This is a genomic window from Aeromicrobium jepli (genome assembly GCF_047246605.1).
Classification (GTDB): domain Bacteria; phylum Actinomycetota; class Actinomycetes; order Propionibacteriales; family Nocardioidaceae; genus Aeromicrobium.
Map to the genome: position 1 here is coordinate 112,544 of NZ_JBFOKO010000001.1, position 226,200 is coordinate 338,743.

At 72.2% G+C, this 226,200-nt stretch carries 211 protein-coding genes, 2 tRNA genes and 3 riboswitches (2 of these 216 only partly in view); of the genes, 139 read left to right on the forward strand and 74 right to left on the reverse strand.

Going from position 1 to position 226,200, the window contains the following annotated elements; translation table 11 throughout:
- Positions 1-974: the 5' portion of an acyl-CoA dehydrogenase gene (locus tag AB3M81_RS00510; RefSeq protein ID WP_412901948.1), read on the reverse strand. It extends 895 nt beyond the left edge of the window; 974 of the gene's 1,869 nt are visible here — the first part of the coding sequence; it begins with the start codon at positions 972-974; the stop codon falls past the left edge of the window.
- Between the two features lie 419 nt (positions 975-1,393).
- On the opposite strand from AB3M81_RS00510, the gene AB3M81_RS00515 reads away from it, so the two are divergent.
- Positions 1,394-2,293, forward strand: coding sequence for a LysR family transcriptional regulator (locus AB3M81_RS00515; RefSeq protein ID WP_412901949.1), 900 nt, complete (start codon positions 1,394-1,396; stop codon positions 2,291-2,293).
- 120 nt (positions 2,294-2,413) lie between these two features.
- On the opposite strand, the gene AB3M81_RS00520 is transcribed toward AB3M81_RS00515, so the two are convergent.
- From AB3M81_RS00520 to AB3M81_RS00530, 3 genes are read right to left on the reverse strand one after another with little or no spacing between them, the layout of a single operon-like run.
- Positions 2,414-3,145, reverse strand: a complete 732-nt coding sequence (locus AB3M81_RS00520) for a sulfite exporter TauE/SafE family protein (protein WP_412901950.1) — start codon at positions 3,143-3,145, stop codon at positions 2,414-2,416.
- Between the two features lie 17 nt (positions 3,146-3,162).
- Complete coding sequence (locus tag AB3M81_RS00525) at positions 3,163-4,443, reverse strand: uracil-xanthine permease family protein (RefSeq protein ID WP_412901951.1); 1,281 nt, start codon at positions 4,441-4,443, stop codon at positions 3,163-3,165.
- Between the two features lie 58 nt (positions 4,444-4,501).
- The gene (locus AB3M81_RS00530; RefSeq protein ID WP_412901952.1) at positions 4,502-5,254 is read right to left on the reverse strand and encodes an enoyl-CoA hydratase; all 753 of its coding nucleotides are present in this window, start codon (positions 5,252-5,254) and stop codon (positions 4,502-4,504) included.
- A 23-nt stretch (positions 5,255-5,277) separates the two neighbouring features.
- Here AB3M81_RS00530 and AB3M81_RS00535 point away from each other — a divergent pair, with 23 nt between their 5' ends.
- Entirely contained in the window at positions 5,278-6,171 is an 894-nt protein-coding gene (locus AB3M81_RS00535) for an alpha/beta fold hydrolase (RefSeq protein WP_412901953.1), read from the forward strand.
- Positions 6,172-6,249: 78 nt separating this feature from the next.
- A tRNA-Gly gene (locus tag AB3M81_RS00540) sits at positions 6,250-6,323 on the forward strand.
- A 24-nt stretch (positions 6,324-6,347) separates the two neighbouring features.
- Here the strand turns inward: AB3M81_RS00540 and AB3M81_RS00545 are convergent.
- The gene (locus AB3M81_RS00545; protein WP_412901954.1) at positions 6,348-6,767 is read right to left on the reverse strand and encodes a universal stress protein; all 420 of its coding nucleotides are present in this window, start codon (positions 6,765-6,767) and stop codon (positions 6,348-6,350) included.
- Positions 6,768-6,885: 118 nt separating this feature from the next.
- On the opposite strand from AB3M81_RS00545, the gene dcd reads away from it, so the two are divergent.
- The 4 genes from dcd to AB3M81_RS00565 are packed head-to-tail and all read left to right on the forward strand — an operon-like array spanning position 6,886 to position 10,078.
- Positions 6,886-7,464: a dCTP deaminase gene (dcd, locus tag AB3M81_RS00550; protein WP_412901955.1), complete on the forward strand. Its 579-nt coding sequence runs from the start codon at positions 6,886-6,888 to the stop codon at positions 7,462-7,464.
- 4 nt (positions 7,465-7,468) lie between these two features.
- Positions 7,469-8,278 (forward strand): HAD family hydrolase, encoded by an 810-nt coding sequence (locus AB3M81_RS00555; protein ID WP_412901956.1) that lies wholly within the window; start codon positions 7,469-7,471, stop codon positions 8,276-8,278.
- A 28-nt stretch (positions 8,279-8,306) separates the two neighbouring features.
- Entirely contained in the window at positions 8,307-9,212 is a 906-nt protein-coding gene (locus AB3M81_RS00560) for a pseudouridine-5'-phosphate glycosidase (protein ID WP_412901957.1), read from the forward strand.
- A complete protein-coding gene (locus tag AB3M81_RS00565) occupies positions 9,209-10,078 on the forward strand; it encodes a carbohydrate kinase family protein (protein ID WP_412901958.1) in 870 nt (289 codons plus the stop codon). The genes AB3M81_RS00560 and AB3M81_RS00565 overlap by 4 nt, the downstream gene beginning before the upstream one ends.
- Positions 10,079-10,220: 142 nt before the next feature.
- On the opposite strand, the gene AB3M81_RS00570 is transcribed toward AB3M81_RS00565, so the two are convergent.
- From AB3M81_RS00570 to AB3M81_RS00580, 3 genes are all read right to left on the reverse strand, one after another.
- Entirely contained in the window at positions 10,221-13,367 is a 3,147-nt protein-coding gene (locus AB3M81_RS00570; RefSeq protein WP_412901959.1) for a heterodisulfide reductase-related iron-sulfur binding cluster, read from the reverse strand.
- Positions 13,368-13,462: 95 nt separating this feature from the next.
- The gene (locus AB3M81_RS00575; RefSeq protein ID WP_412901960.1) at positions 13,463-14,629 is read right to left on the reverse strand and encodes an MFS transporter; all 1,167 of its coding nucleotides are present in this window, start codon (positions 14,627-14,629) and stop codon (positions 13,463-13,465) included.
- A gap of 19 nt (positions 14,630-14,648) precedes the next feature.
- The gene (locus AB3M81_RS00580; RefSeq protein WP_412901961.1) at positions 14,649-15,191 is read right to left on the reverse strand and encodes a DUF4916 domain-containing protein; all 543 of its coding nucleotides are present in this window, start codon (positions 15,189-15,191) and stop codon (positions 14,649-14,651) included.
- 154 nt (positions 15,192-15,345) lie between these two features.
- On the opposite strand from AB3M81_RS00580, the gene AB3M81_RS00585 reads away from it, so the two are divergent.
- The 16 genes from AB3M81_RS00585 (at position 15,346) to AB3M81_RS00660 (ending at position 31,833) form a co-directional block, all read left to right on the forward strand.
- Positions 15,346-17,280: a DUF6801 domain-containing protein gene (locus AB3M81_RS00585; RefSeq protein ID WP_412901962.1), complete on the forward strand. Its 1,935-nt coding sequence runs from the start codon at positions 15,346-15,348 to the stop codon at positions 17,278-17,280.
- 79 nt (positions 17,281-17,359) lie between these two features.
- Positions 17,360-17,469: riboswitch (TPP riboswitch) on the forward strand.
- Positions 17,459-18,049 carry an ECF transporter S component gene (locus AB3M81_RS00590; protein ID WP_412901963.1) on the forward strand — a complete coding sequence of 197 codons (591 nt, stop codon included), beginning with the start codon at positions 17,459-17,461 and terminating at the stop codon, positions 18,047-18,049. It overlaps the preceding riboswitch by 11 nt.
- 4 nt (positions 18,050-18,053) lie before the next feature.
- Positions 18,054-19,403 carry an ABC transporter ATP-binding protein gene (locus AB3M81_RS00595; RefSeq protein WP_412901964.1) on the forward strand — a complete coding sequence of 450 codons (1,350 nt, stop codon included), beginning with the start codon at positions 18,054-18,056 and terminating at the stop codon, positions 19,401-19,403.
- Positions 19,400-20,068: an energy-coupling factor transporter transmembrane component T family protein gene (locus AB3M81_RS00600; RefSeq protein ID WP_412901965.1), complete on the forward strand. Its 669-nt coding sequence runs from the start codon at positions 19,400-19,402 to the stop codon at positions 20,066-20,068. The genes AB3M81_RS00595 and AB3M81_RS00600 overlap by 4 nt, the downstream gene beginning before the upstream one ends.
- A 125-nt stretch (positions 20,069-20,193) precedes the next feature.
- Entirely contained in the window at positions 20,194-21,243 is a 1,050-nt protein-coding gene (locus tag AB3M81_RS00605) for a DUF6801 domain-containing protein (protein WP_412901966.1), read from the forward strand.
- A gap of 59 nt (positions 21,244-21,302) precedes the next feature.
- Positions 21,303-22,283: an ABC transporter ATP-binding protein gene (locus tag AB3M81_RS00610; protein ID WP_412901967.1), complete on the forward strand. Its 981-nt coding sequence runs from the start codon at positions 21,303-21,305 to the stop codon at positions 22,281-22,283.
- A 5-nt stretch (positions 22,284-22,288) separates the two neighbouring features.
- Positions 22,289-23,059, forward strand: coding sequence for an MlaE family ABC transporter permease (locus AB3M81_RS00615; protein WP_412901968.1), 771 nt, complete (start codon positions 22,289-22,291; stop codon positions 23,057-23,059).
- Between the two features lie 13 nt (positions 23,060-23,072).
- Complete coding sequence (locus AB3M81_RS00620; RefSeq protein ID WP_412901969.1) at positions 23,073-23,891, forward strand: MlaE family ABC transporter permease; 819 nt, start codon at positions 23,073-23,075, stop codon at positions 23,889-23,891.
- Complete coding sequence (locus AB3M81_RS00625) at positions 23,891-25,207, forward strand: MCE family protein (RefSeq protein WP_412901970.1); 1,317 nt, start codon at positions 23,891-23,893, stop codon at positions 25,205-25,207. The genes AB3M81_RS00620 and AB3M81_RS00625 overlap by 1 nt, the downstream gene beginning before the upstream one ends.
- The gene (locus AB3M81_RS00630) at positions 25,204-26,286 is read left to right on the forward strand and encodes an MCE family protein (protein ID WP_412901971.1); all 1,083 of its coding nucleotides are present in this window, start codon (positions 25,204-25,206) and stop codon (positions 26,284-26,286) included. The genes AB3M81_RS00625 and AB3M81_RS00630 overlap by 4 nt, the downstream gene beginning before the upstream one ends.
- On the forward strand, positions 26,277-27,266 hold the full coding sequence (locus AB3M81_RS00635; RefSeq protein ID WP_412901972.1) for an MCE family protein: 990 nt from the start codon (positions 26,277-26,279) through the stop codon (positions 27,264-27,266). The genes AB3M81_RS00630 and AB3M81_RS00635 overlap by 10 nt, the downstream gene beginning before the upstream one ends.
- Positions 27,263-28,450, forward strand: coding sequence for an MCE family protein (locus AB3M81_RS00640; RefSeq protein ID WP_412901973.1), 1,188 nt, complete (start codon positions 27,263-27,265; stop codon positions 28,448-28,450). Before AB3M81_RS00635 ends, AB3M81_RS00640 begins: the two co-directional genes overlap by 4 nt.
- Complete coding sequence (locus tag AB3M81_RS00645; protein ID WP_412901974.1) at positions 28,450-29,550, forward strand: MCE family protein; 1,101 nt, start codon at positions 28,450-28,452, stop codon at positions 29,548-29,550. The genes AB3M81_RS00640 and AB3M81_RS00645 overlap by 1 nt, the downstream gene beginning before the upstream one ends.
- Positions 29,547-30,818 carry an MCE family protein gene (locus AB3M81_RS00650; protein WP_412901975.1) on the forward strand — a complete coding sequence of 424 codons (1,272 nt, stop codon included), beginning with the start codon at positions 29,547-29,549 and terminating at the stop codon, positions 30,816-30,818. Before AB3M81_RS00645 ends, AB3M81_RS00650 begins: the two co-directional genes overlap by 4 nt.
- Positions 30,815-31,330 (forward strand): hypothetical protein, encoded by a 516-nt coding sequence (locus AB3M81_RS00655; protein ID WP_412901976.1) that lies wholly within the window; start codon positions 30,815-30,817, stop codon positions 31,328-31,330. The genes AB3M81_RS00650 and AB3M81_RS00655 overlap by 4 nt, the downstream gene beginning before the upstream one ends.
- Complete coding sequence (locus tag AB3M81_RS00660; protein WP_412901977.1) at positions 31,330-31,833, forward strand: hypothetical protein; 504 nt, start codon at positions 31,330-31,332, stop codon at positions 31,831-31,833. Before AB3M81_RS00655 ends, AB3M81_RS00660 begins: the two co-directional genes overlap by 1 nt.
- A 55-nt stretch (positions 31,834-31,888) precedes the next feature.
- On the opposite strand, the gene AB3M81_RS00665 is transcribed toward AB3M81_RS00660, so the two are convergent.
- On the reverse strand, positions 31,889-32,602 hold the full coding sequence (locus AB3M81_RS00665; RefSeq protein WP_412901978.1) for a class E sortase: 714 nt from the start codon (positions 32,600-32,602) through the stop codon (positions 31,889-31,891).
- 142 nt (positions 32,603-32,744) lie between these two features.
- Between AB3M81_RS00665 and AB3M81_RS00670 the strand changes: the two genes are divergently transcribed.
- The 5 genes from AB3M81_RS00670 (at position 32,745) to map (ending at position 37,980) form a co-directional block, all read left to right on the forward strand.
- Positions 32,745-33,203, forward strand: a complete 459-nt coding sequence (locus tag AB3M81_RS00670; protein ID WP_412901979.1) for a MaoC family dehydratase — start codon at positions 32,745-32,747, stop codon at positions 33,201-33,203.
- Positions 33,204-33,206: 3 nt separating this feature from the next.
- Entirely contained in the window at positions 33,207-34,427 is a 1,221-nt protein-coding gene (locus AB3M81_RS00675; RefSeq protein WP_412901980.1) for an acyl-CoA dehydrogenase family protein, read from the forward strand.
- The gene (locus tag AB3M81_RS00680) at positions 34,424-35,209 is read left to right on the forward strand and encodes an SDR family oxidoreductase (protein ID WP_412901981.1); all 786 of its coding nucleotides are present in this window, start codon (positions 34,424-34,426) and stop codon (positions 35,207-35,209) included. Before AB3M81_RS00675 ends, AB3M81_RS00680 begins: the two co-directional genes overlap by 4 nt.
- A 76-nt stretch (positions 35,210-35,285) precedes the next feature.
- A complete protein-coding gene (locus AB3M81_RS00685) occupies positions 35,286-37,184 on the forward strand; it encodes a hypothetical protein (protein ID WP_412901982.1) in 1,899 nt (632 codons plus the stop codon).
- A 22-nt stretch (positions 37,185-37,206) separates the two neighbouring features.
- Positions 37,207-37,980, forward strand: coding sequence for a type I methionyl aminopeptidase (map, locus tag AB3M81_RS00690; RefSeq protein WP_412901983.1), 774 nt, complete (start codon positions 37,207-37,209; stop codon positions 37,978-37,980).
- Positions 37,981-38,031: 51 nt separating this feature from the next.
- On the opposite strand, the gene AB3M81_RS00695 is transcribed toward map, so the two are convergent.
- Positions 38,032-39,387, reverse strand: coding sequence for an amidase (locus tag AB3M81_RS00695; protein ID WP_412901984.1), 1,356 nt, complete (start codon positions 39,385-39,387; stop codon positions 38,032-38,034).
- Positions 39,388-39,670: 283 nt separating this feature from the next.
- Between AB3M81_RS00695 and AB3M81_RS00700 the strand changes: the two genes are divergently transcribed.
- The 4 genes from AB3M81_RS00700 (at position 39,671) to AB3M81_RS00715 (ending at position 45,701) form a co-directional block, all read left to right on the forward strand.
- Positions 39,671-42,502: an Ig-like domain-containing protein gene (locus AB3M81_RS00700; RefSeq protein WP_412901985.1), complete on the forward strand. Its 2,832-nt coding sequence runs from the start codon at positions 39,671-39,673 to the stop codon at positions 42,500-42,502.
- Positions 42,503-42,622: 120 nt separating this feature from the next.
- A complete protein-coding gene (locus tag AB3M81_RS00705) occupies positions 42,623-43,189 on the forward strand; it encodes a maleylpyruvate isomerase family mycothiol-dependent enzyme (protein WP_412901986.1) in 567 nt (188 codons plus the stop codon).
- A 39-nt stretch (positions 43,190-43,228) separates the two neighbouring features.
- Positions 43,229-44,119 carry an ABC transporter ATP-binding protein gene (locus tag AB3M81_RS00710; RefSeq protein ID WP_412901987.1) on the forward strand — a complete coding sequence of 297 codons (891 nt, stop codon included), beginning with the start codon at positions 43,229-43,231 and terminating at the stop codon, positions 44,117-44,119.
- Position 44,120: 1 nt separating this feature from the next.
- On the forward strand, positions 44,121-45,701 hold the full coding sequence (locus AB3M81_RS00715) for an ABC transporter permease (RefSeq protein WP_412901988.1): 1,581 nt from the start codon (positions 44,121-44,123) through the stop codon (positions 45,699-45,701).
- Between the two features lie 4 nt (positions 45,702-45,705).
- On the opposite strand, the gene AB3M81_RS00720 is transcribed toward AB3M81_RS00715, so the two are convergent.
- A complete protein-coding gene (locus tag AB3M81_RS00720; protein WP_412901989.1) occupies positions 45,706-46,650 on the reverse strand; it encodes an FKBP-type peptidyl-prolyl cis-trans isomerase in 945 nt (314 codons plus the stop codon).
- Between the two features lie 128 nt (positions 46,651-46,778).
- On the opposite strand from AB3M81_RS00720, the gene AB3M81_RS00725 reads away from it, so the two are divergent.
- Entirely contained in the window at positions 46,779-48,224 is a 1,446-nt protein-coding gene (locus tag AB3M81_RS00725) for an NCS2 family permease (RefSeq protein WP_412901990.1), read from the forward strand.
- Position 48,225: 1 nt separating this feature from the next.
- Positions 48,226-48,813: a DinB family protein gene (locus AB3M81_RS00730; protein WP_412901991.1), complete on the forward strand. Its 588-nt coding sequence runs from the start codon at positions 48,226-48,228 to the stop codon at positions 48,811-48,813.
- Between the two features lies 1 nt (position 48,814).
- Here the strand turns inward: AB3M81_RS00730 and AB3M81_RS00735 are convergent, their stop codons facing one another.
- The 5 genes from AB3M81_RS00735 to AB3M81_RS00755 form a co-directional block, all read right to left on the reverse strand.
- A complete protein-coding gene (locus AB3M81_RS00735) occupies positions 48,815-49,261 on the reverse strand; it encodes a DUF3817 domain-containing protein (protein WP_412901992.1) in 447 nt (148 codons plus the stop codon).
- Positions 49,262-49,354: 93 nt separating this feature from the next.
- A complete protein-coding gene (locus tag AB3M81_RS00740) occupies positions 49,355-51,784 on the reverse strand; it encodes an FtsX-like permease family protein (RefSeq protein ID WP_412901993.1) in 2,430 nt (809 codons plus the stop codon).
- Positions 51,781-52,557, reverse strand: a complete 777-nt coding sequence (locus tag AB3M81_RS00745; RefSeq protein ID WP_412901994.1) for an ABC transporter ATP-binding protein — start codon at positions 52,555-52,557, stop codon at positions 51,781-51,783. The genes AB3M81_RS00740 and AB3M81_RS00745 overlap by 4 nt, the downstream gene beginning before the upstream one ends.
- 107 nt (positions 52,558-52,664) lie before the next feature.
- Positions 52,665-53,333: a response regulator gene (locus tag AB3M81_RS00750; protein ID WP_412901995.1), complete on the reverse strand. Its 669-nt coding sequence runs from the start codon at positions 53,331-53,333 to the stop codon at positions 52,665-52,667.
- Positions 53,330-54,523 (reverse strand): sensor histidine kinase, encoded by a 1,194-nt coding sequence (locus AB3M81_RS00755; RefSeq protein WP_412901996.1) that lies wholly within the window; start codon positions 54,521-54,523, stop codon positions 53,330-53,332. Before AB3M81_RS00755 ends, AB3M81_RS00750 begins: the two co-directional genes overlap by 4 nt.
- 181 nt (positions 54,524-54,704) lie before the next feature.
- Here AB3M81_RS00755 and dnaK point away from each other — a divergent pair, with 181 nt between their 5' ends.
- Genes dnaK through AB3M81_RS00775 form a run of 4 tightly spaced genes read left to right on the forward strand, consistent with a single transcriptional unit; the run spans position 54,705 to position 58,626 of the window.
- The gene (gene dnaK / locus AB3M81_RS00760; protein ID WP_412901997.1) at positions 54,705-56,543 is read left to right on the forward strand and encodes a molecular chaperone DnaK; all 1,839 of its coding nucleotides are present in this window, start codon (positions 54,705-54,707) and stop codon (positions 56,541-56,543) included.
- Positions 56,540-57,115, forward strand: a complete 576-nt coding sequence (locus AB3M81_RS00765; protein ID WP_412901998.1) for a nucleotide exchange factor GrpE — start codon at positions 56,540-56,542, stop codon at positions 57,113-57,115. Before dnaK ends, AB3M81_RS00765 begins: the two co-directional genes overlap by 4 nt.
- Positions 57,116-57,145: 30 nt before the next feature.
- Positions 57,146-58,255: a molecular chaperone DnaJ gene (gene dnaJ / locus AB3M81_RS00770; RefSeq protein WP_412901999.1), complete on the forward strand. Its 1,110-nt coding sequence runs from the start codon at positions 57,146-57,148 to the stop codon at positions 58,253-58,255.
- Positions 58,252-58,626, forward strand: a complete 375-nt coding sequence (locus AB3M81_RS00775) for a heat shock protein transcriptional repressor HspR (protein WP_412902000.1) — start codon at positions 58,252-58,254, stop codon at positions 58,624-58,626. Before dnaJ ends, AB3M81_RS00775 begins: the two co-directional genes overlap by 4 nt.
- A 29-nt stretch (positions 58,627-58,655) precedes the next feature.
- On the opposite strand, the gene AB3M81_RS00780 is transcribed toward AB3M81_RS00775, so the two are convergent.
- Positions 58,656-59,111, reverse strand: coding sequence for a hypothetical protein (locus AB3M81_RS00780; RefSeq protein ID WP_412902001.1), 456 nt, complete (start codon positions 59,109-59,111; stop codon positions 58,656-58,658).
- Between the two features lie 44 nt (positions 59,112-59,155).
- Positions 59,156-61,066 carry a CotH kinase family protein gene (locus AB3M81_RS00785; RefSeq protein ID WP_412902002.1) on the reverse strand — a complete coding sequence of 637 codons (1,911 nt, stop codon included), beginning with the start codon at positions 61,064-61,066 and terminating at the stop codon, positions 59,156-59,158.
- A gap of 294 nt (positions 61,067-61,360) precedes the next feature.
- Between AB3M81_RS00785 and AB3M81_RS00790 the strand changes: the two genes are divergently transcribed.
- The 3 genes from AB3M81_RS00790 (at position 61,361) to ppc (ending at position 65,511) form a co-directional block, all read left to right on the forward strand.
- On the forward strand, positions 61,361-62,401 hold the full coding sequence (locus AB3M81_RS00790; RefSeq protein WP_412902003.1) for a M4 family metallopeptidase: 1,041 nt from the start codon (positions 61,361-61,363) through the stop codon (positions 62,399-62,401).
- A complete protein-coding gene (locus tag AB3M81_RS00795; protein WP_412902004.1) occupies positions 62,362-62,646 on the forward strand; it encodes a protealysin inhibitor emfourin in 285 nt (94 codons plus the stop codon). Before AB3M81_RS00790 ends, AB3M81_RS00795 begins: the two co-directional genes overlap by 40 nt.
- Before the next feature lie 78 nt (positions 62,647-62,724).
- Positions 62,725-65,511, forward strand: a complete 2,787-nt coding sequence (gene ppc, locus AB3M81_RS00800; protein ID WP_412902005.1) for a phosphoenolpyruvate carboxylase — start codon at positions 62,725-62,727, stop codon at positions 65,509-65,511.
- A 79-nt stretch (positions 65,512-65,590) separates the two neighbouring features.
- On the opposite strand, the gene AB3M81_RS00805 is transcribed toward ppc, so the two are convergent.
- Positions 65,591-67,114 (reverse strand): AMP-binding protein, encoded by a 1,524-nt coding sequence (locus AB3M81_RS00805; protein ID WP_412902006.1) that lies wholly within the window; start codon positions 67,112-67,114, stop codon positions 65,591-65,593.
- A gap of 279 nt (positions 67,115-67,393) precedes the next feature.
- Between AB3M81_RS00805 and AB3M81_RS00810 the strand changes: the two genes are divergently transcribed.
- Entirely contained in the window at positions 67,394-68,014 is a 621-nt protein-coding gene (locus AB3M81_RS00810) for a PaaI family thioesterase (RefSeq protein WP_412902007.1), read from the forward strand.
- Positions 68,015-68,017: 3 nt separating this feature from the next.
- Here AB3M81_RS00810 and AB3M81_RS00815 read toward each other — a convergent pair whose 3' ends face one another.
- Entirely contained in the window at positions 68,018-68,875 is an 858-nt protein-coding gene (locus tag AB3M81_RS00815; RefSeq protein ID WP_412902008.1) for a 3-hydroxybutyryl-CoA dehydrogenase, read from the reverse strand.
- Between the two features lie 97 nt (positions 68,876-68,972).
- Between AB3M81_RS00815 and AB3M81_RS00820 the strand changes: the two genes are divergently transcribed.
- The 3 genes from AB3M81_RS00820 (at position 68,973) to AB3M81_RS00830 (ending at position 75,729) form a co-directional block, all read left to right on the forward strand.
- Positions 68,973-69,359 (forward strand): hypothetical protein, encoded by a 387-nt coding sequence (locus AB3M81_RS00820; RefSeq protein WP_412902009.1) that lies wholly within the window; start codon positions 68,973-68,975, stop codon positions 69,357-69,359.
- Between the two features lie 117 nt (positions 69,360-69,476).
- Positions 69,477-72,314 (forward strand): 5'-nucleotidase C-terminal domain-containing protein, encoded by a 2,838-nt coding sequence (locus tag AB3M81_RS00825; RefSeq protein WP_412902010.1) that lies wholly within the window; start codon positions 69,477-69,479, stop codon positions 72,312-72,314.
- A gap of 70 nt (positions 72,315-72,384) precedes the next feature.
- Positions 72,385-75,729, forward strand: a complete 3,345-nt coding sequence (locus tag AB3M81_RS00830) for an ExeM/NucH family extracellular endonuclease (RefSeq protein ID WP_412902011.1) — start codon at positions 72,385-72,387, stop codon at positions 75,727-75,729.
- 59 nt (positions 75,730-75,788) lie between these two features.
- Here AB3M81_RS00830 and AB3M81_RS00835 read toward each other — a convergent pair whose 3' ends face one another.
- Positions 75,789-76,637 carry a class I SAM-dependent methyltransferase gene (locus tag AB3M81_RS00835; protein ID WP_412902012.1) on the reverse strand — a complete coding sequence of 283 codons (849 nt, stop codon included), beginning with the start codon at positions 76,635-76,637 and terminating at the stop codon, positions 75,789-75,791.
- A 143-nt stretch (positions 76,638-76,780) separates the two neighbouring features.
- Here AB3M81_RS00835 and AB3M81_RS00840 point away from each other — a divergent pair, with 143 nt between their 5' ends.
- Together AB3M81_RS00840 and AB3M81_RS00845 are read left to right on the forward strand one after the other, a co-directional pair.
- Positions 76,781-77,113: a winged helix-turn-helix transcriptional regulator gene (locus AB3M81_RS00840; protein ID WP_412902013.1), complete on the forward strand. Its 333-nt coding sequence runs from the start codon at positions 76,781-76,783 to the stop codon at positions 77,111-77,113.
- Between the two features lie 3 nt (positions 77,114-77,116).
- A complete protein-coding gene (locus tag AB3M81_RS00845; protein ID WP_412902014.1) occupies positions 77,117-77,446 on the forward strand; it encodes a hypothetical protein in 330 nt (109 codons plus the stop codon).
- Between the two features lies 1 nt (position 77,447).
- Here AB3M81_RS00845 and AB3M81_RS00850 read toward each other — a convergent pair whose 3' ends face one another.
- The 3 genes from AB3M81_RS00850 to AB3M81_RS00860 all read right to left on the reverse strand — a co-directional run bounded on the left by AB3M81_RS00850 (position 77,448) and on the right by AB3M81_RS00860 (position 79,766).
- Positions 77,448-77,930, reverse strand: a complete 483-nt coding sequence (locus AB3M81_RS00850) for a SixA phosphatase family protein (protein ID WP_412902015.1) — start codon at positions 77,928-77,930, stop codon at positions 77,448-77,450.
- Positions 77,931-78,050: 120 nt separating this feature from the next.
- Complete coding sequence (locus tag AB3M81_RS00855; protein WP_412902016.1) at positions 78,051-79,418, reverse strand: FAD-dependent oxidoreductase; 1,368 nt, start codon at positions 79,416-79,418, stop codon at positions 78,051-78,053.
- A gap of 9 nt (positions 79,419-79,427) precedes the next feature.
- Positions 79,428-79,766 carry a DUF952 domain-containing protein gene (locus AB3M81_RS00860; RefSeq protein ID WP_412902017.1) on the reverse strand — a complete coding sequence of 113 codons (339 nt, stop codon included), beginning with the start codon at positions 79,764-79,766 and terminating at the stop codon, positions 79,428-79,430.
- 66 nt (positions 79,767-79,832) lie between these two features.
- On the opposite strand from AB3M81_RS00860, the gene AB3M81_RS00865 reads away from it, so the two are divergent.
- Positions 79,833-80,294, forward strand: coding sequence for a VOC family protein (locus tag AB3M81_RS00865; protein ID WP_412902018.1), 462 nt, complete (start codon positions 79,833-79,835; stop codon positions 80,292-80,294).
- Positions 80,295-80,297: 3 nt separating this feature from the next.
- Here the strand turns inward: AB3M81_RS00865 and AB3M81_RS00870 are convergent, their stop codons facing one another.
- Positions 80,298-80,915, reverse strand: coding sequence for a maleylpyruvate isomerase family mycothiol-dependent enzyme (locus tag AB3M81_RS00870; RefSeq protein WP_412902019.1), 618 nt, complete (start codon positions 80,913-80,915; stop codon positions 80,298-80,300).
- A gap of 188 nt (positions 80,916-81,103) precedes the next feature.
- On the opposite strand from AB3M81_RS00870, the gene AB3M81_RS00875 reads away from it, so the two are divergent.
- From AB3M81_RS00875 to AB3M81_RS00905, 7 genes are read left to right on the forward strand one after another with little or no spacing between them, the layout of a single operon-like run.
- Positions 81,104-81,580 carry an FMN-binding protein gene (locus tag AB3M81_RS00875; RefSeq protein WP_412902020.1) on the forward strand — a complete coding sequence of 159 codons (477 nt, stop codon included), beginning with the start codon at positions 81,104-81,106 and terminating at the stop codon, positions 81,578-81,580.
- Between the two features lie 7 nt (positions 81,581-81,587).
- The gene (locus AB3M81_RS00880; RefSeq protein WP_412902021.1) at positions 81,588-82,421 is read left to right on the forward strand and encodes an FAD:protein FMN transferase; all 834 of its coding nucleotides are present in this window, start codon (positions 81,588-81,590) and stop codon (positions 82,419-82,421) included.
- Positions 82,418-83,899, forward strand: a complete 1,482-nt coding sequence (locus AB3M81_RS00885; protein WP_412902022.1) for an FAD-dependent oxidoreductase — start codon at positions 82,418-82,420, stop codon at positions 83,897-83,899. The genes AB3M81_RS00880 and AB3M81_RS00885 overlap by 4 nt, the downstream gene beginning before the upstream one ends.
- Before the next feature lie 38 nt (positions 83,900-83,937).
- Positions 83,938-84,354 (forward strand): OsmC family protein, encoded by a 417-nt coding sequence (locus AB3M81_RS00890; protein ID WP_412902023.1) that lies wholly within the window; start codon positions 83,938-83,940, stop codon positions 84,352-84,354.
- Between the two features lie 55 nt (positions 84,355-84,409).
- Entirely contained in the window at positions 84,410-85,660 is a 1,251-nt protein-coding gene (locus tag AB3M81_RS00895; RefSeq protein ID WP_412902024.1) for a glycosyltransferase family 4 protein, read from the forward strand.
- Complete coding sequence (locus tag AB3M81_RS00900; RefSeq protein ID WP_412902025.1) at positions 85,647-86,360, forward strand: class I SAM-dependent methyltransferase; 714 nt, start codon at positions 85,647-85,649, stop codon at positions 86,358-86,360. The genes AB3M81_RS00895 and AB3M81_RS00900 overlap by 14 nt, the downstream gene beginning before the upstream one ends.
- A gap of 3 nt (positions 86,361-86,363) precedes the next feature.
- Complete coding sequence (locus AB3M81_RS00905) at positions 86,364-87,344, forward strand: prenyltransferase (protein ID WP_412902026.1); 981 nt, start codon at positions 86,364-86,366, stop codon at positions 87,342-87,344.
- Here AB3M81_RS00905 and AB3M81_RS00910 read toward each other — a convergent pair.
- On the reverse strand, positions 87,285-88,784 hold the full coding sequence (locus AB3M81_RS00910) for a flavin-containing monooxygenase (protein WP_412902027.1): 1,500 nt from the start codon (positions 88,782-88,784) through the stop codon (positions 87,285-87,287). The genes AB3M81_RS00905 and AB3M81_RS00910 overlap by 60 nt on opposite strands.
- A gap of 49 nt (positions 88,785-88,833) precedes the next feature.
- Positions 88,834-90,396: a GDSL-type esterase/lipase family protein gene (locus AB3M81_RS00915; protein ID WP_412902028.1), complete on the reverse strand. Its 1,563-nt coding sequence runs from the start codon at positions 90,394-90,396 to the stop codon at positions 88,834-88,836.
- Positions 90,397-90,487: 91 nt separating this feature from the next.
- Here AB3M81_RS00915 and AB3M81_RS00920 point away from each other — a divergent pair, with 91 nt between their 5' ends.
- The 9 genes from AB3M81_RS00920 (at position 90,488) to AB3M81_RS00960 (ending at position 103,009) form a co-directional block, all read left to right on the forward strand.
- A complete protein-coding gene (locus AB3M81_RS00920; RefSeq protein WP_412902029.1) occupies positions 90,488-91,117 on the forward strand; it encodes a class I SAM-dependent methyltransferase in 630 nt (209 codons plus the stop codon).
- A 109-nt stretch (positions 91,118-91,226) separates the two neighbouring features.
- The gene (locus AB3M81_RS00925) at positions 91,227-91,691 is read left to right on the forward strand and encodes a PTS sugar transporter subunit IIA (protein ID WP_412902030.1); all 465 of its coding nucleotides are present in this window, start codon (positions 91,227-91,229) and stop codon (positions 91,689-91,691) included.
- Complete coding sequence (locus tag AB3M81_RS00930) at positions 91,688-91,960, forward strand: PTS sugar transporter subunit IIB (protein WP_412902031.1); 273 nt, start codon at positions 91,688-91,690, stop codon at positions 91,958-91,960. Before AB3M81_RS00925 ends, AB3M81_RS00930 begins: the two co-directional genes overlap by 4 nt.
- Before the next feature lie 32 nt (positions 91,961-91,992).
- Positions 91,993-93,459 (forward strand): PTS ascorbate transporter subunit IIC, encoded by a 1,467-nt coding sequence (gene ulaA / locus AB3M81_RS00935; RefSeq protein ID WP_412902032.1) that lies wholly within the window; start codon positions 91,993-91,995, stop codon positions 93,457-93,459.
- Between the two features lie 124 nt (positions 93,460-93,583).
- Positions 93,584-96,172: an ATP-dependent chaperone ClpB gene (clpB, locus tag AB3M81_RS00940; RefSeq protein ID WP_412902033.1), complete on the forward strand. Its 2,589-nt coding sequence runs from the start codon at positions 93,584-93,586 to the stop codon at positions 96,170-96,172.
- Between the two features lie 50 nt (positions 96,173-96,222).
- Positions 96,223-97,254: a hypothetical protein gene (locus AB3M81_RS00945; RefSeq protein WP_412902034.1), complete on the forward strand. Its 1,032-nt coding sequence runs from the start codon at positions 96,223-96,225 to the stop codon at positions 97,252-97,254.
- Positions 97,255-97,323: 69 nt separating this feature from the next.
- A complete protein-coding gene (locus AB3M81_RS00950; protein WP_412902035.1) occupies positions 97,324-98,757 on the forward strand; it encodes an NAD(P)/FAD-dependent oxidoreductase in 1,434 nt (477 codons plus the stop codon).
- A 31-nt stretch (positions 98,758-98,788) separates the two neighbouring features.
- Positions 98,789-99,610: a 1,4-dihydroxy-2-naphthoyl-CoA synthase gene (menB, locus tag AB3M81_RS00955; protein ID WP_412902036.1), complete on the forward strand. Its 822-nt coding sequence runs from the start codon at positions 98,789-98,791 to the stop codon at positions 99,608-99,610.
- Between the two features lie 177 nt (positions 99,611-99,787).
- A complete protein-coding gene (locus AB3M81_RS00960) occupies positions 99,788-103,009 on the forward strand; it encodes an Ig-like domain repeat protein (protein ID WP_412902037.1) in 3,222 nt (1,073 codons plus the stop codon).
- 193 nt (positions 103,010-103,202) lie between these two features.
- Here the strand turns inward: AB3M81_RS00960 and AB3M81_RS00965 are convergent, their stop codons facing one another.
- From AB3M81_RS00965 to AB3M81_RS00980, 4 genes are read right to left on the reverse strand one after another with little or no spacing between them, the layout of a single operon-like run.
- Positions 103,203-104,000, reverse strand: coding sequence for an ABC transporter ATP-binding protein (locus AB3M81_RS00965; protein ID WP_412902038.1), 798 nt, complete (start codon positions 103,998-104,000; stop codon positions 103,203-103,205).
- Positions 103,997-105,034 (reverse strand): FecCD family ABC transporter permease, encoded by a 1,038-nt coding sequence (locus AB3M81_RS00970; RefSeq protein WP_412902039.1) that lies wholly within the window; start codon positions 105,032-105,034, stop codon positions 103,997-103,999. The genes AB3M81_RS00965 and AB3M81_RS00970 overlap by 4 nt, the downstream gene beginning before the upstream one ends.
- A complete protein-coding gene (locus AB3M81_RS00975) occupies positions 105,031-106,062 on the reverse strand; it encodes a FecCD family ABC transporter permease (RefSeq protein WP_412902040.1) in 1,032 nt (343 codons plus the stop codon). The genes AB3M81_RS00970 and AB3M81_RS00975 overlap by 4 nt, the downstream gene beginning before the upstream one ends.
- Positions 106,059-107,072, reverse strand: a complete 1,014-nt coding sequence (locus AB3M81_RS00980; protein ID WP_412902041.1) for an iron-siderophore ABC transporter substrate-binding protein — start codon at positions 107,070-107,072, stop codon at positions 106,059-106,061. Before AB3M81_RS00980 ends, AB3M81_RS00975 begins: the two co-directional genes overlap by 4 nt.
- 110 nt (positions 107,073-107,182) lie before the next feature.
- On the opposite strand from AB3M81_RS00980, the gene AB3M81_RS00985 reads away from it, so the two are divergent.
- Complete coding sequence (locus AB3M81_RS00985) at positions 107,183-107,671, forward strand: MarR family winged helix-turn-helix transcriptional regulator (protein ID WP_412902042.1); 489 nt, start codon at positions 107,183-107,185, stop codon at positions 107,669-107,671.
- A gap of 54 nt (positions 107,672-107,725) precedes the next feature.
- Here the strand turns inward: AB3M81_RS00985 and AB3M81_RS00990 are convergent, their stop codons facing one another.
- Complete coding sequence (locus tag AB3M81_RS00990; protein ID WP_412902043.1) at positions 107,726-108,490, reverse strand: hypothetical protein; 765 nt, start codon at positions 108,488-108,490, stop codon at positions 107,726-107,728.
- Between the two features lie 129 nt (positions 108,491-108,619).
- Complete coding sequence (locus AB3M81_RS00995; protein WP_412902044.1) at positions 108,620-110,512, reverse strand: acyl-CoA dehydrogenase family protein; 1,893 nt, start codon at positions 110,510-110,512, stop codon at positions 108,620-108,622.
- Between the two features lie 97 nt (positions 110,513-110,609).
- Between AB3M81_RS00995 and AB3M81_RS01000 the strand changes: the two genes are divergently transcribed.
- The 7 genes from AB3M81_RS01000 to AB3M81_RS01030 all read left to right on the forward strand — a co-directional run bounded on the left by AB3M81_RS01000 (position 110,610) and on the right by AB3M81_RS01030 (position 118,528).
- Positions 110,610-111,383, forward strand: coding sequence for an endo alpha-1,4 polygalactosaminidase (locus tag AB3M81_RS01000; RefSeq protein WP_412902045.1), 774 nt, complete (start codon positions 110,610-110,612; stop codon positions 111,381-111,383).
- Positions 111,384-111,544: 161 nt separating this feature from the next.
- A riboswitch (cobalamin riboswitch) is annotated at positions 111,545-111,588 on the forward strand.
- A gap of 138 nt (positions 111,589-111,726) precedes the next feature.
- Complete coding sequence (locus AB3M81_RS01005) at positions 111,727-113,262, forward strand: hypothetical protein (RefSeq protein WP_412902046.1); 1,536 nt, start codon at positions 111,727-111,729, stop codon at positions 113,260-113,262.
- Positions 113,259-114,113 (forward strand): hypothetical protein, encoded by an 855-nt coding sequence (locus tag AB3M81_RS01010; RefSeq protein ID WP_412902047.1) that lies wholly within the window; start codon positions 113,259-113,261, stop codon positions 114,111-114,113. The genes AB3M81_RS01005 and AB3M81_RS01010 overlap by 4 nt, the downstream gene beginning before the upstream one ends.
- A 10-nt stretch (positions 114,114-114,123) precedes the next feature.
- Positions 114,124-114,247: riboswitch (cobalamin riboswitch) on the forward strand.
- A 75-nt stretch (positions 114,248-114,322) separates the two neighbouring features.
- The gene (locus tag AB3M81_RS01015; RefSeq protein WP_412902048.1) at positions 114,323-115,465 is read left to right on the forward strand and encodes an energy-coupling factor transporter transmembrane component T; all 1,143 of its coding nucleotides are present in this window, start codon (positions 114,323-114,325) and stop codon (positions 115,463-115,465) included.
- Entirely contained in the window at positions 115,462-117,063 is a 1,602-nt protein-coding gene (locus AB3M81_RS01020) for an ABC transporter ATP-binding protein (protein ID WP_412902049.1), read from the forward strand. Before AB3M81_RS01015 ends, AB3M81_RS01020 begins: the two co-directional genes overlap by 4 nt.
- On the forward strand, positions 117,063-117,875 hold the full coding sequence (locus tag AB3M81_RS01025; protein ID WP_412902551.1) for an ECF transporter S component: 813 nt from the start codon (positions 117,063-117,065) through the stop codon (positions 117,873-117,875). Before AB3M81_RS01020 ends, AB3M81_RS01025 begins: the two co-directional genes overlap by 1 nt.
- Positions 117,875-118,528 carry a hypothetical protein gene (locus tag AB3M81_RS01030; RefSeq protein WP_412902050.1) on the forward strand — a complete coding sequence of 218 codons (654 nt, stop codon included), beginning with the start codon at positions 117,875-117,877 and terminating at the stop codon, positions 118,526-118,528. Before AB3M81_RS01025 ends, AB3M81_RS01030 begins: the two co-directional genes overlap by 1 nt.
- Positions 118,529-118,648: 120 nt before the next feature.
- Here the strand turns inward: AB3M81_RS01030 and AB3M81_RS01035 are convergent, their stop codons facing one another.
- Positions 118,649-119,815: an ROK family transcriptional regulator gene (locus AB3M81_RS01035; protein WP_412902051.1), complete on the reverse strand. Its 1,167-nt coding sequence runs from the start codon at positions 119,813-119,815 to the stop codon at positions 118,649-118,651.
- A 93-nt stretch (positions 119,816-119,908) separates the two neighbouring features.
- Between AB3M81_RS01035 and AB3M81_RS01040 the strand changes: the two genes are divergently transcribed.
- Genes AB3M81_RS01040 through cobU form a run of 8 tightly spaced genes read left to right on the forward strand, consistent with a single transcriptional unit; the run spans position 119,909 to position 128,304 of the window.
- Positions 119,909-121,426 carry a sugar ABC transporter ATP-binding protein gene (locus tag AB3M81_RS01040; RefSeq protein WP_412902052.1) on the forward strand — a complete coding sequence of 506 codons (1,518 nt, stop codon included), beginning with the start codon at positions 119,909-119,911 and terminating at the stop codon, positions 121,424-121,426.
- The gene (locus AB3M81_RS01045) at positions 121,423-122,433 is read left to right on the forward strand and encodes an ABC transporter permease (RefSeq protein ID WP_412902053.1); all 1,011 of its coding nucleotides are present in this window, start codon (positions 121,423-121,425) and stop codon (positions 122,431-122,433) included. Before AB3M81_RS01040 ends, AB3M81_RS01045 begins: the two co-directional genes overlap by 4 nt.
- Complete coding sequence (locus AB3M81_RS01050) at positions 122,430-123,500, forward strand: ABC transporter permease (protein WP_412902054.1); 1,071 nt, start codon at positions 122,430-122,432, stop codon at positions 123,498-123,500. The genes AB3M81_RS01045 and AB3M81_RS01050 overlap by 4 nt, the downstream gene beginning before the upstream one ends.
- 11 nt (positions 123,501-123,511) lie before the next feature.
- The gene (locus AB3M81_RS01055) at positions 123,512-124,684 is read left to right on the forward strand and encodes a substrate-binding domain-containing protein (RefSeq protein WP_412902055.1); all 1,173 of its coding nucleotides are present in this window, start codon (positions 123,512-123,514) and stop codon (positions 124,682-124,684) included.
- Between the two features lie 60 nt (positions 124,685-124,744).
- Complete coding sequence (locus tag AB3M81_RS01060; RefSeq protein WP_412902056.1) at positions 124,745-125,608, forward strand: sugar phosphate isomerase/epimerase family protein; 864 nt, start codon at positions 124,745-124,747, stop codon at positions 125,606-125,608.
- Positions 125,605-126,720 carry a Gfo/Idh/MocA family protein gene (locus AB3M81_RS01065; protein WP_412902057.1) on the forward strand — a complete coding sequence of 372 codons (1,116 nt, stop codon included), beginning with the start codon at positions 125,605-125,607 and terminating at the stop codon, positions 126,718-126,720. The genes AB3M81_RS01060 and AB3M81_RS01065 overlap by 4 nt, the downstream gene beginning before the upstream one ends.
- 17 nt (positions 126,721-126,737) lie before the next feature.
- Entirely contained in the window at positions 126,738-127,739 is a 1,002-nt protein-coding gene (locus AB3M81_RS01070; protein WP_412902058.1) for a sugar phosphate isomerase/epimerase family protein, read from the forward strand.
- 34 nt (positions 127,740-127,773) lie between these two features.
- Positions 127,774-128,304 carry a bifunctional adenosylcobinamide kinase/adenosylcobinamide-phosphate guanylyltransferase gene (gene cobU / locus AB3M81_RS01075; protein WP_412902059.1) on the forward strand — a complete coding sequence of 177 codons (531 nt, stop codon included), beginning with the start codon at positions 127,774-127,776 and terminating at the stop codon, positions 128,302-128,304.
- A gap of 128 nt (positions 128,305-128,432) precedes the next feature.
- On the opposite strand, the gene AB3M81_RS01080 is transcribed toward cobU, so the two are convergent.
- Genes AB3M81_RS01080 through AB3M81_RS01095 form a run of 4 tightly spaced genes read right to left on the reverse strand, consistent with a single transcriptional unit; the run spans position 128,433 to position 131,608 of the window.
- Positions 128,433-129,035, reverse strand: a complete 603-nt coding sequence (locus tag AB3M81_RS01080; protein ID WP_412902060.1) for a DNA-3-methyladenine glycosylase I — start codon at positions 129,033-129,035, stop codon at positions 128,433-128,435.
- Positions 129,032-129,811, reverse strand: a complete 780-nt coding sequence (locus AB3M81_RS01085) for an adenosylcobinamide-GDP ribazoletransferase (protein ID WP_412902061.1) — start codon at positions 129,809-129,811, stop codon at positions 129,032-129,034. The genes AB3M81_RS01080 and AB3M81_RS01085 overlap by 4 nt, the downstream gene beginning before the upstream one ends.
- Positions 129,808-130,827, reverse strand: a complete 1,020-nt coding sequence (gene cobT / locus AB3M81_RS01090; protein ID WP_412902062.1) for a nicotinate-nucleotide--dimethylbenzimidazole phosphoribosyltransferase — start codon at positions 130,825-130,827, stop codon at positions 129,808-129,810. The genes AB3M81_RS01085 and cobT overlap by 4 nt, the downstream gene beginning before the upstream one ends.
- A complete protein-coding gene (locus AB3M81_RS01095; protein WP_412902063.1) occupies positions 130,784-131,608 on the reverse strand; it encodes an SCO6745 family protein in 825 nt (274 codons plus the stop codon). The genes cobT and AB3M81_RS01095 overlap by 44 nt, the downstream gene beginning before the upstream one ends.
- A 91-nt stretch (positions 131,609-131,699) precedes the next feature.
- Between AB3M81_RS01095 and AB3M81_RS01100 the strand changes: the two genes are divergently transcribed.
- Positions 131,700-132,305 (forward strand): TetR/AcrR family transcriptional regulator, encoded by a 606-nt coding sequence (locus AB3M81_RS01100; RefSeq protein ID WP_412902064.1) that lies wholly within the window; start codon positions 131,700-131,702, stop codon positions 132,303-132,305.
- A 55-nt stretch (positions 132,306-132,360) separates the two neighbouring features.
- Here AB3M81_RS01100 and AB3M81_RS01105 read toward each other — a convergent pair whose 3' ends face one another.
- Positions 132,361-132,891: an inorganic diphosphatase gene (locus AB3M81_RS01105; protein WP_489671963.1), complete on the reverse strand. Its 531-nt coding sequence runs from the start codon at positions 132,889-132,891 to the stop codon at positions 132,361-132,363.
- Between the two features lie 62 nt (positions 132,892-132,953).
- Here AB3M81_RS01105 and dacB point away from each other — a divergent pair, with 62 nt between their 5' ends.
- Together dacB and AB3M81_RS01115 are read left to right on the forward strand one after the other, a co-directional pair.
- Positions 132,954-134,285 carry a D-alanyl-D-alanine carboxypeptidase/D-alanyl-D-alanine endopeptidase gene (gene dacB / locus AB3M81_RS01110; protein WP_412902066.1) on the forward strand — a complete coding sequence of 444 codons (1,332 nt, stop codon included), beginning with the start codon at positions 132,954-132,956 and terminating at the stop codon, positions 134,283-134,285.
- Positions 134,276-136,846, forward strand: a complete 2,571-nt coding sequence (locus AB3M81_RS01115) for a DEAD/DEAH box helicase (protein WP_412902067.1) — start codon at positions 134,276-134,278, stop codon at positions 136,844-136,846. The genes dacB and AB3M81_RS01115 overlap by 10 nt, the downstream gene beginning before the upstream one ends.
- A gap of 10 nt (positions 136,847-136,856) precedes the next feature.
- On the opposite strand, the gene AB3M81_RS01120 is transcribed toward AB3M81_RS01115, so the two are convergent.
- Positions 136,857-137,018 (reverse strand): hypothetical protein, encoded by a 162-nt coding sequence (locus AB3M81_RS01120; protein WP_412902068.1) that lies wholly within the window; start codon positions 137,016-137,018, stop codon positions 136,857-136,859.
- A 47-nt stretch (positions 137,019-137,065) separates the two neighbouring features.
- Here AB3M81_RS01120 and AB3M81_RS01125 point away from each other — a divergent pair, with 47 nt between their 5' ends.
- The 10 genes from AB3M81_RS01125 to AB3M81_RS01170 all read left to right on the forward strand — a co-directional run bounded on the left by AB3M81_RS01125 (position 137,066) and on the right by AB3M81_RS01170 (position 145,004).
- The gene (locus AB3M81_RS01125) at positions 137,066-138,106 is read left to right on the forward strand and encodes a zinc-dependent metalloprotease (protein WP_412902069.1); all 1,041 of its coding nucleotides are present in this window, start codon (positions 137,066-137,068) and stop codon (positions 138,104-138,106) included.
- Positions 138,107-138,109: 3 nt separating this feature from the next.
- Entirely contained in the window at positions 138,110-139,063 is a 954-nt protein-coding gene (gene tilS / locus AB3M81_RS01130; protein ID WP_412902070.1) for a tRNA lysidine(34) synthetase TilS, read from the forward strand.
- Positions 139,064-139,135: 72 nt separating this feature from the next.
- Positions 139,136-139,690, forward strand: coding sequence for a hypoxanthine phosphoribosyltransferase (gene hpt, locus AB3M81_RS01135; RefSeq protein ID WP_412902071.1), 555 nt, complete (start codon positions 139,136-139,138; stop codon positions 139,688-139,690).
- Positions 139,691-139,729: 39 nt separating this feature from the next.
- Entirely contained in the window at positions 139,730-141,733 is a 2,004-nt protein-coding gene (ftsH, locus tag AB3M81_RS01140) for an ATP-dependent zinc metalloprotease FtsH (RefSeq protein WP_412902072.1), read from the forward strand.
- A 9-nt stretch (positions 141,734-141,742) separates the two neighbouring features.
- A complete protein-coding gene (folE, locus tag AB3M81_RS01145) occupies positions 141,743-142,306 on the forward strand; it encodes a GTP cyclohydrolase I FolE (protein ID WP_412902073.1) in 564 nt (187 codons plus the stop codon).
- A 61-nt stretch (positions 142,307-142,367) separates the two neighbouring features.
- Positions 142,368-143,171 (forward strand): dihydropteroate synthase, encoded by an 804-nt coding sequence (gene folP, locus AB3M81_RS01150; RefSeq protein ID WP_489671965.1) that lies wholly within the window; start codon positions 142,368-142,370, stop codon positions 143,169-143,171.
- The gene (locus AB3M81_RS01155; protein WP_412902075.1) at positions 143,164-143,571 is read left to right on the forward strand and encodes a nuclear transport factor 2 family protein; all 408 of its coding nucleotides are present in this window, start codon (positions 143,164-143,166) and stop codon (positions 143,569-143,571) included. The genes folP and AB3M81_RS01155 overlap by 8 nt, the downstream gene beginning before the upstream one ends.
- Positions 143,568-143,945 (forward strand): dihydroneopterin aldolase, encoded by a 378-nt coding sequence (gene folB, locus AB3M81_RS01160; protein WP_412902076.1) that lies wholly within the window; start codon positions 143,568-143,570, stop codon positions 143,943-143,945. The genes AB3M81_RS01155 and folB overlap by 4 nt, the downstream gene beginning before the upstream one ends.
- Positions 143,942-144,505 carry a 2-amino-4-hydroxy-6-hydroxymethyldihydropteridine diphosphokinase gene (gene folK, locus AB3M81_RS01165; protein WP_412902077.1) on the forward strand — a complete coding sequence of 188 codons (564 nt, stop codon included), beginning with the start codon at positions 143,942-143,944 and terminating at the stop codon, positions 144,503-144,505. The genes folB and folK overlap by 4 nt, the downstream gene beginning before the upstream one ends.
- A 7-nt stretch (positions 144,506-144,512) precedes the next feature.
- On the forward strand, positions 144,513-145,004 hold the full coding sequence (locus AB3M81_RS01170; protein ID WP_412902078.1) for a DUF3180 domain-containing protein: 492 nt from the start codon (positions 144,513-144,515) through the stop codon (positions 145,002-145,004).
- Positions 145,005-145,177: 173 nt separating this feature from the next.
- Here the strand turns inward: AB3M81_RS01170 and AB3M81_RS01175 are convergent, their stop codons facing one another.
- A complete protein-coding gene (locus AB3M81_RS01175) occupies positions 145,178-146,032 on the reverse strand; it encodes a hypothetical protein (RefSeq protein ID WP_412902079.1) in 855 nt (284 codons plus the stop codon).
- A 192-nt stretch (positions 146,033-146,224) separates the two neighbouring features.
- On the opposite strand from AB3M81_RS01175, the gene AB3M81_RS01180 reads away from it, so the two are divergent.
- The 3 genes from AB3M81_RS01180 (at position 146,225) to AB3M81_RS01190 (ending at position 147,722) form a co-directional block, all read left to right on the forward strand.
- A complete protein-coding gene (locus tag AB3M81_RS01180; protein WP_412902080.1) occupies positions 146,225-146,488 on the forward strand; it encodes a hypothetical protein in 264 nt (87 codons plus the stop codon).
- 407 nt (positions 146,489-146,895) lie between these two features.
- Positions 146,896-147,594, forward strand: a complete 699-nt coding sequence (locus AB3M81_RS01185) for a rolling circle replication-associated protein (protein ID WP_412902081.1) — start codon at positions 146,896-146,898, stop codon at positions 147,592-147,594.
- Positions 147,591-147,722, forward strand: a complete 132-nt coding sequence (locus AB3M81_RS01190) for a hypothetical protein (protein ID WP_412902082.1) — start codon at positions 147,591-147,593, stop codon at positions 147,720-147,722. The genes AB3M81_RS01185 and AB3M81_RS01190 overlap by 4 nt, the downstream gene beginning before the upstream one ends.
- Positions 147,723-147,873: 151 nt before the next feature.
- On the opposite strand, the gene AB3M81_RS01195 is transcribed toward AB3M81_RS01190, so the two are convergent.
- Positions 147,874-149,277: a recombinase family protein gene (locus AB3M81_RS01195; protein ID WP_412902083.1), complete on the reverse strand. Its 1,404-nt coding sequence runs from the start codon at positions 149,275-149,277 to the stop codon at positions 147,874-147,876.
- Here AB3M81_RS01195 and AB3M81_RS01200 point away from each other — a divergent pair.
- Positions 149,269-149,580, forward strand: coding sequence for a hypothetical protein (locus tag AB3M81_RS01200; protein ID WP_412902084.1), 312 nt, complete (start codon positions 149,269-149,271; stop codon positions 149,578-149,580). The genes AB3M81_RS01195 and AB3M81_RS01200 overlap by 9 nt on opposite strands.
- Here AB3M81_RS01200 and AB3M81_RS01205 read toward each other — a convergent pair whose 3' ends face one another.
- A complete protein-coding gene (locus tag AB3M81_RS01205) occupies positions 149,581-151,296 on the reverse strand; it encodes a glycosyltransferase (protein WP_412902085.1) in 1,716 nt (571 codons plus the stop codon).
- Between the two features lie 56 nt (positions 151,297-151,352).
- On the opposite strand from AB3M81_RS01205, the gene AB3M81_RS01210 reads away from it, so the two are divergent.
- From AB3M81_RS01210 to AB3M81_RS01220, 3 genes are all read left to right on the forward strand, one after another.
- Entirely contained in the window at positions 151,353-153,584 is a 2,232-nt protein-coding gene (locus AB3M81_RS01210) for a CDP-glycerol glycerophosphotransferase family protein (protein ID WP_412902086.1), read from the forward strand.
- Positions 153,581-155,347 carry a glycosyltransferase gene (locus AB3M81_RS01215; protein WP_412902087.1) on the forward strand — a complete coding sequence of 589 codons (1,767 nt, stop codon included), beginning with the start codon at positions 153,581-153,583 and terminating at the stop codon, positions 155,345-155,347. Before AB3M81_RS01210 ends, AB3M81_RS01215 begins: the two co-directional genes overlap by 4 nt.
- Before the next feature lie 141 nt (positions 155,348-155,488).
- Positions 155,489-157,651, forward strand: coding sequence for a CDP-glycerol glycerophosphotransferase family protein (locus AB3M81_RS01220; protein ID WP_412902088.1), 2,163 nt, complete (start codon positions 155,489-155,491; stop codon positions 157,649-157,651).
- On the opposite strand, the gene rfbA is transcribed toward AB3M81_RS01220, so the two are convergent.
- A complete protein-coding gene (gene rfbA, locus AB3M81_RS01225) occupies positions 157,624-158,487 on the reverse strand; it encodes a glucose-1-phosphate thymidylyltransferase RfbA (protein ID WP_412902089.1) in 864 nt (287 codons plus the stop codon). The two genes, AB3M81_RS01220 and rfbA, sit on opposite strands and share 28 nt — an antisense overlap.
- 64 nt (positions 158,488-158,551) lie before the next feature.
- Between rfbA and rfbB the strand changes: the two genes are divergently transcribed.
- Positions 158,552-159,550, forward strand: a complete 999-nt coding sequence (gene rfbB, locus AB3M81_RS01230; RefSeq protein ID WP_412902090.1) for a dTDP-glucose 4,6-dehydratase — start codon at positions 158,552-158,554, stop codon at positions 159,548-159,550.
- Positions 159,551-159,560: 10 nt separating this feature from the next.
- Positions 159,561-160,868: a sugar nucleotide-binding protein gene (locus tag AB3M81_RS01235; RefSeq protein ID WP_412902091.1), complete on the forward strand. Its 1,308-nt coding sequence runs from the start codon at positions 159,561-159,563 to the stop codon at positions 160,866-160,868.
- A gap of 207 nt (positions 160,869-161,075) precedes the next feature.
- On the opposite strand, the gene AB3M81_RS01240 is transcribed toward AB3M81_RS01235, so the two are convergent.
- Complete coding sequence (locus AB3M81_RS01240; protein ID WP_412902092.1) at positions 161,076-161,912, reverse strand: alpha/beta fold hydrolase; 837 nt, start codon at positions 161,910-161,912, stop codon at positions 161,076-161,078.
- Positions 161,909-162,610: a lysoplasmalogenase family protein gene (locus tag AB3M81_RS01245; RefSeq protein WP_412902093.1), complete on the reverse strand. Its 702-nt coding sequence runs from the start codon at positions 162,608-162,610 to the stop codon at positions 161,909-161,911. Before AB3M81_RS01245 ends, AB3M81_RS01240 begins: the two co-directional genes overlap by 4 nt.
- 40 nt (positions 162,611-162,650) lie before the next feature.
- Between AB3M81_RS01245 and AB3M81_RS01250 the strand changes: the two genes are divergently transcribed.
- Entirely contained in the window at positions 162,651-163,055 is a 405-nt protein-coding gene (locus AB3M81_RS01250; protein WP_412902094.1) for a pyridoxamine 5'-phosphate oxidase family protein, read from the forward strand.
- Here AB3M81_RS01250 and AB3M81_RS01255 read toward each other — a convergent pair whose 3' ends face one another.
- The 6 genes from AB3M81_RS01255 to AB3M81_RS01280 all read right to left on the reverse strand — a co-directional run bounded on the left by AB3M81_RS01255 (position 163,056) and on the right by AB3M81_RS01280 (position 169,042).
- Positions 163,056-164,312, reverse strand: coding sequence for a DUF1501 domain-containing protein (locus tag AB3M81_RS01255; RefSeq protein WP_412902095.1), 1,257 nt, complete (start codon positions 164,310-164,312; stop codon positions 163,056-163,058).
- Positions 164,309-165,772: a DUF1800 domain-containing protein gene (locus AB3M81_RS01260; protein WP_412902096.1), complete on the reverse strand. Its 1,464-nt coding sequence runs from the start codon at positions 165,770-165,772 to the stop codon at positions 164,309-164,311. The genes AB3M81_RS01255 and AB3M81_RS01260 overlap by 4 nt, the downstream gene beginning before the upstream one ends.
- Complete coding sequence (locus tag AB3M81_RS01265) at positions 165,772-166,719, reverse strand: spore germination YkwD domain-containing protein (RefSeq protein WP_412902097.1); 948 nt, start codon at positions 166,717-166,719, stop codon at positions 165,772-165,774. Before AB3M81_RS01265 ends, AB3M81_RS01260 begins: the two co-directional genes overlap by 1 nt.
- Before the next feature lie 102 nt (positions 166,720-166,821).
- Positions 166,822-167,670 carry a DivIVA domain-containing protein gene (locus AB3M81_RS01270; RefSeq protein WP_412902098.1) on the reverse strand — a complete coding sequence of 283 codons (849 nt, stop codon included), beginning with the start codon at positions 167,668-167,670 and terminating at the stop codon, positions 166,822-166,824.
- A 65-nt stretch (positions 167,671-167,735) separates the two neighbouring features.
- On the reverse strand, positions 167,736-168,584 hold the full coding sequence (locus AB3M81_RS01275) for a coiled-coil domain-containing protein (protein WP_412902099.1): 849 nt from the start codon (positions 168,582-168,584) through the stop codon (positions 167,736-167,738).
- Positions 168,581-169,042 carry a hypothetical protein gene (locus tag AB3M81_RS01280; protein WP_412902100.1) on the reverse strand — a complete coding sequence of 154 codons (462 nt, stop codon included), beginning with the start codon at positions 169,040-169,042 and terminating at the stop codon, positions 168,581-168,583. Before AB3M81_RS01280 ends, AB3M81_RS01275 begins: the two co-directional genes overlap by 4 nt.
- 167 nt (positions 169,043-169,209) lie before the next feature.
- Between AB3M81_RS01280 and AB3M81_RS01285 the strand changes: the two genes are divergently transcribed.
- From AB3M81_RS01285 to AB3M81_RS01320, 8 genes are all read left to right on the forward strand, one after another.
- Complete coding sequence (locus AB3M81_RS01285) at positions 169,210-170,376, forward strand: efflux RND transporter periplasmic adaptor subunit (protein ID WP_412902101.1); 1,167 nt, start codon at positions 169,210-169,212, stop codon at positions 170,374-170,376.
- Positions 170,373-171,065 (forward strand): ABC transporter ATP-binding protein, encoded by a 693-nt coding sequence (locus AB3M81_RS01290; RefSeq protein WP_412902102.1) that lies wholly within the window; start codon positions 170,373-170,375, stop codon positions 171,063-171,065. Before AB3M81_RS01285 ends, AB3M81_RS01290 begins: the two co-directional genes overlap by 4 nt.
- A complete protein-coding gene (locus AB3M81_RS01295) occupies positions 171,062-172,288 on the forward strand; it encodes an ABC transporter permease (RefSeq protein ID WP_412902103.1) in 1,227 nt (408 codons plus the stop codon). The genes AB3M81_RS01290 and AB3M81_RS01295 overlap by 4 nt, the downstream gene beginning before the upstream one ends.
- A 17-nt stretch (positions 172,289-172,305) precedes the next feature.
- Complete coding sequence (locus tag AB3M81_RS01300; protein WP_412902104.1) at positions 172,306-173,073, forward strand: DUF5666 domain-containing protein; 768 nt, start codon at positions 172,306-172,308, stop codon at positions 173,071-173,073.
- The gene (locus tag AB3M81_RS01305) at positions 173,070-174,791 is read left to right on the forward strand and encodes an efflux RND transporter periplasmic adaptor subunit (protein ID WP_412902105.1); all 1,722 of its coding nucleotides are present in this window, start codon (positions 173,070-173,072) and stop codon (positions 174,789-174,791) included. Before AB3M81_RS01300 ends, AB3M81_RS01305 begins: the two co-directional genes overlap by 4 nt.
- A 64-nt stretch (positions 174,792-174,855) precedes the next feature.
- A complete protein-coding gene (locus tag AB3M81_RS01310; RefSeq protein ID WP_412902106.1) occupies positions 174,856-175,875 on the forward strand; it encodes an NADP-dependent oxidoreductase in 1,020 nt (339 codons plus the stop codon).
- A 190-nt stretch (positions 175,876-176,065) separates the two neighbouring features.
- The gene (locus tag AB3M81_RS01315; RefSeq protein WP_412902107.1) at positions 176,066-177,193 is read left to right on the forward strand and encodes a hypothetical protein; all 1,128 of its coding nucleotides are present in this window, start codon (positions 176,066-176,068) and stop codon (positions 177,191-177,193) included.
- Positions 177,190-177,726 (forward strand): hypothetical protein, encoded by a 537-nt coding sequence (locus AB3M81_RS01320; RefSeq protein WP_412902108.1) that lies wholly within the window; start codon positions 177,190-177,192, stop codon positions 177,724-177,726. The genes AB3M81_RS01315 and AB3M81_RS01320 overlap by 4 nt, the downstream gene beginning before the upstream one ends.
- A 4-nt stretch (positions 177,727-177,730) precedes the next feature.
- On the opposite strand, the gene AB3M81_RS01325 is transcribed toward AB3M81_RS01320, so the two are convergent.
- On the reverse strand, positions 177,731-178,903 hold the full coding sequence (locus AB3M81_RS01325; protein ID WP_412902109.1) for a low temperature requirement protein A: 1,173 nt from the start codon (positions 178,901-178,903) through the stop codon (positions 177,731-177,733).
- 369 nt (positions 178,904-179,272) lie between these two features.
- Here AB3M81_RS01325 and AB3M81_RS01330 point away from each other — a divergent pair, with 369 nt between their 5' ends.
- From AB3M81_RS01330 to AB3M81_RS01350, 5 genes are all read left to right on the forward strand, one after another.
- Positions 179,273-179,419, forward strand: a complete 147-nt coding sequence (locus tag AB3M81_RS01330) for a hypothetical protein (RefSeq protein ID WP_412902110.1) — start codon at positions 179,273-179,275, stop codon at positions 179,417-179,419.
- Positions 179,416-179,622 carry a helix-turn-helix transcriptional regulator gene (locus tag AB3M81_RS01335; RefSeq protein ID WP_412902111.1) on the forward strand — a complete coding sequence of 69 codons (207 nt, stop codon included), beginning with the start codon at positions 179,416-179,418 and terminating at the stop codon, positions 179,620-179,622. The genes AB3M81_RS01330 and AB3M81_RS01335 overlap by 4 nt, the downstream gene beginning before the upstream one ends.
- A gap of 78 nt (positions 179,623-179,700) precedes the next feature.
- Entirely contained in the window at positions 179,701-180,063 is a 363-nt protein-coding gene (locus AB3M81_RS01340) for a hypothetical protein (protein ID WP_412902112.1), read from the forward strand.
- Positions 180,060-180,347 carry a hypothetical protein gene (locus AB3M81_RS01345; protein ID WP_412902113.1) on the forward strand — a complete coding sequence of 96 codons (288 nt, stop codon included), beginning with the start codon at positions 180,060-180,062 and terminating at the stop codon, positions 180,345-180,347. The genes AB3M81_RS01340 and AB3M81_RS01345 overlap by 4 nt, the downstream gene beginning before the upstream one ends.
- A 303-nt stretch (positions 180,348-180,650) precedes the next feature.
- A complete protein-coding gene (locus tag AB3M81_RS01350; protein WP_412902114.1) occupies positions 180,651-180,920 on the forward strand; it encodes a hypothetical protein in 270 nt (89 codons plus the stop codon).
- 63 nt (positions 180,921-180,983) lie between these two features.
- On the opposite strand, the gene AB3M81_RS01355 is transcribed toward AB3M81_RS01350, so the two are convergent.
- A complete protein-coding gene (locus AB3M81_RS01355; RefSeq protein WP_412902115.1) occupies positions 180,984-181,457 on the reverse strand; it encodes a hypothetical protein in 474 nt (157 codons plus the stop codon).
- Positions 181,450-181,917: a hypothetical protein gene (locus tag AB3M81_RS01360; RefSeq protein ID WP_412902116.1), complete on the reverse strand. Its 468-nt coding sequence runs from the start codon at positions 181,915-181,917 to the stop codon at positions 181,450-181,452. The genes AB3M81_RS01355 and AB3M81_RS01360 overlap by 8 nt, the downstream gene beginning before the upstream one ends.
- A 452-nt stretch (positions 181,918-182,369) precedes the next feature.
- Here AB3M81_RS01360 and AB3M81_RS01365 point away from each other — a divergent pair, with 452 nt between their 5' ends.
- A complete protein-coding gene (locus AB3M81_RS01365) occupies positions 182,370-182,885 on the forward strand; it encodes a hypothetical protein (RefSeq protein WP_412902117.1) in 516 nt (171 codons plus the stop codon).
- Positions 182,886-182,917: 32 nt separating this feature from the next.
- Here AB3M81_RS01365 and AB3M81_RS01370 read toward each other — a convergent pair whose 3' ends face one another.
- From AB3M81_RS01370 to glnT, 4 genes are all read right to left on the reverse strand, one after another.
- Complete coding sequence (locus AB3M81_RS01370) at positions 182,918-183,196, reverse strand: hypothetical protein (RefSeq protein WP_412902118.1); 279 nt, start codon at positions 183,194-183,196, stop codon at positions 182,918-182,920.
- A gap of 92 nt (positions 183,197-183,288) precedes the next feature.
- Positions 183,289-183,361 (reverse strand) — tRNA-Lys (locus tag AB3M81_RS01375).
- Positions 183,362-183,398: 37 nt separating this feature from the next.
- Positions 183,399-184,382: an alpha/beta fold hydrolase gene (locus AB3M81_RS01380; protein WP_412902119.1), complete on the reverse strand. Its 984-nt coding sequence runs from the start codon at positions 184,380-184,382 to the stop codon at positions 183,399-183,401.
- Entirely contained in the window at positions 184,382-185,761 is a 1,380-nt protein-coding gene (gene glnT, locus AB3M81_RS01385; protein ID WP_412902120.1) for a type III glutamate--ammonia ligase, read from the reverse strand. The genes AB3M81_RS01380 and glnT overlap by 1 nt, the downstream gene beginning before the upstream one ends.
- 108 nt (positions 185,762-185,869) lie before the next feature.
- Here glnT and AB3M81_RS01390 point away from each other — a divergent pair, with 108 nt between their 5' ends.
- A complete protein-coding gene (locus tag AB3M81_RS01390) occupies positions 185,870-186,568 on the forward strand; it encodes a TetR/AcrR family transcriptional regulator (RefSeq protein ID WP_412902121.1) in 699 nt (232 codons plus the stop codon).
- 115 nt (positions 186,569-186,683) lie between these two features.
- Positions 186,684-187,991 carry an ammonium transporter gene (locus tag AB3M81_RS01395; RefSeq protein WP_412902122.1) on the forward strand — a complete coding sequence of 436 codons (1,308 nt, stop codon included), beginning with the start codon at positions 186,684-186,686 and terminating at the stop codon, positions 187,989-187,991.
- Between the two features lie 33 nt (positions 187,992-188,024).
- Here the strand turns inward: AB3M81_RS01395 and AB3M81_RS01400 are convergent, their stop codons facing one another.
- Positions 188,025-189,500: a polysaccharide pyruvyl transferase family protein gene (locus AB3M81_RS01400; RefSeq protein ID WP_412902123.1), complete on the reverse strand. Its 1,476-nt coding sequence runs from the start codon at positions 189,498-189,500 to the stop codon at positions 188,025-188,027.
- A gap of 210 nt (positions 189,501-189,710) precedes the next feature.
- On the opposite strand from AB3M81_RS01400, the gene AB3M81_RS01405 reads away from it, so the two are divergent.
- The 4 genes from AB3M81_RS01405 to AB3M81_RS01420 are packed head-to-tail and all read left to right on the forward strand — an operon-like array spanning position 189,711 to position 192,614.
- A complete protein-coding gene (locus AB3M81_RS01405) occupies positions 189,711-190,568 on the forward strand; it encodes a Rossmann-like and DUF2520 domain-containing protein (RefSeq protein WP_412902124.1) in 858 nt (285 codons plus the stop codon).
- The gene (panC, locus tag AB3M81_RS01410; protein WP_412902125.1) at positions 190,568-191,410 is read left to right on the forward strand and encodes a pantoate--beta-alanine ligase; all 843 of its coding nucleotides are present in this window, start codon (positions 190,568-190,570) and stop codon (positions 191,408-191,410) included. Before AB3M81_RS01405 ends, panC begins: the two co-directional genes overlap by 1 nt.
- 4 nt (positions 191,411-191,414) lie before the next feature.
- Positions 191,415-191,831: an aspartate 1-decarboxylase gene (gene panD, locus AB3M81_RS01415; RefSeq protein ID WP_412902126.1), complete on the forward strand. Its 417-nt coding sequence runs from the start codon at positions 191,415-191,417 to the stop codon at positions 191,829-191,831.
- Positions 191,832-191,837: 6 nt separating this feature from the next.
- The gene (locus AB3M81_RS01420) at positions 191,838-192,614 is read left to right on the forward strand and encodes a type III pantothenate kinase (protein ID WP_412902127.1); all 777 of its coding nucleotides are present in this window, start codon (positions 191,838-191,840) and stop codon (positions 192,612-192,614) included.
- A gap of 124 nt (positions 192,615-192,738) precedes the next feature.
- Here AB3M81_RS01420 and AB3M81_RS01425 read toward each other — a convergent pair whose 3' ends face one another.
- Positions 192,739-193,464, reverse strand: a complete 726-nt coding sequence (locus tag AB3M81_RS01425; protein WP_412902128.1) for a glycerophosphodiester phosphodiesterase — start codon at positions 193,462-193,464, stop codon at positions 192,739-192,741.
- 103 nt (positions 193,465-193,567) lie between these two features.
- Between AB3M81_RS01425 and AB3M81_RS01430 the strand changes: the two genes are divergently transcribed.
- Positions 193,568-194,149: a 1-acyl-sn-glycerol-3-phosphate acyltransferase gene (locus AB3M81_RS01430; protein WP_412902129.1), complete on the forward strand. Its 582-nt coding sequence runs from the start codon at positions 193,568-193,570 to the stop codon at positions 194,147-194,149.
- Between the two features lie 70 nt (positions 194,150-194,219).
- A complete protein-coding gene (gene lysS, locus AB3M81_RS01435) occupies positions 194,220-195,677 on the forward strand; it encodes a lysine--tRNA ligase (RefSeq protein ID WP_412902552.1) in 1,458 nt (485 codons plus the stop codon).
- Between the two features lie 3 nt (positions 195,678-195,680).
- Here the strand turns inward: lysS and AB3M81_RS01440 are convergent, their stop codons facing one another.
- Positions 195,681-197,027 (reverse strand): dipeptidase, encoded by a 1,347-nt coding sequence (locus AB3M81_RS01440; protein ID WP_412902130.1) that lies wholly within the window; start codon positions 197,025-197,027, stop codon positions 195,681-195,683.
- 155 nt (positions 197,028-197,182) lie between these two features.
- Between AB3M81_RS01440 and AB3M81_RS01445 the strand changes: the two genes are divergently transcribed.
- From AB3M81_RS01445 to AB3M81_RS01475, 7 genes are all read left to right on the forward strand, one after another.
- Complete coding sequence (locus AB3M81_RS01445) at positions 197,183-198,196, forward strand: heme-binding protein (RefSeq protein WP_412902131.1); 1,014 nt, start codon at positions 197,183-197,185, stop codon at positions 198,194-198,196.
- 141 nt (positions 198,197-198,337) lie between these two features.
- On the forward strand, positions 198,338-200,842 hold the full coding sequence (locus AB3M81_RS01450) for an ATP-dependent Clp protease ATP-binding subunit (RefSeq protein WP_412902132.1): 2,505 nt from the start codon (positions 198,338-198,340) through the stop codon (positions 200,840-200,842).
- A 227-nt stretch (positions 200,843-201,069) separates the two neighbouring features.
- Positions 201,070-201,921, forward strand: coding sequence for an ABC transporter ATP-binding protein (locus tag AB3M81_RS01455; RefSeq protein WP_412902133.1), 852 nt, complete (start codon positions 201,070-201,072; stop codon positions 201,919-201,921).
- Entirely contained in the window at positions 201,918-203,459 is a 1,542-nt protein-coding gene (locus AB3M81_RS01460; RefSeq protein WP_412902134.1) for an ABC transporter substrate-binding protein, read from the forward strand. Before AB3M81_RS01455 ends, AB3M81_RS01460 begins: the two co-directional genes overlap by 4 nt.
- Before the next feature lie 10 nt (positions 203,460-203,469).
- The gene (locus AB3M81_RS01465) at positions 203,470-204,375 is read left to right on the forward strand and encodes an ABC transporter ATP-binding protein (protein WP_412902135.1); all 906 of its coding nucleotides are present in this window, start codon (positions 203,470-203,472) and stop codon (positions 204,373-204,375) included.
- Positions 204,372-205,322, forward strand: a complete 951-nt coding sequence (locus AB3M81_RS01470) for an ABC transporter permease (protein WP_412902136.1) — start codon at positions 204,372-204,374, stop codon at positions 205,320-205,322. The genes AB3M81_RS01465 and AB3M81_RS01470 overlap by 4 nt, the downstream gene beginning before the upstream one ends.
- Complete coding sequence (locus tag AB3M81_RS01475; protein WP_412902137.1) at positions 205,319-206,185, forward strand: ABC transporter permease; 867 nt, start codon at positions 205,319-205,321, stop codon at positions 206,183-206,185. Before AB3M81_RS01470 ends, AB3M81_RS01475 begins: the two co-directional genes overlap by 4 nt.
- 111 nt (positions 206,186-206,296) lie before the next feature.
- Here the strand turns inward: AB3M81_RS01475 and AB3M81_RS01480 are convergent, their stop codons facing one another.
- Genes AB3M81_RS01480 through AB3M81_RS01500 form a run of 5 tightly spaced genes read right to left on the reverse strand, consistent with a single transcriptional unit; the run spans position 206,297 to position 212,777 of the window.
- The gene (locus AB3M81_RS01480) at positions 206,297-207,112 is read right to left on the reverse strand and encodes an enoyl-CoA hydratase-related protein (RefSeq protein ID WP_412902138.1); all 816 of its coding nucleotides are present in this window, start codon (positions 207,110-207,112) and stop codon (positions 206,297-206,299) included.
- 48 nt (positions 207,113-207,160) lie between these two features.
- Entirely contained in the window at positions 207,161-208,822 is a 1,662-nt protein-coding gene (locus AB3M81_RS01485) for a class I adenylate-forming enzyme family protein (protein ID WP_412902139.1), read from the reverse strand.
- A gap of 22 nt (positions 208,823-208,844) precedes the next feature.
- Positions 208,845-210,374, reverse strand: coding sequence for a class I adenylate-forming enzyme family protein (locus tag AB3M81_RS01490; RefSeq protein ID WP_412902140.1), 1,530 nt, complete (start codon positions 210,372-210,374; stop codon positions 208,845-208,847).
- 40 nt (positions 210,375-210,414) lie between these two features.
- Positions 210,415-211,650 (reverse strand): acyl-CoA dehydrogenase family protein, encoded by a 1,236-nt coding sequence (locus AB3M81_RS01495; RefSeq protein ID WP_412902141.1) that lies wholly within the window; start codon positions 211,648-211,650, stop codon positions 210,415-210,417.
- Positions 211,651-211,679: 29 nt separating this feature from the next.
- On the reverse strand, positions 211,680-212,777 hold the full coding sequence (locus tag AB3M81_RS01500; RefSeq protein ID WP_412902142.1) for an acyl-CoA dehydrogenase family protein: 1,098 nt from the start codon (positions 212,775-212,777) through the stop codon (positions 211,680-211,682).
- Between the two features lie 191 nt (positions 212,778-212,968).
- Here AB3M81_RS01500 and AB3M81_RS01505 point away from each other — a divergent pair, with 191 nt between their 5' ends.
- Positions 212,969-213,778, forward strand: coding sequence for an enoyl-CoA hydratase/isomerase family protein (locus AB3M81_RS01505; RefSeq protein WP_412902143.1), 810 nt, complete (start codon positions 212,969-212,971; stop codon positions 213,776-213,778).
- A 26-nt stretch (positions 213,779-213,804) separates the two neighbouring features.
- Positions 213,805-214,605 carry an enoyl-CoA hydratase/isomerase family protein gene (locus tag AB3M81_RS01510; RefSeq protein WP_412902144.1) on the forward strand — a complete coding sequence of 267 codons (801 nt, stop codon included), beginning with the start codon at positions 213,805-213,807 and terminating at the stop codon, positions 214,603-214,605.
- A gap of 124 nt (positions 214,606-214,729) precedes the next feature.
- On the opposite strand, the gene AB3M81_RS01515 is transcribed toward AB3M81_RS01510, so the two are convergent.
- Positions 214,730-215,617 (reverse strand): HhH-GPD family protein, encoded by an 888-nt coding sequence (locus AB3M81_RS01515; RefSeq protein WP_412902145.1) that lies wholly within the window; start codon positions 215,615-215,617, stop codon positions 214,730-214,732.
- A gap of 47 nt (positions 215,618-215,664) precedes the next feature.
- On the opposite strand from AB3M81_RS01515, the gene AB3M81_RS01520 reads away from it, so the two are divergent.
- Positions 215,665-216,417, forward strand: a complete 753-nt coding sequence (locus AB3M81_RS01520) for a hypothetical protein (protein ID WP_412902146.1) — start codon at positions 215,665-215,667, stop codon at positions 216,415-216,417.
- A 45-nt stretch (positions 216,418-216,462) separates the two neighbouring features.
- On the opposite strand, the gene disA is transcribed toward AB3M81_RS01520, so the two are convergent.
- From disA to AB3M81_RS01540, 4 genes are all read right to left on the reverse strand, one after another.
- Complete coding sequence (gene disA, locus AB3M81_RS01525; RefSeq protein WP_412902147.1) at positions 216,463-217,524, reverse strand: DNA integrity scanning diadenylate cyclase DisA; 1,062 nt, start codon at positions 217,522-217,524, stop codon at positions 216,463-216,465.
- A 41-nt stretch (positions 217,525-217,565) separates the two neighbouring features.
- Positions 217,566-218,915: a DNA repair protein RadA gene (radA, locus tag AB3M81_RS01530; protein WP_412902148.1), complete on the reverse strand. Its 1,350-nt coding sequence runs from the start codon at positions 218,913-218,915 to the stop codon at positions 217,566-217,568.
- A gap of 80 nt (positions 218,916-218,995) precedes the next feature.
- Positions 218,996-219,631 carry a VOC family protein gene (locus tag AB3M81_RS01535; RefSeq protein WP_412902149.1) on the reverse strand — a complete coding sequence of 212 codons (636 nt, stop codon included), beginning with the start codon at positions 219,629-219,631 and terminating at the stop codon, positions 218,996-218,998.
- Between the two features lie 48 nt (positions 219,632-219,679).
- Positions 219,680-220,414 (reverse strand): DUF3109 family protein, encoded by a 735-nt coding sequence (locus AB3M81_RS01540; RefSeq protein WP_412902150.1) that lies wholly within the window; start codon positions 220,412-220,414, stop codon positions 219,680-219,682.
- 52 nt (positions 220,415-220,466) lie between these two features.
- On the opposite strand from AB3M81_RS01540, the gene AB3M81_RS01545 reads away from it, so the two are divergent.
- From AB3M81_RS01545 to AB3M81_RS01555, 3 genes are read left to right on the forward strand one after another with little or no spacing between them, the layout of a single operon-like run.
- On the forward strand, positions 220,467-222,392 hold the full coding sequence (locus tag AB3M81_RS01545) for an SGNH hydrolase domain-containing protein (protein WP_412902151.1): 1,926 nt from the start codon (positions 220,467-220,469) through the stop codon (positions 222,390-222,392).
- Positions 222,393-222,431: 39 nt separating this feature from the next.
- A complete protein-coding gene (locus AB3M81_RS01550; protein ID WP_412902152.1) occupies positions 222,432-223,343 on the forward strand; it encodes a Ppx/GppA family phosphatase in 912 nt (303 codons plus the stop codon).
- 31 nt (positions 223,344-223,374) lie between these two features.
- Complete coding sequence (locus AB3M81_RS01555; RefSeq protein WP_412902553.1) at positions 223,375-224,163, forward strand: sugar phosphate isomerase/epimerase family protein; 789 nt, start codon at positions 223,375-223,377, stop codon at positions 224,161-224,163.
- 3 nt (positions 224,164-224,166) lie between these two features.
- On the opposite strand, the gene AB3M81_RS01560 is transcribed toward AB3M81_RS01555, so the two are convergent.
- Positions 224,167-224,514 (reverse strand): VOC family protein, encoded by a 348-nt coding sequence (locus AB3M81_RS01560; protein WP_412902153.1) that lies wholly within the window; start codon positions 224,512-224,514, stop codon positions 224,167-224,169.
- Entirely contained in the window at positions 224,511-225,461 is a 951-nt protein-coding gene (locus AB3M81_RS01565; protein WP_412902154.1) for a bile acid:sodium symporter family protein, read from the reverse strand. The genes AB3M81_RS01560 and AB3M81_RS01565 overlap by 4 nt, the downstream gene beginning before the upstream one ends.
- Before the next feature lie 80 nt (positions 225,462-225,541).
- On the opposite strand from AB3M81_RS01565, the gene proC reads away from it, so the two are divergent.
- A protein-coding gene (proC, locus tag AB3M81_RS01570) for a pyrroline-5-carboxylate reductase (RefSeq protein WP_412902155.1) crosses the window boundary here: on the forward strand, positions 225,542-226,200 show its 5' portion. 124 nt of this gene lie beyond the right edge of the window; the window shows 659 of its 783 coding nt (coding positions 1-659); the start codon lies at positions 225,542-225,544; its stop codon lies off the right edge, out of view.

Consider the following 226,200-nt stretch of genomic DNA (forward strand, 5'->3'; position numbering starts at 1 on the left):
GCGTTGAGGTAGCCGGTCGACAGCGTCGCGATGGCCTTGGCGCCGACCATCATGCGCGCGTTCTCGATGACGCGGAACATCTGGTTGATGCCGTCGTGGACCTCGCCGAGCAGCCAGCCGGTGGCCGGGCCGCCGAGCTGCGGGTCGCCGAACGTGACCTCGCACGTGGCCGAGGCCTTGATGCCCATCTTCTTCTCGACGTTGGTGACGTAGGCGCCGTTGCGCTCGCCCGTCAGCTCACCGGTCTCGAGGTCGAAGTGGTGCTCGGGGACGAGGAACAGCGACAGGCCCTTGGTGCCCGGGCCGCCGACGCCCTCGATGCCGACGGGGCGCGCCAGCACGAGGTGCATCGTGTTCTCGCCCAGGTCGCTGACGGCCGAGGTGATGAAGCGCTTGACGCCCTCGATGCGCCACGTGCCGTCCTCGTTGAGGTACGCCTTGGTGCGGCCGGCGCCGACGTCGGAGCCCGCGTCGGGCTCGGTCAGCACCATGGTGGTCAGCCAGTGGCGGTCGATCATGATCTGCGCGATCTTCTTGTCGCGCTCGGTGCCGTTCTCGTAGACGATGCGGCTGAAGCCCGGGCCCGCGCCGTACATCCAGATGGCGGGGTTGGCGCCCAGGACGAACTCGCCCATGGCCCACATGAGCGAGGAGGGGGCGGTCTGGCCGCCGAGCTCGGTCGGCAGCTGCAGGCGCCACCACTCGGCGTCGATCCACTTCTGGTAGCTCTCCTTGAACGCCGGGTTCTGCGTCAGGGTGTGCGTGGCGGGATCGAAGACCGGCGGGTTGCGGTCGGCGTCGATGAACGACGCCGCGAGGTCCTCACGGGCGAGGCGCTCGACCTCGGACAGGATGCTCTTCGCGGTGTCGACGTCGACCTCGTCGAACGGGCCGGAGCCGAGGACCGACTGGCGGTCGAACAGCTCGAAGAGGTTGAACTCGACGTCACGCAGATTGCTCTTGTAGTGGCTCATGGGCCAAGGACCTCCGGAAGGATGTGGACTGCCACTGTTACTGGTCAGTACTACTCACCAGTAACAGTACTCCTCCCCGTGGCGCGAGCGGAAGCGGTGGGGGCGCAAATGGCCCGCGAGGAGGGGACCGGGTGGTCCTGCCGGGGGAAAGGAAACGACCCGGCTCCGTGCGGAGACCGGGTCGGTGCGGGTGGTGCTTCAGGCGCGACGCGTGGGAATGCGCGAGAGGCCGTCGGTGGCCACCAGGTACGTGGTGTGGATCGCGCCGGCGGTCAGGGCGACGATCGCGGAGAGGGTCAGGAAGGTCATGGGGGGCTCCTTTCGTTCACCTCGATTCTCGACCTTCGAACTGTCAAGGACAATCCAACACAACTTCACCGAACATGTAGTTTTGCTACATGGATGCACGGCGGCTTGCAATGCTGCGGGAATTGGCCGAGCGCGGCACCGTGGGTGCCGTGGCCGACGAGATGAACGTCACACCCTCGGCGGTCTCGCAGCAGCTGAAACTGCTCGAACGCGAGGCCGGAGTGCCGCTGCTCGAGCCCGCCGGGCGCGGCGTGCGACTCACGGCGGCGGGTCGTGCGCTGGCCGAGACCGCCACCGAGGTCGCGGTGGCGCTCGAGCGGGCCGAGGCCAAGTGGCGCGAGTACCTGGGCCGGCCGGCCGGCGACGTGACGCTGACGGTCTTCCCGACCGGCGGCGAGATGCTGCTGCCCGGCCTGCTGACGCGCGTCGCGGAGGAGCCCGCGGTCAACCTGATCTGCACCGACCGCGACCCGACCCAGCGGTTCGACGTGCTCGACATGGTGGCCGACTTCGACGTCGTGATCGCGGACAGCCCCGACGCGAACGAGAAGTGGCACGAGCGCGGGCTCCACCTCGTGCCACTGCTGCGCGAGCCGCTCGACGTGGCGCTGCCCGAGGACCACCGCCTCGCGGCCAAGGCGAGCCTCTCGCCGAAGGACGTGGTGGGCGAGACGTGGATCGGCGCCCCGCACGACTTCCCCTACGACCGCGTGCTGCAGCACCTCGTCGCGGTCTCGGGCGAGCCCGTGCGCATCGCGCAGCGGTTCGACGACAACGGCGTGGTCGAGGCCGTCGTCGCGGCCGGGCACGGCATCGCGATCCTGCCGCGGTTCACGACCCGGACGCGCGAGAACGGCCTGGTCACGCGACCGCTCGTGGGGATCCGTGCCCGGCGCGAGGTGACCGCGGTGCTGCGGCCCGACCGCTTCGAGCGGCCCAGCGTGCGCTTCGTGGTCCAGGCGCTCCGCGAGGAGGCCCGCAAGGTGGCCGACCGGCACGGCGCCGTCTGACCCGGGCGCCGTGCGCCCGCCCGCCGCCCCGAGCAACTTTTGGAACGCGTTCCACCGTCTCGCTCGGGCCGGCGGTGGAAACCGTTCCAGAAGTCGTCCAAGGGGCGTGCGGCGCGCGCCTCACACGAGCGCGTCGGCGACCAGCCACACCGCGACGGCCGTGATGGCGACGAGGTAGATCCGCTCGAAGCGGCGCTCGGGCATCCGGTCGAGGATCCGGCTGCCGAGCCACGTCCCGACGACCACGCCCACGATGCCGGCGACCGCGGCCGGCGCCTGCGACGCGGGGAGCAGGCCGAGCGAGCCGAACAGGACGAGCTTCGCCGCGTGGCCCGCGACCTGCGAGGCGGCGAAGGTGCCGACGAAGCCGAGGCGGTCCCGGGTGGCGGAGCGGAAGAACGGCGCGACCATCGCGCCGGTGGCGCCGACCACGGGGTTGAGGGCGCCGGCCACGCCGCCCAGCCCGATCCAGCCCGCCGCGCGCGGAGGCGGCAGGGGCCGGTCGAACCAGTGCGGCAGCCAGGTCGCGGTCAGGATGCCGCTCGCGATCGCCACCTGCAGTGCGGCGGCGGGCGCGTCCCGTGCGATCGAGAGCGTCAGCGCGCCGGCGGGAAGCAGCAGCAGCGAGAAGCGCCACACGATCGACCAGTCGACGTCACGCCGGCGGACGATCGTGCGCGTCCCGTTCGAGACGACCTGGATCGCGGCGTGCAGCGGGATGGCGACGAGCGGGTCGACGAAGGCCACGAGCACCGCCAGCAGGACGATCCCGCCGCCGAAGCCGAGGATCGCCGTGAGCGCCGAGGTGAGGAAGGCGACGATCCCGACCAGCAGTACCGTCTCGACTCCCACCGCTCATGTCTACACGGTCAGGCCCCGGGGTCGACGAGGTCCTTCGAGACGGCCTCGTGCGGGTCGCGCTGGAGCGCGCGCATCACGTGGTAGATCACGATGGCCGCGACCGACCCGAGGGTGATGCCCGACAGCGACACGTCGCCGCGGGTGACCGTCAGGTTGCCGATGCCGATGATGAGAGCGGCGGCGGCCGTGTAGAGGTTCACCGGGTTGGCGAAGTCGATCTTGTTGTCGAGCCAGATGCGCACGCCGATCAGGCCGATGAGGCCGTAGAGCGCGACGGTGACGCCGCCGATGACGCCGCTCGGGATCGTCATGAGCAGGGCCCCGAACTTGGGCGAGAGGCTCAGCAGCATCGCGACGACGCCGGCCACGACGTACGCAGCGCTGGAGAAGACGCGCGTCGCGGTCATGACGCCGATGTTCTCGCCGTAGGTGGTGGTCGCCGAGCCGCCGAAGCCGCCCGCGACCGTGGTGGCGAGGCCGTCGGCGATCAGGGCGCGGCCGGACTCGCGGTTGATCGCCGGACGGTCCGTCAGGTGCGCCACGCTGCGGACGTGCCCGACGTTCTCGGCGACGAGGGCCAGCACGATCGGCAGGAACATCGGCAGCACGGACCAGTCGACCGTGGGGTGGTGGAACTCGGGCAGGCCGATCCACTTCGCCTGGTCGACCTTCGAGAAGTCGATCTCGCCCCGGCCGAGCGCCACGAGATAGCCGACGACGATGCCGAACAGGATCGACAGGCGCGCCGCGAACCCACGCAGCACGACCGCGGACAGGCACACGACCGCGAGCGTGATCGTCGCGACGAGCGGCGCCTGGGCGTAGTTGTCGGTCGCCGCTCCGGCGAGCGCGAAGCCGATCAGCGCGACGATCGCGCCCGTGACGACGGGCGGCATGAGCTGGTCGAGCCACGCCGCGCCGGTGACCTGGACGAGCGCGCCGATGAGCGCCAGCAGGATGCCGGTGCACATGATGCCGAACAGCGCCGATCCCATGTCGCCGCCGTCCACGAGCGCCTTGACCGGTGCGATGAACGCGAAGGACGAGCCCAGGTAGCTGGGCAGGCGGCCCCACGTGATGAGCAGGAAGAACAGCGTGCCGAAGCCGGAGAAGAACAGCGTCGTCGTCGGCGGCATGCCGGTCAGCAGCGGCACCAGGAACGTCGCGCCGAACATCGCGACGACGTGCTGGGCGCCGAAGCCGATCGTCCGCGGCCACGACAGCCGCTCCTCGGGCAGGACGATCGCGCCCGGCTTCACGTTCGTGCCGTCACCATGCAGGGTCCACATGGACCCTTACTTTCTCACGTGTACCGGCCGCCCCGACGCGGTGTGGCCGAGCACACGCTCAGCGGCCGGCGAACTGGGCCGCGAAGGCGGCGAACTCCTCGCTGCTGAGCGACTCGGCCTGCGCCCACGACTCGAAGTTCAGCGACTCGTGCAGGTCGGACTTCGCGGCGATGCCGACGGACTTCTTGATGTCGCTCATGAGCTTGGGGCTGCGGCTCGCGTACGAGGCGGCGAGCTCGTCGGCGCGGGCCTTGGGATCCTCGGCGACCTCCTGCGCGATGCCCAGGCGCAGCGCCTCGTCGGCCTTGATGATCTCGCCGGCGTAGAGGGCGGCGGCCGTGTTGGCGGCGCCGATGCGCTGGGTCAGCATCCAGGTGCAGCCCCCGCCGGGGTGCAGGCCGATGCGGCTGAAGGTGGGACCGAAGCCCGCGCGCGGACCCGCCACGATGACGTCGCAGGCGAGCGCGATGTTGAGGCCGGCGCCGACGGCGGCGCCCTGGACGGCCGCGATCGTCGGGATCGTCAGGGTCCGGATGCCCAGGAACGACGCGTAGACGTTCATCAGGTGCTCGCGCAGGACGTCGACCGGGCGGCTGGTGTCACCGAAGAGGTTCTCGAGGTTGGCCCCGGCGCAGAACGCCTTGCCGGCGCCCGTCACCACGAGGGCGCGGGCGTCCTCGTCGGCGGCCACCTTCTCGATCGCGGGGCGCAGCTCGTCGAGCAGCGGCCAGTCGAGGGCGTTGAGGCGATCGGGTGCGTTGAGGGTGATCTTGCGGACCGGACCGTCGGCTTCGAGTTCGACCAGTGTCATGTGGATCACCCTACGATCGGCTCATGACCGAACGGAGCCTGCCGGTGGTCGCCGGGGTCGAGCACCGCTGGATCGACGTCGACGGAGTCCGCCTCCACGTGGCCGAGGCGGGCGTGGCGCACCGGTCGGACTCGCGGCCCTCGCTGGTCCTGCTGCACGGCTGGCCCCAGCACTGGTTCTGCTGGCGCCACGTCATCCCGGCGCTCGCCGAGACGCACCACGTCGTCGCCCTCGACCTGCGCGGGTCGGGCTGGAGCGACGTGCCGGCCGGCGCGGAGGCCTACGACAAGCGCGTCATCGCCGACGAGATCGCGGCGGCCATCCGGGTGCTCGAGCTCGACCGACCCGTCCTCGTGGGGCACGACTGGGGCGCGTGGACCTCTCTGCTGGTGGCGAGCCGGCACCCCGGCTCCACCCGCGGCGTCGTGGCCGTGGCGATCGTCGCGCCGTGGGAGCGGGTCCCGCCGCAGCACCTGTGGCGCTTCGCGTACCAGCCCGTCGCGGGCGGCGTCGGTGGTGCGTTCCTGCAGCGCCGTGCCGGGCAGGTGCTGCTCAAGACGATCTTCCGGGCCGGGGTCTCGCCCCGCTTCCACTGGCAGCGCTCGGACCGGGCCGAGTACCTCGCGCGGTTTCGCGACCCGGCGCGGGCCAAGGCCGGCGAGTCGATCTACCGCACGTTCATGCTGCGCGAGATGCCCGCGCTCATGCGGGGCCAGTACGCGCGCCGGGTCACCGACGTGCCGCTGCTGTTCCTGCCGGGGGAGAAGGACCTCGTGCTCGCGCCGAGCCTCGTGCGCCGCGTCGAGGGCCCGGACAACGTGACGGTCCACGAGATCGAGGGCGCCGGGCACTTCGTCCCCGAGGAGCGTCCCGCCGACGTGATCGGTCACGTGCGGGACTTCCTGCGCCGGTTCTGACGCAGGATGATGCATTGGACCCCGCTGGGGTACCCGTATGCATCATCGTGGCCCGAGTCGTTACGATCGGGGCACACCGCCGGTGTAGCTCAATGGCAGAGCGCTTGCTTCCCAAGCAAGATACGCGGGTTCGATTCCCGTCACCGGCTCCACGGGGCCCGGCCCCCCGATGATCGTCAGACCGTCTTGGCGATGTAGACGTCGCACGGCGCGTGGTGGGCCACGTCCGCTGCGACGCTGCCGAGCAGGCGCCCGGGTCCCTGCACGCGCCGGTTGCCCACCACGATGAGGTCGGCGCCGACGCGCTTGGCGACGCTCACCAGGGCGTCGGCCGGCTTGCCGGGCTCGGGGCTGGCATGCACGGTGCCGGTGAACGACAGGCTCTCGGCGACCTGGCGCGCGATCGCCTCGGCGCGCTCGCCCGGACTCATCGGGGTCATGCCCGGCGGCAGGTCCTTCGCGGCGGTGGCCTTCTCGTCGACCGCCGTCACGATGTGCAGGTTGGCGCCGGTGGCGGCGGCCAGACCCGCGGCGACCTCGGCCGCGCGGTGGGCGCTGTCGCTCCCGTCGACTCCCACGAGGATGTTCTTCAGCACGACTGACTCCTCACGCTCGTTGTCTGCACCATGGCACATGACGGGTCCACCCGCTCCGCGGCGACCGGAATCCGCTGTCGCTCCGGGCCGCACGGCGCGTGTGCGTTAGGTTCTACTCGTGCTGCTTTCGGACCGCGACATCCTCGCCGAGATCGACGCCGGACGGGTCGCGCTGGACCCCTACGACGCCTCGATGATCCAGCCGTCGAGCATCGACGTGCGCCTCGACAAGTTCTTCCGCGTCTTCGACAACCACAAGTACCCGCACATCGACCCGTCGCAGGACCAGTCGGACCTGACGCGCGCCGTCGAGGTCACGGGCGAGGACGCGTTCATCCTGCACCCAGGCGAGTTCGTGCTGGGCTCCACGTACGAGTACGTGACGCTGCCCGACGACGTCGCCGCGCGGCTCGAGGGCAAGTCGTCCCTCGGCCGCCTCGGCCTCATGACGCACTCCACGGCGGGCTTCATCGATCCGGGCTTCCAGGGCCACATCACGCTCGAGCTGGCCAACGTCGCGACCCTGCCGATCAAGCTGTACCCGGGGATGAAGATCGGCCAGCTGTGCTTCTTCCGCCTCACGTCGCCGGCCGACAACCCGTACGGCTCGGAGAAGTACGGCTCCCGTTATCAGGGCCAGCGCGGCCCGACGGCATCGCGGTCCCACACGAACTTCCACCGGAGTGTGATCGACTGAGGGCATGACCGCGCCCGACATCAAGCTCGTCGTGGCCGACCTCGACGGGACCCTGCTGGACGAGCACAAGCAGATGCCCGCCGGCACGTTCGAGCTCATCGCCGACCTCAACGCCGCGGGCATCGCGTTCGCCCCGGCCAGCGGGCGGCAGTGGGCGACGCTGGCGTCCATGTTCGAGCCCGTGGCCGACGACCTCGTGATCATCGCCGAGAACGGCGCCTACGTGACCGACCGCGGGACCGAGGTCGCCGTGCACCCCTTCGAGGGGCCGTGGGTGACCGACACGGTCCGCCGCATCCAGGCGCTCAGCGACGAAGGCGTGGACCTGGGCATCGTCGTGTGCGGCGTGAAGTCCGCGTGGGTCACCCGCACCGACCGCAAGTTCCTCGACCAGGTGGAGCCGTACTACCGCCGTCTCGAGATCGTCGACGACCTCACGGCCGTCGACGACACGGTCATCAAGCTCGCCGTGCACGACTTCGGCGACCTCGAGGCCGTGACCGCGCCGTTCCTGCGCGAGCACGCCCAGCCGAACCCCGTGGCCGTCTCCGGGGCGCACTGGGTCGACGTCATGGCCGAGGGCGTCGACAAGGGCCTCGCGGTGCGCGAGCTGCAGGCCGAGATGGGCATCGACGCGACGCAGACGATGGTGTTCGGCGACTACCTCAACGACTACGAGATGCTGCAGGCCGCCGACTGGTCGTTCGCGATGAGCAACGCCCACCCCGACATCCTCGACGTGGCCAACTACACCGCGCCACCGAACTCGGAGAACGGCGTCATCCGCACCGTCCGCGCGGTCCTTGGTCTCTGAGGAGCCGGCCCGCGGATAGGGTCGGGGCGTGAAGGTCCAGCCGTCTCCCGAAGTGGCCGCCGCCCTGAACGAGGGACGGCCCGTCGTCGCCCTCGAGTCCACGATCATCAGCCACGGGCTGCCGCGCCCGGACAACCTCGCCGCGGCGCGTGAGTTCGAGGAGATCCTGCGGTCGCAGGGCGTCACTCCCGCCACGGTCGCGGTGCTCGACGGCGAGCTCAAGGCCGGCCTCACCGCCGACGAGCTGCTGCGGATCGCGAACGAGGACATCCCCAAGCTGACCGTCCGCGACCTGCCCGTCGTGCTGGGGATGGCCGGCAGCGGCGCCACCACCGTCGCGGCGACCTCGTGGATCGCCGACCGCGCGGGCATCCGCGTGTTCGCCACCGGCGGCCTGGGCGGCGTGCACCGAGGTGCCGCCGAGACCTTCGACGAGTCCGCCGACCTCACGGTGCTGGCCGACATCCCGATCACGGTCGTCTCGGCCGGGGTGAAGTCGATCCTCGACATCCCCGCCACGCTCGAGCGGCTCGAGACCCTGGGCGTGATCGTCCTCGGCTTCCGGACCAAGGAGTTCCCCAGCTTCTGGCTGACCTCGTCGGGCCACGAGTTGGACTGGCGCGCCGAGGACGCGTTCGCGGTCGCCGCCGTGATGCACAGCCGCGACGCGATGGGCCTGCGCTCGGGCATCGTCGTGGCGAACCCCCTCCCCGTCGAGAAGCAGCTCGATCCGCGCGTCCACGACGAGGCGCTCGCGCAGGCGCTGGAGGAGGCGGACCAGCAGCGGCTCTCGGGCAAGGAGGTCACGCCCTTCCTGCTCAAGCGCATCGTGGAGCTGACCGACGGCCGCAGCCTGGCGGTCAACCTCGACATCGCCCGCAACAACATCGAGGTCGCGGCGCGGATCGCGAAGGCGGCGGTGGAGTACCCGTGATCCTCGTCGTCGGGGACGTCGTCGACGACATCGGCGTCCTGCCCCTCGAGCCGGTCGCTCCGCGCAGCGACACCCGCGCCCAGATCCGCATGACGCCGGGCGGCTCGGCCGCCAACACCGCCGCCTGGCTCGGCTTCCTCGGCGCCCCCGCGCGCTTCTTCGGCAAGGTCGGCGTCGACGGTGTCGAGCGGCACGGTGCGGCCCTGCGCGACCACGAGGTCGACCCGCGGCTCGTGGCCGATCCGGTGTTGCCGACGGCCACGATCGTGCTGACCCTCGACGACGACGCCGACCGCACGATGTACGTCGACCGCGCCGCCAACGGCACCCTCACGCTCGACGACCTCACCGACGACCTGTGGCCGGACGTCGACTGGCTGCACCTGACCGGATACACGTTCTTCGACCCCGAGACGCGTGGCGTCGCGATCGAGCTCATCGCCGAGGCCAAGCGCCGCGGCGCGGGCGTGAGCGTCGACCCCAGCACCACCGCGTTCCTGCGCGAGGTGACTCCCGAGGCCTTCCTGGAGTGGACGGGCGGCGCCGACCTGCTGCTGCCGAACCTCGACGAGGCGCGCCTGCTGGTCGGTGCCACCGGGCCGTTCGTCGACTTCGACGCGCTGACGCGCATGTACCCGCACGTCGTCGTCACGCTCGGCTCGATGGGCGCCGCCTACGTGGCCGGCCCGACCCGCGAGCAGGTCGCCGCGCCCCGGGTCCAGGTGATCGACACGACGGGAGCGGGCGACGCGTTCAGCGCGGGCTTCCTCGCCGCGTGGGTGGAGCAGCGCGACCCGCGCGCGGCCCTGCAGGGCGGCATCGGCGCCGCCAGCCGCTGCGTGCAGCAGCGTGGCGCGCGCCCCTGACCGGACGGTCTCGGGGACCGATCTTGTGCCTCCTGGGCCCATATCTGAGCCTGAGTGGCACAGGATCCGCGCCCGCGCGTGGTCGCGCATGAGAACGGCCCGCCCCACCGTGAGGTGGAGCGGGCCGTGTCGGTGACGGCACTCAGGCCTTCGTGTCGTCCTCGTCCTTCTCGGAGGCCGCCTGGGTGGCGGACTCGCTCAGCTCGGCACCGGAGGGATTGGCGTCCGACAGCGGCGCCGTGTCCTCCGAGACCGGGTCCGCCACGGGCGCGTCCTCGACCGGGGTGATCGAGGCCAGCTCCTCCTGCTCGGACGTCGGCTCGGCGTGCTTCTCGGCCGGCAGCTCCGGACGCGAGTCGTCGTACACGACGGCCTCGGCGTCCGGGTTGGTCGAGTCGCCCACCTCGGGGTGCGGCTCCGGGCGGGGCTCGTCCTGCGAGGCCGTGTGGTGCGCCTCGGACTCGTGCTCCTCGATCGCGTCGAGCAGCGAAGGCTGCTCGTGATCGGCCTTCACCTCGGAGGACGCGGGGGTCGGCTCCTCGGTGACCTCGGGCTCGGCGGCCGGGGTCTCCTCCTCGGCGGCGGGCTCGTCGGGCTCGCTGACCTCGGCAACCGGGGCCGCCTCGGCCTTCGCGGCCGGCTCCTGCGCCGGCTTCTTCTCGTCCGGCACGTTCGCGTCGCCCTCGGCGGCCGCGCCCGGGTCGGACTCGGCCGGCGTCGGATCCTCGCGGACCGGCTCGGGGTCGGTCTGCGCCGGCTCGGACTCGTCCTCGGTCGCGACCGCGACGGGCTTGGTGCCCTCGTGGTCGGCCGCGCCCTCGGGCGTGGCGTCGCCCTTCTCGAAGATGCCGCCCGCCGTGCCCTCGTCGTCGACCGCGATGTTGTGCTTGGCCGCCATCTCGGCGTCCTCGGCGCGGCTGTCGCCCTCGGGGTTGTCGAGGTCGTCACCGGCGTCGGTCGGCGCGTCGGCCGACTCGTGCGCGTCCGCCGACGGGCCGACCTCGGCCGTGTCGGTGATCGTGCCGGGGTCGGCCTTCGCCTCGGGGCCGGGCTCGGCGTCCGTGGGCTCGTCGCCCTCGGCCGTCGCGGCGGCGGCCGTCACGGCCTCGGCCTCGGCGACGACGTCCTCCTCGGAGCGCTTGACGGCCTGCAGCAGCAGCTGCGCGACGTCCAGCACCTCGACGTTGACGAGCGACTCGTCCTCGGCCTGCTTGGCCGTCAGGCCGTCGGCCAGCATGACGCGGCAGAAGGGGCAGCCCACGGCGATCTGCTCCGCACCGGTGCCGATGGCCTCCTCGGTGCGGTTGATGTTGATCCGCGAGCCGATCTTCTCCTCCATCCACATGCGCGCGCCGCCGGCGCCGCAGCAGAAGGAGCGCTCCTTGCTGCGGTCCATCTCGACGTAGTTCGCGCCCGTGGCGCCGATCAGCTCGCGCGGGGGCGAGTAGACCTGGTTGTGGCGGCCCAGGAAGCACGGGTCGTGGTACGTGACCTTGGCCTGGGGAGCGGCGGACGCGACCGGCTTGAGCTTCTTCTCGCGCACGAGGCGGTTGAGCAGCTGCGTGTGGTGCACGACCTCGAGCTCGACGCCGAGCTCCTTGTACTCGTTCTTGAGCGTGTTGAAGCAGTGGGCGCAGGTCGAGACGACCTTCTTGACCTTGGTCTCCTCGAAGACCGCGACGTTCTCCATCGCGAGCTGCTTGAAGACGATCTCGTTGCCCGCGCGGCGAGCCGAGTCGCCCGAGCAGGTCTCGCCGTCACCCAGCACCGCGAACGAGACGCCCGCGATGTTGAGCAGCTCGGCGACGGCCTGCGTGGTCTTCTTGGCGCGGTCCTCGAAGGCGCCGGCGCAGCCGACCCAGAACAGCCACTCGACCTCGTCGAGGGACTCGACGTCGACGCCGACCTGCTTGACCTCGAAGTCGAGGTCCTCGGCCCACTTCATGCGGTCGCGCGGGTTCATGCCCCACGGGTTCCCCTTGCGCTCCAGGCCCTTGAAGATGTTGTTCAGCTCGGCCGGGAAGTTGGACTCGACGAGCACCTGGTAGCGGCGCATGTTGTCGATGTGGTCGACGTGCTCGATGTCGACGGGGCACTGCTGGACGCACGCGCCGCAGTTGGTGCAGGACCACAGGACGTCGGGGTCGATGACGCCGAACAGGTCCTCGGTGCCGATGAGCGGGCGCTCCAGCTCGCGCTGCTGCTCCTCGCTGAGCGACTCCGGGTCCTCGCCCAGGAGCGGGATCTTGGCGTAGGCGTGCTCGCGCAGGCCCATCATGAGCAGCTTGGGCGACAGCGGCTTCTCGGTGTTCCACGCGGGGCACTGCGACTGGCAGCGGCCGCACTCGGTGCAGGTGGAGAAGTCGAGGATGCCCTTCCAGCTGAAGTCCTCGACCTTGCCGACGCCGAGCTTCTCGAACTCCTCCTCCTCGAGGTCCTCCATCTTCTCGAGGTCGAGGGGCTCGCCGCCCACGTACAGCGGCACCAGGGCGCCGAGCGCGGTGCCGCCGTCGGCCTCGCGCTTGAAGTAGATGTTGAACCAGGCCAGGAAGCGGTGCCAGGCCACGCCCATCGTCAGGTTCTTGCCGATGACCATCAGCCAGACGGTGGCGGAGAGGACCTTGACGAGGGCGATGAGCGAGATGGCGGCCTCGAGGCCGGTGACGGACATGCCCGACCAGAGGGTGTCGCCGATCCAGCCGGTCAGCGGGAAGTGGAAGTACGAGGCGTGGTCGTCGCCCTCGATCTTCATCAGCTGGTACTCGGCGCCGCGGATGAGGATGCCGGCACCGCACTCGAGCAGCACCATGGCCTCGACGAAGTAGGCCTGGCCGAAGCGCGAGCCGAAGAAGCGGCTCTTGCGGCCCTGCGCGCGCGGGTGGTTGCGCTGGCGGATGACGATGAGCGCGATGATGCCGATCAGGCCGAGCCAGGCGATGGCCTCGCTGACCCACTCGAAGAGGAAGAAGTGGCCGATCAGCGGCAGCACGAGGTGCGGGTTCCAGACCTGCAGGTAGGCCGTGGCGACGGCCGTGCTGAGGATCATGAAGCTGAAGAAGACGGCCCAGTGCAGGATGCCGACCCACGTCCACTGGAGCATGCGCGTGTGGCCGAGGACCTCGACGAGCATGTTCTTCGTGCGGCGCGCCGGGTCGTCGGTGCGCCCGTACGCGGGACCGCCGGTGCGGATGACGCCCAGCATGCGCTTGATGCCGGGCGCGAGGAAGTACACCGCCGCGGCCGTCGCGAGAAGCGTCAGCACTCCGGCGATGATGTTGATCGGGTCCATGCCGATTCCTCTCGGGGGGTCGAGCAGTTTGTTGATGACCCTAATGCGCTGCGCAGAACTCGGCGCACTAAGGCAAGCCAAAGCCGAGTCTGATGTTACCTGTCAGTAGCAACGGGCACGAACGCCACGGCCGCGAGCGGGAAGATCGCGGCCACGCCGAAGGCCCAGCCGTACCCCGCGTGCTGGACGACGGCGCCCATGAGCGGCGGGACGGCGGCCGACGTCAGGTACTGGCCCGTGTTCTGGAAGCCGAAGGCGCGTCCCGACCAGCGGGGCCCGGCGATCTCGGCGACGGACGTGAACGCCAGCCCGTTCGGCGCGACCGTGACGACCGCGGCGAGCACCATGAAGGCGATCGCGACCGGCGACTCGCCCAGGACCGCGAGCGCCACCATCGTCACGGTGACGACGGCCGCGACCTGCCGCATCGGCCCGAGGCGGTCGCCGATCCGGTCCGACCACCAGCCGATCGCGATGCGGCCCGCGGCGCCGAGCACCTGGGAGGACGCGTAGAGCAGGCCGGCGGCCGACGCGCTCCAGTCGTGGCGCTCGATGAGCCACAGCAGCATGAAGGACCACACGACGTATTGCGGGATGACGAGCAGCGCGGACGCGCCGTGGATGCGCACGAGTCGCCGGTCGCCGCGGTACGGGTTGGCGGCCGCGTCGCTGCCGACGTGCTCGGGGCGGGGCGGGTCGACCACGCTGAGGCCGACGAACGCGGTCGCCACGACCGACGTCGCCAGGCACAGCACGAGCGTGCCGACGATGCCGCGCGACTCGGCCCAGGCGGGCACGACCAGGGCCGCGAGACCGACGCCGAGCGGCAGGCCCGTCTGGCGGATGCCCATGGCCAGGCCGCGACGGTGTGCCGGGAACCAGCCGACGACGAGGCGGCCGCTGGCCGAGTTCGAGCTCGCGGCCGCGACGCCGCACAGCACGAAGCCGGCCGCCAGGACGAGGACGCTGTCGCGCTGTGCGCCGACCAGGGCGACGGCGCTGCCGGCGACGAGCACGAGCAGTCCCGAGGTCAGCGAGACTCGCTCGCCGACGCGGTCGACGATCGCGCCCCACGCGACGAGCGTCAGCAGCGTCCCGACCGTCGGAGCGGCCGCCAGCGCGCCGCTGGCCACGAGGGACAGGCCCTCCTCGAGGTGCAGGTGGGCGATGAGCAGCAGCGGCGTGCTGACGACCGCCGTCGCGGTGACCTGGGCGGCCATCGCGGCGGCGAGCATCAGCCACGGGCTCGGGCGGCCCCTCATCGACGCCCGGCTGGGCGGCTCATCCCAGTGCGCCGAGGTGCGCCAGCGCCTGCTTGAGCAGCACGCCACGACCGCCCTCGAGCTCCTCGAGGATCGCGGGGCTGAGCGCCTCCTCCGGCGTGAGCCACGACAGCTCCAGCGCGTCCTGACGCGGGTCGCACTCGCCGGTCACGGCGACGACGTACGCCAGCGCGACCGCGTGCTGGCGCGTGTCGTACATCGGCGTGACGCCCGGCAGCGGGAAGTACTCCGCGACGGTGAACGGCACGATGTCGGCCGGCAGCTGCGGGAAGGCGGTGGGGCCGAGGTCCTTCTCGAGGTTGCGCATGAGCGCCGTGCGGATGGGCTCGCCGTGGAGCACGCGTCCCGAGACGAACGAGCGGGCGAGCGCTCCGGTGGTGGACCCGCGCAGCAGCAGGCCGACCTGCTCGACCTGGCCGAGGCTGTCGAGGCGGACGGGCACGGCCTCCACGTAGAGGATCGGGACGCGGGAACGGGTCTCCTCCAGCTGGAACTCCGAGAGCCAGCCGGGATTCGGGTCGGGGGTGCGCACGGAGGGCATGGGCCCATTGTGGTCGATCGCGCCGACGGTGCCCGGAAGTGAACGTGACACTGGGGTTGTCACTGTCAGTTACACGTCCTATGGTGAGGTGGATCACACGACGTCGCGCGGCCGGTCTCGGGCGTGCGCGCATCACGTTCTGAGGGGAATCACCGTGAGCTTGTCCTTCCTTCCGTCCCGCCGCGTGACCGCGGCGGCGGCCGCGATGATGGTCGCGGCCGGCGGCGCCGTCGGTGCCGGGATCTTCAGCCCGGCGGCTGCCGACCAGAAGCTCGAGAAGAGCTTCGACTACAAGTGCCAGGTGGTCGCCGGCGGTCTGGACCTGGGTGAGCAGGCGATCGGCGTGACGGCCTCCACGACCGTCCCGGACAGCGTCGCCCCGGGCGACGTCATCCCGCCGACCCCGGTCAACATCACGCTCAAGATGCCCGAGCTGCTGCGCTCATCCACGACGATGCTGCTCGGCGGCCGCGAGGCCGACGGTGCGTCGACCGACTCGTCCGTCACCCTCACCACGGGCGGCCAGACCACGACGATCCCGATCCCCAACCTGGCCGCCGGGCGCACGCCGATCCCGCAGCAGTCGGGCGCGGACTGGCTGATCCCCGCCGCCGGCACCGTCCCGTCGATCACGACGCCGGACTACGCCGTGGACACGGTCGTGGTCGGCATGCCCGCGACGTTCAACATCGCCGCCACGATCTACAAGGCGGACAACTCCACGATCCCGTCGACGCTGTCGTGCAAGGGTCCCGGCGACCTCGCGCTCGGCTCGATCGCCGTGTCGGGCCCGACGACGGAGCCCACCACCGAGCCCACGTCGGAGCCGACGACGGAGCCGACGACCGAGCCGACCACGGAGCCGACCACGGAGCCGACGACGGAGCCCACGACCGAGCCGACGACGGAGCCCACGACCGAGCCGACGACGGAGCCCACGACCGAGCCCACCACGACGCCCACGGATCCGCCGCCGGCGGAGGACGTCGACCTGTCGAAGGAGTTCGCCTACGACTGCAGCGTCACCGCCGGCGGGCTCGACCTCGGCCGCCACGAGATCGGCGTGCTCGCGGAGACGACGGTCCCCGGATCGGTGCGACCCGGCGAGCTCATCGCCGAGCGCGGCGTCGACATCACCCTGACGATGCCCGAGCTGCTGCGGGAGTCGACGGTGACGCTCCTCAAGGGCGAGGCGGCGGACGGCGCCTCGACGGACGCGGCGATCACCCTGACGACGGGGGGCCAGACCTCGACGGTCGCCATCCCGAGTCTCAGTGCCGCTCGCACGCCGATCCCGCAGCAGGCGAACACCCCGTGGCTGATCCCGGCGAAGGGCACCGTCCCGGCCATCCGGGTCCCGGCGTACGCCGCCGACTCGGTCGCGCTCGGCATGCCCGGCACGTTCAGCGTCGCCGCGAAGATCTACACCAGCTCGAGGACGCTGGACGCGAGCCTGGCCTGCAACGGCCCGGAGGACCTGGGCCTGGGCGACATCACCGTGTCGGGCGAGCCGGTCACGGACCCGACGGACGAGCCCACGACGCAGCCCACCACCGGCCCGACCACGCCGGCCCCGACCGAGCCGACCACCGAGCCGACCACCGGCCCGACCACGCCGGCCCCGACGGACGAGCCCACCACCGAGCCCACCGACGACGCGGGCGACGTGCCGGTCGAGCTGGTCGGTCCCGACGTGGTGGCTCCCGGCGACGCGATCACCTTCTCGTTCACGGACGAGTGGATCGGCAAGACGGTCCGGTTCGAGCTGCGCTCCGAGCCCATCAACCTGGGCACCCGGGTCGTGGACGTGTCGGGTCAGGCCTCGGTGCGGATCCCGACCACGGCGCCGGCCGGCTCGCACACCGTGCGGGTGTACAGCAGCTCCGGTGCCCTGATCGCCGCGGTCCCGATCGAGATCGAGGCCGCCGCCGATGACGCCGCCACGACCGACGGCGACGACGACTACTGGACCAACGACGTCCTCGCGTCCGCCGGTGGTCCGGGAGTCGGCATCGCGGTGCTGGGCGGCGCGCTGCTGCTCGGGGGCGCGGGCGCGATCGCCCTGCGCCGGCGCACCAGCCGCGGCTGACGCGGACGGCAGGGGAGCGGGAGCGGGTCTCACGACTCGCTCCCGCTCCCCTTCCGCGTCCCCGCCGGGCTAGGCTGGAGGCACACGACAGGGGAGCGCCATGCAGAGGGCGCTGAGAGTGCGGATCCGCCGCAGACCCTTGAACCTGCTCCGGTTAGCACCGGCGAAGGGAGTCACGATGACATCTGCTGTCCGTTCCACCACCCGCTACCGCACACTGGACCTCGTCACGATCGCCCTGTTGGGCGTCGCGTTCGGCGTCGTCTTCTGGGGATGGGGGAAGCTGTACGACCTGATCGACCTGGGCGCGGCGGTCGGGTTCAAGCCCGCCGCCGGCCTCCTGGCCGGCACCTGGCTCATCGCCGGCGTCGTCGGCGGCCTGATCGTCCGCCGGCCCGGCGCCGCGTTCGCGACCGAGCTCGTCGCCGCGATGGTGTCGATGTTCGTCCTGGGCGGGACGGCCTGGGGTGGCACGGTGCTGCTCTCCGGCATCGTCCAGGGCCTCGGCGCGGAGCTGGTCTTCGCGGTGTTCCTCTATCGCCGGTTCGACGTCCTCACCGCCATGCTCGCCGGCGCCCTGTCGGCGGCGTTCGCGACGTTCTACGAGTGGAAGTACTACTGGGTCGACTGGGACCTGCCGTGGCGCCTGGCCTACCTGGGCTTCTTCGTCACCTCGGGCGTCGTCATCGCCGGCCTCGGCGGCTGGCTGCTGGTGCGCTCCCTGGCGCGGGCGGGAGCGCTGGACTCCTTCCCCGCCGGCCGGCCGTGACGCCGTGACGATCGCGTTCCGCGACTACTCCTGGACGCCGCTGCACGCCTCTCGTCCCGTGCTCGACCGCCTCGACCTGGCGGTCGGGCCCGGGGAGCGGGTGCTGCTCGTCGGCCCCAGCGGCAGTGGCAAGTCGACGGCGCTGCACGCGGTCGCGGGCGCGCTGGGGACGACGCTCGTGGGCGAGTCGCGCGGCGAGGTCGAGGTGACCGGCCGCATCGGCATGGTCACCCAGAACCCGTCCTCGTCGATCGTGGCGGACCGCATCGGGCGTGACGTCGCCTTCGGTCCCGAGAACCTCGGGCTGTCCCGCGACGAGATCTGGCACCGGGTCGAGGAGTCGCTCGAGGCGGTCGACCTGCGCTACGGCCTCGACCGGTTCACCAGTGCGCTGTCCGGAGGGGAGCGGCACCGCCTCGCTCTCGCGGGAGCGCTGGCCACGCGACCGGACGTGCTCCTGCTCGACGAGCCCACGTCGATGCTCGACCCGGACCTCGCGGTCGAGGTCCGGGACGCGGTGCTGCGCGTCGTGGGGGAGCGGTCCCTCGTCGTCGTCGAGCACCGCTTCGAGCCGTGGCTCGAGCACGTCGACCGCGTCATCGTGCTCGACCGGGGCCGGATCGTCTTCGACGGGACGGTCGCAGACTTCCTGACGGCGGGCGTCCCCGACGAGCTGTGGATGCCGGGCCGGCCCGCGCCGGTCCCCGCCGCGGTGCCCGAGGACCTCGTGCGACCCGCCGGCCCGGTGGTGGTGGAGGCGCACGACCTCGTCGTTGACCGGGTCACGCGCACCCTGCGCGGGACCGAGCGCACGCGCGCGGTCGACGGGCTCAGCCTGTCCCTGGCGGCGGGCACGACGACCGCGCTCGTGGGATCCAGCGGTGCCGGGAAGTCGTCGGCGCTCCTCGCGCTCGGCGGCCTGCTGCCGCCCACGGCGGGCCGCGTCGTCGCGCCGGACGAGGTCGGCTGGTGCCCGCAGGATCCCGAGCTCGGCTTCGTCGCCCGCACGGTGCGCCTCGAGCTCGAGGCCACGCCTCACGCGCTCGGCCGCGGTGTCGACGTGGACGCCCTGCTCGAGGTCATCGGGCTGGCCGGTCGCGGCGACGACCACCCGTACCGGCTCTCCGGCGGCGAGCAGCGCCGCCTCGCCCTGGCCGCGGCGACGGCCCACCGCCCCGGGCTCGTCCTGGCCGACGAGCCCACGGTCGGCCAGGACCGGGGCACGTGGGCGCTCGTCGCCGGCTGGCTCGCGACGGCTGCCAGCTGCGGTGCGACGGTCGCCGTGTCCACGCACGACGCCGACCTGCCCCGCGATCGCGACGTGGTCATGAAGGCCGGAGCGGTGATCGCATGACCGGTGTCATCACGCGGTTCAACCCGCTCGTGCTGATCGCGATGGCGCTCGCCCCCGCGCTGGGCTCGCCGGCCATCCGCACGATGCCGGTCGCCGTGACGTGCGTCGTCCTGCACCTCGTGGTCATGGCCCTTCTGGTCCCGTCGTGGCGGTACCCGGCGCTGTGCCTCGCGCTCGTCGCGCTGCCCGTGGCCAGCATCATGTGGTCCACGTGGTGGCTGGGCGGTCGCGACCTCGAGGTCGCGACGGTGGCCGGGATGCGGACGTTCGTCATGGCGTGGCCCGGCGCCGTCGCGGTCGGATACCTCGACGTCGCCCGGCTGGGGGACTACCTCGCGCAGAGCCTGCGGGTCCCGGGCCGCTTCGCGGCGGCGCTGTCCGCCGCCCTGCAGCGGGTGGGTGGCGCGTGGCAGGCATGGCACGACGTCGACCGCGCGCGGCGTGCGCGCGGCCTGCCCCGCCGGCCGTTCGCCATGGCCTTCACGCTCCTGGTGCACACGATGCGCGACGCGACCCGCACCTCGATCGCCATGGACGCGCGGGGGTTCGCCACGGCGCACCGGCGGACGTGGGCCGAGCCCGCGACATGGACGACCGTGGACCGAGGCGCCGTCCTCGGTGCCGTCGCGCTGGGCGCGCTCCCGGCTCTCCTCGCGCTCATGTGACTCACGAGTATCAAAGCCCGTCTGCGTGGCTTGCGTCACATTGCAACTTCTGGTTACAGTCATCTGGCCCACGCCTTCCCGGAGGCGCGGACCCGAGGTGTCACCAGTCGTGAAGTGAGGGAACCATGCGCCTGAGCGCTCCTGTTCGTCGAGGCCTGCGCGGCCTGGCCGCCGGCACCGTCGTGGCGGCCGGCATCGTCTCCCTCCCCGCGGCCGCGAGCGCGGCCCCGGCGAAGGTCGAGCGCGTCCCCTACGCGTGCACCGCGACCAACACGACGATCGACCTGTCGCTCGACGGCACGCAGCAGTTCTACGTCACGGCCGAGACGAACCTGCCCGACCGCGTGCAGCCCGGTGACACCGTGCCGGCGACGGACACGACGCTCACGCTCGACCTCTCGGTGAAACTCGTCAACCGCCTCATGGGTCCGATGAAGGTGACCGACGTCAAGGGCTCCTCGACCACCAACGTCGACCTCAAGGGTGTCGCGCCGGGCGGCGAGGTCAAGACGATCAACCAGCAGGTGAAGGGCCCCAACGGCGAGCCCGGCCCGCTGGTCAAGGACTGGGTCAAGCTCGTCAAGGACCAGGAGGTCTCGATGGTCGCGAAGGGCAAGGTCGACGCCGTCCCGGTGCCCGAGGTGCCGGACGGCAACGGCCTCATCTACGTCCAGACCCCCCAGTCGTTCGTGCTGCACTCGGAGATGACGCCCAAGGTTGTCGGCAGCATCGGCGAGGCCGACCTGGAGTGCGTCCACGGCACGGTCCAGGCGGGCAACACGGTCAAGGAGGGCGATCCGGCCGAGCGCGTGATCGGCACGATCGCGCTCGGCGCGGGCTGCTCCGAGACGGACTGCCCGCTCCCCGCGGACAGCGGCACCGGCGGACCCGGCCCGACGGACCCCGGATCCGGTGACGGATCGGGCACCGACCCCGAGGTGATCGACCCGGTCGTGCCGGACGACGAGACCGTCATCAGCGACAGCGGCTACACGTGGGAGGACACCGACGGCGACGGCGTGGCCGACACGCAGGTCCCCACGAGCACGTCGGCCGAGACGACGTCGCTGCCCGCCACGGGGTCGCCGGTCGCCGCGGGCTTCGCCGGACTGTTCGGGATCCTCCTCGCGGCCAGACTCGCCCTCGGGGCCCGCGCCCGGCGCACCGGAGCCTGATCCGGACGAGTTCCTCGAGGTGACCGGCGGCGGTCACCGTCCCCCTGAGAAGGAGCCCCATGGGTGTCGAAGTACGCGTCGAGGGCCTGACCAAGGCCTTCGGCAGGCAGACGATCTGGCGTGACGTCACGCTGACGCTGCCCGCCGGGCAGATCAGCGTCATGCTGGGCCCGTCCGGCACCGGCAAGTCCGTGTTCCTCAAGGCGCTGATCGGACTGATCAAGCCCGACGAGGGACACATCTTCATCGAGGGCACCGACATCGCGACGTGCAGCGAGCGCGACCTCTACGAGATCCGCAAGCTGTTCGGCGTGCTGTTCCAGGACGGCGCCATGTTCGGCTCGATGACGCTGTTCGACAACGTCGCCTTCCCGCTGCGCGAGCACACGCGCAAGAACGAGACCGAGATCCGCGACATCGTCATGGAGAAGATGTCGATGGTCGGCCTCGTCGGCGCCGAGAACAAGCTGCCCGGCGAGATCTCCGGCGGCATGCGCAAGCGTGCCGGCCTCGCCCGCGCGCTCGTCCTCGAGCCCGAGATCATCCTGTTCGACGAGCCGGACTCGGGCCTGGACCCGGTGCGCACGGCCTTCATCAACCAGCTCATGGTCGACCTCAACGCCCAGACCGAGGCCACGTTCCTCATCGTCACGCACGACATCAACACGGCGCGCACCGTGCCGGACAACATCGGCCTGCTCTACCACCGGCACCTGTCGATGTTCGGCCCGCGCGAGATGCTGCTCTCCAGCGAGGAGCCCGCCGTGCGCCAGTTCCTCAACGCCCAGACGGTCGGCCCGATCGGCATGAGCGAGGAGAAGGACGCCGACGAGCTGGCCAACGAGGACCACAGCACCCTGCCGCCGCTGCCGCCGATCCCGCTGCAGCTGTTCCCGTCGGACGGCCGCCCGCGGGCCACGCAGGCCGAGCCGGGCGCGTGGTGCGCGGCGAACGGCGTCGTCCCGCCGCCGGGCTCGTTCGAGAACGACGGCTCCGGCTTCATGGCGCCCTCGCCGCAGGCCATCGGCGGTCCGCGATGAGCGTGATGACCACGGTGACCGCGCCCCTGGCGACGGTCGGCCGGCTCTTCGCCTTCGGCACGGACGTCCTGCTGGCCGTGTTCCGCCGGCCGTTCCAGTTCCGCGAGTTCGTCCAGCAGGCCTGGTTCATCGCGTCGATCACGATCATCCCGATCGCGCTGGTCGCCATCCCGTTCGGCGCCGTCGTGGCCCTGCAGACGGGCAGCCTCGTGCAGCAGTTCGGCGCGCAGTCGTTCGTCGGGTCGGCCGCCGTGCTGGCGGTCCTGCGCGAGGCCGCGCCGATCGCCACCGCGCTTCTCGTCGCGGGTGCGGGCGGCTCGGCGATCGCGGCGGACCTCGGCGCGCGCAAGATCCGCGAGGAGCTCGACGCCATGATGGTGCTGGGCATCGACCCGATCCAGCGACTCGTCGTGCCCCGCGTGCTGGCGTGCATGCTCGTCGCGGTGTTCCTCAACGGGCTGGTCAGCGTCGTCGGCGTGCTCGGCGGCTACATCTTCAACGTCGTGCTGCAGGGCGGCACGCCCGGCGCCTACCTCGCGTCGTTCACCGCCCTCGCGCAGACGCCCGACCTCTACCAGGGCATGGCCAAGGCCCTCGTGTTCGGCCTCATCGCCGCCCTCGTGTCGACCTACATGGGCATGCACGCCGACGGCGGCCCGCAGGGCGTCGGACAGGCCGTCATGGAGTCCGTCGTCATCACGTTCCTGCTGCTGTTCCTAGCCAACTTCGTCATGAGCGCGCTGTACTTCCAGCTCGTCGAGCCGAAGGCGATCTGACGTGCCGGCCGCCGTGAGGAACGCGTACCAGCGCCCGCTCTCCGTCCTGGACGAGCTCGGGCTGCAGCTGGCGTTCTTCCTGCGCACCATCGCGTGGATCCCGCGCGTGGTCGTCAGCTACCCGCGCGAGATCCTGCGCCTGCTGTCGGAGGTCACGTTCGGTCGCGGCTCGCTCGCCGTCATCGGCGGCACGGTCGGCGTCATCACGGCGATGTCGTTCTTCACCGGCATCGAGGTCGGCATGCAGGGCAACAGTGCCCTCGAGCAGCTCGGCACCAGCGCGTTCGCCGGCTTCTTCTCGGCCTACTTCAACACCCGCGAGATCGCCCCGCTCGTCGCGGGGATCGCGCTCGCGGCGACGGTCGGCTGCGGCTTCACCGCGCAGCTGGGCGCCATGCGGATCTCCGAGGAGGTCGACGCGCTCGAGGTCATGGCGATCCCGTCGCTGCCGTACCTGGTCACGACCCGCGTCATCGCCGGCCTCATCGCCATCATCCCGCTGTACATGCTCGGGCTGATCTCGTCGTACTTCGCCACGAAGCTCACGGTCACGGCGATCTACGGGCAGAGCGAGGGCACGTACGACCACTACTTCGACCTGTTCCTCCCGCCGGAGGACGTCCTCTGGTCGTTCTTCAAGGTGCTGGTCTTCGCGGCACTCGTGATCCTCATCCACTGCTACTACGGCTACTACGCCAGCGGCGGACCCGTCGGCGTCGGCATCGCCGTCGGACGCGCCGTCCGCACCTCGATCGTCGTCATCAACGTCGCCGACCTGCTCCTGTCGATGGCGATCTGGGGCACCACCACGACCGTCAGGCTGGCGGGCTGATGGCGCGCATCGCCACCTTGGACCGCCCCGCGGTGGTCCGCGGCCTCGGAGTCGTCATGGTCCTGCTGATCGCCAGCGCCGTGTTCATCACGTACGCGGCGTTCACGAAGCTGTTCGCGGACGACGTGCCGGTCTCGATCCGCAGCAGCAGCGCGGGCCTGCAGCTCAACAAGAACGCCGACGTCAAGCTGCGCGGGGTGATCGTCGGGCGCGTGGACGAGATCACGTCCGAGCGCGGACAGGCCGTGATCCACCTGGCACTCGATCCCGACCAGCAGTCCGTCATCGCGGCCGACGTGCAGGCGTTCATCGTGCCCAAGACGCTCTTCGGCGAGAAGTACGTCGAGCTGCAGCCGGTGGCGCAGTCGTCCGGCCGCACGATCCAGGCCGGGGACGAGATCGAGCAGGCGGCACTGCCGTCCGACGTGGAGAACCTGCTGATCGACCTCGACCCGCTGCTGACGGCCCTCAACCCCGAGGACCTCTCGTACGTGCTCACGGCGCTCTCCGACGCCCTGAGCGGCCAGGGCGAGACGCTGGGCCGGGGCCTGGAGACGCTGTCGGCCTACCTGCAGAAGATCACCCCGCTCGCCCCCGAGCTGGTGGACGACATCACCAAGCTCGGGGACACCGCCAGCACGTACGCGGACGCGATGCCCGCCATCGGCACCACGCTGCGCAACGCCGTCGTCACGGGCAACACGCTGACGGCCCGCCGGGCGCAGCTGCAGTCGCTGTTCGTCCAGACGGCTGCGTTCGCGACCTCGGCCGAGAGCCTGTTCGACCGGTCGGGACAGGACTTCATCACGCTCTCGCGGGACTCCCGGCCGACGCTCGACCTGCTGGCGGAGTACTCGCCCACGCTGCAGTGCGTGCTCAAAGGCATCGACCGGCTCAAGCCCGCGATCGACAGTGCCTTCCGCAACCACCGCGCGCACGTCTCCATCGAGTTCGCGCCGCGCTCGCCGCGCGCGTACGACGGCGGCGACACCCCGCGCCTGCCCGGCGCGACCGGCGGGTCCGACGCGCTCGCGCCGAGCTGCGCCACGCTGCCGGGGACGAAGTACACGAAGAAGCGGCCCTCGCCCGGGATGAGCGACTCGATGCTCGAGCAGTTCGGCGTGGGTGGCGACCTGGGCAAGCGGGCGCCCCTCTCGGCGCCGACGGTCGTCCGTCCGGCGGGCAGCGCGGCCGAGGCGGCGCAGATCGACGCGATCGTGGCGGCATCGCTCGGGATCGACCCCGAGGACGTGCCCGACGTCGCCCACGCGCTCTACGGTCCTGTCCTGCGTGGAGCGGAGGTGAGCCTCGGATGAGCCGCACCGGACTCGACCGGCAGACCGCGCAGTCCCTCGTGAAGCTACTGGCGTTCCTCGTCATCACCGGACTGATGACGGCCCTGCTCGCGGCCGTCATCGGGAACCGGTCCTTCGATCGCACCACGTCGTACCGCGCCGTGTTCAGCGACGTCACGAGCCTCGTCGTGGGCGACGACGTCAGGATCGCCGGCGTGCGCGTCGGCAGCGTGTCCGACGTCGAGGTGCACTCGGCGAACTCGGCGGTGGTGACGTTCGAGGTCAACTCCGACATCCCGTTGACCCAGGGCACGCAGGCCGCGCTCCGGTACCGGAACATGATCGGCCAGCGCTACATCTCGCTCAGCGAGGGCGAGGGCTCGCCGCAGCGACTGGAGGAGGGCGAGACGATCGACCTCGACCGCACCGCGCCGGCGCTCGACCTCACGGACCTGTTCGGCGGGTTCCAGCCGCTGTTCGAGGCGCTGTCGCCCGAGGACACGAACCAGCTGGCCTACGAGCTGATCCAGGTGTTCCAGGGCGAGAGCGGGACCGTCGAGTCGCTCCTGGCGCACACGGCGTCGCTCACCAGCACCCTCGCCCAGCGCGACGAGCTCATCGGGTCGGTCATCGACAACCTCACCGTCGTGCTGACCTCGTTCAACGAGCGCGACGACCAGCTCTCGTCGGCGATCACGACCCTGCAGCAGCTCATCACCGGACTGAAGGACGACCGCGGCGTGCTGACCGACTCCCTCGACGACATCGCCCTGCTGACGGGCGAGACCTCGGACCTGCTCCAGGACTCGAGCCCCGCCATCACGGCCGACATCAAGCAGCTGCGCCGGCTGACCTCGCAGATCGGCACGAAGAAGGCCCGCGCCGACCTCGACCGGACGCTGGCGATCCTGCCCATCAAGATCGACCGGATCGGCCGCGCCGGACAGTACGGGGCGTTCTTCAACTTCTACGTGTGCGAGCTCGGCGTGAACGGCAAGGTGCCGTCCCTCAGCGGCGTGCCCGGCTGGGAGAGGACGCGCCCGTTCAAGACGATGCAGCGCGTGAAGGTGACCGGAGCGGGGGTGAGTCGATGCCGCTGAGCACCCTGAAGCCGTTCCGCGAGCGCAACCCCGTGATCGTCGGTGCGGTGTCGCTCGCCGTCATCGCGGCGATCCTCGTCGCGGCCAGCCAGGTCACCCGCCTCCCGCTGATCGGCGGCGGTCCCACGTACGCCGCCGAGTTCACCGAGGTCGGCGGCCTCAAGAAGGGCGACGACGTGCGTCTGGCCGGCGTGAAGATCGGCGAGGTGTCGGACCTGCAGCTGCGGGGGGACAAGGTGCGCGTCGTCTTCCGGGTCAAGAAGGACCGGGACCGGCTCGGGACCCAGACCGGCGCGTCGGTGCGCATCAAGTCGCTGCTGGGGCGGATGTACGTCCGGCTCGAGCCCGACGGGCCGGGCACGCTGGAGAAGGGCGCCGTCATCCCCGTGTCCCGCACGCGGGCGCCGTACGACATCGTCCAGGCCTTCTCCGGCCTGACCGAGACCACCCAGAAGATCGACAACGACCAGCTCGCGCAGGCGCTGCGCACGATCGACGACGTCGCGACGAAGACGCCCGAGGAGTTCCGCGAGGCCGTGACCAGCGTGACGGCGCTGTCGAACAGCCTCGCGTCGCGCGATGCCGAGATCAAGACGCTGCTGGAGAACATCGACGGCATCTCGACGGTCCTGGCCGACCGCAACACCGAGTTCGCCCGCCTCTTCGAGGACGGCGCGGTGCTGTTCGACGCGCTGACCGAGCGTCGCGACGCGATCCACGCGGTCCTCGTGGGCGTCACCGAGATGTCCCAGGAGATCGACACGCTCGTGACGAGCACGCGAGCCGACCTCAAGCCCGCGCTCGACCGCCTCGCCGGCGTCGTCGCGGTCCTGCGCAAGAACGAGGCCAACATCAACCAGGCGATCGAGCAGCTGCCCGCGTACTACGCGATGGTGGCGAACAACAGCTCCAACGGGCCGTGGCTCGACGCATACGTCTACAACCTGCTGAGCATCTTCGGCATCCCCAACACGCCATGAGCCCCTTCCTCCAGAGCCGCGCATCGCGTGCCGTCCTCACCGTCCTCGTCGCCGCCGTCGTGCTGGCGCTCGCCGCGGCCGCCTCCGTGGCGATCGTCGCCCGGGGCGACCGCACCACGATCACCGTCGACTTCGAGCGGTCCGTCTCGCTGTACGAGGGATCCAAGGTGCGGATCCTGGGCGTCGACGTCGGCACCGTCGAGAAGCTGACGCCGCGAGGCCAGAACGTCCGGGCCGTCATCTCCTGGGACGGCGACCACGACGTCCCGGCCGACGCCAAGGCGGTGATCGTGTCGCCGTCGGTGGTCGGCGACCGGTTCGTCCAGCTGGTCCCCGCCTACACGGGGGGCGCGAAGCTGCAGGACGGCGCGCACCTGGACCAGTCGCGGACGGGGACGCCGACCGAGCTCGACGAGACGTTCGCCGCCCTCGATCGCGTCGCGACCACGCTCGGTCCGGACGGCCTGAACGAGGACGGCGCCGTGAGCGACCTGCTCAGCAGCTCCGCCGAGAACCTCGACGGCAAGGGCGCGGAGCTGCGCGAGAGCATCGAGGCACTGTCGAAGCTGACCCGGACGGCCGACGGCTCGAAGGACGAGCTGTTCGCCTCGGTGGAGCAGATCGAGCGGTTCGTCTCGGCCCTCGAGGCCAACGACGCCAGCGTGCGTCGCTTCAACGCCAGCCTGGCGGGCGTCTCGGACGTCCTGGCGGACGAGGGCGACGACCTCCAGCTCGCCGTGCGCGAGCTCGCCGCCGCCCTGCAGCAGGTGCAGGGCTACGTGGCCGAGAACCGCACGGCCCTGCGCAAGAACGTCCGGGGCCTCACGAGCGTGACCAAGTCGCTCAGCAAGCAGCGCAAGGAGCTGGCCCAGATCCTCGAGTCCGGACCCCGGGCGCTGTCGAACCTCGCCACGGCCTACAACCCGACGAACGGCACGATCGACGCGCGCACCTCGCTGCGCGGCAGCGAGACCGGCGAGTTCACCGTGATGACGACGCCCGAGCAGGTCCAGGGCTTCTGCGGCCCGGTGAACCAGCAGAACCCCGACTACCGGCCCGCGTGCCTGGCCATGGGCAAGGTGCTGGTCTGGCTCGGCCAGCAGGCGGACCCGTCGTCGGCGCAGGGCGCCACCGGCGCCTCGGCGGACCCGAGGACCCTCGCCGACATCATGGGGGTGGCGTGATGCCCGGACTGCGACTGCGCCACGGACTGATCGGCGTGCTGGCCACGCTCGGGCTGGTCTCGGGCTGCGTCTCCAGCGTCGGCGACGTCCCGCTGCCCGGCGGCGCGGACCTCGGTGACGATCCGTACACCGTCGTGATCGAGTTCGCCGACGTGCTGGACCTCGTGCCGCAGAGCGCGGTCAAGGTCAATGACGTCTCCGTCGGTCGCGTGACGCGGGTGCGACTCAAGGGCTGGCGCGCCGAGGTCGAGGTCAAGCTCAATCGCGACGTCGACCTGCCCGACCAGGCGACGGCGTCGATCCGGCAGACGTCGATCCTGGGTGAGAAGTTCGTGTCCCTCGCGGCGCCGCTCGAGGGTGGCGGAGGGCGACTCGGCGACGGCGACGTGATCCCGATCGAGCGCACGGGCCAGTCTCCCGAGATCGAGCCCGTGCTGGCCTCGCTGTCGCTCGTCCTCAACGGCGGCGCCCTCGGCAAGGCGCAGATCATCAGCCGAGAGCTCAACACCGCGCTGTCGGGCCGCGAGTCGGACATGCGCACGCTCGTGCGCAGGCTCGACGAGTTCGTCGAGGTCGCCGACGACAGCAAGGACGACATCGTCGAGGCCATCGAGCAGATCGACCGGCTCGCCCGGGCCACCAACGAGCAGAAGCAGGCGATCGACGCCGCGCTGGACGACCTGCCGGCCGCCCTGCGGACGGTCAACGAGCAGCGCGCCAACCTCGTGAGGATGCTCGCGGCGCTGTCCGAGCTGGGCGATGTCGGCACCCGGGTGATCTCGCAGAGCAAGGAGGCGATCACCGCGGACCTGCAGGCGCTCGCGCCGGTGCTGGACAACCTCGGCTCCGCCGGGGACGCACTCGTCTCCTCGCTCGAGGTGCTGCCGACCTTCCCGTTCCCGGACTCCCTGCTCGGGTCGACGCCCGAGGAGGCGAAGCGGTACCAGATGGGCAACTTCCTGAACGTCTCGATCGACTTCGAGACGGACTTCTCGACGACCATCGGCCTCATGACCGAGCGCGAGCGCGCCGCGCTGAAGGAGAGCCTGCGCGAGGAGGACGTGTCCGGGGTCCTGGCACGAACGGTGGTGGCGCCGTGATCACGCAGCGCGTCCGCGTCCAGCTGGTCATCTTCCTGGTCGGGACCCTCGTCGCGATGACGTTCATCGGCGCGAACTACGCGCGGGTGGACCGCCTGTTCGGCAGCGGCTACACCGTCACGGTGGAGATGGCCGAGTCCGGCGGCATCTTCACGACGGCCGACGTCACGTACCGCGGGGTGAGCGTCGGGCGGGTGACCGACATGTGGCTCGACGGGGACGGCGTGAAGGTCGAGGTCCACGTGGACTCCAAGGACACGAGGATCCCGGCGGACACGAAGGTCGTCATCGCCAACCGCTCGGCCGTCGGCGAGCAGTTCCTGGACTTCCAGCCGCGCTCGGACCAGGGGCCGTTCCTCGACGACGACGCCGTCGTCGCGCGCGAGAACACCGAGGTCCCGATCGACACCCGCACGCTGCTGACCAACGTCAGCTCGCTGCTGTCGTCGGTCGATCCGGACGACCTCAGCACGGTCATCGCCGAGCTGGGGGACGCCTTCGAGGGCTCGGGCGACGACCTGCGCACCATCATCGACAGCGGGAACTCGTTCATCACCGAGGCGGACCAGAAGTACGAGGTCACGGCGGCGCTGATCCGCAGCTCGGCGACCGTCCTGCAGACCCAGGTCGACAGTCGCGACCACATCCGCGACTTCGCCACGAACCTGCGCAGCCTGTCGACGGCCGTGCGCACGTCCGACCAGGACCTGCGCACCGTGATCGACGCGGGCGCCCCGACGGCCACGACCCTGCGCGCGGTCGTCGAGGAGAACGCCGACGACATCTCCCAGCTCGTCTCCGACGCGATCAGGCTCAACACCGTCGTGCGCGCGAACCTCGGTGGCATCCGCGGCGTCCTCGTGATCGCACCGTACGGCGTCGAGAGCGCCTACTCGATCATCGCGAAGGACTCGCGGACCGGGCAGTACGCCGCGCGCCTGAGCCTCTCGCTCGAACCGGAGAACGCGCCCTGCACGAGCGGCTACGTCCCGTCGTCGAAGCAGCGGACCCCGTTCGACCGCACGGTGGAGAAGTGGAACCGCAAGCTGACGTGCAAGCAGGCCACGCCGCGCGGCTCGAAGGCGGGTGCGAGCGTCTCGGGCGCGTCGGCCGACCTGAACGGCGGCCGGACCAAGGTCCTGGGCACGTACGATGTGGCGACGGAACGGTTTGCGGTCAGCGACGAGACGTCGACGATCCCTCACGCACTCGATCTCGGCGAGGAGTCCTGGAAGTGGATGATGCTCGGGCCCGCGGTGGCGCAGTGACGCGTTCCCGTCTCATCGACGCCGGGTTGGCCGTCGTCGCGCTGGTCGCCCTGGCGATCGGCCTGGTGGTCCTCGTGCGAGGTCCGCAGGTCCCGGCGTACGCGCAGACCTCGGACCGGCAGGAGGTGCGCTCCACGGTCGAGCGGTTCGCCGCCGGGATGAACACCTACGACGTCACCGACCTCGATCCGTACGTGGAGCGGATGACGCCGCTCATGACCGACGACCTGGCCGAGCAGTTCGAGGTGTCGACGCAGGACCTGCTGGCGCGCTTCGCCGCCGCCAAGATCGTCACGAAGGGCACGGCGGACGAGGTGGCGATCGACAGCATCGACGGCGACAGTGCCGAGGCCTTCGCCGCGGTCTCGGTCGCGACGACGCCGGAGAACGTCGGCTACGGCCAGCCGCGTCTGCGATGGCGCGTCTCCCTCGTCCGCGAGGGCGAGAAGTGGCTCGTCGACAACTTCGCCGACGTCACGGTGGAGTCCGCGCCGACGGAGGAGGGCCAGTGATGCGCCTTCGCCGCCCGGCTCGTCGCACGGCCCTGCTCGCGCTGGCGCTCGCGTCCGTGGTCTTCGCCCTGGTGGTCGTGACGATCGTCCGGGGAGAGGAGTCCTCGGCGGTCGAGCGGTTCGACGCCCAGGACGCGGCGACCGCCGCTGCGTCCGACGCGCTGCCGCGGATGCTCGGGTACGGGCACGAGACCATCGCGAAGGACCTGGACGAGGCCACCGAGGTCATGACCGAGGAGTTCGCGAAGAAGTACACCGAGCTGGCGCCGCAGCTGACCACCACGGCCGAGCAGCGCAAGATCGACGTCACGGCGACCGTGCGGACGATCGCCGCGCTCGAGTGCGGCCAGGAGTGCTCCACCACGGACGTCCGGCTCCTGGCCTTCGTCGACCAGACCCGCACGATCGACGGCAAGCCGGCCTCGCCGGCCGCGCTCTCGATCGTGGTGGAGATGAAGAAGGTCGACGGCGACTGGCTGATCGACGACCTCACCACGAGCTGAGGCGTCGCACCCGTCGGGTGGCGGTGCCTCCGGCGCGGGCCGCGGTCCTCCGGGGTCAGACGTGCTCGGCGTCGACCAGCTCGCCGAAGACGACGGACCGGTCGTCGGTGTGGAAGAGCTCCGAGCACGTCGTCAGGGTGATGAGGGCCGTGTCGGGCTTGGCGCTCGTGCGCTGGTCCTTCGACTCGCGGGCCTTCTCGGGGACCGGCTGGACGACCCAGATCTCGCTGAAGTCGACCCGGGTGTCGGTGCCGGAGTTCCTCAGCTCGTACGTGTAGACGTGCGTGCGCGTCTCGACCTCGACGAGGTCGCCGGCGCGCAGCTCGGGGAACTTGCGGAACGGCTGGCCGTTCGTGATGCGGTGGCCGGCGACGGCGAAGTTGCCGAGCTGGCCGGGGCGCTGCGAGTCCGAGAACCAGCCGACGCCCGAGGTCAGCGCGGTGTCGTCGATGCCCGAGACCACGGGCACCTCCCAATCGTCGCCGAACCGCGGCACGCGCAGCACGGCGAACACGTCGCCCAGCTTGACGCGGTCCTTCGCCGCGTCGCCCTGTCGGTTGCCCTTCCAGTCGTCGGCCAGCGCGACCGCCATCTCGCCCTGGCGGTGCTTGGCCAGGACGTTGGTGCCGATGTAGCTCCAGGCGGCCCAGCCGGCGGCGATCACGAGGGCGCACGTCAGCAGCGAGACCACGATGCGCGCGGGCCGCAGCTGCGGCGTCGGCTTGAGCTCAGGGCGCTCGCGACGCGGCGGTCCGGCGGGGGCGTTCACGTCAACGAGTGTCACACCTGCGCCGGGCCGAGACAATCGTCCCGGCGAGACGGGGAGCCCGAGTCGCCGGGGTCGTTGCCCGTGATCCGCCTCACGCGGTAGCGTGCTCACTAAGCAAGCGCTTAGTCACCAGGAGAAGCCCATGACCCGTGAGTTCGAGACCCTCGCCGATTTCAAGGCCGCCGTCGGCCAGGAGCTGGGCACCAGCGACTGGGTGACCGTGACCCAGGAGAAGATCAACCTGTTCGCCGACGCGACGGGCGACCACCAGTGGATCCACGTCGACCCCGAGGCCGCCGCCAAGGGCCCGTTCGGCAAGCCGATCGCGCACGGCTACCTCACCCTGAGCCTGCTGCCGGTGTTCACCGAGCAGATCTACTCGGTCAAGAGCGTCGTCATGGGCGTCAACTACGGCGCCAACAAGGTCCGCTTCCCGCACCCGGTGCCGGTCGACTCGCGCGTGCGCGCCACCGCCACCCTCAAGGACACGCAGGACATCGCGATCGGCACGCAGGCCATCGTCAGCGTCGTCGTCGAGATCGACGGCGTGGAGAAGCCGGCCTGCATCGCCGAGGTCGTCTACGTGATGGCCGAGGCCTGAGCCATGGACTTCGCCTTCGACGAGAAGACCCAGGGCCTCATCGAGAGGATGCAGGCCTTCATGGACGAGGTCGTCCACCCGGCCGAGCCCCTCGCGCACGAGCAGATCCAGGCGAACTACGCCAACGACACGTGGGACGTCCCGGCGGTCATCGAGGACCTCAAGGTCGAGGCGAAGAAGCGCGGCCTGTGGAACCTCTTCCTGCCCGGTGAGGGTGGCGCCGGCCTGACGAACCTGCAGTACGCGCCGCTGGCCGAGATCCAGGGCCGCAGCATCCAGCTGGCCCCGCCGGCGACCAACTGCGCCGCGCCCGACACGGGCAACATGGAGGTGCTGAACGAGTTCGGCACGCCGGAGCAGAAGAAGCAGTGGCTCGAGCCCCTGCTGGCCGGCGAGATCCGCTCCGCCTTCGCCATGACCGAGCCCGACGTCGCCTCGAGCGACGCGACGAACATCGAGACCTCGATCGTGCGCGACGGCGACGAGTACGTCATCAACGGCCGCAAGTGGTGGATCACGGGCGCGATGAACCCGAACGCCAAGGTCTTCATCGTGATGGGCAAGACCGATCCCTCGGCGCCGCGCCACCGGCAGCAGTCGCAGATCCTCGTGCCGCGGGACACCCCGGGCCTGGAGATCGTGCGCGGCATGCACGTGTTCGGCTACCACGACCGCGACCACGGCGGCCACGCCGAGCTGCGCTTCACGGACGTCCGCGTCCCCGTCACGAACCTGATCGCCGGCGAGGGCGACGGCTTCGCGATCGCACAGGCGCGCCTGGGACCGGGTCGCATCCACCACTGCATGCGCTCCATCGGCATCGCCGAGCGCGCGATCGAGCTGATGTGCCAGCGCGCGCAGGACCGCGTCGCGTTCGGCCGCCCGATCGCCGACCAGGGCGTCGTGCGCGACTGGATCGCGGAGTCCCGCGTCCGGCTCGAGCAGCTGCGCCTGCTCGTGCTCAAGACCGCGTGGCTCATGGACACGGTCGGCAACAAGGGCGCCCACACCGAGATCCAGGCGATCAAGATCGCGACCCCGTCGACCGTCCAGTGGATCCTCGACAAGGCGATCCAGGTGCACGGCGGCGGCGGCCTGAGCCAGGACTTCCCGCTCGCCGAGATGTACGCCGGCATCCGCACGCTGCGCTTCGCGGACGGCCCGGACGAGGTCCACAAGAACTCGCTCGCCAAGGCCGAGCTCAAGCGTCAGGGCCTGCGATGAGCCGCCGCTGCGTCGTCACCGGCGCCGCGGGCGGCATCGGCCTGGCGATCGCCGAGGCACTCGTCGCGCGCGGCGACCGCGTGCTGCTGGCCGACCTCGACGAGCAGCGCGTGCGCGAGGCCGCCGAGCGCCTGCAGCAGCCCTGGTTCGCCGGCGACGTCGCCGCCGAGCCGGGGGTGACCGACCTCATCGCCCGCGCGGACGACGAGCTCGGTGGGATCGACATGTACGTCGCGAACGCGGGCATCTTCCGCGGCTTCGGCCTGGCGGCCGACGAGTTCGACTGGTCGCTCTCGTGGGACGTCAACGTCATGGCCCACGTGCGTGCCGCCCGCGCGCTCGTGCCCCGCTGGAGCACCGAGCAGCCGGGCGTCTTCGCCGTCACCGCCTCCGCGGCGGGCCTGCTGACGCAGCTGGGCTCGCCGACCTACTCGGTCACGAAGAGGGCGGCCGTCGGCTTCGCCGAGTGGCTCGCCGCCACGTACGGCGACCGTGGCGTGCAGGTCGCGGCGCTGTGCCCGATGGGCGTCGCGACGCCGATGGCCGAGGCCGGCCAGACCGCCACGGACCCGGACGCGCGCCTGGCGCACGGCTCGGTCGCCACGGCCGGCGAGACCATCGCGCCGGAGGACGCCGCGCGCGTCCTGCTGGAGGCGATCGACGAGGGCCGCCTGCTCGCGCTGCCGCACCCCGAGGTCGGCACGATGTACGCCCACAAGGCGCAGGACACGGATCGCTGGATCGCGGGCATGCAGCGGTTCCGCGGGAGTCTCGAGGCCTGATCCACGTATCGGCCCTGAGCGGAGCGTCTCCTCCGATACGATCAGCCGACTCGTCACCAACTGGGGGAGCTCCCGAATGAACCGTCCGTCCCTGCGCTGGCTCGCCGGCGCCGCCCTCGCGGGGCTCACCGCGACCGCCCTGGTCGCGCCCGCCGCGCAGGCCGCCCCGGCGCCCGCCGCCTTCTGCGCCGACGGCAGCACGCCGATGGTGCCGCAGGACGAGGTGACCTCGACGTACGACGGGAGCACCACGGTCACGGGCCTGACCGTCACGCAGGGCACGACGCCCACGCAGTTCACGGGCACGTACGCGGGCCACATCGAGGACGCGCTCGGCACCGACGCCTCCGGCGAGGGCGTCGACCTGCTGCTGTTCGAGCTCTCGGGCGCCGGGATCGACTCCGGCGACGTGAAGGCCGGGATCTGGGCCGGCATGTCCGGCTCGCCGGTCTACGACCAGGACGGCCGGCTCATCGGCGCGGTCGCCTACGGCCTGAGCCCCTCCAACATCCGCCTCGCGGGCGTCACGCCGGCCGGCTACATGAAGCAGGTCGGCACCGACAAGCTCAAGGGCGCCCCCGCCAAGGTCAAGGTCACGAAGGCCAACCTCGAGGGCGCGTCCCGGCGCACCGCCGCCGCGGTCACGGGCGCCACGGCCCAGCAGCTCAAGACCGTCAAGGTGATCGCGGGCGGTGCCAAGGGCAACGCCGTCGCCAACCGCACGCAGGCGCGCGTCCCGGCGACCTCGCCCGCCGCGAAGTCCGTCCGCGCCGGCGGCTTCGCCGCGATCGGCGCCCCGGCACAGATCGCCGACCCGCTCGTCCCGGGCGGCAACATCGCCGTCGGGTACTCGACCGGCTCGCTGTTCTCCGGCGGCGTCGGCACGGTCACCGCGGTCTGCGGCGACCAGGTCTGGGCGTTCGGCCACCCGATGGACTTCGCCGGCGAGACCTCGCTGTCCATGCACAACGCATCCACCGCGCTCATCGTCCGCGACGACACCGGCGTGTCCGGCTCGTACAAGCAGGTCGCGCGCGTCGGCCAGCAGATCGGCACGATCACCGAGGACGGCTACGCGGCGATCCGCGGCACCGTCGGCCTCATCCGCGGCTTCCCCGTCGCGACGACGGTCAAGAACGCGCAGGGCAAGGTCCTCAAGCGCTACACGGGCCGTGTCGTCAACCCGCTGCTGGCCTCCAACGCCGCGCTCGGTCCCGTCCTCGGCGCCGTCGACTTCCTCGACAACGCCGGCACCGGCACGGCGCGGCTGAGCTGGCGCATCGACTACCGCCTGCCCGGCGGCCACCGGGGCCAGCTGTCCAACGCGCAGGTCTACTCCGGCCAGGACAGCCTCCTCGACGAGCTCGCCGGCGACCTCGGCAACGACATCTACGCGCTGGCCGGCACGGACCTCGCGGACGTCACGATCACCGGCGTCACCACCTCGCTGACGCTGCTCGACCGTCGCGACATCGACTACCGCGTCGCCGGTGCGCAGGTGTGGAACGGCCGCACGTGGGTCACCCTCAAGGGCCGCACGCTGGCGAAGCACCGCACGTACTCGGTCCGGCCGCTGTACCGCACGTACGTCAACGGCAAGCCCAAGACCGTGGTGCCCGGCACCCGCACGACGTTCCGGATGGGCCGTCTCGCGGCCGGTCGCGGCTCGGTCACCTTCGCGCCCCGCGGCGCCGGCAGCACGATCGAGTGCTTCGACGCCGGCGGCGGCCAGAAGATCTGCATCGACTTCGGCGACGAGGACGAGGAGGACGAGGGCGACGACGAGGAGTACCGCAACTTCGGCGAGCTCCTCACCGCGCGCGACGCCCTGGTCCGCGCCGACCGCGCCGACGTCGTCGCCGAGTGGGGCTGGAAGGGCCGCAAGTCCAAGGGCACCGCGAAGCGCCGCGCGGCCATCGTCGCCCCGGGCGTCGTCTCGGGCAGCTACAAGGCCACCTTCCGCATCAAGCGCTGAGGAACCTCCGTAGGCTGGCCGCATGGCGATCGAGCTCCTGACCCCGGGTCAACTCGACGACATGCGGCCGGCCGGCCGCTTCGTCGCCGAGGTCCTGACCACCCTCGTCGAGACGGCGGAGGTCGGCACGGACCTCCTCGACCTCGACGCGCTGGCCCACCGCATGATCAAGGACCGCGGCGCCGAGTCCTGCTACATCGACTACGCGCCCTCGTTCGGGCGCGGCCCGTTCGGCAAGGTGCTGTGCACGAGCGTCAACGACGCCGTCCTGCACGGGCTGCCGCACCGCTACAAGCTCAAGGACGGCGACCTCGTCAGCTTCGACTTCGCCGTGAGCGTCGACGGCTGGGTGTGCGACTCCGCGGTGAGCACGGTCGTCGGCACCCCGCGCGAGGAGGACCTGCGCCTCATCGAGGCCACCGAGGTCGCCCTCGCGCGCGCCATCGAGGTCGCGAAGCCGGGCAACAAGATCGGCGACATCAGCGCGACGATCGGCGACACCGCGCGTGAGTACGGCCTGACGGTCAACACGCAGTTCGGCGGCCACGGCGTCGGCCGCACGATGCACGGCGACCCGCACATCTCCAACGACGGCAAGGCCGGGCGCGGGTTCCCGCTCAAGCCGGGCCTGGTCATCGCGATCGAGCCGTGGTTCCTGGCCACCACCGACGAGATCCGGATGGACGACGACGGTTGGACGATCCGCAGCGCCGACGGCTCGCGCGGCGCGCACAGCGAGCACACGATCGCGATCACCGACGGCGACCCGATCGTGATGACCGACCGGACGCGCTGAGCTTCACGTTCCGCCGGCCTCGCGCGGCGTGTCGCGGGCCGAACGTGCAACTCAGCGGGTCAGCTGGTTCGCGACCTGCAGCAGCAGCGCGTCGCCGCCCACGTGGGCGGCCAGCATGACCCCGACGGGCAGCCCGTCGTGCTCGTGCAGCGGCAGGCTCATCGCCGGCTGGCCGCTCATGTTCATCAGCGCCGTGTACGGCGTGAACAGCAGCTCGCGGCGGTGGTCCTCGGCCGGGTCGCCCGACTCGGTGAACCACGCGTGCGGCTGCGGGGGCAGCGCGAGCGTCGGGGTGAGGAACAGGTCGTACCCGGCCAGCTCGGCGTTGACCCGCCCCGTCGTGAGCTCGAGGAACGTCAGGGCCGCCGCCAGCTCGGGCGCCGTCGCGCGACCGCCGCGCTCGTACCAGTAGCGCGTGGTGCCGCGCAGCGCGCCGTGCGCCTCGGGCGGCAGCGGGACCGAGGCCATGCCCGCCGACCAGATCACGTTGAACTGCGGCTCCAGCTCGGCCGGCCACGGGTTGGGGATCTCGACGACCTCGTGCCCGAGCGCCACCAGCGACTCGCGCGCCGCCGCCACCGCGGCCACCGAGCCGGGAGAGGCCTCGACGAAGTCCAGGTAGGGATCGGTCCAGGTCGCGATGCGCAGCCGCCCGGGATCGCGGCGGGCCTCCTCGGCGAACGGGACGGCCGGGGCCGGCCACACCCGCGAGGCGCCGGGCGTGGGCCGTGCGAGGACGTCCAGCATCGCGGCGACGTCGCGGACCGAGCGGGCGAGGACGCCGTCGGTCGCCAGGCCGCTCCACGTGGGCGAGTCCGGCCCGGCGCCCACTCGCCCGCGGCTCGGCTTGAGGCCGATGATCCCGCAGCACGACGCCGGGATGCGGATCGAGCCGCCACCGTCGCTGCCGGGCGCGAGCGGGAGCAAGCGGGCCGCGACCGCCGCGGCCGCGCCGCCGCTCGAGCCGCCCGCGTTGCGCTCGGGGTCGGCGGGGCAGCGCGCCGGGCCGACGACGTCGTTGTCGGTGTACGAGCTGAGGCCGAACTCGGGGGTGTTGGTCTTGCCCAGGCTGACGAATCCCGCCGCCTCGACGAGGTCGACGAGGTACGCGCTGTGATCAGGCACGTGGTCGGCCATGAGCGTCGAGCCCATCGTGGTGCGGACGCCGGCCGTGGGGGTGAGGTCCTTGAACGCGGTCGGCACCCCCGCGAACGGCGGCCGGACGGTCGCGGCGTCCCAGGCGGCGGCCCGCTCCAGCGCCCGCTCGGGCGTCACGGTCACGAAGGCGCCGAGGGTCTCGCCGTCCACGCGATCGAGGAAGTGGCGGGTCACCTCGACGCACGAGGCCTCGCCCGCGGCGATCGTGGCGGCGAGGTCGTGGGCGTCCAGCTCGTGCAGGTCGGTCACCGTGCCACCGTCTCGTGTCACGGCGCGCGGGACAAGCGCCGCCCCGCGGCCCGGCCTCGTCCCCGGGGTGAAGCGAAGGGGCCTCCGAGGGTGAAATCGCGCCGAGCGGCCGTCTCACCCGGTGTCCCGATGACACCGTGAGTCACACGGCCACCGAGGGGGTGGCCGTCGCCGCGCCGTCGTGCCATCGACGTTCTCGGGCCGGCCCGTCCCCCATCTCGGCCTGCCCCGACGCGGTGCTCAGCACGTACGGGAGGGACGTCCAGTGTCCACACGCAGACCCATGGCGAGGAGCGCACGGCGCCGCGGCCTCGAGAGGCTCGCCGCGACGAGCGCCGCGACCGCGACGGCGGCCGCGATGCTCGCGATCGCTCCGGCCTCCGCCGACCCGGCGCCGTCGCCGGCCGCCTTCACGCGCACCGCGACCGGCGCGTTCGACGGCACGGTGCCCGACGGCGTGTGCGCCGTGCGCGTCGAGGCGCTCGGCGGCGCCGGCGGCAGCTCGATCGGCGCCCAGGACACCAACGGCGCGGGCGCGCGCATCGGCGTGACCTACGCGGTCACGCCTGGCACGTCCTTCTCGGGCGTCGTCGGCTCCGGCGGCGGCGCGGGCGGGAACGCGAACGGCTCGATGGGCCCGGGCGGCACGCCCGGCGGCGGCCGCGGCGGCGTCTCGTCCGGCTACAACAACATCTACCACCACGGCGCCGGCGGCGGCGGTTACACGTCCGTCGTCATCGGCGGCGACGAGGTCGTCGTGGCCGGCGGCGGTGGCGGCAGCGGCGGCGGTCACACGCCGGCGGGAACGACGTACGGGTTCGGCGGCAACGGCGGCCTGCCCACCGCGGCCGGCGTGACGAGCGGCCAGGACGGCTTCGACGGCTACGACGGCACCGCGGCCCAGGGCGGCGGCGGCACGATCGGCGGCGGCCAGGGCGGTCAGGTCGACGCGGCGGGCGCCGGTGGCGTCCACACGACCTCGCCCGCCCGCAACGGCTTCGCGGCCGACGGCCGGACCGGTGGCAACGGCGGCAACGACCCGGGCGCCGACTCCGGCGCCGGCGGTGGCGGCGGCTACCACGCCGGCGGCGGTGGCGCGTCCACCGTCCTGTCGAACAGCCAGGGCGGCTCCAACGGCGTCTCAGGCGCCGGCGGCGGCGGTGGTGCCAGCTACGTCGCGCCGACGCTCGACGGGGCGGCCGCGACGGCGATCTCCTCCTCGGCGGGCCCCAAGCGCAACGGCAGCGGCAGCGGTGCCGACGGCGCGGTCACGCTGAGCTGGATCCTGTGCGACTACGACCTCGCGGTGAGCAAGTCGGTCGAGGGACCGGCCGCCGGCACCGGGGCGACGACCTGGACGGTCTCGGTCACCAACGAGGGACCCGACGACATGGCCGTCGGCGACACGGTCACGCTGACCGACTCGCTGCCCGGCCAGGGCGCCACGACGATCACCTCCCTCGACGCTCCCGCGGGCTTCGAGTGCCGCGTGGACGGCGACGTGATCGCCGTGGGTGACGAGATGGGCTCGCCGGTCGAGTGCGCCCGCCCCGACGGCTCCGGCCTGGCCGAGGGCGAGTCGATCACGGTCGTCTACACGCAGACCCTGAACCGCACCGGCGAGTACGTGAACACCGCGACCGTCACGGACCGGTCGACGGTCACGGGCAACAACTCGAGCACGGCCACGGCGCGCGTGGTCGGTCCCACGACGGACGACGGCGCCACCGAGGGCCGTCGCGGCAAGACCCAGCGCTGGACCCCGGAGCCCGAGCGCGGGACCTTCGCGGTCGACTGCGCGGACACGCTGACGCTGCTGGACGCCGACGACGATCCGGTCGCCGAGCTGGCCGTGCCGGGCGTCGGCTCCTACGCCGTCGACGGCTGCGAGATCGTCTTCACGCCGGTCCCGTCCTTCGAGGGGACGCCCGATCCCGTGCGCTACCGCGTCGCCGACAGCGAGGGCAACCCCGCGACCGGCACCTACGTCCCGACCGTGCTGCCGGCCGAGCCGCCGGCGACGAACAGCGGGACGACGTCGGGCCCGCAGGGCGTGGCGCAGTCGTGGGAGCCGTCGCCGGAGGCCGGTGAGGACTTCCCGATCGACTGGTCGACGCTGACGCTGGTGGACGAGGACGGTGACCCGGTGAGCGAGGTCGTCGTGCCGGGCCAGGGCACGTACTCGGTGGACGGCCGGGAGCTGGTGTTCACGCCGCTGCCCGGGTTCGTGGGCACGGCCGATCCGGTGGACTACCGGATCAGCGATGCCGGCGGCCAGCCGGCGCGCGGCACCTACACGCCGACCCTCACCGCGGTGACGCCCACCGCCGCCGACGACGCATCGTCGGGCTGGTGGAACCGTCCGCAGTCCGTCGACCCGCTGGTCAACGACGCACCCGGGGACCCCGCGCTCCCGCTCGACCCCCGCAGCCTGACGCTGCTGGACGAGCAGGGCGAGCCGGTGACCGAGGTCCGCGTGGCCGAGGGGGTCTACACGATCGAGGACGGCCGGATCGTCTTCACGCCCGAGCGCGGCTTCACCGGCACCCCGACGCCGGTGGACTACCGCGTGAGCGACGCCAACGGCACGCCGGCGCGCGCCACCTACCAGCCGGAGGTGCGCGGTCCGGAGACGTCGCAGGACCTCGTCGACACGCTGGTCTGCGGCACCCCGGCCGTGTTCGACACGGTGCAGGACGTGCCGGGCCTGGACCCGGTCAGCGTCCGTCTGCTCGACGCAGACGGCAACCCGGTCCTCGAGCTCGTCGTCGACGGCGAGGGCACCTGGAAGGTCGACCCGGACACGGGTCGCGTGACCTTCACGCCGGACGGCTGCTTCGTCGGCACCGTCACGAGCGTGGACTGGGAGGGTGAGCTGGCCGACGGCACTCCGGTGGTCGGCAGCCTGAGCCTCACGTACGTCGAGGAGCCCGTCGACGACACCCCCGTCGCGGACGACGAGCCGGCTCAGGACGAGCCGGATGAGCCCGCGAAGAGCGACTCCGCCCTGGCGAACACCGGCGGCCCGGTGCTGGGGTGGCTGCTGCTGGGACTCGCCCTCGTGGGCGCGGGCGGCGTGATCGTCCGCAGTCGCCGCGAGGCGGAGCGTCACTGACGCGCCAGTGACGACGAGCGGGGCCGGGGAACCGGCCCCGCTCGTGCGTTCCCGGCCGGGGGTTGACGCGCGGGCCCGGCCGAGGGTCGACTGGCGATGACCCGTCGACAGGAGCACGCCATGACCGCAGACTCGATCCCCGGCCGTCACGAGCGGGCCGCCGGCCGCTTCACCGGCGTGGTCGACCACGTCACCGACTGGGACGCGCGCAGCCCCGTGCCCGAGTGGACCGCGCGCGACGTCGTGATGCACCTCGTGATGTGGATCCACGACTTCCTGGCGGACGGCGGGGTCGAGCTGACGCGGCACATCGACGGCGAGGACCCGGTCGGGACGTGGCACGCCCATGCGGCCGAGATCCAGCGGATCCTCGACTCGCCCGCCGCGGAGCAGGAGTTCACGCATCCCGCGGCCGGCACCGCGCCGCTGGCCGAGACGCTCGACCGCTTCTACACGGTGGACGTCCTCATGCACACGTGGGACCTCGCCGAGGCGGCCGGCCTGCCGTCGGGGCTGGACCCACGGGAGTGCGAGCGGCTCCTCGAGGGGATGCGGCGGATCGAGCCGATGCTGCGCGAGTCCGGCCAGTTCGGCCCGGCCGCGGTGCCCGTCCCGGACGACGCCGACGGGGTCGTCCGGCTGATGGGCTTCATCGGGCGCGATCCCCAGTGGCGGTCGCGCGGCTGACCCTGGCCCGGTGGCCCCGCCGCGAGGCACGATGGCCGCATGGACACCGCGATCGAGGTGGCCGGACTGGTCAAGCGGTTCGGCACGTTCGCCGCGCTGGACGGACTCGACCTGAGCGTCGCGCGCGGCCGCATCCACGGCTTCCTCGGACCGAACGGGGCGGGCAAGTCGACGACCCTGCGCGTGCTGCTGGGCCTGTACCGGGCCGACGGCGGCCGTGCCGAGGTCCTCGGCCACGACCCGTGGGACGACGCGGTCGCCCTGCACGAGCGGCTCGCGTACGTGCCGGGCGACGTCGAGCTGTGGCCGAGGCTGACCGGGGGCGAGACCATCGACCTGCTGCTGTCGATGCGCGGCGTCCGCGGTCGCGCGCGCCGTCGCGACGAGCTCATCGAGCGGTTCGCGCTCGACCCGACGAAGCGGTCCTCGGCGTACTCGAAGGGCAACCGGCAGAAGGTCGCGCTCGTCGCGGCCCTCGCGGCGGACGTCGACCTTCTGGTGATGGACGAGCCGACGTCCGGCCTCGACCCGCTCATGGAGGAGCAGTTCCGGCGCTGCGTGCGCGAGGCCGCCGAGTTCGGGACGACCGTGCTCCTGTCGAGCCACCTGCTCGGCGAGGTCCAGGCGCTGTGCGACGACGTCACGATCGTCCGCGACGGGCGCACGGTGCTGTCCGGGGACCTCGACCGCCTGCGCGTCGTCACCCGGTCGAAGGTCTCCGCCGAGCTCGGTCGCGACGCCGCCTCGCTGGCGGAGCGCCCGGACGTGCACGACCTCCACCGCGAGGGCGACCGGACCGTCATGCAGGTCGACGACCTCGACGTCCCGGCCGTCGTCGCGGCGCTCGCCGCCCTCGACCCGGTCGGGCTCACGGTGGAGCCGCCCTCGCTCGAGGAGCTGTTCCTGCGCCAGTACGCGGGCGAGGGCTGAGATGCTCACGGGCTTCGGCGGCCTGCTGCGCGTCGCGCTCGAGGGCGAGCGCCGGCGGACGCCGGTGACGGTCGCGGCGTTCGTGGCGATCTTCCTCGCGACGAGTGCGCAGCTGGCGACGCTCGCGCCGACCCTCGCCGAGCGCGAGGCGCTGCGGACGACCGTGTCGGCGTCCGCCTCGTTCACGCTGCTACTCGGGCCGTTCGAGCATCCCGAGACGGTGGCGTCGACCACCTCGTGGCGCATCGGGCTGTTCATGGCGGGCGCCCTCGCGGTGCTGGCCGCCCTGACGGTCGTCCGGCACACGCGGCGCGAGGAGGAGTCCGGGCGGCTCGAGCTGGTCCGGGCCGCCCGCGTCGGCCGGCTCGCGTCGCTCGCGGCGGCCGTCACGTCGGCGCTGCTCATGGTGGTGGTCACCGCGGGCGCGAGCGCCGTGACCCTGCTGCCGAGGGACGCGTCGGGTGAGCAGGCCCTGGCGTTCGCCGTCGCGCTGGCGGTGCCGGCGCTCGTCGCGATCGGGCTGGCCGCGGCGACCTCCGAGGTCGCCACGACGGGGCGGGCGGCGAGCGGCCTCGCCGTCGGGATCGTGCTCGCGGGGTACGTCGTGCGGGGCGTCGCGGACGTGCGCGGCTGGGACGTGCTCGCCGCGGCCGAGCCGTTCGGCTGGAGCGTCGACGTGGACCCCTTCGGCGAGGTGCGCTGGATCGCCGTCGTCCCGGCGCTCGTCGTCACCGTCCTGCTCGTCGCGGCGGCGGCGCTGCTGGCGCGCGACCGCGACCTGGGCGCGGGCCTGCTGGCGGTGCGCGCCGGGCGGCCCGGCTCGACCCGGCTGACCGGGCCGGTGCCCCTGGCGCTGCGGCTCGAGCGCTCGGCGTTCCTGGGGTGGGCGGCGGTCCTCGCGCTCTTCGGCGCGTTCGTCGGCTCCGTCCTGCCGAGCCTGGGCGAGGTGGCCGGCTCGAACCCGCAGTTCCAGCGGATGCTCGAGCAGCTCGGCGGCGAGGGCGCGCTCGTCGACGCGTTCCTCGTGACCATGTCGCAGTTCTTCTCGGTCGCGGTGGCCTGCTGGACGCTGTCCCACCTCGGCACGCTCGTCGCCCAGGAGGCCCGCGGACCGGTGGAGGCGGTGCTCGCCACCGGGGTCAGCCGCCCCCGGCTGCTGCTCGGGCACGTGGTCCTCGGGTTCGCCGGAGCCGTCGTGCTGGAGCTGGTCGTGGCGCTCGGCGTCGGGACGCAGGGACCGGCGGGCGACGCGCTGGCCGCGTTCGCGGTGCACCTGCCGGCCGTGTGGCTGCTCGCGGCGGTGGGCGCGCTCGTCCTGGGCGGGTGGCCGCAGCACTGGTGGGTCGCCTGGGCCGTGCTGATCCTGTCGGCCGTCGCCGGCGTCTTCGGCGACCTGCTCGGACTGCCCGGGTGGGTCCAGGACCTGTCCGTCCTGTCGCACGTGCCGGCCGTGCCCACCGTGGACCCGGACTGGGCGCCCCTGCTGACGACGACGGCCGCGGCGGTCGTCGTGACCGCCGCGGCCGTCGTGCTGCACCGGCGTCGCGACGTGCCCGCCGCGGCGCGGGCACGTCGGCACTGAGCCGTCAGTCGATCGAGACGATCTCCACCACGAACAGCAGCGTCTTGCCGCCGAGCTCGTTGCCCTCGGACTCCTCGGTTCCGTAGCCGTACTCGGGCGGCATCGTCACGAGGATCGTGGAGCCCTGCTTCTGCCCGACGACACCCGCCTTGAAGCCCTGCACGACCTGGTCGGTCGACAGCTGGGCCGGCTGGCCCTGGCCGAACGTCTGCTGGAAGACCTTGCCGCCGGACTCCCACGTGCTGCCCTGGTAGTTGACGGTGATCGTGTCCCCGGCCTTGACGGTCTTGCCGTCGCCCTCCTCGAGGACCTTCACCAGGACGTCCTTCGGCGGGTCCGTCTTCGGCAGCGTGACCTTCGGCTGCTTGCCCTTGAGCGAGACCTCGGGGACGTCCTTCGTCCACGGCTTGGCCTCGAGCTCCTCGCGGACGTCGACCACGTCCGTGACGATGACGAGCGAGTCGGTCGCCTTGATGTCCAGGTCGGCGTAGCCCTCGTCGCCGTAGACGTCCCCGGCCGAGACCGTGGTGACGACGCGCGAGCCGGTGGGCACGCACTCGATGCCGGCACGGAACGCCTCGAACGTGTTCTCGTCGCCGACGGTCAGCGTGGCGGCCTCGCTGAGCGCCTGCTTGCCGGTGCGGCCGTTGTAGACGGTGACGATCGCCTCGACCTGGTCGTCCTGGGTGGTCGCGTCGCCGTCGCCCTCGTCGAGCACGGTGCGCTGCAGGTCGTCCTTGCCCGCCTCGAGCGGCTTGCCGAAGGTGGCCTTCGGGCCGGTCTTGCCGAACTCGCCCGAGACCTTGACCGCGTCGCTGCTGTCGCCGGGGGAGTACGTGGTGCAGTTCTCATCCTTCGTCGACGCCTTGTCGTCGTCGGAGGATCCGCAGGCCGCGAGCGCGCCCAGGGAGAGCACGAGCAGGACGGGCACGGTGGTCAGGTTCCGCATGGGTGAGGATCTCGATTCTTCGCAGGGTGGGTCCCGAGCAGTCTGCCGAGCGTACCTGTCATCACGCTGAGAACGCCCTGAGAACCCCGCGTCCCCGGGCAGAATCGGCCCTGACAGAATGGTCGTCCGTGACGAACACCCTTGATCGATTCTTCAAGATCTCGCAGCGCGGCTCGTCCGTGGGGCAGGAGGTGCGCGGCGGTGTCGTGACCTTCCTGACGATGGCGTACATCATCGTCCTCAACCCGATCATCCTCAGCGGCGTCGCCGATGCCGACGGCAACTACCTCGGTGGCGGCTCGGTCGAGGGCGGCGGGTTCGTCACGATCGCGGCGTGCACCGCGCTGGTCGCCGGCGTGCTGACGATCCTCATGGGCGTCGTCGCCAACTTCCCGATCGCGCTCGCCACCGGCCTGGGCCTCAACGCGTTCGTCGCGTTCGCGGTCGCGTCGCAGATGTCGTGGGCCGACGCGATGGGCCTGGTGGTGCTCGAGGGCATCGTCATCCTCGTCCTGGTCCTCACCGGCTTCCGCAAGGCCGTGTTCGACGCCGTCCCGGCGCAGCTCAAGACCGCCATCGCGGTCGGCATCGGCCTGTTCCTGACGCTTATCGGCCTCATCGACGCCGGCTTCGTGCGCGGCACCGGCAACGCCTCCCCGCCCATCGGCATGGGCATCGGCGGCGAGCTGTCCGGCTGGCCCGTCCTGGTGTTCTGCCTCGGCCTGCTGCTGATGATCAGCCTGCACGCCCGCCGCGTCCCCGGCGCGATCCTGATCGGCATCGTCGTCACCACGATCGTCGCGATCATCGTCCAGGCCATCACCGACACCCCGGGCGCCGGCGGCGACCCGGCGTCGAAGGGCTGGAACCTCAACGTGCCCGCGCTGCCGGGCTGGGACGGCATCGTCAGCACGCCCGACTTCTCGCTGCTGGGCGAGTTCAACCTGCTCGGCTCGTTCGAGCGCGTCGGCGTCGTCGCCGCGGTCCTGCTCGTCTTCACCCTCATGCTGGCCGACTTCTTCGACACGATGGGCACCATGACGGCCGTCGGCGCCGAGGCCGGCCTGAACGACGAGGACGGCGCGCCCGAGGGCGCCCAGCGCATCCTCGTGGTCGACTCCGTCGCGGCCGCCGTGGGCGGTGTCGCCGGCGTCTCGAGCAACACGTCCTACGTCGAGTCGACCGCGGGCGTCGCGGACGGCGCGCGCACGGGCCTGGCCTCCGTCGTCACCGGCATCTGCTTCCTGCTCGCGACGGTCTTCACGCCGATCGTGCAGGTCATCCCGAACGAGGCGGCCGTCGCGGCCCTGGTCATCGTCGGCTTCCTGATGATGACGCAGGTGACCGAGATCGACTGGACCGACCACGAGATCGCGATCCCGGCGTTCCTGACGATCGCGCTCATGCCGTTCACGTACTCGATCACCGCCGGCATCGGCGCGGGCTTCCTGGCCTACGTCGTGCTCAAGGTCGTCATGGGCAAGATGCGCGAGATCCACGTGCTGCTGTGGGTCATCGCCGTGCTGTTCGTCATCTACTTCGCGATCGACCCGATCACCCGGGCGCTGACCTGACGTGGACCACCGCGCGCAGCTGCTGCACTACCTCGACCGGGGTCGGGCGGCGGTCGTGCGCGCGGTGTCCGGGCTCGACGAGTACGACGCGCGGCGCCCGCTGACGCCCTCGGGCACGAACCTGCTCGGCCTGGTGAAGCACCTTGCGACCGTCGAGCACGGATACGTGGCGTGCACCGCGTACCCCGTCGACCTCGAGATCGCCTGGTCCGACGACGCGTCGCTCGACGCGAACGAGGAGCTGTGGCTCACGCCCGACCAGACGTCGGACGAGATCCTCGACCTGTACGCCGCGGTCGCCGCCCAGACCGGGCGTGCGGCGCGGCTCCTCCCACCCGACGCGCCGGCGACCGTGCGCTGGTGGCGCGATCCCGAGACGACGTTCGACCGCCTGCTGGTGCACCTCGTGAGCGAGACCGCCCAGCACGCCGGCCACCTCGAGATCCTGCGCGAGGGGCTCGACGGCCAGGCTGACCTCGCGGACGAGGCGGACCCGGAGCGCGGGGACGCGTGGCGGCTGGAGTACTCCCGGCGGATCGAGGAGGCGGCCGTGCCGTTCCGCGGCGCCGGCCGCCGCGTGCGCGGCTGACTCAGCTGGTGGGCGGGCCCACCACGAGGGCGGCGCCCGTCAGCACGGCCACGGCGGCGACGCCGACCAGGGCGCCCTGGACGGGCTTGCGCACGAGCCAGGCCACGAGCCGGTCGAGCGTGCTCGCCGGCTCGCTGCTCGTGAGGCGCCACCGCTCGGGCAGAGCGCCCCGGCGCTCGCTGGCCACGTCGAACCAGATCGTGAAGAACGGCGGGATCGCGGCCAGCAGGCCGAGCGCCGTGCGCTTGAGGCTCCAGCGCGCGTCGATCGCGACGACGACGGTCGTGACGACGTAGGCCACGAAGACGACGCCGTGGAGCATCCCGCCGACGCGCACCCCGAGCTCGGTCGTCTCGGTGACGTACTTGAGGAACATGCCCGTGAGCAGCAGGGCCCACGTGACGGCCTCGGCGACGGCGACGGTGCGGAACAGGCGGCGGGGAGACATGACTCCATTGTCCCCGGCGCGGGCAAGCCACCGAACGCGACGTTCCCGGGGCCCACACGCCGTGTGGGACCCCGGGAACGTCACTGCATCGCCTCAGTCGAGGGTCAACCCCTCGGCCGGGGTGACGCGCGCGCCACGGCGGGCGGGCAGCGTCGAGGCCAGCAGGCCCGCGCCGGCGGCGACGACGAGCACCGCCGCGAGCTGGGCCCACGGGACCACCAGGCCGCCGGCCCCCATCACGGGCGTCACGACGGTCTCGACCGCGAACCAGGCGTACGCGACGCCCAGGCCGGTGCCGAGCACGGCCGCCACGACGGCCAGCAGCATGCCCTCCGCCGCGAGCGTCCGGCGCAGGCCGCGCCGCGTCAGGCCGAGCGCCCGCAGCAGGGCGTGCTCGCGGGACCGCTCGAGGATCGACAGGCCCACCGTGTTCGCGATGCCCACGAGGGCGATCAGGACGCCGACCCCGAGCAGGCCGAGCACGGCCCACACGAGCACGTCGAGCTGCAGGGCGACCCACTGCTGGTCCTTGAGGTTGTTCGTCACGTCGAGGTCGGCGCCGGACGTGGCGGTCGCGAGCGCGTCGCCGAGCTCCTCCCCGTCCGCGCCGTCGTCGGCCAGCACCCACAGCGCCCGCGTGTCCGGCGTGTCGGTCAGCCGATCGAGCACGGTGGGGGAGACGAGCGCGACGTCGCCGGCCTGCACGCCGACGATGCGGGTGGCGAGCGTGACCTCGCCGATCCGGGTGCGCAGCGTCAGACGCTCCGGGACGCCGTTCTCGAGCGTCTGCGCGAGGCCCGCCGGAACGAGGACCTCGTCGTCGCGAGCACGTGTGGCGCTCGCGTCGTGCGTCAGCGCGCGCTGGGGGGCCGTCGGTGCCGCGACCGTCAGGCGGCCCGCCTCGGAGGCGACGCGCGTCCCCGCGACGACCACCACGTCGTCCACGCCGTCGAGGCCGCGGACCCGCTGGACGGTCTCGGGCTCGATGACGCGACCCGCCACGGCGTAGTCGACCGGGTACTCACCGTCCATGTCGGCCTGGACGACGTCGCGGGCGCTCGTCATCCCGGTCAGCACGGCCGTCGCCAGCGTCACGCCGACGAGCAGCGAGGCCGTCGTGGCGGCGCTGCGCCGCGGGTTGCGCACGGCGTTCGCCGCGGCGATGCGGAACGGAGCGCCCAGTCGCGCGGTCGCCCGCCCGAGCAGCCGCAGCAGCGCGGGCACCAGGACCGGGCCCAGCAGCAGGATGCCGACGAACGAGACCATGCCACCGGCGACGAGGACCGGCATGGACTCGGTCGCGACGGCGCCGGCCAGGCCGACGGTGCCGGCGATCGTGGCGAGCAGCCCGAGGGCGAGCCGGATCCGGCCCGAGCCGGTGCGTCCGGTGGGCTGCTCGGCGGGGCGCAGTGCCGCGAGCGGGCTGACCCGCACGACGAGGCGGGTGGGGAACCAGGCGGCGACCACGGTCGTCAGCACGCCGCCAACGAACGCCGCCACGAGCCACGTCGGCGAGAACGAGACGCTGCCGAAGTTCTCCTCGCCGGCCAGGGCCCGGATCAGCGCGCCGAGCCCGAGACCGCCTGCGACGCCGGCGACCACGCCGGTCGCGCCGGCGACGAGCGCCAGGACGACCGCCTCGACGCGCACGGACCGCAGGACCTGGCGGCGCGTCGCGCCGACGCAGCGCAGGAGGGCGAAGTCGCGGCTGCGCTGGGCGAACAGGATCGTGAAGGTGTTGGCGATGACGAGCACCGCCACGAAGCCGGCCACCGCCGCGAACAGCAGCAGCAGGATCGCGAGGACGTCGACGCCCTGGTTCATCATCACGATGCGGGCGCTCACGAAGTCGTCGCGGGAGCGGACCTGCGACTCGACCGCCTCGTCGAGCGCCTGCTGCGCCGCGGCGACGTCACCGTCGCGCACGTCGTAGGCGATCGAGTCGGCGTAGACGTCGCCGAGCGAGGCCAGGGCGGGCCAGGTGACCTGGACGTCGCCGCCCATCGGGGAGCCGGCGCCGCTCAGGCCGACGACGGTGACGGACCGCGTCGCGTCCCCAAGGCCGATCGTCAGCCGGTCGCCGACGGAGACCTGCTCGGCGCGGGCGGCCGTGCGCGACATCAGCGCCTCGTCGTCGGACGTGGGCGCGCGACCCTCGACGACCTCCTGCGTGCGCAGGTCGGGATCGAGCGAGAGGGTGCCGACGGGCATGTCCTCGGCGATCGTGCCCGACGGTCCGTCCACCCGGGTCCACGCGGTGGCGAGGACGCTGGCGCGGTCGCCGCGCTCGCGCGCCACCTCGAGCGTGCGGCCCGGATCGTCCGTGGCGAGGCCCTGGTCGTCGCCGACGACGAGCTCCGCATCGGGGTACGAGGCCTCGACGCCGGCGGCCACGGCGTTGCGGGCGCCGGAGCCGAGGGCGTCGATGACGATGACGAAGGCGACGGCGATCGTGACGGCGACGAGGGCCGCCACGTACCGGCGCGTGTGCGTCCGCAGGGACGCCAGGAGCACGGACCTCATCGGGCACCCGCCTCGAGCGTCGCGGCGACCTGCTCGCGCGTGGGGGAGACGAGGTGGGCGCGGACGCGGCCGTCGGAGAGCACCACGACGTCGTCGGCGTAGGCGGCCGCGTCCAGCTCGTGGGTCACCATGACGACCGTGTGCCCGAGGTCGGTGACGCTGCGGCGCAGGAACGACAGGACCTCCGCCGAGGCGGTGCTGTCGAGGTTGCCGGTCGGCTCGTCGGCGAAGACGACGTCGGCGTCGGTCGCCAGCGCCCGGGCGATCGCGACGCGCTGCTGCTGGCCGCCGGAGAGCTCGCCGGGGCGGTGCTCGAGCCGGTCGCGCAGGCCGAGCACGTCGATGACCTGCGCGACCCGCTCGCGCGCACCGGGCTCGAGGCGCCGGCCCGCCAGCTCGAACGGCAGCAGGATGTTCTGCCGCGCGGTCAGCATCGGCAGCAGGTTGAACGCCTGGAACACGAAGCCGAGGCGGTCGCGGCGGAAGTGCGTGAGCCGGTCGTCGTCGAGCGAGGTGAGCTCGACGCCGGCGATCGTGACGGTGCCCTCGGTGGGGCGGTCGAGCCCGGCGAGGCAGTGCATGAGGGTCGACTTGCCGGAGCCGGACGGGCCCATGATCGCGGTGAAGCGGCCGGGCGCCAGGTCGAGGTCGACGGAGCGCAGCGCGTGGACGGTGGTGTCGCCGCGGCCGTACGTCTTGGTGAGGCCGCGCACGGCGGCGGCGGGCAGCGCGTCGGGCTGCAGGACGGAGCGGGAGAAGGACGTCGTGGTCATGGCCCGACGCTATTTTCGCGGCGGGGTCCGGGTCGTCGCCCCGCAGCCGGATCTTCACGTCCGACCACGGTATGACCCGCTGGGCGGCGCGGCGCCCCGGAGGCGGGTCAGCCCGCCAGGCCGGCCTCGAACGCCAGCAGCACGAGGTGCACGCGGTCGCGCGAGTCGGTCTTGGCGAGCAGGCGCCCGACGTGGGTCTTGACGGTGGCCTCCGAGACGAACAGCTCGTCGGCGATCTCGGGGTTGCTCAGGCCGCGGGCGATCAGCACGAGCACCTCGCGCTCGCGCTCGGTGACGGCGGCCAGCCGCGCAGCCGCCGAGGCCGAGACCTGACGGCCGGATCCGGAGTCGGCCAGGAAGTGGTCCAGCAGGCGCCGCGTGGTCGAGGGGGCCACGACCGCGTCGCCGGCGTGCACGGCGCGGATCGCCGCCAGCAGGTCCGGCGGCGCGGCGTCCTTCAGCAGGAACGCGGAGGCGCCCGCGCGCAGCGCGGCGAAGGCGTACTCGTCCAGGTCGAACGTCGTCAGGACGATGACGCGCGGTCCGTCGCCGCCGGGCGCGAGGCGCCGGGTGGCCTCGACGCCGTCGAGTCGCGGCATGCGCACGTCCATGAGGACGACGTCGGCCTGCACGTCGGCGAGCAGCGTCAGCGCCTCCTCGCCGTCGCCGGCCTCGCCGACCACGACGAGGTCGTCCTGGCTCTCGACGAGCATCCGGAACCCCGCACGGACCATCTGCTGGTCGTCGACGAGGACGACCCGGATCGGCTCGGTCACAGCGGGATCCTCGCACGCACGGCCCACCCGCCGCCGGGCGCGGGGCCGACGTCGAGCGTGCCGTCGTGCACCTCGACGCGCTCGCGCATGCCGAGCAGGCCCAGCCCGCCCGACGGCGCGGCGGAGGCGCCGTGGCCGTCGTCGCGGACCTCGACCTCGAGCGCGTCGCCCGTGGCGCGCAGTCGCACGGTGGCGCGCGCTCGCGGGCCGGCGTGCTTGCGGACGTTGGTGAGCGACTCCTGCACGAGCCGGAAGACGGTCAGGGCGATGCCGTCGGGCACCTCGGGCAGCGGGTCGGGCAGGTCGAGCTCGACGCGGTCGTCCGGTGCGACGAGCGACGGCAGGTCGACGAGGCGCGGCTGCGGTGCCAGGGCCGGGTCCTCGCTGCCGCGCAGGAGTCCCAGCAGCCGCCGCATCTCGGTGAGCGCGTCGCGGCCGACCGTGGCGACGGTCTCGAGCGTGCGCACGGCCACGGCCGGGTCCTTCTCGGCCGCGTAGCGTGCGCCGTCGGCCTGGACGATCACGACGGAGAGCCCGTGCGCGACGACGTCGTGCATCTCGCGCGCGATGCGGGTGCGCTCCTCGGCGGCGGCCAGCACGGCGCGCTGCTCGGCCTCGACCGCGAGCTGGCGGCCGCGCTCGACGAGGCCGGCCTCGTACGCCCGCCGGATGCGCGCCTGGCTGCCCAGGGCCCACGCCGCCAGCACGATCGCCGAGATCGTGAGGAAGTAGGGCGACAGGTCGTCGAGCCCGATGTCGTAGTCGACGTAGTCCAGCCCGGGCGGGAACCGCGCGATCTGCGCGGAGGTCCAGACCCAGGACGCGACGGCGGCGCCGCACAGGCCGACAAGGAGGCCGACGAGCGCCGCCCGCGCCGAGCCGAACCGGGCCAGTGCGTAGAGCGCGGCGGGAAAGCCGACCTGGCCCCACACCGGCATGTCGTAGGTCGCGGCCTGCAGCACGCTCGCGCCCGCGACGAAGGCGAACACGGCGACGGGGAACCGGCGGCGCCAGAACAGCGGGACGGTCTGCAGGACGCTGAACACGAGCGGCGCGGCGGAGGTCCCGAGCACGGCCACCATACCGAACGAGGGCAGTACGAGCGCGGTCGCGAAGACCACGTCGAACACGCGGGTCGCCCGCGGACCGAGCCGCCACGGGCGCGCGGACACGTCGAGCGGCTCCTCCATGCGCCCGAGCCTAGGGGCCGCGGCGGCGCGAGTCGTCAGACCGTGGTCGGACCCTCGGTGGTGACCGAGGTCACCCGGACGGGGGAATGTCTCGGCCTTGGGCGAAGTTGATAACGTATGACTCAAGTCTTTTGACCCACAGTTTTCAAGGCAGAGCACCACCGCAATCCCAGGAGGAACCATGGCTCGTGCAGTCGGCATCGACCTCGGTACGACGAACTCCGTCGTCGCCGTGCTCGAAGGTGGAGAGCCCACCGTCATCGCGAACGCCGAGGGCGCTCGCACCACCCCGTCCGTCGTCGCGTTCGCGAAGGACGGTGAGGTCCTGACCGGCGAGGTCGCCAAGCGCCAGGGCGTCACGAACGTCGATCGCACGATCCGCTCGGTCAAGCGCCACATGGGCACCGACTGGTCGATCGACATCGACGACAAGAAGTTCAACCCGCAGCAGATCAGCGCGTTCGTCCTGCAGAAGCTCAAGCGCGACGCCGAGGCCTACCTGGGCGAGCCGGTCACCGACGCGGTCATCACCGTGCCGGCGTACTTCAACGACCACCAGCGCCAGGCCACCAAGGAGGCCGGCGAGATCGCCGGCCTGAACGTCAGCCGCATCATCAACGAGCCCACCGCGGCCGCGCTCGCGTACGGCCTCGACAAGGGCGACGACCAGACGATCCTGGTGTTCGACCTCGGCGGCGGCACGTTCGACGTGTCCCTGCTCGAGATCGGCGACGGCGTCATCGAGGTCAAGGCCACCAGCGGTGACAACCACCTCGGCGGCGACGACTGGGACAACGCGATCGTCGACTGGCTCGTCAACAAGTTCAAGGCGTCCACCGGCGTCGACCTGACCAAGGACAAGATGGCGATGCCGCGCATCCGCGAGGCCGCCGAGCGCGCGAAGATCGAGCTGTCCAGCTCGTCCTCGACGTCGATCAACCTGCCCTACATCACGGTCGTCGACGGCAACCCCGTCTTCCTCGACGAGACGCTGACGCGCGCCGAGTTCGAGAAGATCACGTCCGACCTGCTCGAGCGCACGAAGAAGCCGTTCAACAACGTCATCCGTGACGCCGGCATCACCGTGAACGACATCGACCACGTCGTGCTGGTCGGCGGCTCGACCCGCATGCCCGCCGTCTCCGAGCTGGTCAAGCAGCTCACCGGCGGCAAGGAGCCCAACAAGGGCGTCAACCCCGACGAGGTCGTCGCGATCGGCGCCAGCCTGCAGGCCGGCGTGCTCAAGGGCGAGGTCAAGGACGTCCTGCTGCTCGACGTCACGCCGCTGTCGCTGGGCATCGAGACCAAGGGCGGCGTCATGACGAAGCTCATCGAGCGCAACACGACGATCCCGACCAAGCGGTCCGAGGTCTTCACGACGGCCGACGACAACCAGCCGTCCGTGGCGATCCAGGTCTACCAGGGCGAGCGCGAGATGGCGGCGGGCAACCAGCTGCTGGCCACGTTCGAGCTGACGGGCCTGCCCCCGGCTCCGCGCGGCGTGCCGCAGATCGAGGTCACCTTCGACATCGACGCCAACGGCATCGTCAACGTCTCGGCCAAGGACCGGGGCACCGGCAAGGAGCAGTCGATGACGATCACCGGCGGGTCCGCCCTGTCGAAGGACGACATCGACAAGATGGTCAAGGATGCCGAGCAGTACGCCGAGGAGGACCGCAAGCGCCGTGAGGCCGTCGAGGTCCGCAACCAGGCCGAGACGCTCGTCCACTCGACCGAGAAGTTCCTCGCCGAGAACGGCGACAAGGTCGGCGACGACGTCAAGACCGAGGTCCAGGGCGACATCGACGCGCTGAAGTCGGCCCTCGAGGGCGACGACACCGCGGCGATCCAGGAGGCCGTCACGAAGCTGGGCACCTCCAGCTCCAAGATGGGCGAGGCCATGTACGCCGCGGCGGCGGCCGAGGCGGGCGCCGAGGGCGCTCCCGCGGGTGACGCGCCGGCGGACGACGACGACGTCGTCGAGGCCGAGATCGTCGACGACGAGGGTGAGAAGAAGTGACCGAGCAGCCGTACGACGAGGCGGCCTCCTCGCAGGAGGAGGCGCCCGTCGACGGTGCCCCCGAGACGCCTGAGGAGGCGGCGGCCGAGCCCGCCGCCCCCGAGGGCCCCTCGCTCGAGGAGCAGCTGGCGGAGCGCACCGCCGACGTCCAGCGTGTCCAGGCCGAGTTCATCAACTACAAGCGCCGCGTCGAGGACGACCGGGTCCGCGCGGTCGAGACCGGCAAGCAGAAGGTGCTCGCCGAGCTGCTGACCGTGCTCGACGACCTCGGTCGCGCCGAGGAGCACGGCGAGCTGACCGGTGGCTTCAAGGCCGTGGCCGACCAGCTGCGCTCGACGCTCGCGAAGTTCGACCTCGTGTCGTTCGGCGAGGTCGGCGAGCCGTTCGACCCGAACCTGCACGAGGCCGTCTTCCACGCCGGCGAGGACCCGAACGTCGAGGTCCAGAGCATCGCGCAGGTCATGCGCACCGGCTACCGCGTGGGCGACCGCGTGCTGCGGCCGGCCGTGGTCGGCGTCGTCGATCCCGGGGTCGCCGCGGCGGCCACCGAGCAGCCGACGACCGACGACTGACGAAGGAAACCGAAGGAGAGGAGGGTTGTCATGAGTGCACCGACCGACTGGGCGACGAAGGACTTCTACCAGGTCCTGGGCGTGAAGAAGGACGCCTCGGCCGACGAGATCAAGAAGGCCTATCGCAAGCTCGCGCGTGACAACCACCCCGACTCCAACCCCGGCAACGCGCAGGCCGAGGAGCGGTTCAAGGCGATCTCGGAGGCCTACGGGGTCATCGGGAACGCCGAGAAGCGCAAGCAGTACGACGAGCAGCGCTCGCTGTTCGGGCAGTTCAAGGGCGGCTTCCCGCCGCCCGGCGGCGGTGGTCCCGGCGGGATGGGCGGGGTCGACTTCGACCTCGGCGACATCCTCGGCGGGATCTTCGGCGGGGGTGCGCGCGGCGGTCGGCGTCGCGCGCCCCAGCCGCGCCGCGGCGAGGACCTCGAGTCCGAGGCCACGATCACGTTCCGCCAGTCCGTGGAGGGCGTCACCCTGCCGCTGCGGCTGACCAGCGACGAGCCGTGCGCGAACTGTCACGGCACGGGCGCCCGGCCCGGCTCCGTGCCCAAGGTGTGCAGCAAGTGCCAGGGCAGCGGCATGCAGACCGGCGCGTCCGGTGGCGTGTTCGCGATGACCGAGCCGTGCTCGCAGTGCCGCGGTCGCGGGCTGATCGTCGAGCATCCGTGCGAGGTGTGCTCCGGCTCGGGCCGCGCCCCGTCCAGTCGCACGATCAACGTCAAGGTGCCCGCGGGCGTCAAGGACGGCCAGCGGATCAAGATCCGCGGCAAGGGCGGCAAGGGCGACAGTGGAGCCCCGGCGGGCGACCTGTTCCTGGTCGTCCACGTCGAGGGCGACGAGCGGTTCGGCCGCAAGGGCGACGACCTCACCGTCACGGTGCCGCTGCCGTTCGACGACGCGGTGCTCGGCGGCGAGGTCACGGCTCCCACGATCGACGGCTCGACCGTGAAGCTCAAGGTGCCGGCCGGCACGCCGAACGGGCGCACGTTCCGGGCCCGCGGCAAGGGCGGCACGAAGCGCGACGGCTCGCGCGGCGACCTGCTGGTCACCGTCGAGGTCGAGGTGCCCGGCGAGATCTCGGACGCGCAGCGCGCCGCGGTCGAGGCCTACCGTGAGGCGCGCGTCGGAGGTGTGGCATGAGCGAGTTCGTCCCGCCGGGACCCGATGCCAAGGTCTTCGTGATCAGCGTGGCCGCGGAGCTGTCGGGCCTGCACCCGCAGACCCTGCGGACCTACGACCGCATCGGCCTCGTCGAGGCCGGGCGCACGAGCGGCGGCGGCCGCCGCTACTCGCTGCGCGACATCGAGCTGCTGCGGATGGTGGCGCAGCTGACGGCCGAGGGGCTGGGCCTCGAGGGCGTCAAGCGCGTCATCGCCCTGGAGAACCAGGTCGCGGCCCTGCAGGCCAGGGTCGCCGAGCTGCAGGCCGAGCTGGCGCAGTCCCGCGCCCCGCAGAACCTGCCCGCCCTCTACGCGCAGCAGCCCATCGCCGTCTGGCACCGGCGCCGCTGATCACTCGCCCCGGGTCGCGCCACTCGGCGTCAGCGGTCCGGCGGCACGGACGGGCCGGCCGCGCCCTCACGGGTGACCGTGACGAGCGTCCCCACCGCCGGCACGGCCACCAGCAGCGCCGGCGCGGCGAGCACCAGAGTGCCGAGCAGCCCGTTGCTGCCGATGGCGAAGACCGCTCCCAGCAGAGCGAACAGCGACGGCACGGCACAGACGCCCGCGATGCCGGCGAGCGCCGATCGGTTCGCGCGGGCGCGTGCGGACCGGACGAGCACGAACAGCACGATCGCCACCGCGAGCACGACGAGCGAGAGCACGGCACCGAGCGCGCCGAGGAACGTGCCGAACCCGTCCCAGTCCCCGCCGTGGTCGGCCTCGTCGGTCACGATGAGGGCGCCCGAGAGGCCGAGTCCCACCAGCGCACCCGCGATGAGCATCCCGAGCACGACCATCAGGGCCCAGGACCACGAGTTCAGCGAGGAGCTCATGGGCGACGGTCCCACATCCGCCGCCGCCCGCGCAGCAGCACCGCTCAGCCGAGCTGCGTGTCGAGCCAGGCGAGTCGCCGCTGCAGCCACGTCGACAGCGCGGCAGCCTCGGCCGGCCACGAGCCGTGGAACACGTGGTTCGCGGGGTCCTCGAGGATCGTCGAGCCGAGCGGCATCCCGGCGCCTCCGGCCGAGGTGGGCGCGAAGTTCCGCTCAGCGGCGGCGGCGATCGTCGCGGCGGAGTCGTCGACGTACCGCGGCATCCCCATCACCGAGGCGCGCACCTCGCGCCAGCGCGCCCGCACCTGCGCCACGAACCACGGATCGCTCATCAGCCGCTGGTACCAGTGCCCCTCGGGTCCGCGCATCTGCGTCGGGTGGCACTGGGGCGTCTGCTGCTGCTCGGCGGACCAGTCGTGGTTGACGAACCAGCCCTCGGGATCGGCGATCGCGCAGTTGTGGCGGTTGCCCATTCCCTGGTCGAAGTCCCACGCCGGTCCCATGGCCAGCCGGCCGTCCCCGCCGAGCACCATCCAGACGCTGTTGTTGAACGCCGCGTCGATGTTCTTCGTGATCTCCCCGACGAGATAGGCGTCGACGAACGACGGCACGTCGACGCACGCCCGGTAGCCGTGGCGCGGGTCGGCGAAGTGCTCGGAGTAGAGCACGTCCTCGATCCGTCGCACCTGCTCCGCGGCGCGCGCGGCGACGGCGGGGTCCTGGCTGCTCTTGACGAAGACCTGCAGGTCCCGCGCGGTGCGGAAGCTCGGGTCGGTGTCCTCGTAGGAGTCGGCCTCGAGCAGGACGGCGCCCTCGGGCAGCGCGGCGCGAGCGGGCTCGACCTCGATGCCCTCGCCGAGCTGGTAGAGGCCCTTGCGCTCGCCGTTCAACCGGAGCTCGACGGGCTGGCTGCGGGGCGTCCACGCGGCACCGAGGCGACGGGCGAGCTCGAAGCCGGTCTCGTTGCGCAGCAGGGATCGATCGAAGAAGTTGGCCAGCAGCACCCAGTCCTTGCTGGCGGGCATGCCGTGGACCTCGGTGCGCTCGTCGAGCTTGACCTTGTACGGGAGCTTCGGCGCGACCATCGCGGTGCTGTTGCCCCGCACCCTCAGGCGGGCGCCGAGCGTGACGGGCTCCTCGCCGTCCACGGTGAGGGTCAGCGTGGTGCGCGAGTAGGTGGTCCTGCTCGTGATGGGCAGGCCGTCCTCGGTGGTGACGTCGAGGCGGCCGACCTCAGCCATCCGGTGCGACGTGTCACCGGCGCCCCACGCGACGCGGCCGCCGGCCGGCAGGTCGCAGCGCAGCGCCGGTGCCGGTGGCTCGGGCGTCGTGGCCGAGACGCGGACCGCGACGGACGCGCTGGTCAGCCGCGCGGCTCCCCGGGCGGCGCCCGTCGCGACGCGGTAGCGGGTCGAGGCGGTCGGGCGCACCGTCGCGACCGCCTGTCCGTTCGCGTCCTGGCGCGTCGTCGCGACGGTCCGCCACGTCGTGCCGGTCCACTGCTGGAACGAGACCGCGCGGCGGGCGCGTGCGGGAGCGAAGACGGCCGTGGCCCGCAGCGGCTCACCGGCCGAGGCGAGCTGCGGCAGGGAGAGACGCGCCGTCTGGGCGACCGGTCGGACGGTCAGGCGGCGGCTCGCGCGGTCGCGGGTGACGGCGCGCAGCGTGACGGTCGAGGTGAAGCGGCGGGTGAACGTGGCGGCGACCTTGCGGTCCGAGCGCTTCCTCGCCACGGTGACCCAGCGGCTGCCCGAGCGGCGCTGCAGGGTGATCGTGCGCTGGCCGGACCCGGGCAGGTCGGCGCGCACCGTGACGGTCTCGCCACGGATGGGCCGGGAGTCGGAGACCGCGAGCGTGGGCGGCGCGGCCTCGGCGCCGGTCGGGACGAGGGCGCCGGCGCCGACCGCGAGGGCCGCGAGGGCGGTGCGGCGGAGCCGCCGTCGCGCTGTGCTCACGCTGCTCCTTCGCCACACCCGTTTCGTCCGTCCCATCGTCCCATGCGCCGTGCCGCCGTGAGGCCGGTTTTGGCGAGCGGTGGCCGAGGTCACGGTGCATCGCAAGTGGCGCGGACGGGGGTCGCGAGTGGCGCAAAGTCGCCCGCCACTCGTCGAGTGGTGGGCACTTCTGCGCCACTCGCGGAACAGCGCGCGCCAGTCGGCATGCCGGCCCCGGACCGGCGCGAGGGCCACTCAGCGGGACGCCGTCGGCGCGTCCGGCACTTTGTCGGCGGCGGCCTCTACGGTCGTGGCATGGACTCGCATCGGGGGATCGTTCCACCACATCTGCTGCGCCGGATCGCCACGCTCGACGACGACCGTTTCGCCACCGCCGCGCAGGCGGCGCAGCGCGCGCTCGTCGAGCGGCCGCGCTGGCGCGCCCATCCCACGGTCGTGCCGCGGCCGCCGGCCGAGCCGGGCCTGCACCGGCGGATCCACGATGCCGGGAACGGCACCGAGCTGCCCGGCCGGCTCGTGCGCGACGAGGGCGACCCGGCCACGGGGGACGTCGCGGCGGACGAGGCGTACGACGGCTTCGGCGCCACGGACGCGCTGTTCCGCGGCGTCTACGGGCGCCGCTCGATCGACGACGCGGACATGCCGCTGCCCGGCACCGTCCACTACGGCCATGCCTACGACAACGCGTTCTGGGACGGCGCCCAGATGGTCTTCGGTGACGGCGACGGCGAGATCTTCGGCCGGTTCACCGCATCGCTCTCGGTGATCGGCCACGAGCTCACCCACGGGCTGGTCGAGTTCACCGCGGCGCTGATCTACCGCGGTCAGTCCGGCGCCCTCAACGAGTCGATCGCCGACGTCTTCGGCGCGCTCGTCGAGCAGCACGCGGCGAACCAGACGGCCGACGAGGCCAGCTGGCTGATCGGGCAGGGCCTGTTCACCGACCAGGTCGAGGGCGATGCCCTGCGCTCCATGGCGGCACCCGGCACGGCGTACGACGACGACGTGCTCGGCAAGGACCCGCAGCCGGCGCACATGGACGACTTCATCGACACCACCGACGACAACGGCGGCGTCCACCTCAACTCCGGGATCCCCAACAAGGCGTTCCACCTCGTGGCGACCGGACTCGGCGGATTCGCCTGGGAGGTCGCGGGCCGCATCTGGCTCGACGCGCTGCTCGGCGACCTGTCGCCGCAGGCCGACTTCGAGGAGTTCGCGCGCGCCACGATCGTGGCCGCGCAGGCCCACGACGCCGCTGACGTGGTCCGGGATGCGTGGCAGGCTGTGGGGGTATGGACCAGCTCCACGAGCCCCTCCTCGTCGTCCGGGTGACCCGCACCGGTGGCTTCGCCGGGCTGCGCCGGCAGTGGCAGGTCGAGGCCACCTCCGAGGACGAGGCCCAGGAGTGGTGGCCCCTCGTCGAGGCGTGCCCGTGGGACGCCACGCCCGACGACGGGTACCCCGACGGCTTCGTCTACGAGGTGAGTGCCAACGACCGTGCCGCCGTCCTGCCCGAGCGGCAGGTCGACGGCCCGTGGCGCAACCTCGTCGACGCCGTGGTCGGTCACGCGTCCTGAGGCGGGTCGCGCCTCGACCTGACTAGGCTGGGAGCGGGCAACGGCGCCCCGGGACGAACGCCTGCCGAGGGGAGCCACATGACCGCATCCGAGTTCGACGCCATCGCCAACTCCAAGGACGAGGGCCTGCGCGCCGACGTGCGCCGGGTCGCCGACCTGCTGGGCGAGACGCTGCGCCGCCTCGAGGGCCAGGAGCTGTTCGACCAGGTCGAGCTGGTCCGCGCCCAGGGCAAGGTGCTCGAGGAGAGCGAGGACGACGACGCGCGGCACGCCGCCGTGGTCGAGATCCGGCGGCTGCTCGCCGAGCTCGACGCGCCCACCGTGGGCAAGCTCGTGCGCGCGTTCAGCGTCTACTTCAACCTCGCCAACGTGGCCGAGCAGGTCGCCCGCGTGCGCGGGATCGAGGCGCGGCCCGACGACGACGGCTGGCTCGCCCGCACGATCGGCGAGATCGTCGCCGAGCAGGGGCCCGAGGGACTCGCCGCGGGCATCGAGCGGCTCGACACCCGGGCGATCTTCACCGCGCATCCCACCGAGGTCAGTCGCCGCACCGTCCTGACGAAGCTGCGCCGCATCGCCGACCTGCTCGCCACGTCCGCCGAGCCCGGCACGCGCCGTCGCGCCGCGCAGGACAAGGACCTCGCGCAGCTCATCGACCTGATCTGGCAGACCGACGCCGTCCGGCGCACGCGCCCGACCCCCGTCGACGAGGCACGCCACCTGGTCTTCTTCCTGCAGCAGATCCTCGAGGAGGCGCTGCCGGGCGTCGCGTCCGACCTCGCCGACCAGCTGGCCGAGCACGGCATCCGGCTCGACCCGGCGCGCCGGCCGATCTCGTTCGGCACGTGGATCGGCGGCGACCGCGACGGCAACCCGAACGTCACCCCCGAGGTCACGCTCAGCATTCTGCAGCTGCAGAACCGCATCGCCACGCGGATCATCACGTCCAACCTGGACCTGCTCATCCGCGAGCTGTCCCCGTCGGCCGAGCTGGTCGAGGTCAGCGAGGCGCTCACGAAGTCGCTGCAGGCCGACCTCACGGCGCTGCCCGACATCGACCCGCGCCTGCTCACCGTCAACGCGCACGAGCCCTACCGCCTCAAGCTCTCGTGCATGCGTCTCAAGGTCGAGAACTCGGCAGCCCGCGTCGCGGCCGGCACGCCGCACGTGCCCGGTCGCGACTACGCGAACCGCGACGAGCTGCTGGCGGACCTCGCGATCGTCGAGACCTCGCTGCGCGAGAACGGCGGCGAGCTCATCGCCGACCGCATGCTGGCGCGCGCCATCCGCACGATCTCGTCGGTGGGCCTGCACCTGGCCACGATGGACATCCGCGAGCACGCCGAGGCGCACCACCACGCCCTGGGCCTGCTGTTCGACCGGCTCGGCGAGTCCGACCGGCCGTACGCCGACCTCAGTCGCGAGGAGCGGTTCGCGCTGCTCTCCGACGAGCTCGTCCGGCCGCGTCCGCTCGCGCCCGAGCCGCCGCCCCTCGACGAGTGGGGCGCGCGCACGTACGGCGTGTTCACCGCGGTGCGCGAGCTCAAGCAGACCTTCGGCGACGACGTCATCGAGTCGTACATCGTGTCGATGACCCTCGACGGCGACGACCTGCTGGCGCCCATCGTGCTGGCGCGGCAGGCGGGCCTGGTCGACCTCGTCGGCGGCGAGGGCACCGAGCCGTTCGCGCGGCTGGACTTCGTGCCGCTGCTGGAGACGGTCGAGGAGATCCGGCGCGCCGGCACGGTCCTCGACCAGCTGCTGTCGGACCCGCGCTACCGCCAGCTGGTGCGCCTGCGGGACAACCGCCAGGAGGTCATGCTGGGCTACTCCGACTCCAACAAGGCCGGCGGCATCACCACCTCGCAGTGGGAGCTGCACCGGGCACAGCGGGCGCTGCGCGACGTGGCCCAGCGACACGGCGTGACCCTGCGGCTGTTCCACGGCCGGGGTGGCACGGTCGGCCGCGGCGGCGGACCGACGTACGACGCGATCCTGGCCCAGCCGTACGGCGTGCTGACCGGCGACATCAAGTTCACCGAGCAGGGCGAGGTCATCAGCGACAAGTACTCGCTGCCGCGCCTCGGCCACGAGAACCTCGAGCTCTCGCTGGCCGCCGTGCTGGAGGCGTCGACGCTGCACCTCGAGGCGCGCACGCCCTCCGAGACGATGCTGCACTGGGACGACGTCATGACCTCGATCAGCGACGCCGCGTACGCCGCCTACCGACGGCTGATCGACGCGCCCGGCCTGTTCGACTACTTCCTGGCGTCCACGCCCGTCGACCAGCTGGGCGACCTCAACATCGGCTCGCGACCGGCCCGGCGACCCGACGCCGGCGGCGGCATCGACTCGCTGCGCGCCATCCCGTGGGTGTTCGGCTGGACGCAGAGTCGCCAGATCGTCCCCGGCTGGTTCGGCGTCGGCAGTGGTCTGCGCGCGGCGCGGCTCGCGGGCGAGGAGAAGGTGCTGGCCGAGATGCTCGACCAGTGGCACTTCTTCCGCACGTTCATCTCGAACGTGGAGATGACGCTGGCCAAGACCGACATGGCCGTCGCCGGGCACTACGTCGAGACGCTCGTGCCGGCCGACCTGCGGCCGATCTTCGATCTCATCCGCGCCGAGCACGCGGTCACGGTCGAGGAGGTGCTGCGGGTGACCGGCGAGCGGCACCTGCTCGACGACCAGCCCGCGCTCAAGCGCACGCTCGAGGTCCGTGACGCGTACCTGCAGCCGATCTCGTTCGCGCAGGTCGACCTGCTGGCCCGCTACCGCGAGGACCCCGAGGCCGTCGACGAGGACATGCGCGCCGCGCTGCTGCAGACCGTCAACGGCATCGCCAACGGCCTGCGCAACACCGGGTAGCCGGGCGGCACGCTGAGTTGCACGTTCGGCCCGCGACACGCCGCGATCAGCTGGCGGAACGTGCAACTCAGCGGGTCGGTCAGTTGACCTGGCGGTCGCGGCCCTCCCAGTACTCGGCGCGCAGCTTGAACTTCTGCAGCTTGCCCGTCGCGGTGCGGGCCAGCTCCTCGCGGAACTCGACGCGCTTGGGCACCTTGTAGCCGGCGAGGCGCTCGCGGGCGTGGGCCCGGATGTCCTCCTCGGTGACGTCGCCCTCGACGACGACGAGGGCCATGACGAGCTCGCCCCACTTGTCGTCCGGGACGCCGATCACCGCGACCTCGCGCACGGCGGGGTGCGACGCGAGGACGTCCTCGACCTCGATCGACGAGACGTTCTCGCCGCCCGAGACGATGACGTCCTTCTTGCGGTCGGCGATCGTGACGTAGCCGTCCTCGTACGTGCCGCCGTCGCCCGTGTGGAACCAGCCGCCCTGCAGCGCGTCGGCCGTGGCGTCGGGGTTCTCCCAGTACGACTCCAGGACCGTGTTGCTGCGCGCGAGGATCTCGCCCTGGTCGTCGACCATGATGCGCGTGCCGATCGTGGGCGCGCCGGCGCGCGAGAGCAGGCGGGCCTGCTCCTGCGGCTCGAGCTCCTCCCACTCCTGCCGCATGCGCGACATCGTCAGCAGCGGCGAGGTCTCGGTCAGCCCGTAGATCTGGATGAACTCCCAGCCGAGCTCCTCGCGCACGCGCTGGATCGTGCGGGTCGGCGGGGGAGCGCCCGCGACGATGCAGCGGACGCGGTCGCGGCCGGTCTCGCCCTCCCAGTCGGGCAGCGCGTCGAGCACGGCGTTGAGCACGGCCGGCGCGCAGGCCAGGACCGTCACGCCGTGCTCCTCGATGCGCCGGAGGATCTCGGTGCCGTCGATCTGGCGGATCACGACCTGCTTCGCGCCGATGCCGGTCGTCGCGTAGAGCAGGCCCCAGCCGTCGCAGTGGAACATGGGCAGCGTGTGCAGGTAGACGTCGCGGTCGGTCAGCGTCGCGTGCCAGCCGAACGTGGTGGCGTTGACCCAGCGGGCGCGGTGCGTCTGCTGGACGCCCTTCGGCCGCGCCGTCGTGCCCGAGGTGTAGTTGATCGTGGCGGTGGCGTTCTCGTCCGGCTCCCACGCGGCCGGCTCGGCGTTCGACGCCCAGATCCGGTCGTCGTCCCGGCCGAGCACGAACACGTGCTTCGCGGACGAGCAGGCGTCGGCGAGGTGCTCCAGCTCGGGGTCGAGCATGACGACCTCGGCCCCGCAGTGCTCGACGATGTACTGCACCTCGGCGGGCGCCAGCCGGAAGTTCACCGGCACGAAGATGCGGCCCCAGTTGGCGACGCCGTAGAACGAGGCCAGCAGTCGGGCCGCGTTGTGCGACACCATCGCGACGCGCGCGCCCTGGGGGACGCCGAGCTCGTCGAGCGTCGCCGCCTGGCTGCGGGCCTTCGCGTACAGCTGCGCGTACGTCAGCTCGCCCCACGACTCCGCCACCTGGTTCGGCTCGTCGACCACGGCGATGCGGTCGGGGTAGACGGCACGGGCGCGGTCGAGGAAGTCGCGCAGCGTCAGCGGGACGATCATGGGGCCTCCGGCAGGGTCGTGGTGTGCGTGTGGGTCACGTCACGCTGCCATTGTGGCGACTTCGGCGGTGCCCGTGCACCCCGAGGACCCGCGCGAGCGACGAGCGGTCGCGGCCTCCCGGTGAGCGGCGGCGGCCCGGTGGCGCCCGTCGGCGGCCCGTCCCTGGGCGACTTCTGGAACGGGATCCACGCCACTCGACGCGCGGAAGGTGGAACGCGTTCCAAAAGTCGGGACGGGGGAGCGGGCGAGCGGTCCCGGGCCGCTTGGTAGCCTCGCGGCGTGAGCTGGGAAGAGATGTTCAAGGGCGACTTCGCCGCGGACGAGGTGCGCTCCTACGGCGAGCTCGTGACCAACCTGCACGCGCTGCAGGACGCGCTCGCGTCCATGCGCATGGACCGCGCCGAGATCGACGACCTCGCCGCGGACCTGGCCTCGTGGCGCGAGCGCCTCGAGAAGCTCGGCACCGACGAGCAGCACCAGGTCAACGGGCGCGTCGCCGAGCTGCCCGTGCGCGGCCACGCGATGCTGCCCGAGCTGCAGGTCACGTCCCGGACCTCCGAGCGGGTCGAGGGCACAGTGCGCTTCGGCCGTTGGTTCATGGGCGGCGGCATGGCCGTGCACGGCGGCGCGATCGGCCTGCTGTTCGACGAGGTCCTGGGCATCCTGGCCTCGCTGGCCGCGGGTGGCATCACCCGCACCGCGTATCTGCACACGGACTACCGCGCGCTCACGCCCATCGACACCGAGCTGCACGCGGCGGCGTGGATCGACCGCGTCGAGGGCCGCAAGTGGTTCGTGCGTGGCGAGATCCGCCACGGCGACACGGTGTGCGCCGAGAGCGAGGGCCTGTTCCTGCGCCTGCTGCCCGAGCAGGGCCTGGGCAAGCGCACGACCGGCTGAGGCTCAGCCGTACGGGTAGAACCCGTGCCCGGACTTCTTGCCCAGCAGGCCGGCGTCGACCATGCGGTCGAGCAGTGGCGGCGGCGAGTACAGCGGCTCCTTGAACTCCTCGTAGAGCGACTCGCCGATGGCCTTGATCGTGTCGAGGCCGATGAGGTCGCTCAGCGCGAGCGGGCCCATCGGGTGGCCGCAGCCGAGCACCATGCCGTTGTCGATGTCCTTCGCGGACGCGTAGCCCGCCTCGTACATCCGGATCGCCGACAGCAGGTACGGCACGAGCAGCGAGTTCACGATGAACCCGGCGCGGTCGGTCGCGTCGATCGGCTGCTTGCCCAGCTGCTCGGAGACGTAGTGGCGCATGCGCTCGAGCGTCTTGTCGCCGGTGGTCAGCGAGGGGATCAGCTCGACGAGCTTCATGACGGGCGCCGGGTTGAAGAAGTGCACGCCCATGACGCGGTCGGGCCGGCCCGAGACGGCGCCGAGCTTGACGATCGGGATGGACGAGGTGTTCGAGGCCAGGATCGCGTCGGGGTCCTCGAGGATCGCGCCGATGCGCGTGAACAGGTCGAGCTTGACCTTCTCCTGCTCGCTCGCCGCCTCGATCACGAGCTGGCGGTCGGCGAGGTCCTCGAGCCGGGTCGAGACGACGATCGCGTCGAGGGTGGCGTCACGGTCGGCCTCGGTGAGCTTGCCGCGGTCGACCGCGCGCTGCAGCGACGCGGCGATGCGCTCGCGGGCGGCCTGCGCGGACTCCTCGGAGACCTCGACGACGACGACCGAGATGCCGGCGCGGGCGTTGACCTCGGCGATGCCCGAGCCCATGAGCCCGCCGCCCACGACTCCGATGCGTTCGATGCTCATGACACTCCTGAAGGTGATGGATTCCTCACCTTCGACGGTACACTCCCGCCGGGTGCGCCTCCGCGGCCGGTCGGGCGCGGCGTGATGGGATGGAGTCATGCGTGTGTGGCTGCCGGTGCTGATGGTGCTGGTCCTCGCGGGCTGCGGCGGCAACGACGACGAGCCCGGGGCGACTCCCAGCGCGGTCCCGACCACCCCCGGCGGCGTCGCGCAGGTCCCCGGCACGGTCGATCCGCTCGCGATCACGAGCTTCACGTGCCGCAAGGGCGACGACGGCCGCTGGCGCGTCAAGGGCACGCTCACCAACACCGCGTCGGCCACGCGCGACTACCGCGTGACGGTGTTCATCGGGCAGCAGACCGGTCCCGCGCGCACGGTCGACCTCGACCGCGTCAAGGGCGGCGCGAGCGTCCCGTTCACGGCCCAGCCGGTCGTCGCGGCACCCGACGGGCCGTGCCGCCTGCAGGCCCTCGTGCGGCTCTGAACCGGCCGCCCCGGCTTTTCTCCAGTCCTTAACCAAACTGTCACCGAGGACGCTGTTCCTGGCCCGCTCCCAGGGTTACGGTGTGGCCACCCGTTTCCTGCTGACAGAAGGACAGACGTGCTCAAGTCCCGACGATCCGTCTCCGCCCTGGCGGTCGGTGCGCTGCTGTGCGCACCCCTCGCGGTGGCGCCAGCGGCCAGTGCCGCACCCGTCGACATCACCTTGATCGACATCAACGACTTCCACGGTCGCATCGACTCCAACACCACCAAGTTCGCCACGACCGTGCAGAACATCCGGTCGGAGGAGGGCGCGGCGAACACGCTCTTCCTCTCGGTCGGCGACAACATCGGCGCCTCGCCCTTCGCCTCGGCCACGCAGAAGGACTCGCCCACGATCGACGTGCTGAACGCGCTCGACCTGGCCGTGTCCGCCGCGGGCAACCACGAGTTCGACCGCGGCTACGACGACCTCGTGGGTCGCGTCGCGGGCGAGGCCGACTTCCCGTACCTGGGCGCCAACGTCGTGAAGCGCTCCGACGGCTCGCCGGCGCTTCCGGCCTCCGAGGTCGTCACCGTCGGCGGCCTCGACGTCGCCGTCATCGGCGCGGTCACGGAGGAGACGCCCGCCCTGGTCACCCCGACCGGCATCGAGACGATCCGCTTCACCGAGCCCGTCGCCGCCGTCAACGCCGAGGCCGCTCGCCTCGAGGCGCTGCCGGCCGACCAGCGCCCGGACGTCATCGTCGCGGCGTACCACGAGGGCGCCGGCGCGGGCACGCCCGACGGCTCGACCCTGGAGCAGGAGCTGGCGCACGGCGGCGCCTTCGCCAACCTGGTGAACAACACGTCGGCCTCGGTCGACGCGATCTTCACCGGCCACACGCACAAGACCTACGCGTGGGACGCCCCGGTGCCCGGCACCGACGACACGCGCCCGGTCATCCAGACCGGCAGCTACGGCGAGAACATCGGCAAGGTCACCCTGTCGGTCGACTCCGACACCGGCGAGATCACGGCGCACACGGTCGAGAACGTCAAGCGCGCCACGACGGCCAACCTGGCCGATCCCACCGTCGCCCAGGTCGACACGATCGTCAGTGAGGCGCTCGCGCACGCCGCCGCGATCGGCAACGAGAAGGTCGGCACGATCACCGCCGACATCACGCGTGCCTTCAGCGGCGGCTCGTACGTCGACGGCAAGTACGTCGGCGGCACGACCGACGACCGCGCGAGCGAGTCCACGCTCGGCAACCTCGTCCCGGACGCGATGCTCGCCCAGTCGAAGGGCACCCCGGCGCCCGCCGACCTGGCCATCAACAACCCGGGCGGCCTGCGCAACTCCGAGCTGTTCTACGCGGGCAACACCGCGACCGGCGGACCGAACAACACGGACGGCGTGGTCACGTTCGCCGAGGCGAACACGATCCTGCCGTTCACGAACAACCTCTACACGGTCACCCTGTCGGGCGCGGCGCTCACGAAGGTCCTCGAGCAGCAGTGGCAGCGCGAGCCGAACGGCAACGTCTCGAGCCGCCCCTACCTGCAGCTGGGCCTGTCGAAGAACGTCCGCTACACGTACGACGCGACCCGCCCCGAGGGCGACCGCATCACGAGCGTCTGGATCAACGACCAGCTGCTCGACCCGGCGAAGTCCTACAAGGTCATCGCGCCGTCCTTCCTGGCGACCGGCGGTGACAACTTCCGCGCCTTCCGGGAGGGCACCTGGGTCGACACCGGCGTCGTCGACTACGAGGGCTGGATCGACTACCTGGGCAAGAACAGCCCGGTCGCCCCGGACTTCGCGCGCCGCTCGGTGGCCGTCACGGGCGTGCAGGACTCCTACACCGCCGGTGACACCGTCTCGTTCTCTCTGCCGAAGCTGAACCTGACGTCGCTCGGCAGCCCGGCCAACACCTCCGTGACCGCCGTGCTGGAGTACGGCGACGGCAAGAAGAAGGCGCTCGGCACCAAGGCCGTCACCAACGGCGCCAGCGAGACGTTCGAGTTCACCCTGCCGCGCGGCGCCTTCGACCAGCCGGTCATCCGCGCGACGGCGGCCCCGAGCGGCACCGTCGTCACGATTCCGCTGTCGGTCGACGCGCTCGCGCCGGCGACCAGCACCACGACCGCGACCGCTCCTGAGCAGGTCACCAAGGGCGAGACGTTCGACGTCGACGTCACCGTGTCCGCGTCCGACGCCCTGGCCCCCGAGGGCGAGGTCGTCGTGAAGGACGGCGCGAACGAGGTCGGCACCGCCACCCTCGCCGACGGCGAGGCCACGGTCGAGGTCGACGCCGCGGACCTGCGCCTGGGTGCGCGGCGCCTGACGGTCTCCTACACCGGCGAGGCCGGCGTGGCCGAGTCCTCCACGACCGTCCCGGTCGAGGTCATCAAGGGCGAGACCACGTTCTCGGCCACGGGCTCCACGACGCCGTACGGCACGTCGCCGCGCATCACGCTGACGGCGGACGCCGGCACGAGCGGCATCGTCTACGTCGCCAACCAGCTGGGCATCACGGTGGGCACCGCCTTCCTCAGCGACGGCCGGGGCACGTTCCGCTTCGCCGGCACGGCGCTGCGACCGGGCTCGCACACCTTCGGTCTGTTCTTCAACGGCAGCGCCTCGTACGAGCCGGCCGACGCCACGGCGACCGTCACGGTCACCAAGGCCGGTGCCTCGGTCCGCGCGGCGATCGCCAAGAAGATCACCACGCAGAAGCGCGCCACGCTGACCGCCCGGGTCTCGGCCAAGGGCTTCACCCCGACCGGCACGGTCGTCGTGAAGCGCGGCGCCAAGGTCGTGGGCAAGGCGAAGCTCAAGGACGGCGTCGCCCGCGTGAAGCTGGCCAAGCTGTCCCGCGGCACGGCCCGCCTGACGGTGACCTACTCCGGCAGCAGCGTCGCGAAGCCGGCGAAGACCACCGTCAGGACGACGGTCGTCAAGAAGAAGTGACCCGCACCGGGGCGGCCTGCAGCGCAGGCCGCCCCGGTCGCATTCCCAGCACCCACGTCGAAGGAACCCGATGTCCCGCTCTGCTCTCGGCCGGCTGACCGCGCTGGCCCTCGTGGCCGGCACCGCGGCCGCCGTGCCCACGACCTCCGCCACCGCGGCCCCGGACGGCTCGGGCCTCGTGATCAACGAGGTCTACCTCAACGGCGGCTCGACCGGCGCCACCTACAAGAACAAGTTCGTCGAGATCCACAACCCCACGGACGAGGACATCGCCGTCGGCGGCTGGTCGCTGCAGTACCGGGCGTACAACCAGACGGGCAGCTTCAGCGCCGTCATCCCGCTCGAGGACCACCACGTCGAGCCCGGCGGCACGCTGCTCGTGAGCGGCAATGCCAACTCCACGTCCGGTGCCGAGCTGCCGACGCCCGACGTCAGCAGCACGGTCGCGTTCTCGGGCAACGCCAACGGCGGCACGATCGCGCTCGTGTCGTCGACGACCGCCCTCTCCGGCGACCTCGCGGCCGTGCGCGCCAGCGCCTCGCTGGTCGACCTGATCGGCTACGGCGCCTCCAACACGTTCGAGGGCGCGGTCAAGGCCGACGGGTACTCGCTCACCGCCTCGGTGAGCCGCACCGGCGGCCGCGACACCGACACGAACTCCACCGACTTCACGACGGGCGCGCCGACGCCGGTGCCCTGCGGCACGGCGTGCGACGGCCCGGGCGACGGCGGCCCCGTCGAGCCCGAGCCGACCGAGCCGGTCACGATCGCGCAGATCCAGGGCACGGGCGCGGCCTCGCCGCTCGTCGGCCGGGCGGTCACCACGACCGGCGTCGTCACCGCGGTGTACGCGACGGGCGGCCTCAACGGCGCCTACGTGCAGACGCCCGGCACCGGGGGCGACCTGCCCGCGGACCACGCCGCCTCGCACGGCGTCTTCGTCTTCGGGTCCGCCTTCGCCGCCGACGTCGCCCTCGGCGACACGCTCGACATCACGGGCACCGTCTCGGAGTTCAACGGCCTGACCCAGATCACGCCCACCGGGTGGCAGGACGCCGCGACGGCCGGCACGGTCAAGGCCACCCCCGTCACGTTCCCCATGAGCGAGTCGCGTCGCGAGTCGCTCGAGGGCATGCTGCTCGACGCGACGGCAGGCCGCTTCACGGTCACCAACAACTACGGCACGAACACGTACGGCGAGCTCGGCCTGGCCGCCGGCGACACCGTCCTGCCGCAGCCGACCAACGAGGTCCGCCCGCGCACCCGCGCCTACGACGCCCTCGTCGCCTCCAACGCCGCGCGCCTCATCACGCTCGACGACGGCAGGACCACGAACTTCACGTCCGGCGCCGGCCGTGACGTCGCGGTACCGTGGCTGACGCCGGACAACGAGGTCCGCACGGGCGCGCGCGCCACGATCACCGAGCCGCTCGTCCTCGACTGGCGCAACAGCACGTGGAAGCTGCAGCCCACCACGCCGTTCACGGCGGGCGACGAGACCGCGACGGTCTCCGGCGGCACCCGCGCCGCGCAGCCCGAGGACGTCGCGGGCCCGGTCAGGCTCGCCTCGTTCAACGTCCTGAACTACTTCACGACGACGGGCGAGGACTGGATCGCGTCCGGTCGCGGCACGTGCACGTTCTACACGGACCGGGCGGGCAACCGCATCACGGTCAACGAGTGCACCAACGACGGCCCGCGCGGCGCGGCCAACGACGCGAGCCTCGCCCGCCAGCAGGCCAAGATCGTCGCCGCGATCAACACGCTCGACGCCGACGTGCTGTCGCTGGAGGAGATCGAGGACACCGGCACGCTCAAGGGCCCCCACCGCGACGAGGCGCTGCTGACGCTGGTCGACGCGCTCAACGACGCCGCCGGCGAGCGCAAGTGGGCCGCCGTGGCCTCGCCCGCGTCGATCCCGGCGACGGGCCGCGACGTCATCCGCACGGCGTTCATCTACCAGCCCGCCGTGGTCGAGCCGGTCGGTCCGTCCGTCATCCTCGACTCGCCCGCGTTCGCGAGCGCCCGCGCCCCGCTGGCGCAGGAGTTCCGTCCCGCGGACGGCGACGCCGGCCAGGACTTCCTCGCGGTCGTCAACCACTTCAAGTCGAAGGGCTCGGGCTCGGGTCCCGACGCCGACCAGGGCGACGGGCAGGGTGCGTCCAACCGGGCGCGCGTCGGCCAGGCCGAGGCGCTCGTCGACTTCGTGGCGGACCTCGAGGAGCAGGCCGACACGAACCGCGTGTTCCTGCTCGGCGACTTCAACTCCTACGCCAAGGAGGACCCGCTGCAGATCATCGAGGACGCCGGCTTCGTCAACGTGGACCAGCGCCTCACGGACAAGGAGACGTACCAGTTCGACGGCCTGCACGGCTCGCTCGACCACGTCTTCGCCTCGGACGCCGCATTCGCGCGCGTCAAGGGGGCCGACGTCTGGCAGATCAACGCGCCCGAGTCGATCGGCCGCGAGTACAGCCGGTTCAACAACAACGTGACGCCGCTGGTCGACACCGCCTCGCCGTTCCGGGCGAGCGACCACGACCCGGTCCTGGTCGGCTACGACCCGGGCGCGGCGGCACCGGTCGGGACGACGACGAAGGCCACGGTGCCGTCGGTGGTCCACGCCGACGAGCCGTTCGAGGTCGACGTCACGGTGTCGTCCGAGGTCGGCACGCCGCGCGGCTCGGTCACGGTGCTGCGCGGTGACGAGGTGCTGGGCAGTGCCGCCACGTCCGCCGGCTCGGCGAGCGTCGCGATCGCGGCCGGCTCGCTCGGCGCGGGTCGCCACGAGCTGACGGTCCGCTTCGACGGCGAGGGCCGGTACACCGGCTCCACCGGCACCGTGACGGTCGACGTCCGCGGCGACGCGCCGCTGACCGCGACGGCCGCGCGCGGCACGTACGGCAGGCCGACGGCCATCTCGGTGACGGGCGCCCCCGGTGCCGACGGGCTGGTGTACGCCACCGTCGGTGGCCGGGTGATCGCCTCGGCCATCATGACCGACGGCACGGCGACGATCCGGGTGCCCGGCACGGCGCTGCGCCCCGGCACGACGCCCGTGACGGTGTTCTACGGCGGCAGCCGGTTCGTCGACCCGAGCTCGACCACGGTCGACGTGACCGTCGCCAAGGCACGCGCCTCGCTCGGCGCGCAGGTCGTGACGAAGAAGGTCACGACGCGCAACCGCGCGGTCGTGCGGGTCACGGTCCGCACGAGCGGCTTCACCGAGCGCACCGGCACCGTGACGATCCGCCGCGGCCAGCGCGTCCTGGGCACCGCCAAGGTCCGCAACGGGAAGGCCACGGTCCGCCTCGCGAAGCTGCGCACGAAGGGCGTCAAGACGCTCAGCGTGCGGTTCAACGGCTCCGCGACGACGCAGCCCGCCGCGACGACGCTGCGGGTCCGCGTGCGCTGACGCCGGCACGACACAGGACGGCCCCGGGACCTCGGTCCCGGGGCCGTCCCCGTCCGCGGTCAGGCCACGGTCGCGGTGGTGAGCAGGTACTCCCAGTGCATCGAGAAGCCGCCGTCCTCGGCGCGCGTCCCCTCGCGCTCGCCGAGCTCGGCCAGGTCGCGGTCGAGCTGCGCGGTCCGCTCCGCGTCCTGCGCGTGCGCCCGGTACCCCGTGATCGTCGGGCCGTAGTGCGCCGCGAAGTAGTCGCGGAACTCGCTGCCGTCGGCGAAGTTCCGGACCGGCAGCGTGCCCTTGCTGCACGTCACGTCGGTGACCCGGTCGCCCAGCAGCTCGCGGACGTGGTCCTGCGAGCCCCACAGCGGCGGCGGCTGGACGCCCGGCGGCGGGGACGGCATGTAGGACTTCATCGTCGCGAAGAGGTGGCCGATCGTGCCCTCCGGCGTCCACGACAGGATGCCGATGCGGCCGCCGGGCCGGCACACCCGCACGAGCTCGTCGGCGGCGCGCTGGTGGTGCGGCGCGAACATCACGCCGATGCAGGACATGACGACGTCGAACGCGCCGTCCTCGTAGGGCAGGGCCTCCGCGTCGGCGACCTCCCAGGTCAGCACGTCGTCGGGGTGGCAGGCCTTCCCGGCCTCGAGCAGCTCGGGTGTGAGGTCGGAGGCCACCGCGACGGCGCCCCGGCGCGCGGCGCGGACCGCGGCGCTGCCGGTGCCGGCCGCGACGTCCAGGACGCGCTCGCCCTCGACGATCGACAGCGCGCCGACGAGGACCTCGCCGAGCGGCGAGACGATCTCGCGGCAGACGCGGGGGTAGTCGCCCAGCGCCCACATGCGGCGGTGGCGGTCCTTCAGCTCGCGGTCCTGCTGCGCGGTCTCGGTGGGTGTGGTGTCGGTGGTGCTCATGGATCTTCCTTCGTGTGGTGGTGCTCCTCCCACGAAGAGTCGTCCCGGTCCGGTGCCTGATACCAGTGCTGTTTCTGTACCGCTCGGGCGCTGGCGCGGCCGCGCGCCACGGGCGCACGATGGTCGGGACGAAGGGGAGAGCCATGGCGACGTCCTACGGCCAGTTCTGTCCGCTCGCGAAGGCGATGGAGATCCTCGACGAGCGCTGGACCATCCTGATCGTGCGTGAGCTGCTGCTGGGCAGCACGCGCTTCAACGAGCTGCGGCGGGGAGTCCCGCGCATGTCCCCGGCCCTGCTGTCCAAGCGGCTGCGCGACCTCGAGCGGCACGGCCTGGTGATCCACGACCCGGACGGCTACCACCTGACCGAGTGCGGCCGTGACCTGCACGAGGCGGTCATGGACCTCGGTGTGTGGGGGCTGCGCTGGATCGAGGACTTCGGCGACGAGGACCTCGACCCGCACCTGCTCATGTGAGACGTGCGGCGCAGCATCCCGACGTCCGCCTGGCCGCCCGGACGGACCTGCGTCGCGATCGAGTTCACCGACCTGCGGCGGGCTCGGCGGTGGTGGCTCGTCGTCGGTGGCGGGTCGGTCGACACGTGCGACCAGGACCCCGGGCACGAGGTCGCCGCGACGGTGCGGTCGACGCTGCGGGTGCTGACCCACGTGTGGCGCGGCGACGTGTCGTGGCACGACGCCATGCGCGCCGGCGACCTCGTGATCGACGCACCGGGGCACGTGCGCCGGGTGGTCCCACAGTGGTTCGGGCGGTCGATGCTGGCGAACGCGCTGGCGGCACGGGGCTAGGTCAGCGCAGGTGCGCCAGACAAGCGCCGCCGGCCTCGAGCTCGGCCCACGCGACGGTGATCTCGAGCACCGCGACCGAGGCGGTGGGGAAGCCCGCGCGCACGCGGTTCACGAGCGCGGGGTCGGAGTCCTCGCCGGCCAGCCGGGCCGCGAGGCTCGGCGTGCCGGGGGAGTGGCCGACCAGCAGGACCGTGCCGGCGTCGGGGGAGACGGACCGGACCACGTCCAGCAGGTCGCCGGTCCACCCCTGGTAGATCTCGTCGCGGAACGTGGCGGGCGCGTCGATGCCGGTGGCGGCGAGGGTCTCGCGCGTGCGGCGGGCCGGCGAGCACAGGACCGCGTCCACCGCGCCGACGTGCTCGGCGATCCACGCGCCGGCCTCGGCGGCCTCGACATGACCGGCGTCGGCGAGGGGGCGGTCGAAGTCCTCGACCCCCGCGGGGGACGCGGCCTTCCCGTGACGCATCAGCAGCAGTCGGCGCATGGGCCGAGTCTAGGTCGGGACCGTGTCCCGCGAGATGTGTAGCGCTCCCCACCCGGATCCGGCCGGAAGGGGCCGGAACAGGTGGGGAGCGCTACACATCTGGTGCGCGGGACGCGCAGGTCAGCCGCGGGCGATGGAGACCATCTCGTCGCGGGGGACGACCTTCTTGCGCTCGCGCGGGTGGGCGTCGCTCTCGCCGAGGGACATCTCGTGGGCGTCGAGCTTCTCCCAGCCCTCCCACGTCGTGAACTCGATGCCGCGGCTGTCGAGGTGACGGTCGAAGGCCTCGCGCTCGGCGAACTCGGGTGCCGGCAGGCTCGGCAGGTCCTCGACGAGCATCGAGATCGTCTGGGCCGCGTCGGACTTGGTGTGGCCGATCAGGCCGACCGGGCCGCGCTTGATCCAGCCGGTGGCGTAGACGCCCGGCAGCGGCGAGCCGTCGATGTCGAGCACGTGGCCACCGTCGTTGGGCAGGACGCCCGCGGTCGCGTCGAACGGCAGGCCGGGCAGGTTGTCGGAGTAGTAGCCGATCGCGCGGTACACGGCCTGGACGGGCCAGTCCTTGTACTCGCCGGTGCCGCGGACGTTGCCGGTGCCGTCGAGCTCGGTGATCTCGGTGCGCAGGCCCACGACCTTGCCGTCCTCGCCGAGGATCTCGACGGGGCTCTGGCAGAAGTGGATGTGGATGCGGTGCGCGGCGCCCGTGGGCTCCTTGGCGAGGTAGTCGCCGAGCACCTTGACGACGAGCTTCTGGCTCTTGGCGGCGGCCAGCGCCTCCATCGAGCCGTGGTCGAACTCGTAGCCCTCGGGGTGCACGATGACGTCGATGTTGGGCGAGTGCGACAGCTCGCGCAGCTCCATCGGCGTGAACTTGACCTGCGCCGGGCCGCGGCGCGCGAAGACGTGGACGTCGGTCGTGGCGTTCTTCTTCAGGCCCTCGTAGACGTTGTCCGGGATCTCGGTGACGAGCAGCTCGTCGGCCGTCTTGGCCAGGATGCGCGCGATGTCGAGGCCGACGTTGCCGACGCCGAGGACGGCGACCTGCTTGGCGTGCGGCTGGAAGTCCCAGTCGCGGGGGGCGTCCGGGTGGCCGTCGTACCAGTAGACGAAGTCGGCCGCGCCGTACGAGCCGTCGAGGTCGATGCCGGGGATGTCGAGGTCGCGGTCACGGCGCGCGCCGGTGGCGAACACGACGGCGTCGTAGAACCCCTTGAGGTCCTCGAGCTTGATGTCGGTGCCGAAGTTGACGTTGCCGAAGAAGCGGATGTCGTCGTTGCTCATCACGCGCTTGAGCGCCTTGATGATCTCCTTGATCCGCGGGTGGTCGGGCGCCACGCCGTAGCGGATCAGGCCGAACGGCGTCGGGTCGCGGTCGATGATGTCGACGGTGACGTCGAGTCCCTCGGTCTTCGTGAGGATGTCGGCGGCGTACACGCCCGCGGGGCCGGCGCCGACGACGGCGACGCGCACGTTCCTGTCCACAGTCATGAGGCAAGCCTAAGACTCGTGTCCCAACGGCCCGACGCCCGACCGCACTGTGGACGCGGCGGCGACCCACGCGAGCGGGATCGGCCCGTGGAAGTGCGGGAACTCCTCGACGCCGCGGGGGCCCTCGGCGGCCTCCCAGCGCAGGCGCGGGTCGCCCTCGGGGACCTCGATCTCGAGCGCGACGAGGTCGTCGACGCCCGCGAAGAACAGCGACGCGGTGCCCGGCACCTGCGCGGCGGTGGACAGGTGCACGAACCCCTCGCTCGCGAGCGTGTCCGGGGCGTACTCGGGGCGGCCCCGCCAGGCCTGCCAGTCGTCGGCGGCGATGAGGTGGAACAGGCGCGTCATGGCTCGATTCTTGTCCGTGCCCGGCGGCAGGATGGGCGAAGGCCCCCACCGAACGGAGCGATCCCCATGAGCCTCGACGTGCAGATCACCTTCGACGCCCACGACCCGCGGGTCCTGGCCGACTTCTGGGCGGCGGCCCTCGGCTACGCGGTGCCCGGTCCGCCCGGCGTCGAGCTGGGCGACGGCGACGACCCGTGGCAGGCGTGGGAGGCGTTCCTCGAGCGCATCGGCGTGCCGCAGCCGCAGCGCGGGGCGAAGGCCGCGATCGAGGATCCGGACGGCTCCCGCCCGCGCGTGTTCTTCCAGCGCGTGCCCGAGGACAAGGCCGCCAAGAACCGGGTCCACCTCGACGTGCGCGCCGCCCCGGGGCTGAAGGGCGGCGAGCGGATGGCGGCGCTCGAGGCCGCGTGCGAGCGCCTCGTCGCGCTGGGCGCCACGCGTGAGCGGCGGTTCGAGCCGGACCCGCCGCTCGAGGCGGGGTTCATCGTCATGCGCGACCCCGAGGGCAACGAGTTCTGCCTCGACTGACGCTCAGGGGCGCAGCTCGAGGCCGGGATGGGGACGTCCCGCGAGGGCGAGGACCAGCTCGCCTGCCTCGGCCGACACCTCCTCGCCGTCGCCGAACGACCAGTCGAGGTCGGTGGCGCGAAGTCGCCTGCCGCCGACGTCCGTGCCGAAGTGGCGGTGGACGCCCGCCGAGGTGAGCGTGTCCAGGACCGCCCGCGTCGCCTCGTCGCTCGCGGTGCGCGGCAGGCCGAGCGCCGTCGTGATGTCGAGGCCGTGGATCACCGCGTGGCTGAGCGCGCCGGCCGCGCCGCCGCCCGGAGGCGCCCACCGCGCCATGGTCTCGCTGCGCAGGCCCGCGAGCAGCTCGTCCATCGGCAGCTTCGCGTCGCGCAGGGCGATCGTGTCGGACACCGTCCGGAAGTCGTGGCCCGCCGCCTCGAGCTGGCGCTGGAACGCCGGCCCGTCGTAGCGGTCCGCCATCGTCATGTGCGCCAGCACGGCGCGCACCGACCAGCCGTCGCACAGCGAGGGGCGGTCGCCCGCCTCCGGGGGCTGCGCCTCGAGCGCGTCGGCGAGCGCTGCGAGCTGGGGTCCCACGAGCGCCTGGACGTCGAGCGGTGCATCGTTCTCGCGTACGGTCATGCCACACCTCCGTCGGTGCGTCGAGCATGCGCCGGACCGGGCCGGGCGGCAAGCGGTGCCGAGGCTGAGAAGTCGCTGTGGGTCCGCTGACGGAGCGTCCGGGCGGTGGATTTCGCGAGGGGCCGTCCCCTACGTTGGAGGCACGACGGTTGAACGAGCAACCATCCGGTCCCGACTCCAGGAGACGCATGACCCCGACGAAGCGCCGCGCCTACGCCGCCCTCGCTGCCTCCACCGCGGTGATCACGCTCGCCGCCTGCGGTGGCGAGAACACCGACGAGTCGGCCGCCACCTCCGAGACGCCGTCGGTCACGGACGCGCCCACGGCGTCCTCCTCCGCGCCGGCCGGCGGCGCGACCGGCACGTTCACCGCGGGCGAGTACGAGGCCACGGGCGAGTACACGACGCCCGACGGCCGCACGCAGTCCATCGAGGTCGAGGTCGACCTCGCCGCCGACGGCACGATCACGGCGCTCGACGCCGACGGCCAGGCCGAGGGCGGCAACTCCGAGCAGTTCCAGAAGAAGTTCGAGAGCGGCATCGACGAGCAGGTCGTCGGCCGCAAGATCACCGAGCTCGACGTGGACAAGGTGTCGGGCTCGTCGCTGACGAGCGGCGGCTTCAACGACGCGATCGACCAGATCATCGGCCAGGCGCAGGCCTGAGGCCCTCATGACCTCCGAGTGGCACTTCGAGGCCATCGGAACCGCGTGGTCGATCGGGACCCCCGACCCGATCGGCCCGGCGGAGCGAGGCGCGATCACGGCCCGGATCGACCAGTTCGACCGGACGTGGTCGCGCTTTCGTGCTGATGCGACCGTGGCGCGGCTGCGCACCGAGCTCGCGGTCGACCTCGGACCGGACGCCCCCGCGATCCTCGGGATCTACGACCGCCTCCACGCGCTGACCGCCGGGGCCGTGAGCCCGCTCGTCGGCGGTGCCCTCGAGGAGCTCGGCTACGGCGCCGGGTACACGCTGACCCCGACGGGACGCCCCGTGCGCGTGCCGGCGTGGACCGACTGCTCGCTCGACGGCACGGTCCTGCACGTGCCCGGCCCGGTCGTCCTCGACATCGGCGCCGTCGGGAAGGGCTTCCTCGCCGCCGCCGTCGCCGACCTGGTCGGACAGCCGTGTGTCGTCGACGCCAGCGGCGACCTCGTCAACCGGTCGGGCGCGCCGCTGCGGGTCGCCCTGGAGGACCCCGACGACGCCGAGCTGGCGATCGCGGTCGTGGCGGTGCCCGACGGCGAGGCGCTGTGCGGCTCGGCCACGAACCGGCGCCGCTGGGGCGCCGGTCTGCACCACGTGCTGGACGCCCGCTCGGGCGAGCCCACCCGTGAGGTCGTCGCCGCGTGGGCCGGGGGACCGGACGCGGGCTGGGCCGACGGGCTCGCGACGGCCGCGTTCTTCGCCGACGACCTCGGCGGCACGGGACACTGGTGGGCCGCGCTGGACCGCCGCCGCCGGCTGACCGGCGCGGGACTCCCCGGAGAGGTGTTCGCATGACCTTCCTCGACCGGCAGCTGGGCCGGTTCACGATGTACCGGCTCGTCACCGTCGTGCTCGGCGCGCTGGTGGTCGTCGCGCTCGTGCAGTCGATGCTCGGCGTACTCGACACGTCCGTCTTCAGCGTGCAGGCGCTGCTGCTCTCGCTCGCGGTCATCGTCGCCGCATCGGTCGCGACGAACCTCGTCGTGGGACGCCTGGTCGGCGCGAGGCCGCACCTGGAGTCCTCGCTCGTGACCGCGCTGATCCTGTGGTTCCTGTTCTGGCCGACCACCGAGGCGGGGCAGCTGGGCTGGCTCGCCGTCGTCGCGGCGCTCGCCCAGGTGTCGAAGTACGCGGTGGTGTGGCGTCGACGCCACCTCGTCAACCCGGCGGCGGCGGGCGTCGTGCTGGCCCTGGTGCTGGGGTGGGTCACGGGCTGGCCCGTCCCGTTCACCGGCTGGTGGGTTGCCGCGGAGTCGCTGTTCTGGTTCGTGCTCGTGGGCGCGCTGCTGGTGCTGTACCGGACGCGCCGGCTGCTGATGGGCGCCGTCTTCGTGGCCGTGGCGGCCGCGATCAGCGTCTGGTGGCAGACCGACGTCGGGACGTCGCTCCCGGACGCGGTCACGTTCACGGCGTACTCCACGCCGATCGTCTTCTTCGCCGGGTTCATGCTGAGCGAGCCGCTGACCCTGCCGCCGCGACGTCGTCAGCAGCTGGCCGTCGCGGCGCTCGCGGGCGTGCTGTTCACGTGGCCACTGCTGACGTCGGTGCTGTTCGGCGAGCCGTGGACGTTCGAGCCGTTCACCAGCACGTACGAGCTGACCCTGGTGGTGACGGGCCTGGTCGCGTTCGCGCTGCGCCAGGGCTCGCGCACCCTCGTCCTGCGCGAGCAGCGCGCGCTGGCCGGCGACGTCGTCGAGTACGCGTTCACCCCCGACCGCCCACTGCGGTTCGCCCCGGGCCAGTACGTCGAGCTGGACGTGCCGCACCGCCGTGCCGACACCCGCGGCCGCCGGCGCATGTTCAGCGTGCTGTCGGGGCCGGGGGAGCAGGTCGTGGTCGCGACGCGCCACCCCGAGCCGGGATCCTCGTACAAGCGGGCGCTCGCGGCGCTCGCGCCCGGCGACCGCGTCCGGGTCACCGCCGTCCACGGCGACTTCGTGTGGCCCGCGGACGGCCCTGTCCTGCTCGTCGGCGCCGGCATCGGCGTCACGCCGTTCCTCAGCCAGCTCGCCGCGCACCCCGGTCGCGACGTCGTCGTCGTGCTGGGGGAGCGCGACGACGAGCCCTACGTGGCCGAGCTCGAGGCCTCCGGTGCGCGCGTCGTGCGGCTGCCGGTCGAGGACGTCGACGGCGAGGCGATGGCGCGCCTCGTGCCGGACCTCGAGCAGCGGACCGCCCTCGTCTCGGGTCGTCCCGACTTCGTCGACCACGTCGCGCGCGAGCTGCGCGGACGGGTCCGCCGCATCAAGCGCGACCACTTCCTCGGGTACTGACGGTTGCCGTCGCGGCGCCCGGGGAGGACGCTCGACGGATGAGGATCAGTGCGACGGTGCGGAACGCGCCGGGTCACCACGAGGTGACCGTGACGACCGAGGACAGCACGACGTGCCTCGACATCGGGGCCCGGGCGCAGGGCCGCGGCTCGGCGGTCAACGGCGGCGAGCTGCTCGCGACGGCCCTGGCGACGTGCTTCGTCAACGACCTGTACCGCGAGGCCGCCCAGCGGGACCTCGTCGTCGGCGCGGTGCGCGTGACGGTGGTGTCCGAGTTCGGCGGCCCCGGCGACCCGGCCCGCTCGATCCGGTACTCCGTGCACGTCGAGTCGCCCGAGGACCCGGAGGCGATCGCCGAGCTGGTGCGCGTCACGGACGGCCTCGCGGAGGTCCACAACACGCTGCGCTCGGGCGCGGCGGTGGAGCTCACGGACGTCCGGACCGGCTCCCGCTGAGCCCGGTGTGGCGACGCCGGGCACAATGGTTACCCACGAGTCACCAGGAGGCCGCGTGCGGATCGCACTGTTGTCGTACCGCAGCAAGCAGCACAGCGGCGGACAGGGCGTCTACGTGCGCAACCTCAGCGCCGGGCTGGCCGAGCTCGGGCACGACGTCACCATCTTCTCCGGCCAGCCGTACCCCGAGGACCTGCACCCGCGCGTGCGCCTCGAGAAGGTGCCCAGCCTCGACCTCTACCGTGACGACGACCCCTTCCGGACGCCCGCGCTGCGCGAGTTCCGCGACTGGATCGACGTCCTCGAGTACCTGCAGATGCTCACGGCCGCGTTCCCCGAGCCGCTGACGTTCAGCCTGCGCGCCCGCCGGCTCGACCTGTCCGGCTTCGACGTCGTGCACGACAACCAGTCGCTCGGCTTCGGGCTGCTGTCGATCAACGCGCGACAGCCGTTCCTGGCGACGATCCACCACCCGATCAGCCGCGACCGGGCCCTCGACATCGCGGCCGCGCCGTGGCGCAAGCAGATCACGACGCGCCGCTGGTACGCCTTCGTGCGCATGCAGGCGTACGTCGCGCGCCGCATCCGGACGATCCTGGGCGTCTCGTCGATCTCGGCGGCCGACACGGTGCAGGACTTCCGCCTCGACCCCGGCCAGATGCACGTCGTCCCCCTCGGCGTCGACACGGACCTGTTCAGCCCCTCGTCCGAGCGCGTGAAGGGCCGCATCGTCGTGGTCGCCAGCGCCGACTCGCCGCTCAAGGGCCTGTCGCACTTCCTCGACGCGGCCGCCAAGCTCAGCACCGACCGCGACATCGACGTGCAGCTGGTCTCCAACCTCGACCCCGACGGCGCCGCGTACCAGCGCGTCCACCACGGCGACCTCGCCGGCATCGTCACGGTGCACAGCGGCATCTCCGACGAGGACCTCGCCGCGCTCATCTCCTCTGCCGAGGTCATGGCGATCCCGTCGCTCTACGAGGGCTTCAGTCTGCCGGCGGTCGAGGCGATGTCGTGCGGGACGCCGCTCGTCGCCAGCGCGGCGGGCGCCCTGCCGGAGGTCGTCGGCGACGCGGGCGTCCTCGTGACGCCGGGCGACGTCGAGGAGCTGGTGACGCACATCGGCCGCCTGCTCGACGACCCGGCCGAGCGCGCGCGGCTGTCCGCCGTGGAGCGCGCCCGCGCCGAGGAGCGCTTCAGTTGGCTCGCCGTCGCCCGGGCGACCGCGACGACCTATGAGAAGGTGATCGCCGATCACCGTGCTCGCCAGTCCCGGGACGGAAGGAAGCCCCATGCTGACCGTTGACTTCGACCGACTCCGCGTCGGCCGCGGCACCCGCTTCATCGACGTGGGCGCCGGTGCCGGCCGCCACTCGTTCGAGGCCCTGCGCCGTGGCGCGCACGTGACGGCCTTCGACATGGACGAGGTCGAGCTCAAGGGCGTCGAGGGCATGTTCGCGGCGATGGAGCTCGAGGGCGAGGTGCCGCCGGGCGGCCGCGGCGAGATCGAGGTCGGCACGATCCTCGACATGCCGTACGAGGACGGCTCGTTCGACGTCGTCCTGGCCTCCGAGATCCTCGAGCACGTCCCCGAGGACGTCCGGGCGATCAGCGAGCTGGCCCGCATCCTGGCGCCGGGTGGCACGCTCGCCGTGACCGTCCCGCGGTGGATGCCCGAGGCCGTCTGCTGGGCGCTCTCGGACGAGTACCACGCGAACGAGGGCGGGCACATCCGCATCTACAAGGCCGACGAGCTGCGCGCCAAGCTGGAGGCGACCGGCCTGCAGCTCACGCACCAGCACCACGCCCACGCGCTCCACGCTCCGTACTGGTGGATCAAGTGCGCGGTCGGCGTCGAGCGCGACCAGCACCCGCTCGTGCGCGGCTACCACCAGCTGCTCGTGTGGGACATGATGAAGGCGCCGCGGACCACCCGGTGGACCGAGCGGGCGCTCAACCCGCTCATCGGCAAGAGCGTCGCGCTGTACTTCCAGAAGCCGTTCTGACGCGTGACCCCCTTCGACGCCCAGCAGACGGGCAAGTGGATCGCGTCCGTCCAGCTGCCGACCGGCGCCATCCCGTGGTTCGACGGCGGGCACCTGGACCCGTGGGACCACGTGCAGGCCGCGATGGGACTGGCCACGGCCGGGCTCACCGACGAGGCCGTGGCGGCGTACGAGTGGCTGCGCCGCGCGCAGCGCCCTGACGGCTCGTGGGCCCGCAAGTACTGGCCCGGCGCGGACGACGACGGCGTCGAGGAGCCCGAGACGGACGCGAACTACTGCGCGTACGTCGCCACGGGACTGTGGCACCTCGAGCTGCTCGGCACGGACACGAGCGCCTTCGCGCCGATGCTGGAGCGGGCGGTCGACGTCGTGCTCGAGCTGCAGCGCGGCGACGGCCCGGTCGCGTGGGCGCGCGGCGTGGACGGCAAGGTCGCCGGCGAGTGCCTCGTGACGGGCAACTCCAGCGTCGTGTTCAGCCTGCGCTGCGCCGCGCGCCTCGCCGACCGCTGGGGCCACCCTCGCCCGCACTGGACGAAGGCGGCCGACGGCATCGCGGACGCACTGGCCCACCGCCCCGAGCTGTTCACGCCCAAGCCGCGCTTCTCGATGGACTGGTACTACCCGGTCATGACGGGCGTCCTCGAGGACGAGGCCGCGCAGGCCCGACTCGACGAGCGCTGGGACGAGTTCGTCGTCCCGGGGTTCGGTGCGCGCTGCGTGACGGTCAACCCGTGGGTCACCGGCGGCGAGACGCTCGAGCTGGTCCTCGCGCTCGTGCGCGTGGGCCGCACGCGCGAGGCCGAGGCGCTGTACGCCGACATCCAGCACCTGCGCGACGCGGACGGCTCGTGGTGGACCGGCCTGGTCTACTCCGACGAGAAGCGCTGGCCGATCGAGCAGTCCACGTGGACCGCCGGCACCGCGCTACTGGCTCACGACGCGCTCACCGGCGCCACCGCGGCCGCCGGCTTCATGGGTCGCTGAGGTCGTCCAGACCAGGTCGCGGTCCAGGTCGGCGCGGTTCGTCGTCCACGCGTCCACGAGGTAGTTCTGCGGGAACGCCCACGGCGCGCGGCCGGTGGTGCGCGGCATGAGGTGCGCGCCCCGGCGCAGGTAGCCCGACTCCATGTCCATGAGCGGCCGCGACGACGACGTCCGGCCGGCCAGCGGGGTGACCGAGCTGGCGCCGCGGTCGACGAGCCGGCGGATCACCTTGGCCACGAGGCGCGAGGTCATGTCCGAGCGCATGGTCCACGACAGGTTGATGTAGCCGACGCAGAACGCCAGGTTGGGCAGGCCGCTGAGCATCGCGCCGTGGTACGCGAACGAGTCGGCGGGATCGCGCGTCTCGCCGTCCACGCTGAGCCGGGCGCCGCCGAGGATCTTGACGGCCAGGCCCGTGGCGGTGACGACGACGTCGGCAGGCAGGACCGACCCGTCCTCCAGCCGGACGCCGTCCTCGACGAAGCGGTCGATGCGCGCCGTCACGACCGAGGCGTCGCCGCGCCGGATCGCGCGGAAGATGTCGCCGTCGGGCGTCACGCACAGGCGCTGGTCCCACGGGTCGTACGGCGGGTTGAAGTCGCGCTGGGCGATCTCATCCGAGCCCGTGCCCTGCGCGACGCCCTTGAGCAGCAGCGAGCGCATCGTGCGGGGCGCGCGCTGGCAGGCCTGGTACAGCGCCCACTGCAGCGCGACGTTCTTCGCGCGCACGACCCGGTGGGCCGCGCCGGCGGGCAGGAGGCGCCGCAGCACGTCGGCGACGGGATCGCCCTTGGGCTGCGCGAGCAGGTAGGTGGGGGTGCGCTGCAGCATGGTCACGTGCTCGGCCGTGCCGGCCATCGCGGGCACGAGCGTCACGGCGGTGGCACCGCTGCCGATCACGACGACCCGGCGGCCCGACACGTCGAGGTCCTCGGGCCAGAACTGCGGGTGGACCACGGTGCCGCCGAAGTCGTCGATGCCCGGCAGTGCGGGGTCGTACGGCTGGTCGTAGTCGTAGTAGCCGGTGCAGGCCACGAGGAAGCGCGTCGTCCACGTCTCGGCGCCGCCGGGGCCCTCGACCTCGACCGTCCAGCGCGCCGCCTTCGACGACCAGTCGGCCGAGACGAGGCGGCGGCCGAAGCTGATGCGGCGGTCGATGCCGGACTCGCGCGCGGTGTCCTCGAGGTACTCGCGGATCTCGTGGCCGTCGACGATCGCGTCCTTGCCGCGCCACGGGCGGAACGGGAACGAGAGCGTGAAGAAGTCCGAGTCCGAGCGCACGCCCGGGTAGCGGAAGAGGTCCCACGTGCCGCCGATGCGCTCGCGGCGCTCGAGCACGGCGTACTCCAGCTCGGGGCACGCCTCCTGGATGCGGTGGGCCATGTTGATGCCGGACAGGCCGGCTCCGACGATGAGGACGTCGACGTCGCGCGTGGTCACCCGACGATTGTGACGGGTCGGGCCGCCGTCGGGGCGCGACCCGCGCAAGTCAGCGGACGTCGACGTGGCGCGCGAGCAGGACGCGGTGGCCGCCGCGGGTGCGCGGGGCATCCAGCGCGACGACGCGGATCCGGGCCGGGCCGCGGCGCAGCTCGGGGATCGCGAAGCGCTGGGTGAAGCGCGTGCGCACGGGGCGCGCCGTCGTGCGCACGAAGGTCCGCCCGGCCTGCCTCACCACGACGCGCAGGCGGACGCCGCGACGCGGTGCGTCGGTGTCGACGGCGCGCCCGGTGACGACCACCGCCGAGCCGCGGGCCCGCAGGCCCGTGACGAGTCCGCGCGGCCCGCCGTCGGTGCGTGCGAACCGCAGGTAGCCGCGGGGGAGCGAGGCGCCGGTGTACCGGACGGCGCGGAAGGTCCCGCGGGCCGTGCGCTCGCTCACGACGACCCAGGAGTTGTCCGCCGCGACGCGCTCCACCACGCCGACGTGACCGGTTCCGCCGCCGGCCGGCGCGGTGTGCCACCACGCGACGTCGCCGACGCGGGCGTGCGCCCGGAGCTCGGCCGCGCCCTCGGTGCGCGCGGCCTCGCGCCACGCGCGCGGGGTCGAGGCCGTCAGGACGGGCGCGACCGGGCGGCGGGCCGTGAGGCGCTGGGCCACCGCGTGACCGGCGGTGCCGGCGGCGAGACCCCAGATGCGGTGGCGCGCGGCGCGGGCGCTGCGGATCCCCTGCGCGCGGCACTGGGCGGGGCCGGCGCACACGACCGTGGCGCGCGCGGGCACGCGGACGTGCACGGTGCCGCGCGACGCGATCGCCGCGACGGCGTCCGAGCCGCGCAGCACGGCCGTCGCGATCGCCTTGGCGCCCGCGGCGTTGGGGTGCGTGGCGTCGGTGGTCTGCGCGCGGACCAGGGCCGGGACGGCGACCCACGAGAAGCCCCGGCGGGTGGCCTCGGCCTCGTAGAGCGTCGCGGTGGCCACCTGGCCGGAGCTGAACGCCGAGCCCCACGGGGTCAGCACGTACACGCTGGCCCGATCGAGGCCCAGCCGGTCGGCCACCTGGGCGAGCGCGGAGAAGTAGCGGGAGGCGGTCGCGCGACGCTCGGCCGCCGAGGACACGCGGCGCACCGGGCCGTCACACGCCCTGATGTCGTTGCGGCCGACCTCGACGAACACGACGTCGGGCCGGGCAGCCACGAGGTCGCCGAGCCGGTCGCCGAACGTCGTGCCCGAGCACAGCCGCCCGTCCGCCCCGAAGCCGCGCGCGAGCAGGCCGCTGCCGCCCTCGGCGCTCAGCATGACCTCGGAGGCCGGCATCCCGGCGGCCTCGGCCACGTGCGCCCACCAGGCGCGGGGGCGCTGGACCGAGCCCTGCGCGCTGTAGCGGACCGTCGCCGAGATCGAGTCGCCGAACACGAGGACGCGCGGGCTGCGCAGGGACGGCGCTCCCGGATCGGGGCGGGTGACCTCGGCGGCGCCGTCCGGCGTGGCCGGCTCGGCGGTGGGGTCGCCGGCGGTCCCGGTGGGGGAGGAGGGCTCGGCGGTCGCGGGCGCGGCGAGCGAGAGGACCACGACGCAGGCGGCGGCCCAGGCGCACAGGCGTCGGATCACCGGACGATGGTACGTGAGTGACGGGACGTGTCCGACCGGTTCGGGCAGATCCGTCCCGACCGCCTCCGGGCCGGCCCGTAGAGTGCGGCGGGTGAACGCGCTGCCCGACGACCTCGCCCGCATCGCCGACGACGTCCGGGGCTTCCTGCCCGACGTCGAGGCGGCCGCCCTCCGCGACGCGGCCGCGCGGTTCGCGACGCCCGGCGGCGTGATCGTCGAGATCGGCACGTACTGCGGCAAGTCGACCGTCCACCTGGGCCACGTCGCGCGCGGGGCGGGCGCCACCGTCGTCACGATCGACCACCACCGCGGCTCCGAGGAGCACCAGGTCGGCTGGGAGTACCACGACGCCTCGCTCGTCGATCCCGAGACGGGCGCCTTCGACACGCTGCCGGTGCTGCGCCGCACGCTGTGGGCCGCGGGCCTCGAGGACGTCGTCGTGCCGATGGTCGGGCGCTCGTCCACGATCTCGGCCTGGTGGCGCACGCCCGCCGACCTGGTGTTCATCGACGGCGGCCACACCGAGGAGGCCGCCCAGGCCGACTACGTCGGCTGGGCCCCGTGGGTGCGCCCCGGCGGCGCCCTGGCGATCCACGACGTCTTCCCCGATCCGCAGGACGGCGGGCAGGCCCCGTTCCACATCTACGAGCGGGCGCTGGCCGACGGGTTCGTCGAGGTCGGCCACACCGACAGCCTGCGGGTGCTGCAGCGCCCGGAATGACGGGCATCGCACGCCCGACTCGACATTTGTCTAGCAGTGTGCAAAAGAACCGGGGTGCGAGGTAGGCTCAGACCGCCGACCCGCCCGGGGCGGTAGTAAGGGGCGACTCGTGGCACTCTCCGAACAGCTCACCCACGACGCGATCGCGGTCGGGGTGCACGCCGACGACTGGCGCGACGCCGTGAGGCGGGCCGGTGCCCTGCTCACGGCCACCGGCGTCACGACCGACGAGTACACCGACGAGATGATCGCGACCGTCGAGAAGCTCGGGCCGTACATCGTGCTGGCTCCCGGCATCGCCCTGGCGCACTCGCGGCCCTCGCCGGCCGTCCAGCGCGCCGGGATCTCGTGGCTCCAGCTCGCCGATCCGGTCGAGTTCGGTCACGAGAAGAACGACCCCGTGTGGCTCGTGGTGGCCCTGGCGGCCCTCGACCACGACGGCCACATCGGGCTGATGTCCTCGCTGGCCGCCGTGCTGGGGGACACCGAGCTGCTGGCCACCCTGCAGGGCGCGGACTCCCCGGAGCGCGTCCTCGAGATCCTCACCCCCTCCAACGAAGGACCCACCTCATGAAGATCGTCGCCGTGTGCGGAATGGGCATCGGAACCTCGGTGCTGCTGAAGATGAACGCCGAGAAGGCGCTGCGCGCGCTCGGCAAGGACGCCGACGTCGAGGCCGCCGACATCGGCACGGCCCGCGGTGCTGCCCGCAGCGCCGAGATCGTCCTGACGTCGGCCGAGCTGGCTCCCGAGATCGGCGACGTGCCGGCCGAGGTCGTCGTCATCGACAACTTCATGGACGTCAACGAGATCACGCAGAAGCTCACCCCGCTCGTCTCCTGACGCGCGCGGATCACTGAGAGAAAGAAAACGACATGGACTGGTTCGTCGACGTACTCGACTTCATCGGACAGCAGATCCTCAACGTGCCGGCGTACCTCATCGGCATCATCACGGCGATCGGCCTCATCGCGCTCAAGCGCTCCAGCGGCCAGGTCATCGGCGGCGGCCTCAAGGCGGCGCTCGGCTTCCTGATCCTGGGTGCCGGCGCGAACGTCGTCGTCGCGTCGCTGACGCCGCTGGGTGACATCATCCTCGACGTCACCGGCGCGCAGGGCGTCATCCCGACCAACGAGGTCATCACCGCGATGGCGTCCGAGCAGTACGGCGCGCAGAGCGCGTACGTGCTCGTGCTCGGCTTCCTCGTGATGCTGGCGCTGGCCCGCTTCACCCCGCTGCGCTACATCTTCCTGACCGGTCACCACATGGTCTTCATGGCCCTGATGCTGACGGTCGTGCTGTCGGTCGGCCTCGACGACAAGAACGACTGGCTGGTCGTCCTGGTCGGCGCGCTGCTGCTCGGCGTGATCATGGTCGTCATGCCGGCGTTCGCCCACCCGTGGACGCGCAAGATCACCGGCGACGACTCGCTCGCCATCGGCCACTTCGGCACGCTGGGCTACATCGCCGCCGGCGCCGCGGGCCAGGCCGTGGGCAAGAAGAGCCGCTCCACCGAGGAGATCAACTTCCCGCAGGGCCTGAAGTTCCTGCGCGACTCGATGGTCGCCACCGCGATCTCGATGGTCCTCATCTACGAGGTCTTCGTCATCTGGGGCCTGATCGCCAGCCCGTCCGCCACCAAGGAGGTGCTCGGCTCCGCTGACGCCGGTGCCGCCGTGATGGCCGGCTTCGCGCAGGCGCTGCAGTTCGGCGTCGGCGTCGCGATCATCCTCTACGGCGTCCGCACCGTCCTGGGCGAGCTCGTCCCCGCGTTCCAGGGCATCGCCGAGAAGGTCGTCCCCGGTGCCAAGCCGGCGCTCGACATCCCGATCGTGTTCCCGTTCGGCGCCAACGCCGTGCTGATCGGCTTCCTGTCGTCCTTCGTCGGCGGCCTGGTGACCCTCGGCCTGCTGGCCATCTGGCTGGAGCCGGCCTTCGGCCTGGCGCTGATCCTGCCCGGCATGGTGCCGCACTTCTTCACCGGTGGCGGTGCCGGCGTCTACGGCAACGCGACCGGCGGTCGCCTCGGCGCCACGGTCGGCGGCTTCGTCAACGGCGTGCTCATCACGCTGCTGCCGGCGCTGCTGCTGAAGGTCTTCGGGTCGCTCGGCTTCGCCAACTCGACGTTCGGCGACGCGGACTTCGGCTGGTTCGGCACGCTGCTCGGCACGAGCCTCGAGGCCGGTGGCCCCACCGTCGGCATCATCCTGTGCGTCCTGATCGGCGCGGCCCTCGTCGTGGCCGCCTCGGTGTTCCAGGTCAAGGTCGTCGACAAGGGCTGGGTGCCCGGTGCCCAGCGCGACGAGATCCTGGCGCAGGAGGCCCAGGACGCGGCCAAGTAAGCCCGTCCCCCCTCGCGAGGCCCGTCCCCACCCGGTGGGGGCGGGCCTCGTCCTTTCTGCGGTCCGAGAGAAAAAAGACACAGTTGAGTGGAATGAACTCAACTTTTGTACTGTTGACTCTGACATGGACCTGAACCACCTCACCACGCGTAGTCAGCAGGCCCTCGCTGCCGCGATGCAGCAGGCCGCTGCCGCCGGCAACCCCACCGTGGAGCCGGCCCACCTGCTCACCGCCCTGCTCACCCAGGAGGGCGGCACCGCCGCGCCGCTGCTCACCGCGGCCGGCGCCGATCCCCAGTCCGTCCTCGCCGAGCTGGAGTCCGTGCTCGGGCGCCTGCCCAGCGCGAGCGGCTCGACCGTCGGCAACCCGCAGCTCGCGCGCGCGACGCACGAGTCGCTGCAGCGCGCGATCGACCTCGCGGGCGAGCTCGGCGACGAGTTCGTCTCCAGCGAGCACCTCGTCGTCGGCATCGCCACCGTCGCGGGCCCCGCGTCCGAGACGCTCGCGCGCCACGGCGCGACCTCCGAGACGCTCCAGGCCGCGTTCGATGCCGTGCGCGGCGGCGCGCGCGTCACCAGCCAGGACGCCGAGGACCAGTACCAGGCCCTCGAGAAGTACGGCATCGACCTGACGGCGCTCGCCCGTGAGGGCAAACTCGATCCCGTCATCGGCCGTGATGCCGAGATCCGCCGCGTCGTGCAGGTGCTGAGCCGCCGCACGAAGAACAACCCCGTGCTCATCGGCGAGCCCGGCGTCGGCAAGACCGCCGTCGTCGAGGGCCTCGCCCAGCGGATCATCGACGGCGACGTGCCCGAGTCGCTGCGCGGCCGGCGCCTGGTCAGCCTCGACCTCGGCGCGATGGTCGCCGGCGCGAAGTACCGCGGCGAGTTCGAGGAGCGGCTCAAGGCCGTCCTGGCCGAGATCAAGGAGAGCAACGGCCAGGTCGTCACGTTCATCGACGAGCTGCACACCGTCGTCGGGGCGGGCGCCACGGGCGACTCCGCCATGGACGCCGGCAACATGCTCAAGCCCATGCTCGCCCGCGGCGAGCTGCGGATGATCGGCGCCACGACGCTCGACGAGTACCGCGAGTCGATCGAGAAGGACCCCGCGCTGGAGCGCCGCTTCCAGCAGGTCTTCGTCGGCGAGCCCAGCGTCGAGGACACGATCGCGATCCTGCGCGGCCTCAAGGAGAAGTACGAGGCGCACCACAAGGTCGAGATCGCCGACGCCGCGCTCGTCGCCGCCGCGACGCTGTCGCACCGCTACATCCCCGGCCGCCAGCTGCCGGACAAGGCGATCGACCTGATCGACGAAGCCTCGAGCCGGTTGCGCATGGAGATCGACTCCAGCCCCGTCGAGATCGACGAGCTCCGCCGCTCGGTCGACCGGCTCAAGATGGAGGAGCTGCACCTGCAGTCCGAGAAGGACGAGGCCAGCCAGGAGCGCCTCGCCGCGCTGCGCCAGGAGCTCGCCGACAAGTCCGAGAGCCTGCGGGCCCTCGAGCAGCGGTGGGAGGCCGAGAAGCAGGGCCTCAACGCCGTGGGCGAGATCAAGCAGAGCATCGACGAGGCCCGCATCGCCGCTGAGCGCGCCCAGCGCGAGGGTGACATGGACACCGCCAGCCGCCTGCTCTACGGCGAGATCCCCGCGATGGAGAAGCAGCTCGCCCAGGCCCAGGAGGCCGAGGCGTCCGCGTCGGCCGACCGCATGGTGCACGAGCAGGTCGGCCCCGACGAGATCGCCGAGGTCGTCGCCTCGTGGACCGGCATCCCCACGGGACGCCTGCTCGAGGGCGAGACCGAGAAGCTCCTGCACATGGAGGAGGAGCTCGGCAAGCGGCTCATCGGCCAGCGCGAGGCCGTGCGTGCGGTCTCCGACGCCGTGCGCCGCGCCCGCGCCGGAATCTCCGACCCCGACCGTCCGACCGGCTCGTTCCTGTTCCTCGGCCCGACGGGCGTGGGCAAGACCGAGCTGGCCAAGTCGCTCGCGGACTTCCTGTTCGACGACGAGCGCGCGATCGTGCGCATCGACATGAGCGAGTACGGCGAGAAGCACTCGGTCTCGCGACTCGTCGGCGCGCCTCCGGGCTACGTCGGCTACGACGAGGGCGGCCAGCTGACCGAGGCCGTGCGGCGCCGTCCGTACTCGGTCGTCCTGCTCGACGAGGTCGAGAAGGCGCACCCCGAGGTCTTCGACATCCTGCTGCAGGTGCTCGACGACGGGCGCCTGACCGACGGCCAGGGCCGCACGGTCGACTTCCGCAACGTCATCCTCATCCTGACGTCCAACCTCGGCTCGCCGTTCCTGGTCGATCCCGCGCTGGAGGACCAGGAGAAGCGCGACAAGGTCATGGAGGTCGTGCGGACGGCCTTCAAGCCGGAGTTCCTCAACCGGCTCGACGAGGTCGTCATGTTCGACCCGCTCGGCGTGGAGGACCTGACGCGCATCGTCGACCTGCAGCTGGACTCGCTCGGCCGGCGGCTCGCGGCGCGGCGGATCACGCTCGACGTCACGCCCGCCGCGAAGGAGTGGCTGGCGCTCACCGGATGGGACCCGTCGTACGGTGCCCGGCCGCTGCGCCGGCTCGTCCAGCAGGCGATCGGCGACCGGCTCGCGCGCGAGCTGCTGGCCGGCGCGGTGCGCGACGGCGACACGGTCCTGGTGGACCGCACGCCGGACGCGGACGAGCTGACGGTCCGCAAGGCCTGAGCCTCACCGGGGGGGCCGGGGCGCTGGGTCCGATCTGGGAGGATCGGGTCATGTCCACGCCTCGGCCCCGCTCGGTGACCCTCGGCTGCGTCTACGGGGGGCTCGGCGGCGCGCTGACCGCCGTCATGCTGTTCGAGACGCTGCAGGGCTGGGGCTCGATCGAGATGCAGGAGGCCCTGCGGTCGAGCCTCGACCAGGTCGGCGCCGACATCGACCTCGACGGCGTCCTGCCGGCGCTGCGGTGGGTCGTCATGGGCCTGCTCGTCGCCGCCATCGCGGCGGCCGTGTTCGCGGTCTACGCCGCGAAGGGCCACCAGGCCTCGCGCATCGGGCTGAGCGTCCTGGCCGGCCTCGCGGGCGTCACGTTCCTGCTGACCGGCATCGTGGGCATCCTGCCCGCCCTGCTGGCCGCGCTCATCGTCTACCTGCTGTGGTCGGCGCCGGCGCGCGAGTGGTTCGCCGTGATGAACGGCCGCACGCCGGTCGCGCTCGGTGCCGAGCCCTCCTTCGGGGCCGGCCCGCCGCCGGCGGCCCCCGCGGCCGGTGCCCCGGTGGCGCCGCACCGCCAGGACGCGCAGGAGGCCAGCATCCCGCTCCCGCCGCCGTACGACCCGGCGCAGCACCCCCAGCACGCGACGGCCGCGCCCGCGGCGGGACGCCCGCGCTCCGTGACGCTCGCGCTGGTCCTCTCGGGCGTCGCCCACGCGATCGGCGCGGTGCTGTGCGGCCTCGTGTCCCTCGTCCTGATCGGGGCGCGCGACGAGGTCGTCGACCAGTACGAGCGCAGCGAGCTGCTGCGCAACCAGCTCGACCAGGCGGGCCTGACCGCCGAGCAGATGGTCACGGCGGGCGCCTGGCTGTTCGGTGCGTGGACCGTCGTCTCGCTCCTCGGCCTCGCCGCGACGGGCTGGGCCGCCACGCGGCGACCCGCCGGGTGGTGGGCGCTGCTGGTCGTCACGGTCGTCACCGCGGGCCTGGCGGCCTTCGGCATGCCGGTGGGACTGGTGTGGATGGTGGGGGCCATCGCCGTCATCGTCCAGCTGTCCCGGCCCGAGGCCAAGGCCTGGTTCCGCGGGGCATGACGCGATTCACACCCGGGTGGGGCGACCCGTCGTGTGGTACCTGCAAAAAGCCTCGTTACGATTGAATTCATGTCCGTCGATCGCACTTCCCCCCGTCCTCACGTCGTCGTCGTCGGAGGTGGATTCGGTGGTCTCGCCCTCGTCCGCAAGCTCAAGCGGGCCGACGTCGACATCACCCTGATCGACCGGCACACGTACAACACCTTCCAGCCGCTGCTGTACCAGGTCGCCACCGCCAGCCTGAACCCCGGCGACATCACGTGGTTCCTGCGCGCGATCCGCTCCAAGCAGGACAACGTGCGCTTCCTCAAGGGCACGGTCGTCGAGATGGACCACCAGGCCCGGACCGTGCTCCTGGACGGCAACATCACCGTCGCCTACGACTACCTCGTGCTGGCCAACGGCGTCACGGCCAACTTCTTCGGCATCCCCGGTGCCGAGGAGTACGCGATGCCGCTCTACCGCCGCTCGCAGGCGCTCGCGCTGCGCGACCTGATCTTCGCCAACCTCGAGGACGCGGCCGTCAACGGCCAGGACCGCGACCTGCGCGTCGTCGTGGTCGGCGGCGGCGCCACGGGCGTCGAGACCGCCGGCGCCCTCGCCGAGATGCGCAACCTCGACATGCCGGTCACGTACCCCGAGCTCGACAAGAGCCGGATCCACATCTCCCTGGTCGAGATGGGCGAGCACGTGCTCGCGCCGTTCCACCCGAAGCTGCGCGACTACGCCAAGAAGGAGCTGGTCAAGCGTGGCATCGACCTGCGCCTGAAGACCGCCGTGAAGGAGGTCCGCGCCGACGGCGTCCTCATCGAGCACGACGGCGCGCAGGAGTTCCTGCCCGCCGGCATCGTGGTCTGGGCGTCCGGTGTCGCGGCGCACGACGCCGTCCGGAACTGGGGTGTGCCGCAGGGCCGCGGCGGCCGCATCGAGGTCGACGCGCACCAGGAGGTGCGCGGCGTGCCCAACGTCTTCGCGATCGGCGACACCTCGATCAACCCCGACTCGCCGCTGCCGCAGCTGGGCCAGCCCGCGATCCAGGGCGGCAAGCACGTCGCCAAGGTCATCGAGGCGCGCCTCGAGGGCAAGGCGATGCCGAAGCCGTTCAAGTACTTCGACAAGGGCACGATGGCCACGATCGGCCGCGCCTCGGCGATCGCCCAGGTCCGCTACCTGCCGCGCCTGAAGGGCTTCCCGGCCTGGTTCATCTGGGTGACGGTGCACGTCGCGCTGCTGCTGGGCAGCCGCAACCGGTTCGCCACGATGACCAACCTGTCGCTGAAGTACGCGCTGTGGCGCAGCCACAACGCGATCGTCGGCGAGACCCCGTACGTCATCGCGCACGAGCCCAAGAAGGTCGTCGGCTACGAGGACCAGGTCGTGTCGAAGTCGGGCGCCAAGAAGAAGGTCGCCCGCAAGCCGATCTCGAAGAAGGCCCAGGTCCGCAAGGCCGTCGCGCAGCAGACCCTCGACGAGATCGACGACGTCGACCAGCCCCGGGCCTGAGGCCCGCGCGGCCCGTCCTAGGGTGAGAGCCATGACTGACTGGACCGCCTCCGGCGACTGGACCGACATCCGTTACGAGACCACCGACGACGGCATCGCGAAGATCACGATCTGCCGTCCCGAGGTCCACAACGCGTTCCGGCCGCAGACGATCCGCGAGATCTCGCGCGCGCTGACGATCGCCCGCGACGACGAGTCGATCGGCGCGATCATCCTCACCGGCGAGGGCGAGCGGGCGTTCTGCTCCGGCGGCGACCAGCGCGTCCGCGGCGACTCGGGCTACAAGTCCGACGAGGGCGCCACGGGCCGCTTCGACGTCACCGACCTGCACGTCCAGATGCGCCGCACGCCCAAGCCGATCATCGCGATGGTGGCCGGCTGGGCCATCGGCGGCGGCCACGTCCTGCACCTGGTGTGCGACATGACGATCGCGGCGGACAACGCCCGCTTCGGCCAGGTCGGCCCCAAGGTCGGCTCGTTCGACGGTGGTTACGGCGCCAGCATCCTGTCCGACCTCGTCGGTCCGAAGCGCGCCAAGGAGATCTGGTTCCTGTGCCGCCAGTACGACGCGCAGCAGGCGATGGAGATGGGCCTGGTCAACACGGTCGTCCCGCTCGCGGAGCTCGAGGCCGAGACGGTGAAGTGGTGCCGCGAGATGCTGCGCCTGTCGCCGTGGGCGCTGCGCCTGTCGAAGCTGAGCTTCCACGCGCACGAGGACGGCTACGCCGGCATCCAGCAGCTCGCGCACGACGCGAACCTGCTGTTCTACGGCCAGGCCGAGGCGCAGGAGGGCCGCGACGCCTACAAGGAGAAGCGCACGCCGGACTTCTCGCGCTTCCCGCGCCGTCCCTGAGAACTTCGAACGGGCCCGAGACCAAGGTTTCGGGCCCGTTTCGTGCGTCAACTTCCGATGACGTTTCCCCGTCAGCCCCGCTTAACCCTTTTCTCCCGGGGGTAACCGCCGTGACAATCAGGAGACCTCTCCGGCGGTGAGCCCGACGTCGCCGGAACTCCCGAAGGGAAGTTCTCCGTGCGCACGTCCCGTCTCCTGGCGACAGCCGCGAGCCTCTCGCTCGCAGCCTCGCTCGCATGGTCGCCCCCGGCCACCGCCCAAGACCCCCGACCCGGCTCGCCGACCATCCGCTCGGCCCCGGAGTCCACGACCACCGGCTCGCTGACCGCCAAGGCCGCGCGTGCCGCCGCAGCCGACGACGAGGCCGAGGGCGCCCTGCCCATGCCGACGTCGTACCCGACGCAGCCGAAGCTCAGGATCTACCCCGACGCGAATCCCGACGCGGCCGACACGGGCAACCTGACCGGCTACGACGACATCGCCCCGCGCCTGCAGGCCGCGATGCGCTCCTCCGACCGCGTCTCGACCCAGATCGTCGGCGAGTCGACGCAGGGCCGCCAGCTCTACCTCGTGACGGTCACCGCGCCCGAGGACGAGGACCAGACGGCGCAGCAGACCGCGTGGCGCAAGCAGATCCGCCAGGATCCCACCTCGGCCGCCACGGACGCGGCGCTCAAGAGCGGCTACAAGACGCCGATCTGGATCAGCGCGAACATCCACGGCAACGAGTGGGAGGGCACGGACGCCGCGCTCGACTACATCGAGCAGCTCGCGGCCGCGCCGTGGAACGACGTCAAGAATTTGCTGCGGGGGCACCGGCTCTACTTCAGCGTCGTGCTCAACCCCGACGGCCGCACGATCGGCCAGCGCGCGACGGCGCTCAACCTCGACGCCAACCGCGACATGATCACCAACACGACGCCGGAGTCCGTGTCGTTCGTCCGCACGGCGCACGCGGTCCAGGCGCTCTACGCGGCCGACTTCCACGGCTACACCGGCGTGCTGCAGGTGGAGCCCTGCGGACCGCCGCACGGCGACGACTACGAGTACGACCTGTTCATCCCGCACGCGTACGCGCTGAGCCTTCAGATCGAGCGCGACGTCGTCGCGGCGAACATCCCGGGCAACACGTACTACAACGTCGCCACGGGCCGGGTCGTCAACGAGAACACGGGCCCGGACACCGCGCACATCAAGATCCCGTACCGTGACACGCCGACCGGCTGGGACGACTACCCGCCCGTCTTCACGGCGCAGTACGCGGCCTTCACCGGCGCGGTGACCTCGACGGTCGAGCTGCCCAAGTCGCGCCCGAACGGCAGCTCGCAGACGCCGGCCAGCGCGACGATCAACTCGGCCGTGGCGCTGCGGACGATGCAGAGCCTCGTCGACTACGTGGCGGACCACGACGCCGACATGCTGGACGACCAGGTCGAGTTCTTCCGCCGTGCGCAGGTCGGCCAGGAGCGCACCGCGCTCACGTCGGAGAACATCGCCTCGGTGCCCGGCCCGGACGAGTGGAAGGCGCTGTGGAACGACTCCGACGACCAGAACGTCGTGCAGTACCCGCGTGGCTTCGTGATCCCGGTCGGTGAGGGCCAGCGCTCGATCTCCGACGCCCGGTACCTCGTCTCGCGCCTGCTCGCGCACAACATCGCGGTGCGGCGCCTCGACGCGGCCACCGAGCTGGGCGGGCAGACCTACCCGGCCGGCTCGTACGTCGTCGACATGCACCAGCCGAACCGCAACCTCGTGCACTCGCTGCTGTCGCCCGGCTCGGACATCTCGAACAAGCCCGGGATCCTGAGCATGTACGACGTCTCGGCGTGGAGCTGGGGCCACCTGTGGGGCGTCGACGTCGCCTCCTTCGGCACGGTCACCAGCGGTGCTTTCCCGGCCTCGACGAAGGTGACCAGCGGCGATGCCGACGGCGAGGTGCCGCCGCGTGGCGGCTACCTGACGTTCGACCTCGCCGGCGTCAACGACTACCGCGCCCTCAACGCGTTGCTCGAGGACGAGGTCAAGGTCTCCCAGCTCGAGGACGGGTCGGCGATCGTCGCGGCGGACGCGTACGACGAGTTGGCCGACGCCGCGCAGGAGTTCGACATCGACGTGGCCAAGGCCACGCCGGCGGAGACCGCGCAGCTCGGCGACGGCACGGCCAAGGGTCTGCAGGACCTGACGATCGGCTACACCGGCAACCAGGACGACCTGCTGTCGCTCACGCAGCTGGGCTTCGACGACCTCAAGGCCGTCAACGCCGCCACGATCACGGCCACGCCCACGATCCTCGACGACGTGGACGTGCTGTGGCTGGGCTCGAACCTCGCGTTCAACGACAGCCAGGCGGCGGGTCGTGCGGCGGTCCAGGCGTTCGCCGACGCCGGCGGCAGCATCGTCGGTCGTACCGCCAACGCCTTCAACGTGGCCAAGACGTTCGGGATCGTCCCCGGCGGCACGGCGGTGACGGGCAACACCGACGGCAACGGCATCGTCCGGGTCGACACGCCCGGTGACGTGCTCGCGCCGTACGCGCAGGAGTTCGCCTTCGTCTACCCGGCGGCGTGGTTCACCGACCTGCCGGAGGCGGTGACGGTCGAGCAGACGTACGGCACGGGCAACCCGCTCGTGGCCGGTCACTGGCGCTCGACGAACGGCACGAACGGCCCGGACACGGCCGCGGGCAAGCCGGCCGCGGTCTCCGCGACCGCCGCCTCGGGCGCGAAGGCCTTCGTGTTCGGCACGGCGCCGTTCTTCCGCACCCACACCAAGGGCGGGCAGAGCCAGGCGGCGCGCGCGCTGTTCTGGGCCGCTCCCGAGGGCGCAGGCGTGGAGGCCCCGGCCGCCACGACGACGACGCTGCGGGTGCCGTCCTCGGCGACGTACCCGAAGGCCGTCACGGCGACGGTCACGGTGACCACGTCCGACGCCACGGCGGGCACGCCGCGCGGCACGGTCCAGGTGCGCGAGGGCTCCAAGGTGCTCGCCACCCGGACCCTCGCCAACGGGTCGGCGACGATCCGCGTGTCGGGCCTCAAGCCCGGCTCCCGTCGCCTGACGGCCGTCTTCACGCCGGCCGAGGGCACGCGCTTCACGGGCTCGACCTCCGCCGTCGCCGTGGTCAAGGTCGCCAAGGCCCGGTCCGCCACGGCGGTCAAGGCCCAGGCGCTCGGCAAGGGCAAGGTCCGCGTGACCGTGGCGGTCAAGGCCGGCTCGGTCAAGGCCACCGGCAAGGTCCGCGTCAAGGCCGGCGCCAAGGTCCGCACGGTGACGTTGCGGAACGGCCGCGCGACGGTCACGTTCACGCTGGCGAAGGGCACGCGCAAGGTCTCCGCGACCTACACGGGCTCCTCGCTGGTCGCCGGCAGCGCGAAGGCCACCACGGTCCGCGTGCGCTGAGTCCGGGCCGCAGGGGCGTCGGCAGCCGCCGGCGCCCCTGTCGGTTTCCCCGGTTAAGCGGGAAAACCGTCACTGAACGTGGTTCGTGAACCTCGCGAAGTGACAGGAAACCTAGTGAACCGGGGAAACCGTCACTGAACGCGGTTCGCGAACCTCGCGAAGTGGCAGGAAACCTAGTGAACCGGGGAAACCGTCACGTCCGCACGTGGTGACGGCCGAGCGGCAGGATCATCGGCCGGCCGCTCGTCGGGTCGAGCATGACCTGGGCGTCCAGGCCGAACACGACCTTGACCATGTCCTCGGTGAGGACCTGCTCGGCCGTGCCGCGGGCGTGGACCATCCCGTGGTGCACGGCGACGAGGTGGTCGGCGTAGCGGGCCGCGAGGTTGAGGTCGTGCAGGACCATCGCGATCGTCGTGCCGCGCGAGCGGTTGAGGTCGGTCAGCAGGTCCAGCACCTCGACCTGGTGGCACACGTCGAGGAACGTGGTCGGCTCGTCGAGGAGCAGCACCTCGGTCTGCTGCGCGAGCGCGAGCGCGATCCAGACGCGCTGGCGCTGGCCGCCGGAGAGCTCGTCGACGACACGGTCGGCCAGGGCGAGGACCCCGGTGGCCTCCAGCGCGTCCGCGACGATCTCGTCCTCGTCGCTGGTCCACCGCGAGAACGCGCGGCGGTGCGGGTGACGACCCTGCGCCACGAGCTCAGCCACGGTGATGCCCTCGGGGGCGATGGGGGACTGGGGGAGCAGGCCGAGGCGGCGCGCGACCTGCTTCGTGGGCAGGCCGTGGATGTCGGCGCCGTCCAGCAGCACCCGCCCGGACTCCGGCGGCAGCAGCCGGGCCATGCCGCGCAGCAGGGTGGACTTGCCGCACGCGTTGGCGCCCACGATCGTCGTGATCGCGCCGGTGGGCAGCTCGAGGCTGAGGTCGGTGACGATCGTGCGTTCGCCGTAGCCGAGTGTCAGCGACTCGGTCGACAAGGTGGTGGTCACAGGGCGCCTCCCGTGCGTTGGGTGCGGATCAGCAGGTAGATCAGGAACGGGGCGCCGATGGCACCCGTGATGACACCGACGGGGTAGCGGGTGTCGAAGGCGAACTGGCCGACCAGGTCGGCCGACAGCACCAGGATCGAGCCGACGAGCGCCGACGGCAGCATGAGCGAGCCGCGGTTCCCGACGAGGCGGGTCGCGATGGGGCCGGCCATGAACGCCACGAACAGGATCGGTCCGGTGGCGGCGGTGGCGAAGGACGCGAGCGTGACGGACACGAGCACGAGCAGCCGCCGCGTGGTCTCGACCGGCACGCCGAGACCGGAGGCCAGGTCCTCGCCCAGGCGGAGCAGTGCCAGGCGCGAGCCGAGCAGCAGCAGGGCCGGCGCCAGGACGACGAACGGCACGCCGATGAGGGCCACGTCGTCCCAGGCGGCGAGGTTGAGGCTGCCGTTGAGCCAGCGCATCGCACGCTGCAGGTCCAGCTCGTTCGCGTAGACCAGCAGGTAGGCGGTGACGCTGTGCAACATCGCCGCGATGCCGATGCCGACGAGGATCAGCCGCGACCCGACGGCCTTGCCGGTGGACGCGAGTCCGTAGATCAGGACGGCCGTGGCGACGCCCGCGACGACGGCGAACAGCGACACGATCGCCCCGCTCGCGCCGAGCACCACGATCGCGAACAGCGCCGCGGCGTTGGCGCCGTTGGTGATGCCGATGATGTCGGGGCTGGCCAGCGGGTTGCGCAGCATCGTCTGGAACGTGATGCCGGCCAGGCCGAAGGCGGCGCCGGCCAGGACCGCCAGGACGGCGCGCGGCAGGCGCAGCTCGCCGACGATGAACGAGGCGCCCGGCACCATCTCGCCGCGCACGACCCGCCACACCTCGCCGAGCGAGTAGACAGGGTCGCCGGCCATGAGCGACACGACGAACAGCGCGACGACGGTGACGGCCAGCGCGATGACGGCACCGGTCGCGCGCCGGCTGCCGCGCGTGCGGGCGGCGTGGACGATCTCGACGGGGGTCAGGGTGGTCATGCGGTCCGTCCTGTCCGTCGCAGGACGACCCACAGGAAGACGGGGCCGCCGATGAGGGCGGTGACGACGCCGACGTCGATCTCGCCGGGGCGGCCCAGGACGCGTCCCACGACGTCGGCGAGGGTCAGCAGGGTGGCGCCGGCGACGGCCGAGATCGGCAGCAGCCAGCGGTGGTCGGCGCCGACGACGAGGCGGCACAGGTGCGGCACGATGAGGCCGACGAAGCCGATGGGCCCGGCGAGCGCGGTGGCCGCGCCGCACAGGATGATCGCGCCGGCGGCGGCGACCAGCCGCGTGCGCACGACCGAGACGCCCAGGCCGGCGGCCGCCTCGTCGCCGAGGGCGAGGATGTTGAGCGACCGGGCGGAGACGAGGCAGATGAGGGCGCCGACCGCGAGGATCGGCAGCACGAGCAGGGTGTCGGCGGTCTCGGCGCGGCCGACGCTGCCGACCTGCCAGAACCGGAAGACGCGCATGACGTCGATGCGCGGCAGCAGGATCGCGCTCGTCAGGGACGTGAAGGCGGCGGTCGTGATGGCGCCCGCGAGGGCCAGCTTGAGCGGCGTCGGGCCGCCCAGCCCCAGCGAGCCGATCGCGTACACGAACACGGCCGCGACGGCCGCGCCCACGAGCGCGAAGACGATGTACTCGGGCATCGTGGCGGCGCCGGCGAACGCGATGCCGCACACGACCAGCAGCGAGGCGCCCGAGTTGATGCCCAGGATCCACGGGTCGGCGAGCGGGTTGCGCGTGACGGCCTGCAGGACCGCGCCGGCCACGCCGAGCGCGGCGCCGACCAGGACGGCGAGGACGGTGCGCGGCACGCGCGACCGGATCGCGGCCGAGGTGACGTCGTCGGCGTCCGTGGTGAGTGCGACCCACACGTCGTGCAGGCTGACCACGCGCGCTCCGAACGCCACGGAGAGGAAGACGGCCGCGGCGAGCGCGACGAGGGCGACGGCGAACCACCACGAGGGGCGCCGCGTCCGGGCGGCACCCCTCGTGGTCGGGACGGTCGTCGTGGTCACTTCACCTTCGCTGCGGCGTCGGCCAGGAGGGTGACGTAGTCGTCCAGCATCCACGGGATCGACAGGGCCGAGGGCGACACGGCCGCGGCGAGCGGCGTGTTGTCCTTCAGCAGAGCGGCGGAGCCGCGCTGGAACGCCGTGACCTTGCCCAGCAGCGGGTCGGCCTGGACCTTCTTCAGGGCGGCGTCGTCGCCGTAGCCGACGAAGACGTCGGCGCCGTTGAGCTCGTCGGCCTTCTCGGCGCTGATCTCGAGGAAGAACTGGTCGCTGTCCTTGGACGACTCGACGAACTCGGGAGTCTCGAAGCCGAGGTCATTGAGGAACTGCGCCCGCGTGTCGTAGGCGGTGTAGTAGCCGACCTTGCTCAGGTCGCTCGGGTCGATCCAGCTCATGACGGCCGTCTTGCCCTTGATCTCGGGGCGCTCGGCGGTCGCGTCGTCGATCTGCTTCTCGAGGTCGGCGATGAGCTTCTCGGCCTCGTCGGACTTGCCGAGGGCCTCGCCGGTCAGCTCGAGCGCCTGGCGCCACGTGGTGCCCCACGCCTTGTCGGGGAACGCGATCGTCGGCGCGATCTTGCTGAGCGTCTCGTACTCCTCCTTGGTGAGGCCGGAGTTGGGCGCCAGGATCAGGTCGGGCTCGGACTTGGCGACGGCGGCAGCGTCGATGCCGTCGGTCTCGTCGAACAGGACGGGCGTCTCGCCGCCGAGCTCGTCGAGCTTGTCCTTGACCCAGGGGTGCAGGCCGTCGGTGTCGTCGTCGCCGTAGGTCACCTTCGGCATGCCGACGGGCACGACGCCCAGCGCGAGCGCGGTGTCCTGGTTGGACCAGGCGACGGTGGCGACGCGCTTCGGCTCGCTGGGCACCTCGGTCGTGCCGTAGGCGTGCTCCACCGTGACGGGGAAGGCGCCGTCGGAGGAGGAGCCGGCGTCCGAGTCGGTGTCGTCGGAGGAGGCGCAGGCGGTGAGGCCGAATGCGAGGGTCGCAGCGGCGAGGAGGCGGGCGAGGCGCAACGGAGTGCCTTTCGTCGAGTAGGTAAGGCTAGGCTAATCCAACTCGTGCACTGCCGTCACGCGGGGTCCGTTCGCCGGGACAGCGGCCGCCTCGCCGGTACGGTGGAGCCATGCCGGGACTGGACTTCGACCCCCTCGAGCGCGCCGGCGAGCTGTGGGAGGAGCGGGTCGGCGACGCGACCTCGATGCGCCTGGCCACCTCGATCATGCGCGTGCACCAGATCCTGTCCGCCCGACTCGACGCGACGCTCAAGCCGTTCGGCATCACGTTCGCCCGCTACGAGGTGCTGCGGCTGCTGTCGTTCAGCTCCTCGGGATCGCTGCCGCTGTCGAAGATCGGCGAGCGGCTCATGGTCCACCCGACCTCGGTCACGAACCTGATCGACCGGCTCGTCGCGGACGGCCTGGTCGACCGCCGGATCGACGCGCGCGACCGCCGCCGGGCGCTGGCCTCGCTGACGGACGAGGGCCGGCGGGTCCTCGACGAGGCGACGGTCGCGCTGACCGAGGCGGACTTCGGCCTCGGCGCGATGGCGCCGGACCAGCAGCGCACGATCCACGAGCTGCTCACGCCGCTGCGCCGCGACGACTGGTGCTGAGACGCGAAGCGCCGGCCCACCCGAGGGTGGACCGGCGCGTGGCGAGGCCGTGCGTCAGACCTTGCGCGGGAAGTACATGTACGTTCCCTGGATCGTCGAGGTCGTGGCCAGGTAGACGCGGTACTTGAACTTCTTCTTCTGCTTGAACGTCACCTTGCCGCTGCCGTTGCGGTTCAGCTTGATGTGCTTCACGCCGCGCCACTTGCCCTTGTAGTAGCGCTTGACCGTCAGCTTGCGGACCGCGGAGGTCGAGCCGTTCGGGTTGTAGACCTTCCAGTTCTTGGCGCGGATCGTGACCTTCTTGCCGCGCTTCTGGATGGTCGAGGCGATCTTGTACGTCGTGCCGCGGCGGACCGGGACGGCGTTGCTGTCAGGCAGGCGCGACGTGGTGCGGTTGTAGTTCGCGTCGTAGGACTCGACGCGGACGTTGCGCAGCTGGACCTTGCCGTAGCCCGAGGAACGCGGCCAGGAGGCGCTGCCCGTCGGGTAGTTGTTCGAGGCGACGAGGTCGTTGCGGACGCGCGCGGCGCCGTTGACGAACACGTCGGCGTAGACGTACCAGCTGACGGCGCCCGGGACGGAGACGCTGGCGCGGGTGCTGGTGTAGACGCTGGTGCTGCTGCCGATGACGGCGCTGCGCGTGAAGCGGACGCTGCCGGAGGCGGCGGCCGGAGCGGCCTGGGTCGAGACGGCCGTGGCGACCGGACCGCGCTTGGCGGTGACGGTGGTGTCGCTGGCCTGGGCCGCGACGGGCGCGGCGAGCGAGAGGGTGAGCGCAGCGGCCGCGGACAGGGCGACCTGGCTGAGACGTCGGTTCATGGAACTCCCCGAGGAACAAGGTGGGTATGGCAGCAGCAGTCTGCCACGTCCGGGACCGTCTTTCGTCGTGGAGAGCGCCCCCGCTTCCGGGGGTACTGCCGGGCGGCCCCGGCGTGGTACGAGGCCGGCTCAGGCGAGCATCGAGGTCCCGAGGGAGGCCTCGGGCACGCCGAGGCCCTCCACGAGGTCCAGCGCGTGCGGGCGCAGCCGCTCCAGCAGCGCGTTGACCTCGGTCGTGACGGCCTTGGCGCGCTGGTCGCTGAGCCGGTTGTGCTCCATGAACCACGCCTTGTCGCGCTCGACGACGGTGAGCGCGTAGAGCGAGCACACGTCGCGCAGGACGTCGGCGGCCGCCTCGTCCTCGCACCGGGCGATGCCGGCGGTGAACGCCTCGAGCGCGATCCGGTCGATGTGCACCCGGCCGGCCTTGATGACGTGGTCCTGGGCGGCGTTGAACACGGCGAACGCCTCGCCCTGGTCCTTGCCGGCGCGGCGGAGGCGGCGAGCGGCCGTCTCGATGACGTGCTGCTCGCGGTCCTCGAACAGGTCCAGCTGGGTGCCGCGGTCGAGCAGGTTGTGGTCCTCGTCGCTCGAGCGCGCGTCGATGAGCCGCTGGATCAGCTGCGTCGCGGCGGTGCGCTCGCGGACGGTCTCGGCGACGGTGCCCGCGGCGAAGCGGACCATGCCGACGGGGTCGAGGCCGTTGACCTCCTTCGCGTACGACGTCAGCAGCTCCTTCGCGACGAGCTGCAGCAGGACGACGTTGTCGCCCTCGAAGGTCGTGAAGACGTCGCTGTCGCCGCGTAGGGTCGTGAGGCGGTTGTCGGCCATGTAGCCGGCACCGCCGCACGCCTCGCGGCACTCCTGGATGGCGCGGGTCGCGAACTCGGTCTGCGCGGCCTTGAGGCCCGCGGCGCGTCCCTCCAGCTCGCGCTGGGCGTGCGGGTCGGGGTCCTCCTCGGTCTGGAGGCGGTGCATGCGCGCGACGAGCTGGTTGTGCGCGAACCGCAGCGCGTACGCCTCGGCCAGCAGCGGCAGCAGGCGGCGCTGGTGCATGCGGTAGTCCAGCAGGACGACCTCCTCGCCGGGCGCGCCCTCGAACTGGCGGCGCTGCAGCGCGTAGCGGGTGGCGATGCTGAGCGCGACCTCGGCGGCGGCGCGGGCCGCTCCGCCCACGCTCACGCGGCCGCGGACGAGCGTGCCGATCATCGTGAAGAAGCGCGCGTTGCGGCTCTCGATGGGGGAGGAGTACGTGCCGCCCTCGTCCACGTGGCCGTAGCGGTCGAGCAGGTTCTCGCGCGGGATGCGGACCTGGTCGAACATGATGCGGCCGTTGTCGACGCCGCCCAGGCCACCCTTGTAGCCGCAGTCGCTCGTCGTGACGCCCGGCAGGTCCTCGCCGTTCTCGTCGCGGATCGGCACGACGAAGCAGTGCACGCCGTGGTCCTCGCCCAGCGTGATGAGCCGCGCGAACACCGCCGCGACGCGGGCGTGCTTCGCGGCACCGCCGATGTAGTCCTTGCGCGCCGACGGGGAGGGGGAATCGATGACGAACTCCTCGGTGGCCGGGTCGAACGTCGCGGTCGTCTCGAGGCTCTGGACGTCGCTGCCGTGTCCGGTCTCGGTCATCGCGAAGCAGCCGAGCAGGTCGAGGTCGATGAGCGGCCGGATGTACCTGGCGTGGTGCTGCTCGGTGCCGAGGTTCTCGATGGCCCCGCCGAACAGGCCCCACTGCACGCCCGCCTTGACCATGAGCGACAGGTCGAACTGCGCGAGCATCTCGATGCCGGTGACGGCCATGCCCGGGTCGCCCGTGCCGCCGTTCTCGACACGGAAGCCGGCGGCGGGGATGCCGGTGGGCACGAGCTGCTTCATCTGGCCCAGCACGCGCTCGCGCGCCTCGTCGAGGCTCAGCGACATGTCGTACGCCAGGTCCATCTGCGACAGCTCGAGCCGGCTCTGCTCGCGCACGTGCCGCCACTTCCCGTCGATCGCCCGCCGCAGTTCGTCACCGAGAGTCATGCGCACAGGCTAGTGTCCGGGCGGCCTGCCGACATGTCGAAGGACGCGCATCCGGAGGCGATGGGACGCGGCTCACGCGAACTGGTACTCCTGTGTCATGGCCTTCCTGTCCTCGCTGCTGCTGACGGTCCTCGCGGCGGTCGTCCCGATCGCCGCGCCGCCCGCCGGCGGGGTCGCCGACTACCAGCTGGGCGGGGCCTACCGCCCGGCCCCGAAGGTCGACGTCGTCGTGCGCGACCGCACCGAGAAGCCGGTGCCGGGCGTGTACTCGATCTGCTACGTCAACGCCTTCCAGACGCAGCCCGGGACGCTGGGATGGTGGCGCAGGAACCGTCCGGGCCTGCTGCTGCGCGACCGGCAGGGTCGCCTCGTGCGCGACGCCGGCTGGCCCGACGAGGTGCTGCTGGACCTGCGGACGGCTCGCAAGCGCGCCGCCGCGGCGCGGATCTCGCGACGCTGGTTCGCCGGCTGCGCCGATCGCGGCTTTCGTGCGGTCGAGCCCGACAACCTCGACTCCTGGACGCGGTCGAAGGGGCTGCTGACGGGTGCGCACGCGAGGGCGTACGCCCGTCTCCTCGTGCGGGCGGCGCACGCCGAGCGGCTCGCGATCGCGCAGAAGAACACGCCCCAGCTGAACGGCCGGCGGCTGGGCTTCGACTTCGCCGTGGCCGAGGAGTGCGAGGTCTACCGCGAGTGCGGCGCGTACACGCGCATGTACGGCCGCCGCGTGATCGAGATCGAGTACACCGACAACGGGCGCCGCGCCTTCACGCGGGCGTGCCGTGCGCGCGGCGGCCGGGTCTCGGTCCTGCTGCGCGACCGCGACGTCGTCCCCCGCGGCACGCGGGGCTACGTCTTCCGCACCTGCTGACGCGGCTCCGCCGCGCGAGATGTGTGGCGGTCCCCACCTGGAACCGGCCCTTCCGGGCGGAGACGGGTGGACAGTGCTGCACATCTCGCCCCCGGAGGGGGCGCGCGGGCCGTTTCCGGTGCTACCCTGCCGCCACAACCACACACCTTCCGCAGTGCCAGGGGAAGCCGGTGAAAGTCCGGCGCTGACCCGCAACCGTGAGACCGCCCCCTCGGGGCCGGCGAGCCGGAGCACCTGCCTGACGGAACCGACCACAGCGCTGTCGAGGAATGCAGCGGGCGGAATGCGGGCCTGACTCCTGGCGCCGTGTCCCTTCCCGTCCAAGCAGCGGGAAGGAACCCCGATGACCACACCCCTGCGCCGGCGCGCCCTCGTCGCGCTCGCCGGAGGCGCGGTGGCCGTGTCCACCGTCGTCGCCACCACCCCCGCCGCCACGGCGGCCACCACCTCGTCCACGTCCGCCGCCGCCGCGTGGCTCTCCGGCCAGCTGACCGGTGGGGTCGTGCACAACGAGCTCTACGACTTCGACGACCTTGGCCTGAGCCTCGACGTGCTCGCCGCGCTGCGGTCGCTCGACGCGCAGCCGGCGGCCCAGCAGCAGATCCTGACGGCCGTCTCCGCGCGCGCCACGGAGTACGTGACCTACACGTTCGAGGGCACCACGACGATCTACCCGGGCTCGGCCGGCAAGCTCCTGCTCGCCGCGAAGGCCGCGGGACGGGACGTGCGCGCGGTCGGCGGCCGCGACCTGGTCGCCGACCTCGAGGCCACCACGAACGACGCGACGGGCGAGTCGAGCGACACGTACGGCCTGTTCGGCCAGACCTTCGCGACGCGCGGCCTGATCGCCGGCGGCAGCGACGAGGCGGCCACCTCGGTCGGCTTCATCACGGGCCAGCAGTGCGAGGACGGCTCGTTCCGCCAGAACCTCAAGGCGGCCTGCCCCGAGGTCCCCGAGATCGACACCACCGCCGCGGTCCTGACGACGCTCGCGGAGGCGCGCGCGGCGGGCATCGCCGTGCCGCAGGCGGTCGTCGACGACGCCGTGGAGGCGCTCGTCGGGGCGCAGGCGGCCGACGGCTCGTTCGTCGGCAACGGCGTGCCCAACGCGAACACGACCGGTCTGGCCGCGGTGGCGCTCTCGCGCGCGGGCCGCGGCGCGGAGGCGGCGAAGGCGGCCACGTGGGTGGCCCGGCACCAGGTCTCGGACGCCACGGGCGGTCGGCTCTCCGGTGAGGTGGGCGCCGTCGCGTACGACGCCGCCGCACTCGCCGCGGGCGCCGAGGACGGCATCGACGAGTTCACTCGCGACCAGTGGATCCGGGCCACGGTCCAGGCCGCCCCGGCGCTGACCCTCGTGACGGGCACGCGCGCTGCGGTGTCCGTGCCGAAGTACGCCCGCTCCGGCGCGACCGTGCGCGTGACCGTCAGCGGCCTCGCGGCGGGCTGGAGCGTCCGCGCCCGCTTCGCCGGCACGTCCCCGTCGGCCGCGGTGCAGCCCTCGGCGGGCCGTGCGACGTTCTCCCTGCGGGTCCCGAAGGGCACCGCGCGCCGCTCGCTGGTCGTGAGCGACTCGACGGGCCGCACCGTGGCCTCCACCGCGGTCCAGGTCCTGGCGCCGCGGACGCTGCGGGTCACGCCCGCCCGCGCCAAGGTCAAGCGCGCCAAGGTCCAGCGCATCGTCGTGCGCGGCCTGACCGCGCGCGAGCCCGTCCAGGTTCGCTACCGCGGCAAGCTCGTGAAGCGCGGATATGCGACGACGCAGGGCACCTACACGTACCGGTTCAAGGTCGGCCGCAAGGTCGGCAAGGCCACCGTGTCCGTGCGCGGCGCGTACGCCGACCGCAAGGGCTCGCGCACCTTCCGGGTCGTGAAGTGATCCGCAGGCTCGTGACGGTGCTGGCGGCGACCCTCGCGGGGGTCGCCGCCGGCCCGGCCCTGCTCGCCGCCCCCGCGCACGCCGCTGCGTGCCGCGCGGGCACGGGCGTCACCGTCGTGGTCGGCTCCTCGGTCGGCTGCGACCCCGACGGCGGCGGCCGGGCCGCGCAGAACTTCGCCGCCGCGGGCCACCAGCTCACCTACGCGACGCGCGCGCCCGGCTTCGTGTGCCGGGTCGACGGCGCGCCCGCGGACGCGACCTGCGTCGAGGCGTCGCCGCCGGACGCGTACTGGGCCCTGTTCTGGTCCGACGGGAAGTCCGGCGAGTGGGTCTACTCCAGCCTGGGCGTCACGGGGCTCAAGGTCCCGCAGGGCGGTGCGGTCGCCTTCGTGTTCCAGCGCTCCGAGAGTCGCACGTGGCCGTCGGTGCCCGCTCCCGTCGCGGCCGCGCCGGCGCCCACGCAGGCGACGCCGCGCCCGGACGGCCCGCGCGCCACCGAGCCGGGCTCCGCGGGCTCGAAGCCGTCGGCCCGGCGCAGCACGGCCCCCCGTGCGTCGGCCCCGGACGCGGCGCCGGTCCCCGGCGCGTCCTCGAGCGCGCCGACCGCGTCCGTGCCCACCGCGTCCGCCTCGGCCACCGCGACGGCCCACCCGACTTCGGCGCCCACCCCGGGCGCGACGACCTCGGCCGGCGAGGACGCCTCCGCGGCCGAGGAGGGCGAGGAGGTCATGCCGCTCGCGGCCACCGACGACGGGGGCACCTCGGCCGCCGCGATCGCGGCCGGAGCGGGCGTCGTCGCGCTGCTCGGTGTCGCGGGCGCTGTCGCGTGGCGGCGACGGAACGGGGCCTGAGCGCGGCGGGATAGACTCGGCCTCGTTGGACCACGTCCGGCACGGAGGAAACCGGTGCGAATCCGGTGCTGTGCCGCAACCGTCAGCCTCGCGACCGAGGTGAGCCGGGAACTCGCGCCGGACCGCCACCGCCACATGTTGTCGAGCAGCGACGGGTGGGTGATCGCCCTCCGCGGCCCTCGCCCCCGTGACGTCGGGAAGGGGACCGGATGGCCACCGCCGTCGACTCCTCGACCGTGCGTCCCGCCGCGCCTGCGCGCCGTCGCCGCGAGCTGCACCCGGGTGCGTGGTGGCTGTGGGCCCTCGGCCTGGCGGCCGGTGCCTCGTTCATGCTCAACCCGATCCTGCTGGTGGTCGTCATCGCGATCGCGAGCCTCGTCGTGGCGGCGTGCCGCGGCGACGCCCCGTGGGCGCTGTCGTTCCGGTACTACCTGTACTTCGGTCTGCTGATCGTGGTGATGCGCGTCGCCTTCCGGATCCTGCTCGGCGGCGGGTCGATGCCCGGCGACGAGGTCCTGCTGCACCTGCCCGAGGTGCCGCTGCCCGAGGTCGCCCGCGGCGTCCAGCTGCTCGGCGACGTCACCGTGAACGAGGTCCTCGTCGGCCTCTACGACGGCCTGCGGCTGGCCGCGCTGATCATCTGCATCGGCGCGGCGAACTCGCTGGCGAACCCCAAGCGCCTGCTCGCGTCCGCGCCGCCCGCCCTGTACGAGGTCGGTGCCGCGCTCGTCGTCGCGCTCTCGGTGTTCCCGCAGCTGGCCGAGAGCGTCCGCCGCGTGAACCGCGCCCGGAAGCTGCGCGGCGACGCGAGCCGCGGCACGGGCGCGATGCACCGCATCGTCATCCCCGTCCTGGAGGACGCACTCGACCGCTCGATGACGCTCGCCGCGGGCATGGACGCGCGCGGGTACGGCCGCAGCGGCTCGGCGTCGCCCCGCGAGCGGTTCGTCACGGGCGTGCTCATGCTGCTGGGCCTGTTCGGCCTCGCGGTCGGCACGTACGGCTACCTCGACGGGACCGCCCCGCGGGTCCTGACCTACCCGATGCTCGTGGCGGGCCTCGTGTTCGCCGTCCTCGCGCTGCGCTCGGCGGGCCGCCGTGTCCAGCGCACGCGGTACCGCACCCAGCGGTGGCTCGCGCCCGAGTACCTCACGGCCGGGTCGGGCGTTGCTGTCGCCGTGGGGCTCAAGCTGCTGTCCTCCACGCAGGTCCCGGTGCTCTACCCCGAGGTGCCCGGCTGGCCGCCGGTCAGCGTGCTGTCCCTCGTGGTCGTCGCGATCGGCCTGCTGCCGGTGTTCGTCGCGCCGCAGGCGCCCGTCGCCCACGACCTGGCCGGGGGTGAGGACGCGTGATCGAGCTCGAGAACGTGACGTTCTGGTACGACGGCGCCGAGCGCCCCACGCTGCAGGGCGTCGACCTGCGCGTCGACGAGGGCGAGCTGGTCCTCGTCGCGGGTCGCACCGGCTCGGGCAAGTCGACGCTGCTGGGGCTGCTCAACGGCCTCGTCCCGCACTTCAGCGGCGGCACCCTGGCCGGCGACATCCGGCTCGACGGGGAGTCGATCCTGGGCCGGCCGCCGCGCGAGCTGGCGCACCGCGTCGGCTACGTCGCGCAGGACCCGGTCGCGGGGTTCGTCTCCGACGTCGTCGAGGAGGAGCTCGCCTACGGGATGGAGCAGCTCGGCCTCGACCCGCAGACGATGCGCCGCCGCGTCGAGGAGACCCTCGACCTGCTCGGCATCGCCGATCTGCGCCGCCGCTCCGTCCGCTCGCTGTCGGGCGGCCAGCAGCAGCGTGTGGCCATCGGGGCCGTGCTGACGATGCACCCGCGCGTGCTGGTGCTCGACGAGCCGACCTCGGCACTGGACCCCACCGCGGCCGAGGACGTCCTGGCCACGATCGCGCGCCTCGTCGACGACCTCGCGCTGACGGTCGTCGTCGCCGAGCACCGCATGGAGCGGGTCATCCCGTTCACGGACCGGCTCGTGCTCGTCGAGGACGGCCGCGTCCGGTCCGGCGCACCTGCGGACCTGCTCAAGGACTCGCCCGTGGCGCCGCCGCTCGTGGAGCTCGGCCGGCTCGCCGACTGGCACCCCCTGCCGCTGTCGGTGCGGGAGGCCCGGCGCCGCGTCAAGCCGCTCGCGGCCCGCCTCGTCCCGGCGCCGGTCCCGGCGACGCCAGCGCGGCCGCCGGCGCTGACCGCCCGTGGGATCACCGTCCGCTACGGCTCCCTGCCGGCGGTCGACGGCGTCGACCTCACGATCGGCCGCGGCGAGATCGTCGCCCTCATGGGTCGCAACGGCTCGGGCAAGTCGTCCCTGCTGTGGGCGCTGCAGGGCACGGGCGAGCGGTCGACCGGCGTCGTCGACGTGGACGGGATCGACCCCGGCGACGTCCGCCCCGCGCAGGCACGGATGCTGGTCGGCCTCGTGCCGCAGACCGCCGCGGACCTGCTGTACCTCGAGAGCGTCGACCGCGAGTGCGCCGCCGCCGACGACCAGTCCGGCGTGCCGCGCGGCACGTGCCGCGGCCTGCTCGACCGGCTCGCGCCCGGCATCCCCGGAGACCGGCACCCGCGCGACCTGTCCGAGGGGCAGAAACTGGCCCTCGTGCTCGCCGTCGTGCTGACCGCGCAGCCCACCGTGGTCGCGCTCGACGAGCCCACCCGCGGCCTCGACTATCCCGGCAAGGCGGCGCTCGTGCGGATCCTGCACGACCTCGCGGCCGACGGCCGCGGCATCGTCGTCTCCAGCCACGACGTCGAGTTCGTCGCGATGGTCGCCGACAGCGTCGTCGTGATGGCCGACGGCGAGGTCGTCTCGCGCGGGCCGCTGCGAACCGTGCTGGCCGAGTCGCCCGCGTTCGCGCCGCAGGTCTCCAAGGTCCTGGGCCCGGCCTGGCTGACGGTCGGCGAGGTCGCCGCGGCGCTGCCGACCGAGGTGGCCCGGTGATCGACCGCCGTCCTCCCGTCGCCGTCCCGCTGACCCGCCGCTCGGCCCTCGTCCTGGCGGCGGCCAGCATCGCCGGCCTCGTCATGTTCGTGTGGCCGCTGCTCATCACACCGGCGGAGGGCCAGACACGCGTCGACCAGCCGTTCCTGTTCATGGCGCTCATGCCGGTCGTCGTGCTGGTCGTGGTGGCCGAGCTGTCGGAGGGCGGCCTGGACTCCAAGGCCCTCGCGATGCTCGGCGTGCTGAGCGCCATCAACGCAGCCGTCCGGCCGCTCGGCGCGGGCGTCGCCGGCGTCGAGCTGGTGTTCTTCCTGCTCATCATCGGCGGACGCGTGCTGGGCGCGGGGTTCGGGTTCGTCCTGGGCTGCACGAGCCTGTTCGCCTCGGCGCTGCTGACGTCCGGCGTCGGGCCGTGGCTGCCGTTCCAGATGCTGTGCGCCGCCTGGGTCGGCATGGGCGCCGGCCTGCTGCCGCGACGCCCGCGCGGCCGCGCCGAGATCGCGATGCTGGCCGTCTACGCGGTCGTGGCCGCGTACGCCTACGGGCTGCTCATGAACCTGTCGTCGTGGCCGTTCACGCTCGGCATCGCGGTGCCCGGCGCCGAGGACTCGCTCGCGATGGTGCCCGGCGACCCGGTCTGGGAGAACCTCCAGCGGTTCCTGCTGTTCACCCTGCTGACCTCGTTCTGGGGCTGGGACACCGGCCGCGCGATCACGAACGCGCTGCTCGTCGTGACCCTCGGCCCCGCCGTCCTCGCCACCTTGAGGCGCGCCGCCCGGCGCGCCCGCTACCTGCCCAAGGAGACCCCCTGATGAAGAGCCTGCTCGTCCGCCTCGCCGCCGTCGCCCTGCTGGGCGCGGGCGCGGTCGCCGTGCCGTCCGCCGCGTCGGCGCACGAGAGCTGCGAGTCGCCCGAGGACGTGCCGGTCGTGCTCGAGTTCGGCTCGCTCGAGGGCGGCGAGGACCGCGTCGTGTGCGCCCAGCACTCGGCCGGCGAGACCGCGATCGAGGCGATCAACGACGCGGGCATCGAGACCGCCGAGTCCAGCGGCGCGATGCCGATGGTGTGCCGCATCGAGGGCCTGCCCGCTCCCGAGGACGAGAAGTGCGGCGCCGCGCTCGACGGTGACGGCTACTGGGCGTTCATGGTCGCGCAGGAGGGCCAGGACTGGGCGTACGCGTCGGTCGGCCTGCAGGAGTACGAGCTGAAGGCGGGCGACTTCGTGGCGCTCAAGTACCACCTCATGAGCGACGGCGAGAACGTCGAGATCGCGAAGGCCGCCGACGCGTCCACGCGCGCCGAGGCCGAGGTCGCCGACGCCCACGGCGAGCAGGAGGGCGAGCACGCCGGCCACGACGACCAGGACGAGTCCTCGTTCGCCACCGTGGCCCTGCCCGTCGCGGTGGTCGCCGTCCTGCTGGTCGCCGTCGCGGCCTTCGTCGTCGCCCGCCGCCGCCGCGACTGACTCCGCCTGTCGCCCGTTCCCGCGAGTGGCGCAAAGCCGCCCGCCACTCGTCGAGTGGCGGGCGCTTCTGCGCCAGTCGCGACCCCCGTTTCCGCCACTCGCGCAGCGAGGCCGAGAGGGTCAGTCCGCGGCCGCCAGCAGCTCGGCGCTGGCCTGCTCGATCGCCTCGGGCGAGAGCGCGTGCGCGATCGCCATCGCCGCCGCGCCCAGCACGCCGGACTGCTCGCCGCTGACCGACGGGACGATCCGCAGGTGCTCGGTCGCCAGCGGCAGCGAGCGCCGGTAGACCTCCTCGCGGATGCCCGCGATCAGGTGCTCCCCGGCCTCCGCGAGCGCGCCGCCGATGACGACGACCGACGGGTTGATGAAGTTCACGATCATCGCCAGGACGTCGCCGATGTCGCGGCCGGCCTGCCGGACCGCCTGGATCGCCTCGAGGTCGCCGGCGCGCACGAGCTCGACGACGTCGGTCGCCTCGCTCACGCCGGACCGACCCAGGTCGCGGGCGATGGCGGGGCCGGCGGCGAGCGCCTCGAGGCAGCCGACGTTGCCGCACCGGCACACCACGTCGCTGCCGCGGGAGACGCGGATGTGCCCGATGTCGCCCGCCGTGCCCTGGCCGCCGCGCTGCAGCTCGCCGCCCGCGATGATGCCGGCGCCGATGCCCGTGGACACCTTGATGAGGATGAGGTCGTCGACGTCGGGGAACTGGGTGTCCTGCTCGCCCAGGGCCATGATGTTCACGTCGTTGTCGATGAGCACCGGCACGTCGAACGACCCGCGGACGAACTCGGGCACGTCGAAGCGGTCCCAGCCGGGCATGATCGGCGGGTTGATCGCGCGGCCGGTGGAGTGCTCGACGGGGCCCGGCAGGCCGATGCCGATGCCGGCCAGGTCGGCGGCGGGGCGGCCCGTCTCGAGCAGGAGGCGGTCGATCGTCGAGGTCACCCAGGTCAGCACCGGGACGGGGCCGTCGGCGATGTCGAGGTCCTCGCGATCCTGGGCCAGCACGGTGCCTGACAGGTCGACGATCGCGGCGCGCGCGTGACGCGCCCCGAGGTCGATCGCGGCGACGACCCGTGCCGCCGTGTTGACCGCGAGCAGTGACGGCGGGCGTCCGCCCGTCGAGCTGCGGCCGCCGTAGGGCGTGATGAGCCCCAGGCGCAGCAGCAGGTCGACGCGGGAGGCGACGGTGGAGCGGGCCAGGCCGGTCGACTCCGCGAGCTCGGCGCGGGTCATCGGCCGACCCGCGCGCTGCAGCAGCGCGAACACGTCGCTGGTCTTCACGCTGCTGATTCAACCATTCCGGCTTTTGAACGTCCAGCCGCCAACTTCTGCCGGGTTCTCGACAGAAGTGGAGATCTGTGTCACAGTGCTCACGTGAACGAGGCTGTGAGCGAGCGGGGATCCGCCCCCGTGCTGCGCGTCCGCGCGGTGACGAAGTCCTTCGTGGGCAACCGCGTCCTGCACGGCGTCGACCTCGACCTGCACCCCGGCGAGGTGCACGGGCTGGTCGGCGAGAACGGCGCCGGCAAGTCGACGCTCATGAAGATTTTCGCGGGCGTGCATCCCGCCGACTCGGGCTCGATCGAGCTCGGCGGCAAGGCGGTCTCCTTCACCCATCCCGTCCAGGCGCAGCGTGCCGGACTGGCCACGGTGTTCCAGGAGTTCAACCTGCTGCCCGAGCGCACGATCGCCGAGAACATCTACCTCGGCCGTGAGCCGCGTGGTCGCGGCCTGGTCGACGTCCGCCGCATGGAGGAGCAGGCCGCCGCGCTGCTGGGCGGGCTCGGCATCGACGGGCTGCGGCCCTCGCGGCGCGTCCGCTCGCTCTCGGTGGCCGAGCAGCAGATCGTCGAGATCGCCAAGGCCGTCAGCTTCGACGCCCGCGTCATCCAGATGGACGAGCCCACGGCCGCGCTCGCCGACCACGAGGTCGAGCTGCTCTACCGGATCGTCCGCGAGCTCACGTCGCGCGGCGTCGCGATCGTCTACGTCTCGCACCGGCTGCGCGAGGTCCTGGACCTGTGCGACACCGTCACCGTCCTCAAGGACGGCCGCCAGGTCGACACGCGCCGCGCGTCCGAGCTCGACGAGGCCACCCTCGTGCGGCTCATGGTCGGACGTCCCATGGACTCGTTCTTCCCCGACCCCGTCCCCGGCACGACCGTCGGCGAGCCGCGACTCGAGCTGCGCGGCGCCGGCAACGGCTACGTCGACGGCATCGACCTCACGCTGCGCGGCGGCGAGATCGTCGGCATCGCCGGGCTGCAGGGATCGGGCCGCACCGAGCTGCTCGAGGCGATCTTCGGCATCGAGCCGTTCACGCGCGGAGAGGTCGCGATCGACGGGAAGGTCACCGCGATCGGCTCGCCGCGCACCGCGATCCGCGCGGGCCTCGCCCTCGTGACCGAGGACCGCAAGGCGACCGGCCTGGCGCTGCACCAGTCGCTGCTGGACAACGCCCTCGGCGTCGTCCGCGCGGTGTTCCCGCGGCGGACCGAGGCCGTGCGCCGCGACGTGCCCGAGCTGTTCGGCTCGCTCTCGGTCTCGGCCCGGGCGCTCAGCCAGGAGGCGCAGCTGCTCTCGGGCGGCAACCAGCAGAAGGTCGTCCTGGCGCGGTGGCTCGCGACCGACCCGCGCGTCGTGCTGCTGGACGAGCCCACGCGCGGCATCGACGTGGGCGCGAAGCACGCGATCTACGAGGTCATGCGCACCCTGGCCGCCCGCGGCGTCGCGGTGCTCATGGTCTCCAGCGAGCTGCCCGAGGTGATCGGCATGTCCGACCGGGTGCTCGTGATGCGCGACGGCCGCCTCGCCGGCGAGCGGCCGTCCGGCTCCGACGAGGAGTCGATCCTGTCGCTCGCCGCCGGCCTCGACGAGGAGGTGGCCTCATGAGGGCCCGGCTCGCCGCACTCGACTCGACGATGATCGTGTGGGCCGTCCTGCTCGTGTCCGTCGTCGTGGGCGCGGTCATCACGGCGCTGGAGGGACGGAACTTCTTCAGCGTCGGCAACATCGACAACGTCCTGACGACCATGACGATCCTGGGCCTCATCGCGATCGGCCAGACGCTCGTGATCCTGGCCGGGTCGCTCGACCTCTCGGTGCCGTTCATGGTCAGCCTCTCCAGCGTCCTGGCGGGCGGGATCATGGCCGGCCAGACCTCGAACATCGTGCCGGGCGTGGCCGCCGCGCTGCTCGTGGCGGTCCTGTTCGGGCTCGCGAACGGCCTCATCGTGAGCCTGCTGAACGTCCACGGCTTCATCGCGACGCTCGGCACGGGCCTGATCGTGTCGGGCTACCTCGGCTCGAACTACCAGGGCAGCAGCGGCTCGGCGCCCTACGCCTTCCGGCTGCTCGACGCGACCCGCATCGGTCCCGTCCCGATCGCGACGCTCATCATGCTCGCGTGCGCCGGGCTCGCGGTGCTCCTGCTGCGGCGGACGCGGCTGGGCCACCACCTCTACGCCGTCGGCGGCAACGCGGACGTGGCCCGCATGTCGGGCGTCCGGACGCAGGTGCCGATCATCGCGGCCCACGTCATCTGCTCCGTCACGGCCGCCCTCGCCGGGCTGCTGCTGCTGGCCCGCCTCGGCGTCGGCCAGCCGACCGTCGGCTCCCAGGGCGGCTACGACCTGATGTCGATCGCGGCGGTCGTCCTCGGCGGCACGCTGCTGGCCGGCGGCAAGGGCAGCATCGTCGGCACGATCGCCGGCGTCGGCATCTTCGCCGTCCTCGACAACGTCATGGGCGTCATGGAGCTCAACCCGTTCCTCAAGGACGCCGTGCGCGGCATCGTCATCGTCGTCGCGGTGGCCGTGTACGCCCGGCGCGAGATCGACCGGCGACCCGAGCGGTTCGCGACCACGGCCTCCACCCCGACCCCGGAGGTGGTCCGATGACCACGCGCGTCCTGCCCCTGCACGAGTCCACGTGGGGACGCCGGTCCCTCGCGGCGCTCGCGACGCCGGGCGGCGGCATCTTCCTGCTCGTGATCGCCCTGCTGGTCGCGATCATGGTCTCGAACCCGAGCTTCGCCGACGGCAACGCCCTGATCCGCTTCGCGGGCCGCACCGCGCCGATCGCCATCGCCGCGATGGGCCAGTACTTCGTCATCGTGAGCGGCGAGTTCGACCTCTCGATGGGCGCGGTCATCGCGACCCAGGTCGTGCTCGCCGGCAACGTCATCGGCCAGGACGAGGGCCGCATCCTGCCCGGCCTCCTGCTGATGTTCGCCGTCGGAGCGCTCATCGGGCTGGTCAACGGGCTCGCCACGACGCTCCTGCGGGTGCCGAGCTTCATCGTGACGCTGGGCATGATGCTGTCGCTGACGGGCCTCGTCCGGTACGTCACCGGCGGCGCCGCCACGGGCAACCCCTCGGAGCGCTTCCGCGAGATCGGCCGCGGCGGCATCGAGGACGTGCCGCTCGTGGGGACGATCCCGTACCCGCTGCTGGTCCTCGTCGCGCTCGCGGTGCTCGCCGTGTGGCTCATGCGCCGCCCCTTCGGCCGGACCCTGATCGCCGCCGGCGACAACCCGGAGGCCGCCCGGTTCTCGGGCACGCCCCTGTGGTGGACCAAGACGCGCGCGTTCATCCTGTCGTCCCTGTCCGCGACGGTCGCCGGCATCCTGCTCGTCGGCTACGCGGGCGTCCACCCGTCGGTCGGCTCGGGCTACGAGTTCGCCGCGATCACCGCCGTCGTCCTGGGCGGCGTGGTGCTCGGCGGCGGCCGCGGCTGGGTCCTCTCGGCTGCGGCGGGCGCCTTCGCGCTCGAGCTGCTGTTCCTGCTGCTGACCAGCCTGGGCGTCCCGTCCACGTGGCGCGACACCGTGCAGGGGCTCATCATCATCGCCGCCGTGGCCCTCGCCGGCCGGGCCTGGCAGGGCGCCGTGCGCCGGCGCGCCCCCGTGACTTCTCCACCCACCCCCACCCAGCCCGCCCCGGGCGCAACGACAGGAGAGAACTGATGCGAGCATCGATGAGAGGGGTACTCGTGTCGGCCGCGGCCGTGCTGGTACTCGCTGCCTGCAGCACGGACGACGTGTCCGACGCGGGCGACGACGACTCGGGTTCGAAGGACACCGAGTGGTTCGTGCAGGCGGACTTCGACCGCCAGGACGAGCAGCGCAGCGCGACGTTCCAGGGCGACGAGGCGACGCCGTGGCTGCAGTACATCGACGGCGAGATGACCGACACGTCGAAGTTCAAGTCCGACGGCGCCAAGAAGGTCTGCTTCGCCAACGCCTCGATCAGCAACCCGTGGCGCCAGACCGGCTGGATCACGATGCAGCAGCAGCTGAAGGTCCTGCAGGACGAGGGCGTCATCTCGCAGATGGAGACCCGCGACGCGCAGGACTCCGACGACACCCAGATCGCGGACATCGACTACTTCATCAAGGAGGGCAACTGCGACGCCTTCGTCATCTCGCCCAACTCGACCGCGGCGATGACGCCGGCCGTCGAGCGCGCGTGTGAGACCGGCAAGCCGGTCGTCGTGTTCGACCGCGGTGTCGACACCGACTGCGCGACCACGTTCATCCACCCGATCGGTGGCTACGCGTGGGGCATCGACACGGCGGAGTTCCTGGTCGACAACCTCGAGAAGGGCGACAAGGTCGTCGCGCTGCGCATCCTGCCCGGCGTCGACGTGCTCGAGACCCGCTGGGCGGCGGCCGAGAAGATCTTCGAGGAGAACGGCATCGAGGCCGACGACCAGTTCACGGACGCCGATCCCACGAAGATCAAGCAGATCATCACCGACGCCCTCAACGCCGGCGACGTCAAGGGCGTCTGGATGGACGCCGGCGACGGCGCCGTCGCCGCGATCGAGGCGTTCGAGGACGCCGGCAAGGACTACCCGGTCATGACCGGCGAGGACGAGATGAGCTTCCTGCGCAAGTGGGAGGAGACCGGCCTGACGGGCCTGGCGCCCGTGTACTCGAACTTCCAGTGGCGCACCCCGCTGCTCGCGCTGCAGAAGATCTTCGCGGGCGAGGAGGTGCCGGCCGAGTGGGTGCTGCCCCAGTCGCCGATCACCGAGGACGACCGCGCCGAGTACCTCGAGGCGAACGAGGGCATGCCCGACGGGCACTACGCCAAGTTCGGCGGCGAGGACCTGCCCGGCTTCCCGAAGGCCTGGCAGGACCGCTGACCGCGACCGGGTGGCGGCGCCCCGCCGCCACCCGGCCCATCCCTCTCGACAGGAGCTCTTGTGCGCAGCATCGGCATCAACACGTGGGTCTGGCAGTCGCCGCTCACCGACGCCACGGTCGAGGCCCGGCTGGAGCACGTCGCCGGGCTCGGCTTCGACGCGGTCGAGCTCCCGCTGGAGACCGCGGGCGACCTGACTCCCGACGTGGTCGGGCCCGCGCTGGAGCGCACGGGGCTGGTCCCCCTCGTCGTCGGCGCGATGGCGCCGGGGCGTGACCTCGTCGAGGCGGACGACGCGACCGTCGCGGCGACCCAGGACTACCTGCGCGCGTGCGTCGACCTCGCCTCCGGCATCGGCGCGGCGGCGGTGTGCGGGCCGTTCTACGCCGCCACCGGCCGCACGTGGCGGATGACGCCGGACGAGCGGCATCGTGCGTACGTGCAGTGGCGCGAGCACCTCGCTCCGGTCGTGGACCACGCGGGGGATCACGGCGTCCGCCTCGGGATCGAGCCGCTCAACCGGTACGAGACCTCGCTCGTCAACACCGTCGACCAGGCGCTCGAGGGACTCGACGGGCTGCTGGGGCCGGCGCTCGGGCTGGCCCTGGACACCTACCACCTGAACATCGAGGAGCGGTCCAGCGCGGATGCGATCCGGGCCGCGGGGCGCCACCTCGTGCACGTCCAGGTGTGCGGCAGCGACCGCGGGGCGCCCGGCGGCGACCAGACCGACTGGCCCGCGCTGAGCGCGGCGCTCGACGAGGTCGGGCACACCGGGCCGCTCGTGATCGAGAGCTTCACCGCCGAGAACGCGTCCATCGCCACGGCCGCCTCGATCTGGCGGCCGCTGGCACCGACGCAGGACGACCTCGCGCGCGACGGACTCGCCTTCCTGCGCGACCTGACGGCGGGTGTCCTGCGATGAGCACCCTCGGCGTCGCCGTCATCGGCTACTCGTTCATGGGCAAGGCCCACTCCAACGCCTGGCGCAACGTTGGCGCGTTCCACCCCGACCTCCCGGCGGTGACGCAGCGCGTCCTCGTGGGACGGGACGCCTCGGCCGTCAGCGCGGCAGCGGACCAGTTCGGCTGGGCCGATTCCGCGACCGACTGGCGTGACGTCGTGACGCGGGACGACGTGGACGTCGTCGACGTGTGCACGCCCGGCCACCTGCACCACGAGATCGCCCTCGCGGCCCTGCGCGCCGGCAAGCACGTCATCGTCGAGAAGCCGCTCGCCAACACGATCGAGGAGTCCCTCGAGCTCGTCGAGGCCGCGACGAAGGCCCGCGCGCACGGCGTGCGCTCCATGGTGGGCTTCAACTACCGCTGCGTCCCGGCGCTGGCGCTCGCGCGCGAGGTCATCGGGCAGGGCCGGATCGGCGAGGTCCGCCAGGTCCGCGCCTCCTACCTGCAGGACTGGCTCGTCGATCCCGACGCGCCGATGACGTGGCGCCTGCGCAAGGAGCAGGCCGGATCGGGCGTGCTCGGCGACCTCGGCTCGCACGTCGTCGACCAGGTCCGCTTCCTGCTCGACGACGAGATCGAGACCGCCTCGGGCCGGCTCGAGACGTTCGTCGGGACGCGGCCCGGCCCCTCGGGTCCCGAGGACGTGACCGTCGACGACGCGGCCTGGGCGCTGCTGGGCACGGCGCGCGGCGCCGTCGTGAGCCTCGAGGTGAGCCGGATGGCCGCCGGCCGCAAGAACGCGCTGCAGCTCGAGGTCTACGGCTCGCGCGGCTCGGTCGCGTTCGACCTCGAACGGCTCAACGAGCTGTGGGTCGACACCGGTCAGGGCCCCACGCGCGTCCTCGTCACCGAGCCGGAGCACCCCCACGTCGACGCCTGGTGGCCACCGGGCCACGTGCTGGGCTGGGGCGACACGTTCACGACGCAGGCGGCCGGCTTCCTCGCCGCGATCGAGGCCGGGACCGACCCGGCGCCGTCGTTCGAGGACGGGCTCGCGGTGCAGCGCGTGCTCGACGCGATCGAGCGCAGCGCCGCCGGCCGTGGGACCGTCGAGCTCGCGCGATCCTGACCACGAAGGAGAGACACATGGGCAAGCGCTTCACGCTGTTCACCGGCCAGTGGGCCGACCTCACGCTCGAGGAGGTCGCCGAGCTCGCGGCCGGCTGGGGCTACGACGGGCTCGAGATCGCCGTGTCGGGCGAGCACCTCGACGCCTGGCGCTGGGACGACGACGACTACGTCGAGGGGCGGCTGGAGATCCTGCGCCGGCACGGCCTGGGGTGCTGGGCGATCTCGAACCACCTCAAGGGCCAGGCGGTCTGCGACGACCCGATCGACGAGCGGCACCGCTCGATCGTCGGACCGCGCGTGTGGGGCGACGGCGATCCCGAGGGCGTGCGGCAGCGCGCGGCCGAGGAGATGCAGCACACCGCACGGCTCGCGCGCCGCATGGGCGTGGACGTCGTGGTCGGCTTCACGGGCTCGTCGATCTGGCAGTACGTGGCGATGTTCCCGCCCGTGCCGGCCGAGCGCATCGAGGCCGGGTACCGGGACTTCGCCGATCGCTGGCACCCGATCCTCGACGTCTTCGACGAGTGCGGCGTGCGGTTCGCGCACGAGGTCCACCCGTCCGAGATCGCCTACGACCACTGGTCGACCGTGCGGGCGCTCGAGGCGATCGGCCACCGCGAGGCGTTCGGCCTCAACTGGGACCCCAGCCACATGCTGTGGCAGGGCCTGGATCCCGTCGCGTTCATCAGCGACTTCGCCGACCGGATCTACCACGTGGACTGCAAGGACACCCGGATGCGGATGGGCGGCGGCCGCAACGGCATCCTCTCCTCGCACCTGCCGTGGGGCGACCAGCGGCGCGGCTGGGACTTCGTGTCCACCGGACGCGGCGACGTGCCGTGGGAGGACGCGTTCCGCGCGCTGGCGCGCATCGGCTACGCCGGCCCGATCTCGGTCGAGTGGGAGGACGCCGGGATGGACCGCCTGCGCGGGGCGCCCGAGGCGCTGGAGTTCCTCAAGCGGTTCGACTTCGAGCCGCCGGCCGCCTCCTTCGACTCCGTCTTCGACCAAGGATGACCGGCGTCGGCCGAGCCGCGGCTAGGCTGCGAGGGTGAGGACGCTCATCACGGGAGGCGTGCGCTCGGGCAAGTCGTTCCATGCCGAGTCGCTCGTCGTCGCGGCCACCGACGTCACGTACATCGCGCCCGGACCGCCTCCGGACCGTGAGCTCGACCCCGACTGGGCCGCGCGCGTCGCCCAGCACCGCGAGCGCCGGCCCGAGCACTGGCGCACGGTCGAGACGGCGGACCTCGAGCGCGCGATCGCGATGAGCGACAGCACGATCCTGATCGACTGCCTCGGCACGTGGGTGACGGCGCTCATCAGCGAGCTCGACGGTTGGGACAAGACCCTCGACGACTGGGAGCCCGTGTTCTGGGACCGCGTCGAGCGCGCCGTCGTGGCGATGACCGCGCACGCCGAGGACGTCGTCGTGGTGACCAACGAGGTCGGCTGGGGCGTCGTCCCCGAGCACCGGTCGGGCCGGCTGTTCCGCGACCTGCTGGGCAAGGTCAACCAGCGCTTCGCGATGGAGTGCGACCAGGTCCTGCTCGTCGTCGCGGGCCGCGTGCTCACCCTCTGAGTCGAGCGCCCGCCCGTCCGCTCGCCGTCCCCGGTCCGACTTCTGGAACGGGATCGACCTTCACGCGCGCGGAGAACGTGCAACCCGTTCCAGAAGTCGGCGCGGAGGGCGGGGCCGGCGGACCCCGCTCAGGCCGGGGGAGTGAACGCGGCGCGCGCCCGCGCGACCCGCTCGCGCACGACGCAGTCGTGCGCGTGGTCGTTCACCAGCCCCATCGCCTGCATGAACGAGAACACCGTGGTGGGGCCGACGAACTTCCAGCCGCGCTTCTTGAGGTCCTTCGACAGCGCGATCGCGGTCGGCGAGGTCGTCAGCGTCTGCGGCTCGGGGATCTCGGCGGGGTCCGGCTCGTGCCGCCAGACGAACGCCGCGAGCGAGCCCTCGGACTCGATGAGCTCGAGCGCGCGGCGGGCGTTGTTGATCGAGGCCTCGATCTTGCCCCGGTGCCGGACGATGCTCGCGTCGGCCAGCATCCGCAGCACGTCGGCCTCGTCGAAGCCCGCCACGGTCTCGAGGTCGAACCCGCCGAACGCGGCCCGGAAGCTCTCGCGCTTGTCGAGGATCGTGCGCCACGACAGGCCCGACTGGAAGCCCTCGAGGCAGAACTTCTCGAACAGCCGCACGTCGTCGCCGACCGGGAAGCCCCACTCGGTGTCGTGGTACTCGACGAAGCCGGGCGCACCGCCCGCCCAGTCGCAGCGCGGCAGCCCGTCGGGGCCGAGGAACGTCATGGCGTCACCGCCGCGAAGCCGACGAGCAGCGCGGCCAGGGCGACCTCGACCGAGGCGCCGATCGCGTCGCCGACGATCCCGCCGAGGCGGTGGACGACGTGACGGACGAGCAGGAGCACGACGAGCAGCGTAGCGGCGACGGCGACGACTCCCTGGAGGATCGAGGCGTCGGTCAGTGCGGTCACGCCGGCGCCCACCGCGAGAGCGGCCAGCCAGACCACGGCGAGCGCGGCCACGGGCACGCTGCCCGCGAACGTCGCTCCCATCCCGTCCCGGCGCGCGGCCGGGACGCCGCGGCGCAGGCCGACGGACGCGCCCGCCCGCGCGAGGCACCACAGGACGCCGACCGCGGCCGGCCCCCAGGACCAGCGGCCCGCGATCGTGCCCGCCGAGGCGGCCTGGGCCAGCAGGACGAGCACGAGGGTCGCCGCGCCGGCCGGCCCGACGTCGCCCGTGCGGGCGACGGTCAGGGCTCGCTCGCGGTCGTAGGAGGACGCCAGCGCGTCGGCCGTGTCGGCGAGTCCGTCGAGGTGGAAGCCGCGGGTCGCCCACGCGCCGGCGCCGATCGCGAGCGCGCCGGTGACCAGCGCGGGCAGGCCCAGCTCACGGCCGGCCCACGCGACGATGGCGACGAGCAGCCCCACCGGCACGACGGCCAGGGGAGCCAGGACCACGGCGATGCCGGCCGTGGGCCGGTCGACGCGGCGCGGCGGCGGGACGCGCAGTGCGCTGAACGTGCCGACCGACAGCCGCACGGCATCGCCGAGGCGGCTCACAGGATCTCGTCGAGCCGCGCGATCTGGGCGAGCAGGAGGGCGGCCGACCGCACGAGCGGCACGGCGGCGACGGCACCGGAGCCCTCGCCCAGGCGCATGCCGAGGTCGAGCAGCGGCTCGAGGCCGAGGTCCTTCAGCGCGTGCCACTGGGCGCCCTCGGTGGAGCGGTGGCCGGCGGCCAGCCACGGGGTCACGCCGGGCGTCAGGCGCTCGGCCACGAGGGCGGCGGCCGTCGCGATCGCGCCGTCGAGCAGCACCGGCACGCCGGCCTGCGCGGCGGCGCTGATGAAGCCGGCCTGGGCGGCGATGTCGGGGCTGCCGACCGCCGCGAGCAGGTCGAGCGGGTCCGCGGCGCGGTCGCGCGCGCGATCGATCGCGGCGGCGATGACCTCGGTCTTGACCTTCAGTGCGGCGTCGTCGATGCCGGTGCCGCGGCCGACGACCTCCTCGGCGGGCAGGCCGAGGACCGCGGCGGTGAGCACGGCGGCGGTCGTGGTGTCGCCGATGCCCATGTCGCCGCCGATCAGCAGGTCGGCGCCCGCCTCGATCTCGCGGGCGGCGATCTGCGCGCCGGCGTCCACGGCGCGGCGGGCCTCGTCCGCCGTCATGCCGTCGGTCAGGTGGATCGGCGCGCTGCCCCGGCGGATCTTGAAGGCGCCGATCTCGGGGTCGAGGTCGGGGAAGTCGCCGTCGACGCCGAGGTCGTAGACGCGCAGCGCGACGTCGTGCTGGCGCGCGAGCACCGCGACGCCGGCGACGCCCGTGACGAAGGCGCGGACCATCGCGCCCGTGACGGCCGCGGGGTAGGCGGAGACGCCGTGCGCCGCGACGCCGTGGTCGCCGGCGAAGACGACCGCACGGACGTTCGCCGCGGGAGCCGGCGTGGCCTCGCCGCGGACGGCGGCCCACCACACGGCGAGGTCGCCGAGCCGGCCGAGCGCGCCGGTCGGGATGGCCAGTGCGGCCAGGCGGTCACGAGCTGCGTTGCGAGCGTCCTGCGAGGGCGGGGTGAGCATCTGCCCATTCTCTCGCGACCTCGACGAGCCGGGCCTCGAGGGTCACGAGTCGGGACGTCGCCTCGCGGTCCAGGCCGGCCGCGACGACGCGGTCGGTGGCGTCCTCGAGCTGGTTGCGCGCGGCGCGCCCGGTGTCGGTGCCCTGGCCGTCCGGCGTCACCCAGCCGCGCGTCACGAGGCCGTCGATCGCGCCCTGCCACTCCTGCTCGCTCCACCCGCGCATCTCGCGCTGGTCGGCGAACCACGCCCAGCCGGTCGCGGCGGCGAGCGCGTTGGCCGCCGTGCCGCCGAGGCCGGCGGCCGTCAGCACCGCCACGTGGCAGTCGCCCCGGTACTCGCGCAGCGCCGTGACGGACTGCCAGAAGTCGACGACGGGGTCCGGTGAGGGCGGGAGGTCGGCGTGCGCGGCGGCGAGGGGCTTGCCGGCCCAGTCCACGCCGCGCAGGACGGCCCGCAGCTGTGGCGCCAGCTCGGTCGCCGCGCCGGCGACCGGCTCGAGCAGGTCACGCGCCAGCGCGTACCGCGCCGAGAGCACGGCCTCGCGGTCGGCGAACGTCCACGCGTCCGGGATGGCGCGGTGCACGAGGCGCGGCGCGAAGCCCTGGAACGTGGCGACGACGAGCTCGGGACCCGGCGTGCCCAACGCGGCGGCGCGGCTCGCGAAGTAGCCCATCCAGTAGCCCTTGAGGCCGATCTCGGCGTAGCGCGCCTTCGCGTCCGGGGCGAAGTAGACGCCTCCGTGCAGGATCTCGATCGCGTTCCACAGCTGCCTCGACGTCATGGCTGGACCCTACCGACGCCGCCGGTCGGAAGGGGGCGCCAAGCACGGCCCTCGTCGGATACCATCGGTATGCGAAAGGGAGGAGAGGATCGTGCCGGAGACCAGGGTCAGTCGCGCCGAGCGCCAGCGGCAGACGCGCGAGCGCCTCATCGAGGTGGCCGGGGACATGTTCCTCGACGTCGGCTACGCGGGCACGTCGCTGGACAAGGTCGCGCTCGAGGCCGGCTTCTCCAAGGGCGCCGTCTACTCCAACTTCGCCGGCAAGGAGGAGCTCTGCATGGCGGTGCTCGACGAGATCCACGCCGAGAAGATCCGCCTCGTGCAGCAGGTGTTCGCCGAGGACGCCTCGCTCGACGTGCGGCTCAAGAACTTCGTCGAGTGGACGCGCTCGTCCCTGGGCGAGCCGCAGTGGACCGCGCTCGAGGCCGAGTTCGCCGCCGTCGCACGCCACAACGAGTGGGTCGCGACCGAGCTGGTCAAGCGGCACCGCGAGGTGCGCCGCCTGATCGTCACGCTGATCGAGGCCACCGTCGCCGACGCCGGCCTCGAGACCACGATCCCGGTCGAGGACGTCGCCACCGCGCTGCTCGCGCTGGGGGCCGGCCTGGGCGGCCTGCGCGCGCTCGACCCGCGCATCGACATGGATGTCTTCGGCGTCATCCTCGCCGGCCTCGTGCGGCCCAAGCGCGACCAGTAGCCCGCAGACGCGAGACGCCCGGACCGATCGGTCCGGGCGCCTCGTGCGGGGTGGCTCAGTAGCCGCCGTTGTCCTTGAAGCGCTGCAGCGAGGCCTCGATCTCGGCCTCGGCCTCGGCGCGGCCGACCCACTCGGAGCCCTCCTCGACGGACTTGCCGGGCTCGAGGTCCTTGTAGCTGGTGAAGAAGTGCTGGATCTCGCCCAGGTCGAAGTCCGAGACGTCCGTGACGTCCTGCAGGTGCTCGTGACGCGGGTCGCCCGCGGGCACGCAGAGGATCTTGTCGTCGCCACCGGCCTCGTCGGTCATCTTGAACATGCCGATCGCGCGGCACTCGATGACGCAGCCGGGGAAGGTCGGGAAGGGCAGGATGACGAGCGCGTCGAGCGGGTCGCCGTCGTTGCCGAGCGTGTTGTCGATGAACCCGTAGTCGGCCGGGTACTGCATCGACGTGAAGAGCGTGCGGTCGAGCCGGATGCGGTGCGTCTTGTGATCCAGCTCGTACTTGTTGCGCTCGCCCTTGGGGATCTCCACGGTGACGTCGAAAAACACAGGTTCCTCCGGGGTTCGACTGGGTACGGGTGTCACATAGTCTGACGCACGTGACGGCTCGCGGCGCCCGCAGGGGGGAGAGAGTGCACGGAGCCTGGGTGCTGCCGGTGCTCGTCCTGGCGACCCTCGGTGCGATCGCCGCCCTGTACGTCCGTGGCGACCTGAACCCGATCCTGTGCGACGGCCCGTGCGGACCCGAGTACGTGACCGCGCCCGTGGGCCTCGACGAGCCCGAGCCGGCCCCCGACGACCCGGCTCCGGTGGGCGCCGGCGCGATCGACGTCTCGCAGCTCGCGGCGGCCGTCCGTGGCCCCGCCGGCTCGACCGATCTCGGCGGTCACACGGGCCTCGTGGCGCTCGACGCGCGCGACGGCGCGACCCTGCTCGACGAGTCGAGCGGCACGTTCGTCCCGGCGTCGACGACCAAGCTCCTGACCGCCTTCGCGGTGCTGGCCGAGTGGGGACCGCGCGCGACGTTCGCCACCACGGTCCGCCGCGACGGCGACCGCCTGACGCTCGTGGGCGGCGGCGACCCGTACCTGACGGCGCGGCCCTCGAAGTCCGCCGTCGAGCGGGCCGACCTCGCCACCCTGGCCGCCGCGACCGCGCGTGAGGTGGGCCGGGGTCCCGTCACGCTGGCCTACGACACGTCCCTGTTCGCCGGGCCGGCCGCGAGCCCCGCGTGGGAGGACACGTACGTCAGCGGCGGCGTCGTCGCGCCGGTCACGCCGCTGTGGATCGATCGCGGACGCGTCGGACTCGGCCGCAGCCAGGACCCCTCCGGCGACGCGGCTCGCGCGTTCGCGGCGCTGCTGCGCGACCGCGGGGTCGAGGTCCGCGGCGAGCCCGCGCGCGGCGAGGCGTCCGGGACCCGGGTCGCTCGCGTGCGCAGTGCGCCGCTCGCGCGCATCGTCGAGCAGATGCTGACCGACTCCGACAACGAGGCCGCCGAGGTGCTGTTCCGCCAGGCCGCGATCAAGGCTGGGGAGCCCGCCTCCTTCGCCGGGGGAGCGGCCACGGTCGAGCGCGTCCTCGACGAGGCCGGCGTCCCGGCCGACGGCCTCGTGCTCGACGACGGCAGCGGCCTCGCCCGGTCCAACCGGATCAGCCCGCGCACCCTCGCGGAGGCCGTCGTCCGCGCCTCCTCGACCCCTCGCCTCGGCGCGATCCTGAGCGGCCTGCCCGTCGGCGGCTTCTCGGGCACGCTCGACGACCGGTACGGCCGGGCGGGCGACGCGCGTGGCCTCGTCCGGGCCAAGACCGGCACACTGACGGGTGTGCACTCGCTCGCCGGCATCGCGACGTTGCCGGGCGGGCGCCCGGTGGCGTTCGCCGTCATGGCCGACGACACCGAGGCCGTGAACCCGTTCGTCACGCAGGCCGCGATCGACCGCGTCGCCACCGCGATGGTGGGCTGCGCATGTCGGTGAGCACCACCGGCGGGCGTCTCGTCGACCTGCTGCCGCCCGACCCGACCGACGACGTCGACGCGGTCCACGCCGCGATCATGGAGTGGGTCGAGGGCCGCGGCCTGACCCTGTACCCGGCGCAGGACGAGGCGATCCTCGAGCTGGTCTCGGGCTCCAACGTCGTGCTCGCCACGCCCACCGGCTCGGGCAAGAGCCTCGTGGCGACGGCGGCGATGGGCGCGGCGCTGGCCCGGGGCGAGTGCAGCGTCTACACCGCGCCGATCAAGGCGCTCGTGAGCGAGAAGTTCTTCGACCTGTGCGAGATCTTCGGCGCCGACAACGTCGGCATGGTCACGGGCGACGCCGCCGTGAACGCGGACGCGCCGATCATCGCCGCGACGGCCGAGATCCTCGCCAACATGGCCCTGCGCGAGGGCGCGGCCGCCGACATCGGGCTCGTCGTGATGGACGAGTTCCACTACTACGCCGACCCCGACCGCGGCTGGGCGTGGCAGGTGCCCCTCATCGAGCTGCCCCGCGCGCAGTTCCTGCTGATGTCGGCCACGCTCGGCGACACGACGCGGCTCGAGGCCGACCTGTCGCGGCGCACGGGTCGCGAGACGGTCGCGGTGACCTCGGTCGAGCGGCCCGTCCCGCTCGTGAGCGAGTACGTCACGACGCCCGTCCACGAGACGCTCGAGCAGCTCGTCGAGACGCACCAGACGCCCGTCTACGTCGTGCACTTCTCGCAGGCCGCGGCGCTCGAGCGGGCGCAGGCGCTCGCCAGCGCGAAGGTCGCGACGCGGGCCGAGCGCGACGCGATCGCCGAGGCGCTCGGCGACTTCCGATTCACCTCGGCGTTCGGCAAGACGCTCTCGCGGCTCATCCGCATGGGCATCGGCGTCCACCACGCGGGGATGCTGCCGCGCTACCGGCGCCTCGTCGAGACCCTCACGCAGCAGGGGCTGCTCAAGGTCGTGTGCGGCACCGACACGCTCGGCGTCGGCATCAACGTGCCGATCCGCACCGTCCTGTTCAGCGGCCTGAGCAAGTACGACGGCACGCGCCAGCGCCACCTGCAGGTGCGCGAGTTCCAGCAGATCGCGGGGCGGGCGGGCCGCGCCGGCTTCGACACGATCGGTCACGTCGTGGTCGAGGCGCCCGAGCACGAGATCGAGAACGCCAAGCTGGTCCGCAAGGCCGGCGACGACCCCAAGAAGGTCAAGCGGATCCAGCGCAAGAAGCCGCCGGAGGGCTTCGTGTCGTGGGGTCAGGGCACGTTCGAGCGCCTCGTGAACGGCACGCCCGAGCCGCTCGTGTCGCGCATGAAGGTCAGCCACGCGATGGTGCTCGACGTCATCACGCGCCCCGGTGACGCGCGCGCGGCGCTGGAGCACCTCGTCCGCGAGAGCGGCGAGACCGAGGAGTCGCAGGACCGTCTGCTGGCCCAGGTCGACGAGATCATCGAGGCGCTGCTGGCGGGCGAGGTCGTCGAGCGGCTGGACCCGCCGGACGAGCACGGCCGCACCCTGCGCCTGACGGTCGACCTGCAGGCCAACTTCGCGCTCAACCAGCCGCTCTCTCCGTTCGCGGTCGCCGCGTTCGACCTGCTCGACCGCGAGTCCCCGACGTACGCGCTCGACGTCGTCTCGGTCGTCGAGGCCACGCTGGACGACCCGCGCCCGATCATCGGCGCGCAGCGGTTCCGCGCGCGCGGCGAGGCCGTCGCCGAGATGAAGATGGAGGGCATCGAGTACGACGAGCGCATGGAGCTGCTCGAGGACGTCGAGCACCCGCAGCCGCTGCGCGACCTGCTCGAGGCCGCGTACGAGATGTACCGCCGTGGCCACCCGTGGGTCGCCGACCACGAGCTGCGGCCGAAGTCGGTCGTGCGTGAGATGTGGGAGCGCGCGATGACGTTCTCCGAGCTCGTGTCCGACTACCAGCTGGCGCGGTCGGAGGGCATGGTGCTGCGGTACCTGTCCGACGTCTACAAGACGCTCGTGCGCACGGTGCCCACGTCGGTGCGCGACGACGAGCTGAACGACCTCACCGAGTGGCTGGGCGAGCTCGTGCGGCAGACCGACTCGAGCCTGCTCGACGAGTGGGAGCAGCTCATCGCGCCGGGCGCCGACCCCGCCGACGTGCGCCCGAAGGCGACCGGTGAGGAGACGCCGCGACCCCTCACGGCCAACGCTCGCGCCTTCCGCGTGCTCGTGCGCAACGCGATGTTCCGCCGCGTCGAGCTGGCCGCGTTCGGGCGCTGGGACGCCCTCGGCGAGCTCGACAAGGAGGACGGCTGGGACGCGCTCGCGTGGCGCGAGGCGGTCCTGGAGTACCGCGAGGAGTACGAGGCCTCCGCCTCGGCCGCGGGTCGCGAGGTCATGGGCAGCGGGCCCGCCGCCCGTGGGCCCGAGCTGTTCATGGTCGAGGACGGGTCCGGCCGCACGTGGCGCGTCCGCCAGGTCTTCGAGGACCCCGAGGGCGACCGCGACTGGGGCATCAGCGCCGAGGTCGACCTCGACGCCTCCGACGAGGCCGGCGAGCCCGTCGTCCGCGTGCTCGACGTCGGCCCTCGCTGACGGACCGGCCTCAGTCCTGCCCGTCGCCCGCCTCCTCGTCATCCACGCCGAACAGCGTGGCGACGAGCAGGCCCAGGCTGGGTCCGAGCGCGACCCAGAGCACCTCTCCGGTGACCGCGAACAGCACGGTGCCCGCAACGGTGCCGAGTGCGATTCCCAGCCCCGGACTCATGCGTCCAGCGTATCGGCGACGAGGGCCCGGGCCGTAGGTTGGACGCCATGATCGACTGGAACGTCGCGCGGTCCACGGCTCGGCGACTCATGCGGCCCGGTCCGGACCTGAGCGCGGCCGAGGTCGAGGAGGTCGTGGCCGAGCTGCGCGAGGCGTCCCGGATCGCCGAGACCCCCGTGCGCGAGTTCACCGGCCTCACGCCGGCGTACCCCACGCCCGTCCTCGTGGTCGACCGGCCGCGCTGGGCGGATGCCAACCTCGCCTCGTTCGAGCTGCTGTTGAAGCCGCTCGACGCGCGGCTCGAGGCCGAGGGCAAGCTGCCGACGGGCCTGCCGCGCGCCGTCGGCCGTCGCGTCACCGGCGCCGAGTTCGGCGCGATCGTGGCGTTCCTCGGCGGCAAGGTCCTGGGCCAGTTCGACCCGTTCGCCGAGGGCGAGGCGGGCCCGGGCCGGCTGCTCCTCGTCGCGCCCAACGTCGTCCACGTCGAGCGCGAGCTGGACGTCGATCCCACCGACTTCCGCCGCTGGGTGTGCCTGCACGAGGAGACGCACCGCGCGCAGTTCACGGCGGTGCCGTGGATGCGCGACCACATGCTCGCCAAGGTCGACGAGATGATGGACGCGACCGACATCGGCGGCGGCGCGGTCACCGAGATGATCACCGACGCGCTGCCCGAGCTGGTCCGCATCGTGCGCGGCGAGTCCGAGAAGTCGCTGTCGGACCTGTTCCAGAACGAGCAGCAGCGCGCCGTCGTCGACCAGATCACCGGCACGATGTCGCTGCTCGAGGGCCACGCGGACGTCGTCATGGACGACATCGGACCCGAGATCGTGCCGAGCGTCGCCGAGATCCGCCGCAAGTTCACGAAGCGCCGCGGCTCGGGCTCCACGATGCAGAAGATCGCCCGCCGGCTGCTCGGGTACGAGGCCAAGATGCGCCAGTACAGCGACGGCGCGAAGTTCGTCCGCACCGTCACCGAGCGTGTCGGCCAGGACGGCTTCGACGCCGTGTGGGCCGCGCCCGAGAACCTGCCGACGCGCGCCGAGATCGCCGACCCGCAGGCCTGGGTCGCCCGCGTCCACGGCTGAGCCGTGGCGCGACTCGACCCGCTCGTCGCGAGGGCGCGCCGCCTCGTCGAGCCGCATCTCGGACCCGGCAGCGTCGTAGCCGTGTCCGGCGGAGCGGACTCGCTGGCGCTCGCCGCCGTCGTCGCCTTCTTCGTGACCCGCCGCGGGGCCGACGCCCGCGCCGTCGTGGTCGACCACGGTCTCCAGGACGGCTCGGCCGAGGTCGCCGCGCGCGCCGCCGAGCAGTGCGCGTCGCTCGGGCTGCCCGCCACGGTCCGCCGCGTCGAGGTCGAGGACCTCGGCACGGGGCCCGAGGACGCCGCCCGGACCGCGCGGTACCGGGCGCTGCGCGAGGAGGCCGGCGACGGCCACGTCCTGCTCGCGCACACGCTCGACGACCAGGCCGAGACGGTGCTGCTCGGGCTGGGCCGCGGCTCCGGGTCCCGCGCGATCCAGGGGATGCGGCCCGCGAACGGACCGCTGCGCCGTCCCTTCCTCACCCTGCGGCGCGCCGAGACCGAGCGGATCTGCGCGCTCCACGGCCTCGACTGGTGGCAGGACCCGCACAACGACGACCCCGCGTACCGCCGGGTGCGGGTCCGCCGCGAGCTGCTGCCGCTCATGGAGGACGTGCTCGGCGGGGGAGTGGCCGAGGCGCTCGCTCGCACCGCCGACCTCGTCCGGGCCGACGCGGACGCCGTCGACGTGCTCGCCCTGCGCGCGACCCCCGCGTCCGGCCGGGTCGAGGACGTCCGGGCCCTCGCCGGCCTCGCCGACCCGGTCAGGCTGCGCGTGTGGCGGCGGCTCGCGATCGACGCCGGCGCCGCGGCGGGTGAGCTCTCCCACGCGCACACGCTCGCCCTCGACGGCCTGCTGGCGGCCCGCGGCGGCACCCGCGTCGAGCTGCCCGGCGGCGTCAGCGCCGTCCGCGACGGCGCGACAATCCGCTTCGAGCCCACGCCGTCCCCCCGCGGGTGAGGCCGCGTCACGTGCGCACCGGAGTTCTCCGCCGCCTCACGCGCACCTTCGCCTCTGTGGCAGGCTGACTCCGTGGACATCGCGCACGTGGAAGCCGACCTCGACCTGACCAAGACGCTCTTCACGCAGGAGCAGATCCAGACCCGGCTGGCCGAGATGGCTCGCCAGATCGAGGCCGACTACGAGGGCCGCGACGTCCTCCTGGTGGGCGTCCTCAAGGGCGCGGTCATGGTGATGGCGGACCTCTCGCGCGAGCTCAACCGCCACGTCGAGATCGACTGGATGGCCGTCAGCTCCTACGCCGGCACCAAGTCCTCGGGCGTCGTGCGGATCCTCAAGGACCTCGACACGGACCTCGACGGCCGCCACGTGCTGATCGTCGAGGACATCATCGACACCGGCCTGACGCTGTCGTGGCTCGTCGCGAACCTCAAGTCGCGCGGGCCCGCCTCGGTCGAGATCGCCACGCTGCTGCGCAAGCCCGAGGCGGTCGAGATGCCCGTCGACGTCAAGTACGTCGGCTTCGACATCCCCAACGCGTTCGTCGTGGGCTACGGTCTGGACTTCGACGAGAAGTACCGCAACTTGCGCAGCATCGGCACACTGGCTGAGCACATGTACTCCTGACCTCCCCGGACGGAATCCCCCCTGCATGAACGAGAGCGCATGAACATCAGAGGCTTGTTCAAGGGACCGTGGCTGTGGATCATCCTGATCGCGGCCGTGGTCATCGGCGTGCTGTCCTTCTCCTCGTCGGCCGACGGCTACCGCGAGGTCAAGACGGCCACGATGGTCGACTACCTCAACGACGAGAAGGTCAAGGAGATCACCTTCGTCGACGGGGACCAGGAGATCCGCGCCACCCTCAAGGACGACGACAAGCAGGTCAAGGCCACGTGGCTGGGGGACCAGGGCAACGAGCTCGTGACGAAGGCGCAGGAGCTGCGCGACGCCGACAAGCTCGAGACCTACAACGTCAAGATGCCGCCGAAGAACACGTTCCTGTCGGTGATGCTGAGCTTCCTGCCGTTCGTCATCTTCATCCTGATCTTCCTGTGGCTCATGAACTCGATGCAGGGCGGCGGCGGACGGGTCATGCAGTTCGCCAAGTCCAAGGCGAAGCTCATGACCAAGGACACGCCGCAGACCACGTTCGCCGACGTCGCCGGCTGTGACGAGGCGATCGAGGAGCTCGGCGAGATCAAGGAGTTCCTGCAGGAGCCGGCCAAGTTCCAGGCCGTCGGCGCCAAGATCCCCAAGGGCGTCCTGCTGTACGGCCCCCCGGGCACCGGCAAGACGCTGCTCGCGCGGGCCGTCGCCGGCGAGGCGGGCGTCCCCTTCTACTCGATCTCGGGCTCGGACTTCGTGGAGATGTTCGTCGGCGTCGGCGCCAGCCGCGTCCGCGACCTGTTCGAGCAGGCCAAGGAGAACGCCCCCGCGATCGTCTTCATCGACGAGATCGACGCCGTCGGCCGTCACCGCGGCACCGGCATGGGCGGCGGCCACGACGAGCGCGAGCAGACCCTCAACCAGCTGCTCGTCGAGATGGACGGCTTCGACGTGCGCGGCGGCGTCATCCTGATCGCCGCGACCAACCGTCCCGATGTGCTCGACCCGGCGCTGCTGCGTCCCGGCCGCTTCGACCGCCAGATCGCCGTCGAGGCGCCCGACCTCGCGGGCCGCACCCAGATCCTCAAGGTCCACGCCCGCGGCAAGCCGATCGCGCCCGGCGTCGACCTCGAGGCCGTCGCCCGCCGCACGCCCGGCTTCAGCGGCGCCGACTTGGCCAACGTGCTCAACGAGGCCGCGCTGCTCACGGCCCGCAGCGACGCCACCACGATCGACGACGCCGCGCTCGACGAGGCGATCGACCGCGTGATCTCGGGTCCGCAGAAGCGCACGCGACTCATGAACGAGCACGAGCGGCTCGTGACCGCGTACCACGAGGGCGGCCACGCCCTGGTCGCCGCGGCGCTGCCGCAGAGCGACCCCGTGCACAAGATCACGATCCTGCCGCGCGGTCGCGCGCTGGGCTACACGATGGTGCTGCCCGACGAGGACAAGTACAGCCAGACGCGCGCCGAGCTGCTCGACAAGCTCGCGTACATGCTCGGCGGCCGCGCCGCCGAGGAGCTGGTGTTCCACAACCCGACCACCGGCGCCGGCAACGACATCGAGAAGGCCACCAACCTGGCCCGCGCGATGGTGACCCAGTACGGCATGAGCGAGCGCATCGGCGCCGTCCGCTTCGGCGAGGACAACAGCCAGCCGTTCCTCGGTCGCGACATCGGCCACTCCCGGAACTACTCCGAGGAGGTCGCCGCGACGATCGACGACGAGATCTCCGACCTCATCAAGCAGGCCCACCAGGAGGCGTTCGACATCCTCGTGGAGAACCGCGACGTGCTCGACCAGCTCGTGCTGGAGCTGATGGAGAAGGAGACCCTCGACAAGGCCCAGGTCGCCCGCATCTTCGAGCCGCTGCGCCGCCGCGAGGTCCGTCCCGCGTGGACCGGCTCGGAGCTGCGCCGCCCGTCCGCGCAGCCGCCCGTCGTCGTGCCGCCGCGCAACGGCACGGGCCCGCAGGAGGGCATCGTCGTGGGACCCGACTCCGGCTCCGACGCCCCGCCCGCCGACCAGCCCCAGCCGGGCGAGTCCCCGAACCTCTGAGGAGCGACGTTGTCCGTCGACGTACCCCGTGCCGAGGCTGCCGTCCGCGAGCTGCTGCTGGCGATCGGCGAGGATCCCGACCGTGACGGCCTGAAGTCCACGCCGTCGCGCGTCGCGCGCTCGTACGCCGAGATCCTCGGCGGCTACGACCAGAGCGCCGAGGAGGTGCTCTCGGCCGTCTTCGAGGTCGGCCACCGCGAGCTCGTCCTCGTGCGGGGCATCGAGCTGTGGAGCCTGTGCGAGCACCACATGGTGCCGTTCTTCGGCGTCGCCCACGTCGGCTACATCCCCGGCGAGTCCGGGCACGTCACGGGCCTGTCGAAGCTCGCGCGGCTCGTCGACGTGTTCTCACGGCGCCTGCAGGTCCAGGAGCGCCTGACCACGCAGATCGCCGAGGCGATGGTCGAGGTCCTCGAGCCGCAGGGCGTCATCGTCGTCATCGAGGCCGAGCACCTGTGCATGACGATGCGCGGCGTCGCCAAGGGCGGCACGCGCACCATCACGAGCGCCGTGCGGGGCCAGCTGCTCGATCCCGCGACGCGCGCCGAGGCGATGAACCTGATCCACCGGTGACGGCGGGCCGACCGTGCTGACGCTGCCGATCGCGGGCCTTCCGCGGGACCGGTGCGTCGTGATGGGCGTCGTCAACGTCACGCCCGACTCCTTCTCCGACGGCGGCCGCTGGTTCGACCCGGGCGCCGCGGTCGAGCACGGCCTCGAGCTCGTGCGCCAGGGCGCCGACCTGGTCGACGTGGGCGGCGAGTCCACGCGCCCGGGCGCGCTCCCGGTGGACCGCGACGAGGAGCTGCGGCGGGTCGTGCCCGTCGTGCGACGGCTCGCCGAGGCCGGCGTCGTCGTCTCGGTCGACACGATGTGGGCCGAGACCGCCGAGGCCTCCCTCGAGGCGGGCGCGGCGATCGTGAACGACGTCTCCGGCGGCCGGGCCGATCCTCGCATGGTGCCGCTCGTCGCCGCCGCCGGCGTGCCGTTCGTCGTCATGCACTGGCGCGCGCACAGCCCGAGCATGCAGCAGCACACCGAGTACGCCGACGTGCTCGAGGACGTGCTGGCGGAGCTCGGCGAGCAGCTGCGCACCGTGGTCGACGGCGGCGTGGCGCCCGAGCGGATCGTCGTGGACCCGGGCCTGGGCTTCAGCAAGACCGGCGAGCAGAACTGGACGCTGCTGGCGCACCTGGACCGCTTCGCCGCGCTCGGCCACCCGCTGCTGGTCGCCGCGTCGCGCAAGGGCTTCCTCGGGGCGCTGCTGGCCGACGAGGTCGGCCCGCGCCCCGTCGGCGAGCGCGACGACGCCACGGCCGCCATCAGCACGGTCTCGGCCATGGCCGGCGCGTGGGGCGTGCGCGTGCACGAGCCCCGGCGCAGCGCCGACGCGGTCCGCGTCGTCGCGCGCCTGCGGGCGGAGGCGTCCGATGGCTGACGTCCTCACCGCCCACCGCAGCTTCTACGACGCGATCGAGACCGGCGACGTCGACCTCATGGCGGCGCTCTGGGTCGACGACGAGGGCACGGTGTGCGTGCACCCCGGCGCCGAGCCGCTGTACGGGACGGGCCGCATCCTGCGCTCGTGGACCGTGCTGATGGCCGGCGTGGGCTACATCCAGTTCTTCCTGACCGACGTCGAGGTCACGCTGCTGCCGCCCGAGGACCCCACCACGGCGGTCGTCGTGTGCACCGAGAACATCCTGTCCGACGCCGGCTCGGTCGAGACGTTCAGCGGGGAACGCGCGGTCTGCACGAGCATCCTCGTCAAGCAGGGGACCGGCTGGCGATTCTGGGCGCGGCACGCCTCGCCCCTGATGGGAGAGCAGGACGCATGAGCGAACAGCACGCGGGCGACCGGATCGAGCTGCGCGGCCTGTCGGCCGTCGGGTACCACGGTGTCTTCGACCACGAGCGGACCAACGGGCAGACCTTCGTGGTCGACATCGTGCTCTCCGTCGACCTGCAACCGTCGGCAGAATCGGGCGACCTGACCCGGACCGTCCACTACGGCGAGCTGGCCGAGCAGGTCCACGCGATCATCACCGGGGACCCCGTCGATCTGATCGAGACGCTGGCCCTCCGTATAGTGAGCGTGTGTCTGGGCCACGAGCCCGTCCGCTGGGCCAGCGTGACGGTGCACAAGCCCGAGGCGCCGATCGAGGTGGCGTTCACCGATGTCACCGTGACGATGGAGCGGAGCAAGAAGTGACCGAAGCACCCACGCCGTACGAGCTCGACGCCGACACGATGACCGGTGGCATGCGCCCCATCCGCCAGGCGGTCCTGTCGATCGGGTCGAACCTCGGCGATCGTGCCGCGCGCCTGCAGGGGGCCGTCTCGGCTCTCGAGGACACCCCCGAGGTGACCGTGGTGGCGATCTCGTCCGTGTACGAGACCGACCCCGTCGGCGCCCCCGAGGGATCGGGTCCCTTCCTCAACGCCGTCGTGCTGATCGACACCACGCTGACCGTCCACACGCTGCTGGACCGCGCGCTGGCGATCGAGGACGCCTTCGGCCGCGAGCGCAGCGAGCCGGGCGCCCCGCGCACGCTCGACGTCGACATCATCGTCGTCGGCGACCGCATCGCGAACGACGACAGCCTCACGCTGCCGCACCCGCGCGCCCACGAGCGCGGCTTCGTGCTCGTGCCGTGGCTCGAGATCGACCCCGAGGGCGAGATCCCCGGCCACGGCTTCGTCGCGGACCTCATCTCGGGTGTCGACACGTCCGGTGTGACGAAGCGCGAGGACGTCGAGATCATCTTGTGACCCGCCGATGAGGAAGGTCCGGCGCAGCTCGCCGCTCTACGTCACGGGCATCGTGGCGTCGGGGCTGGTCGTCGGACGCCTCCTGCCGCCGCTGACGGTGCGGCTCGACGGCACGTCACCGCCGGTTCCCGGCTGGGCTGCCACGATCGTGCTGCTGTGCGGTGCGATCGCGGTCGGCGCGCTCGCCTGGAGCACGTGGCGCGACCTGCACCGGCGCAAGCTGCGCGTCGTCGCCGACCGCGCGATCCGGATGCTGGCCCTGGCGAAGGCCGCCGTGCTGGTCGGCGGCGTGTTCGCCGGCGGCTACGCCGGCTACGCGCTGGCCTACCTGGGCTCGTCCACCGAGCTGGGCGAGATGCGGTTCTGGCGCTCGGCCGCGGCTGCGGGGGCCGCGCTGCTGCTGCTCGTGGCCGCGCTCTTCCTCGAATGGGCGTGCCGGCTGCCGCTGGACGACGACGAGGAGAAGCCCACCGCGGACGCCGATCCGTCCCCGGCCTGACGACCGGAACGTGCCTCGTCCACAGGCGCTTGTGCTTCTCGTGACGGCTGTCGGTCGGGGCTGGCATCGTCCTCCCCACGTCGTCATGATGGGGGAGTGATCGGGTTGACCGACGTCAACAAGCCCTAATCACCCCTCGCGATCACTTGCTCCCGCTCGTCGTGGCGAACATTTCACGCGCTGTTGTAAGAGCGCGTGGGGTCGAGAAGAGAAGCGATCAGGGCGCCGACCACATGGATCATGAGCCAAGCGTCCGCCCGCGTCGCATCGGAGGTGTGGTGACCATCCCCCCGTTCGCTGCGGTTGGCCGATGCCCAGTCCATCATTTTGAGGATGCCGTCGGTCAATTTTTCGTCGTGGCCGGCCAGCAGCCCGTTCTTGCGCGCGTCCTTGATCAGTGGTCCCAACGCGTTGCCGTTGCACCCGAGCGTCACGAGGACAGATTGGAGAGCTGTACCCGCGTCGGTAATTGCGTCCGCAGGGTCCTGGGCGATCTCCTTGAGCGCTTTGATGTATGCGCGGTTCGCGCCCTCGTGCTTTGCGCCAACGAGGAGACCAAGGGCCGGCAGAACTACGTTCGTGTGCAACTCATCAGATGCCAGGGGAACGATCGAATCATCGACCAGGCGGAATGGCACGCGAAAGTCCTCGAGAACCGTGTTGATCTGGTCCCTGATCGGATCCACCCAGGCGCGCAACTCGGGAGATTGGGTGAGGAACTGGAAGAAGGCGCCGATCAGGTCAAGCGCATACTCGGTGCTCTCAGTGGTGACAAGATTCTTGGGCTCCACCGATCGCAACTGGTAACCCGCGCCTAGCCTCATTATTCGTGCAATGCCCTCCGCCCACCGATCGGTATGCACATACGCGGTGTAGCCCCCGGGGGATCCCGATTCGATGACGGTCTCCCATAGGGCCGCAATCTTCACGCGAGCGCGGCCAGGCAAGTTATCGACCCAGACGGTGCCTTCGATTGCCTCGAGCTCGTCCCGCTTCCGCCGGCGTTCGAACTCCGAATACAAGACCATGCGAGGACCGTACTGAAGGCGAGCCCCGGGCGGAAGGCAGCGGCCCTTCCCCACGCAGAGGCTCCGGTCGCCGCGCTTGCGCGGCGATTGGAGGAGCGTGCGCCGCTGCCGCTCGGGGACGACGTCGACGCGTCGCCGTGATGGTGCCAACTACTGCCAAGACTCCCTGCAGGATCGCATATCGTCTCCAGCATGGTGAAAGCGAAGGGCCGGCAGGCGAACCTTCCCGGCCCGACGGATGAGGAAATCGCGCGGATCAACGCGGTGCTGAGGCGCATTGGTGGAAGGAACGTGTCCTGGGGCGCAAGTTCCGCACTCGACGTTTGGCTGGCTGAGGCGCGACTCGAGGCTGAACGGTTAGCGAATCGGCGGATGCTCATCGCTACCTGGGTCCTCGCGGCGGCGACGGTGGCGCTCGTTGTAGCGACCGTGGGGCTCATTTACGTGGGCGCCTGACGGACCTTGGTGACTACTGCGCGTATCGCGCTCGATGTCCACTAGTCGACGCAACCGAACGCGCAAAGCGAGCGCGAAGCGCTCGCCTTGACTTGAGAAAGCAACGAAACTCGAAACCGCTTGAAGGGCTAATGACGGCGGTGTAGTTTCGTCTCCAAGTTCATCAATCCGTGCGCAACGGCAATGCAGAGGCAACCAATAAGACGCGCGGGGCGGTGGCTCACCTGTAGGTGTGGATCGAGTAGGTCGCGGGTGCGATTCCCGGCAGACCGGCCTTGAGCGCTCGATCGGGGCAGGGCTTCCTAGCCATGCCCCGAAAGGCCCCCGTCATGATTGCCCCCAGGGCGTCAGACCGCTCTGCTGACGCCTCCTTCTCTTCACTTCTTGTCCCTGATGCCGGTTGGCGCATGTCTCTGTATGAGTCGGCGCGCGAGGCGGTGTGTCAGTTCCAGCCGTCGCTGCGGCGTGCCCGGTCATGGGTTCCTGCTGGTTGTGCTGCTGACCCGGATCGTGCTCGTGCTGAGGCCGCGCGTCGTGCTGCGACGAAGTCGCGCCGGTACTGCGCGGCCAACGGGCTGGACCGGCTGTGGACCCTGACCTATCGCGGTGCGGGGTGTCACGACACCGAGCAGCTGCGCGAGGATGTGGGCCGGTTCTTCCGGGCCCTGCGTGCCGAACTTGGGGGCAAGCCGTTCCCGTATCTGTGGGTGCCCGAGTGGCACAAGGATCACGGTCTGCATGTGCACTTCGGGATGGGCGCGTTCGTCCATCGGTCAAAGGTGCGGTCGGCGTGGCCGCACGGGTTTGAGCACTCGAAGCGGCTGACCGTGCCGCATGGCGGCGATGAGTTCGCTGCTCGGCGCCAGGCGGCGCGCTACCTGTCGAAGTACGTCGCCAAGACCTTCGCTTCAGACCATGACTTCGGGCGACATCGCTATGAGGTCGCGCAGGGCTTCCAGCCGGTGCCGACGCTGCTGAGCGGATCGAACGAATGGGAACTGCTGGAGGCCGCCTCGGACTTGATGGGCCGGGCTCCGCTGTCGTCGTGGTCCTCCGACGACGAGCCGGATTGGCAGGCGACGCCGACGAGGACGTTCCTGTGGTGAGCGGCGACGAGTTCGAGGCGTGGCTGCGCGAGTCGTGCGCGCGCCAGGGCGTGCCGCTGCGCGTGGTCGATGAGGAGGCGCTGGATTCTGTCCGGGCCTTGCTCAACGCCGACCTGGGGCGCGGCTGATTGGTCGCGGGCGCGTCGGGCCGTGGTGTCGTGACTCGGGTTCCGAGTCGGTAGATCAGGCAGCGGTCGCGACGTGCGGCGGGCGACCCGCAAGCGCGGAGCGCGAGGACGCGCGGCGCACGGCGGGGCGCTGCCGCTCTCCGCGTCGGGCTCAGGCGCGCCAGATGGGTTCGACTCGTCGCGGGTCGAACCGTGACCCGCCCTTCTTGCCCGCTTCGTGGATGGTCACGTGCTCGAGGACGGCGCGGATGATCGCGTTCTGTCGCTGGATGGTCATGTCCGGGTCGTTCCACAGGTCTGCCAGCGATTCGGCGTCGCCGATCAGGGAGCGCAGCGCGGGCTGGGTGGTCAAGGTGGCGAGTCGCCGGGTGGTGGCCTCGATCTGGTCGGCGATCTGGGCGTTGCCGCGGGCGAGCTGATGCCGTTCGATCTGGCCTTGGATGAACATGTCGGTCAGGTCGTCCTGCCTGCGTCGCAGGTCGGTTAGGACGGCTTCGAGTTCGCGGGCCTCGGCCTCTTCGGCGCTGGTGTCGGTGACGTCGGTGAGCAGTTGTGGGGTGTCCAGCCGGGTCAGGACGGCTCGGGCGATGAGGTCCTCCACGAGATGAGCCCGGATCGACATGCCGCCGCATCCGGGCGTGTCCGGGGCTGGGTTGCAGCGGTAGATGCTGCCGCCCTTGGGAAGTGACTGGGAGACCATCATGTGTCCGCACCGGCCACAGCGCAGCAGCCCGGTCAGCAGGTGCGTTCGGTTCGCGCGGGGACGGACAATCCGGTCACGGTTCCGGCGAGCGATGATCTGCTCATGTTGGTGCCGCGTGATGATCGCAGGCCACACGCCCTCACCGATGATCTCGCCGTGACGCTGCACGAGTGCGGCATATCGAGGGCTGGCAAGCATCTTGGTCAACGTCCCGAGCCGCCACGCTGCGCCCGTCGTCGTGTGGATTCCCTCGTCCTCGAAGGTGCGCAGGATCGACACCACTGGCTCACCGGCGATGTATCGCTCGGCGGCGCGGCGGAACGCTGCCGCCTCGACCTCCACCAGTTCCAGTCCGTCGCTGGTGTAACCGAATGCCCGGCGGCCTCCGGCATGGGGGAGCCCCTTGGCGGCGCGCTCGTCGTTCTTGCGCTTGATCCTGCGCGATGCGGCATCGGACTGGTGCGCGGCGGCTGCGGCGAAGATGCGAGCCGTCAGGAGGTTGTCGCCCTGAGCGAAGTCGAGGTCACCCGAGCACGTGGCGAAGTGCTGCACCTTCGCGGCTTGGAATCGCTCGGCGAAGTCCTCGAACTCACGCGGTCGCCTCGTCAGCCGGTCTTGGTTGTAGAGGATGATCGCGTTGAACTCGCCCGCGTCCATCCGGGCCAGCATTTGCCGATAGCCCGGTCGCTCCTTGCCGCTATAGGCTGAAACGTCGTTGTCCTCGAACTCCGCGACGACCCGCCAGCCACGGTTCCGGGCGAGGGCGCGGCAGTCCTCCAACTGACGTCCCACACCCAACCCATCGCCGTCCTTGTCCACCGAAAGACGGGTGTAGATCGCAGCATGAACCATGAGAGTGTTTTAGCATCTTTGACCGAGCCGCAGGTGTGGACGCTCATCGGGGTGTTCGCCGCGACCGTCTTCGGGGTGCTGGGCGTGGTGTCCAGCACCTTCACGCGCGTGCTCAGGGCCGAGATCGGCGGGTTGCGTGGCGAGATCGTCGCGAAGTTCGAGCGCGTGGACGCACAGTTCGAGCGCGTGGACGCACAGTTCGAGCGGGTGGACGCGCAGTTCGCCCGTCTCGACACGCGGATCGACCACCTCGACCGTGACGTGCAGGCGCTCACGCGCAAGGTCGTCGACCGGCCCGAGTGATCAGCGGCGCCGCAGGCGGTGCCACCAGCGGCGCGGTCGCGGCACGTCCTCCTGCCACGTGGCGTTCTGCCAGGTCACCAGCAGGCGCTCCTTCGCCCCCGCCGGCGCAGGGACGGCGTCGACGAGGAAGGCCATGCCGTCGCGCCGCACCGACGCGGTGAGGTCGGTGGGCGCCTCGTCACCGGGCTGCCAGGCCTGCCAGCGCACGTCCACGCGATCGAGGTCGCCCCGACCGTCCACCCACACGACGGCCGACCGGCCGTGGACGTCCGCCACCACGTCGCCCACGTGCACCCGCTCCGGCTTGCGCGCGAGCGCCTCGCGGGCCACCTGCGCCCACGCGTCGAGGAACGCCTCGTGGCCGTGCGCGATGGCGCCCGCGCGGGCCAACGGCCGCATCGACTCGAGCCGGTCGCGGTCGGCCAGCAGCGCGAGCGTCTCGCGCGCCAGCGCCGCGGCGTCCCCGGCCGGCACCAGGACACCGTCCACCCCCGAGTCGATCTGCTCGGCGGGGCCGTACGGCACGTCGAACGCCAGGACGGGGCACTCGCGCATGCGGGCCTCGAGGATGAACAGGCCGTAGCCCTCGAAGCGGCTCGTCAGCCACGCGAGGTCGGCGGACCACAGCTGCTCGGCCGCGTCCGTGACGTGCCCGTGGAATACGACGCGGTCGGTCACGCCGAGCTCGGCCGCCTGGGCGCGCAGCCGGTCCTCGGAGTCGCCGTCGCCGTAGATCTCGAGCGTCGCCGTCGCGTGCTCGGCGGCCACGAGCGCGAACGCCTCGATCGCCTTGTCGAGCTGCTTCTGCGGGTGCAGGCGCGCGATCACGACGATCCGTCCGGGCACGCGCGTGGGGACCGGCTCGGGCACCGGCACGGCCTCGACGGGGTTCGCCACGACCTGGAACTGCGGCAGGTCGCCGAACCGCAGCCGCAGGTCGCGCCGCTGCCGCTCGGTCAGCGTGTTGAGCGCGTCGAAGCGGTCGAGGTGCTCGAGGGACGACGCGTAGGACGGCTCGATCGGCGAGTCCCAGCGCCGCGCACCGCGCAGGTGCGGGTTGTGCATCTGGTGCATGAGGACCAACCGGTCGTCGTCGAGCAGGCCCAGCTCCTCGGCCACGAAGCGACTGTCGCTCACCAGGAACACGGGACCGTCCGCGGGGACGAGCAGCCGCGTCCACCAGCGCCACAGGTCGCCGAGTCCCTGACCTGCCATGACGACCCGGCCGTCGCGGTCGAGAACGCGCGTGTCGCCGTCCATGACGTCCGGCGGCGTGAAGGCGTACGTCGTGCCGTCGGGGCGCAGGTACTCCCACGCCGTCTCGGTGCCCGTGCGGTCCACGTGCCGGCGGCGCCACGTGTGGTCACCGTCCACGTCGTCGACGGTCGCCGCCGCGGCCGGCACGGGATGGGCCGGGACCTCGGGCAGGCCGGACAGGTCGCGCTCGCGCAGGTCCTCGTGCAGGTTCAGCAGCCGGCTCTCGGGCAGGAGCAGTCCGTCCGCCAGCAGTCCGGCGCGGATCGGGTCGTACGAGGGGACCGGGTTGTAGGTGACAATCGGGAAGTCCAGGCCGGCAGCGAGGAAGAGCCGGTGGCGCAGCAGCACCATGCGGGTCTGGCCGCCCGCGCCGAGCCGGACGTTGCCGACGACCGAGAGCCACGTGCCGGCGGGGAAGCGCGTGGCCGGCTCGCCCCCAACAGCAGCAGATGGCGACACGCGGTGAGCGTATAGCATCGACGCCGTCCGGGATGTTCGGCGAAGAAGCAGGTGACATGGGCAGGCTGAGGTCGCTCGCGCGGCGTGTGCGGGACCTCGCGACGGGTCCGGCGACGCCGACCGACGAGTTCGTGCGCGCCTTCGCGCCGCTCGTGCGCAAGCTGCCCAAGGACGTCGACGGCTCGGTCGAGGCGCGGCTCGTCGAGGAGCTGCCCGCGATGCTCGACGGGGTCGATCGTGCGGCGCTCGTGCGGCGGCTGCCCTCGTGGGCCAAGGTCGCGCTGCACCACCTCGAGCGAGGTGACCTCGACGCTCTCCACGCCGCGATCAACCGGCTCCTGCTGGACGTGCGCCACCACGCCGCCGGCCTGCACGACGGCGAGCCGGTCGTGCACCTGCCCGGCTGGGCCGACTCGTTGATCCCGCGCGAGGCGTTCGTCCTGGCCGACTCCGAGACCCGGTTCGCCGGCGAGGTGGTCCGCTCGCGCGTCGTGGACGACCGCTTCGAGGCCGTGATCCGCGCCGGGTTCGCGCACATCGACGCCGACGGTGCCGTGCCCGACCTGACGGTGCTGACGCCGGGCGTCTCGGCCGCGTGGACCGGCGAGACGTCGGGCCACCGCGGCGGACCCGCCCAGTGGCGCGAGACGTTCGACCGCAGCACGTGGGCCGTCGCGGTCCCGCTCGCGAAGCTCGGCCCCGAGCAGGCCCTCGAGCTCGAGGTCGAGGTCGCCCTGGCCGGGCGCACGGCCACCGGCCGCATCGAGCTCGTCGCCGCCGCGGACCCGATCGGCCCGGCCGTCGACGCGATCTCGCTCGAGCGCGGGACGGTCGTCGTGCAGGGCCGGGGCCTGGCGGAGGCGCCCACGCTCGAGTCCTCCTCCGTCGTGCTCGAGGCGACCGAGTTCGCCCGGCTCGGCTCCAGCTTCCGCGCGGCGTTCCCCGCGACGGCCGAGCGCTGGGGGCGCGGTCCTCACCCCCTGCCGATCGGCGACTACGTCGTCACCGCGGACGGGCTGCCCGTGCCGCTCGCGGCCGAGCTGGTCGACTGGCCCACCGACCTCGAGGACGGGCCGCTCGTCGGCCACACGACGGACACCGGGCTGCGGCTGATCAAGCCGCGTCGCGCGGACGAGAACACGATGTACGGCCAGCGCGACCTGCGCGAGGCGTATGCGGCGCTGGACACCTCCGTCGACCCGCGGTCGGCGATGTTCCAGTGCTACTGGGCCGAGGTCGCCACCGACAGCCAGGCCGCGATCCACCGCGAGCTGCACCGACGCGACCCGCACATGCGCCTGCACTGGGGCACCGTCGACCACTCCGTGCCGCTGCCCGAGGGCGCGAAGCGCGTCATCGCCGGCAGCCGCGAGTGGTACGCCGCCCTGGCGCAGTCGCGCTTCCTCGTGAAGAACACCGAGGTCGGCGCGTACACGCGGCTGCGGCCGGGACAGGTCTACCTCCAGACGTTCCACGGCCAGCCGTTCAAGCGCATGGGCCGGCCCGACTTCGCGCGCCGGATGGCGCCGTGGCGCGCCGAGTTCGAGGCGACCGAGCGCCGCTCCGCGTTCTGGAGCGTGATCTGCCTGCCGTACCCCGAGGCGGCGGAGTTCTACCGCGACGCCTACGACTGGCAGGGCCCCGCGTTCGACCAGGGCCTGCCGCGCACCGACGGGCTGCTCGCCGGCGACGCGGACGAGGTCCGCCGCCGCACGCGCGAGCTGCTGGGCGTGCGCGAGGACCAGACCGTCGTGCTCCACGCGACGACGTGGCGCGAGGACCTCTCGCGGGGCGACAACACGTCCGCCGACCCTGCGCTGCTCGACGTCCGCGAGCTGGCGCGCCAGCTGGGCGACGACGTCGTGGTGCTGCAGCGCAGCCACCACTCCGTCGCGCGGTCGGACCTGCGCCACGGCAGCGGGGGAGGCGTGATCGACGTGACCGACCACCCCGAGATCAACGACCTCGTGCTCGCGTCCGACGTCGCGATCCTCGACTACTCGTCGCTGCGGTTCGACTACGCGATCACGGGCAAGCCGATGATCTTCTTCGTGCCCGACCTCGCCCGCTACGAGCAGGAGCTGCGCGGCTTCCTGTTCCGCTTCGAGGAGTCGGCGCCCGGGCCGATCGTCACGGACGCGGCCGAGCTGCCGGATCTCGTGCGGGACCTGTCGTGGGCCGGCGAGCGTGCCGAGGAGTACATGGCGTTCAACGAGCGGTTCAACCGCTTCCACGACGGTCGCGCCGCCGAGCGCGTCGTGGACGGGCTGCTCGGGTGGGACGCGTGAGGCTGTTCCGGAAGGCGGCTCCCGAGCCGAAGCTGAGCGTCATCGTGCCCGTGTACAACGTCGAGGAGTACCTCGACGAGTGCCTCGGCTCGATCCTCAACCTCGGCGTACCCGTGGCGATCGAGATCATCGTGGTCGACGACGGGTCCACGGACCGCAGCGCACGGATCGCGCGGAAGTGGGCGCGCCGCGACCCTCGGGTCACGGTGGTGTCACGTCCCAACGGCGGTCTCAGTGCGGCCCGGATGACCGGCATCGAGCACGCGACGGCGCCGTACCTGACGTTCGTGGACTCCGATGACCTGCTCCACGCCGACGGGCTCGGTGCGGCGGTCGACTCGCTCGAGACCACCGGTTCGGACTACGCGCTGCTGCCGTACGCGCAGTTCCGCGACCCGGCTCACCCGAGCCCGACTCCGCCGTGGGTGGCCGAGCTGTACGGCGAGGAGGGACGCACGGTCGTGGCGCACGAGCACCCCGAGGTGCTGGCGCAGGCCACGGCCTGGTCGAAGGTCTACCGGCGCTCGTTCTGGGATCGGGCAGGTCTGGCGTTCCGGGAAGGAGTCCTCTACGAGGATCAGGAGGTCACGGCGCGCGCCTTCGCCGCTGCCGACCGGATCGACCTCGTCCCGACCCCGATGTACCGGTGGCGGGTGCGGCCCGGGTCGATCACGCGTGAAGCCACCGAGAGGTCGATCGGCGCGTTCTTCGACGCGATCTCGTTGAGCCTCGAGGCGCTCGATGGCGTTCCGGGCGCGCGTGCCGTCCGGGCCTCGCAGGTCCTCTCCAACGACACCCCGCGCTACCTGCGCACGCTCGCGAAGATCGACGACGCGGGCTACCGCGAGCGGCTGTTCCGCGGTGCCCTCGACCTGCTCGCCGAGCCCGACCTCGACCTGTCCCAGGTCCCGGCCGAGGCCCGCGTGGTCTACGCGCTGTTGCGTGCCGGACGCCGGGCCGACGTGCTCGCGTTCGTGGAGCAGGGCGGCTTCGACCTGCCGTCGTTGCGATCGGACGAGGTCGACGGAGAGCCTGCGCTGGTGTTCCCGTTCGCGGGTGACCCGGACGTCCCGGACGAAGCGCGCGTCCTGTCCGAGCGGCAGACCCCGTTGGACGGCACCGTCCTGCGCGCGCGGCTCGATGAGTCCGGACTGCGGCTCACAGTGGCGGCCTGGCTGCGGCACGTCGACGCCGTGCCGACGGTGCGGGCGTGGCTGCGCGACATCACCGGCTGGGAGCGCGAGTTCGCCGTGACGCCCGCTGACGAGTTCATCGGCCACCGGGTCCGCACCACGCGGCGCAGCAACGAGGACAGCGTGTGGGAGCTCTCGCTGGACCTGCCCGACCCGAACGACGTCGACATCTCCGAGCTCGTGATCGAGGTGACCTGCGGGGGACGGACACAGCTGGCCGTCGTCGAGCGCATCGACCCGCTCGGCTCGGCGGCCGTCCGCCAGCAGGCGGGCGACCTCGTGCTGACAGGTGAGGAGCCGTGGCGGCTCGACGTCCGCGACGAGCTGGTGCTCTGGGAGGGCGACCTGAAGGACCCCGAGCAGGTCGAGATCCCGACCGAGCTCGGCGAGCACGAGGTGCCCGGTCTCGTCGACCAGTCGCTCGCGCTGCGGCTGCCGTGGGACTTCGAGCTCGAGGACCGCCAGGGCTACCTCGCGCTGGCCGGCCCGCGCCGGCTCAAGGTCGTCGTGCAGCCGAAGGTCCCACGTGAGCAGCTCACCGTCTGGTGGCGCCGCGACCACGGCGCCTGACCCCCCAGCGCGGTCCCTCGACGACTTTTGGAACGCGCTCCACGCATTTTCGGCTGCGGCACGTGCATCCCGTTCCGAAAGTCGCCAGCGGGAGCCGAGGCACGCGCGGCCGGTGCGGTCGATCACGGATAGGTTGACCGCGTGGACCTCGTGCGCAGGATGATGCAGCGGCTGCGCCGTCACGGCAGTGACGACGGCCCGTCGCCGCACGCGCTCGCCAAGCGGGTGCGCACCGCGTTCAGGCTCGACGACGACGGCTGGCAGCGCCTCGTCGCCGAGGTCCGGGCCGGCGCCGAGTCGTGGTCGCGCGCCGACTGGTGGGACCTGCCCGTCCGCGACCGCGTCGCGCTGTACTGCGCCTCGGCGGGTGACCGCGACACCGTCCACCGGCTCGCCGAGTCCCGCACCGTCCACGGTCCCACGTTCCTCGTCGCCCGCGACACGCACCGCATCGACCTCGGCGAGGAGGCCGAGGCACCGGGCTGGCTGTTCGCGGCACAGGAGCACGACCTCGTCGCCCGCGTCTCCGTCGAGGTCGCCGGGGCGTCGCCCGTCTACGTCGCGGGCACGTCGTTCGTCTCGGGCCTGGCGTTCGATCCTGAGGCCGACCGCGTGACGGTCACGGCCCGCGCTGCCGCGCCGGTCGACGTGGACCTGACGATGCGCCCCGATGCCGCCGCCGACGCCGAGAGCGGCGAGCGCTGGGCCGACCAGACGCACGCCTCGTGGTGGGCGCGCCTGGACGCCGACCGCACCGAGCCGATCGAGCTGACGGTCACCGTCGAGTCCGACGGCGTCGTCCGCACCACCGAGCTCACCATCCCGCCGCTCGACGAGACGGTCGTCCCCGTCCACGCGCGCGAGACCGCGGCCGGCATCGAGCTGTCCGCCGACGACGTCGAGCACGTCCGCGTCGCGTCGCTCACCGAGGACTGGGGGCACGGCCACGCGCCGCTCACGCTCGACGCCCGCTGCGACCGCTTCGGCACGATCACCACGATCCCGTCGGGCCGCTACTCCGTCACGGCGGACGTCCCGCTCGACCTCGCCGACCCGGGCGCGCTGACGCGGCCGCTGGCGGAGCGCTCGATCGACCTCGTCGACCTGCTCGTCACGGTCCGCGGCTGGTCGCCGGGCGAGTCCGACGTCTCGATCGTGGTGCGCAACCCGATCCCGGTCGAGGACCGAGGCCGCCGCCGCCAGCGGCTGCTCCTCGACGAGGTCCGTGAGCAGGCCGGGCCGCTGCGCGACCGCGCCGTCGCGATGTGCTTCGGCGGCTCGGGCGCCGGCGACAGCGTCGCGCCGATCACGCGCGAGCTCGTCCGCCGCGGCATCCCCGTCGACTGGGTCGTCACCGACCACTCCGTCGCCGTCCCCGAGGGCATGCGCCCGGTCCTGCTGCACTCGCGCGAATGGCACGAGGCGTTCACGCACGCGCGGTACCTCGTCAACAACTCCGAGTTCCCGCACTACGTCCGGTTCCGCGAGGGCCAGCGGTACCTGCAGACGTGGCACGGCACGCCGCTCAAGCGGATCGCGAACGACATCGTCGCGCCGAAGGTCTCGGCCGGCTACCACGCCGCGATGCTGCGCGAGGCCGTCGCGTGGGAGGCGCTGGTCGCGCAGAACGCGTACGCGGGCACGGTCCTGCCGAACGCGTTCGGCTTCGCCGGCCGCACGATCATCGAGGGGTATCCGCGCAACGACGCCCTCGCCGTCGACGACGGGCTGCGCGAGCACACGCGCGCCGCGCTCGGCCTCGGCGACGAGCTGGTCGTCCTCTACGCGCCGACGTGGCGCGACTCGGCGCGCGACGCGCGGGGACGCCGGGCCTTCGTGTCGCACCTCGACGCCGCCCTGGTCCACGAGCGCACCGGCGCGACCGTGCTCGTGCGCAGCCACAGCAACGCCGCCGCGGCGCGCGGCCGGCTCGCCGCCCCGGGGGTGGTCGACGTGACGACGCACCCGAACATCACGGCGCTGCTGGCGGCCGCCGACGTGCTGGTCACCGACTACTCCTCGGTGATGTTCGACTTCGCCGTGACGGGCCGGCCGCAGGTGCTGCTCGTCCCCGACGTGGCGCAGTACCGCGACGAGCGCGGCTTCTACCTCAACCTGCAGGACAACCCGCCCGGACCCATCGTGACCTCCACCGAGGAGGTCGTCGAGCTGCTGCGCGACCCCGCCGCCATCGAGGTGCCCTCGGCGTTCCGCCACCGGTTCGCCCCGCTCGACGACGGGGAGGCGACGGTGCGCGTGGTCGATGCCTGGCTCGGTCAGGACCCCAGCAGCCCCAGCAGGTAGTCGCCGTAGCCGCTCTTGACGAGCGGCTTGGCCAGGTCGGCCAGCTCGGCGTCGGTCAGCCAGCCCTGGCGCCAGGCGATCTCCTCGGGGCACGAGACCTTGAGGCCCTGCCGCTTCTCGATCGTGCGCACGAAGGCGCCTGCGTCGGCGAGGTCGTCGAACGTCCCCGTGTCGAGCCACGCCGTGCCGCGCGGCAGCACCTCGACCTGCAGCGTGCCCTCGTCGAGATACGTGCGGTTGAGGTCGGTGATCTCGAGCTCGCCGCGCGCCGACGGCTTGAGCGCTCGGGCCCGCTCGACGACGGTGTTGTCGTAGAAGTACAGGCCGGGGACGGCGTAGTTGCTGCGCGGCACCTTCGGCTTCTCCTCCAGCGAGACCGCACGGCCCTGCTCGTCGAACTCGACGACGCCGTAGGCCGTGGGGTTGGCGACGTGGTAGCCGAAGACGGCCGCGCCCACGGTCTGGTCGAAGCGCTGCAGGTTGGTGCCCAGGCCCGCGCCGTAGAAGATGTTGTCGCCGAGGACGAGCGCCGAGCCCTCCTCGGCGATGTGGTCGGCGCCGATGACGAAGGCCTGCGCGAGGCCGTCGGGGGAGGGCTGCTGCGCGTACGAGATGTTGACGCCGAAGCGCGAGCCGTCGCCCAGCAGGCGCTGGAAGGACGCGGCGTCGTGGGGCGTCGTGATGACGAGGATGTCCTGGATGCCGGTCGCCATGAGGGTCGACAGCGGGTAGTAGATCATCGGCTTGTCGTAGACCGGCACGAGCTGCTTGCTGACGCCGAGCGTGATGGGGTGCAGGCGAGATCCGGTTCCCCCGGCCAGGATGATGCCGCGCATGCTGGCACCCTACTGTTCGAAAGACGGCCCCGTGAGGGGTTCGATCACCGTTACGCTCGGCGCCATGCGACGCATGCTGGTCACCGGGGGAGCCGGTTTCATCGGGTCGAACTTCGTCCGCCACGTCGTCGAGCACACCGACGACCGCGTCACCGTCCTGGACAAGCTGACCTACGCCGGCAGTCGCGCGTCCCTCGCCGGCCTGCCCGAGGACCGCGTCCGCCTCGTCGTCGGGGACGTCGCGGACGCCGGGCTGGTCGACTCCCTCGTGGGCGAGCACGACGCCGTCGTCCACTTCGCCGCCGAGTCCCACAACGACAACTCGCTGGCCGGTCCGCGGCCGTTCCTCGACACGAACATCGTCGGCACGTACACGCTGCTGGAGGCCGTGCGCCGCCACGACGTGCGCTACCACCACATCTCCACCGACGAGGTCTACGGCGACCTCGAGCTCGACGACCCGGCACGGTTCACCGAGTCCACGCCGTACAACCCGTCGAGCCCGTACTCCTCGACGAAGGCGGGGTCGGACCTGCTCGTGCGGGCGTGGGTCCGGTCGTTCGGCGTGCGCGCGACGATCTCGAACTGCTCGAACAACTACGGTCCCTGGCAGCACGTCGAGAAGTTCATCCCCCGGCAGATCACGGGCCTCATCGACGGCGTGCGGCCGCGGCTGTACGGCGAGGGGCTCAACGTCCGCGACTGGATCCACGTCGACGACCACAACGCGGCGGTGCTCACGATCCTCGACCGCGGCCGGGTCGGCGAGACCTACCTGATCGGCGCCGACGGCGAGCGGTCGAACCGCGAGGTCGTCGAGGCGCTGCTGGCGCTGTTCGGCCGCGCGCCCGACGACTTCGACCACGTGACCGACCGCGCCGGCCACGACCTGCGGTACGCGATCGACTCGACGAAGCTGCGCACCGAGCTGGGCTGGCGGCCGCGCTACGCCGACTTCTCGGCCGGCCTCGCCGACACGGTGCGCTGGTACCGCGAGCACGAGGACTGGTGGCGGCCCGCGAAGGCGGCGACCGAGGCCAAGTACGCCGCATCCGGTCAGTGAGGGGGAGCCGATGAGGATCGAGAACACGCCCGTCCCGGGCCTGCTCGTGGTGCACCTCGACGTGCACGGCGACAGCCGCGGCTGGTTCAAGGAGAGCTGGCAGCGCGAGAGGATGACCGCCGCCGGCCTGCCCGACTTCGGTCCCGTGCAGCAGAACGTCTCGTACAACGGCTTGGCCGGGACGCTGCGCGGCATCCACGCCGAGCCGTGGGACAAGTTCGTGTCGGTCGCCGCGGGTCGCGCGTTCGGTGCGTGGGTCGACCTGCGCGAGGGGGACTCGTTCGGGACGACGTTCTGGACCGTGCTCGACACGGCCACCGCCGTGTTCGTGCCGCGCGGCGTCGCGAACTCCTACCAGGTGCTCGAGGACGGCACGGCGTACTCGTACCTGGTCAACGACCACTGGAGCGCCGACGCGACGTACGTCAACGTCAGCGCGCTCGACCCCGCGCTGGGCATCCCGTGGCCGCTGCCCGTGGCCGAGATGTCCGACAAGGACCGCGGCCACCCCGTGCTCGCCGAGGTGCGCCCCATGGCGCCGCGCCGGACGGTCGTGGTCGGCGCCGGCGGCCAGCTCGGCCGCGCCCTGCAGCGCGTCCTGCCCGACGCGGAGTTCCACGACTTCCCCGAGGTCGACCTGGCGCGCCCCGAGACGCTCGACTCGATCGACTGGAGCGGTGTCGGGACGGTGATCAACGCGGCGGCGTACACGAACGTCGACGGCGCCGAGACGCCCGAGGGCCGGAGGCTCGCGTGGGCCGTCAACGTCACCGGCGTCGCGGCGCTGGCCCGCATCGCGATCGCCCGCGGCCTCACGCTCGTCAACGTCTCGAGCGACTACGTCTTCGACGGCACCGCCGAGGAGCACGAGGTCGACGAGCCGGTCTCGCCCCTCGGCGTCTACGGACAGACGAAGGCCGCGACCGAGGCGGTGACGTCGGTGGTGCCGCGGCACTACCTCGTCCGCACGAGCTGGGTCGTGGGGGAGGGGGCCAACTTCGTCGACACGATGCGCCGGCTCGCCCGCGAGGGCGTCTCGCCGGATGTCGTGGACGATCAGTTCGGCCGCCTCACGCCCGCCTCGGTGCTGGCCGAGGGCATCGTGGAGCTGCTGCGTTCGGGCGCGCCGTACGGCGTGCACCACGTGACGGGCCGCGGCCCCGTCGAGTCGTGGGCGGACATCGCCCGCCGCGTGTTCGCCGAGGAGGGCCGCGACCCCGCCGACGTCACGGGGGTGTCGACCGAGCAGTACCTCGCCGGCCGCGGCGACCGCCCGACCGCTCCCCGGCCTCGCCACTCCGCGCTGCGGCTGCCGTAACGGTTTCCCCGGTTAAGCAGGAAAACCGTCACTGAACGAGGGTTGCGCACCACGCTCAGTGACAGGAAACCTCGTTCAGTCACCTGCAGGCACCGGATCCACGGAGTCTGGCCCTCCGACCGCCGAGGCGAGCACGCGTCGCGACCGAACGAGGTTTCCTGTCACTTCACGAGGGAAGCAACCCTCGTGAAGTGACAGGAAACCTACTTAACCGGGGAAACCGTCACCCCGGACCCGCGCGAGGATCTCGGCGGCCAGCAGTTCGGGGTGGGTGTCCGGGAGCCAGTGGCCTCCGTCGACCTTCACGAACCGGTAGTCGGCGGTGACGTGGTCGCCCGTGCGCTCGGCGCCGTAGCGGCCGAGGGCGAGGTCGCTCTCGCCCCACACGAACGTGGTGGGCACGGTGACGTCCGGCGTCGAGGCCAGCTCGGGACCCATCGCGCGGTACCAGTTGACCGAGGCCGTCAGCACGCCCGGCTCCTGGAACCGCTCCGCGTAGGCCTGCTCGTCGGCCGGGTCGATGTCGCCGCCGTACATGGCGCGCAGGCGTGCCGCGTCGTCCTCGAGCAGCACGCGCTCTGCGCGGCCCTCCTGGCGCAGCAGTCCGATGTACGCGGCGCGCTGCTGCTGGTCCGGATCGACCGACAAAGCCTCGTTGTACGCCGAGAGGTGCGGCACCGAGACCGCCGTGAGGCTCAGCACGTGGTCGGCGTGCGCGGTCGCGACGACCCACGAGACCGCCGCGCCCCAGTCGTGCCCGACGAGGTGGAAGCGGTCGTGACCCAGCGCCGCGGCGATGTCGACGACGTCCTGGGCCAGCGTGGACGTGCGGTAGTGCTCCACGCCCTCGGGACGGGCGCCCGGGCTGTAGCCGCGCTGGTCCGGGACGATGACGCGCAGGCCCTCCGCGGCCAGCCGGTCCGCGACGGCGCGCCACGACCGGCGGTCCTGTGGCCAGCCGTGGAGCAGCACGACGGGCGTGCCGTCCTCGGGCCCGAGCAGGTCGACGTCGAAGGTCAGGCCACCGGCCTGCACCGCGCTCATCGGGCGGCCTCCGGCATCGTGGGCCAGCAGTCGGTTCGTCGGGTCGGGTCGAAGCCGACCTCGCGGCTGCGGGCCTCCTTGAACACGATCGCGGTGGCCAGGAAGAACAGCGCGAGGCTGTAGGTCAGCATCACGACGAACCCGCCGAATGCCGAGTCCTCGGGCACGCGCTCGGCGATCCGTGCGGCGATCAGCCCGTCGCTGAACAGGAAGAGCAGCGCTCCCACCCCGGCGCGCAGGTCCACGGCCAGGGCCGTGGCTGCCGTCGTCGAGAGCAGCGCGGCGTACACGACGACGGGCACCCGCAGGCCGGACTCCAGGCCCGGCCACACCCACACGAGCAGTGCGACGGCCGCGACGAGCAGCGCGAGCGGGATCCACGGGCGGGCCCGCAGCCGCTCCAGCGCGCCCCGCCGCGCGAAGAAGGTCACGAAGCACACGTGCGCCGCGGCGAACGCGGCCATGCCGGCGATGAACAGGTCGTCGATCTCGAGGAACAGGTCGCCGAGCAGGCAGCAGGCGAGCGCCAGCACGAGGAGGCGGGGCCCGCGCTGCTGCACGACCCACGCGGCGAGCAGGGGCGCGATGAGGCACTTCGTGACGCTGTCCCAGGGCCGGGCGTCCGCGAGGACGAGGGCCAGGTGCGCCACGACGGCGAGGCCGAAGGCGGCCAGCCAGGGGCTGCGGAGGGAATCCATGGCCACACCGTAACGTGCGTCACACGTGCACAATGGAGGCATGAGCACCGGAACCATCCAGGAGTTGGGCGAGGACGATTGCCGCGAGCTGCTGGGCGTGGGGCGTTTCGCCCGCGTCGCCTTCCGGCGGGACGGACGGCTCGAGCTGCTGCCGGTGAACTACGCGTACGACGCCGGGATCATCCTGATCCGCACCACCGCCCATTCGGGCCTCGCGACGATCGTCGGCAACGAGTTCGTCCTCGAGGCCGACCACCACGACGACACGTACCAGACCGGCTGGAGCGTCACGGTCCGCGGCACGGCGCAGCTCGCCAGCCAGGAGCAGATCGACTCCTTCGGCTCGCGCATGCCGAACTCGTGGGCGGGCGGCGACGATCCGATCCACGTCGCGATCTCGGCCGACGAGCTCAGCGGCCGCCGCGCCCGCGCCTTTCCGGCCTGATCAGCGCCGCATGAACCCGAGCGTCGTGCGCGACAGCCCGGGGAACACCGTGCCGATGCCGACCTCGGGGAACCGCGCCTCGAGGATCTCGGCCAGCACGCTGCGGTAGTCGGTCGTCACCGCGAGGTCGCCGTCGACGGTGCGGCCCGTGCCGAGCGTCGGCCAGTTGGCGTAGAAGCCGCCCTTGACGCCGGCGCCGAACGCGAAGACCGCGTTGCCGTAGCCGTGGTCGAGGCCCGCCGCGCCGTTCTGGTCGAGCCGGCGGCCGAACTCGCTGAGCGTCACGATCGTGACCCGTGACGCGTGCGGTCCGAGGTCCTTCAGGAACGCCGCGATGCACTCGGACATCGCCTTGATCTGGTTGCTGATCCGCCACGTGATGTCGACGTGGTGGTCCCAGCCGCCGAAGTCCACCGCGATCGCGCGCACGCCGACGCCCGCGCGGATGAGCGCCGCGGAGCTGGCGAGCGCCTCGCCGAGCTCGTTGTACTTCGGGTACACCGCGCCGTTCTGGGGGCCCTTCTTCTCCTCGGCGCCGATGACGCCCGTGCGCCGGTCGAGGGCGATGGCCTCCTGCCCGGCGCGGCCGATGACGGTGCCCGCGTCGGCGTACATGTCGGCCAGGGCCGTGCGGATGCGGGGACCGTACGTGGCGTTGCCGGCCCACGGCGCGGACAGGGACCCGAAGTCCGAGGTCGCGAACGAGGGCTCGGGGCCGATGAGCGAGGTCGGCATGACCGTCTCGCCGACCTGGATGCCGTCGAAGATGTCGTTGGAGGTGAAGCAGCCGATGACGCGGTTGAGCCATCCGACACGCTCGGGCGAGCCGGGGTCGGCGTCCTCGACCAGCTCCATCGCCTCGAAGTGCGAGCGGTTCGGCGTGGGCAGGCCGACGGCGTGGATCGCGGCCATCTGGCCGGCGTTCCACAGGTCCTCGAGCGGCTTGAAGGACGGGTGCAGGCCGAACGTGGCGTCCTTGGCGAACATCGCGGCATCGTTCTTCACGGCGATGCCGGGGCGCCGCTTGTAGTACTCGGTCTCGGCGTGCGGCACCATCATCGACATGCCGTCGGCGCCGCCGCGCAGCGACAGCACCACGAGGATGTTGCCGTTCGTGGCGCCGTAGGCGGTCGACGTGAGCACGTCGCCGAACATCGCCGTCGAGACCCCGGCCATGCCGATGAGGCCGGCCGACTTGAGCAGGTTGCGGCGGGTGACGCCGTAGTCGGCGCAGGACGTTTCGTGTCCGTCGGTCATCGCAGCATCGCCTCCGGGGAGCTGAGGATCGCCGTGCGGACGAGCGTGACGATCCACGCCAGGCCGTCCCGGTGCCAGGACTTGTCGAGGACCCACGTCTGCGGGTCCACCTTGGGGTCGACGAGGGTGCCGGCGGCCCTGACGGTCTCGGCACTCGCGCGGTGGCCGGTCATCATGACCGACTGGTGGTGGACGAGCTCGGCGAAGGGCAGCGGCCACATGGGCGGGACGACGTCGCGCAGCGCGGGCCGGGTGGCCTGCTTCAGTGTGCCCTCGACGCTGGCCATCCAGCTGCGGACGGTCCACGAGCGCAGCATGCGGGCGGGGGAGAGGTACGTGTCGGACTTCTCGGGTGCGCCGTCGGGTCGCGGCCACGAGTACAGCGCCTGTCCCGTCCAGCTGCAGTACCAGGAGAACGAGTCGACGTGCGAGTCCGCGCCGGCGCCCGTCGGCACGATGTCGCACGCGCGCTGCGTGGCCAGCACGTCCTCGATGGGGGTGCGCGCCTTCTTCCGCACGGCGGCGCGGAAGGCGTCGTGGCCCACGAGGGTGCGCAGGCAGGCCTTGATGTCGGTCCCCGAGGACAGGTAGGTCTGCGTGACGGCGTCGACGACGCTCTGCGCGGGCTCGTCGCTCACGAACCGGACGCACAGCCGCCTGGCGATGCGCGCGGCCGTCTCGGGCCGGGTCGCCAGCCAGTCGAGGTAGGCGTTCAGCTCGGCGCGGCCGTCGGCGCTGGCGTTCTCGAAGCGACGTCCCATCACGGTCACGGCGCCCACGTGGTGGCGGGCGGGGTCGTAGCCCGCGGCGTAGTCCTTGCCGACGGCGACGGTGAAGCCGGTCAGCAGCCGCGCGGAGGCCTTCACGTCGTCCTCCGTGTAGCCGGCGGCGCGACCGACCGTGTAGAGCTCGAGCAGCTCGCGGCCGAGGTTCTCGTTGATCTGCTTCGCGGTGTTGCGGTGGTTCGACAGGTAGCCCGACATGGCCGGGTGCGTGACGGCGGCGCGCAGCAGCTCGCGGTAGGTGCCCAGGGCGTGGGGGCGGATCGCGGTCGCGTCGTAGTCCATGCGCCACGGGAAGCTCGAGTCCTCGCCGACCGGGATGTGCAGCAGGTTGGACCAGAAGTCGGTCATCATCTCGTGCACCTGGTTGGCGGCCACGACGCGGCGCGAGAGCGTGTAGGTCACGAGCGCGTTGCCGTACTGCCAGCCGCCGAACGTGCCGGCCCGGTTGTTCTCCCACGCGGTCGCGGGGGAGTCCTTCAGCCGCGGGAACCACGCGAGGGTCGCGTCGGCGTCCGGGTCGGGACCGGGGGACAGCTGCGCCTCGAACCATGCGGTCGCGCTCGGGTGGCGCAGGACGTCGGCCTCGAGCCGGGCGTTGTGGCCGTACGTGAAGCGGCGCACGAGGTGCAGGGCGGCGGCGGACAGGCGCGGCTGGGTGCCCGGGACGGCGACCATCAGCACACCCCCGCGGACCTGGTCGACGCGGCGGTGGAGGCGACCAGGACCGTCAGCCACCGGGCGCCGCCGGAGGCCGGCGCCGCGACGCCGTACTCGAACGCGGGCGCGTCGTGGCAGGCGGTCAGCAGCCGGGTGGTCTCGCCGTAGGGCGACGAGAGCCAGGCGTCGACGGCGCCGGCGGCGGCATCACCGGCCGGGCCGCTCCCGCCGATCGCGCGGGTCACGGCCCACACCGTGCGGCCGGGGCACGCGGCGGCGGGCAGCGTCCGTCCCGCGGCGCGGTGCTCGCGGGCGCCGGGATCGACTGCACGGCCCTGCTTCGCCATCCACGCGCTGTGCTCGCGGGCGTAGGCCGTGAGGCAGGCGTCGGCGCCCTCGTCCGTCGCGGCGGTGACGGCCGGGCGGGCGTACGTGCGACGGGCTGTGGTGACCGCGTTCAGCAGCGTCCGCTCGTCGGCCGAGAGGGTGGCGTCGCGGTGCGCGACGATGCGGACCCGCGCCGTGACGGCGACCGAGGCGGAGGTGCCGGCGCGGTGCGTGTGCGTCTTCCCGCCGACCCGGTGACGCAGGCGCGGGGTCGTGGCGCGGTAGCGGGTGGTGCCGGTGGGCGGCGTCACGACGACGCTCGCCGAGGTCCGGACCGTGCGGCGGGTGACCTGCCGCCACGCCTTCGCCCGCGCGTCCCAGCGCTGCACGCGGACGGACCGGGCGTGCTTGGTCGACGTGCGGATCCGCAGCGTCACGCGCGCGCCGGCGTCCACGGTGCGCGGTGTCGCGGCGAGGCGCAGCTCGGGCGTGCGGGCCGCGGCCGGCTGCTCGAGGTCCTGGCGGACCGGGGCCGCGGTCTCGCGGCGCTCCTGCGCGACCACGAGGGCAGCGCCGGCCAGCGTCGTCACGACGACCGCGACGAGAGCCGCGAGACCGATGTGACGACTGTTACGCATGCGCACGATGATGACTCATCGTGCGGCTCTCGCGCCAGTCGATTTCTCCGGAGAAGATAGGAAAAATCGAGCCCGGCCCACACCGGTGGGCCGGGAGAGGGATCAGACGCGCTCGGCGGAGACCTCGAAGAGCTCGCCCTGGTCGGGTCCGCCCTCGCCCGTGAGGCTCGCGAGCGCCCGGCGGACGTTCGCCAGCTGGGCGTTGAGGCTGTCGCGGCGCCGCTCGATCTCGGCGAGCTCGCGCTCGGACTCGGTACGGATGCGCTCGGCCTCGTCCTTGGCCTGCGTGACGATCGCGAGCGCCTGGCGACGGGCCTCCTCGGTGCGCTCGCGCTCGATGCGGTCGGCCTTCTGGCGGATCTCCTCGACGGTGGCGCGGCGGGTGGCGAGGTCCTGCTCGATCTCGGCGACGGCGCGCTCGTGGTCGGCGCGGACCTTGGCCAGCTCCTGCTCGGCGGCGGCGGCCGCGGCGGCGGCCTCGTCGCGCGCCTGCTGGACGATGCGCGCGGCCTCCTGCTCGGCGGCGGCGCGGGTCGACTCGGCGTACGCGTCGGTCTCCCGGCGGGTCGCGGCGTCGTAGGCGTCGGCCTCGGCGCGCGTGGTCTCGGCGTAGGCGTCGGCCTCCTCGCGCGTCGTGGCCGAGTAGGCGTCGGCCTCCTTGCGCGAGCGGCGAGCGGCGTCGGCGGCGTCCTGGCGCGTGGTGTCGGCCTCCTTGCGCGCCTGCTTGCGCAGGTCCGCGGCCTCCTGCTCGGCGAGGCTCAGGATCTTGCCGACCCGGTCGCCCAGGTGGGTGAAGTTCGGCTCGGTGACCGCCTTGAGCCGGTCCTCCACCTCGGCGATCTCGTTGCGGAGCGCCTTCGCGTGCTCCTTCAACGTGGCGATGTGGGCATCGACCTCGGACGGGTCGTACCCGCGCATGACGGTGCGGAAGGGCGAAGTCGAGTTGCTCATGGTGGCTCCATTGTTTCAGAGCGGGCAACCCCGCGCCGACCCCTGCTGGAGATCTCGCTCACGCCTCAGGACGTGGTGACGTCCCGGGGGTGCGGGGCGGTCGCGGTGAGTGTGCCGAGCACCGCTCGCAGCTCGGCGAGCTGGGCGTTGACGGCGTCCCGGCGCTGTGTCGCCAGCTCGATCTCGCGCTCGGCGTCCGCGCGGAGCCGGTCGGCCTCGGCGCGGGCGTCGGCCACGAGCGAGGCCGCGTGCGAGTGCGCCTCCTCGAGGATCCGCCGGGACTCGGCACGCGCCGCGGCCCGCTCGGCCTCGACCTCGTCGTGCTGCTCCGCGATGCGGCGCTCGAGTGCGTCGAGGCGGGCCCGCTGCTGGGCCTCCGCCTCCCGGAACGCGGCGTCGGCCGCCGCCTGCCGGTCGGCCAGGGCCTGCTCGAACGCCGTGGTCGTGTCCGCCACGTGCGTGCGCTGCCGGTCGAGGAGCCGCTCGGCCTCCTCGCGCCGCGCCGCCGCCTCGCGGTCGGCGGCGTCCAGGACGTCCGCGGCGCGCAGTCGCGCTCCCTCGACGGTCTGTGCCGCGGCGGCCTCGGCGTCCGCCCGGAGCCGCCGGGCCTCGAGCTCGGCCCGCTCGCGGTGCCGGTCGAGGTCCTCGGCGACCTCCTCGCGCTCGGCGTCCAGCTCGGCGCGGACGGTGCGTCGCAGCTCGTCGGCCTCCTCGGTGGCCAAGCGGAGAATCTGCAGCATGCGCTCGCCCAGGTGCTCGTACGTCGGGGGCTCGTCCCGGGCCGGGGTGTCGCGCAGCGGCACGTCGGCGCGCAGGCGCTCGATCTCGGCCTCGAGCCCACGGACTCGCGAGGTGACCTGCTCGGGGTCGAAGCCGCGCTTCACGAGGCGGAAGTCGGCGGGCGGGCTGGTCATGCGGGCGGGTCCTCCTGGGTGGGGGCGAAGGTGTCGATGACGTCGGCGATGCGGGCGAGCTCGTCGGCGGCACGGGCCCGGGCGGTCAGCACGTCGTGCGCCTCCACGTGGGCCGCCGCCAGCACGGCCTCGGCCTCACGCTCCATCCGCTGGGCGCGGCGCTCGGCGTCCCGCAGCATCGCGGCGACCCGGTCACCGGCCGCGGCGACGATCGCGCGCGCCTCGTCGGCCACGCCGGCCAGCTGGGCGATGGCCGTGTCGCGCATCTGCTCGGCGTCGGAGTAGAGCAGCCGCGCCTCGGCCTCGACCCGGTGCGCCTCGGTGAGGATCGCGCCGGCCCGCTCGGTCGCCGCCGCCTCGAGCTCGGCCGCCACCTCCTGGGCCTGCCGCAGGAGATCGGCGACACCGCGGGCGTGCTCGGTGGCAGGCCCGGCCCCGGAGGAGTTCTCGGCCGTCATGGTGGCGACAGTGTTCCACGGCGCGCGCCGCTCCGTTCACGGTTTCGACGCCTTTCTCCACGGGCGGGACAAGGGCGGCGCCTGGTGCACAGGAGGCGCACAGGAACGCCGCAGCGACGCCACATGTCGGCCCACGAGAGTCGTCCGGACATCACCTGGAGGACTGCATGGGAAGAATCGCGCGCCTGCTCGGCACCCGCCGGCGCCGGCTGCTCGCGGCGGCCGTCGTGCTCGTCGTGACCGCGTCGACCTGGTACGTCGCGCGGCCCGGCGCCGGCGCGACGGCCACGACCACGACCGCCACGGCGACCACGTCGACCGTCGAGGACACCGTGACCGGCAGCGGCACGCTGGAGCCGAGGCGCTCCGCGACGCTGACGTTCGACTCGTCCGGCGTCGTGACGACGGTGCGCGTCGAGGCCGGGGACACCGTGCGGCGCGGCACGGTCCTGGCCGCGATCGACACGACGGCGCTCGAGGCCGCCCTCGCCTCCGCCGAGGCGCAGCTCGACGCGGCGGAGACGACCGCCGCGAACGACGGCTCCTCGTCCGCCGCCCAGCAGGCCGCCGACACCGCGCGCGTGGCCAGCGCCCGGGCCGACGTCGAGGCGGCGCGCGAGGCCCTGGACGCGGCCACCCTCACGGCGCCCTTCAGCGGGCAGGTCGCCTCCGTGGGGTATGCGGAGGGCGACCGCGCGGGGTCGTCCGGCACGACCGGCGGGAGCGGCCAGCCCGGCGCGACCACCGCTGCCACGTCCACCTCGGCCGCGGGCATCACCGTCGTGACCCCGCGTCGCCTCGTCGTGACCGCCGACGTGGCCGCGGCGGACGTCGAGCGCGTCACACGCGGCCTGCAGGCCGAGATCACCCCGACGGGCGCGAGCGAGCCGGTCTACGGGACGGTCACGTCCGTCGGCCGGGTCGCCGAGACGGCTTCGGACGGCACCGCGACCTTCCCCGTCACGGTCGAGCTCACCGGCACCCAGGACGACCTCTACGCGGGCACGTCGGCGGACGTCTCGATCATCGTCGAGTCGCGCCAGGACGTGCTGACGGTGCCGACGGCGGCCCTCACGACGCGAGACGACGCGACCTACGTCGAGAAGGTCACGGACGACGGCACCGAGCGCGTCGAGGTCGAGGTGGGCGACACCTTCGGCCCGACGACCGAGATCCTCTCCGGCCTGAGCGCGGGGGACGAGGTCCGGTACGCGCAGGCGTCACGCCCCGGCGGCCGGGGCTCCGGCTCGGGCGACCGCGGCGGCCTGCCCGACGGCATCGAGCCGCCCACAGGCGGCATGCCCCCGGCCGGGTTGCCCGGAGCCGCCGGATGAGCGCCCTGATCAGCCTGCGCGACGTCCGCAAGGTCTACGCGACGGGCGCCGTCGAGGTCGCCGCGCTCGACGGCGTCAGCCTCGAGGTGGAGTCCGGCGAGTACGTCGCCGTGGTCGGCCCCTCGGGCTCGGGCAAGTCGACGCTCATGAACATCCTGGGCTGCCTCGACGTGCCGACCGAGGGCACCTACTCGCTCGCGGGGGAGGACGTCTCCACCCTCGACGAGACGCGCCTGGCCGACGTGCGCAACCGCCTCATCGGGTTCGTCTTCCAGCAGTTCAACCTGCTGCCGAGCCTGCCCGCCTGGCGCAACGTGGAGCTGCCGCTGGTCTACGCCGGCGTCGGCCGCGACGAGCGGCGCGCGCGCTCGATGGCGGCGCTGGAGCGCGTCGGCCTGGGAGACCGGGCCGAGCACCGCCCCGGCGAGCTCTCGGGCGGCCAGCAGCAGCGCGTCGCCGTGGCCCGCGCGCTGGTGACGGAGCCGGCGATGGTCCTCGCGGACGAGCCCACCGGGAACCTCGACTCGAGGTCGACGGCCGACGTGCTCGCCCTGTTCGACGAGCTGTCGCGGCTGGGCCGCACGATCGTGCTGATCACCCACGAGCGCGAGGTCGCCGAGCGTGCCGGCCGCCGGGTCGTCGTCCGCGACGGCCGGGTCGCCGACGAGTCGATGTGGAGTCCCGCATGAACTGGGCCGAGACCCTCCGCACCGGCCTGGCCGCCGTGCGGGCGCATGCGCTGCGATCCGCGCTGACGATGCTGGGCATCGTCATCGGCGTCTCGTCCGTGATCCTGACGGTCGGCCTCGGCCAGGGCGCCCAGGACGAGGTGGCCGAGCAGATCGACGCACTCGGCAGCAACCTGCTGGTCGTCTCGCCGGGCAGCTCCACGTCGGGAGGCGTGCGCGGCGGCTTCGGCTCCGCGACGACGCTGACGGTCGCCGACGCCGCGGCGATCGCGGACCCGGCGGTCGTCCCGGACGTCGCGCGCGTCGCGCCGGCGACGACCTCCTCGGTCTCGCTCGTCAACGGGACGACGAACTGGACGACCTCGCTGGTCGGCACCACCGCCACGTGGGCCGGGGTCCGCAACCGCACCGTCGCGGACGGCCGCTTCTTCACGAGCGCCGAGGCCGAGTCCGGCGCCCGCGTCATGGTCCTCGGACCGGACACGGCCGACGAGCTCTTCCCGGCCGGCTCACCGGTCGGGCGGACGGTCACCGTCGGTGGCCGGGCGTTCACCGTGATCGGCGTGCTCGACGCCTCGGGCGGCTCGTCCGCCGAGGCCAGCCAGGACGACACCGCCGTGGTGCCCCTCGCGGCCGCCTCCGCGGCGACGGGATCCACGGGCACGGCGCTGTCCGCCGTCTACGTCGAGGCGGCCTCGGCCGAGCGGCTGTCCGCGGCGTACCAGGAGATCGAGGCGCTGCTGACGAACCTGCACGACCTCACCGCCGCCGACGAGGCCGACTTCACGATCACGAGCCAGGCGTCCCTGCTCGAGACCGCGAACGCGACGAACCGGACCCTGACCGTCCTGCTGGGCGGCGTGGCCGCCATCTCCCTGCTCGTCGGCGGGATCGGCGTCATGAACATCATGCTCGTCTCGGTCACCGAGCGGATCCGGGAGATCGGCCTGCGCAAGGCGCTCGGCGCCACGCCCGGGGTGATCGGCCGACAGTTCCTGGTCGAGGCGTCGATCCTCGGCCTCGCGGGCGGACTCGTCGGCGTGACGCTCGGCGTCCTCGGCGCCTGGCTCCTGCCTCCGCTCATCGACCAGCCCGTGTCGGTGTCCGCGCCCGCCGCCGCGCTCGCCCTGCTGACGTCCCTCGCGCTCGGCGTCGGGTTCGGGGTGTACCCCGCCACCCGCGCTGCCCGCCTCACCCCGATCCAAGCCCTCCGCAGCGAATGACCACGACTGGAGCACCCATGAAGCGCATGTTGTCCCTGACCGCCACGGCCCTCGCCCTGACCCTGTCGCTCGCGGGGTGCGGGACCGACGACGAGCCCGCCGAGAGTGCCGCCGCCGCGCAGTCCGCACCCGACGAAGCCGGAGGCCCCGGTGGCCGCCCCGGCTCGGGGAAGGTCGCCGCGGTCGACGGCTCGACCGCCCAGGTCCAGGGAGCCGGCGGCCAGACCGCCGTGAGCTGGACCGGCTCGACGACCTTCACGCAGGAGGTGGCCGGCGGCTTCGACGACGTCACGAAGGGCGCGTGCGTCCTGGTGGCGGGCGAGGGCGACGAGGACGCCGTGACGGCGACATCGGTCCGCATCACGCCGGCCGTCGACGGCGAGTGCGCGGGTCCCGGCGGCCGCGGCGAGCGTCCCAGCGACCTGCCCACCGACCGGCCGTCGGACGCCCCGACCGGCGCCCCGCGCGGGGAGCGGCCCGCGGGCGGCATGACGGTCGGCACGGTGACCGCCGTGACGGGCGACGGGTTCACCGTCGAGCCATCCGGGGTCGGCGACGGCGCCAGCGTCACCGTCTCCGTCACCCAGGACACGACGTTCACCACGACGCAGGAGGCGGACGGGTCCGCCGTGGAGGTCGGCGTCTGCGTGCAGGCGCAGGGCGAGCCGGACTCGGCCGGGGCGGTGAGCGCGACCTCCATCGCGATCAGCGCGGCGACCGACGGCGAGTGCTCGAACGGCTTCGGCGGACGTCCGGGCGGACCTCGCGGCGAGGACGACCGGTGATCCGGGTCGGCCGGCGCACGACCGTCGCGGCCGTCGCCGCGTGCCTCGTCGTCGCGGCCGGTGCCCTGACGTTCGGGTCGAGCGCGGACGTGACGAGGTACCGGACCGCGGCCGCCACGGTCGGCGACGTGACCCGGACGGTCACCCACGACGGCACGATCGCGGCCTCCCGCCGCTCCGACCTGGCGTTCGCGACCGACGGGACCGTGCGCAAGGTCGCGGCCGGCGTCGGCGACGAGGTCGAGGCGGGCGACGTCCTCGTGCGGCTCGACACGACCGACCTGCGTGCCGAGGTCGTCCGGGCGGAGGCGGACCTCGCCGAGGCCGAGGCGTACCTCGAGGACGTCAGCGACGGGCAGATCGACACCGTCACCCGCAGCCTGGGCGGGGGCGCCACGTCGGGCGCCTCGACGACCCGGACCGGGGCGGTCGTCCCGGCGGTCGTCTCCTCCGCGACCGCGACGACCATGCGCTTCGCGAGCAGCACCAGCACCGACCTCGAAGCGGCCGTCGCCGAGCTGACCGCGCAGCAGGCCGCGGTCACCACGGCGCAGTCCGAGGCGACGGCCGCGCTCGCCACCGCCAAGGAGGCCCTCGCGACCCAGAGGAGCTCCTGCGAGGATCCGGACGCGGACGACGGGTCTCAGGCGGGCCTGACGCAGGCGTGCACCGAGGCACTGGGATCGGTGGAGGAGGCGCAGGACGTCGTCGCGCAGCGACAGCAGAGCCTCCAGAGCGCCCTCGAGAGGCTCGGCGCCACGCTGACGGCGGCCGTCGAGAGACTCGGCGAGGCGGATCCCGAGCCCAGCACCGAGCCCAGCGCCGAGCCCAGCGCCGGCCCGCGTGCCGACGACGACGCCGAGGAGACGCCACCGGCCGGCTCGGCCGCCGGTGCGGACCGGGACGCCGCCAGGAGTGCGCCGGACGGGGCGGCGGGCGGTGACACGAGCTCGCCCAGCACCGGCGGGCAGTCCGGCACGACGGCCACGGCCGCGGACCTGGCCTCAGCCCAGGCGGACGTGGACACGGCCGAGGCGGCCCTGGCCTCGGCGCGGGCCGACCTCGAGGCGGCCACGATCACCGCGCCCTTCGACGGCACGGTCGCCGCGGTGGACGTCGTTGGCGGCGACACGGTGGCGGCGGCCGACCGGGGGATCGTGCTGATCGGCGACGGCGCCACGACGGCCACGCTGAGCGTGCCCGTGGACGAGCTCGGCGAGCTGGCGGTCGACCAGCAGGCCACGGTCACGACCGCCGCCGGCGCCACCGCGACCGGGCGCGTCTCGGCCATCGGGCTCGCGCCGGAGACCGCCGACGGCGAGTCCTCCACCACGACGTACGCGGTGACCGTGCTGCTCGACGGCGACGTGTCCGCGCCCGAGGGCTCGGCAGCCTCGGTCGCGTTGGTCACCGGGACGGCGGCCGACGTGGTCACGGTCCCGACCTCCGCGATCACCCGCCGGACCGCCACGTCCGGCACGGTGCTCGTGCTGGGCGCGGACGGCGAGGTCTCCCGGACGCAGGTCGGCCTCGGTCCCGTGAGCGGCACGGTCGCAGCCGTGACCGAGGGGCTCGACGAGGGCGCGCGGGTCGTCCTGGCCGACCTCGAGGCCGATCTGCCGAGCAGCGGGACGGCCGACACGCGGTCGATCACGGGCGCCGGACGGGGGATCGGACCCCAGGTCGGCGGCACGCCGGGTGGGCGACGCGCCTCCTGAGGCGGGCGGCGTCGTCCCTAGGATGGGGCGGCGGGGGTCGCCCGTACGCCTACTCGGAGGACGCATGACGATCACGACGCGCGAGATCCATCTCGCCCAGCGCCCCAGCGGCCTCCCCGGCCCCGAGACGTACCGCTTCGTGGAGCGCGAGCTGCGGGAGCTGCGCGACGGCGACGTGCTCGTCGAGAACGTCGTGCTGTCGGTCGACCCGTACATGCGGCCGCGGATGAACGACGTCAAGTCGTACGTCCCGCCGTTCCGCCTCGACCACGCCCTCGACGGCGGCGCGATCGGCCGCGTCGTCGAGTCGCGCTCCGAGCGGCTGCCGGTCGGCAGCCTCGTGCGCCACCAGCTGGGCTGGCGCGAGCACGCGGTCGTCGCGGACCGCTTCGCGCAGCCGGTCGAGCTGAACGGGCACCCGTCGTCCTACTACCTGGGCGTGCTGGGGATGCCGGGGCTGACGGCGTATGCGGGACTGTTCGACGTCGCGGCGTTCAAGGCCGGCGACGCCGTCTTCGTGTCGGCCGCGGCCGGCGCGGTCGGCAGCCTCGTCGGCCAGTTCGCCCGGCTCGCCGGCGCCGAGCGCGTCGTCGGCAGTGCCGGCTCGGCCGAGAAGGTCGCCCTGCTGGTCGACGAGCTCGGCTTCGACGCTGCGTTGGACTACCGCGAGTCGCCGATCGAGCCGCAGCTGGCCGCGGCGTTCCCGGACGGCTTCGACGTCTACTTCGACAACGTGGGCGGCGACCACCTCGCCGCCGCGCTCGAGCACATCCGCGAGTGGGGCCGCGTGGCGCTGTGCGGCTCGATCTCGGGCTACAACGAGGCCGGCACGCCGATGCTGCCGGGCAACATGTTCAAGGCGATCGGCAAGCGGCTCACGATGCGCGGCTTCATCGCCAGCGACCACGGGGACCTGCGCGAGGAGTTCGAGGCCGTCGTCGGCCAGTGGCTCACCGAGGGCGCCGTCGTGTACCGCGAGACCGCGTGGGAGGGCCTCGACGCGATGCCCGAGGCGTTCTCCGGCATGCTCACCGGCTCCAACGTCGGCAAGGCCTACGTCCGCCTGCTGCCCGACCCGGCCTGACCGCGGCCCTCCCGAACCGCGAGTGGCGCAAAGCCGCCCGCCACTCGACGAGTGGCGGGCGTTTCTGCGCCACTCGCGACCCCGGTTCGCGCCACTCGACGCGCGCCGTTGACGCCGCCCCCGGACGGGCGCATGGTGGTCCTGAAGGGGTCGCGGCGCTCGTCGCGACCGGCGGATTCGGGGGAATCTGATGAGGCGGCTCTCCGCGATCGCCGTCTCCAGTGCCGTGCTGCTGGGGACGGCCTGCCTCGTGTCCCAGGCGGCGGTCGCGAGCGATCCCGCAGCGCTCGTCCACGGCCGGGTCAGGCTGACCGACGGCACCGTCCCGGCTCATGCCCGGGTCCACGTCTTCGCCGAGCCGCGGTCGGCCGACGCCCTCGCCACCGGGCAGGGGTTCACGGCGGTGACGATCGGCTCGGCGACGACGGACGCCTCGGGGCGCTACGCGATCCGCTACGAGGGCGGCACGAGCCTGCGGCGCCTCGCCGACGCCACCGGTCGCCTCAGCCTGCACGTGCTCGTCGAGTCGGGCGGCCGCGCCCACGCCAGCCTCGTGCAGCCCACCGTGACCGTGCCGCGCGCCACCGCCCTCGCGGCGGCCGGACCGGACGTCGTGGCGAGCCTGACTGACGCCCGGCCCGCCGCCCGGATCCGCCCCGGCCGGGTCACGCGCCTCGCCGCGCGCGCCTCGGGACCCGCCCTGCCGACGGCGCTGGTCTCGGTGGTGCGCGACTACGGACCCCGGCGGACCGTCGTCGGCACCTGGTACAGCGACGTCGCGGGCGTGACGCAGCAGTTCCGGTACCAGCGCTCCTCGAGGAGCACCCTCGGCGTGGCGGTCTCGTCGAGCGGCAGAGCGGGCACCTTCAAGGCCGGCGGCACGCGCACGGAGTCGTCGACGGCGGCGGTCGGGTTCGGCACGCAGAGGGGCAGCGGCGGCTGGCGGTTCGCGACGCGGTTCCGCTACCAGAAGCGGGTCTACACGTACTGCGCGAACGGGGCCTACTGCTACCAGCAGTACAAGATCGAGCCCACGTCGTGGGTCGGTGGCGCGTCCGTGACGCGGGCTCCGGCCTACGCGGCCACGAAGTGCGTCCGCTACGCCAAGGGCACGGACTTCACGATCTCGACGTCGAAGGCGTGGACCTTCTCGACGGGCGTCAGCCCGAGCGGGATGACGGTCGTGGACCTGAGCTCGCGGACGGGCTTCAGCAGCACCGCGAAGCAGACGATCGCGTTCACCTCCCGGGGGAGGCTGTGCGGCAAGCGCGGCTACCCGGGCGGCAGCCCGCAGGCGCTGAGGGCGAGGCCGTGGTGAGGGCGCCGCTGTGGGCGCTGACCCTCGTGGCCGCGGTCGCCCTGTGCGTCGCCTGCCGTGCGCAGGGCACCACCGCGCCCTTGGTCGAGGACGGCTACGGGGGCGAGTACTGCCAGCCCACCGCCGGGACCGTGCGCCTGACCTACGGTGCCGGGATGCCGGAGAACACGTCGGACTCGCCCGTGCGCGTGACCGGCGTCGAGCTGACCCACGCGGTCGGCATGGAGCTCGTGGGCGCCAAGCTGATGCAGGTGCCCGCCCACGGTCCGGGCGAGGCCATCGGCGCCCTCGGCGGCTGGCCGCCCGACTTCGAGGGCGACCGCCGGCTGGAGGCCGACTTCGACGCCGCGCCTCCGCTCGACGGCGCGGTCATCCCGCCGAGTCGCACCGAGATCCCGCACTTCGTGGTCGGCATCCGGGCCACCCCGGGTGGTCATGCCGGCCCGGTCAAGGTGACCTACACGTCCGAGGGGGACGAGTTCACGTGGACGGGCAGGCTGACCTACCGCGCCGCGGGCGCCGGCGGCTGCTGAGGACTCAGGCGCGCACGGCCTTCCCGGCCCCGCGGGTGTCCCTCAGGTCCGCCACGACCACGGCGACGAGGATCGCGACGAGCAGCGCCGAGACGACCACGGCCGGCAGGTGCCCGCCGGCCACCGCCACGAGGAGGCAGCCGAGCACGCCTGCGAGGCTGCGCACGCTGACGGTCCGCGCCATGCGGAAGCGCAGCGCCGCCTGGCTCAGCAGGTACAGCGCGGGTCCGCCCGCCGCCACCCACAGGTGGGTCGTGGAGAGGTGGTGCGTGGGGTGCGCGATGACGAGCTCGTCGCCGAGGGCGGCGAGGATGATGCTCGCGACGATCAGGACGTGCCCGTACGTGTACACGTCGCGGGCCATCGCGGTGCGCGTGGACTCCTCGTCGAGGGCGTGCTCGGCCAGCTCCGCGATGGACGCGAAGTACAGCCACCAGAGGGCGGCCGTGCCGGCGAACGCGAGGCAGAAGGCCAGCACGGTGGGGCCGTCGAGCGGGAGCTCGGCGGTCGTCGCGCCGGTCGTGATGATCGTCTCGCCGAGCGCGATGATCACGAAGAGCCCGAACCGCTCCGCGAAGTGGCCGGTCTCGACCTGCCAGGTGCGGCCGCCGAGGTGAGGACGGCGGGGCAGCCAGAAGAACACGAGCGGTGCGCCGTAGTCGAGGGCGAGCGCGACGATCCACAGCGCGACCCGCATCTCGCCCTCGGCGAGCCCGCCCGCGATCCAGAAGACGCCCGCGAACAGGAACCACGTGAGGATCCGCGCGGCCCGCTCGCGCTCGGGCGTGCCCCGGTCGGCGGCGGCGAAGGCGACGAAGGCATGGCGGCTGACCTGGATGGCGAGGTACGCCGCCGCGAACAGCAGGCCCCGCTCGCCGAAGGCCTCGGGGATGGCGATCGCCATGAGCAGGCTGGCCAGCATGAGCCACATCAGCAGGAGCCGGACGGGAACCGACTCCGCGTCGAGCTCGTTCGTGGCCCACGTCGTGTAGTTCCAGGACCACCACACGGCGAGCAGCACGAGGACCGACTGGCCGACGCCCACCCACGTGAGGTGCTCGAGCAGGGAGTGGGAGACGCGCGTGATCGCGAAGACGAACACGAGGTCGTAGAAGAGCTCGAGCGTGGTGGCGCGCTGGCCCTGGACGTCGGCGCTGCGGCGCACGGGACGGATCACGGATCGGAGACTATCCCGCGCCAGGCGGCCGGATCGGTCGGCGCGCGACGCCGCGAGGAGTACGCCCCGTGGGACTCGAACCCACAACCCGCGGATTAAGAGCCAGCCGGATCCCGTGTCGGGTGGTGACGACTGATGCGTGCCCGTCCGTTTCCGTCCGGGTTTCCAGAAACCCCGTGTCGGGTAGTGCCGCGCCCGTTCACCGGTTCGCCGCGCGTCCGTTCCCACAGCGTTCCAACATCACAGCAGTGTCGGACCCGGGCGGGAGGGTTCACTCATGAACGATTTCAACGAGGCGCCCCGGTCCACGAGCGCCGCTCCGAGGCGATCGCCCGCGCCGGCCGGACGCTGGCGAACGGTCGCCGCGCGATGGCGCAGATGACGCCGCGCGAGCAGGCCGAGGCGGCGTACACGCCGACTGGTCCGCCGGTGGACGAGCTCGAGGACCGCATCCGCGCACGTCGCGGGTTGCCGCCCATCGAGCGTGGGCATGACATCACGGAGGGTCACGAGTGATCAACCAGCTGCTGTCAGTCGCCGCGGTGGCGGAGACGCTCGGGTGCTCCCGTGGTCATGTCTACAACCTGATCGCCGCCGGCGCGTTCCCAACCGTGAACATCGGCTCCGGCACGCGCCCCAAGACCCGAGTCCGCGAACGTGACGTCATCGCGTTCGTCGACCACCGCACTACATCGATCGAGAGGAGGTCCGACACCTAGACGCAAGACGGCCCCGCCACGCGCGGCAACGCGTGACAGGGGCCTTGATCCGAACCTTCCAACGCAAGGAACGAACCCATGAAGAACCGTACTGCCGGCGTCGGACAGAACGACGCCATCTCCACAACGATCGACCGCGTCCGCGTCCGCGGCCTGGCATCTTCCGACTTCGTCGAGTTCCAGAACGACGACGGCGACGAGCTGAAGGCCGCCCTCGCGCGGGCCGACTTCGACGACATGGGGCGAGGCGAAGGGCTCCTGCGTCTGTCGCCTGAGTCGCTGCTCCTCGTCCGCTTGGGCATAGACGGCGACTACATCACAGCTTCCTACGTCGCGCCGGCATCCGGCTTGCGCGCCGAGGACGTCATCGACAGGGCGATCGCAGGCCTCGAGGACCTGCACGGCCAGCTCATCTCGTGGCGGAAGGCTGATCTAGGATGAGCGCCGAAAAGGACGACGGGAGCCGTCCCGCGCCTATCCTCGACGAGCGCAAGCGGGCTGACGATGATCAGCACTTCTGCCTGGTGCCCGACCTCGAGATCGCGCACGAACTGGGCGTCGACGTCCGAGCGTTCTGTGGTGTCTGGAACAAGCCGTTCAAGCCGGGCGCCCTCGTCGAGAAGGTGCGGGATCCAGAGGGACGGGCGTGGGTCGTGCCCGAGTCGCAGGACTGCCGCGAGTGCATCGCTGTGCTCGAGGCCAACTGGGGAGACGTGAACCGATGAGCACGACTGGATGCCCGTTCTGGTGTGTCCCCCACGGGGTCGAGCGACGCGAGACGTTGCGGGTGCGTTGCGAACCTGAGCCTGTACGTCTCGAGCCCGGTGCTGAGCCGCTAACGCTCCGGCTCGTTCGACCCCCTGGTCGGTCCCGGGCGATCGTGGAGAGCGTCGTGGGTGCCCAAGTGGCGCTCGTTCCAGTTCAGGACGTGCAGACGCTCATGACGTCTTTGCGGATGCTCGTCGGAGACGCCGACGAGGCGAAACCACTCCGTGGCACCCCGGCGCCTAGTGGCGCACCAAGTTCTGTTGGGCGAGTACGAGGGTGAGGATCCGCCATGGGTCTACCCAATTGAACCGCTAGCTCATCAGGTCACGCTGGCTGGCGGCTTCCAGAAGGCCGCGTGTGAGCTGACGCAGCGGGATCAAGGGCGGCTCGAGCGTGCGTGGCTGCGCGGTGTCGCGGCGGGGTACGTGACATGGAGGGAGGCCGACGCGATCGCAGTTGGGGTGCTCGGCCTGCACCCGTTCGCGGTCTGGGGTGATGGCTGGTTCGGGACGCTGACTGAGAATCGCTAGACCAGAGAACGGAGAAGGCCGGCCCGAACCTGATGGTTTGGGCCGGCCTTTCCAGGGGTCGGGTCAGGCGTCGATCAGTTCCGTCTCGAGAGCGCGAAGCTCGGCTTCCCGCGAAGACAGCAAACGCTGCGACGTGAGCTTGCTTTCCAAGTCTTTGATGACCTGGTCGAACAGGTCAGCAGCACCCGCATAGAAGTCGCGCCAGGCGTTGTCGTCGGCCACGAAAGCGATGACACCGCGGCGGGAGTACGCGAAGACCGAACGAGAATCGGAAAAACGCTCCCGGATCCATGCGCTCATGGCGTCGACGGAGGGGAAGGAGTTGGGGACCGAGTCAGGGTCGAGAACCGTGTAACCCCACGCGATGGGGGCGGACTCGTCATGAACCTCGCCGACTGCCGCGAACAGAACGAGGTCGCCATCAGCCTCGAACGTTCCAGCGGAGGGCAGCTCGTACCCGTGCCAGACGTCGAGGTTAGAGGCCTCAGGGCAGGGCAACCAAGGCTTGCGTCCAATGTAGATCTTTGCGTCAGTCATTTCGGTTCACCCCTTTCGGGTTTGCTTCATTGAAGCATGCGTTGACATCATCCGTCACATCCGGCGGCCAAGGGGCGGTCCCATGATCCAGCGGTGCTTCAGCCGGCCAGACGAGCGAGACGTGGAGTCCGTCGGCGACGCGGCCGGGGGTATGCATGACGGCGATACCAGCATTGCGCAGGTCCCCAACTGTCGCATACCGGACAACGGCTGTCTCAAGCATTGGACGAACACGACCTGTCGAGGTCATGAGCGCCCAACACTCTTCCGGCGTGAGCTGACCACGTTGCACCGAGAAGTCGATCTCCTTGTCAACGTCTGGCTCACGACGGAACTTCTCAGGCGACGGAGCCCACTGCGTGACCGTTTCCTCATTCTTGAGGCAGTCCTCTGGTCCGTCGGAGCAAGTGCAGACGCGTTTGGCGAGTGCCCGACGACGGTCCTCCTGGGTCTGCACCACACGCGTAGCCTAAGGCAGTCGACGCACACAGGACGCGAACTCGTGCCCGTGGGCGTCGACCTGCGTACCACGCCCGCGGGGCAGGCACCCCAGTTTGCAGTCGACGGTCATCGGATTCGTCCTGTTCCCGCGGTCAAGGGTTAGCGCCTTCGCGCTCGTTCAAGGGGTGCGCCCTGTGCAAGCCCCACAAGCGCCGCGGCGCGGCACCCCGCCCCGGGATGAAGCGAGCGGGATGCCGATCCCCCGTGTGACGGAGGGACATCCCGCTCACGTTCACTCTACGTGAGCCTGCAGGGTGTGGGTATGAAGAAGGAGGCGGGATGCCAATCCCCCGCGTTGCGGAGGGACATCCCGCCTCTCTCGAGTCTACGACCACTCCTAGGGGCCTGACGGGGAGCGAAGCGTGCCCCGGGTGGAGCGATTCCGTCACCCGCTGTGGCTACGGTCGTGCCATGGAATTCAGCGCTCATGACCCTGCCGTTCGGGCTCGCCTGGACAAGGTTCGGTGGGACGGCGAGTTACTTCCCCGTCCGCTGTGGCTGCCCTACCTGACGTTGATTGGTGACGCAACGCCTCTCGCGACGCTGGTGGAGCGTCAAGAGACCGGATCGGGGGTCCGCATGGCGGTTCACGCGCTCCTCGAAGACTCCGTAGTGACCGTCGAAGGAGCTGGCGGCAAGGAGTGGGCTCGTGTCCGTTACGAGACCGACGCTGCGCCCGAAAAGCTCGAGGCAAGACTGATCAACCTCACCCGATGCCCGCTCCGTCTAGAGATCCAAGCGGCGTACAGCTACAACGATCGTGGCACTGGGACCCACTTCTATCGGCCATCCTTCACGCTGCACGTCGGCGACGACGTTTCCGCTTCCTTCCCCTCGTTGGGTGAGGGCGGCCGTTGCTATCCGGACCCGGACGAATTCCAGACCCTCCTCGTCAAGACGGTCCAAGGGGCAACCATACGCCGTTGAGGCGAAGCCAGAAGCCGCACGACATCAGCGCATCACTCGTTCGTCTCAATGTGCTGTTGGCCGGCCTGGACGAGCGCGCCCGCCTGCCGGCCGTTGATGGACAGGTCCGCCTTGATGACGATCCGCGAGACCATCTCGACGACCCGGTTGTAGTCGGACTGGGACGCGCCCGAGGGGGTCGGCTGCCGGCCCGGCCCCGACGTCAGCGTCGCGTACGAGAGCGGACTCGCGGGCCTGCAGGACGCGTATTCGCGGGCCGTCATCGCCTCGGCGAAGCGGCCGTCGGCGAACGCGCCCACGCCGCGCGGCACCGGTGTTCCCAGACTGTTCCCACAGCCCGGCAAGTCGGCCACATCGTCCTCGGTGCCGACGATCAGCCCTTGGGATTCCGCGCCGCGAGGAGTACGCCCCGTGGGACTCGAACCCACAACCCGCGGATTAAAAGTCCGCTGCTCTGCCAATTGAGCTAGAGGCGCCCGGCCCCAGTCTGCCAGTCGTCCTGCGGGTCGCTGCTCAGCCGTCGCCGAGCAGGTCCCGGACGGCCACCGCGATCGCGTCGGTCTCGGCGGCGCGCACGCCGGGGCGGCCCGCCACGTGGCCGAGGTCGGAGGCGAGCGGCCTCAACTCCGCGCCGGGGACGAGGCTCGCCTCGACCGCCGAGTCGGCGACGGTGAAGTACTGGTCCGTCGTCGACGGCATGACGATCGTCCGCGCCGTGATGGACGCGAGCGCGGCCTCGTACCCGCCTCGGCCCCGGCCGACGTCGCCGGACTGCCACGTGTCCATCATCGCGAGCAGGTCGTTCGCGTCGCGCCCGGCGTGGTCCTGCGCCCAGTCCTCGAGGACGGCCTCCACGGAGGCGTACCCGAGCTCGCGGTACGTGCCGTGGTGGAAGAAGTCGCGCGAGTACGCCCAGCCTGCGTACACGCGACCGAACGCACGCAGGCCGGCCACCGGCGGATCGGTGTACGCGCCCCCGGCGAAGGCGGGGTCGGCCTGCAGCGCCGCGCGCACGCCCTCGAGGAACACGTGGTTGTGCGGCGAGCAGCGCGCGGCCCCGCAGACCGGCAGCAGCGCGTCGACGCGGCCCGGCTCGGCGACCGCCCACTCGTACGCCTGCATCGCGCCCATCGACCAGCCCATGACGAGGCGCAGCCGGTCGACCCGGAGGTGGTCGAGCAGCCGTCGCTGCGCCCGCACCTGGTCGCGCACGGTCACGAGCCCGAACGCGCCGGCGGTGTTCGACGGCGACGTCGAGACCCCGTTGCCCAGCATGTTCACCACCACGACGAACCACCGGTCGGTGTCGAGCACGCGCCCCGGGCCGATCCACGGCTCGTAGCTGGCGTGCGTGCCCGTGTAGTACGACGGCACGAGCACGACGTTGTCGCGGCCGGGCGCGAGCCTGCCGTGGCTGACGTACGCCAGCTCGGCCCGCAGGCTCGCACCGGACTCCAGGGTGAGGGAGTCCAGCGCGAGCCGCTGCAGCCCGCTCATCAGAAGAACGTGAGGTAGCGGTCGGTCTCCCACGAGGAGACGTGCGCCTGGTACGACTCCCACTCGGACCGCTTGAGGTCGATGAACGAGTTGTAGAGCGCCTCGCCGAACACCTCGCGCGAGAGCGAGTCCGCCTGGAACTCGTCGATCGCCTCGGACAGGTTCCGCGGCAGCATCCCGATGCCGAGCTCGGCGATCTGCGCGTCGGAGTAGTCGTACATGTTCTCGGTGTGCGGCGCGCCCGGATCGATGCGCTCGCGCACGCCCTCGAGGCCGGCGGCCAGGATCATCGCCGCGCCCAGGTACGGGTTGCAGCTGATGTCCGCGGCGCGGCACTCGACGCGCCCGCCCGCCAGCGGCACGCGCAGCATGTTCGTGCGGTTGTTGTCGCCGTAGCTGACGAACACCGGCGCCCACGTGGAGCCCGACATCGAGCCCTTGCGGACGAGGCGCTTGTAGCTGTTGACGGTCGGCGCGATGACCGCGCTGATCGCCTTCGCGTGGCGCAGGATGCCGCCGATGAAGTGGTACGCGATCTCCGAGACGCCGACGCCGTGCGTGTCCTCGCCCTGCTCGAACAGGTTCGCGCCCGTCTCGAGGTCCTTGAGCGACATGTTGAAGTGCGCGCCCGAGCCGGTGCGGTCCGCGAACGGCTTGGGCATGAACGAGGCGAAGTGGTCGTGCTTGCGCGCGATCTCGCCGGCCATCATCCGGAAGAACGTGACGCGATCGGCCATCGTGAGTGCGTCCGAGTACGTGAAGTCGATCTCGAACTGGCCGCGCGCGTCCTCGTGGTCGAAGGAGTAGACGTCCCAGCCGAGCTCGTCCATCGCCTCGACCAGCTCGGTCAGCCAGGCGAAGTTGTCCAAGGTGGTGCTGAGGTCGTAGCAGGGCTTCTCGGCGGTGTCGCGGTCCGAGACCTCGGTGACGCCGTCCTCACCCCGGCGCAGGACGAAGAACTCGGTCTCGATGCCGAGGTTGAAGCCCAGCCCGAGCTCGGCGGCGGCGGCGAGCTGGCGCTCGAGCACGTGGCGGGCGCCGGCCTCGAACGGCCGGCCCTCGGTGAACAGGGTCGAGGGGAAGTAGACGACCTCGGGCTTCCACGGCAGGCGGAAGCCGCGCGCCAGGTCCGGGTGCGCCGAGACCTCCTCGTCGCTGATGTCCTGGGGGACGCCGTCGAGCGCGGCGCCGGTGAACAGCTCCGAGCCGGCGGCCATCTGGGGCAGGTGGCCGATCGGGACGACCTTGCCCTTGAGCCGGCCGTGCACGTCGGTGAAGCCCGCCATGGCGTAGCGGACGCCCGACGCGGCCAGCTGCTGCTGCAGGGCGGCGACGTCCACGTCCGGGGCGGTGGTGGGGGTCGTGTCGATGGCGCTCATGGTGGTCCTCCTGCGATACGGTTTCAATGACTCATCGAAAGCATGCGCAGGAGATATTTCGATAGGTCATCGAAACTGTTGCCTGCGTGTTAACTCGTCCGGAGAGCCATGACCGAGACCCCCGCTGCCCGCTCCGTCGGCCGTCCCCGCCGCACGGGCGTCGCCGGCGCCGACCCGCGCCGCGAGATCCTCCAGGCGGCCTCGCGGCTGTTCGCCGAGCGCGGCTACGCGCAGACCACGATGACCCAGGTCGCGCGCGAGGTGGGCCTCGGCCAGTCCTCCCTCTACTACTGGTTCCGCTCGAAGGAGGACCTGCTCAAGGCCCTCGTCAGCGCCAACCGCGAGTCGCTCGACGTCGCCGAGCGCCTGGCCGCCGGTGACGCCTCCCCGGCGGTGCGGCTCTACGCGGTCCTGCACGCCGACGTCCTGCAGATGTGCGGGGGCGCGCTGGACTTCTACGACCTCGAGCGTGCTGCGGGGTCCCAGCCGGACGTGTTCGCCGAGGTGCTCGCCGACTATGGCCGCTTGCGCCAGGCGCTGGAGGACATCGTCGCCGCGGGCGTCGAGGCGGGGGAGCTCGTCGCGCCCGACGCGCGCCTCGCGGTGCTGGCGTGCCTCGCGCAGACCGAGGGCGTGCAGCACCGCTTCCGCGTGCCGACGCCGGACGAGACCGGACGGCCGGCGGCGCTCGCGACGGCGCAGGACGCCGCGCGACTCGCCGCGACCACGGCCGTGCGCGCCCTGCTGGCCGATCCCTCGGCCCTCGAGGAGGTCCAGCGGCTGGCCCTGCGCGAGCTCGAGGATTAACGGAACGGAAACAGATTCGATGCGTCATTGAAAACCGTCGGACGGAGTCTTTCGATGACGCATCGAATTGTGGGTGCGTCAGTCCATCGCTCTGACCGACCGGAGGCGCACGCCCATGGATCCCACGACCGCCGCCAACACCGCCTGGCTCCTGACCGCGATCATCGCGGTCATCCTCATGCTGCCGGGACTCGTCCTGTTCTACGGCGGGATGGTCTCGCGCCGCACCACGACCAACATGATGATGATGGTCTTCGGCTCGTTCGCGCTCACGGCCTTCGTCTGGGTCGCGTTCGGCTACTCCGCCGTCTTCGGCGACTCCGTCGGCGGGCTGGGCCTCATCGGCAACCCGCTCGAGAGCGCCGGCCTCGGTGACCTGCTGGTCGCGCAGGAGGGCGACGGCCTGCCGCCGCTCGCGCTGGCCACGATCCACCTCGGGTTCGCCGGCCTGACGATCGGCATCGTCGCAGGTGCCGCCGCGGACCGCATGAGGTTCGGCGCCTGGATGGCGTTCGCCGCCGTCTGGGTGGTGCTGTGCTACCTGCCCGTCGCCCACTGGACGTTCGCGTTCGACGGCGAGGGCACGCAGGGCGGCTGGCTCGCGAACACCCTCGGCGCCGTGGACTACGCGGGCTCGACGCCCATCCACGTCAACTCCGGCATCGCGGCCCTCGCGCTGGCGATCGTCCTCGGCCGCCGGCGCACGTGGCCCGTGCAGCCCAAGGCGCACAGCCTGCCGCTCGTCCTGGCCGGCGTCGGCCTGCTGCTGACGGGCTGGCTCGGCTTCGACGGGTCCGCCCTCGGTGCGGCCGACAACGACGCCGCGGTCGCCATCTTCAACACGCTCGCCGCCGCGTGCGCCGGCACGTGCGCCTGGCTCGTCGTGGAGAAGCTGCGCGACGGACACGCCACGACGCTCGGAGCCTGCTCCGGCGCCATCGCGGCGCTCGTCGCGATCACCCCGTCGTGCGGCACGGTCTCGCCGCTCGGCGCGCTCGCGGTCGGTGTCGTGGCCGGCGTCGTCTGCTACTTCGCGGTGAGCCTCAAGCGCCGCTTCGGCTACGACGACGCGCTCGACGTCGTGGCGCTGCACCTCGTCGGCGGCATCGCCGGCGCCCTGCTGATCGGCCTCATCGGCCACCCGGACTCGCCCATCGGCGAGGCCGGTCTGCTGTACGGCGGCGGCGTCGCGCTGCTGGGCAAGCAGGCCGTCGCGCTCCTGGCGACGTGCGCCTGGACGTTCACGCTGACGTACCTCGTCGCGACGGTGCTCGACAAGACGATCGGCATCCGGGTCACGGACGAGCAGGAGCGCGAGGGCCTCGACCGGGCCCTGCACGCCGAGAACGCCTACGAGGACACCGGCGAGCTGGCCCACCAGCCGCGCGGCCACGCGGAGCAGCAGCACTACCTCGAGGTCTGAGCGGCGCGGGGCGGCGCCCTCCGGGGCGTCGCCTCAGCCGCGACCGAAGGAACGGCGCAGCCGCCGCACCACGCGCGAGAGGAACCCGCGGGCCGTGGTGCGCTCCAGCCGCTCGAGGCGGGCCGAGAGCTCCTCGATGCGGCGCTGCTGCGTCTGCAGGCGCTCGTCCCGCTGGGCGGCCAGCCGGGCGTGACGCGAGCCGGCGCCTTGGTAGGTGGGCACCTCGAACGGGTACTGGTAGCGCTTCGGGTGGCGCGTCATGTCGATGACCATGGCGTGGCGCAGCCAGTCGAGCCGGGCGGCGACCTCGTGCAGGTCGGGCGCCGCGAGCGTCTGCACCCCGGGCGGGAACGAGGACTCCGCGAGCCGCTGGTCGAACTGCGAGCCGTCGCGGCCGGCCTGCCAGCGGTGCTCGAGGCCGTTGCGCTCGAGGAACGCCGTGTAGCGGCCGAAGCGCTCGGGCATCGCCTCGTTGAACGGGGCCAGGTCCGTCGCCTCGTACAGCTCCTCGACCGAGACCGGCTCGCCGAAGTGCGGCTGGACCCGGTGCGGCATCCGGTGGTACTCGGCCAGCTCGAGCGTGCGCGAGTCGTGCGCCAGCATCATCGCCGGCGTGCCGGCCAGCAGCGCCGCCACGTTGCCGTGGAAGCGGGTGCCGTACGCGAAGTCGCGCTGGGCCAGGAAGTCGTACCAGGTCCAGGTGTCCGTGAAGAGCCGCATGCGGTCCTGCTGGTACAGCGGGTGGCGCAGGTGGGTCGGCACGAGCGGGTCGTCGACGTGCGGGTGCGGGGTGCCCCACAGCAGCAGGCGCAGGTCGTGGGCGTCCTGGCCGATGTAGACGAGGTTCGGGTGCCGCTCGGCCTGGTCCGTCGCGAACGCGCCGATGCCGGGCACCTCGGGGGTGAGGTTGAGCGCGAGGGCAGCCTCGGTGCCGATCGCGTCGAGCTTCTTGTGGACCTGCAGGTCGGGGCCGTGCAGGAACAGCGAGGGGCAGCCGATGACGTCGACCGCGTCGGCGGGGAAGCCCAGGTGGACGAGGAAGTCGCGGGTGAACTCGCCGCGCACGCCGATCGACGCCGAGCGGTCGAGGACGGCGGAGACGAAGCGGCGGGTGACGTCCTCGACGCTCGCCAGCGCGTCGAACGAGCGGTCGGCGGGGGCCTGCGCGCCGATGCCGATCACGGTGACGGGGATCGTGAGCTGCTCGATGAGGATCGCGAGGTTCTCGAGCTTCTCGGCGAAGTCGTCGCGGAACGAGTTCGCCATGGGCACGACGAAGTGGTCGAACTCCTCGTCGATCCGGCGCGCGTCGTCGGCGCGGGCGGCACGGCGCTCGCTCAGCGTGGAGTTCGCGACCAGCTCGTGGGGGGCGACGTCGAGCGCCTTCCACACCGAGTGCTGGAACAGGTGGTTGCCGCTGTTGGAGTTGAAGACGTCCTGCGTCAGGGTCGTCTCGGGAGCGACCGCCGTGAACGGGTCCTTGCCCGCGCGGATCAGGATCCGAGCCATGGCGCCAGTGTGGCAGAGCGGACCGTCCCGGAGCGCCGGTAGTGACGTTCCCGGGTCCTGCGGCGGCGTGTCGTCCCCGGAGGCGGCACTCTCGGCGCTCGGCCGACGTGACGGTGGTCACCCCTGCTTTCGCATCCGCCGCACGGGCGTACACTGGCGGGGTCACTTTGTCTGGTACCCGCTCCGGGACTGGAACGAAAGGCAACACACATGACGCACCCTCGCGTGGGTGTGGTCGGCGCCGGCCGGGTCGGTGCCGTCCTCGCCGCCCGGCTGCAACGCGCCGGGCACGACATCGTCGCCGTCAGCGGCCGGTCCACGGCCTCGCAGCTGCGCGTGCAGACGCTGCTCCCGGACGTGCCGCTGCTCGACCGCGCCGAGGTCGTCCGCCGTGCCGAGATCATCGTCCTGGCCGTCCCCGACGACGCGCTCGCCGACGTCGCGCTCGAGCTCGCCCCGCTCCTCGGCCCCGGCCGCCTCGTCGCACACACCAGCGGCCGCCACGGCCTCGAGGTCCTCGCGCCGCTCGCGCACGCCGGTGCGCACACCATCGCGATGCACCCCGCCATGACGTTCACCGGCACCGAGGTCGACCTCGACCGCGGCTGCGTCTTCGGCGTCACCGCCCTCCCGGCCGATCGCGATGTCGCCGAGACCCTCGTCGCCGAACTGGGCGGCACCGTCATGTGGGTCGACGAGGCCGATCGCGCGACCTACCACGCGTCGCTCGCCCACGGCGCCAACCACCTGACCACGATCGTCACGCAGGCGATGGACCTGCTGCGCGAGATCGGCGCCGAGGACCCCGCCGCCGTGCTGCGCCCGCTGCTGTCGGCCGCGCTGGACAACACGCTCGCCTACGGCGACGCCGCGCTGACCGGCCCGGTCGCCCGCGGCGACGTCGACACGGTCCGCGCGCACATGGCCAACCTCGCCGACCCGTCCACGCGGCGCACCTACGCCGCGCTGGCCACCGCCACCGCCGACCGCGCCGAGACCACCGGCCGGATCGACACCGACACGGCCGACGCCGTCCGCACGGCCGTCATCCGCGAGAAGGTCCGCTGATGCCCACCGTCGTCCGCACTGCGGCCGAGCTGCGTGCCGCGACGTCCGGCACCGTCGCCCTCGTCCCCACGATGGGCGCGCTGCACGACGGCCACGTGAGCCTCATGGAGTACGCGCGGCCGCTCGCCGACACGCTCGTCGTCTCGATCTTCGTCAATCCGACGCAGTTCGCGCCGGGGGAGGACCTCGACGCCTACCCGCGCACGTTCGACGAGGACCTCGCCCGCTGCGAGGCCGCCGGTGTCGACGTCGTGTTCGCGCCCGAGGTCGCCGAGATGTACCCGGCCGGACTGACCGACACGATCACGGTCGACCCGGGCCCGCTGGCCACGATCCTCGAGGGCGCCGCCCGTCCCACCCACTTCCGCGGCGTGCTGACGGTCGTGTCCAAGCTGTTCGGCCTCGTCCGGCCCGACGTGGCCGTGTTCGGCGAGAAGGACTACCAGCAGCTGACGCTCATCCGCCTCATGGCGCGCGAGCTGTGCCTGGGCGTCGAGGTCGTGGGCTGCCCCACGGTCCGCGAGCCCGACGGCCTCGCGATGAGCTCGCGCAACCGCTACCTCGAGCCGTCCGAGCGCGCGCGTGCCGCCGCGATCTCGGCGGCCCTGCGCGCCGGCGCCGACGCCGGCCCCGACGGCCCCGACGCCGTCCTCCACGCTGCCGGGAAGGTGCTGGCCGACGCCGGCATCGACCCGGACTACCTCGTGCTCACCAGCCCCGACCTCGGACCGGCCCAGCCCGGCCGCGAGGCCCGGCTGCTGGTGGCCGCCCGAGTGGGCCGTCCCCGCCTGCTCGACAACTGCGCGGTCCCGCTGGGGGCCGCGATGGAACAAGGGAAGTGACCCGATGCTGCGCACCATGATGAAGTCCAAGATCCACCGCGCCACCGTGACGCAGGCCGACCTGCACTACGTCGGCTCGGTGACCGTCGACGAGGACCTGCTGGACGCGTCCGACATCCTGCCGGGCGAGCTCGTGCACATCGTCGACGTCACCAACGGCGCCCGCCTGGAGACCTACACGATCGCCGGCCCCCGCGGCTCGGGCGTCATCGGCATCAACGGCGCCGCCGCGCACCTCGTGCACCCCGGCGACATCGTCATCCTCATCGCGTACGCGCAGGTCGAGGACGCCGAGGCCCGCGAGCTGCAGCCGAGCGTCGTGTTCGTCGACGCCGACAACAAGGTCGTCACGCTGGGCCACGACGCCGCCGAGGTGCCGGCCGACTCCGGCCTCAAGCGCGGCGACCTCGTCACCGTCTGAGCCGGCATGACGCTCCTGGCGATCGACGCGGGCAACGCCGAGACGCGGATCGGGCTGTTCGACGGCGACGAGCTCGTGAGCGACTTCGTCGTCGCCTCCGACGAGCGCCGCACCTCGGACGAGTGGTTCCTCGTGGTGGACGGCTTCGTCCGCCGCACGGGCCTGCCCGACGTGTCCGAGATCGTCATGTGCTGCACGGTCCCGGGCCTGTTGGTGACGCTGCGGCGCGCGTACCGGCGCTACTACGACCGGCTGCCGGTGTGGATCGTCGGCCCGGGCGTGAAGACGGGCGTGCCGATCCACACCGACAACCCGCGTGAGGTCGGCACGGACCGCATCGTCAACGCGCTCGCGGCCAAGGAGCTCTACGGCGGGCCGGCGATCGTCGTCGACCTCACCGGCACCGCCACGGTGGTCGACGCGATCGACGCGCAGGGCCGCTACCTCGGCGGCGCGATCGCCCCGGGCGTCGAGGTCTCGCTGGAGGCGCTCGCCAAGCGCAGCGCCCAACTGCGCAGCGTCGAGATCACGACGCCGCGCGACGTGATCGGCAAGAACACGGTCGAGGCGCTGCAGTCCGGCACCGTGTTCGGCTTCGCCGGGCTGATCGACGCGATCGTGGAGCGGATGATCGACTCGCTCGGCGAGGACCCCGAGGACGTCTCGGTCATCGCCACAGGCAGCCACGCGGCGGTCGTGCTGAGCGAGTGCGAGACCATCACCGCCCGCAACTCCCACCTCACGCTGGAGGGCCTGCGGCTCGTCGCCGCCAAGAACCGCTGAGCCGCGGGTGCGGTCCCCGCGCCCGCGACGACTTTTGGAACGCGTTGCACCGTTTCCGACGGGGCGAAGGTGGAAACCGTTCCAGAAGTCGAGGCGGGGCCGAGTGGGCCGAGCGGCCGAGCCGTCAGACCAGCGCGGGGCGGGCGACCGTCACGTCGTTCGTGGTGACGGCGTCCACGCCGAGGTCCCGCAACCGGGCGACCTGGCGCGGGTCGTCGACGGTCCACGCGGTGAGCAGGCCGCCCGCCGCATGGACGCGCTCCACGAGGCGGCGGTCGATGCGCCGGGCGCTCACGTGGAACTCGTCGAAGCGGTGCAGGTCGTCCGCCGTCGGCGGCCGCGTCGAGACCAGCCCCACCGCGTGGTGCAGCGGCAGCGCGGCCTCCGCGACGTCGCGGTCGAAGCTCATGAGCGACACGCGGCCGCGTCCACCGAGCTCGTCCAGGACCGCGCGCACGTAGGACCGAGGGTCCACCGGCGCCGGCTTGAGCTCGACCGACAGGCGCACGTCGGAGCCCTTCAGGGCGTGCACGACGTCGCGCAGCGTCGGGATCGGCGTGCCGGCGAACACGCCGGACTTCCAGCCGCCCGCGTCGAGCATCGCCAGTTCGGCGAGCGTGAACCGCTGCACCGGCACGCCGACCTTCGACGGCTGCACGTCGGCCAGGTTCGTGGTGCGCAGGGGCGAGCGGTCGTGCATCAGCACGATCGAGCCGTCCGCCGTGGGCTGCACGTCGATCTCGACGCCGTCGGCGCCCAGCCGCACTGCCTCGCGCAGGGCGGGAATCGTGTTCTCCGGGTGGGTGATGCTGTGCCCCCGGTGGCCGTTGATCCGCAGGTGCTCGGTCATGTCTCCACGGTGCGCGCCGAACCTGACCGTGAGATGAACAACGCCTGTGGGTCTGCCGAACACTGGGGACGCCGACGGAGCCGGACGACGCTAGCCTCCCCGCATGAGGATCTTGCGCCTGATCGCCGCCGCCTACTGGTCCGTGAGCCGGTGGAGCCTGAGGACCGAGCCCGCGCCGAAGGGCCCCACGATCCTGGTGGCCGGCCCGCACACCTCGAACTGGGACTTCGTCCTCATGCTGGGCATCGCCTGGAGCTGCGGATTCCGTCCTCACTTCCTGGGCAAGAAGGAGCTCTTCCGCGGCCCCGCCGGGCCGCTCATGCGGGCCCTCGGCGGCATCGAGGTCGACCGCAAGAACCCCGCGGGGCTCATCGACATGCTGATCGAGCGGGCGCGGTCGGGCGAGGACTTCCAGCTCGTCATCACGCCCGAGGGCACGCGCGGCAACGTCAAGCTGTGGAAGTCCGGCTTCTACCGGATGGCGCGCGAGGCGGACGTGCCCGTCACCCTGGGCTACTGCGACCGCACCACGATGACCGCGGGCCTGGGCCCCACGATCCGCCTCACGGGCGACGTGCGCGCCGACATGGACGTCATCCGTGCCTTCTACGCCGACAAGTCCGGCGTCCGCCCCGAGCGCCGCGTCGAACCGCGCCTGGCGGAGGAGGACCGCGCGGCCGGGTGACCGGCGCCGACTAGACTCGTGCCTCGTGACCGAGACGCCTGAGCTCCCCGAGGACGACCTGCCCGAGCAGATGCGGGTGCGCCGCGAGAAGCGCCAGCGACTGCTGGACGCGGGCGTCGATCCGTATCCGCTGCTGGTCGAGCGCACGCACACGATCCGCCAGGTCGTCGAGGCGAACGACGCCGAGCAGCTCGGCCCCGACGCCCACACCGGCCAGGTCGTGTCGATCGCCGGGCGCGTCATCTTCCTGCGCAACACCGGCAAGCTGTGCTTCGTCCGCCTGCGCGAGGGCGACGGCACCGAGATCCAGGCTATGCTGTCGCTCGCCGAGGTCGGCGAGGAGTCGCTGGCCGACTTCAAGTCCCTCGTCGACCTGGGCGACCACCTCGTGGTCACCGGCGAGGTCATCACGAGCCGTCGCGGCGAGCTGTCGGTGATGGCCACGCGCTGGCAGATCGCGGCCAAGACGCTGCGTCCGCTGCCCGTGGAGCACAAGCCGCTCTCGGACGAGGCCCGCACCCGCATGCGCTACCTCGACCTCATCGTCCGCGAGGACGCGCGCCAGAACGTGCGCGTGAAGGCGGCGGTCCTCAAGTCGCTGCGCGCCACCCTCGACCGCCACGGCTACATCGAGGTCGAGACGCCCGTCCTGCAGCACACGAACGGCGGTGCCGCCGCGCGTCCGTTCCACACGCACCTCAACGCGTTCGACGAGCCGGCCCTGCTGCGCATCGCCCTCGAGCTGCACCTCAAGCGCGCCCTGGTCGGCGGCATCGACAAGGTCTACGAGATCGGCAAGACGTTCCGCAACGAGGGCGTCGACAACACGCACAACCCCGAGTTCATGATGCTCGAGGCGTACGAGTCCTACGGCTCCTACGACACGATGGCCGAGCTCGTGCGCGACCTCGTCGTCGACGCCGCGCGGGCCGTCGGCAAGACGGTCGTCCCCGGCCGCGACGGCACCCAGATCGACCTCGAGCAGCCCTGGCGCCGGGCCACGATCCACGAGCTGGTCGGCGAGGCCGTCGGCGAGACCGTCGACATCGAGACCTCCGAGGACCGGCTGCGCGAGCTGGCCGACCGCCACGAGGTCTCCCTGCAGGACGGCTGGGGCGCCGGCGAGATCGTGCTGGAGCTGTTCGAGAAGCTCGTCGAGCACACCCTCATCCAGCCCACGTTCGTGTGCGACTACCCCGAGGCCGTGCGCCCGCTGGCGAAGAAGCACCGCACCACGCCGGGCCTGGTCGAGGCGTGGGACCTCATCATCAACGGCGTCGAGCTGGCGCCGGCGTACTCCGAGCTCAACGACCCCGTGATCCAGCGCGAGCGCCTCGAGGAGCAGGCACGCCTCGCGGCCGCCGGCGACCCCGAGGCGATGGACGTCGACGAGGACTTCCTGCGCGCCCTGGAGTTCGGCATGCCGCCCGCGGGCGGCATCGGCCTAGGCGTGGACCGCCTCGTGATGCTGCTGCAGGGCATCGGCATCCGCGAGGCGATCCTCTTCCCCGTCCAGCGTCGCGAGTAGCCCTCAGCCCTGCGCGAGGTTGCGCAGCAGGAGCGCCTCGGCGAGGACGACCCGCTCGAACTCCGCCAGGTGGAGGCCCTCGTTGGCGCCGTGGGCACGGGTGTCGGGGTCCTCGACGCCCGTGACCAGCACGCTCGCGTCGGGGAACGTCTCGAGGAACTCGGCGATGAACGGGATCGAGCCGCCGATGCCCATGTCCACGGGCGCCGTGCCGTCCCACGCCTCGGTGAACGCCGCGCGCGCCGCCTCGTAGGCCGGGCCCGTCGCGTCGATCGAGGTCGCCTCGCCGGTGTCGACGACGGTGAACGTGAGCTCGGCGCCCCACGGGACGTGCTGCTCGCAGTGCCTGCGCAGCGCGGCGACGGCGCTCTCGGCGGTGTCACCGGGCGCGATGCGCATCGAGACCTTGGCGCGGGCGGACGGCACGAGCGTGTTGCTGGCGCCGTCGACCGCGGGCGCGTCGAGGCCCGTGACGGACAGCGACGGCTTGGTCCAGAGGCGCTCGACGACCGGACCCGAGCCGATCCACTCGACGCCGGGGTGGGCGCCCGACTCGGCGCGCAGGCGCTCCTCGGGGTACTCGACGTCGGCGGCAGGCCCGCTGTGCAGGCCCTCGACGGCGACGTTGCCGGCATCGTCGTGGAAGGAGGCGATGAGCCGGCTCAGCGTGATGAGGGCGTCCGGGACGAGGCCGCCCCACATGCCCGAGTGCACGGCGTGGGTCAGGGTGCGGACCTCGATGTCCGCGCGCACGAGTCCGCGCAGGCTCGTGGTGAGGGCGGGGACGCCGATGTCCCAGTTGGCCGAGTCGGCGATCACGATGACGTCGGCGGCGAGCCGGTCGCGGTGCCGGCGCAGCAGCTCGGGCAGGGTGTCGGAGCCGACCTCCTCCTCGCCCTCGACGAACAGCGTCACACTGACGGGCAGGTCGTCGCCGAAGACGCGCAGCGCCCCCAGGTGCGCCGCGATGCCGGCCTTGTCGTCGGCCGCGCCGCGCGCGTAGAGCCGGCCGTCGCGCTCGGTCGGCTCGAACGGCGGCGTGTCCCACTCCGCGTGGTCGTTCTCGGGCTGGACGTCGTGATGCGCGTAGAGCAGGACGGTGGGCGCGCCGGCGGGTCCGGCCTTGTGGCCGATGACCGCGGGGGCTCCGCCGTCCTCGCGCGCGCTGACGATCTCGACCGAGTCGAAGTTTTCGGCGCGCAGCAGGTCGGCCACGGCCTCGGCGCTGCGCCGCACCTCGTGGGCGCGAGCGGGATCGGCGCTGACCGAGGGGATGCGGACGAGATCCTCGAGATCACGGCGGATCTGGGGGAGGAGCTGCTGGACCTTCGCGCGGATGTCGAGACTCATGGACCCAACCTAGGACCGCGCTCGGACACCGGCCCCGCTGAGGGGCGGCCGCGGTATCAGCGCCCGGGCGCGGGCCCTCGTTCCGGATGTCAGTCCGCAGGAGCGTCCCCCGGGACGCCGGAGCCGGAGACCTTCCACACTCGCAGAGGTGTCCCATGCAGACCATCTCGGACACGCGCCATGCGCCCCAGATCCGCCAGGTCGTCGACGCCGTCGTCGGCGACGACGCCCTCGGTCCCTTCACGCTCCTGCCCGGCACGTGGTCCAACGAGCCCGGCCTGCCCGGCCGCGGCTGGAACATGATCGCGTTGCCGTTCGGCCCGCCGTCGGGCGCGACGTTCAGGCCGCCCTACCGGCTGCTGATGAACCAGTACGACGAGAACCTCGTCTTCGACCTCGTCGACAAGGCGGTGCCCAACCGCGGGATCGCGCCGTCGGCCGACGGTCCCAGGCCGGCGGACCAGCTGCTCGTGACGCTCGACTACGAGCAGGGCATCAAGCAGCTGGCGGCCGAGGACTTCCCGGCGACGACCCTCGGCGGGCCGCCGGGAGCGGCGATCCACCACGAGCCGGGGCTGTTCCTGCACCTCACGGACCCGCTGGACGAGGACAGCACCGAGATCGCGCGGCTCGCCACGATCCCGCACGGGGACTCGGTCTTGGCGATGGGCACCGTGCGGGTCATCGACGGGCCGCCGCAGATCCCGGCGCTCAACGCGCTGCCGCTCGGCGTCGTCCAGGACGTCGAGGCCAACAGGTACCTCCAGCCCTACAAGCACTTCCGGGACAACAGGTTCCGCGGCCTGTTCGACCCGATGGACCCCACGGCGCTGCTGACGGCCGCCAACGAGGGCGTCGACATCGTCCGGACGACGGAGCTCACCTTCGACAGCACCCTGCCCACGGGAGGGATCTCGAACATCCCCTTCATCACCCGGCAGGCGAACGCCTCGGAGATGAGGTCCACGTTCTGGATCGAGGAGGTGCGCGAGGAGGACGGGAGCAACAGCCTGCGCCTGCAGTACCTGCAGATCGTCCAGCTGGACTTCTTCGACCGTGCCGACGCCGGCCCGGGCCGGATCAAGTGGCCGCACGTCAGCATCAACACGCTGGCGAAGCTGCCGCCCGAGGAGACGCCCGATCGCGCCTACAAGGTCATGCCGTCCTGACGCCCGGGTCGTGCATTCCGCCCACAGCGAACAGCGGAAGTCCCTACCACCTGTGACGGTTGAGTTAAGCGTCTGGACATGGCGAGTCGGCTCACGTGAGGCCGTCTATGCTGAAAAGACCAGTCCAGCAGAGGGGACGACATGTTCGAACGATTCACCGACCGGGCCCGACGAGTCGTGGTGCTCGCGCAGGAAGAAGCGCGCATGCTCAGCCACAACTACATCGGCACCGAGCACATCCTGCTGGGCCTCATCCACGAGGGTGAGGGCGTTGCCGCCAAGGCTCTCGAGAGCCTCGACATCTCGCTCGAGGCGGTTCGCGGGCAGGTCGAGGACATCATCGGCCAGGGCCAGCAGGCTCCCAGTGGGCACATCCCGTTCACGCCGCGCGCCAAGAAGGTGCTCGAGCTGAGCCTGCGGGAGGCGCTCCAGCTGGGCCACACGTACATCGGCACCGAGCACATCCTGCTCGGTCTCATCCGCGAGGGCGAGGGCGTCGCCGCCCAGGTCCTCGTCAAGCTGGGCGCGGACCTGAACCGCGTCCGCCAGCAGGTCATCCAGCTGGTCAGCGGCTTCCAGGGCAAGGAGACCGAGTCGTCCGGCGCCTCCTCCGAGGCCCCGGCCGCCGCCTCCAGCGCGGTCCTCGACCAGTTCGGCCGCAACCTGACCCAGGCCGCCCGCGAGGGCAAGCTGGATCCGGTGATCGGTCGCGACGACGAGGCCGAGCGCGTCATGCAGACGCTCAGCCGCCGCACCAAGAACAACCCGGTGCTCGTGGGCGAGCCCGGCGTCGGCAAGACCGCCGTCGTCGAGTCGCTCGCGCAGGACATCGTCCGCGGCGACGTGCCCGAGACGCTCAAGGACAAGCAGATCTACACGCTCGACCTGGGCGCCCTGGTGGCCGGCTCGCGCTACCGCGGCGACTTCGAGGAGCGCCTCAAGAAGGTGCTCAAGGAGATCCGCACCCGCGGCGACATCATCTTGTTCATCGACGAGATCCACACCCTCGTGGGTGCGGGTGCCGCCGAGGGCGCGATCGATGCCGCCAGCATCCTCAAGCCGATGCTGGCCCGCGGCGAGCTCCAGACGATCGGCGCCACCACGCTCGACGAGTACCGCAAGCACTTCGAGAAGGACGCGGCGCTCAACCGCCGCTTCCAGCCGGTGCTGGTCAACGAGCCCTCGGTCGGCGACTCGATCGAGATCCTCAAGGGCCTGCGCGACCGCTACGAGGCGCACCACCGCGTCTCGATCACGGACGACGCCCTCGTCGCGGCGGCCACGATGGCCGATCGCTACGTGAGCGACCGGTTCCTGCCGGACAAGGCGATCGACCTGATCGACGAGGCCGGTGCGCGCCTGCGCATCCGCCGCGCCGCCGCCCCGCCGGAGTTCAAGGAGTTCGACGAGCAGATCGCCGACGTCCGCCGCCGCAAGGAGGGCGCGATCGACGCCCAGGACTTCGAGCTCGCCGCCAGCCTGCGCGACGAGGAGAAGAAGCTCATCGCCGCCAAGAGCGAGCGCGAGCGTGCCTGGAAGTCGGGCGACCTCGACCAGGTCGCGGTCGTCGACGAGCACCTCATCGCCGAGGTCCTGGCCAAGGCGACCGGCATCCCGGTCGGCCAGCTCAGCGAGGAGGAGTCCAGCCGCCTGCTCCACATGGAGGAGGAGCTGCACAAGCGCGTCATCGGTCAGGACGAGGCCATCAAGGCGCTCTCGCGGGCGATCCGTCGCACGCGGGCGGGCCTGAAGGACCCCCGTCGTCCGGGCGGATCGTTCATCTTCGCCGGCCCCTCGGGCGTCGGCAAGACGTGGCTGTCGAAGGCGCTGGCGAACTTCCTGTTCGGCGACGACGACGCCCTGATCCAGCTCGACATGTCCGAGTACAGCGAGAAGCACACCGTCTCGCGGCTGTTCGGCTCGCCTCCGGGCTACGTCGGCTACGAGGAGGGCGGCCAGCTCACCGAGAAGGTGCGCCGCAAGCCGTTCAGCGTGGTCCTGTTCGACGAGATCGAGAAGGCCCACCCGGACATCTTCAACTCGCTGCTGCAGATCCTTGAGGAGGGCCACCTCACCGACGGTCAGGGTCGCGTCGTCAACTTCAAGAACGCCGTGATCATCATGACCACCAACCTCGGTGCGCGTGAGATCTCCAAGGGCGTCAACCTGGGCTTCGCCCAGGCCGGCGACGCGGTCGGCACGTACGAGCGGATGAAGGAGCGCGTGGCGACGGAGCTCAAGCAGCACTTCCGTCCCGAGTTCCTGAACCGCGTCGACGAGGTCATCGTGTTCCCGCCGCTGACGCAGGACGAGATCCTGCAGATGGTCGACATGATGGTCGGCTCGCTGGAGGACCGCCTCGGCGAGAAGGACATCGACATCGAGCTCACGCAGGCCGCGAAGGAGCAGCTCGCCAAGGTCGGGTTCGACCCGGTCCTGGGCGCGCGACCGCTCCGTCGCACGGTCCAGCGCGAGGTCGAGGACGCCCTGGCCGAGAAGCTGCTCTACGGCGAGCTCCACGGCGGCCAGATCGTTTTGGTCGACTACGTGGACGGTGAGTTCACCTTCACCGGCACGTCGAAGGGCGAGCTCGAGCTGCCCGAGGTGCCCCCGGCCGTCGAGGCCGGCGCCGGCTCCGAGGACTGACGCCACGAACGAAGGGCCCGGGTCATCACGACCCGGGCCCTTCGTCGTGTCCGGACACGGTGGCCCGGCCCTGCGAAAGACCTGCAACGGCAGCGCGAAGCGCGCCCGGGTCGGGTCTGCCGTAAGCGCTCCCGGGCGCTGGTCGAAGCTGACGAATCATGCCGAAAATAAACTTGATGTCAGTTTCAATGTGACCTAGCCTACACGCATCCGACCTTGGAGGATGCATGGAAATCACGACGCACGACGAGCTCGGCGCGGTGCTGACCGTGGAGGACCTGGTCGTCGAGTACCGGCTCGCGATCGGTGGAGTGCTGCGTGCGGTCCGTGGGGTGAGCCTGCACGTCGCCCCTCGCGAGATCGTCGGCGTCGTCGGCGAGTCCGGCAGCGGCAAGTCGACGCTGGGCATGGTGGTCGCCGGGTTCCTGCGGGCCACGTCCGGCCGGCTGACCTTCGACGGGACCACGGTCGAGGACTGGGACAAGGTGCCGAACTCCGGCCGCGCCGGCGTCCAGATGATCTTCCAGGACTCGTCGACGGCGGTGAACCCGCGCATGAGCGTCGGGCGCATCATCGCCGAGGCGATCGCCCGCGGCGGGCGCATCACGAAGGAGCACGTCGCGCAAGCGGTGCCCTACCTCGAGCGCGTCGGCCTCGATCCCGCCCTCGTCGACCGCAAGCCGCGCGAGCTGTCGGGCGGCCAGAAGCAGCGCGTCGCGATCGCCCGCGCGCTCGCCGCCAGGCCCAGCGTGCTCGTGTGCGACGAGTCGGTCTCGGCGCTCGACGTCTCGGTGCGGGCGAAGATCCTGAACCTGCTCGTGCAGATCCGCCGCGACGAGGGCATCGCCATCGTCTTCATCTCGCACGACCTGGCCGTCGTCAGCCAGCTCGCCGACCGCGTCGTGGTGATGCAGCAGGGCGAGGTCGTCGAGGAGGGCCCGGTGCGGGACGTGATCGACCGTCCGCAGCACCCGTACACCCAGAAGCTCCTGCAGGCCATTCCCCGCCTGGAGAGAACCACCGTGAGCACGAATCCACGTGATCGCACGTTCACCACATCGAAAGAGGGAGTCTCGTGAAGCGCATCTTCGCAGCAGCACGTTGGGTCGCCGTGGCGGCCCTCGTCGGAGCACTGGCCGCCTGTAGTGGGTCCGGTGACACCAAGGGGGACAGCACGACCCTGAAGGCAGGGTCGCTGCTCATGCCCAGCAGCCTCGACCCCGTCAACGTCACGGGCGGGCACGACATGACCTTCCTGCGACTGATCTACGACCGGCTGCTCGAGACCGACGTGGACGGCAAGGTCAAGGAGGGCCTGGCCACCGAGTGGGGCTACTCCGACGACGGCAAGAGCTTCTCGCTCACCCTGCGCGAGGGCGTCAAGTTCTCCGACGGCACCCCCGTCGACGCCGAGGCCGTCAAGACGAACCTGGAGCGGAACTTCAAGCTCACGAAGCTCGGCCAGATCACGTCCGTCGGCTCGGTCGAGGTCGTGTCGCCGACGGAGCTGAAGCTCAACCTGTCCAGCGAGAGCGCGTGGCTGGCCGAGCAGCTCGCGAGCAACTCGGGCTTCATGGTCTCGCCCAAGGCGATCGCCGCCAGCAACGAGGACGTCTCCGCGGACCCGATCGGCTCCGGCCCGTACGTCGTCAAGACGAACGTCTCGGGCTCGCAGATGGTGCTCACGAAGAACCCCGACTACTGGAACAAGGACCGCGGGTTCTACGAGACGATCGACCTGAAGTTCTTCAAGACGCCCGTCTCGATGAACCAGGCCCTGCAGTCCGGCCAGATCCAGGTCGCGGCGCGCACGGCGCTGACCGACGTCGACACGCTGTCGAAGGCCAAGGACATCGAGGTCGAGGTCAACCCCTCGCTCGCGCACTACCACGTGCAGTTCAACATGGTCTCGCCCGTCATGAAGGACAAGCGCGTGCGCGAGGCCTTCAACTACGCGCTGGACCGCGACGCGCTCGCGAAGGCCGGCACCGACGGCAAGGGCGAGGCCACGCAGAGCATGTACCCGCCGTCCTCGGAGTACAGCAGTGACGAGACGCAGTCCCTGTGGACGTACGACCAGAAGAAGGCCAAGCAGCTGCTCGCCGACGCGGGCCACCCCGACGGCGTCGAGCTCAAGTGCGTGACGTACACCGGATCGGGCTACGAGACCTCGTCGCCGTACATCCTCGAGCAGCTCGAGGCCGTCGGCATCAAGGTCGACCTCGAGGTCAGCGAGCTGTCGGAGGTCATGGCGAAGTTCTACAAGGGCGGCGACATCGCCGCCGCCGAGAAGGCGCCCGACTGCTACTTCACGAGCTGGCCGAGCCAGCCCACGCCGCGCGACACGTTCAACGCCGAGTTCGGCAAGTCGATCTACAACGTCGGCCACGCCGAGGTCGTCGACTTCGGCCTGCTCGACAAGTTCGAGGTGACGCTGGACCACGACGAGCGCGTCGAGCTGGCCAAGCAGATCCAGGTCGAGGCGGCGAAGAACCCGAACATGGCCAACATGTTCACCAAGCCGAAGGCGTTCGCCCACCACACGTCCGTCAAGGCCCACGAGCCGCGACTGAACGAGTTCGACATCGACATGGCCGCGCTGCGGCCCGCCGAGTAAGGACGACGCCATGTCACACCCCAGTGATCTCACCGAGTCCGAGGTCTCCCGAGACGAGCCGATCCTGTCGGTCCGCGAGCTCGAGGTGGACTTCGGCGGACCCCAGAAGGCCGTCGTGGACGTCTCGCTGGACCTGTATCCCGGCGAGATCCTGGGGGTGGCCGGGCAGTCCGGGAGCGGCAAGAGCATGACCGCCCTCGCCGCCCTCGGGCTGACCCCGTCCAACGCCTCGATCAGCGGCTCGATCCGGTTCAAGGGTCGCGAGCTGGTCGGGGCGCGGGAGTCCGAGCGCGCCAAGGTCCGCGGGCGCGGGATGACGATGATCTTCCAGGAGACCGTGACCGCGCTGAACCCGGTCGTGCAGATCGAGCGCCAGCTCGAGCTCGCGGTGCGGGCCAACGTCGACTGCACGAAGGCCGAGGCGCGCGAGCGCATCGTCCAGGCCCTGCACGACGTGCAGCTGCGCGACGTGGGCCGGGTGCTGGAGAGCTACCCGCACGAGCTGTCGGGCGGCATGTGCCAGCGCGTCATGATCGCGATGGCGCTCGTGTGCGGCGCCGACGTCCTGTTCGCGGACGAGCCCACGACGGCGCTGGACGTCACCGTCCAGCGCGAGGTCATGGACATCATCCGCCAGGTGACCGACGAGCGACGGCTCGCCGTCATGCTGATCTCGCACGACATCGGCGTGCTCGACGAGGTCTCGGACCGCCTCGCGGTCATGTACCGCGGCCGCGTCGTCGAGACCGGCGTGGCGACGGAGGTCATCGCGCACCCGGGTCACCCCTACACGCAGGCGCTCATCCAGAGCATCCCCAGGATCCACGGGGCGCACAACGAGTTCATCGAGATGCCCCCACTGGAGTTCGAGCAGTACGAACCGCTCCATCGACCCGATCGGCGAGGTGTCGCGTGACCCGTCAGCTCCTCCGTCGTCTGAGGGTGGTCGTCCCCACCCTGTTCCTCATCACGCTGCTGTCGTTCATGCTGCGCGTGATCATCCCGGGCGGGCCCGCCGACGCGCTGCTCGGCGGCTCCGACAACCCGGACACGATCAAGATGATCAACGAGCGCTACGGCCTCGACCGGCCGGTCTGGGAGCAGTACCTCAGCTGGCTCGGCGGCGTCCTGAAGGGCGACTTCGGCACCTCGTACGCCACGGGCCTGCCGGTCGTCGACGTGATCGGCCCGCGTCTGGCCTCGAGCCTGGAGATCGTCGGGCTGGGCATGCTCGTCGCCCTGCTGCTCGGCGGCGCCATCGGGATGTTCGCGGCGATCAAGCGGGAGACGGCGCTGGGCCGGTTCGCGTTCGCCGCGTCGGGCCTGGGCGTCTCGGTCCCCGTCTTCTGGATCTCGACGATGTGCGCCGGCATCTTCGGCGCGATGCTGGGGCTGCTGCCCGTGAACGGCTACACGCCGTGGTCCGAGGGCGTGATCCCGCACCTGGAGTCCATCGCGATGCCGGTGCTGCTGATCGCGGTCCCGCCGACCGCCTTCACGATCCGGCACGTGCGCAGCGCGATGGTCGCGGCGCTCGAGAGCCCTTACGTGCGGGCCGCCCGGGCCATGGGCGTGGGCGCGGCGCGGATCAACTTCGACCTGGCGCTGCGCAACGCCGTCGGGCCGGTCATCACCTTCATCCCGTTCCTGGCGTCGACGCTCGTCGGCGAGCTCGTCATCATCGACGTCGTCTTCGTCCTGCCCGGCCTGGGCGCCTCCATCGTCGACGCGGTCCACTTCCGTGACTTCGCCGCGCTGCAGGCGATCGTCCTGCTGCTGGCGTTCGCGGTCGTCATGCTCTCCCTCATCGCCGACGTCGTGCTCACGGCGATCGATCCCCGTCGCAGGAAGGCCTTCGCGTGACCATCGCCCAGAACATCACGACCGGACGAGCCGCGGCCGTCGGCCGGCGCTCGCGATCGGACCGGACCTTCACCCCGACGGTCGTGTTCGCGCTCGTCGTGGTGGCGCTGCTCGTCATCGTCGGCGTCCTCGCCCCGTGGATCGCCCCGTACGATCCGCTGCGAACCGAGGCCGGGAACACGTTCGCGTCCCCGTCGGCCGAGCACTGGCTCGGCACCGACCAGGCGGGCCGCGACGTCCTGAGCCGGCTCATGTACGGCGCGACGGCCTCGTTCCGGGGCACCGCGATCGCGGTGATCGTGTTCCTGGCGATCGGCATCCCCTGGGGACTCGTCGCCGGCTACCTCGGCGGCCCGCTCGACGAGGTGAGCATGCGCGTCGCGGACGCCATCTTGTCCATCCCCGGCCTCGTCCTGGCCGTCGCCATCACGGGCGTGGTGGGGTCGGGCCTCAACATGTCGATGGTGGCGCTCGGGTTCATCTTCTCGCCGAGCATCGCGATGCTGCTGCGGTCGAACATCCAGCCCATCCGGCGCGCTGACTACCTGCTCGTCGCCCGCTCGCTCGGGGTGAGCCACACGCGGGCCGCGTTCCGGCACGTCCTGCCGAACAGCTTCGCCCCCGTGCTGGTGCAGGCCTGCAGCCTCGCGAGCGTCGCGATGATCGTCCAGGCCGCCCTCGGCTTCCTGGGGCTCGGCGTGAACCCGCCCCATCCGTCGTGGGGCGGCGACCTCGCGGACGCCTACCTGTTCTTCACGCAGGCGCCGTTCGCGACGGTCGTCCCGGGGCTCGTGATCGTGCTGGCCGCCTTCTCGATCAGCCGGATCGGCGACGCGATCCGGACCTGGCTGCGGGTCGGCTGAGGCGTCCGGCCGGATCCCCGTCCTCCCGGCCGTGACAGAAGGGCCCCGTCCGCATCAGCGGACGGGGCCCTTCGGTCGCACCCCCTGCTCCCACACAGGAGGCGCGAGCGGTCACTCCTTGGCCGTGAACGTGGTCAGCGGGACGGCGGAGTGGTCCAGGGGCGCGAACTTCGGCTGGCGCCGCTCGAGGAAGCTCGCGACGCCCTCGGCCAGGTCGGGCCGGGCGGCGGAATGGCGCATGAGCTCGTCGGAGTGGTCGATCGACTCGATCAGCGGACGGTCGTAGTGGTTGTACATCTGCCACTTGATGACGGCCATCGCGGTGGGGGAGACGTTGTCCGCCAGGTCCTGCGCATACGCGCGGGCGCGGTCGAGGACCTCGTCGTGGGGCACGGCGAAGTGGACGACGCCGAGCCGCTCGGCCTCGTCGCCGCGGAAGACGCGGCCGGACATGAGCAGCTCGGTCGCGGTGGCGAGCGACGTGAGGCGAGCGAACAGCCAGCTCAGGCCGTGCTCGGCGATGAGGCCGCGCCGGGCGAACGCCGTCGTGAACTTGGCCTCCTGCGACGCGATGCGCACGTCGCACATCAGAGCCAGCTGCAGGCCGATGCCGGCACAGGCCCCGTTGATGGCGGCGATGATCGGCTTGGGGAACCACATCGGCGCGAGCAGCGGGCGGCTGCCGGCCGCCGTGCCGCCGTCGCCCTCGGAGAGGATCTCCATGTCGGCGCCGGAGGAGAACGCCTTGCCGGCGCCGGTGATGATGACGGCACGCACCGCCTCGTCGTGGGCGAGCTCGTCGAACAGGCCGAACAGGCGTGACTGGACCTCGTGGTTCCACGCGTTGTAGACGTCGGGACGGTTGATGGTGATCGTCGCGACGCCGTCGACGGTGTCGACGAGGATCACGTCGGACTCTGCTGCCATGGTGGCTCTCCTTCTGCTCCGGTTCTCGGTGGTGCGGGGGATCGGGGCTCAGGCGCGCACGGCGGCGCGGACGGCCTGGCGGATGTCGCGCTTGAGCAGCTTGCCCACGGGGTTGCGCGGCAGCTCGGGCATGTACTCGATGAGCTCGGGCAGCTTGTAGACCGCGAGGCCGATCCCGCGCAGGTGCGCCAGCACGTCGTCGAGGCTCGGCGGACGCTGCGGGTCGCGCGGGACGACGACGAGGCACACGCGCTCGCCGAGCTCCTCGTCGGGCACCCCGACCGCGGCGCAGTCCAGGACCCCCGGCGCGCTGATCGCGTGGTTCTCGACCTCCGCGGCGCTGACGTTGAAGCCGCCCCGGATGATGATGTCCTTCTTGCGGTCGAAGTACGACAGGAAGCCGTCGCCCTTCACCTGGAACAGGTCGCCCGTGTGCAGGTAGCCCTCGTCGTCGAAGGTGCGCTCGAGCAGGTCGGGGCGGTTGAAGTAGCCGGGGAAGGTCAGCGGCCCGCGGACCAGCAGCTCGCCGACGTCGCCGGGCGTCGTCGTGGGGACGCCGTCGTCGCCGACGACCTTGTACCGCATGCCGCCGATGCCCGAGGGCCAGTCGTGGCCGGGCAGTCCGTACCAGGGCAGGTGCGTCGAGCGGCGCTCGGCGTCGGGGACGTCGTCGGGCCCGGCCCACAGGCCGGCACCCTCGTTCATCCCCCAGCCGTTCACGATCTCGACGCCCCACCGGTCGCGGTACCCCTCGATGAGCGACGTCGCCGGCGGCGAGCCGCCTGTCATGATCGAGTCCACCGAGGAGAGGTCGAGCGAGCCCTCGGGCGCGTTCAGCAGCTGGCGCAGGATCGCGGGCGGCAGGATGAGGAACTGCGTCTCGTGCTCGTTGATCTGCCGCATCAGCAGGTCGAGCTCGAGCGGGTGGTGCAGGGCCACCGATCCGCCCAGGCGCAGGTTCACCGTGATCGTGAGGCAGACGCCGAGCATGTTCGTGACCGGTGCCGCCGCGACCTGGCGGTGGCTGCCCTCGCGCAGGCTCAGGCTCCTGACCAGCGCCTGTCCGCCGAAGTTCCAGTTGTTGTGGGTGAGCGGGCAGCCCTTCGGCTGGCTCTCGGTCCCGGAAGTCCAGCACAGCGTGAACACGTCGTTGGGGCCGGGACGGCGCTCCGCCAGCACGTCGCGGTCGGGAGCCGTGGACGCCAGCGTCGACACGTCCGCCAGGTCGATGACGTGCTCGACGGACGAGTCGTGGACCCAGCCGCGCGCATCGTCGAGCGGGCGATGGCCCTTGAACGCCTCGGGGGCGACGAGGAACCGCGCGCCGGTCAGGCCGGCGACGTAGGAGATGTCCTTCGACCGCCACTGCATCGGGACGGGGGAGATGATCCCGCCGGCGCGGCACACGGCCAGGTAGAGCAGCGGGAGCTCGACGACGTTGGGCGACTGCACGACCACGACCTCGTCCTTGCCCAGGCCTCGGTCGACGAGGGCCGTCGCGAGTCCGTCGGCCGCCTCGTCGAGCTGGCGCCACGTCAGGCTCGTGGGCTCCGAGCCGATGAGGCTCGCGCGGTTCGGCGGGTCCGCGTACGCGACCCGGTCGGGGACCGTCCGGGCGGCGCGCTCGAGATCGTCGAGCAGGGTGTGGTGCGTGGACCACAGCCCGGCGGACGTGAACTCCTCGATCAGCTCGGGGCGGTGAAGGATCATGGCTGCTCCCTGACGGTCGTGGTCAGGACGCCGGGACGGGCCCCGGTGTCCTGACCGTGCGGAACCCCTGCGCGTCCACCTGCGTGCGATCGATCTCGCGCTTGAGGATCTTGCCCGTCGAGCCCTTCGGCAGCGCCGGGACGACGTGGTAGATCCGCGGGGTCTTGTACGGCGCGATCCGCTCGGCCATCCACGCCTGCATGCGCGGGACGTCGAGCTCGCGGCCCTCGCGCAGCGCGATGACGGCGGCGATCTCCTCGCCGAGGCGCTCGTCGGGCACGCCCACCACCGCGGCCTCGAGCACGTCGGGGTGGGTGTAGAGGATCTCCTCGAGCTCCTTGGGGTAAACGTTGTAGCCGCCGCGGATGATCAGGTCCTTGATGCGGTCGACGACCCACAGGCAGCCGTCCTCGTCGAGGCGGCCGAGGTCCCCGGTGAGGAACCAGTCATCGTGCCACGCGCGGGCGGTGGCCTCGGGACGGTTCCAGTAGCTCTTCAGGTTCATCTCGCAGCGGATGCCGATCTCGCCGATCTCGCCCGGCGGCAGCTGGTTCCGCTCCAGGTCGAAGATCGCGAGCTCGACGCCGGGCCACGCCTCGCCGGCGCTCTCGGGCTTGTGCGGCACGCCCGGGCGGGGGCACGCGCCGGCTCCCGAGGTCTCGGTGAGTCCGTAGCCGGCGATGATCTGGCAGCCGAACCGCTCCTCGAACCGCTGGGCCACCTGCGTGGGCAGGCCCGCCCCGCCGGAGAGGGCGAGACGCAGCGCGGAGAGGTCGAGCGCGTCGGACTCGGGCCCGGTGTTGACCATCGCGTTCCACATGGTCGGCACGCCGGCCAGCAGCGTGACGCCGTGGCGGGCCGCCGTGGTGAGCAGGCCGTCCGCGTCGAACCTCGACATCAGGGTGACGGGCAGCCCGGCCTCGTAGGCCGTGCGCAGGATCGTGACCTGGCCGAACACGTGGAAGAGGGGCAGGGCGGTGCCGAAGTGGTCCGCGCCGGTGATCTCGATGGCCTCGATGACGGAGCGCGCGCTGCCGACGATGCCGTGGTGCGTCAGCTGCGCGCCCTTGGGCTGCCCCGTCGTGCCGGAGGTGTACATGATCACCGCGCCGTCGTCGGGATCGACCGCGCGGGGCAGGTCCGACGGCACGGCCGCCGGCTGCTGGGGGTCGAGCGTCCACACCGTGACGTCCAGGACCCGGTCGGACTGCTCGACGCGCTCGCGCGTCCGGTCGCCGAGCAGGGCGAGGGCCGCTCCGGAGTCGTCGAGGAAGTAGGCCAGCTCGTGGGCCGTCGAGTCCGGGTTGACCGTCACGGCGATCGCGCCCACGGCGAGGATGCCGTGGTACGCGAAGACCCAGTCGGCACGCGTCCCCGCCGCCAGCAGGACGCGGTCGCCCGGCCCGATGCCCGCCTCCAGCAGCCGCCCCGCCCACTGTGCCGACGCCCGGCGCACGTCGCCGAAGGTCCACTCCTCGCCGTCCACGCGCAGCGCGACGACATCGGGACGGGCCTCGGCGTGGTCCCACAGGGCCTGCGTGGCGTTCGACATGGACGGCTGCCTTTCGACGGTGAGAGGGGACGGGTGCTGCTCAGCGGCTGCGGTCGGCCTGCACCTTCGGCTCGCGCGGCATGCCGAGGATCTTCTCGGCGAGCAGGTTCCGCTGCACCTGCGACGTCCCGGCGAAGATCGTGCTCGACCGGGCGTTGAGGAAGTTCGTGATCCAGCCCGCGCTGTCGGTCGGCGCACCGGGGGCGTCGGGTCCGTCGGGGATCGCGGGACGGCGGCCCTCGAGCGTCAGGACGTGGTCGCCGAGGATGTCCATCGACAGCTCGGTCAGCACGCGGTGGTACTCGGACCAGAAGTACTTGTTCATGGCGCCCTCGGGGCCGATGCCCTCGCCGGAGAGGCTGCGCGTCAGCGCGCGGTAGCCCATGAGGCGCATGGCCAGGACGCGCGAGCGGCACCACGCGATGCGCTGGCGGATGCCCTCCTCGTGGTTGCGGCCGTGCTCGCGGGCCAGCTGCTCGAGACGGTCGAGCTCCTCGGAGAAGCGGACCGCGAGCACCGCGGCCGCGCCGCCGCGCTCGTGCTCGAGCAGCGCCGTGGCGACGCGCCAGCCGTCGTTGACCTCGCCGATCGTGTTCTCGACGGGCGTGACGGCGTCGGTGAAGAAGACCTCGTTGAAGTCGGCCTCGCCCGAGATCTGCTTGATCTGGCGGACCTCGATGCCGGGCTGGTCCATGGGGCACGCGAGCAGGGTGAGCCCGCGGTGCTTGGCCGCCGACGGATCGGTGCGGACCAGCACGAAGATCCAGTCCGCGATGTGCGCCGTCGACGTCCAGATCTTCTGGCCGTTGATGCGCCACTGGCCGTCCTCGAGGACGGCACTCGTCGCGGCGCTGGCCAGGTCCGAGCCGGACTGCGGCTCGGAGTAGCCCTGGCACCACTTGTCCTCGCCGCTGAGGATGCGCGGCAGGAACCGCTGCTTCTGCTCCTCGGTGCCGAAGGCCATCAGCGTGCTGCCGAACATCTGGATGCCGAACACGTCGCTGGCGATGGCCTGCGGCAGGCCGTGCCGGGTGAGCTCCTCGGTCAGCGCGACGTGGTACTCGGGGCTGAGGCCGCGCCCGCCGTACTCCTTGGGCCACGAGACGCCGATGTAGCCGCGCTCGTACAGCTCCTTGCGGATGCGCTCGGCGAAGTCGTTGTACTCCTCCTGGGGCAGCGCGCCGGCTCCGGCCCAGTCGGCGGGAACCAGGTCGTGCAGAACGGTGGCGAAGTCCTTCTGGAAGGCCTGCACCTCGGGTGAGAACGTCGGGTTCATGCGGGGCTCCGGTTCGGTCGTGGGGCGGGTCAGACGGCGAGCAGGTCGGCGATGCGGTCGCGGTGCCGCTTCGGGGTGCCGAACAGCGCCGAGGAGGCCTTGGCGCGGCGGAAGTACAGGTGGGCCGAGTGCTCCCACGTGAAGCCGATGCCGCCGTGGATCTGGATGTTGTTGCCGGCGGCGAGGGCGAAGGCGTCGGAGGCGGCCTGCTTGGCCATCGAGGCCACGACGCTGCGGTCGGGCGCGCCCTCGTCGATCGCCCAGGCCGCGTAGTTGGTCAGGACGCGGGCGGTCTCGATCTCGACGAGCGCGTCCGCGCACATGTGCTTGATCGCCTGGAACGAGCCGATCGGGCGGCCGAACTGCGTGCGCTCGAGGCTCCAGGAGACGGACTGCTCCAGAGCGGCGGCGGCGCCGCCGACCATCTCGGCCGCCAGGGCGACCGCGGCCCGGTTGTTGACCTCGGCGAGCACGCGCTCGGCGGACAGGGGATCGACGACGAGGGTCGCCGGCACGTCGTGCAGCACGAGGTGGCCCACGGGCCGGGTGAGGTCCAGGCTCTCGCGCACGTCGACCGTGACGCCGGGGGCGTCGCGCTCGACGGCGAACCAGGCCGGGCCCTCGGGCAGCCGGGCCAGGACGATGAACTCGTCGGCGGTGTCGAGGTCGGTCACGTTGACCTTGTGCCCGGACACGCGGTGACCGTCCGACACGGCGTGCGCCCGGGTGGCGTGGCCCGGGGCGGACCACGTGCCGCCCTCGTCGGCGATCGCGACGGTGAAGATGCGCGAGCCGTCGGCGAGCGACTCGAGGCGCTCGGACCCGGTCTGCTCCAGCACCCAGCTCGCGATGACCGTCGAGAGGTAGGGGCCGGCGTAGCCGTCGCGGCCGAGCTCCTCCAGGACGATCGCCGTCTCCATGAAGCCCGCGCCGCTGCCTCCCTGCCCGTCAGGGACGGCCAGTCCCTGGAGGCCGAGCTGCTGGGCGAGGGCGTTCCACAGGTCCCGGTCGAGCTCGTACCCGGAGGTGAGGAGTCGGTTGCGGGCCTGGCTGCCGGAGCGACGCGCGAGGAAGTCCCTCACGGAACGGCGCAGGTCCTCCTGCTCGCGGCTGAAGGAGAACTCCATGTGACGGCCTTTCGGTCTCGAGGGCACGGTTCCGCCAGTCCTCCGGACGGCCGGTCGTGCACCCCGTCCGGGACGTGACTCACGTCACGCTAGACCGAAACTGAGACTGACGTCAACTTTAATTTTGAACTTGACTTCTACTTCAGTCGGGACTTGACTTTCGGCACGACACGGCCGTGAGGAGAGGTGCTGTGGGAGTCCACGACGCGGAGAATCCAGTCCTGCTCGACCGTTCGGAGGGGGTCGCTCACATCACGTTGAACCGGCCCGACCGGCTGAACGCGATGAGCGACGCGATGCTCGACCGCCTCGTCGACGTCGTCGCCGAGGTGACGGCCGACGAGCAGGTCCGCGTCATCGTGCTGACCGGGGCGGGCCGCGGATTCTGCGTCGGTGGCGACCTCGACGCCTTCAGCGCGTCCGGCGACGCCGAGCCCGTGTCCCGCGGCGCCTCGATCGAGAAGCTGCACCGGCACATGCGCACGTCCGAGCTGCTGCGGTCCTCGCACGCCGTGTCGATCGCGGCCGTCAACGGCGCCTGCGCGGGCGCCGGCCTGTCCCTGGCGGCGGCCTGCGACCTGCGCGTCAGCTCCTCCGCCGCCGTCTTCCGCTCCGCGTTCGTCGACGCCGCGCTCTCCGGCGACTTCGGCGGGACCTGGCTGCTGACCCGGCTGCTGGGTGAGTCGCGGGCGAAGCAGCTGGCGTTCCTCAACCAGAAGGTCGACCCCGGGACCGCGCTCGACTGGGGCCTGGTGAGCGCGGTGCACCCCGCCGAGACGTTCGAGTCCGAGGTGCGCGACCTCGCGCTCAGCCTCGCGAAGAAGGCCCCGCGCGCCCTGGCCGGGCTGAAGGCCAACTTCTCCGACGCCGCGCGCCTCGGCTTCTCCGAGGCCAGCGCGATCGAGGCCGAGCGGCACGTCGACTGCGCGCGGACGACCGATCTCGTCGAGGCCGCGAACGCGTTCCTCGAGCGGCGCGAGCCCCGATTCACCGGATCCTGACGAACCCATCGATGCGAGGAGAACGCATGACGTACGAGTCCATCCGCTACGAGGTCGTGGCGGACCACATCGCCCGGCTCACGCTCGACCGGCCGCGCCGCAAGAACGCCTACGACGTGAAGCTCGCGCAGGAGTGCGTCGACGCCATCGGCCGCTACGCGTCCGACGACGACCTGCGGGTCCTCGTCATCACCGGTGCCGAGGACGCCTTCTGCTCCGGCGGCGACATCCGCAGCGAGGAGGACGAGCACATCGCGGCCACCCGCACCCTGAGTCACGCCACCGTCATGCGCGAGGGCTTCCACGCGCTCACGATGGCGCTGCACCGCCTGGAGAAGCCGACCATCGCGATGGTCAACGGCCCGGCCGTCGCCGGCGGGCTGACCCTGGCGCTGCTGTGCGACCTGCGGATCGCGAGCGACCGGGCGCGCCTCGGCGACACCTCCGGCACGGCCGGCCTGCTGCCCGACGAGGGCGGTGCCTGGCTGTTCCCGCGCTTCCTCGGCCTGGAGCAGGCGCTGCGCATGACCTATTTCGGGGAGGTCTACGACGCGGACGAGGCGCTGCGTCTCGGCCTGGTCGGGGAGGTCGTCCCGCACGACGAGCTCGAGCGCGTGACGATGGAGCGTGCCGAGGCACTGGCACGCCGGGCGCCGCTGGCGATCCGCATGGCCAAGAAGATGATGGTCCGCGGCCTGACGAACACGCTCGAGGAGTCGCTGGGCGACGCGCAGATGGCCGTCATGATCGTCAACGACAGCAAGGACGTGGCCGAGGGCGTGAGCGCGTTCATCGAGAAGCGGCCGCCGCGGTTCGAGGGTCGCTGAGGCTTGCCCGGGTCGCGTTCGCCGAGTGGCGCACACCGGGGTCGCGAGTGGCGCAAAGTCGCCCGCCACTCGCCGAGTGGCGGGCACTTCTGCGCCACTCGCGGAGAGCGGGCGGCGACGAGGGTCAGGCGGGCAGCGTGAACCGGCCGTCGTCGGTCAGGTCGAGCAGGCCGTCGTCGAGGAGCGAGTCCAGGCAGCGCTCGCGCTGGACGGCGTCGGGCCACGCCGCGTCGAGGTCGGCCTTCGCGACCGGGTCCGACGCGTCGCGGAGGACGGCCATGAGCCGGCCGCGGCACTGGCGATCGGTGCCGTCCCAGGCCTGACCGCGCCGGGCCGGCCCGTCGTGCTCGGGGTACCCGGCGGCGCGCCACGCGCACAGGTCGGCGACCGGGCACGCGTCGCAGCGCGGCGAGCGCGCCGTGCACACGAGCGCCCCGAGCTCCATCGTCGAGATCGCCCACCGCGCCGCGGTGGGCGCGTCGTCGGGCAGCAGCGAGGCTGCGAGGTCGCGCTCGGTCCGGGTGACCGACGGCGACGGGTACTGCACGCCCTGCACGACGCGGGCGAGGACGCGGCGCACGTTCGTGTCGAGCACGACGGCGCGCTGCGCGTGCGCGAACGAGGCGATGGCCGCGGCCGTGTAGTCGCCGACGCCCGGCAGCGACAGCAGCTCCTCGTACGTCCCGGGGACGCGGCCGCCGTGGCGCTCGGTGATCTCGACCGCCGCCGCGTGCAGGCGCAGCGCCCGGCGCGGATAGCCCAGGCGGCCCCACGCGCGGACTGCCTCGCCCGAGGGCTCGGCGGCCAGGTCGGCCGGCGTGGGCCAGCGCTCCAGCCACGCCTCGAAGACCGGCAGCACCCGCGAGACGGGCGTCTGCTGCAGCATGAACTCCGAGACCATCACCCGCCACGGCGCGGGGTCGTCGCGCCACGGCAGCGACCGCCGGTGCACGGCGAACCAGTCGAGCAGGCGGCGGTGCAGCTCGTCGGCCGGGGGAGTGGGCTCAGGCATGGCGCGTCGATCCTTTCACGCGGTGTCGCGACGGATACCGTGGACCGGTGAGCACTCGGCAGGTCGGTCGTGACGTCTACTGGCGTCGCCGACTGCTCGTGCTGGCGGTCCTGATCGCGATCGTGTGGGGTGTCGTGCAGGTCGTCGGCCTCGTCCGCGGGGACGAGGAGAAGCCCGACCCCGCCCCGGCCGCCGCCGCTCCCACGACCGCCGCGCCCACCACGACGCCCACGACCGCGCCGCCGGCCGACCAGGTGCCCGTCGCCATCGAGACCTCCACGACCGTCTGCAAGCCGGACAACGTCCGGATCGTGCCGTCGGTCGCGTCGGGCCAGGAGGCCGGCGCCCCCGTCACGATCGACCTGATGATCACCGCGCTCGACGGCGAGGCGTGCACCTTCCGGCCCAGCGCCGACGAGCTGCTCGCCGTCGTCGACACCGACCGGGCCCCGATCTACGACTCGTCCGTGTGCCGCGCCGCCTTCTTCGACCAGCCCGTCGCCGTCCCGGCCGGGTGGGGCACCGTGACCACGGTCGAGTGGAACGGCCGCGGCTCGGGCACGGCCTGCGGCACCAGCGAGGGCTTCGCCCCGGCCGGCACCTACACGCTCAAGATCGGCACGTACGGCGGCGAGCCCGGCCAGGTCACGTTCAAGCTCGCCCAGCGCGCCCCCGAGACGCCCGCGCCGACGACGGCTCCGGCCGCGTCCGCGGCGGTCACCAGACCGACGGTGAAGCCGACCACCGTGCCCACGCCCGAGCGCCCCACGCAGACGCCCTCGGCCGGCGCCGGCGACTGACTCGATCGCGCGGCACCGAGAGCGCGCAGCGTTCGAGGCCCGCGTCTAGACGTAGCGCTCGAGGATGCTGGACTCGGCGAGGCGGGAGAGGCCGTCGCGGACGCCGCGGGCGCGCAGGTCGCCCACGCCCTCCACGGCCTGGAGGTCGTCGAGGCTCGCGCCCAGCAGCCGCTGCAGCGTGCCGAAGTGCGCGATGAGCCGGTCCACGACCGAGCCGGGCAGGCGCGGGATGCGGGCCAGCAGCCGGTAGCCGTGCGGCGAGACCGACGAGTCCAGCGAGTTCGCGTCGCCGATCTGCAGCGCCGAGGCGACGGTGCCCAGGTCGAGCACCTGCTCGGAGTCGAGGTCGGCCAACGAGTCCAGGACCTGCTCGACGCGGTCGTCCGATCCGGCGGGCAGGTAGTCGCGCACCACGAGGCCGCGCTCGGCGTCGACACCGGCGACCAGCTCGTTGAGCTGCAGCGACAGCAGGCGCCCGTCGGAGCCCAGCTCGAGGACGTACGTGTCGATCTCGTCGGAGATGCGGCGCACCATCTCGAGCCGCTGCGCCACGGCCGTGACGTCACGGACCGTCACCAGGTCCTCGACCTCGAGCGCGGAGAGCGCGTCGGAGACCTCGTCGAGGCGCGTGCGGTAGCGCTCCAGCGTCTGCAGCGCCTGGTTGGCGCGGCTCACGACCGCCGTCGGCTCCTCGAGCACGTGGCGGACGTCGTCGAGGTACAGCGCGATCATGTGCATCGAGGCCGACACCGAGATGACCGGGATTCCGGTCTGGCGGGCGACGCGCTCGGCGGTGCGGTGGCGCGTGCCGGACTCGGTGGTGGGGATCGACGGATCCGGCATGAGGTGCACGGCGGCGCGGACGATCCGGCTGGCGGACGAGTCGAGGATGATCGCACCGTCCATCTTGGCCAGCTCGCGCAGGCCCGTGGCCGTGAACGGCACGTCGAGCGCGAAGCCGCCGGTGGAGATCGAGTCGATGACGCGGTCGTGACCGATCACGACGAGGGCGCCCGTGCGGCCGCGCAGGATGCGCTCGAGGCCCTCACGCAGCGGTGTTCCGGGCGCGACGGAGGCCAGCGTGCCCCGCAGGTCCGCAGCAGCCACGGCGTCTCCCGTCGTCGGTGATGGAACGTGACCGGGCCATCCTATGGGAGGGCGCGCAGTGCGGATGCCAGATCCGCCGTGCGGAGCACCTTGAGTCCGACGCGGCCGAGGTCCTCGGTGCCGTTCGGGACGATCGCGTGGGTGAACCCGATGCGCGCGGCCTCGCGCAGGCGCGCCTCGACGCCGCGCACCGGACGGACCTCGCCGGCCAGGCCGACCTCGCCGATCGCGACCAGGCCGCCCGGCAGCGGCGAGCCGCCCGCGGCCGAGATGACCGCGAGCGCCACCGCGAGGTCGACCGCCGGCTCGTGCAGGCGGGCGCCGCCGACGGAGGCCGTGTAGACGTCCTGGTTGCCCAGCGCCACGCCCGTCTTGCTCAGCACCGCGAGCAGCATCGCCACGCGCGAGGAGTCCAGGCCGCTGGATGAGCGCCGCGGCGAGGGCGTGGTGGCCGCGACCGTGAGGGCCTGCACCTCGGCCAGGAGCGGGCGGCGACCCTCCATCGTCACCGTCACGCACGTGCCCGCCACGGGCGACTCGTGCCGCGAGACGAACAGGCCCGTGGGGTCCGGCACCTCGACGATGCCGGCGTCGACGAGGTCGAAGCAGCCGATCTCGTCGACGGGCCCGAAGCGGTTCTTGGTGGCGCGCAGCAGTCGCAGCCGGCTGGTGCGGTCGCCCTCGAACTGCAGGACGACGTCGACGAGGTGCTCGAGCACGCGAGGGCCGGCCACCGAGCCGTCCTTCGTCACGTGGCCGACGAGCAGCGTGGCGATGCCCTCGGCCTTGGCGCGGCCGATCACGGTGGCAGCGACCTCGCGGACCTGCGTGACGCCGCCGGGCACGCCGTCGATCGAGGACGAGCCGATCGTCTGCACGGAGTCGACGATCAGCAGGCTGGGCTTGACCGCGTCGATGTGCGTGAGCAGGCCGCCGAGGTCGGTCTCGGCAGCGAGGTAGAGCTCGTCCGCGAGGGCGCCCGTGCGCTCGGCCCGCAGGCGCACCTGCGCGGCGGACTCCTCGCCCGAGACGTAGAGCGTGCGGCGGCCGGCGCGCGCCCAGCGCGCGGCCACCTCGAGCAGCAGGGTGGACTTGCCTACCCCCGGCTCGCCCGCCATGAGCATGACCGCGCCGGCCACGACTCCGCCGCCGAGCACGCGGTCGAGCTCGGCGATGCCGGAGCCCACGGCGGCCGCCTCGGTGGCCGTCACGTCGGCGATCGGGACGGCCGGGCTGGAGACGGGCGCGGCGGCCGTGCGGCCCGTGCGCGCGCTGGAGCCGACGGCCTCGACCGTGCCCCACGCCTGACACTCGCCACAGCGACCGACCCACTTGCCGGTGGTCCAGCCGCACTCGGTGCAGGCGAAGGCGGACGCGGTCTTGGGCGGCATGGGGACCAGCCTAGGAGGACGGACCGACAGGACCGCGACGACGCGGGCGCGCTGTGGACCGTCGCCCGATCACCGCGGGGTCAGAGGCGGACGAGGCCGTTGGGGGTCTGGAACTCGGCGGCCAGGACGCCGGGCGCGCCGTTCGGGGCGACCCAGCGGACGTCGATCTGCTCGAGAGCGCCGACGGCGGGCTCGCCGAGCCAGTCGGCGAGGCGCTCGGGGCTGCCGGCGATCTCCAGCGCGACGAGCTCGATGTCGGACTCGCACATCGTCGAGGGGTGCTCCTCGGGCTGGTCCCAGCACATGACGTAGGGCAGCTGCGGATCGGACCGCATGCCGTTCACGCCGATCTGGCGCCACGTGAGGTTGAAGCCGTCGGGACGGTGTCGGTTGCCCGGGACCGAGTGGCGGCCGAGACGGTGCTCGACGGGCTTGATGTCCTCGACGCTCACGCACCAGCCCATCCAGCCGCCGCCGAGCTCGGAGCGGGCCTTCACGGCCTGCCCGTACGGGGCCTTGTCGGCGGCCGGGTGCTCGAGCGCCTCGACGACCTGCAGGTACTGCCGGTGCCTGAGCGGCAGGATCATGTTCGTGGTGCCGAACCGGGGGTGGACGCCACCCTCCAGGAACTCCGCGCCGAACTTCTCGCTCAACTCGGTCGTGGTCGCCGCCAGGCCGGCGGGGCCGACCGCGAACGAAAGATGGTCGAGGTGCATACGGCATTGTTGCCCAGCCTCCGTTCCCCGCGGAGGCGGGGGTCCGGATCAGTCGGCGGGGTGGGGGACCGGCACGCCGTCGGCCAGGAATCGCTCGCAGTGCCGGACCAGCTCGGCGTAGCCGGCCTCGCCCATGAGGGCCGTCAGCTCGGCGCGGCTGCCGACGTAGACGGGGTCCCGCCCGACGTGCGCGTCCGTGTTGGACGAGCAGTACCAGTCCAGGTCGGCGCCGCCGGGGCCCCAGCCGGCGCGCGTGTACTCGCCGATCCGGACCTCGGTGTACGTGTCCCCGTCGCCGGGATCGACCTCCCGGAACTCGCGCCGCAACGGCAGCTGCCAGCACACGTCCGGCTTGGTCGTGTGCGGCTCCAGGCCGGTCGCCAGCGCGTGCGCGTGCAGGGCGCAGCCGTACCCACCCGGGAAGCCACGGGAGTTGTGGAAGATGCAGGCGCCGTCGACCGTCCGGGTCTTGAGCTCGCCGTCCTCGTCGCGCTCGGTCCAGCCGTCGCGGCGCCCCGCGTCGTGGAGCTCCCACTCGGTCGGGTCGAGCCGCTCGACGAACTCCGCCACGCGGGCCACGTCGTCGTCGTCGCTGAAGTGGGCGCCCAGGGTGCAGCAGCCGGCGTCGGGCGAGGTGTCGTAGATGCCGGGGCAGCCGGCGCCGAAGATGCAGGTCCAGCGCGACGTGAGCCACGTGAGGTCGCACCGGAACACCTCGGTCGCGTCGTCGGGGTTGCGGAACTCCACGAAGGAGCGCGGGAATCCCAGATCGACCTCGGCCACGGACACAGGGTAGGCCACCATGACCGCCCCCGTAGGGTGATGAATCGTGGTCGTGAGGGGACGGACGGAGCCGGTCTGGCGAGGCACCGCGGGGGTGGCGCTCGCGCTGCTCGTGCTGGGGACGGCGTGGCCGGGACGCCTGCCCGGTGCCGCGATCGCCGTCGAGATCCTCCTGGTGTGCGCCGGCGCGCTGCTGGGACAGGTTCTGCTCGTCGACCGCGACCGGCCGGTCGGGCCGTCGATCGCCGCGGGTCTGCGGTTACTGGTCGTCCCCCTGCTCGTGCTGGTCGGCGTCGGGATCGCCGTCCAGCGCTGGGCCGAGCTGCGCGACTGGCCCGCGATGCTGCGCGACGTCCGCGAGGCCGCCGTCGGTGCCGCCAATGTGGGCGCGATGGCGCCGGACTCCCCGGTCTCGTCCTTCTGGCTCGTGGCGCTGCTGGTGCAGTCGGCCGCGGTCGTGCTGGCCCTGCGCTGGCTCGCGACACGGCTGGCGAGCGGCATCGAGACGGTCGTCCTGCTGCTCTCGGCCGGCTCGTTCGTGTGGTGGGCGATCGACCCGGCCGGGCACCTGGGCGCGCGGTTCTGGCCCGTCGGCCTCGGCGTGCTGGTCGCGTTCGCCGTCGACCGAGGCAGGCCCGTCCCGGGCCGCCTCGCGCCGCTGGCCTGGGCGACGGCCGTCGTCGTCGGGCTCGTCGCGGCGACCGTCTCCGGGCCGGTGCTGCTGAGCGTGCTGGGCGCCGTGGCCGGCATCGTCGCGGCCATCGCCGGGCTCGCCCCCGGGTCGCCGGTCCGCCTGCTGGGCGACCGCGTCGCGACGTGGGGCGCGGCGCTCGCGTGGGCGGGCTTCTGCCTGGCCGGCCCCGCGCTGCGGCTCGCGCCCGAGGCGGCCGGACGCGACCTGGGCCTCGTCGACCGCGCGCAGCTGCTGGTGGTGATCATCGGCGTCGCGGCCGTCACGGTCGCGGCGATCGCCGTCGTGCGAGCGGTCGTGGCGCACGGCGTCGCGTGGTCGGCCCTGACCGTGGGGGCGCTCGTCGCCGCCGTCCTCGTGACGGTGCCCGGCACGGAGCGGGCCGAGGCCATCGAGGCCGACGTCGCGCAGGTCCAGCGGTTCGTGACGGCCGACCTGCCCGACTGCTACGGCGCGTCCGAGATCGGCGCCCGGGCGGCGGGTGAGCCCTGCGCGAACCCCGACCTCGAGGGCACCACGGACCCCGCGCCCGAGCTCATCGGCACGAACTTCGAGCCCTTCATCGGCTGCTGGTCGCAGCCGCACGACGACGAGGTGCACGTGTGCGACCTCGGCAGCATCGACGACGAGGCGCCGCGCGTCCTCGTCGTGGGCGACTCGCACGCCCGCGTCCTGTTCGGCGCCTTCCGCCGGCTCGCGCAGCGCGGCGTCCTCACGGTCGACGCCACGTCCAAGGCGAGCTGTGCGTGGAGCACTCACCCGATCAAGGACAAGGACGCCGCGCGCGTCGCCTCGTGCGAGAGCTGGCGCGAGAACCTCGCCGCGTGGCTCGACCAGCACGCCACCGACTACGACGTCATCGTCACGACGGCGTACAGCGGCCGCATGGTGGGCCCGCGGGAGGAGCAGGTGAACGGCCTCGTCGAGGCGTGGGAGCCCGTCGCGGCGAAGGGCGTCCCGATCGTGGCGCTGCGCGACAACCCCCACGTGAAGAGCGATCCGGACCAGTGCCTGCTGGCCACGGACCCGGCCGACTGGGACGACTGCGCGACCGCGCGCGAGGACGTCATCAACCAGTGGGACGCCTTCCGGCCGGCCGCCGAGCGGGTCGAGGGCGCGCGCTTCGTCGACATGTGGCGCTACTTCTGCGACGACGAGTCGTGCCCGGCCGTGATCGGCGGCGTGGGCGTGCACCGCGACGACAACCACGTGTCCGCGCGCTACGCCGAGACGCTCGCCCCGTTCGTGTACCGCGAGATCGCGTGGACGGGCGTCTTCCGGTCCTGAACCCTGCACGCCCCCGCGGGTCGATGCCACACTGACACCATGCGCATCGGCGTGCTCGACATCGGGTCCAACACCGGCCACCTCCTCATCGTCGACGCCTTCCGCGGCGGGCCCCCGCTGCCGGCGCACTCGTTCAGCGAGCCGCTGCGGCTGGCCGAGCACCTCGACTCCGAGGGCCACGTGACGGCCGACGGCATCGACCGACTCGCCAAGTACGCGACCGAGGCCGCGTCGCAGGCCCGGGACACGGGGGCGGAGCGCGTCATCGCGTTCGCCACCTCCGCCGTGCGCGAGGCCGGCAACGCCGACGAGGTGATCGAGCGCGTGCACGAGGCCAGCGGGACGCGCCTGCAGATCCTGCCCGGCGAGGACGAGGCGCGACTGACCTTCCTGGCCGTCCGCCGCTGGTTCGGCTGGTCCGCCGGCCGCCTCGGCGTCTTCGACATCGGTGGCGGCTCGCTCGAGGTCGCCGTGGGCGCCGACGAGTCGCCCGAGGTCGCCACCTCGCTCCCGCTGGGCGCCGGCCGGCTCACCCGCGAGTGGCTCGACCGTGGCCTTTCGTACGACGAGCTGCGCACCGAGGTCCGCCGGCGCATCGGCACCGTCGCGGGCCAGATCCTGCGCCCGGGGCCGTTCGACCGCGCCGTCGCCACCAGCAAGACGTTCCGCTCGCTCGCACGGATGTGCGGTGCCGCGCCGTCGGCCCAGGGGCCGTACGTGCGCCGCGAGCTGCGCCGGTCGGACCTCGCCGACCTGACGGTCACGCTGCGCACCGCCTCGGACGCCGAGATCGCGGCGATGCCGGGCGTCTCGGTCGTGCGCGCGCACCAGATGCGCGCGGGCGCGGTCGTGGCCGAGGCGACGATGGACCTGTTCGGCGTCGAGACGCTCGAGATCTGCCCGTGGGCACTGCGCGAGGGCGTCCTGATCGAGTACCTGGACCACCTGTGACCGCCCGCGACCTAGGCTGGGAGGCGTGAGCATGTCCACCGGTCTGCCGATGGTCTCGCTGTCGACCTCGTCGGTCTATCCCGAGGGCACGGCGGCCGGCTTCGCGACCGCCGCGCGGCTCGGCTACGACGGGGTCGAGGTCATGGTCGGCCTCGACGACGTCAGCGCCGACACCACCGCGATCAAGGCGCTGGCCAGTTCGCACGACATCCCCGTGGTGTCGATCCACGCGCCCTGTCTGCTGGTGACGCAGCGCGTGTGGGGCACGGACCCGTGGGGCAAGCTGCACCGCAGCGCCGAGATGGCGCTCGACGTCGGCGCGGACACCGTGGTGGTCCACCCGCCGTTCCGGTGGCAGCGCGAGTACGCGCGCGGCTTCGTCGAGGGCATCGCCCGCCTCGAGGACGAGTACGACGTCGCGTTCGCCGTCGAGAACATGTACCCGTGGCGCTCGGGCAAGCGCGAGTTCCAGGCCTACGCGCCGGGCTGGGACCCGGTGCCGTTCGACTACCTCAACGTGACGGTCGACTTCTCGCACTCGGCGACGTCGCGCATCGACTCGCTCGACCTCATCGACCAGCTGGGGGACCGGCTGGCGCACATCCACCTGGCCGACGGCTCGGGCTCGATGAAGGACGAGCACCTCATCCCCGGCCGCGGCACGCAGGGCTGCGACCGGCTGCTCGAGCGGCTGGCCCAGCGCGGCTTCACCGGCCACGTGGTGGTCGAGGTCAACACCCGCAAGGCCGAGGACCGCGACGCTGACCTGCTCGAGGCGCTCGCCTTCGCGCGGCTGCACCTGGCGTCCGCGCCGGTCTGACCGTCAGGAGCGGGGCGCGACGCAGAACTCGTTGCCGGCGGGATCGGTGAGGGTGACCCAGCGGAAGCTCTCGTCGCCGCGCTCGGCCACGAGGCCCGCGCCGGCCGCCCGCAGCCGCGCGACCTCGGCGTCGAGGTCGTCGGTGACCACGTCGAGGTGCAGCCGGTTCTTGCCGGGCGTCGGGTCCTGGACCTTCTGGAAGGCGAGGTGGGGCGAGCCGGGGACCGCGACGATGACGAACCAGCCGTCGTTCTCCTCGGTGATGGTGCCGCCGGTCTGCTCGGCCCACCAGGTGGCGAGCGCCAGGGCGTCGGTCGTGTCGCACGTGATCATCGCTGGGGTGGCAGTCATGGGGTCACGCTACGACCGTCGTCCGACAGTCTGGAGGCCACGAGCGAGCCGACGATGAGCTGCAGCTGGTGGTAGAGCATGAGCGGCAGGATCATGAGCGGGAACGCCGTCGCCGAGAACAGCACGCTGGCCATCGGCAGCCCCGCCGCGAGCGACTTGTTCGTGCCGCAGAAGTAGATCGCCACCTGCGCGCCCCGGCCGAACGGCCGCCCCGCCGCCCAGCACACGAGCGACGCGACCGCCAGCAGGCCGGCGCAGACGGCCGCCACGACGACGGCGTCGGTCCAGTCCAGCTCCTGCCACACGTCCGCGTTGGTGCCCCGGCTGAAGCCCGCGTAGACGACGAGCAGGACGGTCGAGCGGTCGAACCGGCGCAGGCCCTTCTCGTGTCCCTCGAGCCACGGGCGCAGCCAGCGCCGCGCCAGCTGCCCCGCGAGGAACGGGACGAGCAGCAGGCCCACGATGCGCAGGACGGCGTTCGCGTCGATCTGGGCGTTCGCGCCCAGCATGAGCTTCACGAGCAGCGGCGTCAGCAGCACGCCCAGGAGGCTCGACAGCGAGGCGGCCACGACGGCGATGGCGCGGTCGCCGCCGGCGATCGAGGTGAACGCCACCGCGGACTGGACCGTGGACGGCACGACGCACACGAACAGCAGCGCCGAGAGCAGCTGCTCCGACACCACGCCGGGCGCGAGCGGCACGAGCGTCAGGCCGAGCAGCGGGAACAGCACGAACGTCGCCGCGACGATCACCAGGTGCGTGCGCCACGCCGTCAGGCCGTGCACGACCTCGCCCGTCGACAGCCGCGCGCCGTAGAGGAAGAACAGCGCCACGATGCCCGCCTGGACCAGCACCGAGACGACCTCGAGGGCCGTTCCCTGGGCCGGCAGGACGATGCCCAGGCCGGCCAGGCCGAGGATCATCACGATGAACGGGTCGATGCGCACCGGGCCACGATAGGCCTGTGGCGGGAGGCGCCGGGCAGGGTCCCCGTGGCGCGGGTCACGTGGGGACTACGCTCGACCCCATGAGGATCGCGGTCGTCGGTGGTGGCGTGATGGGTGGCACCCTCGTGACGGCGATGTCCGGTGCGGGCCACGACGACATCGTGGTGATCGAGCGCAGCCCCGAGCGCCGGGCCGAGCTCGAGCAGCAGGGGCACGAGACCTCCGACGACATCGCCGCGGTCGCCGGCGCGGACGTGGTCCTGCTCGTCGTCAAGCCGCAGGACGTCCCCGCCGTGCTGACCCCGCTCGGGGCCGCGATCGACTCCGGCGCCACGGTCGTCTCGCTCGCGGCCGGCGTGCGCACCGCCACGATCGAGGCGGCGCTGCCCGAGGACGTCGCGGTCGTCCGCGCCATGCCCAACACGCCCGCCGTGATCGGGCGGGGGATGTTCGGCGTCTCGCCCGGCAGTCGCGTCCCGCAGGACCGGCTGGACTCGGTCGTCGAGCTGCTCGCCACCGGCGGCGCCGTCGTCGTCGTCGACGAGTCCCGCCAGGACGCCGTGACGGCCGTGTCGGGCTCCGGCCCTGCCTACCTCTTCCACCTGGCCGAGCACATGATCGCCGCGGGTGTCGAGGGCGGCCTCGACCCCGAGTCGGCGCGCACCCTGACCGTGCAGACCCTCGTCGGCGCGTCCGAGCTGCTGGCCGGCTCCGGCGAGACGCCCGAGGAGCTGCGCCG

What these genes read in the sequence shown, in the direction of transcription:
- AB3M81_RS00515 (WP_412901949.1), top strand. Translation starts at nt 1,394, where the DNA reads ATGCTGCGGGAATTGGCCGAGCGCGGCACCGTGGGTGCCGTGGCCGAC.
- AB3M81_RS00525 (WP_412901951.1), bottom strand. Translation starts at nt 4,443, where the DNA reads ATGTGGACCCTGCATGGTGACGGCACGAACGTGAAGCCGGGCGCGATC.
- AB3M81_RS00530 (WP_412901952.1), bottom strand. Translation starts at nt 5,254, where the DNA reads ATGACACTGGTCGAACTCGAAGCCGACGGTCCGGTCCGCAAGATCACC.
- AB3M81_RS00535 (WP_412901953.1), top strand. Translation starts at nt 5,278, where the DNA reads ATGACCGAACGGAGCCTGCCGGTGGTCGCCGGGGTCGAGCACCGCTGG.
- AB3M81_RS00555 (WP_412901956.1), top strand. Translation starts at nt 7,469, where the DNA reads ATGACCGCGCCCGACATCAAGCTCGTCGTGGCCGACCTCGACGGGACC.
- AB3M81_RS00570 (WP_412901959.1), bottom strand. Translation starts at nt 13,367, where the DNA reads ATGGACCCGATCAACATCATCGCCGGAGTGCTGACGCTTCTCGCGACG.
- AB3M81_RS00575 (WP_412901960.1), bottom strand. Translation starts at nt 14,629, where the DNA reads ATGAGGGGCCGCCCGAGCCCGTGGCTGATGCTCGCCGCCGCGATGGCC.
- AB3M81_RS00580 (WP_412901961.1), bottom strand. Translation starts at nt 15,191, where the DNA reads ATGCCCTCCGTGCGCACCCCCGACCCGAATCCCGGCTGGCTCTCGGAG.
- AB3M81_RS00590 (WP_412901963.1), top strand. Translation starts at nt 17,459, where the DNA reads ATGACATCTGCTGTCCGTTCCACCACCCGCTACCGCACACTGGACCTC.
- AB3M81_RS00600 (WP_412901965.1), top strand. Translation starts at nt 19,400, where the DNA reads ATGACCGGTGTCATCACGCGGTTCAACCCGCTCGTGCTGATCGCGATG.
- AB3M81_RS00605 (WP_412901966.1), top strand. Translation starts at nt 20,194, where the DNA reads ATGCGCCTGAGCGCTCCTGTTCGTCGAGGCCTGCGCGGCCTGGCCGCC.
- AB3M81_RS00610 (WP_412901967.1), top strand. Translation starts at nt 21,303, where the DNA reads ATGGGTGTCGAAGTACGCGTCGAGGGCCTGACCAAGGCCTTCGGCAGG.
- AB3M81_RS00615 (WP_412901968.1), top strand. Translation starts at nt 22,289, where the DNA reads ATGACCACGGTGACCGCGCCCCTGGCGACGGTCGGCCGGCTCTTCGCC.
- AB3M81_RS00625 (WP_412901970.1), top strand. Translation starts at nt 23,891, where the DNA reads ATGGCGCGCATCGCCACCTTGGACCGCCCCGCGGTGGTCCGCGGCCTC.
- AB3M81_RS00630 (WP_412901971.1), top strand. Translation starts at nt 25,204, where the DNA reads ATGAGCCGCACCGGACTCGACCGGCAGACCGCGCAGTCCCTCGTGAAG.
- AB3M81_RS00635 (WP_412901972.1), top strand. Translation starts at nt 26,277, where the DNA reads ATGCCGCTGAGCACCCTGAAGCCGTTCCGCGAGCGCAACCCCGTGATC.
- AB3M81_RS00640 (WP_412901973.1), top strand. Translation starts at nt 27,263, where the DNA reads ATGAGCCCCTTCCTCCAGAGCCGCGCATCGCGTGCCGTCCTCACCGTC.
- AB3M81_RS00645 (WP_412901974.1), top strand. Translation starts at nt 28,450, where the DNA reads ATGCCCGGACTGCGACTGCGCCACGGACTGATCGGCGTGCTGGCCACG.
- AB3M81_RS00660 (WP_412901977.1), top strand. Translation starts at nt 31,330, where the DNA reads ATGCGCCTTCGCCGCCCGGCTCGTCGCACGGCCCTGCTCGCGCTGGCG.
- AB3M81_RS00670 (WP_412901979.1), top strand. Translation starts at nt 32,745, where the DNA reads ATGACCCGTGAGTTCGAGACCCTCGCCGATTTCAAGGCCGCCGTCGGC.
- AB3M81_RS00675 (WP_412901980.1), top strand. Translation starts at nt 33,207, where the DNA reads ATGGACTTCGCCTTCGACGAGAAGACCCAGGGCCTCATCGAGAGGATG.
- AB3M81_RS00680 (WP_412901981.1), top strand. Translation starts at nt 34,424, where the DNA reads ATGAGCCGCCGCTGCGTCGTCACCGGCGCCGCGGGCGGCATCGGCCTG.
- AB3M81_RS00685 (WP_412901982.1), top strand. Translation starts at nt 35,286, where the DNA reads ATGAACCGTCCGTCCCTGCGCTGGCTCGCCGGCGCCGCCCTCGCGGGG.
- map (WP_412901983.1), top strand. Translation starts at nt 37,207, where the DNA reads ATGGCGATCGAGCTCCTGACCCCGGGTCAACTCGACGACATGCGGCCG.
- AB3M81_RS00700 (WP_412901985.1), top strand. Translation starts at nt 39,671, where the DNA reads ATGGCGAGGAGCGCACGGCGCCGCGGCCTCGAGAGGCTCGCCGCGACG.
- AB3M81_RS00705 (WP_412901986.1), top strand. Translation starts at nt 42,623, where the DNA reads ATGACCGCAGACTCGATCCCCGGCCGTCACGAGCGGGCCGCCGGCCGC.
- AB3M81_RS00710 (WP_412901987.1), top strand. Translation starts at nt 43,229, where the DNA reads ATGGACACCGCGATCGAGGTGGCCGGACTGGTCAAGCGGTTCGGCACG.
- AB3M81_RS00715 (WP_412901988.1), top strand. Translation starts at nt 44,121, where the DNA reads ATGCTCACGGGCTTCGGCGGCCTGCTGCGCGTCGCGCTCGAGGGCGAG.
- AB3M81_RS00720 (WP_412901989.1), bottom strand. Translation starts at nt 46,650, where the DNA reads ATGCGGAACCTGACCACCGTGCCCGTCCTGCTCGTGCTCTCCCTGGGC.
- AB3M81_RS00735 (WP_412901992.1), bottom strand. Translation starts at nt 49,261, where the DNA reads ATGTCTCCCCGCCGCCTGTTCCGCACCGTCGCCGTCGCCGAGGCCGTC.
- AB3M81_RS00740 (WP_412901993.1), bottom strand. Translation starts at nt 51,784, where the DNA reads ATGAGGTCCGTGCTCCTGGCGTCCCTGCGGACGCACACGCGCCGGTAC.
- AB3M81_RS00745 (WP_412901994.1), bottom strand. Translation starts at nt 52,557, where the DNA reads ATGACCACGACGTCCTTCTCCCGCTCCGTCCTGCAGCCCGACGCGCTG.
- AB3M81_RS00755 (WP_412901996.1), bottom strand. Translation starts at nt 54,523, where the DNA reads ATGGAGGAGCCGCTCGACGTGTCCGCGCGCCCGTGGCGGCTCGGTCCG.
- dnaK (WP_412901997.1), top strand. Translation starts at nt 54,705, where the DNA reads ATGGCTCGTGCAGTCGGCATCGACCTCGGTACGACGAACTCCGTCGTC.
- dnaJ (WP_412901999.1), top strand. Translation starts at nt 57,146, where the DNA reads ATGAGTGCACCGACCGACTGGGCGACGAAGGACTTCTACCAGGTCCTG.
- AB3M81_RS00775 (WP_412902000.1), top strand. Translation starts at nt 58,252, where the DNA reads ATGAGCGAGTTCGTCCCGCCGGGACCCGATGCCAAGGTCTTCGTGATC.
- AB3M81_RS00780 (WP_412902001.1), bottom strand. Translation starts at nt 59,111, where the DNA reads ATGAGCTCCTCGCTGAACTCGTGGTCCTGGGCCCTGATGGTCGTGCTC.
- AB3M81_RS00790 (WP_412902003.1), top strand. Translation starts at nt 61,361, where the DNA reads ATGGACTCGCATCGGGGGATCGTTCCACCACATCTGCTGCGCCGGATC.
- AB3M81_RS00795 (WP_412902004.1), top strand. Translation starts at nt 62,362, where the DNA reads ATGGACCAGCTCCACGAGCCCCTCCTCGTCGTCCGGGTGACCCGCACC.
- ppc (WP_412902005.1), top strand. Translation starts at nt 62,725, where the DNA reads ATGACCGCATCCGAGTTCGACGCCATCGCCAACTCCAAGGACGAGGGC.
- AB3M81_RS00805 (WP_412902006.1), bottom strand. Translation starts at nt 67,114, where the DNA reads ATGATCGTCCCGCTGACGCTGCGCGACTTCCTCGACCGCGCCCGTGCC.
- AB3M81_RS00815 (WP_412902008.1), bottom strand. Translation starts at nt 68,875, where the DNA reads ATGAGCATCGAACGCATCGGAGTCGTGGGCGGCGGGCTCATGGGCTCG.
- AB3M81_RS00820 (WP_412902009.1), top strand. Translation starts at nt 68,973, where the DNA reads ATGCGTGTGTGGCTGCCGGTGCTGATGGTGCTGGTCCTCGCGGGCTGC.
- AB3M81_RS00830 (WP_412902011.1), top strand. Translation starts at nt 72,385, where the DNA reads ATGTCCCGCTCTGCTCTCGGCCGGCTGACCGCGCTGGCCCTCGTGGCC.
- AB3M81_RS00835 (WP_412902012.1), bottom strand. Translation starts at nt 76,637, where the DNA reads ATGAGCACCACCGACACCACACCCACCGAGACCGCGCAGCAGGACCGC.
- AB3M81_RS00840 (WP_412902013.1), top strand. Translation starts at nt 76,781, where the DNA reads ATGGCGACGTCCTACGGCCAGTTCTGTCCGCTCGCGAAGGCGATGGAG.
- AB3M81_RS00850 (WP_412902015.1), bottom strand. Translation starts at nt 77,930, where the DNA reads ATGCGCCGACTGCTGCTGATGCGTCACGGGAAGGCCGCGTCCCCCGCG.
- AB3M81_RS00855 (WP_412902016.1), bottom strand. Translation starts at nt 79,418, where the DNA reads ATGACTGTGGACAGGAACGTGCGCGTCGCCGTCGTCGGCGCCGGCCCC.
- AB3M81_RS00860 (WP_412902017.1), bottom strand. Translation starts at nt 79,766, where the DNA reads ATGACGCGCCTGTTCCACCTCATCGCCGCCGACGACTGGCAGGCCTGG.
- AB3M81_RS00865 (WP_412902018.1), top strand. Translation starts at nt 79,833, where the DNA reads ATGAGCCTCGACGTGCAGATCACCTTCGACGCCCACGACCCGCGGGTC.
- AB3M81_RS00870 (WP_412902019.1), bottom strand. Translation starts at nt 80,915, where the DNA reads ATGACCGTACGCGAGAACGATGCACCGCTCGACGTCCAGGCGCTCGTG.
- AB3M81_RS00875 (WP_412902020.1), top strand. Translation starts at nt 81,104, where the DNA reads ATGACCCCGACGAAGCGCCGCGCCTACGCCGCCCTCGCTGCCTCCACC.
- AB3M81_RS00880 (WP_412902021.1), top strand. Translation starts at nt 81,588, where the DNA reads ATGACCTCCGAGTGGCACTTCGAGGCCATCGGAACCGCGTGGTCGATC.
- AB3M81_RS00885 (WP_412902022.1), top strand. Translation starts at nt 82,418, where the DNA reads ATGACCTTCCTCGACCGGCAGCTGGGCCGGTTCACGATGTACCGGCTC.
- AB3M81_RS00890 (WP_412902023.1), top strand. Translation starts at nt 83,938, where the DNA reads ATGAGGATCAGTGCGACGGTGCGGAACGCGCCGGGTCACCACGAGGTG.
- AB3M81_RS00900 (WP_412902025.1), top strand. Translation starts at nt 85,647, where the DNA reads ATGCTGACCGTTGACTTCGACCGACTCCGCGTCGGCCGCGGCACCCGC.
- AB3M81_RS00930 (WP_412902031.1), top strand. Translation starts at nt 91,688, where the DNA reads ATGAAGATCGTCGCCGTGTGCGGAATGGGCATCGGAACCTCGGTGCTG.
- ulaA (WP_412902032.1), top strand. Translation starts at nt 91,993, where the DNA reads ATGGACTGGTTCGTCGACGTACTCGACTTCATCGGACAGCAGATCCTC.
- clpB (WP_412902033.1), top strand. Translation starts at nt 93,584, where the DNA reads ATGGACCTGAACCACCTCACCACGCGTAGTCAGCAGGCCCTCGCTGCC.
- AB3M81_RS00945 (WP_412902034.1), top strand. Translation starts at nt 96,223, where the DNA reads ATGTCCACGCCTCGGCCCCGCTCGGTGACCCTCGGCTGCGTCTACGGG.
- AB3M81_RS00950 (WP_412902035.1), top strand. Translation starts at nt 97,324, where the DNA reads ATGTCCGTCGATCGCACTTCCCCCCGTCCTCACGTCGTCGTCGTCGGA.
- menB (WP_412902036.1), top strand. Translation starts at nt 98,789, where the DNA reads ATGACTGACTGGACCGCCTCCGGCGACTGGACCGACATCCGTTACGAG.
- AB3M81_RS00970 (WP_412902039.1), bottom strand. Translation starts at nt 105,034, where the DNA reads ATGACCACCCTGACCCCCGTCGAGATCGTCCACGCCGCCCGCACGCGC.
- AB3M81_RS00985 (WP_412902042.1), top strand. Translation starts at nt 107,183, where the DNA reads ATGCCGGGACTGGACTTCGACCCCCTCGAGCGCGCCGGCGAGCTGTGG.
- AB3M81_RS00990 (WP_412902043.1), bottom strand. Translation starts at nt 108,490, where the DNA reads ATGAACCGACGTCTCAGCCAGGTCGCCCTGTCCGCGGCCGCTGCGCTC.
- AB3M81_RS00995 (WP_412902044.1), bottom strand. Translation starts at nt 110,512, where the DNA reads ATGACTCTCGGTGACGAACTGCGGCGGGCGATCGACGGGAAGTGGCGG.
- AB3M81_RS01000 (WP_412902045.1), top strand. Translation starts at nt 110,610, where the DNA reads ATGGCCTTCCTGTCCTCGCTGCTGCTGACGGTCCTCGCGGCGGTCGTC.
- AB3M81_RS01005 (WP_412902046.1), top strand. Translation starts at nt 111,727, where the DNA reads ATGACCACACCCCTGCGCCGGCGCGCCCTCGTCGCGCTCGCCGGAGGC.
- AB3M81_RS01015 (WP_412902048.1), top strand. Translation starts at nt 114,323, where the DNA reads ATGGCCACCGCCGTCGACTCCTCGACCGTGCGTCCCGCCGCGCCTGCG.
- AB3M81_RS01030 (WP_412902050.1), top strand. Translation starts at nt 117,875, where the DNA reads ATGAAGAGCCTGCTCGTCCGCCTCGCCGCCGTCGCCCTGCTGGGCGCG.
- AB3M81_RS01045 (WP_412902053.1), top strand. Translation starts at nt 121,423, where the DNA reads ATGAGGGCCCGGCTCGCCGCACTCGACTCGACGATGATCGTGTGGGCC.
- AB3M81_RS01050 (WP_412902054.1), top strand. Translation starts at nt 122,430, where the DNA reads ATGACCACGCGCGTCCTGCCCCTGCACGAGTCCACGTGGGGACGCCGG.
- AB3M81_RS01055 (WP_412902055.1), top strand. Translation starts at nt 123,512, where the DNA reads ATGAGAGGGGTACTCGTGTCGGCCGCGGCCGTGCTGGTACTCGCTGCC.
- AB3M81_RS01065 (WP_412902057.1), top strand. Translation starts at nt 125,605, where the DNA reads ATGAGCACCCTCGGCGTCGCCGTCATCGGCTACTCGTTCATGGGCAAG.
- AB3M81_RS01070 (WP_412902058.1), top strand. Translation starts at nt 126,738, where the DNA reads ATGGGCAAGCGCTTCACGCTGTTCACCGGCCAGTGGGCCGACCTCACG.
- AB3M81_RS01080 (WP_412902060.1), bottom strand. Translation starts at nt 129,035, where the DNA reads ATGACGTTCCTCGGCCCCGACGGGCTGCCGCGCTGCGACTGGGCGGGC.
- cobT (WP_412902062.1), bottom strand. Translation starts at nt 130,827, where the DNA reads ATGCTCACCCCGCCCTCGCAGGACGCTCGCAACGCAGCTCGTGACCGC.
- AB3M81_RS01095 (WP_412902063.1), bottom strand. Translation starts at nt 131,608, where the DNA reads ATGACGTCGAGGCAGCTGTGGAACGCGATCGAGATCCTGCACGGAGGC.
- AB3M81_RS01115 (WP_412902067.1), top strand. Translation starts at nt 134,276, where the DNA reads ATGTCGGTGAGCACCACCGGCGGGCGTCTCGTCGACCTGCTGCCGCCC.
- AB3M81_RS01120 (WP_412902068.1), bottom strand. Translation starts at nt 137,018, where the DNA reads ATGAGTCCGGGGCTGGGAATCGCACTCGGCACCGTTGCGGGCACCGTG.
- AB3M81_RS01125 (WP_412902069.1), top strand. Translation starts at nt 137,066, where the DNA reads ATGATCGACTGGAACGTCGCGCGGTCCACGGCTCGGCGACTCATGCGG.
- ftsH (WP_412902072.1), top strand. Translation starts at nt 139,730, where the DNA reads ATGAACATCAGAGGCTTGTTCAAGGGACCGTGGCTGTGGATCATCCTG.
- folP (WP_489671965.1), top strand. Translation starts at nt 142,368, where the DNA reads ATGGGCGTCGTCAACGTCACGCCCGACTCCTTCTCCGACGGCGGCCGC.
- AB3M81_RS01155 (WP_412902075.1), top strand. Translation starts at nt 143,164, where the DNA reads ATGGCTGACGTCCTCACCGCCCACCGCAGCTTCTACGACGCGATCGAG.
- folB (WP_412902076.1), top strand. Translation starts at nt 143,568, where the DNA reads ATGAGCGAACAGCACGCGGGCGACCGGATCGAGCTGCGCGGCCTGTCG.
- AB3M81_RS01170 (WP_412902078.1), top strand. Translation starts at nt 144,513, where the DNA reads ATGAGGAAGGTCCGGCGCAGCTCGCCGCTCTACGTCACGGGCATCGTG.
- AB3M81_RS01175 (WP_412902079.1), bottom strand. Translation starts at nt 146,032, where the DNA reads ATGGTCTTGTATTCGGAGTTCGAACGCCGGCGGAAGCGGGACGAGCTC.
- AB3M81_RS01180 (WP_412902080.1), top strand. Translation starts at nt 146,225, where the DNA reads ATGGTGAAAGCGAAGGGCCGGCAGGCGAACCTTCCCGGCCCGACGGAT.
- AB3M81_RS01185 (WP_412902081.1), top strand. Translation starts at nt 146,896, where the DNA reads ATGTCTCTGTATGAGTCGGCGCGCGAGGCGGTGTGTCAGTTCCAGCCG.
- AB3M81_RS01200 (WP_412902084.1), top strand. Translation starts at nt 149,269, where the DNA reads ATGAACCATGAGAGTGTTTTAGCATCTTTGACCGAGCCGCAGGTGTGG.
- AB3M81_RS01195 (WP_412902083.1), bottom strand. Translation starts at nt 149,277, where the DNA reads ATGGTTCATGCTGCGATCTACACCCGTCTTTCGGTGGACAAGGACGGC.
- AB3M81_RS01210 (WP_412902086.1), top strand. Translation starts at nt 151,353, where the DNA reads ATGGGCAGGCTGAGGTCGCTCGCGCGGCGTGTGCGGGACCTCGCGACG.
- rfbA (WP_412902089.1), bottom strand. Translation starts at nt 158,487, where the DNA reads ATGCGCGGCATCATCCTGGCCGGGGGAACCGGATCTCGCCTGCACCCC.
- rfbB (WP_412902090.1), top strand. Translation starts at nt 158,552, where the DNA reads ATGCGACGCATGCTGGTCACCGGGGGAGCCGGTTTCATCGGGTCGAAC.
- AB3M81_RS01235 (WP_412902091.1), top strand. Translation starts at nt 159,561, where the DNA reads ATGAGGATCGAGAACACGCCCGTCCCGGGCCTGCTCGTGGTGCACCTC.
- AB3M81_RS01240 (WP_412902092.1), bottom strand. Translation starts at nt 161,912, where the DNA reads ATGAGCGCGGTGCAGGCCGGTGGCCTGACCTTCGACGTCGACCTGCTC.
- AB3M81_RS01245 (WP_412902093.1), bottom strand. Translation starts at nt 162,610, where the DNA reads ATGGATTCCCTCCGCAGCCCCTGGCTGGCCGCCTTCGGCCTCGCCGTC.
- AB3M81_RS01250 (WP_412902094.1), top strand. Translation starts at nt 162,651, where the DNA reads ATGAGCACCGGAACCATCCAGGAGTTGGGCGAGGACGATTGCCGCGAG.
- AB3M81_RS01255 (WP_412902095.1), bottom strand. Translation starts at nt 164,312, where the DNA reads ATGACCGACGGACACGAAACGTCCTGCGCCGACTACGGCGTCACCCGC.
- AB3M81_RS01260 (WP_412902096.1), bottom strand. Translation starts at nt 165,772, where the DNA reads ATGGTCGCCGTCCCGGGCACCCAGCCGCGCCTGTCCGCCGCCGCCCTG.
- AB3M81_RS01265 (WP_412902097.1), bottom strand. Translation starts at nt 166,719, where the DNA reads ATGCGTAACAGTCGTCACATCGGTCTCGCGGCTCTCGTCGCGGTCGTC.
- AB3M81_RS01270 (WP_412902098.1), bottom strand. Translation starts at nt 167,670, where the DNA reads ATGAGCAACTCGACTTCGCCCTTCCGCACCGTCATGCGCGGGTACGAC.
- AB3M81_RS01275 (WP_412902099.1), bottom strand. Translation starts at nt 168,584, where the DNA reads ATGACCAGCCCGCCCGCCGACTTCCGCCTCGTGAAGCGCGGCTTCGAC.
- AB3M81_RS01280 (WP_412902100.1), bottom strand. Translation starts at nt 169,042, where the DNA reads ATGACGGCCGAGAACTCCTCCGGGGCCGGGCCTGCCACCGAGCACGCC.
- AB3M81_RS01285 (WP_412902101.1), top strand. Translation starts at nt 169,210, where the DNA reads ATGGGAAGAATCGCGCGCCTGCTCGGCACCCGCCGGCGCCGGCTGCTC.
- AB3M81_RS01290 (WP_412902102.1), top strand. Translation starts at nt 170,373, where the DNA reads ATGAGCGCCCTGATCAGCCTGCGCGACGTCCGCAAGGTCTACGCGACG.
- AB3M81_RS01295 (WP_412902103.1), top strand. Translation starts at nt 171,062, where the DNA reads ATGAACTGGGCCGAGACCCTCCGCACCGGCCTGGCCGCCGTGCGGGCG.
- AB3M81_RS01300 (WP_412902104.1), top strand. Translation starts at nt 172,306, where the DNA reads ATGAAGCGCATGTTGTCCCTGACCGCCACGGCCCTCGCCCTGACCCTG.
- AB3M81_RS01310 (WP_412902106.1), top strand. Translation starts at nt 174,856, where the DNA reads ATGACGATCACGACGCGCGAGATCCATCTCGCCCAGCGCCCCAGCGGC.
- AB3M81_RS01315 (WP_412902107.1), top strand. Translation starts at nt 176,066, where the DNA reads ATGAGGCGGCTCTCCGCGATCGCCGTCTCCAGTGCCGTGCTGCTGGGG.
- AB3M81_RS01330 (WP_412902110.1), top strand. Translation starts at nt 179,273, where the DNA reads ATGGCGCAGATGACGCCGCGCGAGCAGGCCGAGGCGGCGTACACGCCG.
- AB3M81_RS01340 (WP_412902112.1), top strand. Translation starts at nt 179,701, where the DNA reads ATGAAGAACCGTACTGCCGGCGTCGGACAGAACGACGCCATCTCCACA.
- AB3M81_RS01345 (WP_412902113.1), top strand. Translation starts at nt 180,060, where the DNA reads ATGAGCGCCGAAAAGGACGACGGGAGCCGTCCCGCGCCTATCCTCGAC.
- AB3M81_RS01355 (WP_412902115.1), bottom strand. Translation starts at nt 181,457, where the DNA reads ATGACTGACGCAAAGATCTACATTGGACGCAAGCCTTGGTTGCCCTGC.
- AB3M81_RS01365 (WP_412902117.1), top strand. Translation starts at nt 182,370, where the DNA reads ATGGAATTCAGCGCTCATGACCCTGCCGTTCGGGCTCGCCTGGACAAG.
- AB3M81_RS01380 (WP_412902119.1), bottom strand. Translation starts at nt 184,382, where the DNA reads ATGAGCGGGCTGCAGCGGCTCGCGCTGGACTCCCTCACCCTGGAGTCC.
- glnT (WP_412902120.1), bottom strand. Translation starts at nt 185,761, where the DNA reads ATGAGCGCCATCGACACGACCCCCACCACCGCCCCGGACGTGGACGTC.
- AB3M81_RS01390 (WP_412902121.1), top strand. Translation starts at nt 185,870, where the DNA reads ATGACCGAGACCCCCGCTGCCCGCTCCGTCGGCCGTCCCCGCCGCACG.
- AB3M81_RS01395 (WP_412902122.1), top strand. Translation starts at nt 186,684, where the DNA reads ATGGATCCCACGACCGCCGCCAACACCGCCTGGCTCCTGACCGCGATC.
- AB3M81_RS01400 (WP_412902123.1), bottom strand. Translation starts at nt 189,500, where the DNA reads ATGGCTCGGATCCTGATCCGCGCGGGCAAGGACCCGTTCACGGCGGTC.
- AB3M81_RS01405 (WP_412902124.1), top strand. Translation starts at nt 189,711, where the DNA reads ATGACGCACCCTCGCGTGGGTGTGGTCGGCGCCGGCCGGGTCGGTGCC.
- panC (WP_412902125.1), top strand. Translation starts at nt 190,568, where the DNA reads ATGCCCACCGTCGTCCGCACTGCGGCCGAGCTGCGTGCCGCGACGTCC.
- panD (WP_412902126.1), top strand. Translation starts at nt 191,415, where the DNA reads ATGCTGCGCACCATGATGAAGTCCAAGATCCACCGCGCCACCGTGACG.
- AB3M81_RS01420 (WP_412902127.1), top strand. Translation starts at nt 191,838, where the DNA reads ATGACGCTCCTGGCGATCGACGCGGGCAACGCCGAGACGCGGATCGGG.
- AB3M81_RS01425 (WP_412902128.1), bottom strand. Translation starts at nt 193,464, where the DNA reads ATGACCGAGCACCTGCGGATCAACGGCCACCGGGGGCACAGCATCACC.
- AB3M81_RS01430 (WP_412902129.1), top strand. Translation starts at nt 193,568, where the DNA reads ATGAGGATCTTGCGCCTGATCGCCGCCGCCTACTGGTCCGTGAGCCGG.
- lysS (WP_412902552.1), top strand. Translation starts at nt 194,220, where the DNA reads ATGCGGGTGCGCCGCGAGAAGCGCCAGCGACTGCTGGACGCGGGCGTC.
- AB3M81_RS01440 (WP_412902130.1), bottom strand. Translation starts at nt 197,027, where the DNA reads ATGAGTCTCGACATCCGCGCGAAGGTCCAGCAGCTCCTCCCCCAGATC.
- AB3M81_RS01445 (WP_412902131.1), top strand. Translation starts at nt 197,183, where the DNA reads ATGCAGACCATCTCGGACACGCGCCATGCGCCCCAGATCCGCCAGGTC.
- AB3M81_RS01450 (WP_412902132.1), top strand. Translation starts at nt 198,338, where the DNA reads ATGTTCGAACGATTCACCGACCGGGCCCGACGAGTCGTGGTGCTCGCG.
- AB3M81_RS01455 (WP_412902133.1), top strand. Translation starts at nt 201,070, where the DNA reads ATGGAAATCACGACGCACGACGAGCTCGGCGCGGTGCTGACCGTGGAG.
- AB3M81_RS01465 (WP_412902135.1), top strand. Translation starts at nt 203,470, where the DNA reads ATGTCACACCCCAGTGATCTCACCGAGTCCGAGGTCTCCCGAGACGAG.
- AB3M81_RS01480 (WP_412902138.1), bottom strand. Translation starts at nt 207,112, where the DNA reads ATGGCAGCAGAGTCCGACGTGATCCTCGTCGACACCGTCGACGGCGTC.
- AB3M81_RS01485 (WP_412902139.1), bottom strand. Translation starts at nt 208,822, where the DNA reads ATGATCCTTCACCGCCCCGAGCTGATCGAGGAGTTCACGTCCGCCGGG.
- AB3M81_RS01490 (WP_412902140.1), bottom strand. Translation starts at nt 210,374, where the DNA reads ATGTCGAACGCCACGCAGGCCCTGTGGGACCACGCCGAGGCCCGTCCC.
- AB3M81_RS01495 (WP_412902141.1), bottom strand. Translation starts at nt 211,650, where the DNA reads ATGAACCCGACGTTCTCACCCGAGGTGCAGGCCTTCCAGAAGGACTTC.
- AB3M81_RS01500 (WP_412902142.1), bottom strand. Translation starts at nt 212,777, where the DNA reads ATGGAGTTCTCCTTCAGCCGCGAGCAGGAGGACCTGCGCCGTTCCGTG.
- AB3M81_RS01510 (WP_412902144.1), top strand. Translation starts at nt 213,805, where the DNA reads ATGACGTACGAGTCCATCCGCTACGAGGTCGTGGCGGACCACATCGCC.
- AB3M81_RS01515 (WP_412902145.1), bottom strand. Translation starts at nt 215,617, where the DNA reads ATGCCTGAGCCCACTCCCCCGGCCGACGAGCTGCACCGCCGCCTGCTC.
- radA (WP_412902148.1), bottom strand. Translation starts at nt 218,915, where the DNA reads ATGCCGCCCAAGACCGCGTCCGCCTTCGCCTGCACCGAGTGCGGCTGG.
- AB3M81_RS01535 (WP_412902149.1), bottom strand. Translation starts at nt 219,631, where the DNA reads ATGCACCTCGACCATCTTTCGTTCGCGGTCGGCCCCGCCGGCCTGGCG.
- AB3M81_RS01550 (WP_412902152.1), top strand. Translation starts at nt 222,432, where the DNA reads ATGCGCATCGGCGTGCTCGACATCGGGTCCAACACCGGCCACCTCCTC.
- AB3M81_RS01555 (WP_412902553.1), top strand. Translation starts at nt 223,375, where the DNA reads ATGTCCACCGGTCTGCCGATGGTCTCGCTGTCGACCTCGTCGGTCTAT.
- AB3M81_RS01560 (WP_412902153.1), bottom strand. Translation starts at nt 224,514, where the DNA reads ATGACTGCCACCCCAGCGATGATCACGTGCGACACGACCGACGCCCTG.